Raw genomic sequence first — 223511 nt, 5'->3', positions numbered from 1 at the left:
GGCGCCCGCGAGTCCGACCGCCTCGCGTGCGGTTCCCGAATTCACCAGGCAATCGACCTGCAGACGGCGGAGATCATGCTGCGTGTTGACTCTGTCGAAGCGGACCTGATGCAGCTCCTGCTCCGCGTTGAGCAGGTCGACCAGCGTCTTGGTCCCCATCTCCAGATATTGCAGGCGGTAAAGCTTGCCGGTCTCGCGCATGCTCGCCTCGCGAAAGGCGAGCGTGTCGAGTACGCGGCCGAAGCTCGCCACTTGCCGCTGCGCTTCGCTCAGCGTGCGGCTCACATCGTTGCGGATGCGCGCTTCCGCCGCGTCGGCGGCGCCGAGCGCGTGGGAGGCGCCTCGGATCCGCGCCTGGTTGGCTCCGCCGTTGTAGAGCGAGGTGGAGACGTTGATCCCGAAATTGTACTCTTCGCGGCCTCCGAACGGATCGTGGATGTCGGTCGCGCCACCGGCACCGAGCGACACGGTGGGCAGGCTCTCTGCCCGGCTGCGCTCCAGGTCGGCGAGCGCCTGGTCGCGCTCGGCCCGGACCTCGCGGATCGCCGGAATCGTTTCCCAGTCCGGCTCCCCCTGCGCGCAGGATTGCATGAAGTCGTCGGGCAATTCCGACGACACTGCGGGAGCTTCTCCGCGTCCGAGAAGATGGGCGAGGGTTGTCTGCCAGCGCTGGTGCTCGGCCTCGATCTCCTCGATCGTCGCCTGGGCGGCCTGCACGCGGGCGTCGGCCTGCAGCATGTCCGCCTTGGTCGCCGCGCCTTGCTCGAAGCGGTGCCGCACGAGATCGCTGATGCCGCGGACACTTTCGAGCTGGTCGAGCGCGATCTGCCGCAGCGCTTCGGTGCGCTGGAGTTCGATGACCGAGTAGCTGGTGTCGCGGATCAGCGAATCCACCGCAAGCAGGAGCCGCGCCTCGCCGATCGCGACACCGGCCTCTGCCGAGTCGACCGAGCTGCGCACTTTCCCGAAGTCGTAGAGCATCTGCGAGACGGAGACGTTGGCGCGGGGGCGCCAGCGGCTCTGGCCGATGTTGTCGTATCCTGTGCCCACGCCGGCGTTGATCTGCGGCAGATAGCCGGCTTCGGCGACGTCGATCTCCTCGGCTCGCGAATCCAGTCGCGCACCCGCCTCTACCACTGAGGGAAGCCAGGCAACCGCCTCGCGCGCAGCACGGTCGATCATGAGGGGCGCCGGGCTCTCAGGAGGCGAGGCTGCGAGGCTCGACGAAAGGCCGAGCCCGCAGGCCCATCCGGCTGCGACAAACCAAGCATCCCCCCACTTCACCCGATTAGATTTCACACATTCTCACTCGTACTGCGGTAACAAGGGCCCGCGCCGATTTCGGCGCGAGCCCCTTGAGAATACAGTCGATTAGACAACCGAAACGTTACTGCCGTCGAGGTCGTCCCGCGGGTCCGTACCCAGGTAGCCGAGCGGATCCTGGACGGGATCCAAGGCGGTCTGCACGAGTGCGATCTCTCCGGTCGGCTCGGTCGCCAGGGGCATCGGCGCATCGTCGCCGCTTTCCCCGAGATAGCGATCGAGCACTTCCTCGAGCGTGCCCTGCCCTTCGAGCAGGTCGAACTCGGGGAGCCCGGTCTCGCCGGTGGCCGCGATGGTCTCGCTGCCGTCGGCATCCGCCAGCTCGAGCGGGATGGCGTCGGCTGCGAACATGCTCATGAAGGCCGCCGCATCGGCGTCGGGCACCCCGGCGCCGGACGGCTGGACGGTCACCTCGAGCGTGCCCTCCTCTACCTCGCCCGACGGAAGCGTGACCTGGTACTCGAAGGTATCGAGCGCCGGTTCGGTCAGGTGCGCCGCCGTGTTGGGCGTGTAGGTGTAGGTGCCGTCGGCATTGACCTCCAGCGCACCATAGGTGCCCTGGACGGTCACTGGAGTGCCGCTGGTCACGTCCGTAAAGGTCGTGCCATCGGCCGAGATCGCCAGCGGCGGATCCACGTCCCCGAGCAGGTCGTTCGCAAACAGATCGCCTTCGGCCGGGAAAGTCTGGCCGACGAGGAAGCTGTCGAGATGGGTGACCGTCGAGGTAACGTCGATGTTGACGCCCCCGGCCACCGAGACCAGGCCGAAGTTGACGTCGGCCCGGACCCGGTACTCGCCCGCGGGCACGTCCGGAACGAGGATGTCACCGGTGCCGCCGCTGCCCAGCAGGCTCAGCAACTGGCTGCCATCGTAGCTCGCGTAAGTGCTCCAGGTGCCGCTCGTCGTGTCCAGCAACTCGACGAAGACCGTGACGCCGCCGCCTACGCCGAGGAGACTTCCGGCATCGACGGCGAGCGTCACGTCCTGGGTGGTGTCGGCAGCGACGATGAAGCTGTCGCTGACGAGATCGCCAGTCGCGCCGAGCGGCGCGCCAAGCAGCACTCCGGTCCACGCATAGTCCACCGCATCGGGTATCGGATCGCCTGCGGTCACCTCGTACTCGTACTCGATCCCGGCCTGCGCCGTATCGTCGGCCACTTGTTCACCCGCGACCTCGACCGTAAGCGTCGCCTCGACTGAGTTAGTCCCGTCCGAGATGGTGTAGGTGAACACGTCGGACAGTCCGATCGAGGCGGAGTCGCCGTTCGCCGTGTAGCTGTAGGAACCGTCGGCGTTGATGACGAGCGTGCCGTAGGCACCCTCGATCGTCGCGCTGCCACCGGCGAGTGTCTGGACCTCGCCGGCACCGTTCTCGACCTGCGTTACCGTCGTGCCGGGAACAGCGGTATCTTCACCCGCCTCTCCGCTGGCGACCGCGTCGGGGTCGATCACGTTCCCGGTGACCGGCGTACCGATAGCCGAGAAGCTGTGCTCGGTGACGGTCGCCGTGACCGAGGTGTCCTGGATGACCGTGAGCGTGTTGCTGAGCAGCGCCTCCGTGACAGCCCCGAGGACCGCATCGAGAGATGCGCCCAGGCCCAGCGAGTTGAGACCGTCCGCCAGGACTTCCACCAGCTCACCCGCACCGAGACTGGTGGTGGTGTCGAGCACCGGCTCCAGGAGGTTCCTGACGACGGTTCCCAGCGGAAGTCCGATGCCTGGTAGGATCTCGCCGTTCAGTGCGGTCTCGACCGAGTCAAGAACGAGCGCCTGGTTCTCGGTGCCGAGGACCACGCCGCCTTCGCCCAGTTCCTCGAGCGACAGGCCGTTGCCGTCGGTGTCGAGCAGGCTGCCCGCGGTGCTTTCGCCCTTGCGGACCACGATCGTGTAGTCGCCCGGTTCGAGCCCGGTCACATTGGCGACCAGCGTATTGTCGCTGGTAACCCCGAGCACGCCCAGTCCGGCCACGTCGCCAAGCAGCGGATCGTTGCCGGTGGTCAGGACCCCGATCAGCTCGCCCGCCGAGTCGTAGATCTCGACGTTGAAGGCGTCCGCCACTGCGAGCAGCGACGTCTGGCTGACTTCGATGGCGACATCGCCCGAGGTTCCTTCGGCGACGGAGATCGCGAGGCTGTTGGTGGCGTTGCCGTCATCGAGCAGCCCGAGGACCTGCAGGTTGTCGTCCGTCACCGGGGCCTGGGTGACCGAGTCCCGGGCCCCCAGGTCTGCCGTGGCCGTATCGTCCACCGCCAGGAGAACCGCCACCGTCACGGCGCCCAATTGAGCGCTCGGTCCGGTGTTGCCGGCCGCGTCGGTCTGACGGACCTGCACGTCGCCGGCGGCATATTCGCCGGCAGCCAGTTCGAAGCTGGTGCCCGCACCGGCCACCCAGCTCGTGCCGCCGTCGATCGAGTACTCCCAGGACGCTCCGTCCTCGAGGCCGCTGATCCCGACGGTACCGTCGCTGGTGATGCCGTCGCCATCGACGCCGGTATCGGTTTCGAGGGCAGCTTCAGGCGCTGCCGGCAGCGTAAGGTCGGGTGCCTCGGCAGTGGTTGGCGTGGACTCGTTGCCGGCCGCATCGGTGGCGGTGACCAGGAGGTCCTCGCCATCGGTCTGCGCCGGGATGGTCACGCTATAGGTGCCGTCGGCCTCGACCGTGCCGGTTCCGAGTTCGGTCGTGCCATCGGGAGCATAGACCGTGATCGTCGCGCCGACTTCACCCGTACCGGTCACCAGGGTGCCGGTCCCATCGTCGACATCGGCCGTCGGTGCCGCAGGTGGTGTGAGATCCGGTGCCTCGGCCGTGGTCGGCGTGGACTCGTTGCCGGCCGCATCGGTGGCGGTGACCAGGAGGTCCTCGCCATCGGTCTGCGCCGGGATGGTCACGCTATAGGTGCCGTCGGCCTCGACCGTGCCGGTTCCGAGTTCGGTCGTGCCATCGGGAGCATAGACCGTGATCGTCGCGCCGACTTCACCCGTACCGGTCACCAGGGTGCCGGTCCCATCGTCGACATCGGCCGTCGGTGCCGCAGGTGGTGTGAGATCCGGTGCCTCGGCCGTGGTCGGCGTCGACTCGTTGCCGGCCGCATCGGTGGCCGTGACCAAGAGGTCCTCGCCATCGGTCTGTGCCGGGATGGTCACGCTATAGGTGCCGTCGGCCTCGACCGTGCCGGTGCCAAGCTCGGTCGTGCCGTCGGGAGCATAGACTGTGATCGTCGCACCGACCTCACCCGTGCCCGACACCACACCGCCGGTCGCATCGTCGACATCCGCTGTCGGTGCGTCGGGCGGTGTGGTGTCGGGCGATGTGGTGTCGCCCTCCACCAGGTCGATCGTCAGCGTAGCCGTATCGCTGGTCCCGTCGGGATTCACGAGCCGGTAGGTAAACACTTCCGACTCGCCCACACCCACTGCCTCGTCGTTCGGCGTGTAGGTGTAGCTTCCGTCCGCATTGATGAGGAGCGAGCCGTATTCGCCCTCGATGACGAGACCGTTGGTCACGGCGACGAAGTTGCCGTCGCCGGTATCGATCTCAAGCACCGCCTCGCCCGCGTCCACATCGTTCGCGAGCACGTTGCCGCTTACCGGATCGCCATCGACCGTCGTGGTCTGGAATTCAACATCGAGCGTGAGCGTGATGCCCAGCGACAGCAGGCCGCCACCTTCGTAGACCACCCGATAGTTCCCCGGGGGGAGGTCGTCGGCCGTGACCTGGACCTGGTTGTCGCCAAGGACAGTGAGCGAAAGCAGGTCAAGCGCACCACCTCCCGAGGTGCTGGCGACGTCCTCGAACGTCCCGTCGGGCAGTTCCCTCTGCAGAGTGAACTCGACGTCCGAGAGCACGGTCGCCACGCTATCCGCGGTTAGCGTGAATGAGGCATCGGTTTCCGCACCGGCGGCAACCGCAAAGTCGTAGGTCTCGCTGAAGGTTCCGACCGCCAGAGTGTAGGTCGTGCTCTCGCTATCCGCCGTGGTCTCGACGGTCAGCGGGAACTCCACGCTGGCCGTATCGTCGAACGCGTCAGCGTCAGCGTCAGCGTCCGCGTCCGCGTCAGCATCGGCGTCCGCATCAGCATCAGCATCAGCGTCTGCGTCGGCATCAGCGTCTGCATCAGCATCGGCGTCTGCATCGGCGTCCGCATCGGCGTCCGCGTCTGCGTCGGCATCAGCATCGGCGTCCGCATCTGCGTCAGCGTCTGCATCGGCGTCAGCATCAGCATCGGCGTCTGCATCGGCGTCCGCATCAGCATCAGCGTCTGCGTCGGCATCGGCGTCTGCATCGGCGTCCGCATCGGCGTCCGCGTCTGCGTCGGCATCAGCATCGGCGTCCGCATCTGCGTCAGCGTCTGCATCGGCGTCAGCATCAGCATCGGCGTCTGCATCGGCGTCCGCGTCTGCGTCGGCATCAGCATCGGCGTCCGCATCTGCGTCAGCGTCTGCATCGGCGTCAGCATCAGCATCGGCGTCAGCATCAGCGTCGGCATCAGCGTCGGCATCAGCATCAGCGTCCGCATCTGCATCTGCATCTGCGTCAGCGTCCGCATCAGCGTCTGCATCGGCGTCCGCATCTGCGTCAGCGTCAGCGTCAGCATCCGCATCGGCATCTGCATCCGAATCGTCACTGCCGCCGCCGCCGCCCGCGGCCGCGGCGATTCCGGCGGCTCCCAGCAGACCAACCAGAGGCAGAATCATGCCCGCGCCGGCCCCGCCTGCTTCGGCGGATCCCGCAGCGACCTGAGTGAAGAGATCGCCGACCTCGCCAAGTTCGTAGAACTGCACGCCATCGCCGGGCCTGGCGACCCACATCGACCCGTCGGCTTCCTCGAGCACGACTTCGCTGTAGTCGTCGGTCAGGCCGTAGAAATTCGCCAGCCGAATGACCTCGCCTGACTTGAGGCGGATCAGAAGATCGTCACCCTCGCGTTCGAGGCTGGCGATATCGGCGCGCTCGAGCTGCAGCTTGACGATGCTCGGGCCGTTCAATTCAATGGATTCCAGCGGAACGGAACGGCTCTCACCAGTAGCCTTGTCGTAAATTTCGGCAGGCATGTTCAACTCCCCTGTTTTGCGCGCACGTATACCACCCCGTTATTTACGGAGCGTGCAGTTAAGTGATGTGAACTAACGGGTTCACATGGCAATTTATTGGATTTCTGGGGATATCCTATCAACGATATTTAAGTACGCAACAGATCGCGACGGAATCACTCCGTTTTCGGAATAGTTACTTTTGCTTTCCTAGGGTGACCGCGTGCGGAAAGCTGCCCGGGAGGACCGGACGGCAGCCATCAAGCAGCCATATCGCGTGAAAATCTTCGGTCTGGCCGCGGTTTATGGCGTTCGCAGGCGTGCGATGCGCGGCTGCGGAACGCGACTCGGCGTTCGCCGGGAATTTCTATTGAACCGTGCCGGTTGTCGCCGCCTTTGCGGCGATCGATGCCGGGCCATGTCTTAGGGTGGGTTCGGCAAAACCCGCCGCGGCTTCAGCCGGGCCGCCCGGCTGCAAGAACCTCTGTTCCGGGAGCGAACCTCGGTTCTTCTCCCTCGACCAGAAGGCACTCTCCCACGCCTGCGCGATCCGCGCCGCACGTCACCTCCCCTTCAAGGGGTACCATCCAGACGGGGCCGCTGCCGAGACCCGCCATGATGGCGGAGGCATCGACGCCCTTCGCCACGGTGAAGTGGCGATTGCTCACCAGGATCCGGCAATCGGCTTGGCTGTCGCCGGTCCGCAGGAAGAGGTCGTCGGCATAGGGTTCGGCCCGCGCGACGGCCACGCCGTCATCGAGATGGAGCTCGCGCGGCCTGCCGTAGTCGTAGAGCCGGTAGGTGACGTCGGAATTCTGCTGCACCTCGACGAGCGAGACGCCGGCCCCGATCGCATGGACCGTACCCGCTGGAATAAGAAAGAAATCGCCCGGCTGGACCGGCTTCCAGTCCATCATCGCCTCGATACCGCCGTCGAGTGCCAGCGCGCGCAGCCGCTCGCCGTCGAGCGGTTCGCGGGTTCCGATCCCCAGCACGGCGCCGGGCTCCGCGGCGGTCACGTACCAGCACTCGGTCTTGCCGGCTGCGAGCCCGCGGTCCCGCGCCTGTTCGTCGTCGGGATGAACCTGGATCGAGAGGCGCTCGCTGGTAAAGAGCAGCTTGACCAGCAGCGGCATCGGCTGCGCATCGTCGCGGGTGAACCAGATCTCGCCGATCCGCTCGCCGCCCTCGTGGCCATCGATCGGAATGGGGAGTGAGGTGCGGCCCCATGGCTTTTCGACGTGGCGCGCAACAAGCTTCATCTCAACTCCTCCCACAATGCGACTCGGTGTCGAGTCGCATCGGCTACGATGATCGTCTTACGGGCAGGCCGAAGTAGCGGCACGGGCTGAATAATCCAAATGATTTGGGATATTTTGCTGTGCAATGGCCTAAGTCGGGGTAAACGCGCTGGTCTCGGCGGGGCCGGCGGGCTAGGTCGGATCGGCTCCGCGGGGGCAAAACAGACTGTGCCGGCCTTGCCCGGCCCCGGCCATGCGACGAGGAGTTCGCCCTTTGACGTCATCACAGCGTTCGACTCTGGGGGCCTTCCTGGCGGTCACGACCCTGTTCTTCGCATGGGGATTCATCACCTCGTTGATCGATCCGCTGGTTGCCGCGGTGAAAGGCGTGTTCACGCTCACCGACGTCGAGGCGCAATTATCGGCCTCGGCCTTCTTCATCGCCTATGGGCTCGTTTCGCTTCCGGCGGCCGTACTGCTCCGCCGCCGGCAAGCCGGTGCATCGATCCTGATCGCGCTGGCGACGATGCTCGCCGGATGCCTGGTGATGCTCGTCGCCACGAATGCCGGCAGCTATGCGATCGTGCTGTTCGGACTGTTCATCGTCGCCAGCGGGATCACGATCCTGCAAGTCGCCGCCAATCCGCTGGCCGCGGCGCTGGGCAATCCCAAGTACAGTCATTTCCGGCTGACGCTCAGCCAGAGCTTCAACAGCGTCGGCACGTTCATCGGGCCCTATCTGGGGGCGACCCTGTTCCTCGAAGGCGTCCATGTCCAAGGCGGCGCGGCTGTAACCGAAGCGGCGCGGCGGAATGCGCTCGCAGGAATCGATTCGGCGTTCCTGTGGATCGCAGGGATGATCGCGGCGCTGTTTCTGTTCTTCTTCCTCCAGCGCAAGCGGGTCGACCGGGCTGCACCGGCGGCCGCGGCGGACGTCTCCGCCGGCGTCGGCGCCACTCTGCGCGAGACGATGAAGTCGCCGTGGGCGATCTTCGGCGGTCTCGCGATCTTCCTCTACGTCGGGGCGGAAGTCGCGATCGGGACGCAAATGGCCCTGTTCCTGAACTCGCCCGACGTATGGGGACGGTCGAACGCGCCGGCCGAGATCGGGGCGCTGGCCCGCTTCATGCAGCTCGACGGTACGCCGGGCGTCTCGCTTCAGGAAGCCGGCCGGGCCGTTTCGCTCTACTGGGGCGGTGCGATGGTCGGGCGCCTGATCGGCTCTGCTCTTCTCGCCCGTTTCAACGCCGGATGGCTGCTCGCGATCTTCTCGACCATTGCCGCGGCGGCCTGCGCCTATGTCGCGCTGATCGGCGGCGTGGAGGCGGGCTTCGTCGCGCTTGGCATCGGGCTGTTCAACTCGATCATGTTCCCGACGATCTTCACGTTGACGCTCGAGCGCTCCAGCGCGAGCCAGGCGGCGACGTCGGGCCTGCTGTGCACCGCGATCGTCGGCGGCGCGTTCATTCCGGTCCTGACGGGCAGCGTTTCGCAGCTGGCGGGGTATTCGTTCTCCTTCAGTGTCCCGATGGTGTGTTATCTCCTGATCTGCATTTTCGCGATCGCGGCCGTGCGGGCGAAGTCGCCTTCGCGCGCGCCCGCCGCGGTCGTGCTCCATTGACGCAGCCCGAGAAGAGGTTGGTGCGTGATATCTGACTGTATTTCCAAGTGCTTGTGGCCCAGCCGTCCCATCTCCGGGGCGCGCCCATGACCGAGGCTTCGCGCCCTCGCATAGGGCTGTCCGGCACCAATCTCGAACGCGCCGCGGACCACAACCAGCGTGTCACCCTCCACGCGATCCGCGTCAACGGCCCGCTCACCCGGGTCGACCTGGCAAACATTACAGGCCTCACACACGCAACGATAGCAAACATAACCAAACGCCTCCTCGCCGAAGGACTGATCGAGGAAGCGGGGCGGTTGCGCGGCGGACGCGGCCAACCGCCGGCCAAGCTGGTCGTCAATCCGAACGCCTGCTATTCGCTGGGCGTCAACATCGACCGCGACCATGTGACGATCGTGGTGGTGAACTTCCTCGGCCAGACGATGGCCCGTGTCTCGCGCGAGGTGGAGTTCGCGCTGCCGGACGAGGTCCGATCGTTCTATCTCAGTTCGGTCGACAAGGTGCTCAAGCGGGCGAAGATCGACGTCTCGCAGCTCGTGGGCGTAGGGATCGCCCAGCCGGACGATCTCGGCCTCGTGGATCTTCCCGGGCGCCCTGCGGCCTATGCCGAGTGGGAGAACCTGGACGTGGCGAGTCTGTTCGCCGAACCGCTCAACCTGCCCGTATTCGTGGAGAACGATGCGGCGGCGGCGGCGATGGGCGAGCTTCAACTCGGCCTCGGCCAGGGTTTCTCCAGCTTCTTCTATATCCTGATCTCGTCCGCCCTGGGCGGCGGTCTGGTAGTCGACGGCGCCTACTTCCGCGGTGCGGACGGGCGCAGCGGCGAGATGGGCTTTCTGATGAGCGACGACGGCCGTGGGGGGCGCAGCCAGATACAGAACTTCGTGTCTCTCTCCGGTCTATCCAGGCCGCTGGAGGCGGGCGGCTTCAGCATTGTCGACATGCTGCAGTCCCAGGGGCGGAACGAAAAGATCGAGCCGATCGTCGATGCCTGGATTGACGAAGCGGTGGAGCGGTTGAAGGAGCCGCTGACGGCGATCAACTGCCTGATCAACCCTGCCGCGGTGCTGATCGGCGGTCGCCTGCCCGGTCCTTATGTTGACCGGCTGGCCGAACGGTTGAGCGCTTTGCTGCAGCAGCGCGCCACCAACGCACCGGTGCTCGCCCCGATCAAGCGGGCGATGCTGGCGGAAGATGCGCCCGCCGTCGGCGCGGCTATCCTGCCGTTCAGCCATTTCCTGCTGCCCAAGCCGAACGCCCTCTGGAAAGCCCCAGCCCGCATCTAGCCTAGGCAGCTCCCTTTCAAACCGGTCCATTGCTGCGTCCGCCCGAGCAGGCGACGCGACCCTGTGTCGCGCGCTGACGGCTCTCGCCAAACTTGCGTGCCATTTTATTTGACAAAATGATTTAATTAATCGAGGAGTCGTTTCCGATAGCCGGGAGCGGAGAAAATCCGTCCGGGCAAGGGGGCTCGTTGCGGCCCCTTGGGGAGAGGGAGCAGGGAATGAGGAACGATCGCGCACAACCTGTGATTCGCAGCTCGCGAATCGGGACGTGGTTCCGAACCACTGCATTGCTCATGGCGGGCGCCAGTCTCATCGGCGCGCCGGGTGCCGCGCAGACGCACGACAACACGCAATCCCCCAGCCAGCCCGTCGAACTGGCCGATCCTCTGGTCGGCACCGCTCCGCTCGACGATGGCGATCTGATCGGCAATGCGCCGCCTCCGGGCGAGCCGCTCTATTCCGGGCAAACGTCGCCGGGTGCGCGGCTGCCGCACAGCTCGGTCGAGGCATCGCCCGTCAACGTCAATCTCGAGCTTACCTATCCCAACGGCGTCCCGGCGCCGTATCACTATCCGAACCCCACCATGATCGCCTTCACCGGCGGCGGCGGCGCCACCTACGGCGGCAATGCCAAGCCATTCATCATGCCCGTGGTGGGCGACTGGACGGTGCCGCCGGCATACACGCCGTCCTATTACGACAAGGCGCGCGAGAAGGCGTCGCCCGGCTATTATTCGGTCTATCTCGACACGTTCCGCACCCAGGCGGAGCTGACCGCGACGCAGTGGACCAGCATGATGCGGTTCACCTTTCCCGAAACCGATCGGGCCAACGTGATCGTCAACCTGCCGCGCGAGGGCGGTGAGGTCGAGATCGTCGGCGACCGCACCGTGCGCGGCGTCTCGGCCGAGAAGCGCAGCAGCGCCGACGGGCCCTATTTCGTCGCCGAGTTCTCCAAGTCCTTCGCAGCGCTCGGCACGTTCCGCGCGAACCTGGAGGACAAGGGCTGGGGCATCGGCACCAAGGACGTCGAGCGGGGCCGGCGCGAGATCTCCGGCAACTATGCCGGAGCCTACGTCACCTTCGCCACCGATCAGGGCGAGCAGGTGCTGATGAAAGTCGCCCACGGCCACAGCTATGCCGAGGCCGAGCAGCGCCTGCGCGAGGAAAATCCCGGCTGGGACTTCCAGCGCGTCCACAACTCGGCGCGCGCGCAATGGGCGGAGCTGCTCGACCGCGTCCAGGTCACCGGCGGCACGCCCGAGCAGCGCAAGCTATTCTACTCGACGCTGTTCCAGTCCTTCGCCAGCCCCCGCCTGCTTGCGGAAAAGGGTGACACCTTCACCGGCCGCGACGGCGATGTGAAGACGGCGGCGTACGACCGCTACAGCCCGGTTCCGTTCTGGGATACGGGCCGCAACCAGATCGTGCTGCTCGAGCTGATGGAGCCCGAGCTGGTGCAGGACATCATGCGCTCCGAACTCGACATGGCACGCGAACGCGGGTTCATGAACACCTCGTTCCACGGCGACAATGCGGTGTTTCTCTACCTCGGCGCGATGGAGCGGGGCATCCCGTTCGACTACGAGGCGGCCTACGAATATCTCCGCAAGAACGCGACCGACCCTAAGGGGCCGCGCGGTTACATGGACGAGTATCTGAGCAAGGGCTGGATCTCGGACATCGTGCCCGAAGGCAATCCCAGCCCACCCTATGCCGGCGGCAAGGCCGGCGCCGACAAGACGCTCGAATATGCATGGGACGATCACGCCCTGGCCCTGATGGCGCGCCGTCTCGGCAAGATGGACGATTACCGCATGTTCCTGCGGCGCGCGGGCAACTACCGGAACGTCTTCGACAGCTCGGCCGGATTCATGCGCGGGCGGACCGAGGACGGGAGCTGGATATCCCCCTTCGATCCGGGCGAGCCGTACTACAACTTCATGATGAAGGAGGCCTCGGGCTGGTGCCGCACGACGTGCAGGGGCTTGTGAACCTGCTCGGCGGACGCGAAGCGTTCAACGCCAAGCTCGATGAGTTCTTCGAGACGCCGTACAACCCGAAGGGCATCTGCCGCGACTGCACCGGCATGCTCGGGCAGTACGTGCAGGGCAACCAGCCCGACCAGCACGCCCCCTATCTCTATGCCTGGAGCGGACAGCCCTGGAAGACGCAGAAGCTGGTGCGGGAAATCCTCGGCACGCTCTATGGCAGCGACGCCGCCGGCTACGGCTATCCCGGCATGGACGACCAGGGCGCGACCTCGTCGTGGTACGCGATGAGCGCGATGGGCTTCTATCCGGTCGACCCTTCGACGCCGCACTACATCATCGGCAGCCCCGTGTTCGACACCGTCCGCCTGAGCATGGGTAACGGCAAGGCGCTGGAGATCGTCGCCGAGAACAATTCGGCGGAGAACATCTACATCCAGTCGGCAACGCTCAACGGCCGTCCATGGAACAAGCCGTGGTTCAGCCACGACGACGTCAAGGACGGCGCGAAACTGGTGCTGACGATGGGGCCGCAGCCCAATCCGAACTGGGGTAGCGCCCCGAATGCGGCGCCGCCTTCGATGTCGGAGCCGGCACGATGAGGCGGATGATCGAAGCCCCGGGTGTGCGGACGCTCCTGGCGCTGTTCTGTGCGATCGCGGCATTCGGCGCCGCCCCGGCGCTGCACGCGCAGGGGCCGGCGGACGACAAGGTCTTTACCGGCGAGGTCACGACCAGTTGGGGCCGCGAGGTCACGCCCGAGAACGCCTGGCGCAGCTACCCGCGCCCGCAGCTCAAGCGCGATGCCTGGCTCAACCTCAACGGCCTGTGGGACTACGCGATCACTTCGCCCGACGTGGTGCGGCCCGAGCGGATGGATGGGCAGATCCTCGTTCCCTTCGCGGTCGAATCGCGCCTCTCCGGCGTTGCGCGCCGGGTCGGGCCCGAGGACCGCATCTGGTACCGCCGCAGCTTCACCGTTCCCGCCGACTGGGCCGGTCAGAACGTGATGCTGAACTTCGGTGCGGTCGACTACGAGGCGCATGTCTGGGTCAACGGCGCGATAGTCGGCTCGCACACGGGCGGCTTCGACGCCTTCGGCCTGGACATCACCCCCTATCTTCGCAGCGGCGAGAACGAGCTGCTGATCCAGGTCGCCGATCCCACGAGCGCCAGCACACAGCCGCGCGGCAAGCAGATCCTCGAGCCGGCGGGCATCTGGTACACCGCGGTCAGTGGCATCTGGCAGACGGTCTGGCTCGAGCCGGTGCCGAAGCTCCATATCGCCGACGTGCGTGCCACGCCCGACATCGACCGCGGCGTAATCGAAGTCGACGTGGCACTGAGCGGCTGGGCCGACGACACCGACGCGGTGCGCCTGACCGCGAGCGCGGGCGGCAAGACGATCGCCTCCACGGTCATCCGCGCCAATCGCCATGCGACGCTCGCGATCCCGGACGCGCGGCTCTGGTCGCCGGAGGATCCGTTCCTGTACGATCTGACCGCAGAGCTGGTCACGGTGCGCGATCCCTATGCCGGGATGGAGGACCGCAATCGCGTCTCCTACGACGCGCGCTTCACCGAGCGCGAGCAGAACACCTATGCCGCGGCTCAAGTCGTCGGCGCGCCGCGCGATCATGTCGAAACCTATTTCGGCATGCGCAAGATCTCGGTCGGCGCCGGCCCGATACATGGTCAGCCGGTGATCTTGCTCAATAACGAACCGTACTTCCAGCATGGCACGCTCGACCAGGGCTGGTGGCCTGACGGGCTCTACACCCCGCCTTCGGAAGAGGCGATGGTGAGCGACCTGGTCTTCCTCAAGAAGGCCGGCTTCAACATGGTCCGCAAGCACATCAAGACCGAGCCCGCCCGCTACTACTACGACGCGGACCGTCTCGGCATGCTGGTCTGGCAGGACATGCCCTCGGGCGGCGGCGAGGATCAGTTCGTCACCGGCACCAGCAAGAGCCAGGCGGTGCTCTCGTCCGACACGATGGCGCAGCATCAGGACGAACTCACCCGCATGATCGGCGATTTCCGCGCGTTCCCGTCGATTGTGATGTGGGTGATCAACAACGAAGGCTGGGGCCAGTACGATTCCGAGACTCTGACAGAGCTCGCGAAGGGCATCGATCCGAGCCGGCTGGTCAACGCCGACAGCGGCTGGCTCGACGTCGCGCCGGAAGCGTCGGACGTGTTCGACATCCATACCTACGAGGACGAGCCGAGGACGCCCGAACGCAAGAGCAACCGCGCGATCGTGCTCGGCGAATACGGCGGCATCGGCCTGCCGGTCGAGGGACATCTCTGGCGTAAGAGCGAGCGCAACTGGGGCTATCAGACGGCCACCGACGAAGCAGACTATGTGGCCCGCTATCGCCGCAAGCTCGAGGCGGTGATCCGCCAGGCCAAGGAGCACGGTCTCAGCGCCGCGGTCTATACCCAGACCACCGACGTCGAGGACGAGATCAACGGCCTGCTCACGTACGACCGGGCACGGCCGAAGGCGCCGCCGGAAACCCTCGCTGAGATCGCAGCTCCGCTCTGGGAAAAAGGAGGCGACCCCTAGGGAGTGGCGCGCATTCGCCACAGACCAAAGCGAATGCGGCAGGTCTCAGCGAATTCTATTGGAAATTTGATTTTTTTATTCTGAGATGAGGTTTCGCGCCGACTCGCAAAGGCACAGCCGACGAAGCGCCGCGGAGATGAACAGGAAGGGGAGCCTTGAGCTCCAACAGTAGGGAGGACGACCGACATGAATGACAGGCAGATTTCGCGGCGCTACGGCAACGGGCGGCTCGCACGGGAACTGATGCTATCCGCAAGCATGATCGTCGGCTTTGCCGGTACTGCGCATGCCCAGACGGCGGACGATGCGTCTCAGGAAACCCAGGACCAGCAGGTGGCGGAGGCTGGTGCCACGGAAGGCGCGATTGTCGTCACCGGGTATCGCCAGTCGATCGAAGCAGCGTTGGCGCAGAAGCGTAACGCGGACGCATTCATCGACGTGGTCACGGCCGAGGACATCGGCAAGTTTCCCGACAAGAACGTGGCTGACTCATTGCAGCGTGTGCCGGGCATCATCATCGACCGCGACGGCGGCGAAGGGAGCCGTGTCAGCATCCGCGGTCTCAGCTCCGATCTGACACTCACTCAGCTCAACGGCAACTTCATCGCGTCGGCAACCTCCGGCGATCCTTCGCGTTCGTTCAACTACCTGTTGCTGCCGTCCAGCTTCATCGGCAGCGTCGAGGTATACAAGTCGTCCGAAGCGCGGCTGGACTCGGGCGGCGTCGGCGGCGTCATCATCAATCACACGCGCAAGCCGTTCGATCTCGATCCGTGGTCCGGCAACGTCCAGGTCGAAGGCACCTATGCCGACGTCACCGACAAGATCGAGCCGAGCGTTTCAGGCCTTATCTCCTGGCATAACCCGGACGAAACACTCGGTTTCCTGGTCGGCGCGACCTACCAGGAGCGGACCAACCGCTCGCTGAGCGCCTACGGGACAAGCTGGCATTGGTGGACCGACGACAGGGAGACCAACCCGGCGGTCGACGTCAACGGTAATACGTTCGCGAACGACGATGCCATCAACTATTGGAACAGCGGTAATGACGCCGGAACCACGACGCGGGACGGCACGCATTATAGCGGTTATTGGGCACCTCAATCGGTTGGCCAGACCATCCTCGAGCAAAAGCGCCAGCGCCTCGGCATCCAGGCGACCGCGCAGATACGGCCGACGGACAACCTGACGATCACCGCGAATTACTTCCGCTTCGAGCTGAAGGGCGACTACACGTCGAACACCATCAAGCTTCCGGAATGGGGTTACGGCAACTTCTTCACCGGCGCGACGCTCGATCCGAGCGGCACGATCTTCACCGGCGCGTCGTTCGAAGTGCCGCCCGAAGGAACCGAATGCCGAGCCAATGAGCGGCCCTGCACGATGGAAACGCCGGCGCCGCAAAACACGCTCACGCGCGAAAAGACCATCTCCAACACCTATGATGTGCGCGGCGAATGGACTCACGATCAGTTGGCCGTGAACTTCGTGGTCGGCAAGACCAAGGCCAAGGGCGGCCCGTCGTTCCACTTCTTCGCTCAGGCCAAGCCGCGCAATGGCACCGACAACGGCAATATGCTCAGTGCGTGGAATTTCACCGACCAGTCGCTAGCGATGCAGTTCTCGCCCGACGTGCTGGAAAACATGCTCGCCGGCACAGCCCAGATCGACCTCGGCTCGACGGGTTCGGGCTTCACCAACAGCTCGATCTCGCAGCGTTACGCCCAGGTGGATGTGACACGCAGCTTCGATGGCTTCATCGACTCGATTCAGGTTGGCGGCAAGTGGAAGGACGCCAGCATTAAGCGCAGCCGGGGGCGCTTCGAGTGGTACTCGGATCCCGACAATACCCTGCGCTTCCAGGATACGCCGGGTGGCGCCTTGGCGCTGCCGGAATTCTTCTATGACGAATCGATGGGGAATATTGCGGGCGGTTTCGAGACCAATGTCTTTCCCGCCATCAATATCGCCAACTACGTCGATTATCTGACGGAGACGTACAACGGGCCCGTACGAGTGCCCGAACCGGAGAACCGCTACAGCATCGGGGAGCGCATTCTGGCCGGTTACGCCCAGTTGAACTTCGAGACCGACACCATCCGCGGTAACATCGGCGTGCGCGTCGCGAACACCAAGCAGAGCGGCGTGTCGACCGACGTCCTGTACTATAACAACGACTATTGTGTGGACGGTCCGGGCGGCCCGTTCTCGCCCCCGCCGGTAGGCGAAGATGGCAACTGCGAGGTGATTCCCGAGGACGGTCGCCTGGTCAAGGTGTTCAGTCCAGTCAATGAATCGAAGAGCTACACCGATATTCTGCCGAGCTTCAATATCGCGTGGAACGTGACCCCGGACCTGCTGATTCGCGGCGCGGTTTCCAAGGTGATCTCGCGGCCCGGCTACGGTTCGCTCGCCGGCGCGCGGTCGCTGACCTTCAACGCCGACCCGTTCGTTTACGACCGTGACGAGTTCGGCGCACGGCCCGGCTGGTTCGGCAATGGCGGCAATTTCGACCTCCAGCCATTCAACGCCTGGCAGTACGATCTCGGGATCGAATGGTATTTCAATCGCGGCTCGGTCGTTGGCGCGACCTTGTTCCGCAAGGATGTTGGCGACTTCATCGTTCCGGTCGTGCTCGACCTCCAGAGCGAGGTTGCCGGCGAGACGGTGACGATCCAGGAATATTCGACGGAAGCCAACGGCTCGTCCGCGGTGTCTCAGGGCATCGAGGTCTATGCCCAGCACACGCTGGACTTCGGCCTCGGCGCACAGGTGAACTTCACCTACAACGACACCTCGGTCGCCGACGTCAGCCTCAACGGCGAAAAGGTCGGTACGTCGCCCTTGGTCGGGAGCGCCAAAACGCAGCTCAACGCGTCGGTCTTCTACGAGCGTGGACCGGTGCTGCTGCGTGCGTCGTACAACCGTCGCGGCGAAGTCGTTCGCGGTCTGCAATCGGGCCTGAACGTCTATGACGATCCGTATGAACAGGTCGATCTCAATGCGTCGTACAACATCCTGGACGATCTGCAGCTAACCGCCTCGATCATCAACCTGACCAAATCGGAACAGCGCGCGCATCTCGGCAACGACACGAAGGACCGTTTCATTTCGAACGTCTATTCCGGTCGTCGCTTCTATCTGGGGTTGTCCTACAACTTCTGAGGCAAGCGTTCGCCATTTTCTCCCCCCTGGGTGGCTCCGAAAGGAGCCACCCACCTTTTTCGGGGTAAGAGAGAGCGGAGATTATTACTACGTCGCCCGCGCGGATCAGGCGGGCAAGGAGAGGGTCGTGACACGCGGTTGGTTGAAGTCGGTTCTGATTGCGGCAACGCTGGTCTGGGGCGGCGCCGCGGCGGCCGAGAACCCGGTCGTTCCGGGGTGGTACGCCGACCCCGAAATTCGGGTCTTCGGCGACCGCTACTGGGTCTATCCGACCTACTCGGATCATACCGAAACGCCCGACGTGTCGGAGCATTTCAGCGAAAAGCAGCAGGAACTGCGCCAGCAGCAGATGGTCCGTCCGTCCTACGCCATCCAGACCTTCTTCAACGCGTTCTCCTCGCCCGATCTGGTCAACTGGACCAAGCACAGCCATGTCATCGACGTCGAGAACGTCGAGTGGGCCGCCTATGCCGTCTGGGCCCCGTCGGCGATCGAGAAGGACGGCAAGTATTACCTGTTTTTCGGTGCCAACGACATCCAGTCGGACGATCAGCTCGGCGGGATCGGTGTCGCGGTCAGCGACAGCCCTGCGGGGCCGTTCAAGGACGCGATCGGCAAACCGCTGATAGGCAAGTTCCACAACGGGGCGCAGCCGATCGACCAGTTCGTGTTCCGCGACAAGGACGGCCAGCACTACCTCTATTACGGCGGCTGGAAGCACTGCAACGTCGTGCGTCTGGGCGACGATCTGACCTCGATCCTGCCGTTCGAGGATGGCACGATGTTCAAGGAGATCACGCCGCCCGGCTACGTCGAGGGATCGTTCATGGTCGAGCGGAACGGCATCTACTACCTGATGTGGTCCGAAGGTGGCTGGACCGGGCCCGACTACCGCGTCGCCTACGCCATGGGGCCGAGCCCGACGGGCCCGTTCGAGCCCAAGGGTGTCATTCTCGAGCAGGATTTCAGCATTGCGCGCGGCGCGGGCCACCACTCGGTGGTCAATGTGCCGGGGACCGATGAGTGGTATATCGCCTACCACCGCCGCCCGCTCGACACCGACCGGGGCGAGCACCGGCAGATCGCGATCGACCGCATGTATTTCAACGAGGACGGGACGATTCGTCCTGTCGTGATGACCAACGAAGGTGTCGATCCGCGGCCGTTTGCGGCGGCAGGTTCGGACTAACGATGATGGGGAGGGAAACCTTGAGAAACAGCCTGAGCCGCACGCTGCGCGGCGCGACCACGATGCTGCTTGCGGTCAGCCTCTCGCTGCCGCTGCCCGCGGCGGCCCAGAACGCGCAGCGGAATGCGAGCGAAGGTGAGGCACTGGTCGATCTCGTCAATCCGCTGATGGGCACCGACAGCGAGTACGCGCTGTCCTACGGTAACACCTATCCCGCCGTCGCGGTCCCGTGGGGCATGAACTTCTGGACCCCGGTGACGGGCGAGATGGGCAGCGGCTGGGGCTATACCTACGACGCGCACAAGATCAGCGGCATCAAGCAGACCCACCAGCCCAGCCCGTGGATGAATGACTACGCCGCGTTCGAGCTGATGGCGGTGACCGGCCCGGTCCGCATCAAGCAGGAAGAGCGCGCCTCTTGGTTCAGCCACATGGCCGAGGTGAGCAAGCCCTACAAATACCAGGTCTATCTCGCGGATCATGACGTGACGGCCGAGGTCGTACCGACCAGCCGCGCGGCGCAGTTCCGCTTTACCTTCCCCGAAAGCGACGACGCACACATCGTCCTCGACGCCTACAACGAAGGCTCGATGGTGACGATCGACCCGAAGCGTCGCCGCATCACCGGCTATGTCCGAAACAACAGCGGCGGGGTGCCCGAGAACTTCCACAACTACTTCGTGCTCGAGTTCGACCGGGACTTCACCGTCACGCGAACCTGGGACCAGAACTTCCAGCTTCATGACGAACTCAAGAGCGAAGGCGGCCACGTCGGGGCGGTCGTCAGCTTCAAGACCGAGAAGGGCGACCAGGTCGGCGTCAAGGTCGCCTCGTCCTTCATCAGCCCCGAGCAGGCATTGCTCAACCTCGAGCGTGAAGTTGGCGACAAGAGCTTCGAACAGACCGAAGCCGCGGCGCGTGCTGAGTGGGAGAAGGAACTGTCGCGTATCCGCGTGACCGATTCCGACATCGACAACCGCAAGACGTTCTATTCGGCGCTCTACCGCATGCTGCTGTTCCCGCGTCCGCTGCACGAGGTCACTGCCGACGGGAAGACCGTCCACTACAGCCCCTATAACGGCAAGGTCGAGGACGGTTATCTCTACACCGACAACGGGTTCTGGGACACCTGGCGCGCGGTCTTCCCCTTCTTCGCGCTGATGTATCCCGACTTCGACAGCAAGGTGATGCAGGGTCTGGTCAACACCTACGAGGAATCGGGCTGGCTGCCCGAGTGGGCAAGCCCGGGGCACCGCAACGTGATGATCGGTTCGAACTCGGCGATCCTCATCGCCGACGCCTACCTCAACGGCGTGCGCGGCTTCGATGCCGAGAAGCTCTACGAGGCGATGGTCAAGAACGCGACCACGTCCGAGGGCCGCCCGCGCGACGACAGCGGCCGCGTCATCAATGCGGTCGGGCGCGAAGGCGTCGAATATTACAACCGCCTTGGCTACGTGCCCTACGACGTGGGCATCAAGGAGAATGCCGCGCGTACGCTCGAATATGCGACGGCTGACTTCGCGCTGTCGCGGCTCGCTGCGGCACTCGGCAAGACCGAGGATGCCCAGAAGTACGCCAGGCAGGCGCAGAACTACCGCAAGCTCTACGACGCCGAGAGCGGCTGGATGCGTGGCCGCAACCAGGACGGAAGCTGGGCTACGCCGTTCAACCCGTACAAGTGGGGCGACGCGTTCACCGAAGGCAACTCGCTGCACTATAGCTGGTCGGTGATGCAGGACGTCCAGGGCCTCATCGACCTGATGGGCGGAGACCAGAAGTTCGTCGAGCGGCTCGATTCGATCTTCACCACGCCGCCGATCTTCGACGACAGCTACTACGGCCAGACGATCCACGAGATCCGCGAGATGCAGATCGTCGACATGGGCCAGTATGCGCACGGCAACCAGCCGATCCAGCACATGATCTATCTCTACGACTGGGCCGGTGCGCCGTGGAAGGCGCAGTACCATGTCCGCAACGTGCTGGAGAAGCTCTACTCGCACGGGCCGATCGGCTACCCGGGCGACGAGGACAACGGCCAGACTTCGGCCTGGTACGTCTTCTCCGCGCTCGGCTTCTATCCGGTGACGCCGGCGGTCGGCGAGTACGCGATCGGCAGTCCGCTGTTCGACCGGGTCGATCTGACGATGCCGGGTGGCAAGGCGCTCACAATCATCGCGGAGAACAACAGCGACGAGAACGTCTACATCCAGTCGGTGACGTTCAACGGCCAGCCGCACGAGGTGACCTGGCTTGACCGCGAGGCGCTGCAGCAGGGCGGCACGCTCACTTTCGTGATGGGACCAAAGCCTAACAAGCAATGGGGCACCGGCCAGGACGCCGCGCCCTTCTCGATGAGCGCGCCGGCCGGTCAGTGACTGCGACGCACCGAAAATCAGTGGAGAGACCGTGATGAACCTCAGCCGCCGCGACATGCTGTCGAGTGCAGGTGCCCTTGCCGTGGCTGCGACGCTGCCCGGGGCCGCCATGGCTGCCCAGCAGGGGGTCTCGCAGCGCCCCCCGAAGGCCAAGCGCCGCTTCACCAGCAAGGCCGTCGAGGCCGAGATCGCGCGGGTGAAGGCGAAGATCGGCGATCCCGAACTCGCCTGGCTGTTCGAGAATTGCTATCCCAACACGCTCGACACGACCGTCTTCGCGGGGCAGGCGGGCGGCAAGCCCGACACTTTCGTCATCACCGGCGACATCGACGCGATGTGGCTGCGCGACAGCTCTGCGCAGCTCCAGACTTACGTGCATCTGACCGGCAAGGACCCTGAGCTTCGCCGGCTGTTCCATGGCGCGATCCAGCGCCAGGCGCGCTGCATCCTGATCGATCCCTATGCCAACGCCTACACGCACGATCCGAACGCCAAGTCGAACCTGCCGGCGATCGATGATCTGACCGACATGAAGCCGGGCGTGGCCGAACGGAAGTGGGAGATCGACTCGCTCTGCTATCCGATGCGCCTCGCGCACGGTTACTGGACGAACACGCGCGACAAGGCGCCGTTCGACGACATCTGGGCGCAAGCGATGCGCACCGCGGTCGACACGCTGCGCGTCCAGCAGCGCAAGGACGGGCCCGGTCCCTATCACTTCCAGCGCGTCGACAAGTCGCCGACCGAGACATTGATGTTCGGCGGCTACGGCGCGCCGACGCGCAAGGTGGGGCTGATTCATTCGGGCTTCCGTCCCTCGGACGATGCTTGCCGCTATCCGTTCCTGATCCCCTCCAACCTGTTCGCAGTCTCGGCGCTGCGCATGCTTGCGGCCGTGCTGCGCGATACGCGCAACGATTCCGCGTTCGCGCGCGATTGCGAGGCGCTGGCGAGCGAGGTCGAGGCGGCGCTCAATGCGCACGGCAAGATGTCCGACGGCAAAGGCGGCGAAGTCTGGGCCTACGAGGTCGACGGCTACGGCAATGCCATCTTCATGGACGACGCCAACGTTCCCAGCCTGTCGGCCCTGCCGCTACTGGGCTCCGCCGACCGCAACGATCCGCTCTATCGCCGCACGGCCGACCTGGCCTGGAGCGAGCGGAACCCGTACTTCTTCAAGGGGGCCGCGGCCGAGGGGATCGGCGGGCCGCATATCGGGATGGACATGGTCTGGCCGATGTCGATCATCACCCGCGGCCTGATGAGCGACGACGATGCCGAAATCCGCCAGTGCCTCAAGTGGCTCAAGACCACGCATGGCGGCACCGGCTTCATGCACGAATCCTTCCACAAGGACGATCCGGCCAACTTTACGCGCAGTTGGTTCGCCTGGGCGAACGGCCTGTTCGGCGACCTGATCCTCGATCTCGAACGCCGCAAGCCCGCGTTGATCGCCGGCCGTATCTGACCGGAGGAGGGACCATGCTGCGCACCAGCCGACGTCAATTGCTTGCCGGAACCGGTTTCACCGCGCTGGCAGGCCTTGCTCCGCATACCGCCTGGGCGCAGGCGCCGAGTGCGGGCAAGCCGGATCTGTTCGTCGGCACCGGCGGGCATGGGCATACCTTCCCCGGCGCCTCGCTGCCGTTCGGCATGGCGCAGCTCAGCCCCGATACCGACAACGCGCGGTGGGATGCCTGCTCGGGCTACCATGATACCGACGGCTCGATCATGGGCTTCTCCCACACGCACCTCTCGGGCACCGGTATCGGTGACATGCTCGACGTGCTGGTGGTGCCGACGCGCGGCAAGCTGGAGCTGACGCCGGGCAAGCTCGGCAGCCCGGACGCCGGCTATCGCCAGCGTTTCACCGACGAGTTCGCCGAGCCCGGCTATTATCGTGTGCGCCTCGAATCGGGCGTTCAGGCGGAGCTGACGGTCACCGAACGCTGCGGCCTCCATCGCTACCGCTTCCCCAGCGGGCCGGGCCATATCCTGATCGACTTCGCGCACATGATCCTCGACGATTGGGACACCGGCGCGCTGATCGAGCAGGCCTCGCTCCTGCTCCAGCCCGACGGAATGCTGACCGGCCACCGCCAGGTCAATCGCTGGGCCAAGGGGCGGCACATCCACTTCGCGATGGAGCTGTCGCGTAAGCCCGACCGGGTCCAGTTCTTCGACGACGGCGACACGCCGGCGATGGAAGGCTCGACCGGCGTGCAGGGCCGGACCCTCAAGGTCGCGCTGTTCTTCGACGATGCCGGCGGCGATCCGGTCCTGATTAAGACCGGCCTCTCCGGCGTCTCGGTCGAGGGCGCGAAAGCCGCGCTGGCAGCCGAAGCGCCTGGCTGGGACTTCGACGGCGCGAGCAAGGCCGCGCGGGCCGCCTGGGCGCGCGAGCTCAATTGCGTGCGCGTGAAAGGCGGCACCGAGGCGCAGCGCACGATCATGGCGAGCGCACTCTACCATGCTTTTCTCGCCCCGACCCTCTTCACCGACCGCGACGGCCGCTACATCGGCCTTGACGGGGAGGAGCACCAGGCGCCGGAAGGCGAGGCGGCCTTCAGCACCTATTCGCTGTGGGACACCTACCGCACGCTCCACCCGCTGTTGACGCTGGTGCAGCCTGAGCGCGCGGCGGTCTTCACCCGCGATCTGATCCGGCAGACGCAAGAAAGTCCCTATGGCCCGCCGGTCTGGCCACTCCAGGGCGTCGAGACCGGCACGATGATCGGCTGGCACTCGGTGGTCACGCTCGCCGAAGCGAAGATCAAGGGCATCGAAGCGGACTATGCGGCCGCCTGGCCCAACATCCGCAAGCGCGCCTTCGACCGAGAATTCAAGGACAGCGACAGCTCGCTCGGCCGCGGTCACTACTACGACCTCGGCTATATCCCCGCCGACAAAGTGTGGGAATCGGTCAGCCGCACGCAGGAATATGCCTACGACGACTGGGCCATGGTCGTTCTCGCCGAAGCGGCCGGCGCGCACGGCGATGCCGAGACGCTGCGCAAGCGCAGCCTCAACTATCGCAACGTGCTCGACGCCTCGATCGGCTTCGCGCGGCCCAGGTTCTCGGACGGGACATGGTGGGCGCCGTACGATCCGGTCCAGATCGGCCACATGCCCAAGCCCTGGTGGCGCGACTATACGGAGGCGAACGGCTGGCAGGCAACGTTCCTCAACCAGCACGACATCTACGGCCAGATCGAGCTGTTCGGCGGCGACGCGGCGTTCGAGAAGAAGCTCGACGACCTGTTCAACGCGCCCTCGACCCTGCCTGACAATGCGCCGCCCGACATCTCCGGGCTGGTCGGGCAATATGCCCACGGCAACGAGCCCAACCATCACGTCGCCTATCTCTACGCCTATGCCGGTGCGCCGCATAAGACGCAGGCGATGGTCCGCCGCCTGCTGACCGAGATGTACAAGGCCGATCCCGACGGTGTGATCGGCAACGACGACTGCGGTCAGATGAGCGCCTGGTTCATCATGTCCGCGCTCGGCTTCTACCCGGTCGACCCGGTGAGCGCGGTCTACGTCTTCGGTTCGCCATTGTTCGACGAGGCGGACGTGGATCTCGGCGGCGGCAAGACCCTGCGCGTCCGTGCGCGGGGCAACGGGCCGGACGCGCCCTACGTCCAGTCGGTTCGCTGGAACGGTAAGCCCTGGACGCGCAACTGGATCGACCATGCCGAGCTCGCCAAGGGCGGCGAGCTGGTGTTCGAGATGGGCGCGCAGCCGTCGCGCTTCGGTACGGCTCTGGCGGATCGTCCGCCATCCTTCGGGCGAGCGGCCGGAAATCCATCATGATTGGCGCCGCACTCGCATACGATGCGCGGCTTTGTTCGGCGCATTCGCGCACCAGATCGATTGACAAGGAGAAACTGATGCACTTCGACGCTCCGGGGGCATGCGAATGAGCGCGAGGGACGACGGGCAGATACGACAGTTACCGTTCGCAGGCGTCGAGCTTGGGGGCACGAAATGCATCGCCACCCTGGCGCATGGCCCCGGCGCCGTGCTCGATCAGCGGACAATCCCCACGACGCATCCGGATGAGACTTTGCCGGCGATCGCGGGCATTCTCCACAAGTGGCGGCTCGATGGCGGGTTTCGCGCCCTGGGCATCGCGTCCTTCGGGCCGATCGAGCTGCGGCCCACTTCCGAGCGGTACGGGCAGATCCTGAGAACCAACAAGCCCGGCTGGTCCGGCACCGACGTGCTGCACAGTCTGTCGGCCGCGTTCGACGTGCCGACGGGTTTCGACACCGACGTCAACGGCGCCGCGCTCGCCGAAATCCGCTGGGGCTGTGCGCAGGGGCTCGAGGATTTCGCCTATGTCACCGTCGGCACCGGCATCGGTGTCGGGCTGATCGTCCATGGCCGCCCGACGCGGGGCATCGGCCACAGCGAGATCGGGCATCTGCGCGTGCCCCGCACTCCGGGCGATGCGCACCGCAGCGTGTGCCTCTTCCACGAGGACTGCGTGGAGGGCCTGGCATCGGGCACCGCCTTGAAGGCGCGCCTCGGCGTGCAGCGGGTGCGCGACGTCGCGCCCGACGATCCGGTCTGGACCCCGATCGTCGATGCGCTGGCTGCCATGTGCCACGATCTCGTCTGCACGACCGGTCCGCACCGCATCGCGATCGGCGGCGGTGTCGTGTCGAGCCAGGCCCATCTTCTCGGCCGGATCGAGGCGCGGCTGATCGACAGCCTGAACGGCTATATCGATCTGCCGGACTCGGGCGATTTCATCGTTCAACCCGAGCTGGGCGTTCAAGCCGGCCCGCTGGGGTCGATCGCGCTCGCGGCCAACGCTGCGGAGCTGGCGGGCGCCTAACCCGCGCGCCGCCGCACCGGCTATTCGGCAGGTTGGGGAGCGCGCTCGCTGCGCAGTTCCTTTGAAGCTTCGCGCATGATCTGGGCGCCGCCCGAGAGCCCCAGCCCAGCGAGCACCGACGCGACGATCAGGTCGGGCCAGGCCGTGCCGGTGCCGAAGACGCCCGCCGCCGCCGCCACCACCGCGATGTTGCCGATCGCGTCGTTGCGCGAACAGATCCAGACGGAGCGCATGTTCGCGTCGCCGGTGCGGAAGCGGTAGAGCAACAGAGCGACGCCGGTGTTGGCCAGCAGTGCCAGCACGCCGATGACGCCCATGGTGCGGGCGTCCGGGGCGGCTCCCGCGAGGGCGGCATAGATGCTGCTGCCGAGCACCCACAGGCCCAGAACGATCAGCGTCGCGCCCTTGAGCAGAGCCGCGCGGGAGCGCCACGTCAGGGCAAGGCCGGCAACCGCCAGGCTGATCGCGTAGTTTGCGGCATCGCCGAAGAAATCCAGCGCGTCGGCCATCAGCGCGCGCGAATCCGCGGCCGCCCCGGCGACGATCTCCGTGCCGAACATCCCGAAGTTTACCGCCAGCGCGATCCACAGCGCGCGCCGCCAGCGCGGATCGTTGCTTCCGCCGGTGCTCGAACACGAGCTGTTGCAGCACCCGCCTGCCATATGCCGTCTCCTGGACAAATTCCGAGTCGGCGCCCCATATGCACCCTGTAGCGGCTACAGGGTCAAGGACATGGGTCTGAAAATCGGCGAACTGGCGCAGGCGACCGGTACCAAGGTCGAAACGGTACGATACTACGAACGCATCGGCCTCTTGCCCGAAGCGGAGCGGACGAGCGGCAACTATCGCAGCTACACCCCCGCACACCTCGATCAGCTGAACTTTATCCGCCACGCACGCCGGCTCGGTTTCGACATTGCCGACATCCGCTCGCTCCTCGACCTGGCCGACCAGCCCGAGCGTGACTGCGCCGAGGTCGACCGGATCGCGTCAGGCCATCTGCAGGCCGTCGAAGACAAGATCGCGCGCCTGGTCCTGCTGCAGGAGGAACTGAACCGCATGATCGGCCAGTGCCGCGGCGGGCGGGTCGGAAATTGCCGCATCATCGAAACGCTCGCCGACCACAGCCTGTGCCGGAGCGACCACGCGGGCGGTTGACCTATCGACCTGCAGAGCGAAATCCGCTTCGGCCAAGGTCGCGGACGTTCCCGCCACTGGCGTACTCATCCAAAACCAGCCATCTGTTCACCTAGCGAGTTCCGGAAAGCTTGGCCGCAGTGGCTTGGCTTGCCGTCTCGACGTTGGACGTAAGGATCGCAAAATGGTGGGCGCGCATCGTCTTCCCTGCGAAATTCCAGCGGCGAATGAGCCGAGCGATTTCGCCGGCGACGATACGAGGTGGGTGCTGCCTACTACGATCCTCGGCTCAAGCCTTGGCTTCATCGATAGCTCGGTGGTGAACGTCGCTTTGCCGGCCATGCAGCGCGGCCTTGAGACCGGCTTCGGTGCGATGCAGTGGGTCATCAACGGGTACATGCTGACGCTCGCCAGCCTGATTCTGCTGGGCGGTTCTGCCGGTGACCGTTTCGGGCGCCGGCGCATCTTCATGATCGGGATCGCCGGTTTTGCTGCAGCTTCGCTGGCCTGCGGCCTCGCGCCTTCGGCGACCTGGCTGATTGCTGCGCGCGTTGCCCAGGGCGCGGCGGCAGCCTTGCTGACACCTGCCAGCCTGGCAATCATTGGTGGAGCCTATCGTGGTGAGGCGCGGGGGCCTGCAATCGGCACGTGGGCGGCGGCGGGCGCTTTCACCACAGCCCTCGGACCCGCGCTCGGCGGATGGCTGGTGGACACGGTTGGCTGGCGTTCGATCTTCTTCATCAATCTGCCGATCGCAGTCGCGGTGCTGTTACTCGCGCGCAAGCTGCCGAGGGATCGGGGAACCGGACATGCCGCGCCGCTCGATCGATCTGGAGGCGTGCTGGCCGTACTGACACTTGGGCTACTGAGCTACGGCCTCATCACGATCGGCGAGGGGGCATGGACGAGAGGCGCCCTGGCGCTGATCGCCGCCCTGGCGGCTGCCTGGCTCTTCATCAGGAGGGAAGCAGCCGCAAGCGCGCCGATGATGCCGTTGTCCCTGTTCCGAAGCTCCAATTTCAGCGGCGCGAATACGTTGACGATCGTTCTCTACGCAGCACTTGGCGGGGCCCTTTTTCTCCTGCCGTTCCTGCTCATAGAGGTGCACGGCTACACCGCCATGGCGGCGGGTGCCGCCTTCCTGCCATTCTCGTTGATCATGGGCGCCGGCTCGCGCTGGTCGGGGGGATTGGTCGATCGGTTCGGTGCACGGCTCCCCCTGGTCGTCGGCCCCGGAGTGACCGCGGTAGGCTTTATGGTTCTGGCTGTGTCAGGAGATGATCCGAACTATTGGAGCGGCTTTCTGCCGGGCCTCATCGTTATTGGGACCGGAATGACGATCGCCGTCGCGCCACTGACCACAACCGTCCTCGACGCTGCGCCCGAAAACAAAAGCGGCACGGCTTCCGGTATAAACAACGCGGCTGCGCGAGCGGGCAGCCTGATCGCCGTGGCCGCGCTCGGCCTCGCATTCGGTGGCACCGCTCCACCCGATTTCGAAGGTAGCGCATTGGCCCACGCTTATCGGCTCGTGATGCTTGCCGCCGCAGGCTGCGCCGCTCTCGGCGCGTTGATCGCGGCGCTCACGATAAGTCCAGCGCGCCAATCGCCAGGCTAGCAACCGGGATGACTGACCGCTTCATCGACCGCATGGCCAGACTGGACGATCTGGACGCTTTGCATCGCGTCATGAGCCGATCGATCGCGCAGCTCCAGACCGAATTCCTTACGCCGGAGCAAGTCACTGCTAGTCACCGGGTGATGGGGCTCGATAGCCTGCTCGTGCGCGACGGCACCTATTTCCTGGTCGAATGTGGCGATCGCATCGCCGGGTGCGGTGGCTGGAGCTTTCGCGAGACCCTTTACGGGGGCGATGAGAGCATAATCGCGCGCGAGCCATCGATCGTGGATCCATCGAGCGGCGCTGCGAAGATACGGGCCATGTACACCGACCCCGACTTCACGCGGCGCGGCATTGGCAGGCGCATCCTCAAGCTGTGCGAACAGGCCGCTCGCTCGGCCGGTTATCGCCGCGCCGAACTGATGGCGACCGCCGTCGGCGTGCCGCTATACGAAAGTTGCGGATACACGCCCAAGACGAAGCTTCAATTCGCACAGGTCGGTGGCGTGCAAGTGCCCCTGCTGCGAATGGAGAAGATGCTCTGATGCGCTGCCCGGATGACCCTGTTGGCTGACGATCTGGCGGATCATTGATGTCCGAGGTCTACGGCGTGGTCACTTCCTTCGGAGTTGTGCCGCGGTCAGCTTCGGTTTTTCGCCCGGGCCAACGGTAAAGACATCGCGCCATTCCGGGTGTCTTTCATATCGTGCGCGGACGTAGGGGCAGATCGGGATGACCTTGAACCCGCGCGCCCGTGCATCGGCGACGAGGTAGTCGACCATCGCAGCAGCGAGACCCGTGCCTCGCAGTTCATCCGGTGCGCCGGTGTGGTCTGCGCTGATCAGAGCCGGCCCGCGATGGGTGAAGGTGATTTCGCCCTCCGCATCGATCCCGGCGACCTTGCCGACATATCGGCCATGGCTTTCGCCATCTTCCAGCGTGACGGTGATTTCGGGTTTCTCATGGGGCATAATCGCGACCTTCCGGGAAGGGAGTGAACTCTTCGTCGTCCGCATCGGGTAGCTTCATCCGCCCTTGCTTCCAGTCTTCCTTGGCCTGTTCGATCCGATCTTTCGACGAGCTGACGAAGTTCCACAGCATGAAACGCTCACCGATGGGATCGCCGCCCAGCACCATGAGGGTGGCCGCTTCCCTTGCGGTGACGGGCACGTCCCTGCCCGGCTCGAGCACCGCCATCTGTCCCGTCTGCAGTATCTGGCCCGCGACCTCCGCGACCCCGGCGGCGACGTAAACCGTGCGCTCTTCGTATTCGGCGGGCAGAGTGCGGCTCGCACCCGCGTCCATATCCCAGTGCATGTAGAATTGCGGGCTGTGGACCTTCACCGCCGAGCGCATCCCTTCGGCGCTTCCTGCGATCAGGCGACCGCGCAGGCCCTTCTCTTCCCACGTCGGCAAGTCGGCAGAGCCTTCATGGTGGTAGAACGCCGGATCGGTTTCTTCATGCTCGATCGGCAGGGCGACCCAGGCCTGAATCCCATGCATATGGGCCCCGTGTTCGCGCGCGTGATCGAAGCGCTCCGAATGGGTGATGCCGCTGCCGGTAACCATCCAGTTGACCTCGCCCGGACGGATATCCTGCGTCACACCCAGACTGTCGCGATGGGTCAGAGCGCCATCGTAGAGGTAAGTCACGGTAGAGATGCCGATGTGCGGATGCGGACGCACGTCCATCTCTCGCGGGAAGCCCGGCGCGAGGTCTGCAGGCCCCATGTGATCGAAGAAGATATAGGGTCCGACCGTGCGGCGACCGTGGAACGGCAGCACGCGGCCTACCTCGAACCCGCCGCCAAGGTCATGCGTGCGTTTGTCGATAATGCGTTCGATCATTCGTGATTTCCTTCAGCGGGTGTTTGACGGGGTGTGAGGACGAGAGCGTGACAGCCGCGAACAAAAGTGCCCGGAGAGATCGTTCCCTCCGGGCACCAATGGCTCAGGCCGGGGCCAGCGCGCCGAACTTGCCCGAGTTGAACTCCGCGATCGCTTCACGGATTTCGGTCTCGGTGTTCATCACGAAAGGCCCGTATCCGAATACGGGTTCGTCGATCGGCTCGCCGGTCATCACCAGCAGCATGGCGTCGCCATCGGCCTTGATCGCCACGCCTTTGCCATCGCGGGAGAGCCGCGCGATCTCGGCCTCGCCCACGCCCTTGCCGTCGATGGTGATGTGGCCCGAGAGCACCGCGATCATGCTGGTGTGTCCATCCGGCAGGGGCAAGATGACCTCCGCACCGGCATCCAGCCGAACGTCCCACAGGTTGATCGGCGTAAAGGTGCTGGCAGACCCCTTGATGCCCTCAAAACCGCCGGCGATGATCCGCGCGCGGCCACCGTCGAAGGTAACCTCCGCGATCGTGTCGCGTGTGATCGCCTGATACTTCGCCGGGGTCAGCTTGTCCTTGGCCGGCAGATTGACCCACAACTGCACCATGCGGAACGGCCCGCCGGTCTTCGAATAGCCGGGCGAATGGAACTCCTCGTGCAGCACGCCGGACCCGGCGGTCATCCACTGGACCTCGCCCGCACCGATGGTGCCGCCACCGCCGGTGGAATCGCGGTGACTGACCTCGCCGTCATAGACGATGGTCACCGTCTCGAAGCCCTTGTGCGGATGTTCGCCCACACCGCGCGGATGGCCCTTCACGGGCTCGAAATTCCACGGTCCGGCATAGTCGAACAGGAGGAAGGGGCTGATCGCCGCAGTATCGCCCTGATAGCTGAACAAAGAGCGCACGGGGAAACCGTCGCCGACCCAGTGAGGGGTGTCGTTGCGCAGGATGGTGTCGAGTGTCTTCATTGCATGGACCTTTCGCGGGGGCGTATCGCCTGCCTCGCCCCGGGGCATTGCTTTCGTGTTGGCCGGAACATATGTATGTGCTGACATGTCAGCAAGTACGATCCCAAAGGATACTGCTATGAACCGGTCCGCAACCGCAGCGGAAGGCTGGCACTGCCCGGCAGAACGGACGCTCGATTTCCTCTCGGGCAAATGGCGCCCCATGGTGATCTTCTGGCTCAGGGAGGGGCCGCTGCGCTTCAACGAGCTGCAGCGGCGGCTCGGTGCGATCACCCATCGCACGTTGTCGAAGACGCTGAAGGAGATGGAGGCGGACGGGCTGGTCCAGCGCAAGGACTACGGCGAGATTCCGCCCCGTGTCGACTACTCGCTCACCGACCGCGGCCGCAGTCTCGAGCCTGTCTTGCAGGCGATGGAAGAGTGGGCGCAGAGCCAACCCGAGAGAGATCACGGAGAATTGGATGAGCGATAATACCGACTGGCCGGCCGTTCCGTTCGAACCATGGAAGGACAGTTGCGCCGCCTTGCACCTGCAAACGCAGATTGTCGGCAAGTATCGCTTGGCCCACACACCCTGGGTCAACCACTCGTGGCACGCGACGCTCTACGTCAATGCCGACGGCCTTACGACCGGGCTGATCCCCGACGGTCCGGGCATCACCGTCCAGTTCGACCTCCAGCGCCAGCGCCTGATGGCGTCGTGCTCGACCGGCAAAAGCGACGGGTTCCCGCTCGAACCGATGTCGATCGCTGCGTTCGACAGCAGGTTCAAGGAAACGATCGCGACGCTCGGCGGCTCGCCCGAATACGACGGCTGTCCTAACGAATTGCCCGATGTGACGCCGTTCACCAAGGATACCGCGGAGCGGCCATGGGATGCCGATGCCATCTCTCGCTTCCATCGCGCGCTGGTGCGGATCGACGCGGTGTTCAACGAATTCCGCACCGGATTTCTCGGCAAGGTCAGTCCGGTGCATCTGTTCTGGGGAAGCTTCGATCTTGCGGTGACGCGTTTCTCGGGCAGGCCCGCCCCGTTACATCCCGGCGGCATCCCCAATCTGCCCGACGCTGTTACCCGGGAGGCCTACAGCCACGAAGTCAGTTCTGCAGGTTTCTGGCCCGGCGGTGGCGGGATCGATGAACCGTGCTTCTATTCCTACGCCTACCCGACTCCGGGCGGGTTCGCCGACCAGCCTGTCAGGCCGGAGGCGGTACGGTTCGACCAGAACCTGGGGGAATTCGTTCTGCCGTACGAAGCAGTCCGTTCCGCCCCGGACCCACGCCAGGCGTTGCTGGAATTTCTGACATCGACCTTCGACGCTGCGGCAGGGCTCGCCGGCTGGGATAAGGATCTGAGCTGCGCGCTCGGCCGGAAAGGCGTGCCGCGCCCCGTGGGCTAAGTTGATCGCATCCGAAAGCTACAGTTATTCGTGCCGCCCGAGCCTCGATTGCAAGCGGGCTGGAACGCATGTGCGATGCCCGCGCGTCACACGGCGTCAAGCCAACGACTGCCTGTCGGCGTTCTCTGCTGGGATGAAAGCTGGCGCACCCGACAGGATTCGAACCTGTGACCTCTGCCTTCGGAGGGCAGCGCTCTATCCAGCTGAGCTACGGGTGCGTGAGCGAGCGCGGCGCTTAGCAAAGGGCACGGCCGCTTGCCAGACGAATTTGCCGGTCCGGCGGTGCGCGGATGCGACATTAGCGATTTGGCAAGTGCGCGGGTGCTAGGCGGGCCGTATGAATGCGCCGTTTCCTCCCGATCAAACCCAGCGCGAGCTGCGCGGCGAAGCGTCGCTGAGCGCGCAGTGGTCGGCCATGCTCGATGCGGGCGCGGCCGTCGCGATGCTGGCCGGGGTTGCGGCGGAGAAGCCCTGCACGGCCGAGCGCGGTTTTGTCGCTGCGATCCGGGATGCGGGCGGTTGGCGGCTCGAACTGGCGCGCGATGGCATGGCCGATCTGCGTGCGATGCTCCAGCCGGGTCTCTCCGCGCTGCTTGCGGTAAAGGCGCGCGGCAATGACGCGAGCGGCGCCGCGCTCACGCTATGGGAGGAATACCGCGCCGCGCGCGACGCATTGCTCGCGCTCGCGCCCGAGGCAGGGATCATGGGGCCGCGCCGCAGCGCCTGATCCGCGTGCACCCGCCGCAAACGGGTTGACCGAGTTCGCCGTTTGTTCCAGGCAGCGCATATGAGTCACGCCCTGAACTCCCAGCCCGCTGCCGTCCCCGCCGTTGCAAGTGCGACCGCTGCGGATGTCGCGCGCGGCATCTGCCGGCTCTTCGCTCGCAACGACGTCTGGTGCCTGTCCGAAATGCCGCTGCGCAATGGCCGCAGGGCGGACCTGATGGGAATCGACGTAAAAGGGCGGATCGTGATCGTCGAGATCAAGGTCAGCCGCGCCGACCTGCTCGGCGATGGCAAGTGGCCCGATTATCTCGACTTCTGCGACCGCTTCTACTGGGGGCTGCCCGTGGGGCTCGATCGCGGTCCGCTGGAGGGTGCCGACTACCGGCCGGACTGCTGCGGCGTGATCGTCGCCGACGGCTACGACGCGGAGATCGTGCGCCCCGCACCCTCGCAGCCGCTCGCTGCCGCCCGCCGCAAGGTGGAAGTGGAGCGGCTGGCGCGCGCCGCGCTCAGGCGGAATCTCGTCGGTCTCGACCCCGAATGCACGCCCTGGGGAACGCCGGCCTAGCGTTAGCTATCCTGGGGATCTCGCAGGCGGAATTCTTCCACCGGCTCGCCGCCGATCAGGTGCTGCTGGATGATCCGTTCGAGCACCGGCTCGCTGCACGAATGATACCAGACCCGGTCGGGCCAGACGAGCGCGATCGGCCCGGCCTCGCAGATCTGCAGGCAATCGGCCTTGGTCCGCTGTACGCCGCCCGAGCCGTCCGCCCGCTTCGGCCCGGCGAGGCCGAGTTCCTTCAGCCGCTTCTTGAGATATTTCCAGGCCCGCTCGCCCTCCTCGCGGCGGCAGCACTTCTGCTTCTCCGACATCGCGCAGAGGAAGATATGGCGCTCGATCGTCTCGCCGCCGATCTTGGCCAGCGCCACCCGCGCCTTGGCGAGATCCTTCGCCGCGCTCATTCCTTCCCGAGCCAGCGGTCGAGCCAGGCGAAGACCGTCTCGTGCCACTGCAGCGAGTTCTTCGGATCGAGCACCCAGTGGTTCTCCTCCGGGAAGACGAGCAGCTGCGCCGGCACGTCCTGCTGGTGCAGGGCGGTGAAGGCGCCCAGCGCCTGGGTGTAAGGCACGCGGAAGTCCTTCTGCCCGGTCACCACGAGCATCGGTGTCTTCCAGTTGCCGACGTGGTGGACCGGGTTCCACTTCTCGTAGAGCTCGGGGTTCTCGGCATAGGAGCCGCCGAAGTCCCAGCGGGGAAACCACAGTTCCTCGGTCGCGTAGTAGAAGCTGCGCATGTCGAACAGGCCGTCATGCTGCACCAGGCAGTCGAACCGGTCGGGCCAGCGTCCGGCGATCCAGTTCATCATGTATCCGCCGTAGCTGGCACCCATGGCGCAGGCGCGCGTGCCGTCGATCTGCGGATCGAGCGTGAGTGCGGCGGCGAGGCCCTTCTGCAGGTCCTCGAGCGGCTTGCCGCCCCAGTCGCGGTTGATGGCGTCGGTGAAGGCCTGACCGTAGCCGGTCGACCCGTGGAAATCGACCGAGATCACCGCATAACCCTGACTGGCGACTACGCGCGGGTTCCAGCGCGAGGACCATGCGTCGTTGAACGAGCCCTGCGGCCCGCCATGAACGTAGAGGATCGCGGGCATCGGGCCGTCCTGCCCGTCGAGCTTCGTGATCTGGCCCCATACCGTATCGCCGTTCGCGCCGGCAAAGCTGAAGCGGCGGGTCACGATCGGCGCCAGCCGGCCGAGATGGCGCCCGGCCACTTCGGTCAGAGGCGCGGCCTGCTGCCAGCCCTGCGACAGGAACAGCTCGGGCGGCGCGCCGATCGAATCGCGGGTGAAGAGCAGGCGCTCGCCGGAAAGCGGCACGACATTGCCGATGTGCGCCTCGTTGCCGGCCATGAGGTCGAGCTCTTCGACCTCGCCGGTCGCCGGGTCGATGCGGAAGGCGGGCGTGTCGAGAACATCCTGCGCGGTGGCGACGATCCAGCGCGAGTCGGGCGTCCAGGCGAGCGAACCGAACGAGCGGTCGAAGCTCTCGGTCAGCGCGCGGGTTTCGCCCGTCGCGAGATTGCGCAGGTGGATCACCAGCCGGTCGGCCTCATAGCCGGGGCGCGCCATTGCAGCGTAGGCGAGCCATTTGCCGTCGGGCGAGGGTGCCGGCAGCGTGTCGGTCGCCTCGTTGGCGTCAGTGAGATTGACCGGCGCACTGCCCGTCAGGTCGTTCCACCAGATGTCGACGTTGGTCGACGTCGGTTCGTCCGCGTTCGATCGCCGCGCGGCGAAGAACACGCCCGATCCGTCGGGCGCCCAGGCGATTTCCTCACCGCCGCCGAACGGCTTGGTCGGGGTGTCGCCCACCAGCGCGCCCTCCCCGGCCGGACCGTCGAGCGGAATACCGGCGCCGGCGGCCTTCCCGCCGACCAGGTCGAAGGCGAACACACGGCCGAACGTACCCGGCGTTTCCCAGGCATCCCAGTGGCGGACGAAGCCGTCTTCCGAACTGTAGAGCAGGCCGTCGCCCGGCCCGGGAAGATGTGCGGTGCCGTCGCCTTCGCAGCCGAAGGTCGGGCAATCGCGTGCCACGTCGCCGAACAGCGCGATCTTGCGGCCATCGGGCGAGAGTTCGAACCCGGCCACGTCAGTGGCGACATTGGTCACCTGAACGGGGCTGCCGGTGGTGCCGCTCGCGTCCAGCGGGGCGCGCCACACCTGGGTCGTGCCGCCGGCGCCGCGGTCGGAGAGGAAGTAGAGCGCCCCATCGGCGCCGAAGGCAGGGCTGCTCGCGCTGCCGCCCAGATCGAGCGCGACCGCCGTCGCCTGGGGCGCCGCGAGATCGCGCAGATAGAGCGTCGTCGTCCGGGCGTAGCTTTCGGGATCGGTCGAAGCGACGGTGTAGATCGCCAAACGGCCGTCGGACGACGCGACCGGGGCGCCGAGGCGCGGCATGGTCACGAGATCCTGCGCCGTCATCGGCGCCGTATCCTGGGCGAGGGAAGGCGCGGCGAAGGCCAGCGCGGCGAGCGAGATTGCGAAACCCGTTCTTCTGATCATGCGCCACGGACTAGCGGCTCGGCGCGCATGGGGGAAGCGGTTTAGGCCGCGTGCGTCAGACGCGCTTGCCGGCGATCCGGGCGATCTCGGCCTTCACCAGCCTTTCGACCATTTCCGGCAGCTTCTGGTCCAGCCATTCCGCCAGCATCGGGCGCAGCATGTCGCGAACCAGCCCCTCGAGCGAGGTCTCGCCCGAACGGACGATTTGCGGCGGTGCGCTCGGCTCGGCCAGCATCGCGAGCGCGGCGAGATTCTCGCGTAACGAATCGCGAACCGCGTCGGTCGTCAACGGTGAACTCTCGTCGCCGTCGTCGTCCGCTTGCTCGACGAATTCGGCCGTGCCGAGGTCGAGCACTTCTTCGGTGTCCCGATCGTCCGCGGCGCCGTGACCTCCCACGCCGTCTTCCTCGCGCCGGCGGCGCGTTTCGGTCGCGATCGTGCGATTATCGCGCGCGATCACCTTCTTGATCGATTCGAGGATTTCCTCGACGGACGCTTCGCCCTGCTGACGCATGTTGCCGAGTACCCCGGGTTCCGCCCGCTCAGTCGGTCGAGACGGGCTGCGATTCACTGCGGGGAATCTCCGCATCCTGAGCGGGGATGTCAACGGTTCTCGTCGATTGCGGTACCGGATCGGGATCGCGATCCCAGTCGAACCACTTGCCTTCGACCCGCTCGAAATTGAGCTGCGGGTCGTAGAGCAGCCCCTCGCTATCGAGCCCCAGATCGCGCGCTTCGGCGCGGCCCATGGCGGCGAGCAGGCTGAACCCGGCGACATAGGCGTTGCGCCGCGCGGTCACGAGTTCGACCTGAGCGTTCAGCAGTTCCTGCTCGGCATTGAGCACGTCGAGGATTGTGCGATTGCCGATCGAATTCTCCGCGCGAACGCCTTCGAGGCTCAGCTCGGCGGCCGAGACGGCGGATTGCGAGCTTTCGATGATCGCGAGCGAGGCCTGCCAGCTCGAATAGGCAGCGCGGACCTGCGCGATCACGTCGCGCTCGGCTGCGATGATGTCCTCCAGCGCGGCCGAGGCGCGTGCCTGCGCCTGCCGCTGCAGCGCGGCCGGGCGCCCGCCCTGGAAGATCGGGATCGAAATCGAGACACCCGCCTGCGCGCCCGACGACGTTTGCGAGACGTCGTCGCGGGGAACCGTCGGATCGTCGACGACCGCGCCCCCGATCGTGCCGAGGTAGTTGTCGTAGGTGTAGCCGGTGAACAGGGAAACGCGCGGCAAACGGCCTGCGCCGGCGACCTCGATGTCGTATCCGGCAGCTTCGGCGCGTTCGCGCGCCGCGATGAGATCGGGATTGTTCTCCAGCGCCACGGCCACGGCTTCGTCCGGGGTGCTCGGGAGGCCCGGCAGCGGCGGGGGCGGCTGCAGATCGGTCGGCGCCTGACCGACGAGCGCGATATAATCCTCGCGTGCGGTGATCAGGTTCGCCTGTGCCGCCCGCAGGTCACTTTGTGCGACGGCCAGGCGCGCTTCGGATTGCGCCACGTCGGTGCGCGTCAGATCGCCGATCTCGAACCGGTCGCTGGTTGCCTGCAGGTTGGTCGACAGCACGTCGACCTGATTGGCCGCCAGCCCAACGATCGCCTCGTTGCGGATCACATCCATATAGGCGGCGACGACCTGGCTGAAGACCGTGGATTCGGTGCCGCGCAGATCGGCTTGGCCGGCCTGGACCCGCTGCTCGGCTGCGCGAACCGCATTCTTCACCGCGCCGCCCGAATAGATCGGCACTCCGAGTTCGACGCCAAGAGTCACGACGCGTTCGGGAGCCGCGAAGCTGGTCGAGCTTTGCTTGAGATATTCGGTGTATCGCCCGGTCGCGCCGATGTCGGGGCGTCCGGCGGACTTTTCGATGGGGACGTTCTCGTCGGTCGCGCGCTGCTGCGCCCGCGCCGACTGGAGGGTCGGATTGCCGCGATAGGCATCGACCAGCGCCTCGCGCAGCGTATCGGCATTCGCAGGCGCGGCAACGAGCGCCGCTCCCGCCAGCAGAGCCAGCTTCGCCCCCCTCCTCTTCATTCTCAGAAGCTCCATCGTTTCGGCGCGTCGAACTGCCTCAAGCGCGGAATGCCCATCTCGACCAGGCGGAGCCACCCGATCGTGCCGCTTGCCGGGCGTCCGGCTGCGAGCCGGGTCACGCCGTCCTCGACAAGGCCGGCCACCACTCGTCCGTCATCGGCCAGGCGCCGGGTCAGCGTGTCGGGAAACTGCTCGACGGCGCCGTCGACCAGGATCAGCGAGAACGTGCCGCGCAGCGAACCCAGCGCCTGTTCGGGCGTGATCACCTTGACCGACTTGACGAGCGGCTCGAGCAGCGCCGGCAGATAGCCACTGCCGCCATCGACCACGAGAACCTCGTCGCTCGGTTCGGGGCGCGCTTCCTGCAACGCCATCCCGTAAAACACCGGCGCGGCGATGTGCCCGCCGTCGTCGAACGCGATACCGCGGTCCATATAGGCGACCCCGCGCGCGCTGTCCGGAACGTGTGCCTCGCGCGCCACGGACGCCATTTGCCGGAGCACGCCCGCGTCGTTGACGCCGCTCGTGCGGAGCTGGCTGTCGATCATCGCGCGGCGAGCGGCGGCGAAGTCGGCCTGATGGGCGCTGGTTGGGAGAGTGCGGGTTTCGGCAAGTGTCATGTGGGCCTCGGCGCGCTGTATTACACGCTTAATACAGTTGGTCAATCGGGCATGGCTTTAGGCGTATCGCCCCGCCCGGCCAAGCGCTTTGACGCTAGGCACCGCCCGCGCCTATGGGATTCGCCAATCGATAGGAAGGAACCTGGCTTCGATGAGCGACTTTGATGGGCGGCCCCTCGTAACGATCCGCGAGGGGGACCTGATCGAGAGCGTGGCGGACGCGCTCCAGTACATCTCCTACTACCATCCGATGGACTATATCCGGGCGCTCGGCGCTGCTTACGAAGCGGAGCAGGGACCGGCGGCGAAGGACGCAATTGCGCAGATCCTGACCAACAGCCGCATGTGCGCCGAGGGGCACCGGCCGATCTGTCAAGATACGGGGATCGTCAACGTCTTCATCAAATGGGGCCAGGATTGCCGTCTCGATTCGGCCAGGAGCCTGCAGGACGTCGTCGACGAGGGGGTGCGGCGGGCCTACACCCATCCCGACAACAAGCTGCGCGCCTCGATCCTTGCCGATCCGGCGTTCACCCGCCGCAACACGCGCGACAACACGCCCTGCGTGCTCTCGGTCGAGATGGTGCCGGGCGACAAGGTCGAGATCGACGTTGCGGCCAAGGGCGGCGGGAGCGAGAACAAGTCGAAGTTCAAGATGATGAATCCGAGCGACAACATCGTCGCCTGGGTGCTCGAGCAGATACCTTCGATGGGCGCCGGCTGGTGCCCGCCGGGCATGCTCGGGATCGGCATCGGCGGAACGGCCGAGCACTGCGTCAAGCTCGCCAAGCAGAGCCTGATGGAGCCGATCGACATGGCGCAGCTCAAGGCGCGCGGGCCGCAGAGCGATATCGAGCGGCTGCGGATCGAGATCTACGATGCGGTCAACGCGCAAGGCGTCGGCGCGCAGGGGCTCGGCGGGCTGTCGACGGTGCTCGATGTCAAGATCTACGATGCGCCGTGTCACGCGGCGGGCAAGCCGGTGGCGATGATCCCGAACTGCGCGGCGACGCGCCACGCGCATTTCGTGCTCGACGGCTCCGGGCCGACGTATCTCGAGCCGCCGAAGCTCGACGAATGGCCGGACGTTCACTGGAAGCCCGACGCGGCCGCCCGGCGTGTGAATCTCGACACACTGACCAAGGAAGAAGTCGAGAGCTGGCAGCACGGCGACCGGCTGCTGCTGTCCGGAAAGATGCTCACGGGGCGCGATGCGGCGCACAAGCGCATCCAGGACATGCTGGCGAAGGGCGAGGAGCTCCCGGTCGATTTCCGCGGTCGCGCGATCTACTACGTTGGCCCGGTCGATCCGGTCCTCGGCGAAGTCGTGGGTCCGGCAGGTCCGACCACCGCGACGCGGATGGACAAGTTCACCGAGATGATGCTCGACCTCGGCCTCCTGGCGATGATCGGCAAGGCCGAGCGCGGGCACGATGCCGTCCAGGTGATCAGCCGCTTCAAGGTCGCCTACCTGATGGCGACAGGCGGCGCGGCCTATCTCGTCGCGCGGGCGATCAAGGAAGCGAAGGTCGTCGCGTTCGAGGATCTCGGCATGGAGGCGATCTACGAGTTCACCGTGGAGGACATGCCGGTGACGGTCGCGGTCGATGCGCAGGGCAACAACGTCCATACGCTCGCGCCCGCGCAGTGGAAGGAGCGGATCGCACGCGAAGGACTGCTCGAGGGCGCGTGACGGCTGTTCGACGAAGCGCACAAGCGTTCCGACGACCGCGCTGGCCGGACGGGACCGATCGCGGCTAGAGCGAAAGCCCGGATCATGGCTCGACAGATATCCTCCGAAGACCGCACCCGAGTGCCCGTCGTCACCGTCCTCGCCTCCATGGCCGGGCTGTGGCTGTGCTATTTCCTGCTAACCACCGTGCGCGCTAGCGTCGTTGGCTTCGAGCCTCAGGGGGAGATGCTCTGGCGCCGCGGCGTGGTCACATTGGTCGGCATTGGCATGACGGTGCTGCTATGGGCCATTCTGCGCCTGTTCGACGATCGCGCCTTATGGGTGAAGATCCTCGCCGCGGTGCTGGTCGCGATCCCGATCTCGATCCCGATCGCGCAGACCAACCAGTGGATCTTCGCCGACATTCAACGTCAGGTGGAGAAGAACTTCGGCGAAGAGCGTGGGATAAATATCCGCCGCGACGAGGCAGGAAACCTGCTCGTCGACATCCCGCCCGAACGGTTTCACGACCTGACCGGGCTGGGTGTGAGCGACGAGGTGGCCGCAGGAACGCCTACCACCGTCATGATCGCTCCCGCTCCGTCGAAGGTCGACCAGTGGCTGCAGGTCGTCGACATCGCACTGGGCCGCTATTTCCTCCTGCTCGCCTGGGCGTCGCTCTATTTCGCGATGCTTGCCGGTGCGCAGGCGCGGGCGGCGGAGCGGCGGGAGGAGCGCTTCCGCAGCGCCGCCAAGGCGGCCGAACTTCGCTCGCTGCGTTACCAAGTCAATCCGCACTTCCTGTTCAACACGCTGAACTCGCTGTCCGCCCTGGTCATGACCGGCAAGGCCGAACGGGCCGAGACGATGATCCAGACGATCTCGACGTTCTACCGCCACAGTCTCGCCGACGATCCGACCGGCGACGTTGCGCTGACCGACGAATTCGAGCTCCAGCGCCAGTATCTCGCGATCGAAGCGGTCCGCTTCCCCGATCGGCTCTCGGCCGTGTTCGACCTGCCCGATGATCTCGCCGAAGCGCGCGTGCCGGGCATGATCCTGCAGCCGCTGGTCGAGAACTCGGTCAAGTATGCCGTCGCCCCGCACAAGGCGCCTGTGACGATCCGCATCGCCGCGCGCGAGGACTACGGCCGGCTGGCGATCACCGTCGAGGACAACGGACCCGGCGCCTCCCACGCCTGCGACTCCGGTTTCGGCATCGGTCTCGCCAATGTCCGCGACCGCCTGCAGGCCCGCTTCGGCAACGAGGCGACGGTCACTTCCGGCCCGGTCGACGGCGGTTATCTCACCGAAATCCGCATCCCGCTGGTGAATCATGGCTGACGACAACGAAACCGAACCGCTGCGCACTCTGATCGTCGATGACGAGCCGCTCGCCGTCGAACGCATGCAGGTCATCTGCGCCAAGCTGCCGCAACTGGCCGTGGTCGGCACGGCCAGCGACGGGGCGGCCGCGCTGCGGCTGATCGAGGCGCTGACGCCCGACCTGGTGCTGCTCGACATGACGATGCCCGAGGTCGACGGGCTCGCGGTCGCACGCAAGCTGGCGGAGCGGGATTCGCGGCCTGCGGTGATCTTCGTCACCGCGCACGATCATTTCGCGGTCGAGGCGTTTGATCTCGATGCGGTCGACTACGTCCTCAAGCCCGTCGCGCACGACCGGCTGGCGCGGGCCATCGAGCGTGCGGTTTCGCGCGGCGCGCGCCCGACGCGCGGTGAAAGCCGCTGGCTGAAGGAGCTGTGGGTGCCGCATCGTTCCGAACTGCTGCGGGTCGACGTCGATCAGGTTCACCGGATCGATGCGGAGCGCGATTATGTGCGGCTCCACCTCGGTGATCGCAGCTATCTGCTGCTGCAGACCATTGCGGGGCTGGAAGAGCGGCTCGATCCGGCTGCGTTCATTCGCATTCACCGGTCCACGATCCTGCGCAAGGACCGTATCCGTGGCCTACGCCACGATGGGCTGGGGGTGTGGTCGGCCGAGCTCGAAGGCGGCGACGCCCTGCGGATCGGGCGGACCTATCTGCCGAAGGTCAAGGCGATGGCGGGCCGCTAGCCGCAGCCCGGACGCAAGTCGGCCCGAACCGGGGGACTGAACCGGTTCGGGCCGAGCAGCGGCTGTGGAGTGTTTCAGCCGCCTAGCCGGTGCCGGTCGATGATGGCGGCGAATTGCTTCTGCGCCTGCTTCTTCGTCTCCGCGTAGCATTGCCGGGCTTCGCCTGAGACGATGCGCGTGCCGGTGCTCGTCTGGTTCATTCCGCAGAAGTCGCGGACTGCGCTCTCGATGCGGAGGTCGAGCGTCTTCTGCCCTTCGGCCGAGGCGAGGTTCAGATCCTTGTAGGGAATGGACAGGCTTTCCGCGACAGCCGGGGTGGCAGCCGCGCCGAGAACGGCGGCGGCGGTCAGAGTGGCAAGGTGGCGTTTCATGGTTCGTGTCCTCCATCTTGCGAGGGGCCCGTCGGGGGTAGAAGGCCCTCTCGCAAGATCGATGGATACGCCTGCCTGCGGGCGTTCGCGCGCGTTCATCGACTGCGTGTCGCCGCCCGTCGACCGGCGATGCGCCCTCCCGACCGATGCACCGAACCGCCCGACGAACCGCGTTTGGCAAGCGACCGGCGCTGGTGCATGGTACGGCGATGGCCGTGATCCTCATCTTCGTTCTCGGGATCGGAAATTTCGCCTTGCACAAGGCGGTACTCGAAAGCGGCCATCCACTCCTCGGGCGGATGCCGTGGTTCGTGCACATGCTCGGCGGGCGTATCACGCTGGTGACCGAATTCCTCGTGCTGCTCGCGGCAATGCTGCTGGTTGCCAACGGCTGGTCGGCGCTGGCCTGGGCCTATCTGCTCTACACCGTGCTCAACATGGCGTCGGCCTGGCTGATCCTGAGCGGCCGGGTCTGAGCGCCGGAACCCATGGCCGCTTCCGGCGCTATCGGGGCATGAAGGAAGCGCGCCCGATCTGGTTGATCGCCAATCCTGCCAGTGGCAGCAACAGCCCGGCCGCCGTGGAGGCGTTGGAGACATGCTGCGGCGACAACGGCTTTGCACTCGAACGGCGCATCGCCTTTCCGGAAGAGCCGCTGCCCGACGCGGCGGCGCTCGATGCAGCGGGCGTCGACATACTGGCGGTCTACGCCGGTGACGGAACGGTCAACGCTGCGGTGACGGGTCTTTACGGTTGGAGCGGCGCGATCCTGGTGTTGCCCGGCGGAACCATGAACCTGCTCGCGAAGCGGCTCCACGGAGAATCCCCGACGGAGGAGATTGTGGCCCGCGCGGGTGCTGGTGCGGCCCGGCGGGTGCGACCCATGGTCGCGCGCACGGCCCGCGGCGATGCGCTGGCGGGCCTTCTCGCCGGCCCCGGTACCGCCTGGTACGCCGTTCGCGAGGCGCTGCGCGACGTCGACATTGCCGCAGCCGCGGGCAGTGCGGGCGAGGCATTCGCGGAAACCACCGGTGGATCAATGCTGCGCTGCGTCGATCCCGGACTCGGGCAGAACGACGGCTATCCGCTGATCGAGATCACCCCCGGCCAGTGGGGCCTGCAGATCGATGCCTACCATGCCGAGAACACGGGTGAGTTCCTCCAGCAGGGCTGGGCGCTGCTGCGCCGCCAGTTCCGCGAGGGGCCGCACGATCGGCTGGGGCTGATCGACCGCCTTCGGGTGGCCGACCGCGACGGTGAGCCGATCGGTCTCCTGATCGACGGCGAACATGCGCAGGGGCAAGCTCAGGAGGAATTCACCGTGGCCGCGTGCGAGGTCGATCTGCTAGCGACCGAGAATGGCTGCTGACACGACGCTTCTGTTCCACTTGAGCGACATTCACTTCGGGCTCGAGGACAACCGCGCGCTCGACTGGGTGAAGCAGGAGATCGCCGAGCAGAGCCCGGACGCTGTGGCGATCACCGGCGACCTGACGATGCGCGCCCGAACGCGCGAGTTCGATGCCGCCTGCCACTGGATCCAGTCGCTCGACGTGCCGGTGACGGTGGAAGTCGGCAACCACGACCTGCCCTATTTCAATCTCGTCGAGCGGTTCTTCCAGCCCTATCGGCGCATTCGCGGGATCGAGGATCGGATCGAGCGCGAGATCGACCTGCCGGGGCTCGCCATCGTGCCGCTCAAGACGGCGGTGCGCGCGCAGCCGCGCTTCAACTGGTCGAAAGGCTGGGTCAGCCGCCGGGCGCTTCGGAAATGCCTGGCCGCGATCGATGCCCTGCCCGAGGGCGTGCAGGCGCTCGTCGCCTGCCACCATCCGCTGCGCGAGGTCGGCACGGCCGGTACGGCGCTGACCCACGGCGGGAGCAATGCGCTCGCCGAGCTCGCCCGCCGCCCCGTGCTTGCAGTGCTGAGCGGGCATGTCCACGACGCGTTCGATATCGTCGAGAATACGCCGAACGGACCGGTGCGCATGATCGGCGCGGGGACACTGTCGAAGCGAACCCGCTCGACCCCGCCCAGCTTCAACGAATTGACCTGGGACGGCGCCGCCGTGCACGTGCGCGTGCGCAATCTGGAGGACGTGCGCACGCGCGACATGCAGATCGACGATGTGCCCGAGGATGCGCGGCCCCCGCGCGAACCCGGCGAGCCGGTGGCGCCCGTACGGCAGATCCCGCGCACCGATCCGCCGGTGCACTGAACCCGCCGCGCGCGTTCAGCGTTCGCCGAGCGCCTCGAGCACGCTGTCCCAGCGGACGAGTTTGAAGTTCTGCGCCGCGGGTTCGTTCATACCGTCCTGGGCGATGAAAAGCCCTGCGGGAAATTCCGGTCCGAAATCGCCCAGCTCAAGATCGATGCCGTCGGTCTCCTCCGCGCTGCCCACCGCACCGGCAGTGATGCGGAAGCGGCCGACCGGCTCCATGCCGGGGAGACGGAACACGGCGTAGGCGTTGTCGCCCTGGCTCGAGGCGACCAGCAGTCCGCCGCTCTCGCCCTCGGGCGCGATGGCGAGGCCCTCGACATCGGCGACGAGCATGGCGTTGTCGACCGCGGCCACGAGCTCTCCCGGCGTTCCATCCATGCTGAAGCGCCAGATTCCCGCCATTTCCTCGCCGACGTAGAGCGTGCCCTCGCGCGGATCGACCACGCACCCTTCGGGTTGTGTTGCGAGCTTGTGCCGGAAGACCGTCTCGACCACCGGCTCCCCGCCGTTCCAGCGCAGGGCCTGCCCATGGAGCGAACCGTCCTTGACCGGCGAGTAGAGCATGACGTCGGCGCCGCCGCGGCCCGGCCCCATGCAGAAGCCGTAACCCTCGCCGGGGCCGACATCAATTGTGGCCGCACGGCGCAGCTTTCCGCTGTCCGGATCGAGTGTGAACAGCGCCACTTTCGCCGTCGCCGGATTAGTCCGCTCGCTCGCACCGACGAGCACCGTGCCATCGGAAAGCTCGACGAGATCGACGTTGTTGAGCAGCCCCCCAGACAGGAAATCGCGCACTTCGCCGTCGAGGCCGTAGACGTAAAGACCCGCCTTCTTGTCGGTGGCGACGATCAGACTCGCCGCAGGATTTTCCGCATTGCGCCAGATCGCCGGATCGTCGGCTGCATCTTCGTTTGCGGTCCCGACGGGCCGGGTTTCGGCCGAGGCGGCGACCTCGACGGCCGGATCGCCCATGATCGGCGCGGTTGCGCAGCCGGCGGCGAGCAGTGCTGCCAGCGGTACAAGCTTCGAAACCTGCCGCATCAGAAGTTCACCCGCGCACCGAATTTCATCGTCCAGCCATATTCCTCGTACTGGTAGAGATTCCGGCGCCCGCCGTAGGTGTTGTAGGCGAAGTACTTGGCGTTGTTGATGTTCACCCATTCGTAGAACAGCTGAACGTTGTCGCTGACACGGTACTTGGCGCTCAGATCGAGCTGGAAGTGGTCGTCGACCAGCCGGTCTTCCTCGGCCACGTCGCCGAGCTCGTCGAGGTAGGAGTCGCGATAGGTGCCTGCGAGGCGCAGGCTGATCGGGCCTTTCTCGTAGCCGAGCGCAAGGTTGGCCGTATGCTTCGACGTTGCCGGCAGCGTGATCTCGCGCAGGTCCGTGGGATCGCCGTCGTTCGGCACCATTCCGGTCGCGTCGGTATAAGTGTAGTTCGCCTGCATCAGCAGCCCGTCGAAGGGTGACGGCAGCATATCGAGCTTCTGCGCGATCGAGAACTCTGCGCCGAATACCTCGGCGCTCTCGCCATTGATCGGGATTTCCGCTTCGTCGAACACAATACCCTGGTAGATGCCGTCCTCGCGAACCGTATCGACGATGAAGTTCTTGATGTCCTTGTAGAACACCGCCGCCGTGATCGCGCCGTTGCCGGAGAAGTACCATTCGGCCGAGGCGTCGAGGTTCCACGCTTCATAGGGCAGCAGATCGGGGTTGCCGAATTCGCCCTCGCGTTCGCCATCGTCGCTCTCCTCGACAGTGAAACTCGGGGCGAGCTTGGAGAGCTTGGGGCGAACCAGGCTGCGATAGCCCGCCGCGCGCAGCACGACATCGGATCGAGGCTCATAGCGAATGGTGAGGCTCGGCAGCCAGTGGCCGTAGTCGCGCTCATAGGCGACCGGGGAAACGATCACCGTGTCCTCTTCCGCCTCTTCCCCATCGGGAAGTTCGCCGCCCTCCTCGACCAGCAGAACGCTGTTGCCCGTGATATCGTTCTTCGTATGCTCGTAACGGACGCCGCCGATCACGCGCAGCGTCGCGCTGTCCCAGCGGCCCAGCAGGTAGCCGGCCATGACGTCTTCGGTGACCGAGTAGTCCTCGACATTGGAATCGAACGCGGTCTTGGCTTCGTTGAGGGCGAAGTCGTCCCTGTTGCCGAAGAAGATGTCGCGCGCGCCGCCGTAGTTAGGCACCGGCGAGATATCCGCGAGGCCATAGTTCTGTTCGCCGAGCACGTCGGCAAGGGTGAGATCTTCGTTCTCCCAGTACTCGGCCTCGAGATTGTAGCTCTTGTCACGCCAACGGCCCTTGGCGCCGGCCTGAACCGTGAAGCTCCCCGAGCCCATGGCAAACTCACGCCCGATATCGAGCTTGCCGGCGAATTCCTCGTCCACCGAATCAGACAGTGCGGTGACGGTAATGTCGTCGAGCGAGTACTTCTGCGGGTTATAGAAATCGTCCGTTGGTCCGCTGACCGTATAGAGCGGGATGCGTGGATCGGAGAAGTCGAAGGTGGTGACCAGACCCGTGTCCTCGAAGCTCTGCTCGAAGTTGGCCGGATCGACCGAGCCGTTCTCGCGTTCGGAGCTCTTGGCCCAACTGGCGGAGTAGCTTGCTTTCCAGGTTCCCGTATCGGTTTCGCCGCCGAGGACGACCGACCGGATCTTCTGCGTTTCGAAGCGGTCCTTGATCGAGCGCTGGAGCTGGATTTCGCCGTCCTCGTCGGAAAAGTCGACGCTGGCGCCGCTCCCCGAAGTCTCGCCGGCATCCTCCAGCTTGAAGCTGGTCTCGCGCCGGTATTCCTGGTCGTCGAACTGGCTGTAGATCCCGCGCAGATAGAGCGCGGTCGTATCGCTCAGGCGGACATCGAAATTGAGGTTGGCGCTGATGCGTTCGCGCTCGACGTTGTAGTCGCGATAGTTGACCTCCTCGGGGAAGATCAGGCCGTCGTCATCATCCCAGCCGTCGGCTTCGACATTGTCCGTCTCGAACTTGCGCTTGTAGTACGATGCGCCGCCCGAGATGCCGAAGTTGTCGCTCAGCTTGGTGGCGAAATCGACGCTGCCCTTGGGCGAGACATGATCGGCGTAGTCGTTGTAGCTGCCCTCGATCTTGGCGGTGAGCAGGTCCTTGCGGCGGTCGAAGGCGCTGGTGGTCTCGATCTCGATCGAAGCGCCGATGGTGTCCGCGTCCATGTCGGGCGTCAGCGATTTCTTGATCTCGATCGATTCGATGATGTCGCTCGATATCACGTCGAGCGCGACCGAGCGGACGTCCGATTCCGGGGCGGGCAGGCGCACGCCGTTGAGCGAGGTCGCGTTGAGCTCGGGATCGAGCCCGCGGACCGACACGAAGCGGCCCTCGCCCTGGTCGTTGAGCACATTGACCCCGGGCAGACGGCGCAGCGATTCGGCGACGTTCTGGTCGGGAAACTGGCCGATCGCGTCACGCGTCAGCACGTCGCTCACGCCGTCGTTTCCGCGCTTGCGGGAAAGTGCGCTTGCGAGATTGGCGCTCTGGCCGACGACCAGGATCTCGCGCGCGTCGTCACCGCCGATCAGCACGTCGGTGCGGACATAGCCGTCCGCCGGAACGTTCACGCTCTGGCGCACGCTCGGCGCGCCGACATAGTTGACTTCGAGCGTGTATTCGCCCGCCGGGACGTCGGAGAAGAGGAAGCTGCCGTCGCGCTCGGTTGTCGCGACGCGATCGAGCTCTACCAGCCGTACTTGCGCGGCCTGCAGGGCGATCGTCTTGCTCGCATCATAGACGCTGCCGACGAGGTCGCCGGCGAATGCGGGGTTGGCGATCGTGGCCGCCAGCACTGCGCTGGCGGATGAAAGCAGATAACGTTTGCGGCTTAACATTCCCGTTGCCCTCCTGAACCTTGTTGGAGGGGCCGCTAGGGGCAGGGCATTACACGCGTGTGGCGGTTGCGTGACAGAATGATGATTGCCGGGGACATGCAACGGCGCCCGTCATCCACAATGCGGTGTGAGGTCGCCGGAAGGAGCCGGCTGGTCGGCACGAAAAAGGGCGGCCCCTTGCGGGACCGCCCTTCCGTTTGTCCGGTGTGCGGAAGCCTTAGCGCTTCGAGAACTGGAAGCTGCGGCGGGCCTTGGCGCGGCCGTACTTCTTGCGTTCGACCACGCGGCTGTCGCGGGTGAGGAAGCCCGCGGCCTTGACCGTGGCGCGCAGCGCGGGCTCGTACTTGGCGAGCGCCTGCGAGATGCCGTGCTTCACCGCGCCGGCCTGGCCCGAAAGCCCACCGCCCTTGACGGTGGCGACGACATCGAACTGCTCCGCGCGATCGGTGATCGCGAAGGGCTGGTTGATGATCAGGCGCAGCGTCGGCCGTGCGAAGTAGGTTTCCTGGTCGCGGCCGTTGATGGTGATCTTGCCCTTGCCCGGCTTGATCCACACACGGGCGACCGCGTCCTTGCGGCGTCCGGTGGCATAGGCGCGGCCTTGCTGGTCGAGCTCCTGCTCGCGCAGCGGGGCGGTGCTCTCGGCGATCGTCACCGCGTCGCTCTCGGGGGCGTCGCCAGCGATGTTCTTGAGGTCCGACAGATCGGACACAGTGTTCTTGTCGTCAGCCATCAGGCGGTAACCTTGTTCTTGCGGTTCATGGAGGCGACGTCGAGCGCTTCGGGCTGCTGCCCGTCGTGCGGGTGCTCGGTGCCGGCATAGAGGTGCAGCGCCTTCATCTGCTGACGGCCGAGCGGGCCGCGCGGAATCATGCGTTCGACCGCCTTTTCGAGCACGCGCTCGGGGAAGCGGCCTTCGAGCACCTTGGCCGGGGTCGTTTCCTTGATCCCGCCGGCATAGCCGGTGTGCTTGTAGTACTTCTTGTCGCCCAGCTTGTTGCCGGTGAACCGCACCTTGTCGGCATTGATCACGATCACGTGATCGCCGCAGTCGACGTGGGGGGTATAGCTCGGCTTGTGCTTGCCGCGCAGGATGCTGGCGACGATCGTCGCGAGGCGGCCGACGACCAGACCCTCGGCATCGATCAGGTGCCACTTCTTCTCGACCTCGGCCGGCTTGATCGACCGGGTGCTCTTGTGGAGCGCCTTCATGGCTTCAATTCCTTCGAAATGTCTCTCACCGCGAATCCGCATGAGAGCGGGCGCGGGAGCGGCGCATTTGTCGTTCGACTGCCCGAAAGTCAAGTAAATCCGGGGCTCTGGGAGGAGGTAAAATAATACCGCGCTACTGCAGCGGTTCCAGTCGCCACGTTTCCTGCGACGCGCGCGTGCTGCCGTTCACGGTCGTTTCGATCCGCCGCACCGCCGTGGCCAGGCGGTGCCGGTCGGACGCGAGAACGCCGTCGAAGCTGACGTCGATCGTGCCCGATCCGCTGCCGGGCAGGGGCAGCATCCGCTCGTCACGGCGCGGCACGGCGACCGGATAGAACAGGTCTTCCGGCCATCGGCTGGTCATCTCGGCGCCGGCCTGCTGCACCGCACGGACATACCGCATCGCTTCGGCCTGGCGATCCGGCGGCGCGCCTTCGAGATACTTCTTCGCTGCCTCCTCGAGCCCGGGGATGGGCGCAGCGTCCGCCCCGCCTTCGCCGACGATCAGCCCGGCCTTGTCCAGCGCGATCGGAAACGGGCCCGCATGAGGATTCTTCCGCTCGACCTCGGCCAGTGCCGCAAGACGCGGAGGTACGTCGACCTCGACCGCGATCTGCTCGCCCTCCACCGTATATCCGTCCGCATGCGCGACAAAGCGCACGCGCCAAGTGCGCGCGACCGTAATTTTGGCGCCATCTCCGAGCTCGCGCTCGAGCACCCGCGTGAGCTGCATCGGCTCGCTGGGCGCCGCGAATCTCGCCGCTTCGGCGACCTCGGCGCAGACAGGGACTCCGCTGGCCGCCATCCCGATCGCGAGCGCCAGCGCGGCCAAGGCGCTTCGGCAGCCGAGAAGCATCGTCATGTGCCTGGTCCGGCCAAAGCCGCAAGCCAGGCCTGCGTCGCTTCGCCCGCCGCGTCGCAGCGCCAGCCGAGCACGGCCGGCTCGTCGTAGGGGTGCGCCTGTTCGAGCCGGGCGACGGCTTGCTCCAGCAGGCGCGCGTCGGTCTTCAGCAGGAGCCCGAACTCGCGGGCCTCGTCGACTTTGCCTTGCCAGCAGAAGACCGATTGCATCGGCCCAACGACGTTTCCGCAGCCGGCGAGCTTCTCTTCTACCAGAGTGCGGGCAAGCGATTTGGCCGTTTCCTCGTCCGGGCAGGGGCACCAGACGAGCGCGCTCACGGCCGCCGTCCCAGAACGTGCGCACCCCAGGTCAAGGCAATCACCAGAAGGGCGCCGACGAGCTGGTGCGCGGTCGCTACCCACAGCGAGACGCCGGTCCACACTGTCATGATGCCGAGGATGATCTGCGTGCCGAATGCCGCGTGGATCGCGATCGCCGCGCGCCGCTCGAGTGGGCGGACCTTGCGCGCAAGCACGATCAGCGCCGCCACGGCCACCCAGGCCCACCAACGATGGAGGAAGTGGATCAGGAATGGGTCGTGGGTCATCGCCCAGAACAGACCTTGGGAGCTGTCGAACTCCGGCACCAGCCGGCCCTGCATCAGCGGCCAGGTATCGGATGCGAGCCCGGCGTTGAGTCCGGCGACCCATGCGCCGAGCAGGAGCTGGACGAACAGGATCAGCGCAGCGACGAGCGCCACTCCGCCGAGCCGGGCCGGGCGCGCGCCGGGGATCTGCGCGAGCCGGCGAAGATCGAAGGCTGTCCATGCGAGGCCGGCGAGAGTGAACAGCGCGGTGAGCAGATGAATCGACAGCCAGAAATGGCTGACGTCGGTCACCTCGCTCGACAGGCCCGATCGCACCATGAACCAGCCGAATACCCCCTGCAGGCCGCCGAGCGCGAGCAGCGCGAGCAGCCGCGGCTTGTATCCGCTGGGGATCGCACCGCGAATCCAGTACCAGGCGAGCGGAACGGCGAAGGCGAGTCCGATCAAGCGGCCGAGCAGACGGTGCGTCCATTCCCAGAAGTAGATGAACTTGTAATCCGCCAGCGTCATTCCGGCGGGGCCGGTGATCTGCTGGTACTCACCGATCTGCCGATAGCCTTCGAACTCGGCCTGCCACTGCGCGTCGGTCAGCGGCGGGATCGCACCCGTCACCGGCTTCCATTCTGTAATCGACAGACCCGATTCGGTCAGACGGGTGATGCCCCCGACCACGATCATCGCCACGACCATCCAGGCGACGACCCACAGCCAGCGGGCGAGAGCGGCGGGGCGGGCTGTGGCGGGCGTCAGCACGGCTGTGCCCCCGCCGAAGTTCGTCCTGGAGACCATGGAGCCGCCTGATGCGTCTGCGTTCCGCAAATCGCAAGGCCTTTGCCGATTTGCGCTTGCGCTATGATACATTGTCACATACATGGACCTCACCAATGAGTAATCCGCTCTCCTCGATTCGCATGCGGCTCGACCGTGCAGGCGTCGTTCTTTCCGGGCTGTGCCTGCTGCATTGCCTGGCTTCGATCGTTATCGTCTCGGCGCTCGGGATCGGCGGCGAGTTCCTGCTTGCGCCGGCCTTTCACCGCGTGGGATTGGCGATAGCGCTCGTGATCGCCGCGGTCGCGATCGGTTGGGGCGCACTGACGCACCGCCGCGCCGCGCCATTCGTGACGGCGATGACCGGCCTCAGCTTCATGGGTGGCGCGCTGGCCATGCCGCACGGCGGGGGCGAGGTGGTGCTGACGGTGATCGGCGTCTCGCTCGTGTCGATCGGACACTTCCTCAACTTGCGCCACGCGCATTGAGCGCTATCTCGCGGGGCATGGCAGCCCCCCTTACCCTGACCGTCAACGGCGAGACCCGCCGTTCTTCCGCTCCGACCATCGCCGCGCTGGTGCGCGAGCTCGACCTCACGCCCGAGAAAGTGGCGGTGGAACGGAACGGCGAGATCGTCCCGCGCTCGACGCTTGCGGACACGGCATTGGCTGACGGCGACGTGCTCGAAATCGTGCACTTCGTCGGCGGCGGCGACCATGCGGCGGGTAGCGACGACACCTGGACGGTCGCCGGGCGCACGTTCCGCTCGCGGCTGATCGTCGGCACCGGCAAGTACAAGGACTTCGCGCAGAACGCCGCTGCGCTCGAAGCGTCGGGCGCGGAGATCGTCACCGTCGCGGTCCGCCGCGTGAACGTCAGCGACCCCAAAGCGCCGATGCTGACCGACTTCATCGATCCGAAGAAAGTTACCTACCTGCCCAACACCGCGGGCTGCTTCACCGCCGAGGAAGCGATCCGCACCCTGCGCCTGGCGCGCGAGGCCGGGGGCTGGGATCTGGTCAAACTGGAAGTGCTGGGCGAGGCACGCACGCTCTACCCCGACATGCGCGAGACGCTGCGCGCGACCGAGACGCTGGCGAGCGAAGGATTCCTGCCGATGGTCTACTGCGTCGACGATCCGATCGCGGCCAAGCAGCTTGAGGATGCGGGGGCCGTCGCGGTCATGCCCCTAGGCGCGCCGATCGGCTCGGGCCTCGGCATCCAGAACCGCGTGACGATCCGCCTGATCGTGGAGGGCGCGAGCGTGCCGGTGCTGGTCGACGCTGGAGTGGGTACGGCGAGCGATGCCGCGGTCGCGATGGAACTCGGCTGCGACGGCGTGCTGATGAACACCGCCATTGCCGAGGCGAAGGACCCGATTCGTATGGCCCGGGCCATGAAGCTGGCGGTCGAAGCGGGACGCGGCGCCTACCTCTCGGGACGCATGGCGATCCGCAAGTATGCCGACCCGTCGAGCCCCCTCGCGGGGCTGATCTGAATCCCGCTCGGCAGCGGCTAACGCGAATTTAACCATCTCCGGCGATGGTCGGCCCTGCAACAGGGAACCCGCCCATGGCCAAGACCGGTACCGCATCGCTGACGATCGCCGAGATGCGCGAGTTCGCGAGTTTCACGGCCGCCGAGCAGCGCTATATCCGGCGCAGCCTCGATATCGGGCTCGGCCGGCGGGACGCCTTCAAGCTCTGGGCGCGCGATGCCGGGGAGAACGCTGCGATCCGTAGCCAGTACGTCGCCTATCAGGATCTCAAGGCGCTGCGGGCGTCGATCCCGGCCGGCACGGCGCGTGACGGAATCGAAGGTTTCATTGGCAAGCTCGTGCGGGTGGCGGCTTTCGATCTCGCGCAGGAGCGGATCGAGAGCTTCTCCGCCTTCCGCTTCCTCTACGAGCGGTTGCTCGGTGCCGAGGCACGGCCGTGGCTGCCGAGCGCCTTCTGCGCCGCGAGCGCTCTGCCGCAGATCGAACCCGGGCGCCGCAAGGTCCTGCTCCAGTCGCTGAGCGAGGCCGCCGCGACCGCGCCCGGCTGGTCGGACCGCGCCCCGAGCTTCTACCCCGAATATATCGCCCGCGAAGTGGCCTGAGCCGGCGCCTCAGGCAACGAGCGTCATCTTCTCGATCATGCTGCGTTCGTCAGGGCGCAGGGTCAGCACCGAGACACCCGACGCCGTCACTGCGACCGTGTGTTCGAACTGCGCCGACAGCGAGCCGTCCCGGGTCACCACGGTCCACCCGTCCTTCTCTGTCCGCACGCCTCGGCGCCCGCGGTTGAGCATCGGCTCGATCGTGAAGACCATGCCTTCGCGCAGGACCAACCCGGTTCCCGGCTTGCCGAAGTGCAGGATCTGCGGCTCCTCGTGCATCTCGCGGCCAATGCCATGGCCGCAATACTCGCGCACGACCGAATAGCCGTGGCGCTTGGCATGCCGCTCGATCGCGAAGCCGATGTCGCCGAGCCGCGCGCCGGGTCTGACGGCCCGGATTCCCATCCACATGGCTTCGTAGGTGGTCCGGACCAGCCGCGTCGCTGCGGGCTCGACCTCGCCAATGAGGTAGGTCTTGCTTGAATCCGCGATATAACCGTTCTTCTCGAGCGTGATGTCGAGATTGACGATATCGCCGTCCCGCAGCACCTCCTCGGCCGACGGGACTCCGTGACAGACCACCTGGTTCACCGAGGAATTCAGCACGAAGCCGTACCCGTACTGGCCCTTGCTTGCGGGCCGCGCATCGAGATCGTCGACGATGAAGCGCTCGACCATTTCGTCTATCTCGAGAGTCGACATGCCGACGAGCGGCATCCGGTCCAGCATTTCGAACACCGATGCGAGAAGCCGGCCGGATTCGGCCAGCAGCGCCAGCTCCTCAGGCCGCTTCGTCATGCCGTGCCTCGGCCAGGGGCCGCGCCGAGACGCCTGCGGAGCTGCGCTCGCGCTCGATGATCTCCATGAAGCTAAGCGCCGGATTGGTTTCGCACAGCATGCCGATCTTGATCCAGTAGGCCGCCTGCGCGTTGATCGAGCGGAACGACACCTTGCTCGCCCGCCGCACCTGTTCGTGCAGTTCGTCCTCGATGCTGACGATACCCATGCGGGTTCTCCATATGATTCGTATATAGATCGTATAGAAATCATAGCGAATGGCAGCAAGGCACTACCTGCGCTCTGTCACGCCGCATCCCGTTGCGGCATAATATCAGCGCTATGACGCTCGCCGTTATCCTCTCCGCACTGGCGATGACCGCGATCGTGGCCTTGCGATACCTCGCGGCGAGCGGGCTGTTCGCGCTCGCGACCGCGCGCGTGCGACCAGGGCTCTATGTCCGCCTCGGTCCGCAGATCCGGCGCGAGATCGGCTGGTCGCTGCTTTCCGCCGCTATCTACGGCATTCCTGCGGGGGTAGTCGCCTGGGGCTGGCAGGCGCGCGGTTGGACGCTGATTTACACCGAGTGGAGCATCTATCCGCTCTGGTATCTGCCGCTGTCGCTGGTCCTTTATCTTTTCGCGCACGACACCTGGTTCTACTGGACGCATCGGTGGATGCACCGGCCGCGACTGTTCCGCATCGCCCACGCCGTCCACCATTCCAGCCGCCCGCCCACGGCCTGGGCGGCGATGAGCTTCCATCCGATCGAAGCGCTGACCGGCGCGGTGGTGATCCCCGCGCTGGTGTTCCTGATCCCGATCCACGTCGCCGTGCTAGGGCTGGTGCTGGCGATCATGACCGTGATGGGTGTGACCAATCACATGGGATGGGAGATGTTTCCCCGCGCCCTCCTCCGATCGCGGCTCGGCGGCTGGCTGATCACTGCCAGCCACCACCAGCGCCATCACGAGAACTACGCGTGCAATTACGGCCTCTACTTCCGCGTCTGGGATCGACTGTGCGAGACCGACCGCGGCCTGTCCGACGCACTCGCGCCTCCAGCCGGCGCGACTTAACCGTAACTTTACCACGTCGCGCCAGAACGGTCCCCGGATAAGCATCGGGGGCTTCGACGAGGCGATGGATACACTGCGCGGCACTTTCGATTCGCCGGACTACGGCGAAGGCGATCGCGATCCCGGCGATATCGGGGACGAAGGCACGCACGAGCCGCCGCCCGCCATGATCGGGAGCGACGAGCGCCGCATGCAAGTGCGCGCCTACAACCACTGGGCGGGCTTGCTGGCGGACCGCAACTTCCCCTCGATCGAGGACCTGAGTCCTGCCGCGCTGCCCGATTTCGGCCCCTACAGCGTCCTGCTCGACTTCACCGCCGGGATCGAGAACCCGGCCGTGCAATATCTCGGCGCGGAACTTGCGGCCGAATGCGGCGCCGACGGCGAGATCGGCGCGCTTACCGACGTGCCTGCGCGCTCTTTGCTGAGCCGCATCACCGACCACTACATGCAGATCCTCGCCAATCAGGCGCCGATCGGCTTCGAAGCCGAGTTCGTGAACCAGCGCGGGGCGACGATCCTCTACCGCGGCATTCTCCTGCCGTTCTCGAGCGACGACGACACGATCGACTTCATCTACGGCGTGATCAACTGGAAGGAGATCGCCGACCAGCACACCACCGACGAGCTCATGCTGGAGATCGATCAGGCGCTCGATACGGACGAGTCCGCGGACGAGGGGCCGCGCGATCCCGACCCGGTGACCGACTGGGCGGATGGCCCGGTCGAGGGTATCGCGACGCTGCGCGCACCTGCCGCTGCCGATGCTCCCGCCAGTGATTATCCCGCGCCCGCCTTCGGTGAGATCGAGCGCGACGATGCCGGCGAGGGGCAAGGTACCTGGCGCATGGCCGCGATGATCGCGCGCCAGTCGGCGCCGAAAAAGCCCTATGCAATTCCGCTCGCGTCCGATGACGAACCGCTCCCGGCGCCGCATGGCGACGATCCTGCCGAAGAGGGGCTCGTCGCCAGTCTCGCGGCGGCGCGTGCCTGCGTTCAGGCGGCGCTGAGCTGCGAAGACCGCAGCCGGGGCGCTCTCTACGACGCGGTCGGGCGGGCCTACGATTTCAGCCTCGCGGCCGAAGCCGCGCCAGGCGAGTTCGAGGCGCTCGTGGCGCAGAACGGTCTGAAGGTGCAGGAACGTGCGCCGATGACGCCGGTCGTCAAGCTCGTCTTCGGCGCCGATTACGACAAGACGCGCCTCACCGAATATGCCGCGGTTCTCGGTCATGCTCATCGGCTCGGTCTCGCGCGCGGGACGCTTGCCGGCTTCCTCGGAGCGGCCGAGGGTGGCCTCAAGGGCGTGGTCAAGGCCGAGCGCAAGCTGCGCCGCGAGGAAAGCGGCAAGACGGACCGCACAGACACGCCGCGCACCCGCCTCGCCAGCAAGCTGCGCGCGATCGAGCCGCGCGGCTTCGAGGCGATTGCGCCGGACGGCGCCGAGTTCGGCCTCGTCGTGATCCGCCGGGTGGATGGCGACGTCGCGGTGATCGGCGAAGTCTCCGACGATCCGGCCCTGATCGAGCGGGTGGGGCGCAAGCTGGTCGCCTGATAGCCGCGCGGACTATCTTCGACCGCCTGCGAGCGCTACCCCTTCGCAGGCCATGGATTTCTTCTCCGGCCAGCCCGTTCGCTTGCAGCCTTACTTCGGCTACCGGAGCGCCGATCGCCTGGTGATCGCGGCGCGGGCGCTGCGGTCCGGCAAGCCGGGTTTCGAGAATGGCGGACGGCTCCAGGCCATGCGCACGATGCTTGCGCAGTTCGCCTCGCGCGAGGCGGCCGGGTTCGAGGTGCGGCTCGAACTGAAGTCGCCCGAGGGCGAAACCTTCGACCATTTTGCGACTACGGACCAGGAAGGCTTCGTCCGTTTCGAGATCGAACTCGGCGAAGGCTGGCCGCTGCCGCGCGACCCGGCGTGGGAGATCGCGTGCCTGCATTGGCTGAACCGTGAGGGGCCGCAATGCGTCGAAGGGCACGTGCTCGTGCCGGGCAGCGCGACGCTCCTGGCGGTGATCTCCGACATCGACGACACGATCGTCGAGACGGGGATTACCGGCGGTTTCCGGCAATTGATGCGCAACTGGCGCCGCGTGCTGGCCGAACTGCCGGACGAGCGGATCGCGGTGCCCGGGGTGGACGCATTCTACGGCGCGCTCGGCGGCGGGGCGGTGCTACCCGGCAAGGGCGGCGCGGGTGACGCTATCCCGGCCACACACCGGCCATTCTTCTACGTCTCGTCGAGCCCGTGGAACCTGTTCTCGTACCTCGTCGTCTTCCTGCGGGGCCGCAAGCTCCCGCTCGGGCCGCTGCTGCTGCGCGACTGGGGGTTCGACCGCGCGACGCTGGGCAGCGCGAGCCACGGCGAGCACAAGCGCGCGGCGATCGACACGGTCATGGCAATGTACCCCGACATCCGCTTCGCGCTGATCGGCGACGACACGCAGGGCGACCTGCCCGCCTATGCCGACGTGGTGAACAACAACCTCGGCCGGATCGCCGCAGTGTTCATCCGCACCGCGACGGACGAGCCGCTCTCGCCCGAGGAACTCGCCGGCAAGGCGGCGATCGAGGCGGCGGGCGTTCCGTTGTGGCTGGGCGAGAGCTACGCCATCGGCCAGGAATTTCTGCGCGCGGCCGGGCTCAGGCCGCAGGGTGATGCGGCACGGATCGTGGAAACGGTCGAGCAGGCGCACGTAACCTCCTGAGCGGCGCACGCGCGATCTTCATTGGCGGTTCAGCCGCCGAGCCGCTAGCAAGGGGCCAATGCGGTTCCTCGCCCGATTCCTCGCGCTGATCGCGGTTCTTTCGCTGATGGCGCAGCCCGCGGCGGCGCAGTCGATCCTGCGCGATGCCGAGACCGAGGCGCTGCTCAACGACATGGCCGCGCCCCTGGTCGAGGCGGCCGGCCTTCAGCCCGGCAACGTCGAGATCGTGCTGATCAACGATCCCTCGATCAACGCCTTCGTCGCCGGCGGTCAGGCGGTCTACATCCACACCGGCCTGATCGACGCAGCGGAGACCGCCAACGAGGTCCAGGGCGTGATCGCTCACGAACTCGGCCATATTACCGGGGGGCACATCATCCGCCACTCGGAAGGGGCGGGCGCGGCAACCAATATCTCCCTCCTTTCGCTGCTGCTCGGGGTCGGTGCGGCGCTCGCCGGCGCGGGCGATGCGGCGATGGGCGTGATCATGGCCGGGCAGCGCGCGGCGCTCGGTAAGTACCTCGCCTTCAGCCGAGTGCAGGAATCCTCGGCCGACGCTGCCGGTGCGGAGTATCTTTCCAAGGCCGGCATCTCCGGGCGCGGCTCGCTCGCCTTCTTCGGCAAGCTGCAGAACCAGGAGTTCCGCTACGGTTACAGCCAGGACGACGAAGCCGCCTTCAGCCGCACGCACCCGCTCTCGGGCGATCGCATGGCGCGTCTGCGCGAGGTCTACACGAAGGACCCTGCATGGGACGCGCCCGACGATGCCGGGCTGCAGCAGCGCTTCGAACGGGTGAAGGCCAAGCTGTTCGGCTACCAGAAGACGCCCCAGCGCACTCTGCAGGCCTATCCCGAGACGATGAGCGGCATTCCCGCCCGCTACGCCCGGGCCTACGCCTGGCACAAGGACGCGCAGATGGACAAGGCGCTGGCGGAGACCGACGCCCTGCTCGAGCTCGCGCCGAACGATCCCTACTTCCTCGAGCTCAAGGGGCAGGTGCTGCTGGAGTCCGGGAAGCCTGAGGCGGCGATCGAGCCGCTGCGGCGCGCGACCGAGCTCACCCGCAATCAGCCGCTGATCGCCTCGATGTTCGGCCATGCGCTGATCGCCACCGAGGATCCGGCGCATTTCGAGGAAGCCGAGCGCGTGCTGCGAGCGGCAGTCGGGCGCGATCGGCTCAATCCGTTCGCCTGGTATCAGCTCGGCGTCGTCTACGCCGCGCGGGGTGACATGCCGCGCGCGCGCCTCGCGAGTGCGGAGCAGCAAGTGATGAACCGGCAATACGCGCAGGCGATCCGCAGCGCGCAGGCGGCGGAGGCCGGGCTGCCTGAGGGAACGCCCGACTGGATCCGCGCGCAGGATATCGCGCTTCAGGCGCGTGCCGCGCTTGAACGCGAGCGAGAGCGCCGGTAGCGCCCGCAGCCCATGACAATACGCCATTATCTTCTCGTTGCGCTTCTCGCGCTCGTGTTCGGCTTCGCAGGCGCTGCCGTGTGGTCGCTTAGCGGGCTCGGCGACAAGCACACGCGGGCCTATCTGCTCGACAATCCCGAACTGCTCCCCGAAATGGCCGACCGCTATCAGGCGAAGCAGGCGGAGGAGCGGCTCGCGCAAGTCGCGGACGAGGTCCAGGTGCCGTTCCCCGGCGCGGTGCTGGGCAACCCCGACGGGGCGGTGACGCTGGTCGAATTCACCGACTACGGCTGCACGTACTGCAAGATGAGCCAGCCCGAAGTCGCGCGCCTTATCGAGCAGAATCCCGATCTTCGGGTTGTCATTCGTGAATGGCCGATCTTCCAGGGCAGCGAGGAAGCCGCGCGCATGGCGCTCGCCGCCGCCCGGCAGGGCAAGTACGAGGCGTTCCACGACGCGATGTTCGTGCTCGGCCCGCCCAGCGCGGCAAGCATCGAGAAGGCGGCCCAGGCCGTCGAGCTCGACATGGACACGGCGCGGCGCTTTGCCGCTTCGGACGAAGCCTCGCGTGAACTGGCGAAGAACATGGGGCTGGCCGAGAAGCTCGGCTTCTCGGGCACGCCGAGCTGGGTGATCGGGGGCCGCGTGCTCCAGGGGGCGATCGGTTACGACGCGCTGCAGGACGCGGTGGCCGCAGCGCGCGGTTCGTGATCCGCGCGGCGCCGGCGCTCGCGCTGCTGCTGGCGCTGGCACAACCGGCGCTGGCCGGACCCCGCGAGGAATCGGCGGTAGCAGCGCTTGCGACGCTCCAGCAAAGCGATGCGCGGCTGCTCGCGGTCGGATGGCGGCTTGCCACCGGGAATGCCGCCTATTGCAGCGATGCGCGGCCCGCCATCGGCCTGCTGTTGCAGGACATGGCCGGCTACGCCGAGCCGGAAACGATGCGCAAGGCGGCCGGCATTGCCGGCCCGATCGCCGTCCAGGCCGTCGCGCCCGGCTCGCCTGCAGAAGCGGCGGGCCTGCGTGCGAACGATGAGATCGCGGCGATCGATGGCACGGTTGTCGCTGCTCTACCTGCGGCCGAGGAGGAGGACTGGCGGCGCCTTACGCGCCTGCACGATGCGATCGACTCCTCGCTTGCGGCCGACGGCAAGGTGCTCGTCACGCTCTCCGACCGGGGCGAGATCGCGCTCAAGGGAGTGCCCGCCTGCCCCGGTCGCTTCGAAATCATCGGCGGCGACGGCGCAGCGGCTGAGGGTAAGCGAGTCGTGATCGGGCGCAAGTTCGTCGGTCTCTCCTATCCCGAAGACGAATTCGCCGCGGCCATTGCGCACGAGTTCGCGCACAATCTCCTGCGGCACCGCGTCTGGCTCGACACGCACGGGCGCAAGTGGAAGAACGTGCGCGCGACCGAGCGCGAGGCCGACCGCATGATGCCGTGGCTGCTGGCCAATGCCGGCTACGACCCCGCGGCCGCGCTGCGCTTCATGCGCCGCTGGGGCCCCAACCACGGCGGCGGTCTGTTCCGCAAGCGCACGCACGAGGGATGGGACGAGCGCGCCGAGACGGTCGAAGCGGAAATCGCGCTGGTGCAGGCCGTGCGCGCGCCGGATGGCCGCGCCGACTGGTCGCGCCATTTCGTGCGGGAGGTTGCCGAATAGGCGGGTAGCCGGGGCCGCCGTTATTCGGCGGCTTCGGTCTGCTCGTCGAGCTGGTAGAGGCTCGCCAGCGGCCGCGCCATCACCCGCCGCACCATCGGCTCGAAGAACGCCAGCGGCTCGCTCTCGTAGTCGGGATCGAACGCGGCCTGGTCGTACTTCTCGCAGAATTCCGCGCAGGCGTCGAAGTGCTCGCTTCCGCGAAACGCTTCGCGCGCATCCTTGTCCATGCCGAGGTAGTGGAAGTAGTAATAGCCCTGGAAATGCCCGTGGTGCTGGCAAATCCAGTGCAGTTCCTCACGCACGAAAGGCTTGATGATCGAAGCGGCAACTTCGGGATGGTTGTAGCTCCCCAGCGTGTCGCCGATGTCGTGCAGCAGCGCCATGACGACGTACTGTTCGTCGCGCCCGTCGCGGTGGGCGCGTGTAGCAGTCTGCAGCGAGTGCTCGAGCCGGCAAACCGGAAAGCCGCCGAAATCGCCGTCGAGCAATCGCAGGTGCTCGAGCACGCGGTCGGGCAGGCCTTTGGCGAACTGGCGGTACTCGCCGCCGATGATCGCCCAGTCCTGCGCCGTGCCCTCCTTCATCTCACGGAACTTCGCGCGCTCTGCAGCGCTGTGAAGCGTGTGATCGGTAGCGTTCATCACCGGCTCTCCCTCTGCGGGCATCCTAGCGCGCCGCGCCGCGCACGCAAAACAATCTGACGAATGTGGCGGAAATCGGCTAAAGGCACCCTCATGGCCGTGCTGCCTTCGAAACCTGCGCCGTTCTTCGCCAACAAGAACCGTGCCTTCTGGAACCTGCAATTCGCCGGCTGGGGCGGGGCCATGCTGCTGCGCGCCGTGACGGCGATCGCGAACGGCCAGTCGCTCGATTTCATGGTCCCGCTGGCAATCGAAATCGTCACCGGTTTCTCGATCAGCCTCATCCTTTCGGTCGTATATCGCAAGCTGATCAACCGCCGCCCCCTGGTAACCTGGGGCGTCACGGCGATCGTGCTCGCCATCGCGGTGGGCATATATGCGGCGATCGATGGCTGGGTCTTCATGCTCTACCGCCCGCAGAGCGAATCCAGCTTCGCTGCGATCCTCGTCGGCATCTCGATGTTGCCTTTCACGCTGCTGGGCACCTGGTCGGCGCTCTATTACGCGATCAATTACTTCCTCCAGGTCGAGGAGCAGACCGACCGGCTCGAACGGCTCGAGGCGCAGGCGACGAGCGCGCAGCTCGCCATGCTGCGCTACCAGCTCAATCCGCACTTCCTGTTCAATACGCTCAATTCGATCAGCACATTGGTGCTGCTCAAGCAGACCGAGCCGGCCAATGCGATGCTGACCCGGCTGTCGTCGTTCCTGCGGCACACGCTGATCAGCCAGCCCGGCGGCAAGGTGACGCTGGCGCAGGAGATCGAAACGCTCAAGCTCTATCTCGGGATCGAGCGTATGCGTTTCGAAGAGCGGCTGCGGACCGAATTCAGCATCGAACCCGCTGCGGCGCACGCCCGCCTGCCTTCGATGCTGCTCCAGCCGCTGGTCGAGAACGCGATCAAGTACGCGGTCTCGGCACAAGAGGAAGGCGCGCGAATCAGCGTTGCGGCTCGACTCGTCGGAAACCGTCTGCGCGTCACCGTTTCCGACACCGGGCCGGGCTTGCAAGCCAGCCAGATGCGCCCCAGCCTCCCTCTTGCAATAACGGGCGAGGGTCAGGCGGTTTCGACCGGGGTCGGCCTCCCCAATATCAGGAACCGGCTTGCACAGGCCTATGGCGACGACCACCTGTTCGAAATCCGCACGCCGCCCGAAGGCGGCTTCACCGTAATGATCGAGATCCCGCACGATTCCGCCGGGGCGGAGGAACCTGCCGAGCCCCAACCGCGTATTTCCGGGAATTCTCCCTCTCCCTCTCCCTCTCCTGCCGCGCAGATCGCCAAGCGGCCAATCGGAACCCAAGCATGACCATCCGCACCATCATCGTCGACGACGAGAAACTCGCCATTCAGGGCCTCCAGGTCCGCCTCGAAGCCTTCGAGGACGTCGAAGTGATCGAGACTTGCGCCAACGGGCGCGAGGCGATCCGCAAGATCAAGACCGAGAAACCCGATCTGGTCTTCCTCGATATCCAGATGCCGGGCTTCGACGGGTTTTCGGTGGTCAAGGGCGTGATGGAGATCGAGCCGCCGTTGTTCGTCTTCGTCACCGCGTTCCAGGAACACGCCATCCGCGCGTTCGAGGCGAATGCGGTCAATTACCTGATGAAGCCGGTCGACCCGGACAAGCTCGCCGACACGATCGAGCGCGTGCGCCAGCGCCTGGCGGAGAAGCGCTCCGCCGAAGATGCGGAAAAGCTGCTCAACGTGTTGAGCGAAGTGGCGCCCGATGCGGCCGAGGAATTCGCCGAAAGCGAGAGCGAGTCGAGCGACCGGTTCGAGAAGCTGATCAACATCAAGGATCGCGGGCAGATCTTCCGCGTCGAAGTCGGGTCGATCGAGCATATCGAGGCCGCGGGCGACTACATGTGCATCTACACCGGCGACAACTCGCTGATCCTGCGCGAGACGATGAAGGATCTCGAACGCCGGCTCGACCCGCGCAAGTTCCAGCGCGTACACCGCTCGACCATCGTCAATCTCGACCAGGTCCGTCAGGTGCGGCCGCACACCAACGGCGAGTGCTTCCTGGTGCTCGACAGCGGCGCGGAAGTGAAGGTCAGCCGCAGCTACCGCGATGTGGTCGCGCGCTTCGTGCACTGATCCGGAAGGGAAGCCGGGGCAGCGCCTGGGGTCAGCCGGTCAGCCGTTCGTCCATCAGCTTCTGCAGGTCCGCCTCCGGCCGCGCGCCGTAGTGGCTGATCACTTCGGCCGCGGCGATCGCGCCCCGGCGCAGGCAGGTCGCGAGCGGTTCGCCGTTCACGTGGCCATAGAGGAAGCCCGCGGCGAAGAGATCGCCCGCGCCGGTCGTATCGACCACCTGGTCGATCGGCTCCGCGGAAACGCGTGCCCGCTCGCCGCCCGAAAGGGCGGTCGCACCGTCCGCGCTGCATGTGACGACCAAGGTCGGCACTTTGTCCTTGAGCGCGGCCAGGCCCGCCTCCAGCTCGTTCTCGCCGGTCAGTGCGGCGAGTTCGAGGTGGTTGGCGAACAGGATGTCGATCAGCCCGTCGTCGATCAGCGCACGGAAATCGTCGCCGTGGCGCTCGATGACGAAGACTTCGGACAGCGTGAAGGCGACCTTGCGCCCGGCGGCGCGGGCCGCCTCGATCGCACGGCGCATCGCCGCGCGCGGCTCCTCCGGATCCCACAGGTAGCCTTCGAGGTAGAGGATCTTCGCCGCTGCGACGGCTTCGGCATCGAGCGTGGCCGGCGGCAGGTACTGGCTTGCACCGAGGAAGGTGTTCATCGTGCGCTGCGCGTCGGGCGTGACGAAGATCAGGCAGCGCGCCGTGGGCGGATCGCCCCGGCGCGGCGGCGTGTCGAAATCGATCCCGACTGCGCGGATGTCGTGCGCGAAGACCTCGCCGAGCTGATCGTCCGCAACCTGGCCGATAAAGGCACACTGGGCGCCGAGCGCGGACAGGCCCGCGAGCGTATTGGCCGCCGATCCGCCCGAGATTTCCCGCGCCGGCCCCATCGCATCGTAGAGCTCCTGCGCGCGGGCGGTGTCGACCAGGGTCATGCCGCCCTTGCTGAGCCCGAGCTCGTCGATCAGCTCCTCGCTGCATGGAGCCATGACATCGACAATGGCATTGCCGATGGCGATTACGTCGTAGCGCGGTTCGGGCGTATTCTGAGTCACGGCGAATCCTGATTGTCCGGGAAAGCGCCGCGCCTAGCCGCTGGCAGCCCGCGCGCCAAGGCTTTGCGATTGACTTGGCCGGTCGGCCCGGCCCATTCCTCGCGCGATGCTTTCGCTTCCCTCAGCCCTGGGCCGCGCGGCCGGTCAGTTGACCGATCCCGCTATCCTGCGCGTGCTGGCGAAGTCGGTCGCGGTGACGCTGGCGATCTTCCTTGCGCTGGGGATCGGCGCGGCGACCGGGATCGAAGCGCTGCTCGCGCGGTGGGAAATCGCCGGCAGCGACGAGATCGGCGCACTGATAGGGCTAGTCCTGATGCTGGTCGGAGGCTGGCTGCTGTTCCGCATCGTCGCACTGGCGGTGCTGCAGTTCTTCGCCGACGACGTGGTCCAGGCGGTGGAACTGAAACACTATCCGCAGGCGCGTGCGAGCGCCCGCGATCCGAACTGGCGCGAGGAGCTGGGGATGGGCGCGCGGGCCACGCTGCGCGCCGTGCTCGCCAATCTCGTGGCGCTGGTAGTCGCCATCCCGCTGTTGTTTACCGCAATCGGCCCCGCTGTTCTGTTCTGGGCGGTCAATGCCTGGCTTCTGGGGCGCGAACTGCAGGATCTCGCCTGGGCGCGGCATCGCCACGCGCACGGAAGCGCGCCGCCGATCGGAGGCGCCGAACGGTTCCTGCTCGGCGGCGTGGTCGCGGGCCTGCTCGCCGTTCCGTTCGTCAATCTGCTCGCGCCGGTGATCGGCGCGGCCGCGGCCGTCCATCTCGTCCATCGCCGCAAGGAAGGGTCCATTGCAGCATAGAATACTCGCTCTCGCACTGCTGCCGCTGCTCGGCGCGTGCGTCTCCGCCATTCCCGCAGCCCCTGCGCCGGGAGGCGCCGCGCCGCCGTCCGCGCACCCCTCGGCTCCGCCACCCACACGGCCTGCGCCGCCCCAGCGCGCCGCGGATTTCCGCGTGCCGCGTGTGATGAACATGCCCGGGCTGGAAGGTGTGATCGGCGCCGATGCGGAGGCGCTTCAGCGCACTTTCGGCACCGCGCGGCTGGACGTGCGGGAAGGCGACGCGCGCAAACTGCAGTACAGCGGTGAGGCGTGCGTGCTCGACATCTATCTCTACCCGCCGCGGCCCGATGCCGAACCGACGGCGACCTATGTCGACGCCCGGCGTTCCTCCGATGGGCTCGACGTCGACCGCGCGGCGTGCGTTGCGGCACTACGCCGCAGATGAGCGGCAGGCCGAGCCGGATCGTAACCCGCTCTTAACCATTGGAGCCGGAAACTCGCCACTGAACCGGCAGGAGGGCGAGGCCATGACCATCCAGTTCGCCGATATCGCACACGCCACTGCGGCGGACGGCGAGATCTCCGCTCCGCACTTGCTTGCGCTGCGACAGCTCGAATGGGACGCGGGCCGGATCGGCCGCGAGGAAGCCGAGGAAATCCTCGCGCTCAACCGCACCCTGTCGCGGCCGAGCGGCGCGTGGACCGACTTCTTCGTGGAGGCGCTGAGCGCCTATCTGCTCGACGGCAGCGGCGCGCGCGACCATTGCAGCGAGGACACCGCGAGCTGGCTGACCGATGCGCTCGACGCTCTGGGCGGCATGGCGACGATGGCCGAACTCGAACTGCTCGTGCGCGTTATCGAGCGCGCGGAACGGGTGCCCGAGGCGCTACGCCGTTACGCACTGGAAGCGATCGAGGCGGCGGTGCTGACCGGCACGGGACCGACGCGGGTTAGCGCGCGGCCGGGCACGCCCCGCATCACCGGCGCCGAGTGTCGCCTCGTGCGGCGCATCCTCTTTGCCGGCGCGGGCCCGGCCCACGCAGGCCCGTCGGCAACGGAATTCCTGTCGCGGATCGACCGGGCCACGCGCGGCGGTGACAACTCGCCCGAATGGCGGGCGCTGCTCGACGCGCCGTGCGGCGTCAGCCCCAGTATTTCATGTTGATCGTGATCGACTTCACATCGTCGCCGACCGGGAATGCCGTCTTCGTGTAGCTCGGCTTGCCGAGGTTGAAGATGTTGATGCTCGGGTCGTTCGACATGCCGCCGCCATCTTCGCGCAGGTCGGTGTCGCCGTTGCCGTTGAGGTCGTGGCGCACTGCCACGGCATACGTGCCCGCGGCGGGCACGGGCAGGCAGAACGTCATCGTGCCGCGCTGCGCCGGGGCTTCCACGCGGTGGAGCCACTTGCCCTTCTTGAGCCATTCGGAACTGGTGCCGCGATAGGTCTGCACGCGGATCGTGCCGCGGGAGGCTTTCACGCCCCTGACCGTCACCTTGACGGCCGGACCGCTGCCGGCGCTGCACCGGCCGAGGTCGTTGGAGATCTTCTGCTGATAGGCCTGCGCCGGCGCGGTCGCCAGCAGGCCGGCCGTGAGCATCGCGCCGGCGGCAATTCCGAGGGTTTTCCTGAGAGTCATCGTCTGGTGCGGTCCATCGTTGCTGGGAGGGGAGGTCGAGCGGCAATCCATGCCGCCGGGGTACGGCGATGGCCGGCCCCCTGTCTTGGCCCTGCATCTGCGGCGGGCGGCCTTAATTGGTGCTGAATTCGCCGCCGGACAACCATTCATCGTCGGAACGACTCGCCTGGTGCACACTATGTGGAAAAGGTGGCGGTGTGCGCTTGTCGTGATTCCACTCGCGATCTAGGCGGAGTTTCCCGCCGTTTGCAATGCGATCGACCATGGCCGCGCCGCTTATTTCTCCCTCCATCCTGTCCGCCGACTTCGCTCGTCTGGGTGAGGAAGTGCGCGCGATCGACGCAGCCGGGGCGGACTGGATTCATATCGATGTGATGGACGGGCACTACGTGCCCAACATTACCATCGGCCCGGCGGTGGTGAAGGCGCTGCGCCCGCATACCGACAAGCCCTTCGATGTCCATCTGATGATCAGCCCGGTCGACGCCTATCTGGAGGCGTTCGCTGACGCCGGGGCCGATATCATCACCGTTCATCCCGAGGCCGGCCCGCACGTGCACCGTACGCTGCAGGCGATCCGGGCGCTGGGCAAGAAGGCCGGCGTCGTGCTCAATCCCGGCACCCCGCCCGAGGCGCTCGAATATCTGCTCGACCTCGCCGACCTCGTGCTGGTGATGAGCGTCAATCCCGGTTTCGGCGGGCAGAGCTTCATCGACAGCCAGTTGCGCAAGACCGAGGCGATCCGCCGCATGATCGAGGCGAGCGGGCGCGACATCCGGCTCGAGGTCGACGGCGGCGTCAACGAGGAGACCGCGCGGCTTTGCGTCGCCGCCGGGGCCGACGTGCTCGTCGCCGGCTCCGCCACGTTCAAGGGCGGGCCGGGGCGCTATGCCGCGAATATCGCCGCCCTGAGGGGGGAAGGCTGATGGACCGCGTGGCGCCGCTCGCCGATAGAGGCGCCCGCGATGCCGACGACCGCGACTGGGCGGAGCCCGCTCTGCCGCTGCACGCGGATACGGGCGACGACCTGGTCCGGCGCGAGAAGACCAGGCACGAGAGAGACAGGCGCGAAGTGCTCGAACCCAGCCGCTCGCTGGCCCTTTCCGATCTCGCGCCGCCCCGGCTCGGAGCGGGCGAGCGGCTGATCCGTCTCGCATACAGCATGGGCATCTCGGGATCGACGCTTACCGCGCCCTTTGCCAAGCCGGCCAGGCCGCGCCTGCTCGGTACGGTCGAGAGCCCATACGTAGGCGACCGCGCAGCCGGCGTCGCGCTGCGCGCCGGGCATTTCCTGATCTACGGGGTCAAGGCGCCGATCGCGCAGATGGAATTCGATTCGGTCGCACGGCTGACGCCGCCGTTCGAGCGGACCGTGCACGGCTTCGGCTGGCTGCGCGATCTCGCCGCCAGCGCGCCGCGCGAACAATGCCTCGCCACGGCGGAGCGCCTGCTGCGCGCCTGGCTTGAAGCCAACCCCGCGCCCGGCAAGGGAGCGGCTTGGCAGGTCGAGCACGTCGGCAACCGCCTGCGCAACTGGCTCGTCTTCGCGCCGCTGATCCTGTCCGGCGAAGGGACGCAGCTTCGCGGGCAGACGCTCGCGGCGATCGCGGAGACCGCGCGCTGGCTGGACCGCAAAGTCGGCAAGGCGGAGGACGGGCCCGGCGCCGTGGCCGGCTGGACCGCGCTCGCCGCTGCCGGGCTGTTGATGCCCGACGGCAAGCCACGCCGGCTCTATGCCGAAGCCGGACTGGCGCGCGCGCTCGGCGAACTGGTGGCGGAGGATGGCGGCGTCCTCTCGCGCAGCCCGCTGGCGCAGATGGACGCGATCGCCGCGCTGGTGGACCTGCGCGCCTGCTACGAGGCGGTGAAGCGCAATCCCCCGCAAGTGCTCGAGACGATGCTGCAACTGCTCGTGCCGCCGCTGCTCTCGCTGCTGCACGGCGACGGCGGGCTCGGCAACTGGCAGGGCGCGGGCGCAGTCGGCGCCGATCGCGTGGCTGCCCTGGTCGAGGCGAGCCGCGTGCGCACGCGGCCGCTCAAGGAACCGCGCCAGTGGGGCTATCAGCGGGTCGCCGCGCACAAGTCGGTCCTGATCGTCGACACCGCGCCCCCGGCACTGCCGCGTCACGCCCGTGCCGGCTGCGCCTCGACGCTGGCGTTCGAGTTCTCGGTCGACGGACAGCGCCTTATCGTCAACTGCGGCGGTGCAGCCTTTGCCGGCGGGCAGGTGCCGGTGCGGATCGAGCAGGGCCTGCGCGCAACCGCCGCGCACTCGACCCTGGTGCTCGACGAGGCGAACTCGACCGCCGTGCTGCTCGGCGGCAAACTCGGCAGCGGGGTCAACGAAGTCGAGGTCGACCGCCGCACGCTCGACCTCAACGGCGGCAGCGCGACACGGATCGAGGCGAGCCACGATGGTTACGCCCCCCGCTACGGTCTCCTGCACCGCCGCATACTGATCCTGCGCGACAACGGCCACGAGCTGCGGGGCGAGGACGTGTTGCTGCCCGCGGGCAAGAATGGCAAGCGCGGCAAGATCGCCTTCGCGATTCGCTTCCACCTCGGCCCCGGGATCGAGGCGCGCCTGTCGGAAGACGGCAAGGGAGTCGGTCTCGCGCTGCCCGACGGCAGCTATTGGCAGTTCCGCCTGCCGCAGGGCGACGGGGCGGGCGACCTGGCGATCGAGGAAAGTCTGTGGATCGACGGACTGGGCAAGCCCCACCCGATCGAACAACTGGTCATTCAAGGGATGACGTCGCGCAGCGGGGGAAGTTTCTCCTGGCTGCTCAAGAAGATGGGATAGAATTCAAGTGAGCGACGTGACGATCAAGCGGGCACTGCTTTCGGTGTCCGACAAGAACGGTTTGGTGGATCTGGGCGCGAAGCTGGCCAAGGGCGGCGTCGAATTGGTCTCCACCGGTGGCACTGCGCGCACTCTGCGCGAGGCCGGATTGACCGTTCGCGACGTCTCCGACCTCACTGGCTTTCCCGAGATGATGGACGGGCGGGTCAAGACGCTGCACCCGATGGTCCACGGCGGCCTGCTTGCGGTGCGCGACAACCCCGAACATGCTGCGGCGATGGAAACGCACGAGATCGGCGCGATCGACCTCGTCGTGGTCAATCTCTATCCGTTCGAGGCGACCGTCGCGCGCGGCGCCGAGCGCGAGGAGATCATCGAGAACATCGATATCGGCGGGCCCAGCATGGTCCGCTCCGCCGCGAAGAACCACCAGTTCGTCACCATCGTCACCGATCCGGCCGACTACGACGACCTGCTGGACGAACTCGCCGCGCACGACGGCGGCACGTCGCTCGAATTCCGCCGCAAGATGGCGGCCAAGGCCTTCGCCGCGACCGCTGCCTACGATTCGATGATCAGCCAGTGGTTCGCCTTCGCCGATCAGGGAGAAACCTTTCCCGAGATGCTGGCGGTCAACGGCCGCCGCGTGACCGAACTGCGCTATGGCGAGAACCCGCACCAGAAGGCCGCGCTCTATACGCCCGTCGGTCCGCACGCGCGCGGCATCGCGCAGGCCGAGCAGCTCCAGGGCAAGGAGCTCAGCTACAACAACTACAACGACGCCGACGCCGCGCTCGAGCTCTGCGCCGAGTTTGCGGGCGGTGATCCCGCCGTGGTGATCGCCAAGCACGCGAACCCCTGCGGCGTCGCCCAGCGCGGCTCGCTGCTGGATGCGTGGAACGAGGCGCTCGCCTGCGACAGCGTCTCGGCCTTCGGGGGGATTGTCTGCGTGAATAGGGAGCTCGACGGCCCGACCGCGGAGGCGATCTGTGCAATCTTCACCGAAGTCGTGATCGCGCCCTCGGTGAGCGAGGAGGCGCGCGCCGTCTTCGCGAAGAAGAAGAACCTGCGCCTGCTCGTCACCGGCGAACTGCCCGATCCGCGCCGCGGCGGTCTGTCGGTCAAGCCGATCACCGGCGGGCTGCTGGTACAGAGCCGCGACAACGGGGCGATCGCGCTGGCCGACCTCAAGGTCGTCACCGAGCGCGAGCCGAGCGAACAGGAACTCAAGGATTGCCTGTTCGCCTGGACGGTGGCGCGGCACGTCAAGTCGAACGCGATCGTCTATGCCAAGGACGGCGCGACGGCGGGCATCGGTGCGGGCCAGATGAACCGCCGCGATTCGAGCCGCATCGCGGCTGCCAAGGCGATCGAGGCGGCGGAGACCTACGGCTGGGCCACACCGCGCACGGTGGGCAGCGCGGTTGCCTCCGACGCCTTCTTCCCTTTCGCCGACGGTCTCCTTGCCGCGGCCGAAGCCGGCGCAACGGCGGTGATACAGCCCGGCGGCTCTATCCGCGACGAGGAAGTGATCGCCGCAGCCGACAAGGCGGGCCTGGCGATGGTCTTTACCGGAATGCGACACTTTCGCCACTAGGCTGTAAACGCAAAGTTGGCGCGGCCCACCGCGGCCGCCCCTTTCGTAAACCGATCCCGAACACCATGTTCAGTCAGCCGCAAGCGCGGCCTGCTAAACCGCGCAGCAAGACCTACCGCTGAAAAAGACGAAGCCGATGAACCTGTTCAAGACCGATCTCTTCCGCAATTTCGCCATCGGCTTCGCCGCGGGCGCCGTGATCGTCGCCTTGCAGGCATCCCCCGACATCGTCGGCGCTGTCCTGCCGCAGGCCGAGGCCGCCGTCCTGAACTGACGCGTCGGAGCTCTCGCCGCGTTCGATCCCCAGGAAGTGTTCTCGCCGCGACGGAGTGGCGCGCAGGCCGTGCAATCGCTATATCCCGAGCATGGCGACCAAGCAGAACCATTCACACCACGAACACAGCGGTAGCGACCTCGTCGCCGCCGCACGCGATGCGCTCGTCGCAGCGGGTGAGCAGTGGACCGGAATGCGCGAATCGGTGTTCGAGGAACTCGCACGCCACGAACGCCCCGCCTCCGCCTACGATATAGCCGACAACCTCTCGGCGGCGCGCGGCAAGCGGGTGGCGCCCAACAGCGTCTATCGCATCCTCGATCTGTTCGTGGCGAACAATCTCGCCATGCGGGTCGAAAGCGCCAACGCCTATCTCGCCAACACCCATCCGGGGTGCGAGCATGACTGCATCTTCCTCGTCTGCGACGAATGCGGGGAAGCGACCCACGTCGACGACGACACCGTCTCCGGCGGCGTGCGCGGCGTGGCGAAGGCCAGCCGCTTCCAGACGCGCCGCCCGATCATCGAGGTGCGCGGCCTGTGCGAGACCTGCGCGGGCTGACGCCGGCCCCCACCACGCGTTCATCGACAGTCACGCTTCGCCCGTGTAAAGCTTTGCCATGAGTCAACGCCCCGACACGCCTCTGCTCGACACCGTCGCCACGCCGCAGGACCTCCGCCAAATCGACAGGAGCCGGCTCCGCCAGCTCTCGGACGAACTGCGCACGGAGATGATCGACGCGGTGGGCAGCACCGGCGGGCATCTCGGCTCGGGCCTCGGCGTGGTCGAGCTGACCGTGGCGATTCACTATGTCTTCAACACGCCCGACGACAAGCTGATCTGGGATGTCGGCCACCAGGCCTACCCGCACAAGATCCTGACCGGCCGGCGCGACCGCATCCGCACTCTGCGCCAGGGCGGCGGCCTCTCGGGCTTCACCAAGCGCAGCGAGAGCGAATACGATCCGTTCGGCGCTGCCCATTCCTCGACCTCGATCTCGGCCGGTCTCGGCTTTGCCGTGGCCAACAAGCTGAACGACCGCCCGGGCAAGGCGATCGCGGTAATCGGGGACGGCGCGATGAGCGCGGGCATGGCCTACGAGGCGATGAACAACGCCGAGCAGGCGGGCAACCGGCTGATCGTGATCCTCAACGACAACGACATGTCGATCGCGCCGCCCGTGGGCGGGCTCTCGGCCTATCTCGCGCGCATGGTCTCTTCCAGCGAGTACCTCGGCCTGCGCAGCCTTGCCTCGCGCATTTCCAAGAAGCTCAGCCGCAGGGTCCACTCGGGGCTCGAGAAGGCCGAGGAATATACCCGCGGCATGGTCACCGGCGGCACGCTGTTCGAGGAGCTCGGCTTCTACTACGTCGGCCCGATCGACGGGCACGACCTGGATCACCTGATTCCCGTCCTCGAGAACGTGCGCGACAGCGAGCAGGGGCCGATCCTGGTCCACGTCGTGACCAAGAAGGGCAAGGGCTACGGCCCGGCCGAGGACAGCGCCGACAAGTACCACGGTGTTGCCAAGTTCGACGTCATCACTGGCGAGCAGAAAAAGTCGAGCGGCGGTCCGCCGAATTACCAGAACGTGTTCGGCGACACGCTGGCGAAGCTCGCCGAAACCGATCCGCGCATCTGCGCCATCACCGCCGCCATGCCGAGCGGCACCGGGGTCGACCGGTTCGCCAAGGCGCATCCGGAGCGCGCGTTCGACGTCGGCATTGCCGAGCAGCACGGCGTCACCTTCGCCGCCGGACTCGCCGCGCAGGGCATGCGGCCGTTCGCGGCGATCTATTCGACCTTCCTCCAGCGCGCCTACGATCAGGTCGTCCACGACGTCGCGATCCAGAATCTGCCGGTGCGCTTCGCCATCGACCGGGCAGGGCTGGTCGGGGCGGACGGGGCGACGCACGCCGGGTCATTCGATGTGACCTATCTCGCCAGCCTGCCCAATTTCGTCGTCATGGCCGCGGCGGACGAGGCCGAACTGGTCCACATGACCTACACCGCCGCCGAGTACGATGCGGGGCCCATCGCCTTTCGCTATCCGCGCGGTGCGGGCGTCGGCGTGCCGCTGCCGGAGACGCCGGAGAGGCTGGAGATCGGCAAGGGCCGCATTGTCCGCGAAGGAAGCAAGATCGCGCTGCTCAGCCTCGGCACGCGTCTGCACGAGGCGCTCAAGGCCGCCGATCAGCTCGAGGCCAAGGGCTTGTCCACCACCGTTGCCGACATGCGCTTCGCCAAGCCGCTCGACACTGCGCTGATCGAGAAGCTCATGCGTACGCACGAAGTGGTCGTGACGATCGAGGAAGCCGCCATCGGCGGCCTCGGCGCCCACGTCCTGACCTTCGCCAGCGACGAGGGGCTGACCGACGCCGGCCTCAAGGTCCGCACCATGCGCCTGCCCGACATGTTCCAGGACCATAACGATCCCGCAAAGCAGTACGACGAAGCCCGGCTCAACGCGCCGCATATCGTCGAAACGGTGCTCAAGGCACTACGCCACAACAGCGCCGGCGTGGCGGAGGCGCGGGCCTGAGCGGCCAGAGCCGTGCCAGGGAAGGTTCGGCGCCGCGTGCTGATTGTCCTGGCGCTCATTGCCGGCCTCTATGTCCTTCTGGCGACCGGGCTGTTCCTCGCGCAGCGCAGCTTCATCTATCCGGCGCCGCGCGACCCCGGAATAGCGCCTGCGAGCTTCAAGCGTGTCGCCTATGATACCGCCGACGGCCTGACGCTTCACGCCGGATACAAGCCCGCGCGCGCTGGCTATCCGACCATCGTCTACTTCCACGGCAACGGCGCCGCGTGGCCGTCGAGCGTGGTCGCGACCGATCGCATGGTACCGGAGGGCTACGGCGTACTCGCCGCCGAGTATCGCGGCTACTGCGGCAATCCCGGACGACCGAGCGAGCACGGGCTTTACGCCGATGGCCGTGCTGCGATCGCCTTTCTCGAACGGCGCGAGGTGGAGCCGGCCGACATTGTCCTGGTCGGCAACTCGATCGGTTCGGGTGTGGCGACTCAGATGGCGAAGGAGATCCGCCCCCGCGCACTGGTGCTGATATCCCCTTTCGCTAGCCTTTCGCGATTGGTGGGCGAGAGGTTCCGCTGGCTACCGACGGACGTCCTGCTTCATGATCGGTTTGAGAACATCGGCAAGATCGCGGCAGTGGATGCGCCGATCCTGGTGCTTCACGGAGATGCGGATTCGCTTATTCCCGCGTCCCACGCGTTCGCGCTGGCTGAGGCGGAGCCGTCGATCGAACTCGCGATCTTTGCCGGTTACGGTCATGATCTCGCCTGGCACGACGTGGCCGAAACAAGAATGCTCCGCTTTCTGGACGAGATTCCCGGCGCTCTAGCCGATCCAGAGCCATAAGCCGGCGGGGACGCCCGCCGCGTGGATATGCGACCAGGTGATCACCAGCCACAGCGCCAGCGCGACGAGCCATAGCAGCCAACCGGCGCGCGGGAGCGCCGTCCAGCGGGGCCAGTAGGTCGTCCGCGCTTCCCACACGCTCCAGGCCTCACCCATCAGTACGCGCTTCTTGCGGTCCTGCATGTGCGCGCCGACGAGGGCGAGGAACAGTACGGCGCCCGCGACGATCAGCGTGCGCACGCTCCACCACAGCGTGATGTGCGAGATGGCCCAGAGCGCGAAGCCCCACATCATCGGATGGCGCGTGACGGCGAACACGCCGCCGGCCTCCCGGCTCGCCATCGCCTCCGCTCTCGGGTCTGGCAGCGCCGGGTTTTTCCGCAGCGAGCCGAGGAACAGCACGAGCGCGGGGAGCGTGAGCACAGTGGCGAAGATCCAGCCGATCTGCCCCGATCCGCCGAGGTCGGCCGGCGGTGCGGCGCGGAAGGCCAGGGCCATCCAGGCGAAGGTCGCCAGCGCCACCAGCGAATAGAGACCGAGGAACGGCCCCGCCCCCACCGCGCGCACCAGCGGCGCACGCAAGGGATGGGACAGCGCGAAATGCGTGCCCACGAAAGCGATTGCGGCGGCGCCAAGCGACAGAAGAGCTTCATTCACGACATTTCTCCCCCGAAACGTCATTTCAGTAGCAAATTAAAACTTATCGTGCAATCAGTCCGTTTCGCCGCCAATCGCAAGCAGCTCGATCTTGAACAGCAGCGTCGCATTGCCGGGGATCGGGCCTTTACCCTTGGGGCCATAGGCGAGATCGGCCGGTGCGGCGATCTCGATCGAGTCGCCCACGCCCATCTGCGGGATCGCCAGCTTCCACGCCGGGATCAGCTTGCCGAGCGGGAATGTCGCCGGCTCGCCGCGGTCCCACGAGCTGTCGAAGGTCGTCCCGTCGGTCAGTGTGCCGGCATAGTGCACGGTCACCGTGTCCTCGACCGTCGGATGCGGGCCGGTGCCATCGCCCGACACGCGTCGGATGCGCAGGCCACCGGGCAGGGTGCGCCACCCGTCCTCGGGTTTGAGGCGGGCGAGCGCAGCCTGTTGTTCGTTGTGCCAGGCGGCGTCCTGTGAACGATCCGGCGCCGCGTCCTGCGCCAGCGCGGGAACGAGCGCACAGGTCGCGATGGCCAGCGCCGCTGCACCGAGCGCGCCCAGCGTGGCGGAAGCGCCCGCCGGGCGCGGCGGGACCTTACCAGTCATAGGCCTTCGGCAGCTCGCTCTCGTCCAGATCGCGGTAGCGGTCGCGCAGGCCGGTCTGGTGGTTCTCGAGCGGCTGCTCGACGCCGTCGACATAGACCCGCACCGGGGTCGAGGAGACTTCGAGCGGATCGCCGTCCCACACCACCACGTCGCCGATCGCGCCGGGCTTCAGCACGCCGAGCTGACCGCCGAAACCGCTGATCTCCGCGGGAATCGAGGTGATGCTCGCCAGTGCTTCGCCCCAGCTCAGCCCGGCGGCGCGGGGCACGGAGGCGAGTGCGACGAGATTGCCTGCGAACTGCGGCAGGTAACGCGGCTGCTCCATCGCAGCGGCGTTGATCGCCACTTTCACCCCGGCATCCTGCATGCGCCCGATATTGCTCTGGGTGGAGGCGAGCTGCTCGAACCGCGCGGGCAGGTCGGTCAGCGCATCGGCGATCACCGGAACGCCGGCAGCCGCGATTTCGTCTGCCACCATCCAGCCTTCGCCGGCGCCGACGATGACGAGGTTGAGCCGCGGAAATTCCTGCCGCAGCGCCAGGACCGAGCGGATGTCGGCAGCGCGCTCGACATGAACGTAGAGCGGCTGACGACCGGCCACCACCGGCACCAGCGCGGCGGCGTCGAAGCGGGTCAGCAGCACGTCCGTCGCGCGCTCCGCATCGCTTTCGACCAGACGCGGGTCGACTGGGATGTCGTCCCCGGTGGTCACTTCCGCAGGGCGGTTCGGGCCGCCGACAAGGCCGGATTCCTCACCGAAACGCGAGGCTTCCCGCAGTGCATTGCGGAGCAACGTATGCGCCGCGGTTCGGCTGCCACCGGCGAGGCGCGCGCCCGCTTCGCCGAGCTCGACGAACTGGAACGCGCGCGGCCGGCGAACGGCTTGCGGATCGCTGCCGAGATCGATCATCGATCCCTGCCCGGCGAAGATCGAGCTGGCCGCCGAGGGTGCGATTGCGGCGCGGGTGATCCCGCCCGCGCGGCTGATCAGCACGTGCTGCGAACGCGGATTGACCGCCGGTGCGGCATCGAGCGCCGCGCTGAACGGCGAGTTGCGGGCAGTGGTATCGTTGCTCTCGCCCACCGCGCCGACGTCCCACAGGCCCAGATCGGTCACCGTTGCGAAGATGCCGGGGGTAACCCAGGTCCCTCTCCCGTCGGAAACCGGCACGCCCGCGGGCACCTGCACGTTCGCGCCGGCGGCCACCACCTTGCCGCCGCGGACCACAACAGTGGCATTCTCGATCGGCGCGCTGCCGTCGCCGGTCGCGACGGTGGCATTGGTAATGGCGAAATCCTGCGCCGTCGCAGGCGACGAGAGCGCCAGAACGGCGGTGGCAGCGAGAAGCATGCGCCCCATCATTTCACGTCTCCTTCACCGGGCTGCCCGAGTTCGAAGTCACTTACCGGCCGGCGCTGCGGGTCGTTCGCGTCAAACATCAGCGCCCCGTCGATCCAGACCTTCTCGGGCCGCGAATAGACCGACAACGGATCGCCGTTCCAGAGCACCACGTCGGCCATCTTGCCGGCCGCGAGGCTGCCGGTTACGTCGTCGATCCCCATTGCCTTGGCGGCGTTGAGCGTGAACCAGCCGACCACCTCCGCATCGGGAATCTCGATCCCCATACGCGCACCGGCCGCCTGCGCCTTGGCCGCGTCCTGGTTGAGGCGCTGGATGCCGTTTTCGCTATCGGAGTGGATCACCACGCAGGCGCCCGCCTGATAGAGCAGCGCGGCATTTTCCGGGATCCCGTCGTAGGCTTCCATCTTGAAGCCGTACCAGTCGGACCAGATCGCGCTGCACACGTCGTTCTCGCGCAGCAGGTCGCCGATCTTGTAAGCCTCGACCGCATGGTGGAAGGCCGCGACGCGGTAACCCATCTCCTTGGCCATATCCATGACCAGCGCCATTTCGTCTGCGCGGTAGCAGTGGTTGTGGACCAGGATTTCCCCATCGAGCACGCCGGCGAGCGTTTCCTTGGCGAGATCGCGCTTGTCTCTATCGCCCTCGGCATACTCGCGCGCGTCGATCCAGGTCTGCCGGTTGACCGCGAAGTTGCCCATGCGGGTGGAGGGCATGCGGCCCTTGCCGCCGTAGACGCGCTTGGGGTTCTCGCCGCACGCCATCTTGAGGCCGTAGGGCGCGCCGGGGAACTTCATGCCCTGCACAGTGCGGCTCGGCACATTCTTGAGCGTGACCGAGCGGCCGCCCATCAGGTTGGCGGAACCGGGCAGGATCTGCAGCGAGGTGACGCCGCCGTTGGCCAGCGCGCGGGTAAAGCCCGGGTCCTGCGGCCAGACCGAGTGTTCGGCCCAGACTTCCGGCGTCGTCGGGTCGGTCGCTTCGTTGCCGTCCGAGTGGGCGTCGACCGACGGGGTCGGGTAGTCGCCCAGGTGGCTATGGATGTCGATCACCCCGGGGGTGACGAACTTGCCGGTTCCGTCGACCCGCGTGTAGCCCGCCGGGATCGCAAGGTCCGCGCCGCCTATGCCGACCACTTTGCCGTCGGCGAACAGCACCGTCCCATTGTCGATCCGCCCGCCGGCTCCGTCATAGACCGTCGCACCGACCAGCGCCGTCGGCGCGCCCGGGTAGGGCCGGTAGGTCGAGGGATAGGGCGTGTCGGGATAGTCGTAGGCGCTGGCGGATTGCGTGGAATCGCCGGAACCCTCGGCGGTTGCGCACGCGGCCAGCGCCGCCGTGGCGGTCGCGGCGAGAAGGACGCGGATGGCTGCTCTCATTCGGATGCCCCCAGAACTGGATGAAGAAAGGGCGCGGCTCGTGCCGCGCCCTTGTTGTTTGGTAGGATCAGCCCTTCGGACGGGTCGTAGGGTGAATGCCGGCTTCCTGCGCCTCGATCCCTGCCCCGGCCTGGCCTTCCAGATCGTCGCCCACGTCCTCGTCGCGCAGCCTGTCGAGGTGCATCAGCTTTTTGACCAGTGGGCTCACGAGGATGACGAGGACGCCTATCCCGATGGCGTAGAGACCGACTGTCTCATAGACGCCCAGCACAACCTCGCGGCCCGCTTCCTCGCCCACGTTTTCGCCACCCGTTGCCGATGCGATCAGACCCGCGGCGAAGTTGCCGGTGGCAGATGCAAAGAACCAGGTTCCCATGATGAGCGAGGCCATATGAGCCGGGCTCAGGCGGTTCATCGCGCTCAGCCCTACGGGCGAAAGGCACAGTTCGCCGGTCGTATGCAGCAGGTAGATCAGGAAGATGAAGATGACCGGCGTGGCGTTCTCGACGCCGACCGCTTCGGCGCCCCAGACGAGAACAAGGAAGCCCAGGCCGACCTGAACCACGCCGAGGCCGAACTTCAATGGGGTCGACGGTTCCCAACCGCGGCGGCCCAACCAGGTCCAGATGATGGCGAACACTGGCGCGAGGAGCACGATATAGATCGCGTTGAGCGATTGAAACTGCGCGGCCGTCGGTTCCAGACCGAAGAAGCCACGATCGACATGGCGATCGGTGAAAAGGTTCAGCGACGATCCGGCCTGCTCGAACAGCGCCCAGAAAACGATCGAAACGAAGATCAGGAACAGCGCCGCAAAGATGCGATCGCGATCGTCGGACGAAAGCCGGGTCACTGCAATCCAGATCACATAGGCCACCAGACCCAACCCGAAGAAGGCCAGCACCCAGCCGACTAGCTCCTGGTACTGGATCGCGAGCCAGCACAGGGCGACCATGCCCAGACCCGCGATATAGGTCCAAGACTCGAGATTGAGGCCCGCTCGGCGCTCTTTCAGCTTGGCGGGCTCTTTCGGCTCACCACGTCCGAGCAAGAGCGGCTTGCCCCAGATGAACACGACCAGGCCAAGCAGCATGCCGACACCTGCTGCCCCGAAGCCGTAGGACCAACCGTAGTCAGGATGCATCCCCAGATACCCGCATATCAGCGAGCCGAGCGCGGCGCCCAGGTTAATCCCCATGTAGAAGATCGTATAGGCCGGGTCCCGGCGGATGTCGGTGCGCGGATAGAGCTGTCCGACCATGACCGAGATGTTGGCCTTAAGAAAGCCAGAGCCGACGATGATCAGCGCAAGTGCAAGCCAGAAGACATTAATGATAACGCTCGATTGCCCGCCCTCGCCCTCGAATGCCATGAAGAAGTGGCCCAGCGTCAGCAGAACGGCGCCGAAGAGGACGGCCTTGCGCTGCCCCAGATAACGGTCGGCCAGATAGCCGCCTACGACCGGCGCGATATAAACGAGCGCGGTGTAGGCCCCGTAGATGATTGACGCTTGGGAGTCCGAGAACACCCAATGCTGAACCAGATAGAAAATCAGCAGGGCGCGCATGCCGTAATAGGAGAAACGCTCCCACATCTCGGCGAAGAAAAGGACGAACAGCCCTTTCGGATGGCCGAGGATCGTGCCTGCAGAATCCCCGTGCGGCATGGATTGGGTGGCCATCGTAGAATGCGTCTCCCTTGTCGGATGAACCGTAGCCGAGCTCTGCGGCCCCTAGCCGGCGCACCCTAACGTGTGATTTTGTCATGTGAAGTATTAGTTGCAAGCGAAACCGGGATTTTACGCCACGGCAGCCTCGCGGCGGGAACCTTGCGCGCCGCGCTGTATTATGTCACTGATGCACCTTGAGCTGCGCCACTCCGCGCGAGGACCGACTACGAATGACCCAGCAGAGCCGCCCCGTCTATCTCAAGCTGCGCGATCAGATTGCCGCGGCGATCATCGAGGGCGTCTATGCCGAAGGGGAAATGCTGCCGTCGGTTCGCGCGTTCGCGGCGGAGCAGGGCGCCAATCCGCTGACCGTCGCCAAGGCCTACCAGCAGTTCCAGGCCGACGGCCTCGTCGAGGTGCAGCGCGGGGTCGGCATGTATGTCGTTCGCGGTGCGGCGGAAAAGCTGCGACGCAGCGAGCGCGAGCAGTTCCTCGCCCGGGAGTGGCCCGAACTCAAGGTGCGCATGAAGCGGCTCGGCATCGATCCCACGGAACTGCTTGCGCATAGCTGATGCGGCGCAGCACCGATGCATCGCACTGTTTCGCGTCGCGATTGCGCGAACGGCGCACATCTGGCATTGGAAATTTCCCAGGGTCGCACTAGGCTGCCGCAATGGCGGCGTTGCAAATCAGGGCCTTGCACGCCCTTAGGGTTAGCCGGGCCATGTGCCGGGAGGGTAGGAATGATACGATCCGAACTGCTGCAGGCTCTGGCCAAGGACAATCCCGAGTTACGTGCGGAGGAAGTCGAGCAGGTGGTCGACATCTTCTTCGAAGAAATCGCCGCGCGCCTGGCCGAGGGCGGACGGGTCGAGCTGCGTGGTTTCGGCGCCTTCTCCACCCGCGAGCGGCAGGCCCGGACCGGGCGCAACCCGCGCACCGGCGCCCCGGTCGACGTGCCCGCCAAGCGGGTTCCGTACTTCAAGCCCGGCAAGGAAATGCGCGAGCGTCTCAACACCGATTGACGCCCCGCGCGCCGGGGCCGATCTAACGAGCGGCGGCCGAAGGGCCGCGGTGCGCGGGCGTGGCGGAATGGTAGACGCCGGGGACTTAAAATCCCCTGAGCTTTGCTCGTGCGGGTTCGAGTCCCGCCGCCCGCACCAGATCATCCGCCGCCTCGCTCTGCGGCAGGCGCATACCACCATTTGGTGAGTTACGTTCTCCTCCTCGCCCGCGATGCTCGCCAGCACGCGCAGCAGGGGAGAGCCGCCGCATGACCGATGACCGCCTGAATGCCCTCGACGCCCGCTTGCGCGCGGTGGAAGACGAGCTTGCCATCCTTCGTCTGCTTGCGACCTACGGCCCGCTGGTTGACAGCGGCTGCGCGGAAGAGGCGGCGGAGCTGTGGACCGAGGACGGGATCTACGAACCCGGCGGCGTTGGCGCGATGGAGGGCCGGCCGGCGATCGCTTCGCTCTACCGCATGGACCGACACCGGGAGTTGGTCGCGCGCGGATCGATGCACCATACGGCCCTGCCGAAGGTCGTGCTGAACGGCGACCGCGCCGAGGCCGTCGGTTATTCGTTCGTGGCGGAGAACGCCGGAGCCGGCTTCTCGCTCTGGCGTGCCTCGATCAACCGCTGGCTGCTTTGCCGCACCGGCGAGGGTTGGCGCATCGTCGAGCGCCGCAACCGCGTGCTCGACGGGTCGGACGAGGCGCTGGCGCTGCTGCGAAGCGTCCGTTGAGGGCGATCGGGCCCCGGTGCTCTCTCCTTCGCTCGTTAGCCCCGTCTTTACCCTTAGGCAGGCGGTAACCATTTAACGATAAAGGCCTGTCAGTCGGCAGAGGCAGCGGTTCGCGTGGCCCCTGCTCTCGAAAGGCAACCATGGAACAGTCGGCAGGCGACACTGCGATGAACGATGGCCCGCTGGCCGAGGCGCGCGCCGCGCCGCGTTTCACGCTGCTCATCCGCTCTGCCAAGCTCATCGCGCCCCAGGGCCAGTTCCTGTGCGTGATCCGCGACGTTTCGGCGACCGGCATCAGCTTGCGCGGTTTCCACCCGCTTCCCGATGGAGACCCGCTGCTGCTCGAGCTCCAGACGGGCGACCGGCTCCCGATCGAGCGCGTGTGGAGCCGTGGGCTCGATTCAGGCTACCGCTTCGCGACTCCGGTCGAGGTCGGCGACGTGATCTCGGAAACCGGCGAATATCCCAAGCGCCCCTTGCGACTCGACCTCGACCTGCCGCTCGACCTCCAGTGGAGCGGCGAGCGGATCGAGGCCGATCTCGTCAATCTGTCTCAGCATGGCGCGCGAATCGAATGCGCGCAGTTTCTTGCGATCCGCCAGCCGCTGTGGCTGATGTCGGACCGGCTGCCCGAGATCGAGGCCAAGGTCCGCTGGCGCGACGGCAACCGCTACGGCCTGACGTTCGACACCACCTTCAATTTGCGCGAATTCGCGCTGCTCGCGGCGCGACTGCAATGCCCGCGCCTGCTGGTCGAGCAACCGCAAGGCTGAGCGCCTAGAACGTCGTCACTTCCACCTCGAGCTTGCGGAAGCCGTGGACGAAGTTCGCGCGCACCCGCTCGACATCGCCGGCGACATGCACCCGCAGCCGCCGCTTGTGCATCTCCTCCAGCAACACGCGCAGTTGCAGCTCGGCCAGGCGCGCGCCGACACAGCGGTGGATGCCATAGCCAAACGCGAGGTGCCGCCGCGCGTTCTCGCGCGTGATGTCGAGCTTGTCGGGATTTGCGAACACTTCCTCGTCGCGGTTGCCCGACAGGTACCACAGCACCAGCTTGTCGCCCGCCTTCACCTGCTCTCCGAACAGCTCGGTATCCTCGGTACAGGTGCGGCGCATGTGCGCCAGCGGCGTCTGATAGCGGATGCATTCCTGGACCGCGTTGGGGATCAGGTCGGGGTTCTCTTCGAACAGCTTTCGCTGGTCGGGAAACTTGTCGAAGCCATGGATGATCCCGCTCATCGTATTGCGGGTCGTGTCGTTGCCGCCGACGATCAGCAGCACCAGGTTGCCCATGAATTCCTGCGGGCTCATCTGATTCATCGCCGGCGAGTGGATCATCATGGAGATCAGGTCGGGCCCCGGCTCCTTGTTCGCGCGTTCGGCCCAGAGCTGCTGGAAATAGGCCGCCATCTCGCGCAGGATCTCGTGCCGCATCTCATCGAGATCGCGCACCATCGCGATCTCGGTGTCGCCCGCCCAGTCGGACCAGAAGGTCAGCAGACGGCGGTCCTCCCACGGAAAGCCGAACAGGATCGCGAGCATTCCGGTGGTCAGCTCGATCGAGACTTTGTCGACCCAGTCGAACACTTCGCCGCGCGGCAGCGAATCGAGCAGTTCGCCGGTGCGGTGGCGGATGTCGTCGTCCAGCCGCTTCATCTCGGCTGGAGTGAACGCCGGCGCGACGGTGCGGCGCTGGCCGGTATGCTTGGGCCGGTCCATCGCGATGAACATCGGCAGCTCGAACCGCTCGCGGCCCTGCTCTGCCAGTTGCTCCTCGTCGAGCTTGTTGAGAATGGTGATGCCGCCGTGTTCCCAACTGGAGGAGAACAGCTCGGGCAGTGCCTCGACGTGGCCGATTGCCTTGTGGCTGACGACGTTCCAGTATGGTCCGACCGGACTTTCGTCGACCCAGTGCAGCGGCCCCTTGGCGCGCATCTCGGCGAAGATCGGCTGCCACCGGTCCTCGTAGTAGATGTCGCTGCGGCTGACGTCGTAAGGGTGGGTATGAGTCCACTTCTCTTCAGGATGTTCGGCCAGGTGCGCGCGCAGCGCGTCGACCGCAACGGGCGAAGTGCGGTAGGTTGCAGGCGGTTGGGCGATCTGCGTTGCCATGGGCTCTCTCCTCCGCCCGCACGTCTTTTCGCAGCGCGTGGCGAGGGACCATCCTGCCCTTGCTTACCGCTATGTCAATAGTGCGTTGCGATTTGCGACTTATTGCCGCGGCAGGCCGTTTGGTCCGACCCACAAGGTGGGCGATAGCCGCCCGAACCTAACTAGCTGCAGGCTTGGCCCCGCGCTGCCAGAAACGCCGTTTGTTCGTCTGCGCCGGACCTGACTTCATCACCCGCTTGCGGAACAGCCGCGCGCCCAGACGTACGAACAATGCTACCGCTGCGATCTGCCAGACGATTGCGAGCGCATGGGGCCATAGTGCCGGCTCCTGCGCGGCGCGCGCAATCATCGCGTAGGGTGAACTGAGCGGGAAGGCGATCGCAAACAGCTCTACCGGCGATCCCGGGTCGGTCATCGCGTAGCTGGCGAGGAAGAAGACCAGGAGCTGGAGGATCGTTGCCGGCATCGACAGGGTCTGCACGTCGCGCACGGTCGGCGCCATCGAGCCGATCGCGAGGAAGATCGAGCCGATCAGCAGATAGGCCATCGCGAAGTAGACGAGGAACAGCACGGCGAAGGCCGGCCAGCCGATCGCCGGCGCGGGCATCTGCTCCAGCAGGTTGCCGGCGAGTGCGATCGTGCCGCCGACGCCGCCCCACACCGCGATGCCGACGAAGCTGAGCGCGAGCATCGCGAACAGCTTGCCGAAGAAGACCGCGTCCATCGGTACGGCGGCGGCGAGGATCTCGATGATCTTGTTGGCCTTCTCCTCGACGAGGTTGGACATGACCATGCCCGCCAGCAGCATCGAGAGAAGGAACAGCAGCGTCACCGCGGCCGTGGCGGTCGCGGCGTTGGCGCTGCGTTCCTGCGCCACGCTCGTCGCCGTCGGCATGAGCGAGACTTGCGGGTAGTCGGCTGCACCCGCCGACCCGGCTTCGGCGGCGACCAGTGCGACCGGCCCACGCCAGCGTTCGATGCGGTCCTGTGTTCCGCTCAGGCGCGGGGCAGCCAGCGTGCCGCTCAGGACCGCGCCAAAGTTCTGCTCGGTATCTCCGAGCAGTGCGCCGACGTCGTCTACCGTGCCGGGCTCGACCGTCTCGATATCGGGCAGGTCGACGAGATCGGCGAGGCGTGTGTGCGCTGAGGCAAAGGCGGCCGAGTCGGTGGGGGCCATTGCCACCGCCAGCCGCGGGTTGTCGGCGCTGCGGATTGCCTGCGAACTCAGCAGGCTGGCGACGCCGCCGATCCCGAGGAAGAACAGCGGGCCGAGCAGGAAAAACAGGAACGACTTGCTGAACAGGATCGCGGTGAAATCGCGTCGTGCGATCACGAACGCCGCGCGGGTCAGCGGGAGACGGGCCTTCGCCCGTGTATCGGCCGGGGTCATTGCACGGCCTCCGCCGGGCTTTGCTCGTCGAGCGCGCGCGCCGCGGCCTCGCCGGCGATGTCGACGAAGGCGTCGTGGAGCCCGGCGCGCTCGATCGAGAGCGAGAGGATGCCCGCCTCGCCTTCGATCAGCGCGCGCAGCAGCGGCTCGATGCCCGTTTCGGGAAGGGGGAAGTACCAATAGTCGCCCTCGCGCCGAGCATCGGCGGGGAGCGCGTGGCGCCAGCGACCCTCGTGGGCGCGGGTCTCCAGGCGAACCTGCGCCGGGATGCGGTCGCGCGCCGCGTCGACCGAACCGGCATAGGGGACCTTGCCTCCGGCGATGATCGCCACCTGCTCGCACAATCGCTCGGCATGGGCGATCACGTGGGTGGAGAAGATCACCGTCGTCCCATCGGCTGCGAGGTTGCGGATCAGCCCCTCGAGCTTGCCCTGATTGATCGCGTCGAGGCCGGAGAACGGCTCGTCGAGGACCACCAGCCGCGGGCGGTGGACCAGCGTTCCGAGGAGCTGGACGGTCTGCGCCATGCCCTTGGAAAGCTGGCGGATCTGCTTGTCGGCCGCATGGCCGAGGCCGTGGCCTTCGAGCAGCTCGCGTCCGCGGCGGCGCCCTTCGGCGAGCGGCACGCCGCGCAGCGCGCCCATGAAGGCGATCGCCTCGACCGCCTTCATCGCCGGATAGAGCCCGCGCTCTTCGGGCAGGTAGCCGATCAGCCGCGCGATGTCGTGCGGATCGTCGCGGCCGAGCACGCGGCGCACGCCCTCGTCGGGGTCGATGATTCCCAGCAGCATGCGCAGCGTGGTCGTCTTGCCCGCGCCGTTGGGGCCGAGAATGCCGTATATCGCGCCTTCGAGTACGGTCAGGTCGATCCCGTCGACCGCGGTGGTACCCTCGAATCGCTTGACCAGGCCGCGGGCCTCGATCGCCGGGGCCCGGCCGGCGCTTGCGGTATCGTTGCTCGCGGTGAGCGGATCGCCTAGCGCGGTGTCCATGTCCGGCAGGTAGCGTCCGGGCAGGCATAGGAGCAAGCCCAAGCGTGGCCGACGCGCGAGAAAACGACCCGTTGCGCGAGGATCTGATCGCCGAAGCCCGGCGGCTGGGGTTCGTTGCGGTCGGTATTGCGCCGGCCGCGGACGATCCACTGCGCGCGCAGCGGCTCTCCGAGTGGATCGCGGCCGGGCATCACGGCTCGATGGGCTGGATGGAGGACCGCGCGGAGGTGCGGCAGGGGCCGCAGTCGATGTGGCCCGAGGCGAAGAGCGTGATCGCGCTCGGCATGAGCTACGCACCGGAAGGCGACCCGCTGGCGCTGGCGGAGGCGCATGACCGCGCGCGGATCTCCGTCTATGCGCAGGGGCGCGACTATCACGACACCGTGAAGAAGGCGGCCAAGGCGCTCGCGCGCTGGCTGGTGGCGCGGGCGCCGAGGGCCGAACTCAAGGTCTTCGTCGATACCGCGCCAGTGATGGAAAAGCCGCTCGGACAGATGGCCGGGCTCGGCTGGCAGGGCAAGCATACCAATCTCGTCAGCCGCGGGCACGGCAACTGGCTGTTCCTCGCCGCGATCTACACCACCGTGGAACTAGCGCCCGACGCGCCGCACGCCGACCGCTGCGGATCGTGCAGCGCCTGCCAGGACGCCTGCCCGACCGACGCCTTTCCCGAACCCTACCGCCTCGATGCGCGCCGCTGCATTTCCTATCTCACGATCGAGCACAAGGGACCGATCCCGCACGAGTTCCGCAAGGGGATCGGCAACCGCATCTACGGCTGCGACGACTGCCTCGCGGTCTGTCCGTGGAACAAATTCGCCGATGCGGCTGCGCGTAACCGCGCGTTTCTGCCGCGCGCCGAATTGACCGCGCCTCGGCTTTCCGAGCTGCTCGCGCTCGACGATGCCGGGTTCCGCCAGTTCTTCTCGGGTTCCCCCATCAAGCGCATCGGACGCGACCGGTTCGTGCGGAACTGCCTGATCGCCGCGGGCAATAGCGGGGACGCGGGACTGATCGATCAGGTCGCGGGGCTGACCGGCGATCCCGATCCGGTGGTTTCGGAAGCCGCCGAATGGGCGCTTGCGGAACTCAGACCAGCGCCTTGAGCGAGATCTCCGGATCGGCCAGCGCCTCGCGCTCCGGCTTGGTGCCCGCCTCGACCAGCTTGCGGCCCTGCGCGTAGTCCTTGGTCGCGTTGACGCAGTCGAGCGCGATCACGCGGCCTTCCTTGAGATAGACGATCGAGAACTTGCGCTCTGCCGGGTCGCCGCGGAGCACCGTCTCGTCGTGATCGATCGAAAGGCCGACGGTCTGCAGGCGCAGGTCGTACTGGTTCGACCAGAACCAGGGGACGGCCTTGTAGGGTTGCGGATTGCCGCAGATCGACTTCGCCGCGGTGGTCGCCATATCGTTGGCGTTCTGGACCGATTCGAGCCGGATCACCGCACCGTCGGCATAAGGGTTGGCGTGTGCGGCGCAGTCGCCGATGGCGTAAATGTCGTCGAGCGAGGTGCGGCAAAACTCGTCCACGTCCACACCGTTGGCGCCCGCCGCGCCCGCGGCGATCAGCGGCCCGACCGACGGCACGATCCCAATGCCGACCACGACCAGATCGGCAGGAATGACCTCGCCGCTCCCGAGCCCCACTCCGGTCACGCGTTCGCCGTCGCCCTCGATCCGGTCGACCGCCGCCTCCAGGCGGATATCCACGCCGTGCGCGCGGTGTTCGCCTTCGTAGAAGCGCGAGAGCTCCTCGCCGGCCACGCGCGCAAGCACGCGCGGCAGCGCTTCGACCAATGTCACCTCACAGCCGAGCTTGCGCAGCACTGCCGCCGCCTCGAGTCCGATATAGCCGCCGCCGACCACCACCGCGCGGCGCGCCCCGCCGTCGAGCTCCGCCACCATCCGGTCGACGTCGGCGCGGGTGCGCACCGAATGGACGCCGGCGAGGTCCGCACCCGGGCAGGAGAGCCGCCGCGGATCGCCGCCGGCGGCCCAGATGAGCTGGCCGTAGCCGACCCGGCTTTCGTCGGAGAGGACGATCTCGTGCGCCGCCGCATCGACCGCGACCACCGCGGTGCGCAGCCGCAGCGCGATGTCCTTGTCGGCCCAGAATTGCGGCGGGCGGATGCAGATCCGCTCGAACGGCTTCTCGCCGGCGAGATATTCCTTCGAGAGCGGCGGACGCTCGTACGGCGGCTCGCTGTCGCGCCCGATCATTGCGATCGAGCCGGCGAATCCGTTCTGGCGCAGGGCGATGGCGGCCTGTGCGCCGCCATGCCCCGTGCCGACGATCACGATGTCAGCGCGTTCCATGCCGGGCGGGATTTGGGCAAATACGCCGCCGGGTCAACCCTCGCCTGGGGGTATGCGGGGGAGGATTCCGTCTATCGCCCGAGCAGATTGCGCGCCTGGCTCGCGATCTGCGCCAGCATCGCGGGGGAGACCTCGCCCAGCGCTTGAGCCCGCCCGATCATGGCCCGGAACTGCCGGATCGCCGCAGAGTGCTCGTCCGCCCAGTTGGCGACCGCGCCGAGCGGATCGGTCTTGATCCCTTTGCGCCGCGAAAGCCGGCGCAGGAAGTCGAGCCGCATCTGCTGGAAATCGCGCGACAGGCCCGCCACGAGCAGCCGTTCCCAGACGTCCGACGGGTTCATGAGGGCCGAAGTGCTCTGCGCCCAGTCGAGACCGATGCGCTCGCCCAGATCGGTGAACGCCGCGGTCAGCGCCCGCGCGTCGATCTCGGCGGCCCGGGACAGCGATGCGAGACCGATCGCACCGTCGAGATCGTAGAGATGCGTGACTTGCGCGGCGAGTCCTTCCGGCGCGCCCATTTCGACGAATTCGGCCTTGAGTTTGTCCGATTGTCTGCGCGAGGCCTCGGTCAGCAATTCGTCGGTGCCGGTGGAAAGCTGCGCGACGCGTTTCTGCAGGCTTTCGATCAGTTCGCTCGGCAGCGACGTGCTGGCGCCGACCCGGATGAGATCGGCCATCTGGCTACGCAACGCGCCTGCCGTGTGGCGGAACAGGTAGAGCCGCGCGTCCTCGGGCATGCTGGCCGTTTCCAGCTCGCCCCACAACGCGCCGACGTTGAACAGCTTGGCGGCCGCGACGAAGGATGCGGCGACATCGCCAAGGCCGACGCCTTCTTCCTCCGCCAGTTCGAAGGGATGAACGAGCCCCATCCGGTTGACGAACAGGTTGGCGAGCGAAGTGGCGATGATCTCGCGGCGTAACTGGTGTCCCTCAATTTGGCGCTTGTAGGTCTTGCGCATGGCCGATGGGAAATAGTCGAACAGCAGATCGGTGAGACTGGGGTCGTCGGGCAGGGACGTCTGCTCGATCGCATCCTGCAGGACCAGCTTCGTGGAAGACAGAAGCACGGCGAGTTCCGGCCGTGTCAGACCGATGCCTTCGCTGGCGCGCCGGGCCAGGCTTTCGTTCGGGGCCAGACCTTCGGTCTGCCGGTCGAGTGCGCCCCGGCCTACCAGGCCCTCGATCAACTGCAACTGGGTGGCGACAGCGGGCGCCCCGCCGGCTTCGGCAATCGACAGCGCCAGCGCCTGAAGCCGATTGCTCTCCAGCACCAGATTGGCGACTTCGTCGGTCATCGATTCGAGCAGAGCATTGCGCTTTTTCGTCGACAATTTGCCCGTTCGCACCGCTGCAGCGAGCGCGATCTTGATGTTGACCTCGTTGTCCGAGCAATTCACGCCTGCGGCGTTATCGATGAAGTCCGTATTGATCCGGCCGCCGCCCAGCGCGAATTCGATCCGCCCGGCCTGCGTCGTGCCGAGGTTGGCACCCTCGCCGATGACCTTGGCGCGCATTTCGGCGGCGTTAACGCGCAATCCGTCGTTGGAGGGGTCGCCCACCTGAACGTTGTTCTCGAGGCTGCTCTTTACGTAAGTGCCGATGCCGCCGAACCATATGAGGTCGACCTCGGCCCTGAGGATCGCCGAGATTAACGCCTCCGGCTCGAGCTCCTTCTCCTCGACCTCGAGCAGCTTGCGCATCGCTGCCGAGAGCGGGATGCGCTTCATCGAGCGCGAGAAGACACCCCCGCCCTTCGAGATCAGCCCCTTGTCGTAATCCTCCCAGCTCGACGTCGGCAGATCGAACAGGCGCTTGCGCTCCTTCCAGCTCGCCGCCGGGTCGGGGTTCGGGTCGATGAAGATGTGGCGGTGGTCGAACGCGGCCACGAGTTTGATCGCCTTGGACAGCAGCATGCCGTTGCCGAACACGTCGCCCGACATGTCGCCGCAGCCTGCGACCCGCACGGGTTCGCTCTGCACGTCGACGCCCATTTCGCGGAAGTGCCGCTGGACCGACACCCAGGCGCCGCGCGCGGTGATGCCCATCGCCTTATGGTCGTACCCGTTCGAACCGCCGCTGGCGAAAGCGTCACCGAGCCAGAAGTCCCGCTTCTGGGCGATCGCATTTGCGATGTCGGAGAAGCGCGCCGTGCCCTTGTCTGCGGCAACCACGAAATAGGGATCGTCACCGTCGCGGACGACGACCGCTTCAGGATGGACCACCTTGCCGTCCACGATGTTGTCGGTCACCGACAGCAGCGTGCGAATGAAGATCTCGTAGCTCGCCTGGCCTTCCGCGGCCCATGCGGCGCGGTCCTTGTCCGGTGCGGGCAATTGCTTGGGATAGAACCCGCCCTTGGCGCCGGTCGGCACGATCACCGCGTTCTTGACGCGCTGCGCCTTCATCAGGCCGAGAATTTCGGTGCGGAAGTCGTCGCGCCGGTCCGACCAGCGGAGGCCGCCTCGTGCGACAGGCCCCGCGCGCAAGTGAATGCCTTCCACCCGCCGCGAGTAGACGAAGATCTCGCGCCACGGAATCGGCTTGGGCAGGGCCGGGACGAGCGCCGAATCGATCTTGAATGCCAACGCTTCTTCGCTCGCCGGGGCGAAGGCATTGGTGCGCAGGATCGCGCGCACGAGCGCGTCGTAAAGCCGCAGCAGGCGGTCGTCGTTGATCGCGACGACTTTCGCGAGGCCCTGCTTGATCGCGCTTTCCGCCTCTTTCTCGGCAACCTCGCGATCGCCGGCGAACGCGGGCTCGTGCCGCGCGGCGAAGAGCCGGGCGATTGCGCGGGTGACCGTGGGCGCCCGATCGAGTGCGTCGACCACGGTGTAGATCGTGAAGCTGACACCGGCTTGCCGCAGATAGCGGTAGAACGCGCGCAGCCAGTTCGCTTCGCCGGCACTGAGGCCGACACCGATCACGAGGCGGTTGAACGGGTCGTCTTCGGCCCGGCCATTGAGGACGGCGGCGATCGCTTCCTCGATCGCATCGGCGCGCTCGAGCAGCGGAGCGGCGGTTTCGCCTTCGGTCAGGGCCAGGGTAAAATCGTGGATCGTGCCGAGCCGCCCTTCGTCGAGCGGGGTAGGAATCTCCGCGAGCACCTGGAAGCCGAAGTTCTCCAGCGCCGGGACCGCGCTGGACAGCGGCAGCGCGCCTTCGTGCTCATAGATCTTGAGGCGCAGGTGCCCCTCGGGATCGCCTCCGAGCCGGTAGAGGCGCGCATCGCGCTGCGCGCTCTCGCCGCTCGCAGCGCCTGCTTCGGGCACCGAAAGGTGGCGCATGCGCGCAATGTCGCGCGCGGCCTCGGCCGGACCATAGTCGGTTCGGTATGCGGCGGGGAAAGCCTCGGCGAAACGCGTGGCGATGGCCGCGGCGCGGCCCGCATCCATCTGATGGGCGAGCTCGCTCTCAACCGCTTCGGCCCAGCCGCGCAGCATCGTCTGGAGTTGCCCTTCGAGCTCCAGTTCGGGTGTCGCGACTTCTCCGCCGCGCAAGTCGAGCACGAAGCGCAGCATGGCGAGGTTGCCGCCTTCGACCTGCAGGCTCCAGTCGAGCAGGGTTGCACCGGCGCCTTCCTCGAGCAGTTCCTGGATGCGATGCCGCACCTGGGTCGCGAGCATGTCGCGCGGCATCCACACGAAGGCGAAGAGATGCCGCGCCAGCGGCGCTTCGACCAGGGCGAGGCGCGGGCGCGGGCGATCGACCAGGCTCATCATCGCGGTGGTGACGCGTTCGATATCCTCGTCCCGGAAACCGATCACGAGATCGTGGGGGAGTGCCGTCAGCGCGTGCACCAGCGCCTTGCCGGCGTGGCCGCCCGCGTCGAAGTCGAACTTCTCCATCAGGCGGGTCAGCCGCTCGCGCAGGCGCGGCACCTGCATCGGCGGAGCAGCGAGCGCGGCGCTGGTCCAGACGCCCGCGTGAATCGAAAGCGCGACGATATCGCCGCCCTCGCGCACCGGCACGATGAACAGGTCCAGCGGCACGCGGCGATGGACGTTGGAAACCCGGTTGGCCTTGATGATGAGCAGCTCGCGCCCGTCTTCGGCCGCGCCGAACCAGTCGAACGCGCGTTCGTAGGATGCGTCGGCGAGAATCTGCTTGGCGCTCTTGCGGCAGACGCCGAGCAGGTCGGAATGGCTGCCGTCGCGGTAACGGATGATATGGCCGAGCTGGGTCAGCATGCCGCTTTCGAGCCAGCGCAGCAGGTCGGCGCCTTCGGCGTCCTCGATCCGGGCGGCGTCGTCGCGCATGGCTTCGCGCATCTTCGGCCAGTCGGCCACGGCGGCGCGGACGTCGGTCAGCGTCCCGCGCAGTGCACGCTCCAGCTCGCGGCGCTGGCGCGCATCGATGCGGACCGTTTCGACGTAGATCATAGACTCGCGGCGGGTGTCGTCCCCCCGTTCGCCGGCGATCGCCTTCAGCGCTCCTTCGGCATCGCGGCGGACGTGGACCACCGGGTGCACCAGCCGGTCGATCGCGAGGCCCTGCGCCGCGATCGTCGCGGCGACCGAGTCGACCAGAAACGGCATGTCGTCGTTGATCAAGGCGATGCGCATGAAGCGCCGCCCGTCGGTGGCCGAGGCGAGCGAGATCGCCACCTCTCCCGGGGCGCGCCGGCTCGCCGTGTCGAGCATGAACGCGGCGGCCTCGCGCACCTTGTCGGTCGCGAACGGCGTGTCGCCGGGCAACAGCGACTCGCAGATGCGTGTGGTCAGCCCCTCGATTAGGGAAGAACTGTTGGCCAGCCGGCGGCGGGATTTGTCGGAAGAGGCGGCTGCGTTGGAACCCATCGAAATCGCTCCATCGGGCATCGGAGCCCGGCCACTGCATGCCGCAACGTGCGGCAATAATGTTGCGCGCCTACGCCCAAATCGTTCGCGCCGCAAGCCGCTCGCCTGCACCCTTACCACAAGGTGCGCGCTCTCCCCTTAACGCATGAGATCGCCGAGAAGTTCGAGCGATCTTATGCGCGCTGCGGGATCGTAGGTGGCGCCCGACATCATGATCTCGTCCGCGCCGGTGCGGGCCACGAATGCCTCGATCCTGGCTCCGACCTGCTCGGGCGTGCCGATGGCGGAAGCTTCTCCGATATGATCGAGGATCGCGCGCGCCTGCGACGGCAGGCTGTCGCGGTATCCGGGCACCGGCGGTGGAAGGCGGCCTGGGTTGCCCGTGCGCAGGCGTACGAAGCTCTGCGCTTGCGACGATGCGATTAGCTCGGCCTCTTCCTCGGTCTCGGCGACGAACACCGTCATCGCGGCCATGACGCGGGGCCTGTCGAGCGCCTCGGACGGGCGGAAATCGCGGCGGTAGAGCTCCAGCGCTGCATCCAGATGAGTCGGCGCGAAGTGGCTTGCGAAGGCGTAGGGCAGGCCCAGCCGCGCGGCGAGCTGTGCGCCGAACAAGCTGGATCCCAGCATCCACAGATCGACCTCCGCGCCGAAGCCGGGCGTCGCCTTGATCGGCACTTCGGGATCGCCGGTCAGCAGCGCGCGCAGCTCGACGACGTCCTGCGGGAAAAGCTCGGCCGCGCGGTGCAGGTCCTTGCGCAGCGCGCGCTGCAGTTCCGGCCCGGCGCCGGGCGCGCGGCCAAGCCCGAGATCGACCCGCCCGGGAAACAGGGCGGCAAGCGTGCCGAACTGCTCGGCGATCACGAACGGGTTGTGGTTGGGCAGCATGATGCCGCCCGCGCCGATGCGAATGGTGGACGTCGCATGTCCGACATGAGCGATTACGACCGAGGTCGCGCCGCCGGCGATACCCTCCATCGCGTGATGTTCGGCAATCCAGAAGCGCTTGCATCCGGCCACCTCGGCCGCGCGGGCGAGATCGGCGGTGGCGGCGTAGGCCTCCTCCAGCGTGCCGCCTTCGCGCACCGGGACGAGATCGAGAACGGCAAAATCGGTCATGGCGTGTCCAACTGGTCGAGATAGGCTTGCGCGGTCGCGGCGGCTTCGCTGCCGGGTTCGGCGTCGATCACGGAGCGCCAGCTCTTGCGCGCGGCATCGTCGCGGCCGGCCATGGCAGCGATGACGCCGGCTTCGAGCCCGATAGCTGAGTCCAGCGGTGCGAGTATGGCCGCCCGCTCGATCCTCGCTTGCGCCTCCTCCAGCTTGCCGAGCCTGCGCGAGAGGGTCGCCGACAGCAGCCAGGCCTGGGCATTGTCGGGCAGCGCCGTGCGCGCCGTGTCCAGCGCGGCTCCGGCTTCGTCGAGGCGATCGAGCGCGACGAGCGCTATGGCGCGATCGATCGCGATCTGGCCGCGGATAGCATCCTGTCCGGCAGTCGCCTCGCCCGCTGCGGCCTGGGTGTCGGTTCGCGCCGCGTCGAGCAGGGCAAGCGCGCCCGCGGGATCGCCTTGGGTCAGCAGAGCGCCGCCTGCGAGCCCGCCGCGCAGGGCGCGCGCACGGTGGTCTGCGGCCGGCGTGGAATCGCGCGCCAGCAGGAAGGTTTCCGCCGCTTCGCTCTGCTGGCCAAGCTGGGCCTGCGCCACGCCGAGGCACTGCGCTGCATCGCCGCGCTCCTCGCCGCTTGCCGCAGCGAGCCAGGCTTCGGCCTCGCTGGCCGCACCGCCGGGATCTTGCCGCGTGCGCGCCAGACACTGGGCAAGCCGACTCTTCGTCGCCGGCAGAACCTCGACATAGGCGTTCTGCCGCGCGCGAGTGCGCTCGCGCTGTTCGTGGAGCTCCTCGGGAATCGGTGAGATCGGCTCGGTGGTCGGCATGGGACCGACTTGCAGCAGGAGAACGATGAGGGGGGTCATGAGGCGCGGAATCCGATCATTCGGTAGGGAACGAGGCGATCGTTTGCAGCAGCAGCGCGATGTCCTGCTCGCGCGACAGGCGGTGGTCGCCGTCCTTTATCAGCACCACCTGTACATCGTCCGAACGCAGGGCCTCGGCGGTGCGCAGGCTCACATCCCACGGCACGTCGGGGTCGCGCTGGCCATGGAGCAGGCGCACCGGGCAATCGATCGCGATCGCATGATCGAGCACACGCAGCGTCTCGGCATCCTGCCAGAACGTGCCATGCGTTGGGGTCGGTTCGGGACCGTAGGGGTTCTCTTCGCGAATCGTGCGTCCTTCGTGGAGCTCCCCCTTCTGCGCGTCATCGAAACCCCAGTCGGAGAAGTCCGGCGCGGCCGCGATACCGACAACCCCCGCAAGCCGTTCGCCCAGCGCTTCGCCAACCAGCAGCATCAGCCATCCGCCCATCGACGAACCGGCGAGGATCACCCGGCCTGAAATCTTCGCCTCGATCAAGGCCAGCACTTCCTCCCGCCAGCGCGAAAGCGTGCCGTCGGCGAAGTCGCCGTCGCTCTCCCCGCAGCCCGAATAGTCGAGCAGCAGGCATGCGCGACCGGTACGCCGGGCCCAATCGAATACCGCCGTCGCCTTCCCGCCCGCCATGTCGGACATATAGCCGGGCAGAAACACGATCGCGGGGCCCGCGCCGCCCTGCAGGCGAAACGCGATGCGGCGCCCGTCGGGCATGGTGTGATGCTGGATGTCGCTCATTCCCGAAGCCATGCCCCCTAGATGTGGAGCATGGCAACCGGATCAATAGAGTTCGGGTACGTCGAAGGGCGCGGGCGGCTCCTCGGCGCGGTCGCCGCACGCCGAAAGGACGAGACAGGCGAGCAGCAATGTGGCGATACGCGTCATGGCTCCCTCTCAATCGGGCGTGAATATAGCTTCGATCGGCATGTCGAACAATGCCGCGATACGGAAGGCCAGCGGCAACGACGGATCGTAGCGCCCGGTTTCGATCGCATTTACGCTCTGGCGGGAGACCTCCAGCCGCTGCGCGAGATCCTGTTGGCTCCAGTCGCGCTCGGCCCGCAGGACCTTGAGGCGGTTCTTCACGATTCGGCCCCGGCCCGGTCGCGCCAGCCCATCCAGCATTGCGCGATCCCCATGCCGATCGCCCAGACGGGGAAGGTCCACCAGGCGTCGATATGGGGTACGACGCCGAAAGTCTCGAGGAAGCCCCAGAAGCTGCCGGCCGCAAGCACCAGACCCAGGCCGAATAGCGAGGCCATGGTGGCGCGGTGGCGCAGGAATTCGTCATCCTCCTCGATCAGGTAGCGCGCCATCGTCCAGATCATGGCGAAGATCGGCAGTACCGGCAGCAGGGCGATCGCAAAGGCACCGGCGCCCGAAAGTTCCATTCGTTGGCTGAGCGTAATCGCGATGCCGAGGCCGAGCATGTAGCCGAGCGACGCGACCGTGAACCGCCGCGTGTAGCGCACCACCGCCGGACTGAGGCGGCCGGTGGTCCGCTGATGCGCCAGGCCTGCGCGGGTGAGGGGGATGATCAGCAGCATGGTACAAGCGAGCAGGATGAAGCCGGTGCTCTTCCCGATCGCATCGGTGATCCTGAGCGCGGCGATCGCCCCGAAGGAGGCGAACATCAGCCCTGCCCAGAACCAGCGCGAGCGGCCGGTACGGCCGGCGACTTCGGCGGTCACCGCGCCTCTCCGCGTGCCCTGCCACACCGGGTACCCGTCACGGCGGCGAAGAAGGGGAGCGTCAGAACGGCCGCGATTGTCGTCCAGTCGGGCAGGACTTCGACGATATTGAGCACCGCGACGGCGATCACGGCAAGGGCCCAGAGAAATGGTCGTACAGCAGTCATGGTCAAGCTCCATTGCAAGAATGTAAAGCAACCTAGACATTGAGTGCGTATGTGTCAAGCGACCATGACAAGATGGCGCGTGGGCTTGTCACTGGTCCCGTCCTATGCCGGTTTTTTGCAAGGCATCCGTGACTTGAACCGTTAACCCTTCGCAGTTATCTCACCTGTCATGAACGCGCTGTGGATCACTGCCACGACTACCACCACCCGGGCTCTCCGGGGGCGGTCGGTCGCGGCCTGACGCGATCCGCCGCCGCCCGGTTTCGGGCGGTGCGGTGTTCCTCCCGAAATCGCCATCAAGCTCAACGCCGCTCTTCAAGCGCGGGCTGCGCTGTGCCATGGCGCCCTCAACTGGGCGCCGCCGATAGCGCCGCGCCAAAGGAACGGTACGAAAACGATGACGGAATTGCTCAAGATCAGCCTGCCCGACGGTTCGGTGCGCGAGGTCGAGCCGGGGACCACGCCGGCGGACATCGCGGCGGCGATCGGCCCGGGGCTTGCCAAGGCGGCGCTCGCCGCGCGCGTGGACGGCGAAGTGCGCGACATCGCACGTCCCTTTGACGGCGACGCGGACCTCGCGCTGATCACCGCACGCGACGAGCAAGACGCGCTCGAGCTGGTCCGTCACGACTACGCGCACGTGCTCGCCGAAGCGGTTCAGGCGCTCTGGCCGGGCACGCAGATCACCTTCGGTCCCGCGACCGACGACGGCTTCTACTACGACGTGAAGGCGCCCGACACGCGCGATCCGTTCTCGATGGACGACCTGCCGGCGATCGAGGAGAAGATGCGCGAGATCATCCGCGCCGACAAGCCGCTGCGGCGCGAGGTCTGGACGCGCGAACAGCTCATCGAAAAGTGGGAAGCCGAAGGCGAAACCTTCAAGGCCGAATGGGCGAAGGAACTGCCCGAGGATGAGGAGCTGACGGTTTACTGGTCGGGCGAGGACTGGCTCGACATGTGCCGCGGGCCGCACCTCGCCAGCACCGGCAAGCTCGATCCGCAGGCCTTCAAGCTGATGCGTGTCGCGGGCGCCTACTGGCGCGGTGACCAGCGCAATGCGCAGCTCACGCGCATCTACGGCACCGGTTGGCTCAGCAAGAAGCAGCTCGACGCGCATCTCCATCGGCTGGAGGAAGCGGCCAAGCGCGACCACCGCAAGCTCGGGCGGGAGATGGACCTGTTCCACCTGCAGGAAGAGGCGCACGGCAGCGTCTTCTGGCACCCGCAGGGCTACCGCGTGTGGCGTGAGCTCGAGGCCTATATGCGCCGCGCGATCGACGGCGCCGGCTACCGCGAGATCAAGACGCCGCAGGTGATGGACGCGCGCCAGTGGGAGCAGTCGGGCCACTGGGGCAAGTACCGCGAGAACATGTTCGTCATCCCCGACGAAGTACCGAACGTCGAGGACGAGGGCCCGCTGGTCTCCGATGCGGCCGAGTGGATGGCGCTCAAGCCGATGAACTGCCCGGCGCACGTGCTGGTCTTCAAGCAGGGCATCAAGTCCTACCGCGACCTGCCGCTGCGCCTCTACGAGAACGGCTGCTGCCACCGCAACGAGCCGCACGGTGCGCTCCACGGGCTGATGCGCGTGCGCCAGTTCACCCAGGACGACGCGCACATCTTCTGCCGCGAGGACCAGATCGTTGCCGAAGTGCGCAAGTTCTGCAAACTGGCCGACCGGGTCTATCGGGACTTCGGTTTCACTTACGCGATCAAGCTCGCCCTGCGCCCGGAACAGCGCTTCGGCACGGACGAGCAGTGGGACCAGGCCGAGGACGAGCTGCGCAACGCCGTCATTGAGGCGGGTCTCGCGACCGAGGAGTATGGCTGGGAGGAGCTGCCCGGCGAAGGCGCGTTCTATGCCCCCAAGCTCGAATGGCACCTCACCGACGCCATCGGCCGCACCTGGCAGGTCGGCACGATCCAGTCCGACCGCGTCCTGCCCGAACGGCTCGACGCGAGCTATGTCGGCGAGGACGGCGAGCGCCACCGCCCGGTCATGCTGCACCGGGCGATCTTCGGCTCCTACGAGCGCTTCATCGGTATTCTGATCGAGCACTTCGCGGGCCGCCTGCCGGTGTGGCTCGCACCGACGCAGGCGGTCGTGGCGACGATCGTTTCCGACGCCGACGGCTATGCGCAGGATGTCGTGGCCAAGCTCGAAGCGGCAGGGATCCGGGTCGAGGCCGATCTTCGCAACGAGAAGATCAACTACAAGGTGCGCGAACACAGTCTCGCCAAAGTCCCGCATCTGCTGGTCGTCGGCAAACGCGAAGCGGAAGAGGGCACGGTCGCGGTTCGCACGCTGGGTGAGCAGCAGCAGAAGGTCATGCCGCTCGAGGAGGCCATTGCGATGCTTCGCGAGGCCGCGACCCCGCCCGACCTGCGGTGAAGATTCGCCGAGGATCGCCGGAGGATGTTCCGCGCGCGCTCGAAATCTGGCGGGCGGCGGTCGATGCGACGCATGGTTTCCTGACGCCCGAAGATCGCGTCGAGATCGACCGCATGGTGGCGGAACAGTTCCTGCCTCAGGCCGAGCTGTGGCTGGCCGGGGATGATGGCGGGCTGGTGTTCGGCTTTCTCGTGATGGACGGCGACGAGATCGATGCGCTGTTCGTCGATCCGGCAGTGCACGGGCAAGGCCATGGCACGGCGCTGATCGAGCACGCGCTCACCCTGTCGCCGCGCGCGACGGTCGAGGCAAGCGAGCAGGCCAGCAACGCGCTGCCGTTCTACGAGGCACGGGGCTTCGTGCGGATCGGGCGATCGGAAACCGATCCGCAAGGCCGGCCCTATCCGCTCGTCCGATTGCGTTATGCCGGGGGCGGCAGCCGCGGGCCGGGCAACGGATCGTGATCGCCGATTTCACCCTGCTCCAGATCGCCGTGGCGCTGGCGAGCGGGCTTGGCGCGGCGTTCGTGCGTGGGCTCACCGGCTTCGGCATGGCAATCCTGCTGGTACCGGTGCTGGCGCTCGCGCTTACGCCGGTGGAGGCTGTGCTGGTGACCAACACCGTCTCGCTGCTACTCGGCCTCAGCGAGTTCAGGCGCCTGCGGCAACATGCGGAGCGCTCCGCCTGGATCATCGCGGGGCTGGTTCTCCTCGCGACGCTGCCGGGGCTGGCGGTACTCTCCGCCACACCCGCGCCGCTGGCGCGGCTGCTGATCGCGCTGGTCGCGCTCTCCGCGTTCGCGGCCATCCTGCTCCCGTCTCGCCCGGCCGATCTTCCGGGCAAGGCGACCACCGCGCTGACGGGACTCTCGAGCGGGTTCCTGACCGGCTTTGCGGGCATGCCGGGTCCGCCCGTCGTCCCGTACTACGTCGGGCGCGCGATTCCACGGGCGACCGCCAAGGCGTCGATGATTCTGATCTTCACCTTCGCTTCGGGGGCCGGTCTTGCTTCGGGTGCACTGCTTGGGGAACTGCACTGGCGTCAGCTTGCGCTCGGTGCGGCGCTTCTGCCTATCGTGCTGCTCGGCAACTGGCTGGGGAGCCTTGCGTTCGGCCGGGTCGGCGACACCACATGGCGGATCTTCGTGGCCGTGGTGCTGGCAGCAGCGGCGATCGCCGCGCTGATCAAACTGCTATAGGGACAGGCCGGGCAGCACGGAGTCGGCTGCGATCAATGCGAGCGCGCATCCTGCCACGATCGCCGTACGCAGCACGTCGAGCGCGCGGTGTCCGTGCCTGCGGGCGAGAGCGATCGCATATGCCATGCAGTCGAAATTGCGCCCGCCGCGGCTAAGGAAGCGTTAAAGACCGGCTCGCAGCGCCGGCATCTGCTGGCTGGCACAGTGGAAGCCGCCGCCGCCTGCGAGCACCGCATCGGCGGCGAGCCCGACCGTCGCGCGGTCGGGAAACAGCGCAGCAATCGCCGCGACGCCGTCCGCATCGTGGATTGAGCCGAACGTCGGCACGACGACGAGATTCGTGGTGATCGCAAAGTTGGCGTAGCTGGCCGGCTCCACGAGATCGCCCCGCGTGATGAGCCCGGGCGAGGGGATCTCGGCCACTTCGACACCAAAGGCTTCCGCGCGGCGCTTCGCATCGGCGTAGATCGCGGCGTTGGGATCGTCCCTGTCCGTCGCGTGCGGCAATGCAAGGCGGCCCGGCGCAACGAACCGGGCGAGGTTGTCGACGTGCCCGTCGGTATGGTCGTTGATCAGGCCGTCGCCGAGCCACAGCACGCGGTCGAAGCCGAGATCGCGCGCAAGCCGCGATTCGATTTCCTCGCGCGAGAGGTCGGGATTGCGGTTCGGGTTGAGCAGGCACTGTTCGGTCGTGACGACGAGCCCGGTTCCGTCGCCATCGATCGCCCCGCCTTCGAGGATCCAGTCCGCCCCAGCGATCGGGAGCCCCGCTTCCTGCGCGAGCTCCGCACCGATCGTCTGGTCGCCTTCCATCAGGTACTTGCCGCCCCAGCCATTGAACAGGCAGCGCAGCGCCGAACCGTCCGTGCGGACGAGCGGTCCGGTGTCGCGCAGCCACAAGTCCCCGAAGCTGCGCCGCTCGAGCTTGACGGCGCCCGAGACGAGCGCGCGTGCGCGCGCCTCGTTGGCAGCATCGCGCACCAGCAGGCGCACCTCCTGCCCGCTCTCGGCCACCGCGTTGGCGAAAGCGGCGATCTGCTCCTGCGCACGGTCGAGATAGCCGGGCCACTCGTCGGCATCATGCGGGAAGCCGATCCACAGCCACGCCTGCGGCGCCCATTCGGGCGGCATCGAGATAGCCATCGAAAGTCGCTCCGAATGGGCGTGCGGGGTCAGCAGCCGCCGTCCGCAGCGCAAGCCTCGTCGCGGATGCGGCGGAACTCGTCGCCCTCGCGCCAGTTGGGCCACGCCGTCGACATTGCCATCATCCGCCCGAGGCGATAGAACAGGCGCAAGTCCCGCTCGACGCCCGACCAGTCCCAGTTCTCGTCGTATTCGTCGCCCGCGGCGTGATAGGCCGTATCGCGATAGCGCGCCTCGTAGGCCTCGCCGGCTTCGGTGCCGCCTTCGACCAGATCCTGCCCGCCGTCGACGTAGAGCATCGGCAATCCGCGCTTGGCCATGCTGAAGTGGTCGGAGCGGTAGTAGTAGCCCGCCTCGGGCGAGGGATTGGGCGTGCCCACGCGCCCTTCGGCGGTCAGCGCGGCGGTCAGGAAGTCGTCGAGCTGCGATTTGTCGGGGCCGACCACGGTCACGTCCTTTGCCGGACCCGCGAGCGAAAGCGCGTCCATGTTCACCCCGCCGACCGTCTGTTCGAGGGGGAACACCGGATTGGCGCCGTAGTATTCGGAACCCAGCAGGCCCTGCTCCTCGGCGGTGACGGCGAGGAATACCAGGCTGCGATCGGCCGGGCCGACCTTGGCATGCGCTTCGGCGAGGGCAATGAGCGCTGCGGTGCCGGTCGCGTTGTCGATCGCGCCGTTGCAGATCTCGTCCTCCTCGCCGGGGGCGCAGCGTCCGAGGTGGTCCCAGTGCGCGGTGTGGAGCACATATTCCTCTGGGCGCTCGGCGCCCGGCAGAATGCCAATCACGTTCTTCGAGGTGAAGCTGCGCGTATCGTTCTCGAACGCAGTGGACACGGTCGCGCCGAGCGGCACCGGCTTGAAGCCCTTCTTCTTCGCGGCGGCCGAAAGCTGGGCCAGGCTGTGTCCGGTTGCCTCGAGGATCTGCTCGGCGACCGCTTTCTGCACCCAGCCGTTCATCACGGTCTGGTCCGCCCCGCCGTCCTCGCGCTGTGCGTAGGATTGCGGGCCCGACCAGCTATTCTTGACAGTGGTCCAGGGATAGGATGCCGGATAGGTGTCGTGCACGATGATCGCGCCGGTCGCGCCCTGGCGGGCGGCTTCCTCGTACTTGTAGGTCCAGCGGCCGTAGTAGGTCATCGCCTTGCCGTTGAACGTGCCTTCCAGCGTTTCCGCTTCGTAGTCGGGGTCGTTGACCAGGATGACCGCGGTTTTTCCCGTCATGTCGATCCCGGCATAGTCGTTCCAGTTCTTCTCCGGCGCGTTGATGCCGTATCCGACGAACACCAGTTCGCTGTTTTCGACCTTCGTCGTCGGGGTTTCGCGGTAGGAGACGCCGACCCAGTCGTCGCCGAAGTCGAAGTTCATCGTCTCGCCGTCGGCCTTCACCGTCAGCGGCGCGAAATCGCGTCCGGTGATCTCGACCAGCGGCACGTCCTGGAACCAGCTGCCGTTGTTGCCCGGCTCGAGCCCCGCCTTCTCGAACTGCTCGGCGATATAGGCGACGGTCTTCTCCTCGCCGGCGGTGCCTGGCAGGCGGCCTTCGAACTCGTCCGAGGAAAGCGTGCGGGTCGCCTCCTTCATCGTTTCGATGGAGATTTCGGGCACTTCGACTTCGGGGATGTCGAGGGTCGTGTCGCCCTCGGGGTCGCCCACGGCAACGTTGCAAGCGGCGAGCGCCAGCACGGTGGTAGCGGCTAGGATTCGGCGGATCATTTGCAAGGCTCTCTCTCAAGACTGCGATTGCCGCAAAACTTGGCAGGTCGCGCGCGCCGCGGCAACCCGTCCTTGTGCATGGTGTGCACTCCGGGCAGGGAGCGGGCATGACGGGTGAGTGGCAAGATGCGATCGCGCGGGCTCGTGCCAACGCGCCCTTCCTTGCGCGCGCACTCGACCGGCAACCGGAACTCGAAGCGCTGCTGCGAGATGGGGACGACGAGGCGGCACTCGCCTGGGCCCGCGAGGCGGGTGCGGGCGCGACGACTTGCGAGATTGCATTGCGGCGCGAGCGGCTGGGGTTGGCGGCAGCGCTCGCGGTCGGCGACCTTGCCGGGGCTTTCCCGCTCGAGAGGGTGATGGCGGAGCTGTCGGATTTTGCCGACCGCGCGCTCGACCGCGCGATAGCGGCGGCGATCGCGCGCCGCGTCGAGGGTGCTGCGCCGGCCGGGTTTATCGCTCTCGCGCTCGGCAAGCACGGCGCAGGGGAGCTCAATTACAGTTCCGACATCGACCCCATCCTGCTCTACGATCCCGAGACATTGCCCCGCCGCGCGCGCGACGAACCCGGAGAAGCGGCGCAGCGCTATGCCCGCGAGATCGTCCAGATGCTCTCGGCCAACAGCGCGGAGGGCTACGTCTTCCGGGTCGATCTGCGTTTGCGTCCCGCTTCCGAGGTCAGCCCGCTGGCAATCTCGTGCGATGCGGCGCTCAGCCATTACGAGAGTTCGGCGCTGGCGTGGGAGCGCGCGGCCTATATCCGCGCGCGCGCCGCCGCAGGCGATGTCGGCCAGGGTGAGGACTTCCTCGCGGCGATCCGCCCGTTCGTCTGGCGGCGAAGTCTCGATTTCGGTGCGATCGAGGAGATCGGCCGGCTGACCTCGCGCATCCGCGACCGGTATTCGGGCCCGACCGAACCCGCGCCCGGCTTCAACCTCAAACAAGGCCGCGGCGGGATCCGCGAGATCGAATTCTTTGCGCAGACGCATCAGTTGATCCACGGCGGCCGCGACCGTTCGCTGCGGGTCCGGGAGACCCGTGCCGCGCTCGACGCGCTGGCTGCGGCCGGCCTCGTCGCGCCTGAGGATGCCGAGCTTCTCGGGCACAGTTACGACCGTCTGCGAGTTGTCGAGCACCGGCTGCAGATGCTCGAGGACCATCAGACGCATACCCTGCCCGATGGCGAAGCCCTCGACCGCGTCGCGCGGCTCGACGGGCTGGCCGACGGCGCGGCGCTGCTGGCGGAGCTGACGCCGCTATGTGCCGAGGTTGCCGCGCGGTTCGACCGGCTGCTCGACCGGCCGGGCGGCAGCGGTGGACCCCCGGCCGAGAGCGAGAGCCTGCCCGCCCGGCTCAAACGGCTCGGTTTCGAGGAGCCGGAGGCGCTCGCCGAACGGATCGCCAATTGGAGCGACGGGCATATCCGCGCGTTGCGCAGCGAGGCGGCGCGCGCCTCGCTGGACGCGCTACTCCCGCGCCTGCTCGATGCCCTGGCCGAAGCGCCCGACCCGCGCCGCGCCCTGCTGCTCTGGGAGGAGCTGATCACCAAGGCTTCGAGCGCGATCAACCTGTTCCGCCTGCTCGACGCGCGCCCGGCACTGCTCGATCAGCTCGTCGGCGTGCTGACGCTCGCACCGCCGCTGGCCGAGCAGCTTGCGCGGCGGCCCGAGCTTCTCGATGCCCTGATCGACAAGAGCGCGCTCGACCTGCCGGGCGATGTTCCTGCGCTCGCGGAACGCATGGCGCGTGGCGAGGCCGGCGACGACTACGAACGCGCGCTCGACCGAATCCGCGTGGTCACCGGCGAAACGCGCTTCGCTCTCGGCGTGCAACTTATTCAAGGCGAACACGATCCGCTCGACATCGCCGCTGCGCTCTCACGCGCTGCGGAAGCCGCGCTGGCGATCGCCGCGCGCACAACGCAGGACGATTTCGCGGTCAAGCACGGCCTTGTGCTGGGCGGGGAACTGCTCGTGCTCGGCCTCGGGCGGTTCGGGGGCGGTGCGCTGACGCATGCGTCCGATCTCGACATCATCTATCTCTTCACCGGCGATCACGGCGCCGAATCCGACGGTTCACGGCCGCTCGGCGCCACGCTCTACTTCAACCGCCTCGCACAGAGGGTCAGCGGCGCGCTGAGCGTGCCGACTGCGCAAGGCGCGCTGTACGAGGTCGACACGCGCCTGCGGCCCCAAGGCGCGCAGGGTCCCCTCGCGGTTAGCCTCGACAGCTTCGCGCGCTACCAGCGCGAGGATGCCTGGACCTGGGAACACATGGCTCTCACGCGCGCGCGGCCGCTGTTCGGCTCGCCCGAGGCGCGGGCTGCGCTGGAAAGCGCGATCGCCGGCGTGCTGCTGCGCCCGCGCGATCCCGAAAAGCTGCGCGCGGACGTATTGAGGATGCGCAGCGAGATGGCGGCCAACAAGCCGCCGCGCGGGCCGCTCGACGCCAAGCTGCTGCGCGGCGGGCTGGTCGATCTGGAGTTCCTGGTCCACTACCTGCAACTGCGCGACCAGGCCTGCATCGTGCCCGATCTGGGGCAGGCCATCGCCTGCCTGGCCGAGCGCGGAAGCTTGCCCGGCGAAATGGCCGAGGCCGAGCGGATGATGACGCGTCTGCTTGTCGCAGGCCGGCTGCTCGCCCCCGATCTCGACCAGCCTACGCCGGCCGCCGGCCGCGCATTGGCCCGCGCCTGCCGGTGTGAAAGCATCGACGAGGTCTTGCACCGGCTGGGAGAGGCGCGGCAATGCGTCGCCGCCACCTGGCACGAGGTGTTCGACGAGAAACTGGAGACCGAACAATGAGCGACTTTCCGAAAACCGGCGATGCGATGCCCGACATCGCGATGGAAACCCCGGACGGCGGCACGGTGAAGCCGTCGGACTTTCGCGGGCGGAAGCTGGTCGTGTTCTTCTATCCGAAGGACAATACGCCCGGCTGCACGACCGAAGCGAAGGACTTCACCGCGCTCGCCGGCGAGTTCGAAAAGGCGGGCGTTGCCCTGCTCGGGGTGAGCAAGGATTCGCCCCAGAAGCACCGCAATTTCATCACCAAGCATGATCTGAAGGTGCCGCTCGCGACCGATGCGGAGGAAGGCGGCCTCTCCGACGCGCTCGGGATCTGGACCGAGAAGAAGATGTACGGAAAAACCTTCATCGGAATGGTCCGCAGCACCTATCTCGTCGGCGCGGAGGGCAAGATCGCCCGCGTGTGGGACAAAGTGAAGGTCAAGGGCCATGCCGACGAGGTGCTCGAAGCGGCGAAGGCACTTTGAACGAAACGCGCGAATCGGTCGCCGCGGCGATCCGCGGCGCGCTGCTGACCGGCGAACCGAAGGCCAAAGTCTTTGCCGCGCGTGACGTCGCGCGCCGCTGGCGCCTCGGACGGCTCGACTGGCGCTTCGATACCGCGATGCCGGAACGCCCCGCTGCGCCCGACCGCCCCGAACTGCTCCCGCCCAATCGCATGCCGAAGCGCGGCAAGGCCGGATCGGAGCGCGGGCGGATCGCGCTGTGGCATGCGCTGGCGCACATCGAATTCGTCGCGATCGACCTCGCGCTCGACATGGCAGGCCGCTTCGGGGAGGCTATGGGCCGGGAATTCGTGAGCGATTTCCTTTCCGTAGCTGCCGACGAAGCGATGCATTTCGCGCTGCTCGACCGCAAGCTCCGCCGCCTCGGAAGCCACTACGGCGCGTTGCCGGCGCACGGCGGCCTGTGGCAGGCGGCGCACGATACGCAGCATGAGGTGCGCGCGCGGCTCGCCGTGGTGCCGATGGTGCTGGAGGCGCGCGGGCTCGACGTCACGCCGGCCACCCGTGATCGGGTCCGGGCTCAGGGTGACGAAGACGGAGCGCGAATCCTCCAACGAATCCTTGACGACGAGATTCGTCACGTCCGGTTCGGCACAAAGCACTTTGTCGCGAGCTGCGACGAAGCGGGCGAAATACCTGAGAAGTGTTGGAAAATACTGGTGGAAAGGCACTTTCGCGGGACGCTGAAGCCGCCATTCAACGACTCGGCGCGTTCGGCAGCCGGTTTATCGCGAGAGTTCTACGCTGCTATTGCCAGTTAAACCCACCCCCGGTTAGGCCTGCAATTATTGAGACGGAGGAGGGTTCCCAAGTCTCGCATAAAAAATTCACGCCGGTCGGGTATCCCGGCGTGCACGGATCGCTGTGGCTCAAGGGCCGCAAAAAAGAGGACGGGGTTTTGGTCGCAACTCTCAGCAATCGGCGGATCGCCAAAGCCGCGGCAGCGGCGGGCGCCGCTTTCCTCGCCATCGCCGCAAGTCCGGCACTGGCGAATTCGAGTGCCGCAGCTGCGGCCGATATCACCGCTCCTGTACAAGAAGCGCAAAAGCCGGCCGGCGGGGATGCGCAGTTTCGCGAACTCTTCGCCAGCTGGCGCTCGCTTGACGGTGATCGCGCCGCGCAGCCGGTCGCTAGCACCGGTATTTCGGTTCCCTCGCGCATGCCGCTCGATGGCGCGCAGCTCACCAGCGACTACGGCATGCGCACCCATCCGGTGCTCGGCGGCCGCCGGTCACACAAGGGTGTCGACCTCGCAGCGGCCACCGGCACGCCGGTTTACGCCACTGCCGACGGAATTGTCGGCCGCGCCGACTGGTTCAGCAGCTACGGTCTCTACGTCCAGATCGAACATGGTGCGAAGCTCCAGACGCGTTTCGCGCATCTGTCGAAGCTTGCCGTGGCCGACGGCCAGCATGTCAAGAAGGGCGACCTGATCGGTTACGTCGGCTCCACCGGCCGTTCGACCGGTCCGCACCTTCACTACGAAATCCGCATCGACGGCGAAGCGGTCAATCCGATCCCCTACATGGTCGAAACCGAAGCGCAGCAGGCTTTCGCGCTGGCGACCGGCCGCGGCGGCATGGGCGGCGGCGAGGAATAGATTTCACCCCTCGTGCGAGGGGCGGGAGGCAGGCATGGGAGAGGATGCCTGACAGAAAGGCGGCGGGAGCGATCCCGCCGCCTTTTCTCTTGCCGCCACTGTGCGGGCAGCTAGGTTTCGAATCACAACGAGACGCCGGCAGGGCGCCGTGAGTGGAGAGAAACCGACGATGCATCCCATCACCCACGCCGAAGCACGCCCCGACCGGCCCGCGATCGTGGTGGCGGGCTCGGGCGAGACGGTCACCTATGCCGAGCTCGACCGCACCGCCAACCGCTTCGCTCACTTCCTGCGGACGCAGGGTCTGGAGCGCGACGACGCATTCGGGCTGTTGATGGAGAACAACGCGCTCTATCTCCAGCTCGTGTGGGGATCGCAGCGCGCTGGCACGATGCTGGTCCCGATCTCGACCCGCCTGACCGCGCCGGAGATCGCCTACATTTTGAAAGACAGCGGCGCCAAGCTGCTGATCACCTCGCCGCAGTTTGCCGATGTGACCGAGGGTATTCGCCGCGAATGCCCCGATCTGCCCGTGTTCGTGCTCGATGGGGAGGGGAGCGCCGACTTCGAAGCGGCGATGGCGGCGCAACCCGCCGAACCGATCGCCGACCCCTACCCTGGGCTCTACATGCTCTATTCTTCAGGCACGACCGGCCGACCCAAGGGCATTCGTCCGCCGCCGCCGCAGGACGACGACGTCCAGGCTACAAATGCGCTGGTCATGCTGGCGGTGATGGGGCCGGGCATGCCGGCGGATGGGGAGATGGTCTATCTCTCGCCCGCGCCGCTCTATCACGCAGCGCCGCTCGCCTGGTGCTGCACCGTCCACCGGCTTGGCGGCACGGTGGTGATCATGGAGAAGTTCGACCCTGAGGCCGCACTCGCCGCCATCGAGAAGTACAGGGTGACCGACAGCCAATGGGTGCCGACTCACTTCGTGCGCATGCTCAAGCTCGATGATGCAGTGCGGGCGCGCTACGATCTGTCCAGCCACCAGCGGGCCATCCACGCCGCGGCGCCCTGCCCGATCCCGGTCAAGCAGGCGATGATCGAGTGGTGGGGGCCGATCCTGGTCGAATACTACGCCGGATCGGAAGGAATAGGGATGACGCTGATCCGCAGCGATGCCTGGCTCGCGCACCCGGGCTCGGTCGGCCCGGCGCTTCATGGCAAGATCCATGTCTGCGGGCCCGAGGGCGAGGAGCTGCCGCCGGGCGCAGACGGCCTGATCTACTTCGAGAACGATACGATCCCGACCTATCACAACGATCCGGCCAAGACCGCGGAGGCGATGCACCCCGAAGGCTGGATGACCCTGGGCGACATCGGACACGTGGACGACGACGGTTTCCTCTATCTGACCGATCGCAAGAGCCACATGATCATATCCGGCGGGGTGAACATCTATCCGCAGGAGATCGAGAACCTGCTCGTCACGCACGACAAGGTAATGGACGCGGCGGTCATCGGCGTGCCCGATCCCGATCTGGGGGAGAAAGTCGTCGCAGTGATCCAGCCGCGCGATATGGACGATGCAGGCGAGGCGCTCGAGGCCGAGCTGCGCGAATTCCTCGCGCCTCAGCTCGCCCGGATCAAGATGCCCAAGCAGTTCGACTTCAGGCCCGATCTCCCGCGCGAGGCGAACGGCAAGCTCTACAAGCGCGAGCTGCGCGACGAATACGCCGCTAGGGCGCGCGAGGACGCCTAGCCGAGCAGCCGCCTGGCCATCGCGCGGACTTCCTCACCCATGTCTTCGCGTTCGAGCGCGAGCGCGAGCGTCGCCTCGACGAAACCGGTCTTGCTGCCGCAGTCGAAGCGGCGGCCGGCGAAGGTCACTGCGTGAAACGGCTGTCCGCCGATCATCCGTGCCATGGCGTCGGTGAGCTGGATTTCGCCTCCCGCACCCTTCTCCTGATCCTCCAGCGTGCGCATGACTTCGGGCTGGAGGATGTAACGCCCCGACACGATCTTGTTGGAAGGCGCCTCGCTGACCGGGGGTTTCTCGACGAGACCGCGCACTTCGGTCAGCGCCCCGCGCTCTTCGCCCGGGTCGATCACGCCGTAGCTGGAGACTTCCTCGCGCGGGATTTCCAGCACGCTGATGAGGTTGCCGCCGACGTCCTCGTAAGCTTCGACCATCTGCTTCATGCAACCCGGCTTGCCGACCATAAGCTCGTCGGGCAGGAGGATCGCGAAGGGTTCGTCGCCCACGATGGCCCGCGCGCACCAGATCGCATGGCCCAGTCCGAGCGGAACCTGCTGGCGCACGGTAATGATATCGCCGGGCGGGAAGCGCGTGGGTTCGAGGATGTCGAGGCTCTTGCCGCGCTCGCTCATGGTGGTTTCGAGCTCGAAGGCGGTGTCGAAATGCTCGACGATCGCCGTCTTGCCGCGCCCGGTGACGAAGATCATCTGTTCGATTCCCGCCTCGCGCGCCTCGTCCACCGCGTACTGGATCAGCGGGCGGTCGACGATCGGCAGCAATTCCTTCGGAATCGCCTTGGTTGCGGGGAGAAAGCGGGTGCCGAGGCCGGCGACGGGGAACACGGCCTTCCGGATCGGTTTGCGTGCGCTCATGACGATTGGAGTAGGAAGCGCGGGGGATCAGCGCAACCGGTACCTTGCGGAAGCATCGATTCACGCTAGACGCTCGACCATGGACAAGATCATCATCGAAGGCGGCAAGCGGCTCGCGGGCACGATCCCGATCTCGGGCGCGAAGAACGCCGCGCTTACCCTCATCCCCTGCGCGCTGCTGACCGAAGAACCGCTGACGCTGCGCAACCTGCCGCGGCTGGCGGACATCGACGGGTTCCAGCACCTGATGAACCAGTTCGGGATCACGACCTCGATCCAGGGCACCCGGCCGGAGGATTTCGGCCGCGTGATGACGCTGGAAGCGCCGCGGATCACCTCGACCGTCGCCCCCTACGAACTGGTGCGCAAGATGCGCGCTTCGATCCTCGTGCTCGGCCCGATGCTGGCGCGCATGGGCGAGGCGACCGTGTCGCTCCCGGGTGGGTGCGCGATCGGCAACCGCCCGATCGACCTGCACCTCAAGGCGATCGAGGCGTTCGGCGCGGAGATCGAGCTCGCGCAGGGCTACGTTCGCGCGCGCGCGCCGGATGGCGGGCTGCCGGGCGGCGAGTTCGACTTCCCGGTGGTGTCGGTCGGCGCGACTGAGAACGCGCTGATGGCCGCCGTCCTCGCCAACGGCACCTCGCGTCTGTTCAATGCCGCGCGGGAGCCGGAGATCGTCGATCTGTGCAACCTGCTGGTGGCGATGGGCGCGCAGATCGAGGGGATCGGCACGTCCGACCTGACGATTCATGGCGTCCGGCGGCTCCATGGGGCGACCTACCGCGTGATGGCCGACCGGATCGAGGCCGGCTCCTACGCCTGCGCCGCGGCGATCACGGGCGGTGAAGTCCTGCTCGAAGGCGCGAAAGCGGAGGAGATGCAGGCGACGCTGCACGCGCTGCGCAACATCGGCATTCATGCCGAAAGCGAGGCGAACGGCGTGCGTATCGGCGCGAACGGGCGGCTGAAGGCGGTCAATCTTTCGACCGCGCCCTACCCTGGCCTCGCCACTGATATGCAGGCGCAGCTCATGGCCTTGCTGACTCGCGCCGAAGGCACCAGCGTGCTGACCGAGACGATCTTTGAGAACCGCTACATGCACGTGCCGGAACTCAATCGCATGGGCGCAAACATCGAAACCTCGGGCCGCACGGCGATCGTGCACGGCGTCGAGCGACTGACCGGCGCCGAAGTCATGGCCACCGACCTGCGCGCCTCGATGAGTCTCGTCATCGCCGGGCTGGCTGCGGAAGGGCAGACGCAAGTGCGGCGTCTCTACCATCTCGACCGGGGCTACGAACGGCTGGAGGAGAAGCTCGCTCTGGTCGGCGCGCAAGTCGAACGGATCGGCGACGAGTAGCTTCGCCGCTGCGGACCTTTCCGCCCGATGCCGCGTTGGCGAGAGGAAAGGAGTTCGATCATGGCACTACTGAAGCTCGCCGCGCTCGGAGCGCTCGGATACGCCGGGTACAAGTACTACGAGAAGCACAAGGGGGACGACCGCCCGGCCTTCGCCGGGAACCAGGGAAACGCGAACGTGCGTGACGCCGGGCCCGAATCGATGCGCGACAAGCCCAAGCGCGGCTGGAGCAAGGCCGACGAGGCGAGCGACGAGAGCTTCCCGGCAAGCGATCCGCCCGCGACTTACTAGGCGGCCTGCACAGGCGGGCGGTTGCCCGCCTAGGACCGCATAGACGCCACCAGCCAGATACGGATCGCCCCTGCCAAGCCGGGCGGATGCTCGGCCCTGATCCGTTCTTCGTCGATACGCGCGACGAGTGCATTGAGCGGTACGGCCTCGCGCTCTGCCGCGGCGCGCAGCATGTCCCAGAACAGCGGTTCGAGACTGATCGAGGTCTTGTGTCCGGCGATCTCGACCGAGCGCTTGACCGGCGGATGATAGGGCGCGTCCATAATGTGAGCTCTAGCAGATCGGACGCCGCGTGGCGCGCTTGCTGACGTTGCGGGGGCCCGGGCATAAGCATGCCAAGGATGGCTCCGGATCCCTTCGATGGAGCTGTCAAGCGCACGATGCCACGAGTCTGCGCAGGAGCGGGAGGAACCGCTCGCCTGCTCGGTCCGTTCATGTTCCTGCATGATCCTCCATAACCGCCATGGATGTTGGAATGGCTAGCCGGGCGGCGAGCGCGCACCCCAACAAGAAGTACGCGATCGGTCTCGCCCGTGCGTTCGGCGGCGCGATCATCTTCGGCCTCCCCAACTTGATGACGATGGAGATGTGGTTCCTCGGTTTCTATCTCGACCGCACGCGCCTCGTTCTCTTCCTGCTTGTTAATTTCGCGATCCTGGTCGGCCTCTCCCGCTTCTCCGGCTTTGAGGAAACGGCCAGCGTGAAGGAGGATCTGCTGGACGCGCTGGCAGCTTACGGGGTGGGCGTAATCGCCTCCGCCGCGACCCTCGCCGTCTTCGGTATCCTGTTGCCGGGCATGTCGCTGGGTGAGATCGTCGGCAAGATCGCAGTGCAAAGCGTCCCGGCCAGCTTCGGAGCGATCATCGCGCGCCGGCAGATGGGAGACAAGACGGACGGGGAGAAGGACGACGAGCACGATGTAGCCGAGCGCCGCGGCGCTTACGGCTGGCAGTTGTTCCTGATGGTGGCAGGGGCGCTGTTCCTCGCCTTCAACCTGGCGCCAACCGAAGAGATGATCCTCATCGGCTTCAAGATGTCGCCCTGGCACGGCATCGCCTTGGTTCTCCTCTCGGTTCTGATCCTTCACGCCTTTGTCTACGGCGTCGGCTTCGCCGGGCAGGAACAGCCGCCGGAAGGGAGCGGTTTCTGGCGGTTGTTAATCAGCTATACGATTGCAGGGTACGGCATCGCGCTGCTCGTCAGCCTCTATGTGCTGTGGACTTTCGGACGGCTGGATGGCGCAGACCTGACGCAGATCGCCTCGATCACGGGGGTTCTCGCGTTTCCGTCGGCAGTCGGCGCGGCGATCGCGCGGCTGGTGGTCTGAAGGGGGAGCCGATGGCACGGACCGGACACGAAGGGCGATCGGAAAAGCAGGGCCGCAAGCGGTCGTCGCAGCCTCCGCTGCTCGAGTGGATTTCCGCAGGGGTCGGGCTCCTGCTGACTCTGGCGGTGCTCGGCGCGCTGACGTGGGAAGGACTGGCGGGTTCCAACGGCGCCCCGCCGGCGGTCGAAGCCATGATCAGCCGGATCACCCCCGTTCGGGCCGGTTACGTGGTCGAAATCGAGCTGCGCAATCGTTCGTCGGCCACCGCGGCGGCCGTCGAGATCGAAGGCGAGCTGATCAGGTCCGACGGGACGACTGCGACCAGTACGGCGACGGTGGATTACGTCCCGGGAGAATCGACGCGGAACGCCGGGCTGTTCTTCGAGGACGACCCGCGCCGCCACCGACTCGAAGTCCGCGCGCTGGGCTTCGCCGAGCCTTGAGCGGCCAGTGCCCCGAGGAACCGGTGCCGGCGCGAAGACATTGTCTCGGGCAAACTGATGACTGAAAGCCAAATCCTGGTTCTTGCCGGCGGCGCCGTTCTGCTCGGCGTGCTCGGCGCATTTCACATGAGCGGTCTGCGTCTGATCGGCTGGTGTACGCCCCGACGTCAGGATCACCCGCACCTCAGCGTCATCGCGACCTTCTGGAGCCTGGGCCTTCTTCATCTCGCGGAGATCGCACTCGGCGCACTGATGCTGTGGTTGCTGCTCCTGATCCCCGGCACCGGTTCGCTCGGCGCCGCGGCCGAACCTACGCCGGCCGATTACCTCTATGTCGCGGGGAGTTCGTTCGTGACGCTGGGATACGCGCAGGTAAACGCACATGGCGCAATTCGGCTGCTGATCATGCTGCTCTCGCTCGGCGGTTTCATGGTTCTCACCTGGTCCGCCACCTTCATCTACAGCATGTGGGGAGAGATCTTTCGCGAGGAATCGTAGGGCGACCCGGCGCCGCCTGACGCCTCGACGAGCGAATCCCTACGATTTTTTTGGGGTGGTCCGCTGCCGGGGCGCAGCCTAGCCTTCGTGATCGATCAGGTTATGCGAACGCGGGGAGCGAATGTCGGAAGGATACCGGGCTCTCACCGAGAAGGAAAAGCAGACGCTGCGGCTGATCGTCCGCGGCTATGATGCGAAATCGCTCGCGCGGCGCCTCGGCATTTCGGTTCACACGGTGAACGAGCGGCTGCGCCATGCGCGGCGGAAGATGGAGGTTTCCAGCAGCCGCGAGGCGGCGCGAATGCTCCTCGCCAAGGAGAGTGAAGGGTCCGATTTTCTTGCAGGCAAGCAAATGGGGGCAGCCGCACCCACCCCCGGCGTGGGACACGATGGAGCAGCGGCGAACGGTCTCGATGCGAGGTCTCACCGCTTCTGGATCATCGGAGGAATGCTCATGTCTCTCATTCTTGCAACGCTCGCGCTCACGTCCCTGTCGCAAGTCGGGGAACCGGCGGCGAGGAACGGCCAAGCCGTCTCAGCCGAGGCCGGCGCTCCCGGCGGGGAAGTCGGCGGCGATGTCGTAGAAGCGGCGCGCCAATGGCTTACCCTTGTCGACCAAGGGCGTTGGGACGAAAGCTGGAACGCGACCGGCCAGGCTTTCAAGGAATTGAACACGAGCGAGAAATGGGCTTCGGTTTCCGAGCAGGCCCGGCCTCCGTTGGGCAAGGTGCTTTCGCGGACCGCGATCAGCCAGGAAGGCGTGCCGGCGCCGCCTTACGGCTACGAGATGATCAAGTTCCGTACCAGCTTCGCCAACAGGGCCGATGTCACGGAAACCCTCACCTTGGCTCGCGAGGGTTCGGAATGGCGGGTGGTCGGCTACTGGATTTCCTGACGGCGCCACGTCGGAAGGGCCGGCAGTTCCAGCATCAGGCGGATGAAGCCGCCGGCGTGACGAGACTGCCGGTCTGCGACCTCAATACATGTGCTGGCCGCCGTTGATGCTCATCGTCGAGCCGGTGACGAAGCCGCCCTCGTCGCTGGTGAGGAAGGCGACGCCGCGGGCGATTTCCTCCGCCTGGCCGAGGCGGCCCACGGGGATCTTGGCGACGATCTTCTCCAGCACGGGCTCGGGCACGGCGGCGACCATGTCGGTGTCGATATAGCCCGGTGCGATCGCGTTCACGGTCACCCCGAAACGCGCGCCTTCCTGCGCCAGCGCCTTGGTGAAGCCGTGGATACCGCTCTTGGCTGCGGCATAGTTGACCTGCCCGTATTGCCCGGCTTGCCCGTTGATCGAGCCGATGTTGACGATCCGGCCCCAGCCGCGTTCGCGCATGCCGGGGAAGCAGGCCTTGGCCATGTTGAAGCATCCGCCGAGATTGATCCGCATGACCTCGTTCCAGTCGTCGTAGGTCATCTTGTGCAGTGTGCCGTCGCGGGTGATCCCCGCATTGTTGACGACGATATCGACATCGCCAACCTCTTCGGTCACCCGGCGGCAGCCGTCCTGGCATGCCTCGTGATCGCCGACGTCCCACTTGTAGACCGGAATGCCATTCTCGGCGGAGAAGCGCTGCGCCCTCTCGTCGTTGCCGGCATAGTTGGCGACCACGGTGCGCCCCTGTGCCTTGAGCGCGAGGCTGATCGCCTCACCAATACCGCGGGTTCCGCCGGTGACGATTGCAACGCGAGCCATGGACTTGTCTCTCCGCCTGATTTTTGTGTGTCCCGAAGGTCTACGCGAAGGCTGCGCGACACAAAAGAAAAACCCCGCCGGAAGCGGGGCTTTGCAGACGAATTCAGGCGGAAACGCCGATCAGAAGCGGAACTGCGTGCCGACGTAGACCGCCTGGCTGTCCTGCTCCATGTCGGTGAGCGGAGCGAGCCGGTCGCGGTCCTGCGACAGCCGCACGCCTGCGGTAACGTCCAGATTGCGGGTAACACGGTAGGCACCGCCGAGATCGACGGACTGATCGCCCAATCCTTCGAGGGTGCGCGGTGCGCGGCCGACGCTGCGGTCACGCTCGAACGCGATGCGCGGCTGGAACCGGCTCGGTTCTTCCTTGTGACCCTGGGCGGGTTCGAAGCTCGCGAGATCGGGAACGTCCAGCTCGCGCACGCCCTCGGGCAGCGACGGAGCCTTGGCGAACGTCTGGTAACCGCGCGCAATGCCGAGATTGTAGCGAGTGGAGGCAATCGCCGCAGCGCCAGTCCCCGGCTCTCCGGCGATCGATGCCAGCGTCGAGCGGAACGAGATCGCGCGTGCGGTCTCCTCGTCGACACGGATGGCGACGGTGACAGTACGGTCGAGCGGCTTGGCCGGCCCGGCGGGCGTGAAGCGCAGCATCTGGCCATGCGCGGCGACCTGCTGCGCGACTCGGCGCGCGAGCTGCGGATCGACCGATGCGGGAGTGAAGGGGGCGAACTGCCCGGCCACCGGAGCGGCGGCGTCTCCGTTTTCGAGCCCGACGAGCGCCAGGCCAGTCGAAGGAATCGCGAGCGCCAGACACGCAGCCGACAGCAGCGTGGGGGCAAACCCACCCTTGTGTGTCATCTTGCGTGACCCAGACATTGCAGCGCGTCCTTCCCCTTGTTCCCCGCCCATCCAAGCCGATCGGGCCTGAACGGTTCCTGACTTTCCGCGTCGTTCACCCCTGGTGAGACTCGGGCGCAGGAGAGTCGAAAGGAAAGTTAGGATCGATCCAAAGCCTTGGCCAGTGTTTTCCACAAGGCGAAGTCCGTGATTCGCCGCAGGTGTTGCACCATGCCCACATGCTGGCGGGCGATTAAGGCGCGGTTCAAACGCTTCCGGGTCAATCCGGCATCCCGAACATGGAGTCCACGCTGTGCTTGCCGCTCGCGCCGTGCGGGCTATAGAGGCGAACGAGCACACTGACAGGATACGACCCGATCATCATGAACGCGACCCGCCTTACCTCGACCGTTTCCCGCGGCCTGCTCGTCTCACTGGCGCTCGCCGGCCTCACGGCCTGCGGCGGCGGCGGCCGTCCCGCTTCGGACCTCGCCGCGAGCCAGGTGACCACGATCGGCGTCAATTCCTACCTCTGGCGCGCCGCACTGGAGACGGTGAGCTTCGCGCCGCTGCTCCAGACCGACAGCGCGGGCGGGGTGATCGTGACCGACTGGTACACGAATCCGGAGAACCCCGGCGAGCGTGTCAAGCTGACGGTCTCGATCCTCGACCAGGACCTGCGCGCCGACGCCGTGCGCGTCGCCGCCAGCCGCCAGGTTGCGCAGGGCGGAACCTGGGTCGATGCGCCGGTCCAGGCGGCAACGGTGCAGAAGCTCGAGGGCATCATCCTCACCAAGGCTCGCGACCTGCGCCGCCAGGCGGTGGTTTCCTAGTTCAATTCGCCCTAACGGGGTTTCCATGACCGACACTCGTTTCGATCCGTCGCAAGCCGACGGGCGCTGGCAACGCGCGTGGGAAGAAGCGCGCTGTTTCGAAGCCGACAGCAATTCCGCCAAGCCCAAGAGCTACGTGCTCGAGATGTTTCCCTATCCCTCGGGCCGCATCCACATCGGGCACGTGCGCAACTACACGATGGGCGACGTGCTCGCGCGCTACAAGCGGATGACCGGGCACGAGGTGCTGCACCCGATGGGGTGGGATGCCTTCGGCATGCCGGCCGAGAATGCGGCGATGGAAAAGGGCGTCCACCCCGACGGCTGGACGCACGCCAATATCGACAACATGAAGGCGCAGTTGAAGCGCATCGGCTTCGCGCTCGACTGGAGCCGCGAGCTGGCGACCTGCGACGCCGCGTATTACGGCCACGAACAGGCGATGTTCCTCGACCTCTACGAGGCGGGGCTGGTCTATCGCAAGGAGAGCGAGGTCAACTGGGACCCGGTCGACATGACCGTGCTCGCCAACGAGCAGGTGATCGACGGCAAGGGTTGGCGTTCCGGCGCCGAGGTCGAGAAGCGCAAGCTCAACCAATGGTTCCTCAAGATCACGCAGTTCGCAGAGGACCTCCTCGACGGGCTGGGCAAGCTCGAGAACTGGCCGGACAAAGTTCGGCTGATGCAGGAGAACTGGATCGGCCGGAGCCGCGGCCTGCAATTCTCGTTCGAACTGTCGGACGGTGAAAGCCTGGCCGTCTATACCACGCGGCCCGACACGATCTTCGGCGCCAGTTTCGTCGCCGTTGCGCCCGACCATCCGGTCGCGCAGCGCGTGGCGACGATCAATTGCGACGCGGCGAAGTTCATCGAGCAATGCAAGCGCGGCGGGACGACCGCGGCCGAGCTCGAGACGGCGGAGAAGCTCGGCTTCGACACCGGCATCGGCGCGCGCCATCCGTTCACCGGCGAGTATCTGCCCGTCTACATCGCGAACTTCGTGCTGATGGACTACGGCACCGGCGCGATCATGGCGGTGCCCGGGCACGACCAGCGCGACTTCGAATTCGCGACCAAGTATGGCCTGCCGATCCCGCGGGTCGTCGCGTCCAGCGCGGAGGACGCCGGCAAGCCGTTCGCCGGTGAAGCCGAGGCAGGCGAGGGCGTGCTGGTGAACTCGCAATTCCTCGACGGAATGGAGGTTGAAGCGGCCAAGCGCGAAGTGATCGCGCGCGCCGAGAAGGATGGCTGGGGCCAGGGCACGACCGTCTGGCGCCTGCGCGACTGGGGCGTATCGCGCCAGCGCTACTGGGGCACGCCGATCCCGTTCATCCACTGCGCCGAGTGCGGCGTGGTGCCGGTGCCCAAGGATCAGCTCCCCGTCGTCCTGCCCGAGGACGTCGATTTCAAGACGCCCGGCAATCCGCTGCTGCGTCATCCGACCTGGAAGCACGTCGACTGTCCCAAGTGCGGCGGCAAGGCGGAGCGGGAGACCGACACGCTCGACACTTTCGTCGATTCGAGCTGGTACTTCCTGCGCTTCGCCAGCCAGCCGGCCAACAAGCCGTTCGACCGCGAGGAAGTCGCCAAGTGGCTGCCGGTGGAACAGTACATCGGCGGGATCGAGCATGCGATCCTGCACCTGCTCTACGCCCGCTTCTGGACCCGCGCGCTGCAGCACATGGGCCAGCTCGATTTCGCCGAGCCGTTCGCTTCCCTGTTCACGCAGGGGATGGTGACGCACGAGACCTACAGTCGGTCGGAAGGCAGCAAGACGGTCTACTACGCGCCCGACGAGATCAGCCGCGAGGCCGAGCGCGCTCTGCTCAAGGACGATGGCGGCGAGGTCGAGATCGGCCGCGTCATCAAGATGTCCAAGTCGAAGAAGAACACCGTCGACCCGGACGAGATCGTCGCCAAGTACGGTGCCGATGCGGTGCGCTGGTTCATGCTGTCCGACAGTCCGCCCGAACGGGACCTGCCTTGGTCCGAAGCCGGGATCGAAGGCTGCTGGCGCTTCGTCCAGCGCCTCTGGCGCCTGTTCGGGCAGTTCGATGCGGCAGCGACCGGTGAGGACAAGGCGCTCTTGCGCAAGACGCATCAGACGATTGCCGCGGTTGCCGAGGATATCGAGGCGCTGTCGTTCAACAAGGCCGTCGCGCGGCTCTACGAGCTGACCGGCGCGATCGAGAAGGCGCAGCCTTCCGCCACACGCAGCGAGGCGATCCGCACTGCGCTGCTGCTCGTCAGCCCGATGATGCCGCACCTGGCCGAGGAGGGCTGGGCCGCAATCGGCGGGGACGGCCTGATCGCGAACGCGCCCTGGCCGCCGGTCGATCCGGCGCTGCTGGTCGAGGACGAGGTGACCATCGCCATCCAGCACATGGGCAAGCTGCGCGACACGCTGACTGCGCCCAAGGGCGCACCGAAGGAAGACCTCGAAGCGCTTGCCTTGGCAAGCGAGAAGGTCCAGCGTTCGATCGATGGAGCAACCGTGCGCAAGGTGATCGTCGTGCCCGACCGGCTGGTGAACATCGTCACGTGATCCGCGCGGCCGCCCTCGCCGCGGCGCTGGTCGCGCTGTCCGGCTGCTCGCTGCAGCCGATGTACGCGGGCGGCGGAAACGGCGCGGTGGCGCGCGGGCTCGCCGCCGTCGAAGTACCCCCGATCGACGGGCGTGCCGGTTGGCTGGTGCGCAATGCGCTGCGCGACCGGCTCGGTGCGGCGGGCGAGGAGAGCCCGCGCTACCGTCTCGACGTGCGGCTCGACGATCGGCTCGAAGGGCTCGGCGTGCTGAGCGACGACACGATCGGGCGCGAACGCCGCACGCTGCGCGCGCGCTACCAACTCGTCGACACCGCCGACGGTTCGATCCTGCTCGACGCGACCGCCGGTTCGGACGCAGGGATCGACGTCGTCTCCAGCGAATACGCGACCATCGCAGCCGAGCAGACTGCGCTCGAGAATCTCGCGCGCGAGGTCGCCGACCGTATCGTGACGCAGCTCTCGCTCACGCTGCGCGAAGACCGGTGAAGGCGACCCAGCGCGATTTCGCCGCTGCCGCCCGGCGCGCGGCGCAGCAGTGCCGGGTGTTCTTCTTCTGCGGACCGGACGAGGCCGGCGCTTCGGCCGCGGCCGACAGGATCGTCGAACTGCTCGACGACCCGGGCGAACGCATCGAGATGTCGGGCGCATCTCTGCGCAAGGATCCGGTTCTGCTCGGCGACGAGGCCCGCTCGGCCTCGCTGTTCGGCGACGCGCGTCACATCTACGTGCGCGCGAGCGGCGACGAGGCGCTGGACGCGATCGGCAACCTGCTGCTGGGCACGGGCGAGGCCTGCCCGGTGCTGATCGTCGCCACCTCCGCCACCGACAAGTCGCGCACCGCGAAACTGCTGGAGAAGCGCGACGATGCGCTGGTGGCGATGTTCTGGCCGCCCGATCTCGCCTCCGTCACCGCCAGCGTGCGCGGCATGGCGGACGCAGCCGGTCTGCGCCTCAACGGCGACATTGCCGAGCGGATCGCGCGCGCCGCCGGGCTCGACGTGCGGTTGGCGCAGTCGGAAGTCGACAAGCTCGCGCTCTATCTCGATGCTTCGCCCGCTTCTCCCAAAACGGCTGATGCCGGTGCCCTCGACGCCATCGGCGCCTCGACCGAGGAGGATGGCTTCATGCCCTTGGTCAATGCCGTCCTCGCCGGCGAGACGCGCAAGATTCCGGCGGAGCTGCACCGGCTGCGTGAATTGTCGCTCAACCCGGTCGGCGTGCTGCTAGCGATCGAGCGGCGCGCGGCTCAGCTCGCCCAGATCGCCGCGAAGATCGGACCGCGGGGAAACGTGGCGGCGGCGCTCGATGCGGAAAAGCGCGCCCGTCGCATCTTCTGGAAGGACGAGCGCGATCTTGCCGCCCAGCTCAAGCACTGGCGTGGACGCGAGCTCGACCGGCTGGTCGCGAAGCTCGTCGCGCTCCACCGTGCGCTGCTCGCCAACAGCCAGTCGGCCGAGCTGCTGCTGTCGCAGGGCCTGGCCGAGATCGCCCGCCGCGCAGCGCGGCGGTGATACACTGGACCTAGTTCTCGGGAACCTGGAAGGTGCCCGACACGCGTCCTTCCGACGTGGTCGAAGTTCCCGAAGCGCTACCGTCGACGCTCGACACGCCGGTCCTCAGGTCGATCACCAGCCGTCCGCCATTGAGCGTATCGGTGCCGCGCCGCAGGCGGACGTTGCCGGCCATGGTGATGATCCGGCGATTGAAGTCGTACACCGCGACGTCGCCCGTCGCCGATTCGTTGCCGCGCGTTACCCGCACCCCTCCCGTCGCGGTGATGCGCTGGATGCTCAGGGAGCCGGCGTCGCTGTAGTTGACCAGCGTGCGCGCGGCGCGCAGCCGCAGACCGGCCTGCGTGATGTCGACATTGCCCGACAGGACGACGCGGTTCTGGCGGTCCTGCAGCTCGATCCGGTCGGCGGCATAGTTGACCGGCGCGTTCGAGTTGTGCCCGGCGATCGCCTGGGCGTTGATCTGCATGCCTGCGAAGACGGCGAGAGTGCCGACGAAGCCTGCAAGCGCCCAACGCATTGCGGTGGAAAGGTACGATGTCATGAGGGTATCCTCAGTTCGCCCGGGATCATGCGCAGGCGGGCGTTGCCGTCAAGCGTCACCGTGCGTTCGGTCATGTCGGCGATCAGACGGTCGGCGGAGAATGTGCCGGCCGGGATCTCGCCTTCGACCCCGCCGCGCCCGACCATGCGCTTCGCCGCGAGATCGACCGAAACCCCGCGCGCGACCATGCGATAGCCGTCGGCAGCGGTCAGGCGGACCGGGCCGAAGACGGAGACGACCTCGTCGTTGAGATCGTAGGTACCGGCCTGCGCGCCCAGACGGGCGGGGCCTTCGGGCAACGCGATCCGGGCGACGAGATCGTTCATCCGCACGATTCCTTCCGCGCTCGACCGCTGCACCGCCTCGCCGGCGGTCAGCGAGAACGGCCGTCCCTTGTCGTCCTGCCCGCGGTACATGGCATTGTCGACGCGCAGCCGCTCGTCGATAACCGCGACTTCGTTGCGGTCGAGCAGGAAGCTGACCTCGCCGCGCGGGCTGAGCGGTGTGATCACCATCAGCGCCGCGACGACGCCTATGCCCATCGGCAGAACTTTGGCGAGGAGGGCGATGAGCCGATCGTGCGACCCGCCGGGCGCGGCGAAGTGCTGCCGCTCGCTCCTCAGCCGGGCCGCCTCCTGTGTCTCGATCCGCCGTTTCGTCACCATCGTTTGCGCCTACCCGGAAGGACTACGCGTGGCTGAAAATATCGTTCTCGGCCCATCCGGCGAGGTCGAGCCGCGCACGGGTGGGAAGGAAGTCGAAGCAGGCCTGGGCTATCTCGGTGCGGCCTTCGCGCGCCAGCCGCTCCACGAAAATGTCACGCAGGCGGTGGAGGAAACGCACGTCGGAAGCTGCGTATTCGCGCTGCGCCTCGTTGATCTCCGGCGCACCCCAGTCGGAGCTCTGCTGGGCCTTGGAAATCTCGCCACCGAGCAGTTCCTGCACCAGATTCTTGAGCCCGTGCCGGTCGGTGTAAGTCCGCGTCAGCTTGCTCGCGATCTTGGTGCAGAACACCGGCGCGGCGGTGACGCCCAGATAGTATTCGATCGCCGCGAGATCGAACCGCGCGAAGTGATAGAGCTTGAGCCGCGCGGGATCGGCGAGCACGGCCTTGAGGTTCGGTGCATCGTAGGGACTGCCGACGCGGAAACGCACGAGGTGCTCGTCGCCATGACCATCGCTGAGCTGGACGACGCAGAGCCGATCGCGCGGGGTGATGAGACCCATCGTTTCGGTGTCGACGGCGATCGGCCCGTCGGCGAGCACGCCGGCGGGCAGGTCTTCTTCGTGAAAATGCACTGCCATAAGGCGCGGCTCTTAGGCGCATTGGGGATTGAGGGAAAGGGCTGCTGGAATGGCGCGCGCGCGGGCACTATCGTGCGCGGCATGAGCGACACGCTACCCCAGAGCTGGCGGCCGGTGCTCGATCCGGTCCTCGCTGCACCGGAGGCGAGGCGGCTGGGCGGCTGGCTTCGCGCCGAGGAAGCCGCCGGGCGGACGATCTATCCTCCGCGCGGCACGCGGCTCGCCGCGCTGGACCTGACGCCGCTGGAAGACGTGAAAGTCGTGATTCTCGGGCAGGATCCCTATCACGGGCCGGATCAGGCGATGGGCCTGTGCTTTGCCGTACCCGAAGGCGTCCGCGTGCCGCCCAGCCTGGTCAACATCTATAAGGAGCTGGAAAGCGACCTCGGCCTGCCCTCGCCCGGGCATGGCGATCTGAGCGCCTGGGCGCGGCAGGGCGTGCTCCTGCTCAACAATTCGCTGACGGTGGAGGCCGGGCGCGCGGGCAGTCACGCAGGCAAGGGCTGGGAGGCGATCACCGATGCCTGCGTCGCGGCTGTCGCGGCGCGCGCCGAGCCGAGCGTGTTCATCCTCTGGGGCAGCCACGCGCAGGGCAAGGCGGCGCGCATTCCCGAACTCGCGCGGAGCGACCGGCACCTGGTGCTGCGCTCGCCGCACCCTAGCCCACTCTCTGCCCACCGCGGCTTCTTCGGCTCGCGCCCCTTTAGCAAGGCCAACGCCTTCCTCGAGGCGCAGGGCCGCGGCGCGATCGACTGGCGGGTCTGACGCGCCTTAACGCGGCAATTCGCTCGCACCCATCAGCGCTTCGTCCACCGCACGAGCGGCCTGGCGGCCTTCGCGGATCGCCCAGACGACGAGACTCTGCCCGCGGCGCATGTCGCCGCAGGAGAAGACGTTGGGCTCACTCGTGGCGTAGCTCTGCGTGTCGGCGGCGACATTGCCCCGCGCGTCGAGGTCGACCCCCGCCCGGTCGAGCAGCCCACGGCGCTTCGGACCGGTGAAGCCCATCGCGAGCAGGATCAGATCGGCCTGCAGCGTGAACTCGCTGCCTTCGATCTCGTGCATCCGCCCATCGCGCCATTCGACGCGTACGCATTCGAGCCCCGCTACTTCGCCGTTCTCGGCAACCACGCGCTTCGCCAGCACGGCCCAGTCGCGGTCCACGCCTTCCTGATGGCTGGAGGACGTGCGCAGCTTGAGCGGCCAGTCCGGCCAGGTCAGCGCCTTGTCTTCCTTTTCAGGCGGCTTGGGCATGATCTCGAGCTGGGTCACGCTTGCCGCACCCTGGCGGTTGGAGGTGCCGACGCAGTCGCTGCCGGTGTCGCCGCCGCCGATCACGATCACGTGTTTGCCCGTCGCCGTCAGTGAACCGCGCGGCGCGGCGCGTACTTCGTCGTCGCCGGCGTTGCGCTTGTTCTGCTGCGTCAGGAACTCCATCGCCAGCCGCACGCCCGGCAATTCAGCGCCGGGGATGTCGAGCTGGCGCGCCTTCTCCGCGCCGCCGGCGAGGACGATGGCGTCGAAATTCTCCTTGAGCGCGGTGAACGAGACCTCGACGCCGACTTCGCTGTTGGTGCGGAACTGGACCCCTTCCGCCTCCATCTGCACCGCGCGGCGGTTGATGAGGTGCTTCTCCATCTTGAAGTCGGGAATGCCGTAGCGGAGCAGACCGCCGATCCGGTCGGCCTTCTCGAACACCGTGACCGCATGGCCCGCGCGGGCGAGCTGCTGCGCGCAGGCGAGGCCGGCCGGACCCGATCCGATCACCGCGACCGACTTGCCGGTCGGCCTTTCGGGAACCTGCGGTTTGATCCAGCCTTCCTGCCAGCCGCGATCGACGATCGCGCATTCGATCGACTTGATCGTCACCGGGCTGTCGATGATGTTCAGCGTGCAGGCCGCCTCGCACGGGGCGGGGCAGACGCGGCCGGTGAACTCAGGAAAGTTGTTGGTCGAATGGAGCGTGTCGAGCGCGCGCTTCCAGTCGGCCTCGTAGACAAGGTGATTCCAGTCGGGGATCAGATTGTTCACCGGGCAGCCGGTGTGGCAGTAGGGAATCCCACAGTTCATGCAGCGCGCCGCCTGATTGCGCAGCTTGTCGTCCGGCAGGGGGACGACGAATTCCTTGTAGTGCGCGGTGCGCTCCGCGGGATCCGCGTAGCCGCGATCTTCGCGCTCGAATTCGAGGAAGCCTGTTTCCTTGCCCATATCCGTTACTCCGCCGCCACGCTTTCGGCCTCGATCCGCTCGCTTTCGAGCTGCTCGAGCGCGCGGGCATAGTCGCGCGGCATGACCTTGACGAAGCGCGTGAGCGCGGCGTCCCAGTCGTCGAGCAGCGCGGCGGCCTTGGTCGAGCCGGTGTGCAGCTTGTGCCGCTCGACGAGGATGCGCAGGCGCTCTGCGTCGTGGCGTAGCATGTCGCCCATGCCGAGGTCGTGGACCGAGCGCGCACGCTGCTGCGGGCGGCCGGTGCCTTCTTCGGCGTCGGGCGCGGCCGATATCGGCAGCAGATCGACCTGCGCCGGGTTGCACAGGCGTGCGAAATCGCCGTCCTCGTCATAGACGTAAGCCACGCCCCCGCTCATCCCCGCGGCGAAGTTGCGCCCGGTACGGCCGAGGACGCAGACGACGCCGCCGGTCATGTATTCGCAGCCGTGATCGCCGGTGCCCTCGACAACTGCAGCGGCGCCCGAATTGCGCACTGCGAAGCGCTCGCCTGCGACGCCCGCGAAGTAGGCTTCGCCCGAAATCGCGCCGTAAAGCACGGTGTTGCCGACGATGATGTTCTCGCCCGGATCGCGTGTCACGTGGGCCGGCTGGCGCACGATGATGCGGCCGCCGGACAAGCCCTTGCCGACGTAGTCGTTGGCATCGCCCGTTAGGTCCAGCGTCACCCCGTGTGCCAGCCACGCGCCGAAGCTCTGGCCGGCAACGCCGGTGAGGTTGATGCGGATCGTCTCCGGCTTGAGGCCGGCGTGTCCGTGGCGGCGGGCGATCTCGCCCGACAGCATCGCGCCGAAAGTGCGGTTGACGTTGCGGATCTCGCGTTCGAGCTCGATCGGTGTGCCGCTGTCGATCGCGGAGCGGCAGGCGGCGATCACCTCGTTGTCCATCGCGGCGGCAAGGCCGTGCTCCTGCATCTGCGTGTGATGCAGCGCAACCGCGCCCTGGGGCGCTGCCACCTGGAGAACGCGGGACAGGTCCACGCCGTGCGCCTTCCAGTGACGTTCGACGCGGCGCGTATCGATCCGGTCGACCCGGCCGATCATCTCCTCGATCGTGCGGAAGCCCATCTCCGCCATGATCTGGCGCAGTTCCTCGGCGACGAAGAAAAAGTAGTTGATCACGTGCTCGGGCGTGCCGGTGAAGCGCTTCCTCAGCACCGGGTCCTGCGTGGCAACGCCGACCGGGCAGGTGTTGAGGTGGCACTTGCGCATCATGATGCAGCCGGCCGCGATCAGCGGCGCGGTGGCGAAGCCGAACTCGTCGGCGCCGAGCAGCGCCCCGATCGCGACGTCGCGCCCAGTGCGCAGGCCGCCGTCGACCTGCACCGCGATGCGGCTGCGCAAGTCGTTGAGCAGCAGGGTCTGCTGCGTCTCCGCCAGGCCGATCTCCCACGGAGAGCCCGCGTGCGTGAGGCTGGTCAGCGGTGAAGCGCCCGTGCCGCCTTCGTAGCCCGAGATGGTGACGTGGTCGGCCTTGCTCTTGGATACGCCCGCGGCCACCGTGCCGACGCCGACCTCGCTCACCAGCTTGACCGAGATGCGCGCGCTCGGCTGGACGTTCTTGAGGTCGTGGATGAGCTGCGCCAGATCCTCGATCGAATAGATGTCGTGGTGCGGCGGCGGGCTGATCAGGCCGACGCCCGGGGTCGAATGACGCACCGCGCCGATCGTCTTGTCGACCTTGTGGCCGGGGAGCTGACCGCCCTCGCCGGGCTTGGCGCCCTGGGCCATCTTGATCTGGATGTCGTCGGAATTGACGAGGTACTCGGTCGTCACGCCGAAACGGCCCGAGGCGACCTGCTTGATGCGGCTGCGCATCGAATCGCCGTTGTCCATCGGCGTGAAGCGGTCGGGCTCCTCGCCGCCTTCGCCGGTGTTGGAACGGCCGCCGATGCGGTTCATCGCGATTGCAAGCGTGGTATGCGCCTCGCGGCTGATCGAGCCGAAGCTCATGGCGCCGGTGCTGAAGCGCTTGACGATCTCGCTCGCCGGCTCGACCTCCTCGAGCGGCACCGGGGTCTCGGCCGGCTTTAAATCCATCAGGCCGCGGATCGTTAGCAGCCGTTCGGACTGCTCGTTGATATCCCGCGCGAAATCCTCGTAGCGTTCCCGCGAGTTGCCCCGAACCGCGTGCTGCAGGCTGGCGACGCTGCCCGGCGTCCAGGCGTGATCCTCGCCCCGCAGGCGGTACTGGTAGATCCCGCCCGCATCGAGCATGCCGCGGTAGAGCGGATTGTCGCCGTGCGCGAGCGCGTGGCGGCGCACCGCCTCTTCCGCGACTTCGGCAAGGCCGACGCCTTCGATCGTCGTCGCGGTGCCGGTGAAATACTTCTCGATGAAGGCGCTCGACAGGCCGACGGCATCGAAGATCTGCGCCCCGCAATAGGACTGGTAGGTCGAGATGCCCATCTTGGACATGACCTTGAGCATGCCCTTGCCGACCGCCTTGATGTAGTTCCGGCGCGCGTCGGCCGGTGCGATCTCGGGGAAGCGCTCGGCCCGCAGCGCCTCGATCGTCTCGAACGCGACGTAAGGGTTGATCGCCTCGGCACCGTAGCCCGCGAGCACGCAGTAGTGATGCACCTCGCGCGCTTCGCCGGTTTCGACCACCAGGCCGGTCTGCATTCTGAGGCCCTGGCGCACGAGGTGGTGGTGGACCGCCGCGGTGGCGAGCAGGGCCGGGATGGGGATGCGGTCCGGCCCCTGGGCACGATCGGACAGGATCAGGATGTTGTGATCGAGCAGCACGGCCTCGGTCGCGGCCCAGCACAGCTCCTTGAGCGCCATTCCGAGCCCGTCTGCGCCGCTGTGTGCCTCCCATGTAATATCGAGCGTATGGGTGCGGAAGGCGCCGTCGAGCGCGGCCTCGACCGATCGGATCTTGGCCAGATCCTCGTTGGTCAGGATCGGTTGGCTGACTTCGAGCCGCTTGTGCGTGCCCGCCTCGCGGCCGAGCAGGTTGGGTCGCGGGCCGACCATCGACAGCAGGCTCATCACCAGTTCCTCGCGGATCGGGTCGATCGGCGGGTTGGTGACCTGGGCGAAGTTCTGCTTGAAGTAATCGTAGAGCAGTCGCGGCCGCTGGCTGAGCACGGCGAGCGGCGTGTCGGTGCCCATCGAGCCGATCGGATCGTCGCCGGTCAGCGCCATAGGCTCGAGGAAGCGGGTGATGTCCTCCTGCGTATAGCCGAAGGCCTGCTGGCGCTCGAGCAGCGCGGTCGTATGATCGGGAATCGCGGCGAGCTCGGGCTCGATCGTGTCGAGATCCTCCAGCTTGTACTGCGTCTGCTCAAGCCACTTCTCATAGGGGTGTGCCGCTGCAAGCTCGGCCTTGAGCTCGGCATCCTCGACGATGCGACCCTGTTCGAGGTCGATCAGCAGCATCTTGCCCGGCTGGAGCCGCCACTTGCGCACGATATCCGCTTCCGCGAACGGCAGCACGCCGCTTTCAGAGGCGAGGCAGACGAGATCGTCCTTGGTGACGCAGTAGCGCGCGGGACGCAGGCCATTGCGGTCGAGCGTCGCGCCGATCTGGCGTCCGTCTGTGAAGGCGACCGCGGCCGGCCCGTCCCACGGCTCCATCAGCGCGGCGTGATACTCGTAGAATGCGCGCCGCGCCGGCTCCATCAGCGGGTTCTTGGCCCACGCCTCGGGCATGAGCATCATCATTGCATGAGCGAGGCTGTATCCGCCCGCGAGCAACAGCTCGAGCGCGTTGTCGAGGCACGCGGTGTCTGACTGGCCATGCGGGATCAGCGGCCACATCTTGTCGAGATCGGCGCCAAGCAGCTCGCTTTCCATCGTCCGCCGGCGCGCTTCCATCCAGTTCACGTTGCCGCGGACGGTGTTGATCTCGCCGTTGTGCGCCATGAAGCGGTAGGGATGCGCCAGCCGCCAGCTCGGGAAAGTGTTGGTCGAGAAGCGCTGGTGCACGAGCCCGAGGGCGGAGACGCAGCGCGGATCGCGCATATCGTCGTAGAAACTGCCGACCTGATTGGCGAGCAGCAGGCCCTTGTAAACGATCGTGCGGCTGGAAAAGCTCGGGATGTATGTCTGCGTCAGCGCGGGCAGCCCGTGCTTCTCGGCCAACTTTGCAAGCGGATTGAGCGTCTGCTTGCGGATGACGATCAGCTTGCGTTCGAACGCGTCGCGATCTGCGCAGTTGTCGCCGCGCGCAACCACGCATTGGCGCATGACCGGCATCGATTCGACGACCGCCTTGCCGAGTCCGTCGAGCGTGACCGGCACGTCGCGCCAGCCGACCAGACGCTGACCTTCCTTGGCGACGAACTTTTCGAGCTGTTCGGCGACGAAAGCGCGCGCCGCTTCGTCCTGCGGCAGGAAGCATTGCGCGACCGCGTAGTCGCCGGCGGGAGGAAGGTCGTGGCCTGCCTCGGCGGCCCAGTCACGGAACAGCGGATCGGGAACCTGCAACAGGATTCCCGCGCCGTCACCCAGCAGCGGGTCGGCGCCGACCGCGCCGCGATGGTCGAGATTGGCGAGGATTTCGAGCGCCTGCGCGACGATCGCGTGGCTTTTCTCGCCTCTAATATGCGCCACGAAACCGACGCCGCACGAATCGTGTTCGTTACGTGGATCATACAGACCTGTCGGCGTGGGAAATCCCATCCAGAAACCTCGTCGTGTCAGGTGCCGAAGCGCGTGTCTCCCCCACGCTCCGGCAATGAAGCGCTTTCCGTGGCGCGCGATCGCGCACGAAAATTATCGCGAAGGCGCTTCATGACGATATGAACGGATTTTTGCAACTGCGAAGGCAGCGCATAGGTATTAGTAATTCTTGCGCGCGGAAAAGTGCGCGCGGGGCGCTCAGGCCGCGCCGCTCAGGCGCTGAAGCTTGTGGAGTGCCTCACGCAGGGCCCGTTCGGCCTGGGCCTGATCGACCGGCGCCATCTCGCCTGTCGGCGCGGCTGCGCGGACGCCTCGAGGAGCATCGAAGGGGCGTTCCTGCCCCATGACCGGCGTTGCCGCCGGCGCGGCGCGGCGCTCCTCCTGCCCGGGAAAGACGACAACCGGTTCGAATGCGTCGCTCTCGTCGCTATCCGGATCGTCTTCGACGCGGACGAACTCGCGCTGGCTCTCTGGTCGGCGAATGCTGAGCAGCGAGCTGTAAGCCCCTTCGGTGGGCGAGACGTCGCTCTCGTCGTCCCCGGCATCGGGTGTGGGGGCGGGAGAGGCGAACGGGCGTGCCTCGGGCGTCAAGGAAAGCGTGAGCGCGAGGTCTTCGTGCTCCTCGTCGGCGAGTTCGTCATCGAGCGAGAGCGGGCGCAAGGCAGCCGGAATTGCTTCCGCCGGTCCAGCGGCTTCGGGAGCCGCCGCAGCCTCCCCGGCTTCTGCCGGTGGTGCCGGTTCCGGTGCAGGGTTTGCTTCCAGGCGCGGCGCTTCCACGGCCTCGACGCCCAGGTCCGGCACGTAGCGGGCTGGCGTTTCGGCTGCGGGAAGCTCCGCCTCGGCCCGTTCGGCCGCGCGCTGGAGCGAGATAGCGAACCGGTCGACGAGCTCGGCGATGGAGAGCTCGCGCAATGGCCGCTCCTCGGTTTCCACCGGCGCATTCGGCTGCGCCGGAGCGAACTCGGCGGCCCCGTCTTCGTTCGCCGCCAGCGGATCGCCCAACATAGCGGGCGCTGCGGCGACGCTAAGCTCCTCGCCCGCAGCGATGGGAGCCTCCGCGTCCACCGACGGTTCGTTGAGGTCAATGTCCGGCATGGCGAAGGCGGCCGGGCCGTCGAACGGACGCGCCTGCTCGGCCGGGGCGGACGCGAACACGGGATTTTCTTCGGATGGGAGAATTGGCGTTTCTGCGGGGCGTTCGGCTTCGGGCTCCTCGTCCTGTTCGGGCGAGTGGCCGGCAAATGCGGCGAGATCGAGCGGGTCTTCCTCAGGCGCGGGCGGCTCGTCTTCATCCGCAGAAAGCACCACGATCTCGGCACCCGCGCCCGGCAGGGGCGCATAGTCGAGCAGTTCGCTCGCTCCGTTCTCCTCGGTGAGCGAAAGTGCACGGCGGCGCCCGGGGATCGGCGCGGAGCGGAGATCCTCGACCGGTTCGTCGAAGCCGTCGGCCCCGAGTTCCTCATGCGCCGAGATCGGGCGCTTCGCGGGCCTGACGCTCTTCGGTTGGCGCCGTACGGGAGCCGGCACGAAGCGCGGGGCTGCCTGCGCAGCGGCGACCTTGCGCGCGATGTAGAGCCCCGCGAGGGCTCCGAGGCCTGCGCCGACCAGCGCGATCAGAATGCGGGCGGCGACCCCCAGCGGCGGCTCCGCAGCCGGAATAACGGTGTGCAGGCCCGTCGCGACGATGAGACTCTCGAACAAGGTCACGGGCAGGACGAGGCTGCCGATGCCGAGCAGTGCGGCGAACCATAGTGCCACAATGGCCGGAAACACCGGATGTTGGCTGATCGGCGGCTTGCTGGCGGTCGTGCCGATGTGCGTGGCTGCCACTTCGTTCTTCCCCGTTACCCAGGCAGTGCGCGCCTCATGCAGCGGCGGGCATTGCCCCATTCGGCATCGGAGCTAACAGGCGATGGTAAACGTCTTGATAACGACGTACGTTGCGGGCCCAGTCGTGATGCTCGGCGACGTGGGCCCGCGCGCGGTCGCGCATCGCCTCCCACCCGCCCGGGTTTCGCAGCAGGCTCGCCAGCCTTGCCGCGCAGGCCGCGGGATCGTCCGCAGCAAACAGTACGCCCGTTTCGCCGTGTTCGATCAGCTCGCGGTGGCCGCCGACGTCGGAGGCGGCGACGAGCCGGCGCTGCGCCATGGCCTCGAGCGGTTTGAGCGGCGTCACCAGGTCGGTCAGCCGGCTCTGCTTGCGCGGATAGGCGAGCACGTCGATCAGCGAATAATATCGCTCGACCACGTCGTGCGGCACCCGTCCGGTGAAGCGAATCGCCTCACGCGCCGGGCTCGTCTGGGCCTGCCCGCGCAGCGCATCGTCCATCGGTCCACCGCCGACCAGCAAAAGCTGCGAGCCCGGTACTTCGGCTTGCAGGAGGGGCATAGCGGCCACCAGGTCGCCCAGCCCTTCATAATCGTAAAAGCTGCCGATGAAGCCGATCACCGGGCCGCTCCCGAGGCCCAGTTCGCGTGCGAGAACCTCGTCGCGTGGGACGGGTTCGCCGAACAACGACAGGTCGACGCCGTTGGGCGAGAGGCCGATCTTGCCCGGTGCGAAGCCGCGCACGACGAGGTCGTCCTTCAAGCCCCAGCAAATCGTGAACACCGCATCCGCGCCCGCGATCACGCGGTTCTCCAGCGCACGTGTCAGCCAGTACTTGAGCGAGCCTTCACGCCCGGTGCCGTTGCCGACCGCCGCGTCTTCCCAGAAGGCGCGGATTTCATAGACGAGCGGGATACCGTGCCGGCGCGCGACCTTCATCGCTGCGGCGCCGCACAGAGCGGGCGAGTGCGCGTGGAGAACGTCGGGCCGCCATTCGCGCACGACTTGCTCGATCGATTCCGCGAAACGCGCGATTTCGCGCCATTCGCGCAGGCCAGCCGGCCCCGATACCGAACCGGAGGCGCGGTGGAAGGTGAGCCCGTCCACCGTCTCCAGCGGCGGGCCGTCCGCCGCATGGCGCAGGCCGGTCACGCCGCGCACCTCCAGCCCTGCGGCCTCCTGGCTCTTCAGGATAGCGCGCGTGCGGAAGGTGTAGCCGCTGTGCAGCGGCAGCGAGTGGTCGAGGACGTGCAGCACCCGGGTCATCGCAGCGGCTGGTGCCACAGCAACCTTAACGGCGCGTCAACCGGGCGGTGCTAGTCGGCATCGACGCGCGCCAATCGAAAGCACTTTTCCGGTTTGATCGACTATTTCGCCCTCGGCCTGATCCACGCGTTGATCGCGATCGCGCTGCTACGGCTCGCCGGGCGCGATGCGACCGACCGCGATCCGGCTCTCGAGGAGGCGCCTGGGGACGGTGGTGACGGTGGGCAGACGCCCGATGCTTGACCTCGCGCTATTCGGCTTCGTCATGGCGTTCTTCGCGATCGGTCTGCGCCGCCCGTTCCTGTGGGTGCTCGCCTACTGCTACATCGACATCCTTGCGCCGCAGAAGATCGGCTGGTCGATCACTTCGGCCCTGCCCATCTCACTGATCGCCTTCTGCGCCGCCTTTGCCGGATGGCTGCTGACCGACAGCAAGAAGGACGTGCGCTTCACGTTCCGTCAGTTCCTGCTGGCGGTGCTGCTGCTCTACTGCTTCTGGACCACGAAGACCGCCGATTTCCCGGTCGAGGCGCTGGAGAAGTGGGACTGGGTATGGAAAGCGCTGGTGTTCGCGATCTTCCTGCCCGTCACGCTCACCACCCGCCTCAGGATCGAGGGCACGGCACTGGTCATGGTGCTCACCGCGGGTGCGATCATCATCAGCGCGGGCATGAAGACCGCGCTGGGCGGCGGCGGCTACGCCTCGCTCTATTTCTTCGTCAACGACAACGCGGGAATGTACGAAAGCTCGACGCTGGCGACGGTGGCGATCGCGATCATCCCGCTGATCGTCTGGTTCACACGCCACGGAACGGTGTTTCCTCCCGACTGGCGGGTGAAGACCTTCGGCTATGCGCTGATCTTTGCCTGTTTGCTGATCCCGGTGGGGACGGAAGCACGAACGGGCCTGCTCTGTATCGCGGCGCTGGCGGTAGTCTCCCTGCGTGACGTGAAGCGTCGCTTCACCTTCCTCGCGGCGGGTGCCGCGCTGGGGTTGATGGCCCTGCCTTTCCTTCCGCAGAGCTATTACGAGCGGATGTCGACGATCGGCAGCCACGATCAGGACCAGTCAGCCTCCACCCGCGTCGCGGTGTGGCAATGGACCTTCGACTATGCCGCCCAGAATCCCTTCGGAGGCGGGTTCGACGCCTATCGCGGGAACAGCTTCACCTACAAGCTGCCGGTTCTGGTCGAGCAGGGGAACACGACCGCGATCGAATACAAGGACGTCGTCGACAAGGCGCGCGCCTATCACTCGGCGATATTCGAGATGTTGGGCGAGCAGGGCTGGCCGGGCCTCGCACTGTGGCTCTGGATCCACGCGCTTGGATTATGGCAGATGGAGCGGATTCGCCGCCGATGGCGCGGGCGAACCGGCGCGACCGAGCAATGGCAGGCACCGCTCGCGAGCGCGCTGCAGGTGGGCCAGATCATTTATCTCCTCGGGTCGCTGTTCCAGGGCATCGCCTATCAGCCGTTCGTGCTCATGCTGATCGGCCTCCAGATCGGTCTCTGGTCCTACTGCAAACGGCTCGATTCGCAGGTGCGGGAGGCCCGCCGCGTCCGCCGGCCGCAGGTGGCGCCGACCTCTAGCGGCGATGCCGTAGCGGCAGGCGCGGGCGCGTTGCGCTAGCCCATTCGATGCGCCATGAAGCCGCGGTTTCAAGTCAAACTCGCGGCAAAGGAGAGGCGCAGTGACCCCGCAGGAAATCGCAGAAAAGGTCGGCCAGCAGATCGGCACCAGCGAATGGGTCGAGATGAGCCAGGAACGGATCGACAAGTTCGCCGATGCCACCGGCGACCATCAGTTCATCCATGTCGACGAGGAAAAGGCCAAGTTGACGCCGTTCGGCGGCACGATCGCCCACGGCTTCCTGACCCTGTCGATGATCCCCTATCTCAGCGCCAAGTCGGAGTTGCCGCGGCCAGAAGGCGTGAAGATGGGCGTCAACTACGGCGGCAACAAGACGCGCTTCATCAATCCCGTCCGCTCGGGCAAGCGCATCCGCGGGCACTGGAAGCTGCTCGAAATGGTCGAGAAGCGCCCGGGCCAGTGGCAGCAGACGCACGAGATCACGATCGAGATCGAAGGCGAGGATAAGCCGGCCCTCATCGCCGAATGGATCACGCAGCTTTTCGTCTGAACGACCACTCCCCATTTGGGGAGCGACGGGCGAGCAGGTGTCGCTACCGGTGGCGCAAGACCTCTCCCGATCCGCTTCCTGAAGGGCGGACCTGATTTTCGAAGGAGTTTTCCATGTCACGCGAAGCAGTCATCGTATCCACCGCCCGCACCGCCATCGGCCGCGCCTACAAGGGCGGGTTCAACGACACCAAGGGCGCCACGCTCGGTTCCTATTCGCTTGCGCCGGCAATCGAACGCGCCGGGATCGAACCGGGCGAGATCGACGACGTGCTGTGGGGCTCGGCGCTTCAGCAGGGCACGCAGGCGGGCAACCTCGCACGCCAGGTCGCGCTGCGGGCCGGGTGCCCGATCGGTACGTCCGGCATGACGATCGACCGCCAGTGCTCTTCCGGCCTGATGTCGATCGCCACCGCGGCCAAGCAGATCATGATCGACAACATGGATGTGGTCGCGGCCGGTGGACAGGAATCGATCAGCCTCGTGCAGACCAAGGAAATGCGCGTGATGCCCGATCCGGAGCTGATCAACATGCACGGCGCGATCTACATGCCGATGCTGCAGACCGCCGAGACGGTCGCGCAGCGCTACGGCATCAGCCGCGAGGCGCAGGACGAGTACGCCCTGCAGTCGCAGCAGCGCACAGCCGCAGCGCAGGCGGCAGGCAAGTTCGACGACGAGATCGTGCCGGTCACCACCACGATGAAGGTGACCAACAAGGAAACGGGCGAGGTTTCGGACAAGGAAGTCACCATCGCCAAGGACGAGGGCAACCGGCCCGAGACCACGCTGGAGGGCCTGTCGGCGTTGCAGCCTGTCATGGGGTCGGGCACCACGATCACCGCGGGCAATGCCAGCCAGCTTTCGGACGGCTCCTCGGCCAGCGTGCTGATGGAGGCCAAGGTCGCCGAGAAGAAGGGCCTCACCCCGCTCGGCCGCTACGTCGGCATGGCGGTGGCCGGCACCGAGCCCGACGAGATGGGCATCGGCCCCGTCTTCGCGATCCCCAAGCTGCTTGAACGCACGGGCGTGAAGCTGGAGGACGTGGGCCTGTGGGAACTCAACGAGGCGTTCGCGGTGCAGGTGCTCTACTGCCGGGATAAGCTCGGCATTCCGAACGACCTGCTCAACGTCAACGGAGGCTCGATCTCGATCGGGCACCCCTACGGCATGACCGGCGCGCGCTGCACCGGCCATGCGCTGATCGAAGGCAAGCGGCGCGGCGCGAAGTACGTCGTGGTGACGATGTGCGTCGGCGGCGGCATGGGCGCGGCGGGGATGTTCGAAGTCCTCTGATTCAGCGCCGGATTTGAACAGGTGGGCGGCTCGTGCGTTCTTCTTCGTGCCTCTTGCCGAAGGAGAACCGCATGCGCCGCCCTTTCGTTTGGCTATTGCTGGCAGCCGCGCTGCCTGCTGCGTGCTCGCAGGAAGGGCCCGAGCGTGAGGCAGTAGAGGCGCAGTCTTCACCGACCGCGGGAGATGCCGGAACTACCGCCGCGGAGCCGACAGTCGATCCTGCGGCCGAAGAACCCGCCGATGCCGACGGTTACTCCTCGGCCTACACCGCATTCGATCTCGACGTCTGCCGGGTGACCGGGGAAGCGAGCGAAGGCGCAAGCGTCGATTACGCCTGCCCGGGCCGCGGAGATGTCCCGATCTTCGTTCATCTCGGCGACGGGCGGCTCGATATCGATGCCGGCGTCGACGGCGAGGAATTCATGACCATCGGCGCCTTCAACGAGCTGGGCGAGCGGCTCGAATGGCGCATGAAGGACGGGGAGCCGTTCGCGGTGATCTTCCGCTATCGCGACGTCGCTCCGCAAAGCACGGGACGCACGGTGATCGGGGTCGAGAAGATCGGGCGGCAAGGCGCGCCAGGCTGCCGCGTCGCCCAGATCGCAGGCGACACGCCCGGTGCGAACCCCATCGCGCGCGAGATCGCCGATACGCGTGCGAACGACTTCCGCTGCGGCGTCGACGAGATGCGCGTGGTCGGCAACGCACGCTAGAACGCCGGCGCTTGCGGCGCGCGCCATTGCGGCGCATCCTTCCGAGCGGAGGAGAGAACGATGGGCGTGATGGAGATTATCGGCATCGCGGGCAGCGTCAGCCTGCTGGCCGGATGGCGCCTCTACCTGTGCATCTTCGCCACCGGGCTCGCCATGCGGCTCGACGCGATCCCCGTGCCCGAGCATCTGGCGAGCCTCGCCGTGCTCGAGAACCCGTGGGTCATGGGTATCGCTGCCGTCGCCGCGCTGTGCGAGTTCTTCGCCGACAAGGTCATGTGGCTCGATTCGGTGTGGGATGCGGTACACACCTTCGTGCGCCCGGTCGGCGGCGCGCTGCTGGCGCTGGCGATCGTCGATCCGGCCGACCCGGCGACGCAGGTGATCGCCTTCCTCCTCGGCGGCGGTGCGGCCTTCGCGGCGCATGCAGGGAAGGCCGGCGCGCGCGGTGTGGTCAACACCAGCCCCGAGCCGGTGAGCAACGTGGCCGTCTCAACCGTGGAGGACGTCGCGACTGCGAGCCTGCTCTGGGCGGCTTACGAGTATCCCTACGCGGCCGGCGCGATCGCGCTGGTGTTGCTGGCGCTGACGGTGTGGCTTCTGCTGCTGGCGCGGCGGATCGTGCGGCGGTTCTTCGGGCAGAGGGGCGGGGCGGGTTAGGAACCCGATCCTTTCGGCTCAGGCTTTCGTCTTGCCGTGCCTTGCCATGAAGGCCTCGGCTGCCGGCGCGATCTTGGTGCGCCAGCGGCTGCCGTTGAAGATACCGTAGTGCCCGGCGCCTTCGGCGAGCAGGTACTGCTTCTTCGACTTCGCCAGGCCGGTGGCGAGCGTAAGCGCGGCTTTCGTCTGCCCGATGCCGGAGATGTCGTCGCGTTCGCCCTCGATCGCCAGCAGCGCGGTGTCGCGGATCGCGCTCAGATCGACCGGCTCGCCCCGGTGCGTGAACGTGCCCTTCGCCAGCGAATGCTCCTGGAACACCTCCTCCACCGTCTGGAGGTAGAACTCCGCGGTCATGTCGCAGACTGAGCGGTATTCATCGTAGAAATCCTTGGTCGCCTGCGCGCTGTCCTCGTCGCCGACGGTGAGGTGCTTGAACATCTCGTAGTGGCTGAGAATGTGCTGGCCGAGGTTCATGCTCATGAACCCGGCAAGCTGGAGGAAGCCCGGATAGACCCGTCGCCCCGCACCGCGATGCTGCATCGGCACGGTGGCGATCACGGTGTTGCGGAACCATTCGATCGGACGGTCCATGGCGACATCGTTGACCGTGGTCGGGCTCTCGCGCGTATCGATCGGGCCGCCCATCATGGTCAGCGTCGCCGGGCGGCAGGGATGCTCCTGCGCCCCCATGATCGCGGTGGCTGCGAGCGCGGGCACCGATGGCTGGCACACCGCCATCATGTGGGCGCCCAAGCCGTTTTTCTGGGGCCCGATATGCTCCAGGAACTCGATCAGGTAGTCGATGTAGTCGTCGAGATCGAAACGGCCTTCCGACAGCGGCACCGTCTTCGCGTCGGCCCAGTCGGTCACATAGACCTCGCAGCTCTCGACCATGCGCCGCACCGTGCCGCGCAGCAGCGTGGCGTAGTGGCCGCTCATCGGCGCGACGATCAGCAGCTTCGGCACGTCCTCGGGCAGCCCTTCCCGGGTAAAGCGCTTGAGATCGCCGAACGGCCGGTTGACGACGGTCGCTTCCTCGACCGCGCAGGGCTCGCCGGCCACCTCAACGAAATCGATCCCGAACGCGGGCTTGCCGCGCGGGGCGGCGGCATGGGCGAAGACCTCGAGCGCGCTCGCGCCCACCTGTCCGAAGCCCATGTAGCCCACCGGCAGGTAGGGGTTCGATAGCGCCTCGGCGCCCATCGAGGCGAGCGCGCTCGCGCCGCTGAGCCAGGCGCGTTGCAATTCGTAAGCGTGATAGAGCAAGTCGCGTTTCCCTTGCCGAGCGTCCGGTGCGGACGCCTGCCGTCGTGGATTTGTGCACTGCACAGTGACGGGTCGTGTGGCATTGTGCAACGCATCATTTGCAGTTTCGTGCCCGATGCGCGCCGGATAAGTGGATTTTGCCGCGCCGCATCGCTACCTGCCCCGCATGGACGCGGACACCCCACAACCCGAAGCGCGCCCCGCGCGCCGCGGCCTCTTCCGCCGCAGCTCGGCCATCGAGGGCGAGGCGAAGCCCGCGCGCACGCTCGGCCCGCTGACGATGATCTTCCGCGAGGCGGCCAAGTATCCGGGTCGCGTCGCGCTCGCGCTAGCCGCACTGTTCACGACCGCCGCGGCGACGCTCGCGATTCCCTGGCGGTTCAAGGTCATCATCGATCGCGCGTTCGGCGGCGGCGCGAGCCTGGCGGAGATCGCCAACGCATTCGAGTACCTGCTGATGATCGTGGTCGTACTGGCGATCGGCACGGCGGCGCGGTTCTATTTCGTCAGCTGGCTGGGGGAGCGCGTGGTCGCCGACATCCGCCTCAAGGTCCAGGCGAACCTCCTGCGCCTTGCGCCCGGCTTCTACGAGGCGAACAGCCCGAAGGAAATCTCCAGTCGGATGACCTCGGACACCGCGCTGATCGAGCAGGTCGTCGGCACCACCGTCTCGGTTGCCCTGCGCAACCTGCTGACCGCCCTCGGCGGAACCGCGATCCTGCTCTACCTCGCCCCGACGCTGACCGTGGGGCTGCTCGTGGGCATCCCGCTGGTGATCGCGCCGATCATGTACTTCGGCCGCCGTATCCGCGTGGTCTCGCGGTCGAGCCAGGACCGGGTGGCCGATGTCGGCGCGATGGTGACCGAAGTGCTCGCGGCGATGAAGATCGTCCAGGCGTTCAACCAGGAGGCGCGCGAGGGCAGCCGCTTCGCGCAGGCGGTCGAGCGCACGTTCGCCACCGCGCGGCGGCGCATCGCGTTGCGTGCGGCGATGACCTCGATCGTGATCCTGCTGGTGTTCGGCGGGATCACCATGGTCATGTGGCGCGGCGCGATCGCTGTCTCCACCGGCGAGATCAGTGGCGGCACGATCGCCGCGTTCGTGCTCACCGGCGGGCTCGTCGCGGGGGCGTTCGGGGCGCTGACCGAGGTCTACGGTGATCTGTTGCGCGGCGCCGGCGCCGCCAGCCGGCTGGAGGAACTGCTTCAGGAAAGACCCACGATCGCCCCGCCCGCACGCCCCCTGGCATTGCCCGAGCCGCCGCGCGGCAGCCTCTCGTTCCGCGGTGTCTCCTTCCGTTACCCGACGCGGCTCGAAAGCGCAGCGCTCAAGGAGTTCTCGCTCGAAATCGAGCCGGGAGAGACAGTCGCGCTGGTCGGCCCGTCGGGCGCGGGCAAGTCGACCGTGTTCCAGCTTGCCGAGCGGTTCTACGATCCGCAGGCCGGCACGATCCGGCTCGACGGGATCCCGCTCACCAGCGCCGATCCGGCGGAGATCCGCAAGCGCATCGCCCTCGTCCCGCAGGACGGGGTGCTGTTCTCCGCCAACGCGCGCGACAACCTGCGTTACGGCGCCTGGGACGCGAGCGACGAAGACATCTGGGAGGCAGCGCGCGCGGCCAATGCCGAACGCTTCCTGCGCGAGCTTCCCGAGGGTCTCGATACCTATCTGGGCGAGAGCGGCACGCGGCTGTCCGGCGGACAGCAGCAGCGCCTCGCCATCGCCCGAGCGTTGCTGCGCGACGCGCCGATCCTGCTGCTCGACGAGGCGACCAGCGCGCTCGATGCGGAAAGCGAGCGGCTCGTCCAGCAGGCGCTCGACCGGCTGATGGCGGAGCGCACGACGCTGGTGATCGCGCACCGCCTCGCCACCGTCCGCGCGGCCGACCGGATCGTGGTGATGGACGAGGGGCGGATCGTGGAGCAGGGCACGCATGCCGAACTGACCGAGGCGGGCGGGCTCTACAGCCGACTCGCTGCGCTCCAGTTCGCCCCCGGCGAAGCCGCCTGAAGCCGGATCGACGCGTTCAGCCGAGACACAGGCGCGACAATCTATGAAGTTGCGACTGAAACCGACGAACGGCGACGCAGCACACGTGCCGTCACCTATGCTGACGCCAGAGGATCTCTGCATCCTTGGGGCTGACTGAAATTTCCGGGAGAATTCCACATGATCCGCACCATGCTTGCCGCGGGGGCCAGCGCTCTCGCCCTGACTCTTGCCGTTCCGGCGCTGGCGCAGGATGCCGACGCCGCGGCGCCCGCCGCCAAGGCCGAGGAAACCCCGCTGCCGACGATGAGCTTCGGCGAATGGGGCTTCGATCCGGCCTATCTCGACAAGACCATCGATCCGGGCGACGACTTCTTCGCTTACGCCAACGAGAAGTGGCTCGAAGCCAATCCGCTGCCGCCCGAGTTCTCGCGTTTCGGCGCGTTCAACCTGCTGCGCGAGAAATCGACCAGCGACGTGAAGACTTTGGTCGACGAACTGGTGGCGAAGGATCCGGCAAGCCTCTCGGCCGACGAGAAGCGCATCGTCGACGCCTACAACGCCTTCCTCGATACCGCCGCGATCGATGCCGCGGGTCTCGCTCCGGCCAAGCCCTATCTCGATCGTATCCAAGGCGCGAAGACACTCGCCGAGCTCGCCACGTTGTGGGGCACGCCCGGCTATTCCTCGCCCGTAGGCGGGTTCGTGACAGTCGATGCGAAGGAGCCGACCCGCTATTCGGTCTACGTGGCGTCAGGTGGCCTCGGCCTTCCCGACCGCGATTACTATCTCGACGAGACCGAGAAGGGCCGCGATATCCAGGCCAAGTACCGCGAATATCTCGCCTTCCTGTTCCAGCAGGCCGGGTACGCAGACCCCGCCGCGACCGCGCAGCAGGTCTATGCGCTCGAAGACGCGATCGCGCACAACATCGCCTGGGACCGCGCCACGCGCCGCAACCGCGACCTGACTTACAACGCCGTGACCCCTGCCGAGCTCGGCGATCTGGCGGGCGGCTTCCCGCTCAACGCGATGCTCGATGCGAGCGGTTTCGGCGAGACCGACCGCTTCGTCGTCTACGACCTGCCGCCGACCGACCAGGAAGCGGCTGCGCTCGGCTTGACCGAGGATACGCTCGCCAAGATCGGCGGCGGCACGCCGGCGATGCTCGCGCTCTTGGCGAAGACACCGGTTAACGTGCTGCAGGCGTGGACGGTCAAGGAATTCCTCGCCAGCAACGCCGCGGTTCTGCCGAGCGCGATCGACCAGGCGGACTTCGCCTTCTACGGCAAGACGCTGACCGGCACGCCCGAGCAGCGCGCGCGCTGGAAGCGGGCGACGGCGGAGACCGAGGGCCTGCTCGGCGAGCTGGTCGGCGCTTCTTACGTCGAGCGCTATTTCCCGCCGGAGAACAAGGCGGCGATGGAAGATCTGGTCGTCAACCTGCGCAAGGCGCTGGCGATCAGCATCGAAGAGAACGACTGGATGAGCGCGGCGACCAAGCGGGAAGCCGTCGCCAAGCTCGACAGCTTCGATCCCAAGATCGGCTACCGCGACAACCTGGAGACTTATCCGGGCCTCGCGATCGACGCCGGCACGCCGCTCGCCAACCGCATCGCCGCGGCCGAATGGCAGTGGAAGGACATGCTCTCCAAGCTCGGCGGGCCGATCGACCGCACCGAGTGGGGCATGCTGCCGCAGACGGTCAACGCCTACTACAACTCGACCAAGAACGAGATCGTATTCCCCGCCGCGATCCTGCAGCAGCCGTTCTACGGCCTCTCGGCCGATCCGGCGGTCAACTACGGCGGCATCGGCGCGGTCATCGGGCACGAGATGGGCCACGGGTTCGACGACCAGGGCTCCAAGTCCGACGGCACCGGCATGCTGCGCAACTGGTGGACCGACGCCGACCGCGCGGCGTTCGACAAGCGCACCGACGCGCTGGTCGAGCAGTACAGCGCGTTTTGCCCGCTCGACGACGGCACGACCTGCGTCAACGGGCGCCTGACGCTGGGCGAGAACATCGGCGACGTCGGCGGGCTCAGCCTCGCCTACCGCGCCTACAAGCTCTCGCTGAACGGCAAGGAAGCGCCGGTGATCGATGGTCTGACCGGCGACCAGCGCTTCTTCCTCGCCTGGGCGCAGGTCTGGCGCTCGCAGCAGCGCGAGGACGCCGCGCGTCAGCGGCTGCGCACCGATCCGCACAGCCCCGAGCAGTTCCGCACCAACGGCGCGGTGCGGCAGATGGATGCCTGGTACAAGGCGTTCAACGTGACGCCCGACGACGCACTCTACCTGCCGCCGGAGCAGCGCGTGCATATCTGGTAAGGGCACCCTTGCCATCACCAAGGATTGCCCTCGGCCCGAGCGGCCGGGGGCAATTTTTATGGGCGGCGACCGATTTGCGTTTGACACGCCGCGCGCCATCGCCATGACCCGCAGGCAATGAGCCTCACCCTTACCGCAATCCTGCTCGGCATCCTCGAAGGGCTGACCGAGTTCCTCCCCGTCTCCTCGACCGGCCACCTGATCCTCGCGCAGGCCTTCTTCGGCTACGATCCGGCGCAGTGGCGGCAGTTCAACATCGTTATCCAGCTCGGTGCGATCCTCGCGGTCGTGGTGACATACTGGAAGACGTTCTGGACGATGGGCATGGGCCTTCTCCGCCTCGAACCGGAAGCCCTTCGGTTCGCGCGCAACATCCTGCTCGGCTTTCTGCCCGCAGCGGTGATCGGACTGCTCGCGAAGGATGCGATCGACGTCATGCTCGGCACGCCGATGGTGGTGGCCGTGGCCCTGGTGATCGGCGGCATCGCGATCCTCGCGCTCGAGAGGACGATCCCGGTGCGTGAGGACGTCGGCGTGGCCGGGCTGTCGTGGAAGACGGCGATCGCGGTCGGCTTCGCCCAGTGCCTGGCGATGATCCCCGGCACGAGCCGTTCGGCGGCAACCATCCTCGGCGCGCTGGCCATGGGCGTGGGGCGCAAGACCGCGGCCGAATTCTCGTTCTTCCTCGCGGTTCCGACGATGCTGGGCGCCGCGACGGTCAAGATCCTCGACGAGCCGGCGCTGCTGGCGGGCGAGGCGACGGTCGGCTGGGGGGAGATCGCGCTCGGCTTCCTCGCGGCGTTCCTCGTCGCGCTCGTGGTCATCCGGGCCTTCGTCGCCTACGTCAGCCGCCACGGCTTCGCGCCGTTCGCCTGGTACCGCATCGTACTCGGTGCGGGCGCGATCGTCTGGCTCGCCGCGGGCTGATCCATTCCGGATCGTTGCCCGGGTGCAACTATCCTGCTCGGCTGGCCGCAAGCATCGGAACGTTTCGCGGCGACGCCGGGTTGTATCGGGCAGGATGGTTCGCAGACGATAACACGATGGGTTTGATTTTCTTTCTTGCGGGTGGCGCGGTTCTGGGCTGGCTCGCGGCGATCGTGCTGCGCGTGGAAGACGGGCGGGGGATCATGGCCAACGTGGCCGCGGGCACGGTCGGGGCCGTCATCAGCGGGGTGATCGGCAATCGCGGATCGATACTTTCCGGCATCAGCGGGATCTCGATCCCGATCGCTGCCGGCGGTGCGCTGGTCCTCATCGGTGCCCTGGCCCTGTTTCGAAACCGGTTCGACGAGCACCAAAGGTAAACGCTATTCACGCCGGGTCGACATGCGTGTACAGGTCGGCCCACCCAACAACAAAGGGGAAAGACTGAGATGAAGAGCATTTTCAAGAGCGCGATGGTTGCTTCGGTTGCCGCAATGGGCCTCAGCCTCGCTGCCTGCGATAGCGCGCAGGAGAACGCGGCCGAGGACGCCGGCGAGCAGAACGCCGAGATGGTGAACGAGCAGGCCGAAGCGATGGAAGACACCGGCCAGATCACCGACGCCGAAGCCGATGCGATGACCGACGCGGCCGAAGATCAGGCGGACGCGATGGAAGACCAGGCCGAAGCCGCTGCCGAGGGCGACGCTGCTGCGACCCCGCCGGCCGAGTAAGCTCTTCGCTTCTCGAATTCAGGAGAGCCGGTCCGGGTCAGCCCGGGCCGGCTTTTCTTTTGCCGCCGCTCAGACCGGCGCAGCGCCGCTCCCGCGGCCACCGCGCAGGAGGTATTCCTGGGTGCCGCGGTGGATCACGTTGTCGACGTCGATGACGGCCGAGTTCGCGTAAGTGAAAGCCGGCGGCAGGTTGCGGTAGAGGCGGTCGAAGTCGCGTTCCACCGTCTGGCGGTAGAGGTCCTCGAAGCTCTCGATCACGAAGTAGGTCGGCTGCAGGTCGCTGATCACGTAGTCGGTGCGCATCACCCGGTCGACGTTGAGCATGATCCGGTTGGGGCTCTTCCCCTCGACCGCGAAGACCACCTCGGTCGGCCCCGAGAGGATGCCCGCACCGTAGGCCCGCACTTCGCCGTGTTCGAGCATCAGCCCGAACTCCACCGTGTACCAGTAGAGCGCGCCCAGTGCCTTGAGCCGGTTGTAGCGCATCGCCTTCCACCCGGCCTTGCCGTATTCCTGCATGTAGTCGGCGTAGACCGGGTCGGTCAGCATCGGGACGTGGCCGAAGACGTCGTGGAACACGTCGGGTTCCTGGATGTAGTCGAACGTCTCGCGGGTGCGGATGAAGTTGCCTGCCGGGAAGCGGCGGTTGGCGAGATGCCAGAAGAACACGTGGTCCGGGATCAGCATCGGCACCGGCACCACGCTCCAGCCGGTCAGCTTGCCGAGATCCTCCGACAGCCGGGCGAACTCGGGCACGCCGCCCTGGCCGAGGTCGAGCTTGTCCAGCCCCTCCATGAAGGCGCTCGCCGCGTGGCCGGGCAGGACCGCCATCTGCCGGGCGAAGAGATCGTTCCAGATCGCATCGTCATCCGAGGTGTAGTCGGTCTGCTTCGGCTCCAGCCAATCGTCGCCGACGTGCGCCGGCTTCTTCAGCGGGGCGGTGAAGACGTCCGCCGGCATCTCGGGGAGAGCCGTAAAGTCCTGTTCTTCGGGTGCGATCGTGGCCATAGTTTCTCCTGTAACCAATAGCACCGCCGCGGGTCACTGACAAATCGCACGTCCCGCGCTTCGGCTCAGTCGAAGATATCCTCGAGCCAGCTCTTGCGCCGCTTGTAGGGCTTGCCGTGATGACCGTGGCCGTAGCCCGAGTGCGCCTGCCCGCCGTGGCGCGCGTAGTCGGGCGCGGGGCGCTGCGGGGCGGCCTGGGGCGCGCTGCGTTCGACGATCTTGTCGAGCTCCCCGCGGTCGAGCCAGACGCCGCGGCACTGCGGGCAATAATCGATCTCGATCCCCTGCCGGTCGCTCATCGCGAGCGGGACGCGGCAGACGGGGCATGACATGGCGGCCACTTCGGCTTCGGTGCGCATCGGCGGGTCGGTCCTCTCTCTAGTCCTGATACCCCTGCAAGATGGGGGCGGCGGCAGTGCGATCAAGCGCGGGCAAGGTGTCGCCCCGGCGTTGACGCTCCGCCGGGTTTTACGCGGTGTAACCTTGCGCCGGAATCGGAGGCCCAGCGGCCCGCCCGGTCCAGCCGCGCGAGATGCTGGAGGAGCGCATTGTTGTCGTCTTTCCAGTATGTTCCGGCATAGCGCCCGTGCTCCATCACGACCTGGATCAACCCTTCCTCGGCGCGGTAGCCGGCATCCAGCCCTGTGGACTTCGCCGAAGCCAAGTCCACAGGCTGGTGTGACTTTCCCAGCGCCGCGTCCCACGCCGCGGCGAAGCCCGCCGCGCCCGGGCGCTTGCGCAGGCGGTAGGCGCTCTCCCGCCCCATGCCGACGGCGCGCGCGGCGGCACAAACCGAGCGCGTGTGGGCGAGGAAGCCGATGAAGGCCGCCTGTCGTTCGGGCACCCAGCCGTCGCGGCGCGGGCCGACGGGCACGGGATGGAAAGCGGGGATGCGGCGGCGGGTCTGCCGCGGCTCGCGGGCCGACTCGCCGGCCGGCGGAGGGGGCGGATAGCGCTTCATCGCTCAGGATGGAGCAAATTTTGCGCATGTAGGAAAGCGATTTGTGCGCGCGCCAGCCCCGGCACGCAAGCTCCAGCGCGAACCGCCTCGGCTACTGTTCGGCGCCCTCCGGCGGGTACGCCGCTGCGGCACCGTGGTCGTAGCTCAGGCTTTCGACGAGGCGCAGGCGGCCTTCGCCGGGCATCCAGCGCCAGACGTGCTGGTAGCGTGCCCCGCCGACCATCTCCCACTCGCCATCCGCGCGCCGCTCGAAGAACACGTGCGCGCCTTCCTCGAGCGCGCCCCATTGGCCGAGGGGGCGGATGGTGCGCGAGCCCGGCACTGCGAGCCGGCGATTGGCGTAGCCGGCGTGTGCCCCGCCCGGCGCGCGCGCGGCGCATTCGCGCTCCATCTGGGCGATGAACTCCGCCCGGCTGCTCGCGACGAGCCCGCCCTTGTCGTGAAGCATGCGGAAATCCTCGCCCAGCACCCGCTCGACGGCAGGCGGATCGCACGCCTCGAACGCCGCCCAGAACAGCGCCCCGTCCGCCGCCTCGATCTGCCCGGTGAGCGCGTCGAGCGGCGGAACCGACATTGCCGTGGCGGGCGCGGCCTGCGCGAGAAGAAGCGGTGCGATAAACGAGAACATGGAGGGCCTTCTGGTGGCTTAGTGTATTAAGTCTATAATACAGATAAGGCGCACCGCGTCAAATCCCGCGCAGACCGAAGCACCCGCCCGCCCCGACCCGGTGACTGCGCCCGGCCGGATCAGTCGCAGTCGATGATCCCCGCGATCAGCCGCCGCTCGAGCGCGTCTTCCGCGGTGAGGTACCAGTTGTGCAGCCCCTTATCGAGCACCTCCTCCATTTCGATCTCGCTCCCCGCGATCAGCCGCCTGAAGCCCTGGATCTCCATTTCGCAGCCGAGCTTGAGCTGGCGGCAGAGCGACTCGACCAGCGGCATGCTGCCCCGCATCGGGCCGGACAGCTCGACCGTCTTTTCGAGCTGGCGGCAGTGGATCAGGAACACCCCGTCGGAGGTGACGAAGCGGTCCTCGTGCGGGAAGGCGCTCATGATCGTGACCCCGGCGGAATAGACGATCGTCTTGCCGATGAAGATCAGCCGGCGTCCCGGCAGCCGCTCGCGCGCGAGGCCGACCTCGAGCACCATGCGGCGCCCGACTTCGGCATCCCCGCCGAGCGTGCAGACTTCCACCGCGACCGGCCCCTGGCCGCCCTCGGCCCGGGCCACCCCGTCGAGAAACGTGTCGAGCATCGCGTCGTCGACCGTTCCGTGGAGGCGAATGGTGGGATTGTGGACCAGTTCGCGCGCCGGAGCGGCGGCGCTGGAGGCTTGTCCGCCGGCGGACGGTGAGCCCGCGGCGGGTGGTTCGTAATCGGCCATCGGCCGCATCTCCCCTGCTGGAAAGAGAAGCGGCCGCCCCCGGAAAGAGAACGGCCGCCGCTCGCATTACGTGCGTCGGTGGCGTCAGCGGCGCTGGCTGCCGCCGCCCTGATCTTCGCGCTCGCGTTCGCGCTGGCCGCCACCGCCCTGCTGGCGCTGGTTGCCGCCCTGCTGCTCGCGCTGGCGTTCCTGCTGGCCGCCACCCTGCTGGCGCTGACCGCCGCCCTTGTTGTCGTTGCTCTGGTTCATGACTTGGCTCCTTCTCCAAAGGGTCCGTTTTTGTGAGGACCTGCCGACCAAAGCCGCCACGCGGCGGGCGGTTCCTCACTTGCGCCAGAGCGAAGGCGGGGTGCGCCAAGTTGTTGATTTTCGGAGGAGAATTGACATATGTTGCATCTTGGAAGCGGCGGGCGAACGAGGGTGCGCGCGTCACCCGTCCTCCCAGCTCCGCAACCGTTCGTAACGATAGCGGTCGCGGATCGCGCGGTTGAAATAGCCGCCTCTCGACCCTGCCTGCGCCAGCCCGCGCGCGGTCCGTTCCGGCACGGCGAAATAGCGATAGACGCGCCCGCTCACGAACTCGATGTCGAGCGCTCCGATCTCGGCGCGATAGGCATAGCGGGCGATCGCGGTGGAGGGCATGCGGGGACAACGCGCGAGGCGGGCGAGCGGTTCACGCGGGACCGGCAGGGACGATGCGCAAACGCCTCCCCTCCTCGTCATTCCCGCGAGAGCGGGAACCCGGGGCGGATCACTGGCGCCTAGCGCTCGGGATCCTCCATCGCATCGGCCTGACCCATCTCGTGCGGTTCGTCGGCAGAGGCTTCGAGGTCCGCTACCGCGTCCATCGCGGAATCGAGCTCCCGGTGAGCTTCCATCTCGCGCTCCATGACTTCGTGCCAGGTCGGGTTCGGCCCTTCGATCTGGCGCGCGATGTCGGCGGCGATAAGCCGGGCGACGGGATCGTCGGCCATGGCGGCAAGCTCGCCGCGCTCGGCTTCGAGCATGGCCTTGCGCTCGCTCTCGGGCGCGGCGGCGACGTCGACATACAACTGCGTGAGCATCAGCCACGGCGCCTGCTCATCCAGCACGTCCTCCGCCCAGCGCGAGAACGGCCCGCCCGACGGTCGCCAGCCCTCACCATCCGGCGCGCGATCGAGAAAGAACAGCGCCGTGGTTCCGCGCGGGAACATGTAGCGGATGCAGCCGCCGATATAGCTGAGCGGGTGCGCCTGGTTCAGCTCGTAGGGATTGCTGAGAATGCCGAAGTCCGGCCTGTCCTCGGGCACGAGCCCGGCGTACGCGATCGACACCGTGCCCTCCAGCATCTCACCCTTGATCGCCTGCACCGGCTCGACCAGCAGCTTCCTGTCCCACGGATCCGCCCCCTCGACCTCCCCGACAACCCGCCCGAGCAGCACCAGCTCGGCCTCCTCGGCGAGTTCGAGGTTGGTGGGGACGCGGTAGTCTGGCGCGACGGAGCAGGCGACGGCGGGGGTGGCGAGGGTCAGGGGGGCGAGGGCGAGGAGCGTGAGAAGGCCAAGTGGTTTCATACGTGCGAGGCTATCGCGTCCGAGCGTGCGCGGAAAGCGTCTTGATGGCACGGCGTCCGACGTAAGTATTCTTGCGCTAGATCTAGGCTCTGAGGCGGAGCTGCTCTCAATTCAGCAGTCTTTCGAAGAGGGTGAAAATACCATAGGCAATTGTAATCACGCCGACCGCCATCAAGACAGCAGTCGTGACTTGGACCCACCGCGGATACAAACGCTGGTGAATGACCGGGACGGCCTTTGCCGCTCCTTCGAGCGATCTAACAGACGCGATCTGTGGCCCATTTAGGATCTGGACCGTGACGTTTTCACCCGGCCCGAGGAACTCAAGTTCCAATATCCACTCTCCGCGAGCACCCCTCCTTACTGCATGATCTAAAGCTGGAAAGAGGTTGTACCCCCATGGCATCGTCCCGGGTTCAGCGACGAGTTGGACCTTAGTCGCGCTTTTCCGACCATAATTTTGGACGATAATCTGACCAGCCCGAATTGCGAGCGGTGAGCCTCCAACCTCGGGGGGATCAAGTTGGAAGAAGGTGGAGTTTGGGCTGAATACGATCAACCGCGGTTTGCCAGCCAACCAGTAGCCAAACCAAGCTCCTCCAAGCGTGATCAGCGCGGTCCAGAATACTACCCAGAAATCTGGAGTATTCACTCCGCCGCCACGCTCCCGCTCTCGCCGCCATCCCCGAACAGCCCCGGCCCCTCGTCCCCGAGGTCGTTCGCTTCTTCGCCCTTCTTCGCCTTCTGGCGCTTGTCGAAGCTCGACCAGACGTCCTGCCAGTTGCCCTTGGTCGCGCCCTTCGAATACTCGGTCGCGCGGGTTTCGAAGAAGTTGGCGTGCTCCACGCCGTTGAGCAGCGGGGCGAGCCAGGGGAGCGGGTGGTCCTCGACCATGTAGATCGGCTGGAGGCCGAGCTGGCCCAGGCGCCAGTCGGCGATGTAGCGGATGTAGTGCTTGATTTCCTTCGCCGTCATCCCCGGGACCGGGCCCTGCTCGAACGCGAGGTCGATGAAGGCATCCTCCAGCCGCACCGTCTTCTGGCACATGTCCATGATGTCTTCCTTGACCGCCTTGGTCAGGCAGTCGCGTTCCTGCACGAAGGCGTGGAACAGGCGGGTGATGCCTTCGCAGTGCAGGCTCTCGTCGCGGACCGACCAGCTGACGATCTGGCCCATGCCCTTCATCTTGTTGAAGCGCGGGAAGTTCATCAGCATGGCGAAGCTGGCGAAGAGCTGCAGCCCCTCGGTGAAGCCGCCGAACATCGCCAGGGTGCGGGCGATGTCCTCGTCGCTGTCGACCCCGAACTGCTGCAGGTAGTCGTGCTTGTTCTTCATCTCCTCGTATTCGAGGAACATGCCGTATTCGCTTTCGGGCATGCCGATCGTGTCGAGCAGGTGCGAATAGGCGGCGATGTGCACCGTCTCCATGTTGGAGAAGGCGGCGAGCATCATCTTGATCTCGGTCGGCTTGAACACGCGGCCGTACTTGTCGTGGTAGCAATCCTGCACCTCGACGTCGGCCTGGGTGAAGAAGCGGAAGATCTGGGTGAGCAGGTTGCGCTCGTGCTCGGAGAGCTTCTGCGCCCAGTCGCGGCAGTCCTCGCCCAGCGGCACTTCCTCGGGCATCCAGTGGATCTGCTGCTGGCGCTTCCAGAAGTCGTAAGCCCACGGGTATTCGAACGGCTTGTAGGTCTTGCGGGCTTCGAGAAGGGACATCTGGCGTCTCCGGTTGGCGTTGGCCCCAATATATAGCGTATCGGGGCGGGTATGTGAATCGGTTTGCGGGCGCCGGGAGGGATCTTTGCGAAGGGCGGACCGCGCGAGGCGGCAAGGCCCCGCACCCGCGAATCGCTCCCCCGGCGCGCGCGTCAGGCGAACGACACTATGCCCGCCGCCGGGCACGCCAAAACGGGCGCGGGCGATAGGGTGGGGATAACCGGGGGCGGCCCCGGAACGCAGCGGCGCGGCCGGCCGTTGGTCGCTCGCGAAAGGAGAATTTCCATGGGCGAATACGAACCGGACGACAGCCGCAACGTCACTCTCAAGCCGGGGCCCGAGCCAGGCGGCATCGAGCGCACCGGCCCGCGCGAGGGTGAGACGCGGCAGGGCGGCAAGCGGGCGCAGGAGGGCGAGGTGCAGGACCTCAAGACCGGCGTGATCGGCGAGCGGCAGGCGCAGGCGGGCGAGCCGGTGGTCGGCGAAACCTCCGACGATCCGGCGCGCCGGGCGAAGGCCGACGCCGAGCGGCCGGTCTGATCCCGCGGCATCTCGAACGAACCGTTCCTCGCGTGCGCTCAACGACGGAACGGGCCGGCGCCGCGCTCCGTTGGCAAAGTGTAAAGCCAACCGAAAGGAGAGCGATCATGTTCGAGAAGATGCGTATCAAGGAGCACATGGAAGTCGCCGACTGCAAGGGCCAGCACATTGGCACGGTCGACGAAGTGGAGGACGATGCGATCAAGCTGACCAGGTCGGACAGCGCCGACGACATCCACCACTTCCTCGCGATCGACGATATCGAGAAGATCGACGACAACCGCATCTATCTGAAGGAGACGGCGCGCATCCCGGCGGGGCTGGGCACGAACGCCGCGACCGCCTGACGGATGGGCAGCGATCCGCTGCGCCGGCAACGGCAGCAGCGAAGAGCCCCGGTTCGCCATCCTTGGCGGCCGGGGTTCTGCTATTCGGGCCTTACTTGCGCGACCTCGAGCCGAACCACGACCCGCCGCCCAGCACGGTGATCCCGAGGAAGAACCCGAAATCGTACCACCCGCCGCGGTTGGGCACGGCATAGACCGCGATCTCCGGATCGAACAGCGAGCCGATCCAGGCGAACGGGAAGACGAACCCGTGCCACAGCCCCCAGAGGAAGCCCGGCGCGCCCGGGTCCTGCGACACGCCCGCGTCGACTTGCGACGCGCAGGCCGAGAGGGCGGCAAGCAGGATGGCGACGACCGCACCCCTCTCCCACCGGGAGAGGGAGGGGCCCGCGCCGCGCAGCGGCGTGGGAGGGTGAGGGCGGATGCGAGGTATCATGCAGGCCTCCCGTCGAGATGCGACGCTATCGTATCGAGCACGCCGTCGAGGTTGTCCATCACTTCGCTGTTCCAGAAGCGGATCACGCGGAAACCCTCCCCTTCGATGTAACGGGTTCGGTGAGCATCGGCTTCGAGCGCTTCGGTGTGCTGGCCGCCGTCGACTTCGATCACGAGCCTGTGCTGGAAGGTCAGGAAATCGGCGATGTAGGGGCCCATCGGGGCCTGCCGACGAAACTTTGCCTCCGGAAAGGCTTTCCGCAAGCCTCGCCAGAGCAGCCGCTCCGCATCGGTCATGTCACGGCGCAGGCGGCGGGCTCGATCGACCGCGCCGGAAGGGGCGTCGCGGTAGATCTTCATACCGCGGGCCCTCACCCTTCCGCGCCTGCGGCGCTCCCTCCCTCTCCCGGTGGGAGAGGGACAAGGTTCACTGGCAGGCCAGGCATTCCTCGTAGTCGGTTTGCTCGCCGCCGGCCATGAGCTCGTATTTCGCCGCCTCCGCGGTGTTGTCGGCCTCGACGCCGCCGGCGAAGCCGGCGCGCTGCACGGACTTCGACCGCAGGTAGTAGAGCGACTTGATGCCCTTCTCCCACGCCTGGAAGTGGAGCATCATCAGGTCCCACTTGTCGACGTCGGCCGGGATGAACAGGTTCAGGCTCTGCGCCTGGTCGATATAGGGCGTGCGGTCGGCCGCGAATTCGAGCAGCCAGCGCTGGTCGATCTCGAAGCTGGTCTTGAAGGTCGCCTTTTCCTCCGGTGTCAGGAAGTCGAGGTGCTGGACCGAGCCGCCGCGCTCGAGGATCGAGTTCCACACGTTGGTCGAATCCTTCGACTTCTCGCGCAGGATCTTCTCGAGATAGGGGTTCTTGACCACGAACGAGCCCGACAGGGTCTTGTGCGTGTAGATGTTCGCCGGGATCGGCTCGATGCAGGCGCTCGTGCCGCCGCAGATGATCGAGATCGACGCGGTCGGCGCGATCGCCATCTTGCAGGAGAAGCGCTCCATCGCCCCCATGTCCTCGGCATCGGGGCAGGGGCCGCGCTCTTTCGCCAGCATCATCGAGGCCTCGTTGGCCTTGGCGTTGACGTGCTTGAACATCTTGAGGTTCCACACTTTCGCCATCGGGCTTTCGAAGCCGATGCCCTTCGACTGAAGGAAGGAGTGGAAGCCCATCACGCCCATGCCGACGCTGCGTTCGCGCATGGCCGAATACTTCGCCCGCGCCATTTCCGGCGGCGCGCGGTCGATATAGTCCTGCAGCACGTTGTCGAGGAAACGCATCACGTCCTCGATGAAGAGCTTGTCGCCTTCCCACTCTTCCCACTTTTCCAGGTTGAGCGAGGACAGGCAGCAGACCGCCGTGCGATCGTTGCCGAGATGATCGCGGCCGGTCGGCAGAGTGATTTCCGAGCACAGGTTCGAGGTCGAGACCTTGAGGCCCAGCTCGCGGTGATGCTTGGGCATCATCCGGTTCACCGTGTCGGAGAAGACGATGTAGGGCTCGCCGGTGGCAAGCCGCGTCTCGACCAGCTTCTGGAACAGGCTGCGCGCGTCGATCGTCTTGCGCACGCTGCCGTCGCGCGGGGAGACGAGATCGAAGGTCTCGCCGGCGCGCACCGCTTCCATGAACTCGTCGCTCACCAGCACGCCGTGGTGCAGGTTCAGCGCCTTGCGGTTGAAGTCGCCAGAAGGTTTGCGGATCTCGAGGAATTCCTCGATCTCCGGGTGCGAGATGTCGATGTAGCAGGCGGCCGAGCCGCGCCGCAGCGAGCCCTGGCTGATCGCCAGCGTCAGGCTGTCCATCACCCGCACGAACGGGATGATGCCGCTGGTCTTGCCGTTGAGGCCGACCGGCTCCCCGATCCCGCGCACCTGGCCCCAGTAGGTGCCGATCCCGCCGCCGCGGCTGGCGAGCCAGACGTTCTCGTTCCAGGTGCCGACGATCCCTTCCAGGCTGTCCTCGACCGAGTTGAGGTAGCAGGAGATCGGCAGGCCGCGGTTGGTGCCGCCGTTCGACAGCACCGGCGTCGCCGGCATGAACCACAGCTTCGAGATATAGTCGTAGAGCCGCTGCGCGTGGTCCTGATCGTCGGCATAGGCATCGGCGACGCGCGCGAACAGGTCCTGGAACTTCTCGCCCGGCAGCAGGTAGCGGTCGACCAGCGTTTCCTTGCCGAATTCGGTCAGCAGCGCATCGCGCGATTCGTCGATCGTAATGTCGAACCGGCGGTCGAGGATCTTCTTCGAATCGTGCTGCTCGGCAGAGGCCTTGGCCGCTTCGGCCATGGCGCCGGCGATCGCCTCGCCCGCCTTTTCCGCGACGAGCTGCTCGCTGCCCTTGTCCGACTTGTCCATCTTCATCGCCGCCTTCCCGGGCTTGGCGTCTGCCGGGGTTTCGTCACCCTCGAGCGTCACGCCATCCGTCTGATCGAGTCCCATCGCCGCATCGTCCCCGGTTCTGAAATCCATGTTCGCCCCACCCGTTCTCGCGCCATTCGGACAATCGCGCCGACGGCACGATGTTCCGCTTCCGTTCGATTCGGCGGAAGCCTGGTTCCGCCTACCATTTCCCGACGAACAGGGGGGAATTACTTATCCCCCGATCCGCCCCGGCCAGGCCCTTGCGAGGGGTGTTTCCGAGACCGGCCGCCGCCTGCACCCCTGTGGGGCGTATCCTCGGCGGCAACACGATCTAGTGGGTTCCCCTGCGTTCCTGACCACTAGATACTGAATCACCCGCGAGTCGGGTGCAAGGGGTTAAATGGTCAGAAACCATTGCGGACCGCGGTGTCCTATCCAAGTGCCACACCGCGACGCGTGGAAACTCCTTGGGTGTGCACCGGTGCAAGCCCCAAAATGAATCCGTGAAAAAATTTATATGCGGAAAGTGGGTATTCGGGGGCTTTGAATCAATCGAATCGGGCCGCGCAATTTCATGGCGCCGCGCGGCCCTCCGGCGTCATGCTGCTGCGGCCATCCGGGTATGCCCGGCGATGGCGTCGGCGATCGGCTCGACCAGTTCGAGCGGCAGGTCGTGGCCCATGCCGGGGAAGCTCCGCAGCGTGGCGCCGGGAATCGATGCGGCGGTGTCCTTCCCGCCCGGGAACGGGACCAGCGGATCGTCCTCGCCGTGGATCACCAGCGTCGGCGCGGTCACGCCCTTGAGCCGCGCGCGCCGGTCGCCATCGGCGAGAATCGCGGCGAGCTGGCGCGAGAGCCCCTCCGGGTAATAGCTGCGCCGCACGCCGGCGGTGACGTTCGCCCGCAGCCGCGTCTCGTCGGGCGGGTAGCCGGGGCTGCCGATCGTGCGTGCGATTTTCATGCCGTGCGCGATCAGGATGTCCTCGTCATCGGAGACGGGGCGCTTGGTCAGGACCTCGATCGCCTGCTTCTGTGCAGGGGGCAGGCGGCGGTTGCCGGTGGTCGACATGATCGAGGTGAGCGAGAGCACGCGCTCAGGGTGAGTGAAGGCGATGTGCTGCGCGATCATCCCGCCCATGCTCGCGCCGACCACATGCGCCTTGTCGATCCCGAGCGCGTCGAGCAGCCCGACGCCGTCCGCCGCCATGTCGGCCAGCGTATAGGGCACGCGCGGCGTCAGCCCGAGCCGGCCGAGCAGCATGAGCTTGACAATGCCCGGCGCCTTCACCCCGTCGAACTTGTGGCTGAGCCCGATGTCGCGGTTGTCGTAGCGGATCACCCGGAACCCCCGCGCCACCAGCGCTTCGACCAGCTCCATCGGCCACAAGGTCAGCTGCGCGCCGAGCCCCATGACCAGCAGCACCGGCGGATCGCCCGGGTTGCCGTAGTCCTCGTATTCCAGCGTGATGCCGTTGGCGGTGATTTGTGTCATTGGTCCCCCTCCTCCCCTTCCGTTCGCGGAAAGGCCCGGGTGGACATAGCGCGGGTGCGCCAACCTTCAAACTGCCTGCGTTGCGCGAGGCCCACCCCGCTGCGACTAGGGCCTGCCGCGCAGACCCAAGTCTCGCTCCCCTCCCGCTTGCGGGAGGGGCTGGGGGTGGGGCTGGAACGTCACGGCATCAGTACGGTGTCGCACGCGTCCGTCAGGGTCTCGGGGTAATCCAGCGTGAAGTGCAGGCCGCGGCTTTCGTGGCGTTTGAGGGCGCTGCGGACGATCAGGTCGGCGCACTGGTGGAGGTTGCGCAGCTCGATCAGGTCGGTCGTGACGCGGAAGCTGCCGTAGTAGTCCTCGATCTCCTGCGCGAGCAGTTCGATCCGGTGCTGCGCGCGCTCGAGGCGCTTGGTGGTGCGCACGATGCCGACGTAGTTCCACATCATCCGCCGGATCTCGGTCCAGTTCTGCTTGATGACGACTTCCTCGTCGGAATCGGTCACGCGGCTCTCGTCCCACTCGCGGATCGGCGGCGGGTCGTCGAGCTGGTCCCAGCATTCGGCGATGTCGCGCGCGGCCGCCTCGCCGAAGACGAAGCATTCGAGCAGGCTGTTGGAGGCCAGGCGGTTGGCGCCGTGGAGGCCGCTTTCGGTGCATTCGCCCGCCGCCCACAGGCCCGGCAGGTCGGTGCGCGCGTCGAGGCCGACCGGAATGCCGCCGCAGGTGTAGTGCTGTGCGGGCACGACCGGGATCGGCTCCCTGGTCATGTCGATGCCGAGGCCCAGCAGCTTCTCGTGGATCGTCGGGAAGTGCTGGCGCACGAATTCGGGCGGCCGGTGGCTGATGTCGAGATGGACGCAGTCGAGGCCGTAGCGCTTGATCTGGTCGTCGTTCGCCCGGGCGACGATGTCGCGCGGGGCGAGTTCGGCGCGCGGGTCGTAATCGGGCATGTAGCGGTGCCCGGTCTCCGGGTGGAGCAGGTGGCCGCCTTCGCCGCGCACCGCCTCGGTAATGAGGAAGTTCTTGACCTCGAGATTGTAGAGGCAGGTCGGGTGGAACTGCATCATCTCCATGTTCGCGACCCGGCTGCCGGCGCGCCAGGCCATGGCGATGCCGTCGCCGGTCGCGCCGCGCGGGGCGGTCGAGAACTGGTAGACGCGGCCCGCTCCGCCGGTCGCGAGCACGGTCGCGCGGGCGACATGGGCGACGACCTTGCCGCTCGCCTCGTCGAGCGCATAGACGCCCCAGACGCGGCCCGAGCCGGAAAAGGTCTGCTGGTTGCGCCCGGTGATCAGATCGATGCAGGCCTGGCCGGGCAGGAGCGTGACGTTGGGATGCGCCTCGGCCGCCTTGAGCAGCGCCTCCTGCACCGCCCAGCCGGTCGCGTCGTCGACGTGGACGATCCGGCGGTGCGAGTGGCCGCCCTCGCGGGTCAGGTGCAGGTCGCCGCTCTCGCGGTTGAACGGCACGCCGAGCTCGACCAGCCGGTCGATCGCGTGCGGGGCGCGCTCGATCACGAACTCGACCGTCTCGCGCCGATTGAGGCCAGCGCCCGCGACCATCGTGTCGTGAATGTGGTTCTCGAACGTGTCGCCGGCGTCGAGCACGGCGGCGATCCCGCCCTGCGCCCAGGCGGTGCTGCCGCCGGTCAGCGAACCCTTGGCGAGGACCAGCACTTTCCGGGTTTCCGCCAGAGCGAGCGCCGCACTGAGCCCGGCTGCGCCCGAGCCGATGACGATGATATCGGTATCGTTCATCACGCCTCTGTTGCACAGCGCGCGGCGGGGCGACAGAGAGGATTCGATGAGGGGCGTGAAGAGGAATCATCGCCATGGGTGAAGCAGGATTTGGCCGCCGCGCGGTGCTCGCCGGGATGGCGGCGCTTCCGCTCAGCGCCTGCGCGCCGGGCCTTGCGGGCGGGGCGACAGGACGCCTGCGGGTCGCGACGTTCAACATCTGGCACGACGCGGGCGGCAACTGGCCGGTGCGGCTGGGGCTGCTCGCCGATGCTCTGCGCGCGGTCGATGCCGACGTGATCGCGCTGCAGGAAGTGCTCGGGGACGCGGGCAAGGGCCTGCCCAACCAGGCCGACACGATCGCGGCCGAGCTCGGCTATCCCGAAGTGCACTTCGTCGCCGTCGAGCCGGAGGGCGCGCCCAAGCGCTACGGCAATGCGATCCTCACCCGGCTGCCGGTGATCGAGGTCGCGCGGCGCAAGCTGGAGCCGCTGTCCGACTACCGCACCGCGATCCGCGTCCGGGTGCAGACCGAGGCCGGGCCAGTCGACGTGGTCGGCACGCATCTCGCGTGGAAGCCCGACCAGGGCCCGGTGCGCGCGCAGCAGCTTGCCGACCTGCTCGCCTGGCTGCCCGACGACGGCACGCCGCTGATCGTGATGGGAGATTTCAACGCGCCGCTCGACGATCCGGGCCTGAAGGCGATGGGCCCGCCGCGGTTCGAGACCGCGCTCCCGCCCGGCGCAGCCGAGACCACGCTGAACCCGGCGCGCGGGCACGAGCCGCGGGTGATCGACCATATCTTCGCCGAGCGCTCCGCCTTTGCCGTCGCCGATGCCCGCGTGATCGGGGACCGGGCGGTAGACGGCGAGTACCCGTCCGACCACTTCGGCGTCGCCGCAACCCTGACGAGGCGCTGATCCGATGACGCTTGCCCGCTTTGCCGCCTGCCTGGCCTTCCTTCTCGGCCTCGCCGCTCTCGCGCAGCCCGCCGCCGCCGCGCCTGTCTGCGCGATCGGCGCGCCCGGTACGACCCAGCGCGTCACGGTGGGCGAGACCGGGCGGGCGATGCTCGTTCACGTCCCCGTCGGCGTGCGCCGCATTCACGACCTGCCGCTGGTCTTCCTGCTCCACGGCAGCGGCGGTACGGGGGCGGGCATTCTCGAGAACTCTGGCCTCGCCGCGACCTCGGACCATCACGGCTTTCTGCTCGCCGCGCCCGACGCGGGCATTCCGGTCGACAAGGGCTTCGTGTGGAACATCCCCGGCGTGCCGACGATCACCGGCGAGATTCCGACCGCCGACGATCCGGACGACGTCGTCTTCCTCACCGCCGCGATCGACTGGCTGGCGGACAGCGGCTGCATCGATCGCGAGCGGGTCTATGCGACCGGGCTCTCGGGCGGCGGGCGGATGACCTCATGGCTGGGCTGCGTCGCCTCCGACCGTTTCGCGGCGATCGCGCCGGTCGTGGGTTTGCGCGCGGGCAATCCGCTCGCCTCCGATCCGCAGCGCCCCGACCCGGCGACGTGCCACCCTGAAAACCCGATGGCGGTGCTGGCGTTCGCCGGGGAGACCGACACGGTCAATCCGGTCGCCGGCGGCGGCGCGGGATACTGGCAGTATTCGATGGATGCGGCGCTCGCCCGCTGGGCCGAACTCGGCGATTGCCGCGCCGGGCCGGAGACCGCTGCCCTGTCCGAAACGGTCGAGGAGCAGCGCTACGACCGATGCCGCGGCCGCGTGCAGGTGATCGGCCAAGTGACCGAGGGGCGCGGTCACGAATGGGTCGCCGACAACGAGGCGATGTGGTATTTCTTCTGGCGTCATCGCCGCTGAGATACGGCCCGAATCGCGGCAAGGGGGCAGGGGACAATGGAAAACTCGAATTCGAAGTCGGAACGGCTGCGCAAGGAGCGCGACGAGGCCGAGCATGACAAGGCGATCATGCAGCGCCTGCTGAACCGCGCCGCGGCGGAAATCGAGCAGCTTGCCGACGCCGATTGCGACGAGGATTCGAAGGATCAGGCGCTGGCGGCCGCCAAGCGCTTCCGCCGCGCGGCGACGCCCTAGCCGGCCTCAGCGCGCGGCGGTGAGCTGGACGAACACGTCCTCCAGATCGGGCTCGCGCGTGGTCACGTCCTCGATCGCATAGCCGTGCGACTGGATGCGCGCGAGCACCTGCCCGGCGCTCGCCTTGTCGCGGTCGTACGTGATCTCGAGCGTGCGTGGATCGAGCGCCTCGGCCTTGACGAAGCCCTCCTCCATCGGCGGTCCGGCGAGATCCTTGTCGAGCGTCACCCGCACGATCTTCTCGCGCGCCATGCCGACCAGCTCGCGGGTCGGCTTGTTGGCGATCAGCTTGCCGTGATTGATGATCGCGATCCGGTCGCAGAGCTGCTCGGCTTCCTCGAGATAGTGGGTCGTCAGCACCACGGTGACGCCCCGCCGGTTGAGATCGGTCACCAGTTCCCACAGCTGCCGCCGCAGCTCGACGTCGACCCCGGCGGTCGGTTCGTCGAGCACCAGGATCGGCGGCGAGTGGACCATCGCCTTGGCGATCAGCAGCCGCCGCTTCATCCCGCCCGACAACGTGCGTGCATAGGCGTCGCGCTTGTCCGCCAGGTGCACGGCGGCGAGCAGTTCCTCGCTGCGCCGGTCGCGCTTGCCGATGCCGTAGAAGCCGCCCTGATTCTCGAGCACTTCGAACGGGGTGAAGAACGGGTCGAAGACGATTTCCTGCGGGACGATGCCGATCATCCGCTTGGCGTTGCGCGGGTTCCGGTCGATGTCGAAGCCCCAGATCTCGGCGCTGCCGCCGGTCTTCCGCACCAGCCCGGCGAGGATATTGATCAGCGTCGACTTGCCCGCCCCGTTGGGGCCGAGGAGACCGAAGATCTGCCCCTGCGGCACGTCGAAGCTGACCCCGTCGAGCGCGAGCTTGCCCGGCTCGCCCTTCTCCCCGGCGTAGCGTTTGGTCAGATCGCGGATGGCGATTGCGGGTTCGGCAGCGGGGGCGGTCGTCATGGCGCCCCACTTGGCGTCCGGCGGGCGATCCGTAAAGGGTGTGAGGCCCCGCAGGGCGCAGTTGCACGCGGGCGCGCTTCGGATTATCGGCGGGCCCATGGACATTCCACCGCCCGAAGTGACCCTGGTCGACCATCGCCGCGTCAAGTGCGACGGCGCGCAAGCCATCCGCGGCGGCGACCGCTATCGCCCCTCCGCGCTCGGCCATCCCCGCGTCTGGCTGGAGATCGACGAGCACGGCTACGTCGACTGCGGCTATTGCGACCGCCGTTTCGTGCTGCGTGGCGGACCGGCCGACGGCGCCGCGCAGGCCGCGCTGGAGGACATCTCCGCCGGCAGCGACCCCGGCCACCGCTGACGGCCTTGCCACCGCTGACGGGTTGCGGCTGACATTCGCGCGGGCGTGCCTATATCGCATGCCATGACCCTATCAGCCGACCTCCGAGCCGATCCACGCACCTTTCTCTACGGCGAAGGCAGGCTCGACCCCGAACGCGCACCCGCGCTCGCGGCCGAGCTACTCAAGAGCTGCGACGACGGCGAACTCTACCTGCAATATACCGCGCGCGAGGCGCTGGCGTTCGAGGACGGGCGGCTCAGGACCGCCGACTATGCGCGCGATTCGGGCTTCGGCCTGCGCGGCGTCTCAGGCGAGACGACCGGCTTCGCCCATGCCAACGAGATCAGCGAAGCGGCGATCCGCCGGGCCGGCGAGACGCTGCAACTGCTCGATCCCACCGCAAGCCCGCTTGCCGCGCCGCCGCGCCGAAGCAACCGCCACCTCTATACCGCCGACAATCCGCTCGACGCCGTGCCCTTTGCCGAGAAGGTCGCGCTGCTGCAGGCGATCGATGCCGCCGCCCGCGCGCGCGATTCGCGTGTGGTGCAGGTCAATGCCAGCCTGCTGGCGAGCTGGAGCGTGGTCGAGATCGTCCGGCCCGACGGCTTCGTCGCGACCGACGTGCGGCCGCTGGTGCGGCTCAACGTCGGCGTGGTCGCCGAGGCGAATGGCCGGCGCGAGCGCGGCAGCTTCGGTTTCGGCGGGCGCTATCTCTACGATCCGCTGTTCGAGCCCGCCGGATGGGGCCGGGCGGTGGACGAGGCGGTGCGCCAGGCGCTGGTCAACCTCGACAGCGTGGACGCCCCGGCAGGCGAGATGACCGTTCTGCTCGGCCCCGGCTGGCCCGGCGTGCTGCTGCACGAGGCGGTCGGCCACGGGCTCGAGGGCGATTTCAACCGCAAGGGCACGAGCGCCTTTTCCGGCCGCATCGGGGAGCGCGTCGCCGCGCCCGGCGTGACGGTGGTCGACGACGGCTCGATCCGCGACCGGCGCGGCTCGCTCTCGATCGACGACGAAGGCACGCCGACGGCCGAGACCGTGCTGATCGAGGACGGCATTCTCAAGGGCTATATGCAGGACCGGCTCAACGCGCGGCTGATGGGTGTCGAGGCGACCGGCAACGGCCGCCGCGAGAGCTATCAGCACGCGCCGATGCCGCGCATGACCAACACCTTCATGCGGGCCGGCAGCGACGATCCGGCCGAACTGCTCGGCCGAGTGAAGAACGGCATCTATGCCAAGAGCTTCGGCGGCGGGCAGGTCGACATCGTCTCGGGCAAGTTCGTGTTCTCCTGCACCGAGGCCTACAAGGTCGAGAACGGCGTGATCGGCGCGCCGATCAAGGGCGCGACGCTGATCGGCGACGGGCCGAGCGTGTTGACCCGCGTTTCCGGCATCGGCAACGATCTCGCGCTCGACGAAGGCGTGGGCGTGTGCGGCAAGGGCGGGCAGAGCGTGCCCGCCGGCGTGGGCCAGCCGACGCTGCTCGTCGACCGGCTCACCGTCGGCGGAACGGCCTGACGCAGCTACGCCGCCGCTCATCGTGCATTCACGCCTGCTGTGCTATAACGCGGGACATGATTGGTACGAAGTCCATCTCGCTCCTGCTGGCGTCGCTTGCGCTCGCCGGCGCGGTTTCCGCTTCCGCGGAGGAGCCGGCGCGCGGCGAGGCGAAGCTCGCTGAAATTCTGGAAGGGCGCGTGGCCGGCGAGCCGGCCAATTGCCTGAACGAGTCGCAGCGCGACTCGATTCAGATCGTGGACGGCACCGCGATCGTGTTCCGCGACGGCGGCACGCTGTGGGTGAACCGACCGGCCGGCGCGCAGTTTCTCTCGCGCAGCGACCTGCCGGTGTTCCACCAGTTCAGCTCGCAGCTCTGCCGACTCGATCAGGTCGAACTGCGCGATCGCCTCGGCAGCGGCACGATACCCGGACCAAGGTTGGCGCTCGGTGACTTCGTCCCATACACGAAGGCGGACGATCAGAAGGCCGCCGAAGGAGGCTGACCGATGAAAACAGCAACTCTCATTGCCGCCATCGCCGCCGGTGCCCTGTTCGCGGGGCCGGCCGCGGCCGAGGAAGCCAAGCCCAAGGGCGAGGCCGAACTCGCCAAGCTGCTCGAAGGCCGCGTGGCGGGCGAACCGCAGAACTGCGTCCAGACTTTCCCGAGCACGAATATGCGCATCATCGACGGCACGGCGATCGTGATCGAGCGCGGCAGCACGCTTTACGTGAACATCCCGCAGCATCCCGAATCGCTCGACGACGACGATGCGATGAAAATCCGCCGGACCAGCAATCAGCTCTGCCGCTCCGATATCGTGACGACCTTCGATCGCACGGGCGGGTTCTACACCGGCAATATCTTCCTCGGCGATTTCGTCCCCTACAAGAAGGTCGAAGGCTGACCTGACGCATGACCGCCGCCCCGCGCCGCTGGGCGGCGGATCTGCTGCATCTCTGGTTTCATACTCTCGGTCCCACCGACTGGTTCGGTGGCGGCGCCGAGGTCGACGCGCTGCTGCGCCGCCGCTTCGCGGGCGAATGGCAGGCGCTGCGGCATCGGCCGGCGCATGAGTTCCTGAGCGATCCGCTGACCGCGCAGGCGGCGGTGCTGCTGTTCGATCAGGTGCCGCGCAATATCTTCCGCAGCGATCCGCGCGCCTTCGCCTCCGACGGGCTCTCGCTTGCCATCGCCAAGGGGATGATTGCGCGCGGCTGGCACGAGCGCGTGCCGCGGAAAATGCGCGCGTTCACCGGCATGCCGCTGATGCACAGCGAGGCGATCGCCGACCAGCTCGCCTCGCTGCGCTTCTTCGCGTGCGAGCCGGAGAATCGCACGTTCGCCGTCAGCCATCACCGGATGATCGCTCGCTTCGGGCGCTTCCCGCACCGCAACCCGGTGCTCGGCCGCCGCTCGACGCCGGCGGAGGAGCGCGCGGTGGCGCGGGGCTTCGCCTGGTAGCGCCTCAGGCGCGGCGCAGCGCGTCCATCCGGTCGATGATCTCGTTGGCCTGGCGCATGATCCTCTCGATCAGTTCCTGGCACGTCGGGATGTCGTAGACGAGCCCGGCGACCATGCCGCAGCTCCACGCGCCGCGATCCATCTCGCCCTCGCGCATGATCGAGGGGTACACGCCGGCGACTTCCTCGATGATGTCCTCGAACTTGAGGTTCGCGCCGAGTTCGCGCTCCTTCTCCAGCAGCCGCTCGACCGCGGCGTTGTTGAGCACCCGCTCGGTGTTGCGCAGCGGGCGCATGACGAGCCGCGTGTCGAGTTCGCTCGCGGCGAGGATCGCCTGCTTCACATTGTCGTGCACCGGCGCTTCCCGGGTCGCGATGAAGCGCGTGCCCATGTTCATGCCGGCCGCGCCGAACGCGAGGCTGGCGATAAGGCTGCGCCCGTCGGCCATGCCGCCGCTGGAGACGAACGGGATTTCCAGCTCGTCCGCCGCGCGGGGCAGGAGGATGAAGTTGGGCACGTCGTCCTCCCCCGGATGGCCGCCGCACTCGAACCCGTCGACCGAGACCGCGTCGCATCCAATCGACTGCGCCTTCAGCGCATGGCGCACGCTGGTGCACTTGTGGATCACCCGGATCCCCGCGTCCTTGAGGTACGGCAGCACGGCCTGCGGGTTGTTGCCGGCGGTCTCGACCACCGTGACCCCGCCTTCGATGATCGCGCGGACGTAGCCCGGATAATCGGGCGCGTTGACCGTGGGCAGGAACGTCAGGTTCACGCCGAACGGCTTGTCGGTCATGTCCCGGCAGCGCGCGATCTCGTTCGCAAGGTCGCCCGGCGTCTTCTGCGTGAGCCCGGTGATGATCCCGAGCCCGCCCGCATTCGACACCGCCGCCGTCATCTCCGCCAGGCCGACGAAGTGCATCCCGCCCTGGATGATCGGATGCTCGATTCCGAACATCTCGGTAATCGCGGTTTTCATCGTGCGTCCTCCCGTCCTCTTGCGCCGGACGGGACTGTCGCAAATCGTGGCAGGTGGCAAGTCAGGCGGCGGGCTTCAGCCCCTTGCCCGTCAGGCGGAAGCGCAGGGCCATCAGGAGGCTGAAGACCGGGCCGAGCCAGCAGAACACCGCCCAGGGCGCGTAGGCGAGAGTCGCGACGCCGAGAGTAGAGGCCATGAACAGGCCGGAGACGGTCCAGGGCATCAGCGGTTCGGTGATCGTGACCGAGTCGGCCAGCGCGCGGCCGAGATTCTCCGGCGCGAGATCGCGCTCGGCGTAGGACGGGCGGAACAGGCCCCCGACGACGAGCGAGGTGACGCCGCCGTGGCTCGTCATCCCGACCATCGTCGCGCCCGCCGCCATGGTCGCCGCGACCAGCCCGAAGGCACCGCGCACGGCGCCCAGCAGTCGGGCGAGCAGCGTATCGAGCGCGCCGGACACTTCCATGCCCGCGGCCAGCAGGAAGGCGGCCAGGATGAAGACCAGCGTCGGCGCCATGGCATAGAGGCCGCCGCGCTCGACCAGGCCGGTCAATTGCTCGCTCACCGCGGCGCCCGGCGCGACCTGATCGAGCGCGAAGCCGGCGACGAACGCGTGCACGCCCGCAGCGGCGGGAAAGCCGTTGACCGTTACCCCGATGACGAGCGCCACCAGGGCCGAGGCGATGATCACCGGCGCCGGCGGGTAGCGCAGCGCGATCCCGCCGACGGCAACCGCGAGCGGCAGGGCAGCCCAGAGGCCGGGCGCGAAGAGACCGACCAGCTCGGTGCGGATCGCCGCCGCCGGATTCGCGCCGGCCAGCTCCGCCCCGGGCGCGAACAGCGCGAAGGCGGCGATCGCGATCAGCGCGGGCGGCAGGCTGGTCGGCAGCATGTTCCGAATATGCGCGTAGAGCTCCGCCCCGGCGCCGATCGCGGTGATGTTGGTCATGTCCGAAATCGGCGAGAGCTTGTCGCCGAAATAGGCGCCCGAGACGACCGCGCCGGCGACCGGTGCGAGCGGCAGGCCCATGGCCTCGGCCGCGCCCATCAGTGCGACGCCGATCGTGCCCGCCGAGCCCCACGAAGTCCCCGAGACGACCGACATGACCGCCGTCGCGAGGAAAGCCGTCAGCGCCATCCACTGCGGGCTGATGAGATCGATCCCGAGCACGACCAGCAGCGGGATCGTGCCTGCGAACATCCAGCTTCCCAGCAATGCGCCGATGCTAAGCAGGATCAGCACCGCCGGCAGCGCCTCGGCCAGCAGCCGCCCGGCCGCGGCCTGGACCTCCGCCCAGCCATGCCCGCGCGCCCGCGCGATGGCCGCCGCGACCGCCGCGGCGAAGAGCAGCGCCAGCAGCAAGGGTTCGCCGCCGAAGCCGAACACCGCCGCGCCGCCGACCCCGGCTGCGAACAGCGCGGCGATCGGCGCCAGCGCGAGAGCCAGCGGCAGCGGCGCCCGCTCGGTCCGTTCGATGTCGCTCATGCCAGTGCCTGCTCCAGATCGGCGATCAGGGCCTCGGCGCCTTCCAGTCCGACCGAGAAGCGCAGCAGCGTGCGCGGCATGCGGCCGTCGTGATCCGGCCCCGGATCGGTCCTGTGCGCGCTCGACACCAGGCTTTCGACGCCGCCCCAGCTTATCGCCTTGCCGAACAGGCGCAGGCGGTTGCCGAGCGCGAGCGTGGCGGCGTGGTCGGGCAGGTCGAACTCGGCGGAGAGCAGGCCCGAATGGCCGCGCATCTGCCGCGCGAACAGCGCCGCCTGCGCGCCTTCGGCCAGCGCCGGATGGAACACCCGGCGGACCTTCGGATGACCCGCGAGGAAGCGCGCGACGGCGAACGCGTCGGCTTGCTGCTGCGCCAGCCGGGCGGGCAATGTCGCCAGTCCGCGCAGGAGCAGCCAGGCGTCGAACGGCGCCATCACCGCGCCCATCAGCATGTAGCCGCGCCGGAACACGCGCTCGACGAGCTCGGCCGAGCCCGCGAGCGCGCCGCCGAGCGTGTCCGAATGCCCGCCGACGTACTTGGTCAGCGAATGGAGCACGAGGTCGCAGCCCATCGCGAGCGGCTTCTGCAGCAGCGGCGTCGCGACGGTGTTGTCGGCCACGGTCAGGATACCGCGCCGTTTGGCGAGGGCGCAGATTTGCGCGATCGGCAGCAGCTCGAAGCGCATCGAACCGGGGCTTTCGAAGTAGATCATCTTCGTCGCGGGCGTCAGCGCCGCTTCGATCTCGTCGATTCCGGCGGCGAAGCACCGGCTATGCGTGACGCCGTAGTCCTCCAGCCGCTGGGCGAACTCGATCGTCGGGCCGTAGATGTCGCCGCAGAACAGCACGTGATCGCCCTCGGCGAGCAGTGCGAAGAGCGTGGCCGAGATCGCGCCCATGCCGCTGGCGAAGCACTTCGCGGCTTCGGCACCCTCGAGCCGCGCGAGCGTCTCCTCCAGCTCACGCACGGTCGGATTGGTGCCGCGCGAATAGACGCAGACCTCGTTCTCGCGCGCCTGCGCGCCGTGCAGTTCCTCGAGCGTTTCGAAGCGGAACAGCGAGGCCTGCACGATCGGCGGCATGACGGCCCCAGCGGCATCGCCGGCGCGCAGACAGATCAGCGCATCGTCCGCATCGATCGGATTCATCGGCGCCAAACTCCCATCACCTCTTGCAAGCCGGTCGCGCGCCATCGACGAGATCGCGCCGTCATGCAACCCCGGCCCCGCACGTCCGTCAATGGCGCCTGATCGTGTCGAGGAAGCGCTCGCCGTAGGCCTGGAGCTTCTTCGCGCCGACGCCGCCGATCTCGCCCAACTCGGCGAGCGAGGAGGGCCGGCGGGCGGCCATTTCGCGCAAGGTGGCGTCGTGGAAGATGACATAGGGCGGGACCTGCGCTTCGACCGCGAGCTCGCGGCGCAGTTCGCGCAGGGCGTCGAACAGCGGATCGCCGACCGGATTCGGTCCGCTGTCGCGGCGGCGACGCTGGCGTTCGCTGCGAGGAGGAAGGACGATCTCGACCGTCTGTTCGCCCTTCAGGATCGCGCGTGCGTCACCGGCGAGGGCGAAACCGCCGTGCTCGGTCGAGACCAGCGCACCGCGCGCCTGGAGCGCCCGCGAGAGCGGCTGGAGCAGGCGCGCTTCCTCTCCGTCGACGATCCCGAACACGCTCAGCCGGTCATGCCCGCGCTGGCGTACGCGCTCGTCCTCCGCCCCCGTCAGCACTTTCTGCAGGTGCCCGAAGCCGAAGCTCTGCCCGGTGCGATAAGCGGCCGAGAGCAGCTTGCGTGCGGTTTCGGTCGCGTCGATGACGCCGGGCGGAGACAGGCAGTTGTCGCAATTGCCGCAGCTCTCGGGCGGGCTTTCGCCGAAATGGCGCAGCAGCACCGCGCGGCGGCACCCGGCGGTCTCGACCAGCCCGGCGAGCGCATCGAGCCGCGCGCGCTCCCCGGCCCGCCGCGCTTCGTCCACTTCGCTCAGCCGCTGGCGCGCCTGGGCGAAATCGCCTGCGCCCCACAGCATGACCGCGCGTGCCGGATCGCCGTCGCGCCCGGCGCGGCCGGTTTCCTGATAGTAGCCCTCGATCGACTTGGGGATGCCGGCATGGGCGACGAAGCGCACGTCGGGCTTGTCGATCCCCATGCCGAAGGCGACCGTGGCGACGATCACCATGTCCTCGCTGGCGACGAAGGCCGCCTGGTTGGCCGACCGCACGGCGGGATCGAGCCCCGCGTGATACGGCAAGACCGAGCGCCCGGTCGCACCGGCGAGCTTTTCCGCCAGGTCCTCGACCTTGCGGCGGGTCGGGGCATAGACGATCCCGGGGCCCTGCTCCTCGGCCATCAGCGCGGCCAGCTGGCGCACCGGATTGTCGCGGTGGCGCATCACGTAGCGGATGTTGGGCCGGTCGAACCCGGCGAGCACCAGCCCCTCGGCCGGGATGCCGAGCTGTTCGAGGATGTCCGCCCGCGTATGCGCATCGGCGGTCGCGGTCAGCGCGAGGCGCGGCACTTGCGGGAAGGCGTCCATGAGCCCGCGCAGCTGGCGGTAGTCGGGGCGGAAATCGTGGCCCCATTCGGACACGCAGTGCGCCTCGTCCACCGCGAACAGCGCCAGCGGGGCGGAGGCAAGCAGCTCGCGGAAACCGGGCTGGCTCGCGCGTTCGGGCGCGACGTAGAGCAGGTCGAGCGCGCCGGCGCGGAAGCGGTCGAGCGTTTCGCGCCAGTCGGCATCGACGCTGGTGAGCGTCGCCGCCTCGATCCCGTTCGCCCGCGCGGCGCGGAGCTGGTCGTGCATCAGCGCGATCAGCGGCGAGACGACCACGCAGGTGCCCGGCAGCATCGTCGCGGGAAGCTGGTAGGTCAGCGACTTGCCCGCGCCGGTGGGCATCACCGCCAGGGTCGATTCGCCGGCCAGCACGCGCTCGACCACGCGCGCCTGAACGCCGCGGAAGTCGTCGTGCCCGAACAGCCGGCGCAGCTCGGCGCGTGCCGTATCGAGCGGCTCAATCCTGTCGTGGCCCGCGTCCATTGCCGAGCCGCATGGCAGATGCGGCGCGGCAGGTGAACGGCCAATCGGACCATTTGCCGTTTGCCCGGGGACTTGTGCCCCGCTAGCGTGCCGGCGCCCTGGCCGTGCCGGGGCGGGAATTCACAGGAGAATATCGATGAGGAAGATCCTTGCCAGCGCGTTCGCGGCTTCGGCGGCGCTTGCGCTCGCCGCTTGCGGCAGCACCGAAGATGCATCGGCCGATGCCGAGGCGGACACGGTCGAGATGCCGGCGGACGAGGCGCTCGCGCCCGTGACCGAAGAGCCGGTCGAGGCGCCGGTGGCCGAGCCGACCGCCGAGAATACGGCGACGGTCGATGCCGACGCCGCCGCCGACGAGGCGGGCGCTGCCGCCGCAGCCGCGGCCGCCGATGTCGCCGCCGAAGCCGCGGCGGCGTCGCAAGAGACGACCGAGTAAGTTTGTCCGCGCGCCCTTCGCGGGGCCGCGGCAAATCGGTGAGGCGGGCGGATCGTTCAGGCGATTCGCCCGCTTTTCCTTTGTCCGCCGTTCGCTATGGTGCGCGGCGATGACGCGCTTCGCCTTTCTCGCCTTCCCGCTCCCCCTCCTGCTCGCCGCCTGCGAGCCGGCGGACAACGAGCCCGGCCCCGGCGGGGTCACGGTGGGCGAGGCCAAGGCGCTCGACGAGGCGGCCGAGATGCTCGATCAGCAGCGACTGCCGCCCGCCGTGTTCGACGAGCCCGCGCCCGACGAGGGCGCCGAAACCCCATCCTCCCCAGCCGCGACCCCGACGGCGGAGCCGGCACCCGCCGGATAGCCCGCCGAATCATCACAGCGAGAGGACAAGACACACATGATTCAAAGCGGCATGGATCCGGAACTTTTCGAGCAGTTCATCGACCAGCTCGAGCGCTATGTCCGCGAACGGCTGATCCCCGCCGAACGCGAGGTGATCGAGAACGATTCGATCCCCGCCCCGATCCTGACCGAGATGCGCGAGATGGGGCTGTTCGGCCTGACCGTGCCGGAGGAGTACGGCGGCGCCGGTCTCAACACCAGCCAGTACGCCCGCGTGGTCAGGACGATGGCCTATGCCGCGCCCGCGTTCCGCTCGATCTTCTCGATCAACGTCGGCATGTTCAACTCGGCGATCAAGAACGGCGCGACCGAGGCGCAGAAGGCCGAATGGTGGCCGCGGATCGCCGGGGGCGAGATCGCATGCTTCGGCCTGACCGAGCCCGGTTCGGGCAGCGACAGCGCCGCCATGCAGACCACCGCGAAGCCCGATCCCGGCGGCAACGGCTGGATCCTCAACGGCACCAAGCGCTACATCACCAATGCCCCCCAGGCCAAAGTCGGCCTGATCATGGCCCGCACCGAGAAGGAAGCGCTGCCCAAGAACGCGCACGTCTCCGCCTTCATCGTGCCGATGGATGCGCCGGGCGTTTCGGTCGGCAGCGCGGACAAGAAGATGGGGCAGTCGGGCGCGCAGATCGCCGACATCATCCTGGAAGACGTGCATGTGCCGGGCGACGCCCTGCTCGGCGGGGAGACCGGCAAGGGCTTCGTGTTCGCGATGAAGAGCCTCGACAACGGGCGCATCTCGGTCGGCGCCGCCTCGACCGGCTATGCCCGGCGGGCGCTCGACTCCGCACTGCGCTACGCCACCGAGCGCAAGGCGTTCGGCGAGCCGATCGCCAATTTCCAGCTGATCCAGCAGATGCTCGCCGAGAGCGAGACCGAGATTTACGCCGCCGAATGCATGATGGCCGACGTCACCGCGCGCGCCGACCGGGGCGAGAACATCCTGCGGAAAGCGGCCGCGTTCAAGGTCTTCGCCAGCGAGATGTGCGGCCGCGTGGTCGACCGCGTGGTGCAGATCTACGGCGGCGCCGGCTACCTCGCCGAATACGACGCCGAGCGCTTCTTCCGCGATGCGCGGATCTACCGCATCTACGAAGGCACGACGCAGATCCTCCAGCTCCAGATCGCCAAGCACATGCTGCGCGATTTCGCGGCGGGGGTGTGACGGCAAAGGTGGCTTGGGCCCGCCCCATTGCAGCCAGGCTCGCCTGCGGTTCGCCAAGCTTCATTCCCCTCCCGCAAGCGGGAGGGGAGCGAGACTTGCAGGCTTGCCGGCTAGTCGCAGCGGGGTGGGCGTAGCACGCAATGTACGATCTGCTGCGCGACCTCTCGATCGTCGAAGTCTCCAGCTTCGTCGCCTCGCCGACCGCGGGGCTCTACTGCGCGCAGATGGGAGCGGAGGTCGTGCGGGTCGACCAGATCGGCGGCGGGCTCGACTACGACCGCTACATGCAGACCGCCGAGGGGCGCTCGCTGAGCTGGGAGAACCTCAACCGCGCCAAGAAGAGCGTCGCGCTCGACCTGCGCAGTGCGGAAGGGCGCGAGCTGTGCGTCGAGCTGGCGCGCAAGACCGGTCAGCTCATCACCAACCTGCCGGAGAAGAGCTTCCTCAGCCATGCGGCGGTGAGCGAGGGGCGGCCGGACATGATCTCGGTCCGCATCATGGGCTGGCACGACGGGCGCCAGGCGATGGATTTCACGGTCAACGCAGCGAGCGGCTACCCGCTGATGACCGGCCCGGCCGAGTGGGACCCGCAGACTGCGCCGCCGGTGAACCAGATCCTGCCCGCGTGGGATTTCATCACCGGCGCCTACTGCGCGTTCGCGCTGATGGCCGCGCTGCATCACCGGGCCGCGACCGGCGAGGGGAGCGAAGTGCGCGTGCCGCTGGGCGACGTGGCGCTGGGCACGGTCGCGAACAGCGGCGCCATGGCCGAGATGCTCTATCGCGGGGCCGACCGCGAGCGGCTCGGCAATGCGATCTGGGGCGCCCTGGGGCGCGACTTCACCAGCCGCGACGGCAAGCGCTTCATGGTCGCGGTGCTCACCGCCAAGCAGTGGACGGCGATGGTCGCAGCGTTGGACATTGCCGAACCGGTCGCGGTGCTGGAGGCCGAGACCGGCCTGTCGTTCGCCCGGTCGGACCGCAACCGCTTCGAGCACCGCGAGGCGCTGTTCGCGATCGTGCAGGATGCCGCCGGGCGCGAGGACTATGCGGTGCTGGCCGAGCGGCTGGCGGCGGCCGGCGCGACGTTCGAGCGCTACCGGACGATGCACGAGGCGGTGACCGATCCGGTGCTCGTCGACGACAACCCGCTGTTCGGCCCCTCGCCCGCCAATCCGAGCGGTTTCGCCTATCCGGCGCCCCGCTCATTCGCCAACCTGCCCGGGCGCGCCGCTGGCGATCCGGCGCCCGCGCCCTACCTCGGCCAGCACAGCGAGGAAGTGCTCGCCGAGCGGCTGGGGCTGTCCTCAGGCGCGATCGGGGACCTGATCGACCGGGGCGTCGCGGCGCCGGGCGACCGGGAAACCTTCCGGGGAACCACCTGACAGAAATGTTCCTATTTGGTTATTTATCTTGACATAAGTAAATTATTCGGTTATATAACCGGTCGAGATTCGGAGATTTGCCAATGACCAGACGCCGCGCCGCCATCGTCAGTCCGCTTCGGTCCCCCGTGGGGCGGTTTCTCGGCACGCTCGCGCCGCTCACCGCCGGCGACCTCGGGGCGGCGATCCTCAAGGCGCTGATCGAACGGAGCGGGATCGATCCGGCGCGGGTCGACGACGTCGTGTTCAGCCAGGGCTACGGCAATGGCGAGGCGCCGGCGATCGGCCACTGGGCCTGGCTTGCGGCGGGGTTGCCGCTGGAAGTCCCCGGCTACCAGCTCGACCGGCGCTGCGGTTCGGGGCTGCAGGCGGTGGTCAACGCGGCGATGATGATCGAGGCGGGCCATGCCGACGTGGTGGTCGCCGGCGGGTGCGAGTCGATGTCCAACGTCGAGCACTACACCACGGCGCTGCGCGGCGGGGTCAAGGCGGGCAATCTCGAGCTGTGGGACCGGCTCACGCGCGGGCGGCTGATGAGCCAGCCGATCGAGCGCTTCGGTGTGATCAGCGGCATGATCGAGACGGCGGAGAACCTGGCCAAGGACTACGGCGTGACCCGCGAGCAGGCCGATGAATTCGCGGTGCGCAGCCACCGCAACGCCGCGGCCGCATGGGACGCAGGGCGGTTCGACACACAGCTCGTCCCGCTCGAAGTGCCCCAGCGCAAGGGCGATCCGGTCACGTTCGATCGCGACGAGGGTTTCCGCCCCGACGCCAGCATGGACACGCTCGGCAAACTGCGCCCGATCGAAGGCAAGACCAATCCGGATGCCGTTGTCACCGCCGGCAACGCCAGCCAGCAGAACGATGCAGCGGCCGCGTGTCTAGTCGTGGCGGAGGACAAGCTGGAGGAACTGGGGCTCGAACCGATGCTGTGGTTCTCCGGCTATGCCGCGGCGGGCTGCGACCCGAGCCGCATGGGCATCGGCCCGGTTCCCGCGGTCGAGCGGCTGTTCGCGCGCACCGGCAAGGGGTGGGACGACGTCGGCCTGGTCGAACTCAACGAGGCGTTCGCGCCGCAAGTGCTCGCCGTGCTCAAGGGCTGGGGCTGGTCGGAGGACGACAGCCGGCGCGAGATCCTCAACGTCAACGGCTCGGGCATCTCGCTCGGCCACCCGATCGGCGCGACCGGCGGGCGCATCCTCGCCGACATGGCGCACGAGATGCATCGGCGCGAGGTGCGCTACGGGCTCGAGACCATGTGCATCGGCGGCGGCCAAGGCATCGCCGCGCTGTTCGAACGCGCGGCTTGAGGATGCGCGGGCTGTCGTAGCAGGAGCCGAACATGATCGAATGGAATGCCTGGATCGGGCGCGAGCAGCGGAGCGCCGATCGGCTCGACCCCTCGCTGGCGGCGCGGTGGTGCGCGACGTTCGACCTGCCGCCGCCCGCAGGCGAGGCCATGCCGCAGGGCATTCATTTCTGCCTCTGCACGCCCGAGGCGCCGACGGCGCAGCTCGGCGAGGACGGCCACCCGCGGCGCGACGACAGTGTGGCGAGCTTCCTGCCGCCCGTGCCGCTCCCCCGCCGGATGTGGGCCGCGAGCGAGATCGAATTTCTCGGCCCGATCGCGGTCGGCGTGCCGGTGGAGCGCGTCTCGCGCGTCGCTACGATCGCCGCGAAGGACGGGCGTAGCGGGCCGATGACCTTCGTCGAGGTGGTCCATGAGACCTCGGCAGGCGGCGCGCTCGCCGTGCGCGAGACGCAGACGCTGGTTTACCGCGAGGCCGCGCCCGCCGACGCGCCGCTTGCACCGCCCCCGCCGGGCGAAGGCGCCTTCGACCCAGCGGGCTGGGACGCGCACCGCGTGGTCCATCCCGATCCGCGCCTGCTGTTCCGCTATTCGGCGCTGACTTTCAACACGCACCGCATTCACTACGACGCGCCCTATGCCGCCGAAGTCGAGCGCTATCGCGGGTTGGTGGTCCACGGCCCGCTGACCGCGAGCCTGCTGCTGCAGCTCGCCGCGCGCGAGCTGGGCGACAACGTGCTGAAGCGCTTCGCCTTCCGCGGCCTCAGCCCGGCGATCGCGGGGGAGCCGTTGCACCTGGCCATGCGCGGGGCGGGCGATGCGATCGAACTCGCCGCCTTCGCGGGCGACGGGCGGCAGGTCACCCGGGCCACCGCCGCCGCGTAAAACCTGCACCGCATAAGAAAAGGGCGGCAGAAACGCCGCCCTTCCCTTGTAGCAAATCCCGCGGCCTTATGCTTCGGGATCGGCCTCCTCTTCGGTATCCGCCTCTACTCCGGCGTCGGCCGAGGCATCGGCATCGGCGCTCGCGTCGGCCGCGTCAGCAGCATGATCGGCGTGATCAACCGTCTCGTCCACCGCGTCGCTGGCGGTGTTCACCGGACCGGTCACATCGTCGGTCTGCGCCTCAACGCTGGCATCGACTTCGGCGGTCGCCGGATCGGCCGGCTCCGCGGACTGGGCATAGGCCGCCGAACCGGCAGCACCAAGCGCGAGGGCGAGCGAAATTGAAATCATCTTCTTCATCGAGTCCATCCTTACTAATCCCGTTGGCTGGGACCGAAAGGACGCGCCATCTCTCCCGAAGCTCCCGGATTTGCGGCAATCCGCGCCGCAGGGTCGCCGAGGTGAGCCCGTTAATCGGAGGTTTAGCTTCCACGGCTCCCCCCTCGATCGCGCTTCCCACCGCGCCGCGCAGCGGCTAAGCGCGCCGGGCTTGCGCCAGGCAGGAGGTTTTCGAATGAGCGGCAGCGACGAGACGGCGACGATCGCCAAGGCCCAGGTGCTGATCGAGGCGCTGCCCTATTTCCAGCGCTATGCCGGGCGCACTTTCGTGGTCAAATACGGCGGCCATGCGATGGGCGATCCTGCGGCCGCGCGTGACTTCGCCGAGGATATCGTGCTGCTGAAGGCGGTCGGGATCAACCCGGTCGTGGTCCACGGCGGCGGGCCGCAGATCGGCGCGATGCTGAAGAAGCTCGGGGTCGAGAGCACCTTCGTCGACGGCCTGCGCGTGACCGACGCACAGACCGCGCAAGTCGCGGAAATGGTCCTGTCGGGCGCGATCAACAAGGAACTGGTCGGCTGGATCAACCAGGCCGGCGGCAAGGGGCTCGGCATCTCGGGCAAGGACGGGCGGCTCGTCACCGCGCAGAAGGTGCAGCGCACGATCAAGGACCCGGACAGCAATATCGAGCAGGCGGTCGACCTCGGCTTCGTCGGCGAGCCCTCGGCGGTGGATACGGCGGTGATCGATACCGCGGTCGCCGCGGGCATGATCCCGATCGTCGCCCCGATCGGCGCGAGCGAGGACGGGCAGACCTACAACATCAACGCCGATACCATGGCCGGGGCGATCGCCGCGGCGCTGGGCGCGGCGCGGCTGCTGCTGCTGACCGACGTGCCCGGCGTGCTCGACAAGCAGGGCGACCTGCTGACCGACCTCAAGCCGAGCGACATCGAGCGGCTGCGCGCCGACGGAACGATCGGCGGCGGAATGATCCCCAAGCTCGAGACCTGCGTCCACGCGGTCGAGGCCGGGTGCGAGGCGGCGGTCGTGCTCGACGGGCGGGTGCCGCATGCCATGCTGCTCGAATTCTTCACCGCGCGCGGGGCGGGCACGCTGATCCATGCGGAATGACAGGTCTCGGGACCGTCTTAGGCGGTTGATACAGCCGCCACGAAGCGGGTAGGAAGGCGGCCGAACCGCAACGCGGCCAGGAAAGGACAATACGTGGGTCTCATCATCGACATCCTCGGCATGCTGATCAACGTGATCGTAATGCTGGTCATCATCCAGTTCATCATCGGGCTGCTGTTCGCGTTCAATGTGATCAACCAGCGCAATGAATTCCTCTGGCAGGTCTACAACTCGATCAACTCGCTGCTGGAGCCGGTGCTGGCGCCGATCCGGCGGATCCTGCCGCAGACCGGGGCGATCGACTTCTCGCCGCTGGTGCTGATCATCGGCCTGCAGGTCTTCATGCGCATCCTGATCTACGCGGTTTACGGTCAGTAATGGCGGCCGAGATCATCGACGGAAAGGCGTTCGCCGCCTCGCTGCGCGAGAAGGTCGGCGCGCTCGCGGCTGCGTTCGAGGCGCAGGCCGGGCGCAAGGCGGGCCTCGCAGTGGTGCTCGTGGGCGAGGACCCGGCGAGCCAGGTCTATGTCGGCAGCAAGGGCAAGGCGACGCTCGCCGCCAATATGGCGAGCTTCGAGCACCGCCTGCCGGCCGAGACCAGCGCGGCGGAGCTGCTGGCGCTGATCGACCGGCTGAACCGCGATCCGGCGGTCGACGGCATCCTGGTGCAGCTGCCGTTGCCCGATCATCTCGACGAGCAGGCGGTGATCGCGGCGATCGATCCGAACAAGGACGTCGACGGCTTCCACGTCATCAACGCCGGCCGGCTCGCGGTCGGTCAGCCCGGGTTCGTGCCCTGCACGCCGCTCGGCTGCATGATGATGCTGACCGACCGGCTGGGCGATCTCTCGGGACTGGAGGCGGTCGTGATCGGCCGCTCGAACATCGTCGGCAAGCCGATGGCGCAGCTCCTGCTCGGCGCCAATGCGACCGTCACCATGGCCCACAGCCGCACGAAGGATCTGCCGGACGCGGTGCGGCGGGCGGACATCGTGGTCGCCGCGGTCGGCCGTGCGGAAATGGTGAAGGGCGACTGGCTCAAGCCCGGCGCGACCGTGATCGACGTCGGCATCAACCGGCTGGCGCCGGAGCTCGGGGCGGCGAAGGGCAGGCTGGTGGGCGACGTTGCCTTCGACGAAGCGCGCGAGGTCGCGGGCGCGATCACGCCGGTGCCGGGCGGGGTCGGGCCGATGACGATCGCGGTCCTGCTCAGGAACACGCTCGTCGCCGCGCACCGCAACGCGGGCATCGCGCTGGCGGAGGATGCGATATGATGCGTGCGATCGGCGCCGTGCTCCTTGCGGGCCTGCTCGCCTCGTGCGCGTCCGGCCCCGGCGGCAACGATCCGCGCGAGCGCTTCTACCGCTCGCTCGCGCCGCGGGCGAACCCGAGCGCGGTGATCGCGACCGAACTCGCCTTCGCGCGCGAGGCGCGGGAGGAAGGGCAGTGGACCGCCTTCCGCGAATTCGCTGCCGAAGACGCGGTGATGTTCGTGCCCGAAGCGGTGAAAGCGCGCGACTGGCTGGCGAACCGCGCCGATCCGCCGCAGCCGGTGCAGTGGCAGCCGCATCAGGTCTGGTCGAGCTGCGACGGGTCTCTCTCTGTCACCAAGGGTGCCTGGCAGCAGCCGGACGGTACGGTGGGCTACTTCACCACGATCTGGCAGCGCGAGAGCAGTCGGCGGCGCGAGGAGTACCGCTGGGTGCTCGATCAAGGCGATGCGCTGGCCGAACCGTTGCCCGAGCCGGACATCATCCGCACGAAAGTCGCCGATTGCGCAACCGGGGGGCTTCCAGCGGCATTCGATTCCGCACAGGCCGATTGGGAGGCGAACGCCGATGCGGCGGGAGCCGTTGCCGGCTACGGCGAATCCCGCGACGGGACGCTCGTCTATCGCTACCAGGTCGCACCGGGCGGCGCTCGCGTGATTTCCGTTTTCCTCCGGAACGGGGACACGATGGAGGAAGTCCTGCGCAGCGAAGTTGCGGCACCGGCCGGAGGTTAGGCATTGCTCGAGCTCTTCGTCTCTGCCTTCGTCACGCTGTTCGTGGTGATCGACCCGCCCGGGTGCGCGCCGATCTACGCCGGGCTGACCAAGGACGCGAGCGCCGCGCAGCGCCGCAACATGGCGATCCGCGCGACGCTGCTCGCAGGGGTGATCCTGATCGCTTTCGCGTTTTTCGGCGAGGCGCTGCTCGGCGCGCTGCATATCGATCTCGACAGCTTCCGCATCGCGGGCGGCATCATGCTGTTCGTGATCGCGCTCGAGATGGTATTCGAGAAGCGCACCCAGCGGCGCGAGGACCGGGCCGAGAAGATCATCGCGCAGAACGAGACGACGCCGGAGGTCGAGGACGTGTCGGTCTTCCCCATGGCGATGCCGATGCTCGCCGGGCCGGGCGCGATCGCCTCGATCATGCTGCTCACCAGCGGCGCCGACATCGACGGCACGCTGACCGTGCTGGCCGCGCTTCTCAGCGTGCTGCTGCTGACGATGCTGGCGCTGATCGCCGCGGGGCCGCTGATGCGGCTGTTCGGCGACCGGGTGGAGGCGGTCATCACGCGGCTGCTCGGCGTGCTCCTCGCCGCGCTGGCCTCGCAATACGTGATCGACGGACTGCGGGGCAGCTTCGGGTTCTAGACCGCGCGACGCGGGCCGGCCGTACTCATACGGCGCCTGAGGGCATTTATTGCAGCGTCACGCGGTCCTCGTCGCCGTCGCGGCGGCCGTAGAACTGCATCAACTGGATCAGCAGCTCGCATCGCTCGCCCAGCGTATCGGCCTCGAGCAGGGCCTGCTTCGAGGCCGGATCGAACGGCGCGATCTGCGACACGCCGTTGATCAGCGACATGTCGTCCAGCCGCGCGACCGATTCCCAGTCGACGCTGTAGCCCTGGGCGTCGGCGAAACGGCGCGCCTCGCGCTCGAAGCCGGCGCGCTCGATGCTGCTGAGCACTTCGTTGGCGTCGTCACCGATCAGCTCGGCCTCGACCTTGCGGAACAGTGTCGCGCTCTCGACCTCACGCACCACCCGAAAGCGCGCCTCGCCGTCGAGCACGATGTTGTAGCGCCCGTCCTCCAGCGCCTCGACTTCGCCGATCCGCCCGACGCAGCCGACGGCGAACAGGGGCGCGCCTTCCGCGGGGCGGTGCGGCTGGATCATCCCGATCCGCCGATCGCGCGCGAGCGCATCGCCGACCAGCGCGCGGTACCGCGGCTCGAAAACGTGCAGCGGCAGTTGCAGGCCCGGAAAGAGGATCACGCCCGGCAGGGGAAAGATCGAAAGGCGGGTGGTCATCGGCCCGACCGATCCCCGCTCCACCAGGCCCGGCATCGCCTCATCCGAACAGGATCCTGGACAATCGCCGCCGCGTCGCGACGACCCATGGGTCCTCGAGCCCAACCGCTTCGAAGATCTGCAGCAGCTTGGCCCGTGCGGCGCCTTCGTTCCATTCGCGGTCATGCTCGATCATCGCCAGCAGCGTGTCCGCCGCCTCGTCGCGCTGGTTCGCCGCAAAGGCTGCCTCGGCGAAGGCGAGCTGCTTGTCCATGTCTGCCGGCGCTTCGGCCGCGGCGGCGCGCAGTGCCTGAAGCTCGCCCTCGTCGACCTGCGTTCCGGCAAGCTCGAGGGCGCTCTTCGCGGTGCGGATCACCGGGTCTTCGGCCAGTGCCGGATCGAGCGCGTCGAGCGCCGCCTGCGCTTCGTCCGGCCGCCCCGCGGCGACCAGCGCGCGGATCAGGCCGGCCTGCGCCGCGGCATTGCTCGGCATCATCTCGGTCACCTGGGCGAAGATGCCCGCCGCGCGTTCCCCGTCGCCGTCGGCAAGAATCTGCTCGCCCATGGCGACGAACTGCGCGACGTCCTGCTCCTGCCGCTGCGCGGCACCGCCGTCCCCGCCGTTCACCGGAAGCTGCTCAAGCAACTGGTCGAGCATCTGCTTCAACTGCGATTCGCTGCGCGCATTGGTCAGGTCCGCCACCGGCTGACCCTGGAACAGCGCATAGACGGTCGGGATCGAGCGGACCTGGAACTGGCTCGCGATGAACTGCTCCTCGTCGACATTGAGCTTGGCCAGCACCACGCCCTTGTCGGCATATTCGGCCGCAACTTTCTCCAGCACCGGCGCAAGCGCCTTGCATGGGCCGCACCACTCCGCCCAGAAGTCGAGGATGACGAGTTTCGACATCGAGGGTTCGACGACATCCTTGCGGAACCGGTCGACCGCCTTCTGCTCGTCGAGATTGAGGCCCATGCTAGCCAAGGCGCGCTCCCATTCGTTAGGTGTTCGAACAAGCGGCCAATGTGGGTGTTTTGCCCGAATTGTGAAGGAAAAAGCGCCGGGCGATTTTCCCCTTGCGGCCCTGCATCGCCACTGCTAATCGCGCCGCCTCCAGCCGGAACGCCAGGCGTCCGGCAGCGCCAGTGAGCGGGCGTAGCTCAGGGGTAGAGCACAACCTTGCCAAGGTTGGGGTCGAGAGTTCGAATCTCTTCGCCCGCTCCAGTTTCCATGTCAGCGATAGACTTCATGCGGTGGCGAGACCGCGTCGCATCGGGCGCGCTTGCGTCCCGGGCGCAGCGGCACTCGACCTTCATCCCGCTCTTTTTGCAGTTTGTCGAGAACTGCGGTGGACATGGCGGCGCGAATCGCTATGAGGCCGCGATATGTTGTATCGTCATCTGATCGCGGCGCGGCCGCTCGTCCTTCCGCTCGGCCTGGCTCTCTGCGCCATGGCCGCCCCCGCTCACGCACAGGAGCGCGCGCAGAATACGCGTGAGACCTCCGAACCCGACGATTTTCACGACCGCCGCGTGGCCACGAGCGGGGAAATCGTGGTCACCGCCGCCGGGCTCGAACAGCTCGACGTGCTCGCAGGCACTTCGGTGGTGGAAGGCGTGGAGCTGCAGCGCAATCTGGACGGTCAGATCGGCGAAGTGCTGGCCAAGGTCCCGGGCGTCTCGGCGACCAGCTTCTCCCCCGGCGCCTCGCGCCCGGTGCTGCGCGGCTTCTCGGGCGAGCGGGTCAAGGTCCTGATCGACGGGATCGGCGCAATCGACGTGTCGAACACTTCGGCCGACCACGCGACTTCGATCGACCCGCTCACGGCCGAGCGGGTCGAGGTCCTGCGCGGGCCCGCGGTGCTGCTCTACGGCAGCCAGGCGATCGGCGGCGCGGTCAACGTGATCGACAAGCGCATTCCGCTGCGCCGGCTGAACGAGCCGTTCCACATCGACGCGCTTGCCGGCGTCGATACGGCATCAGACCTGCGCCAGGGCGGCGCTTCGCTCGATGTCCCGTTGAGCGATCGCTTCGTGGTCCATGTCGACGGGTCCTACCGCAAGACCGACGATCTCGAGATCGCCGGCTATGCCGCCGCGCCCGGCCTGCGCGCAGACCTGCTCCACGACGCGGAGCACGAGGAGGAAGAGGGGCATCTCGACGAAGCCGAGGAGTTGCGCGAGCTGGCCAATCAGCGCGGCGTACTGCCGAACAGCGGGACCGAGACCTGGAGCGTCAACACGGGTTTCGCCTTCTTCGAGGGCGACAGCAATCTCGGCGCGGCGATCGGCTGGTACGACACGACCTACGGCGTGCCGGTTCGCCCGGGCGCCGGGCACCATCACGGTGAGGAAGAACACGAGGGCGAAGGCGAGCACGAGGAAGGCGGGGAGCACGAGCACGGCGACGAGCTCGTCACCATCGGCCTCAGGCAGTTCCGTGCCGACATGCGCGGCCGGCTGGCGCTCGGCGACGGGTTCTTCTCCGCGCTGAACACGCGGGTCGGGTTCAGCGACTACACCCACACCGAGTTCGAGGGTGACGCGGTTGGGACCGTGTTCGACGTGAAGGGCCTCGAAGCGCGCGCCGAGCTGGAACAGAACGACCGCGGCGGCTGGAGCGGCTCGACCGGCGTGCAGTACTACTTCCGCGACTTCGACGCGTACGGGGCCGAGGCCTACGTGCCGAAGAATCGTACCGACCAGTTCGCAGTGTTCACCCTGCAGGAAATCGCCTTCGATCCGCTCCAGCTCGAACTGGCGGGGCGGTACGAGGCGACCGACGTCGAATCGCAGGTGCTCGGCTTCCAGCGCTCGTTCGACACGTTCTCGGGCGCGCTCGGCCTAGTCTACGAGACCGACGGAGGGCTGCGCTTCGGGGTGACCGGCAGCCGCGCCGAGCGCGCGCCGAGCGCGGAGGAGTTGCTCTCGAACGGCCCGCATATCGCGACCCAGGCGTTCGAGGTCGGCGATCCGAACCTGAAGGTCGAGGGCGCCTGGGGCGTCGAGGCTTTCGCGCGCGGTCCGATCGGCGACGGGACGGTCAGCCTCGCCGTGTTCAACAACTGGTTCGACAACTACATCTACCTGTCAGAGACCGGCCTGGAGGAAGACGGGCTGCCGGTGTTCGAATACCTGCAGGGCGACGCGCGCTACTTCGGGGTCGAGGGCGAGGTCAGCTATCCCGTCTATGAAGCCGACGGCTTCACGCTGCTCGCCGACCTGCGCGGCGACTATATCCGCGCGGAGCTGAGCGACGGCACGCCGCTGCCGCGCATTCCGCCGCTACGGCTGCTCGGCGCGTTGGAGGCGCAGACCGGGCCGTTCGACGCGCGGGTGGAAGCGCAGTGGTTCGGCGAGCAGGACCGTATCGCGCCGTTCGAGACCGAGACCGACAGCTTCACCCACGTGAACGCCTCGCTCGCGTGGAAGCCGATGCGCGGCAACGACAACCTGACGGTCCTGCTCCAGGCGGACAATATCTTCGATGCCGAAGGGCGACGCCATGCGAGCTTCACGAAGGATTTCGTGCCGCTCGCGGGGCGCAACTTCAAGCTGAGCGTGCGGACGAGCTTCTGACGGCGGCCCGCCCGCACGCGATCCGTCAATCGGCGGTAGTGTGCGTGGCGAGCCCCTCGGCCTTGCCTTCGGCATGTGCGGCGCGCAGCTCGGCTTTGCGCGTGCGGTTGCGCTCGCGCATGTAGTCGAAGCTGCCGCGCACCTGGCCGTAGGCGAAGACGAGCAGCAGGCCGCCGGCCATGGCGAGGTTCTTGAGCGCGGCGGTGAGCTGGGCCTGGTCGCCCAGTTCGTTGTGGAAGAAGAATGCGGCCAGCAGGGTGAAACCCGCGAGCAGGATGGCGACGACCCGCGTCATCAGCCCGACCGCGAGCATCAGTCCGAGAACCAGTTCGAACACGCCGGTCGGCAAGGCGAGACTGCCCGGCAGCGTGGTCACGCTTTCGATGTACTCGGCCGTGCCTGCCGGATCGACGATCTTCCCGATCCCCGACAGGATGAAGATGACGGCCAGCATGATGCGGCCGACGACCGCTGCGATGGTGGACATTGGTTGCTCTCCTCTTCCCCGTGGTTTCCCGCCGAGCCAACGCTCGGGAACGGAAAATGGTCATCGCCCCGCGAAACCGCGGCGCCGTCAATCCTCGGGCGCGAAGGCGATCTCGGCATGCTCCTCGAGCCGCTTCACCAGCGCCTCGCCGAGGAAGTAGCCGGGGGTGCCCACGCCGCCCGGCACCTCGCTGTCCAGCAGCGCCATACCGGTTTCCGCCAGCATGCGGCTGGTCGAGCCGTAGCCCGGATCATACCGGCCCTTCACGCCGAAATGGAGCCGCTCGCCGCCCGGCATCTCGCCGATGAACAGCACGTCGTATGAGCCGTTCTCGCGCTCTTCCCGGCTCGGGCCTTCGCCCGGCTTCGGCGGCTTGGCTCCGAACGGGTTCTTGAGCATCTCGGCCGCCGCGTTCGCAGCCGCCTGGCCGGCCTCGCCCGGGCTGGTCAGCATCATCTCGTCATAGCGGAAGTCCTCGCCATAGGGGAAACCGGCGAGAAAATTGGTCCGATGGACGTTCTTGGTGTTGATCGTCGCCATGATGAACGGCGCCGCCCATTTGCCGAGATCGTCCTCGTAATGCGGTACCAGGCCCATCGGCTGGTCCGGCCCCTCGAAACCCGGCGTCAAGCCGAACGGGCTCTGGAGAATGGGAACGAGCCTGGGGTTCTTCGCGACGGCCTTCACGGTGGCGGAGAGGCTTGCGGCAGTGCCGCCCGAGAAGGTGCCCTTCATCGCCCGCACACGGCCGCGGACGCGGGGGGCGGGCTTGCCGAAGCGCTTCACCGCCTCCTTCTGCAGCATCAGCACGCCGAGATCGAAGGGGATCGAATCGAACCCGCTGGAAAAGCAGATCCGCGCGCCGTTTGCCTTTGCCGCCTCGTGATGCAGGTCGATCTGTTCGCGCATCCAGCCGGGCTCGCCGCACAGGTCGGCATAGTCGGTGCCGGTGCGGACGCAGACGGCGATCAGCGCATCGCCGTAGAGCTGGTAGGGGCCCACGGTGGTCAGGACCACGCGCGTCCGGCGGCACATGGCCTCGAGGCTCGCCGGATCGTCCGCGTCGGCGACGATCAGCGGCGTGTCGGCCGGCGCGCCGATCGCGGCGCGTACGTCCTGCAGCTTGGCCAGGCTGCGCCCGGCCATGGCCCATTTCGGCGCATCCGGCCCGCCGCCGTACTCGCGAACGAAATGCTCGGCGACGAGCCGCCCGGTGTAACCGGTCGCCCCATAGACGACGATGTCGAATTCCCTGTCGGCCATTCATGCTCTCCAGCCGTCGTGCAGCGGGAGCAGGATGCGCCATTTCCTCAGGCGATGCCAGTACCTCTGGCAGGGCGTTCTAGAGCCGCGGCAGCGTCACCCCGAGCTGGCCCATGTATTTGCCGGCGCGGTCCCGGTAGCTCGTCTCGCAGCGCTCGTTGCCTTGCAGGAAGAGGAACTGGCAGGCGCCTTCGTTGGCGTAGATCTTCGCCGGCAGCGGGGTGGTGTTGGAGAACTCCAGCGTCACATGGCCTTCCCAGCCCGGCTCGAGCGGCGTGACGTTCACGATGATCCCGCACCGCGCATAAGTGCTCTTGCCGAGGCAGATGACCAGCACGTCCTCCGGCACGCGGAAGTACTCGACCGTCCGCGCGAGAGCGAAGGAGTTGGGCGGGATCACGCAGACGTTGGTCTTGCGGTCGACGAAGGAATTGGCGGCGAAATCCTTCGGGTCGACCACCGCGCTGTCGACGTTGGTGAAGATCTTGAACTCGTCCGCCACGCGCGCGTCGTAGCCGTAGCTCGACAGGCCGTAGGAGATGCAGCCTTCGCGCCGCTGCGCTTCGACGAAGGGCTCGATCATGCCCTTCTCGGTCGCCTGTTGCCGGATCCACCGGTCGGAGAGAATCGCCATGGGCCGGTGATTCCCGACTGGCGCGGAGGGGGCAAGTATCGCGCCGACCTTATCCCCTCCCGTTCACGGAGGGGTGATCGCTAGTCGATCGCCTCGGCGCCGAGCTGTGGGTTCAGCACGGTGATGTGATTGAGCCACTTCTTCGGCCGGCGCAGCATGTCCTTGGGATAATCCACTCTTAGACCGGCGATGCGCGCCATGGCCCCGACGAAGTGGATGCAGTTGCGCTTATCGAGGTCGTAGTACTTCCCCGGCGCATCGCGCCATTTCGTCACCTCGCTGCGCACCTGCCAGTATTGCGCGTCGGTAAGGGTCACCGTGAAGTGCCGGTTGGTTTCCTGGATATACTTCTCGTCCTCGACCTCTACCGCATGCTCAACGGGCTCGTTCAGGAGCCGGGTCGAAACCGTTTTCGCGGTGAATCCATAGTTCTCCTCGATCGGCTGGCCGGTCTCGTCGAGGGTCCCCTCCAGCACGATGAAGGTGTGCGGAAAGCGGCCGAAGAGGACCGAGCCGTTGAAGCTGTGAAAGCTCATCCGAACGTCGGCCGCCGCTCCGACCGACCAGGCAAGCGCAACGAGCGAAAGGATCAGGGCGGCAAGGCGGCGCATCGCGCCCGCTCTAGCAAACGGCCGCGACGCGCTGCAACACAATGCCGCCAGGCCTCAGCTCGCCAGCAGGCTCGCGTTGCCGCCGGCCGCGGTGGTGTCGATGCAGACGACGCGCTCGGTCGCGAAGCGGGCGACGTAGTGCGGGCCGCCCGCCTTGGGACCGGTGCCGGACATGCCTTCGCCGCCGAACGGCTGGCTTTCGACCACCGCGCCGATCTGGTTGCGGTTGACGTAGAAGTTGCCGACCCGCGCACGCGCCTCGACGAAGCGGCGGGTCGCCTCGATCCGGCTGTGAAGGCCGAGCGTCAGGCCATAGCCCGTCGCATTGATATCCTCGATCACGCGGCCCAGCTCGCTCGCCTTGTAGCGCACCACGTGCAGGATCGGGCCGAAGTTCTCGCGCCGCAGGTCGAGAATTGAATCGATCTCGATGATCGTCGGCGCGACGAAGCAACCGGCGGCCGTATTGCGCGGCATCTTGCGGCGCCACACCATGCGGCCGTGCTTCTTGCGCCGCGCGACATGGCGCTCGAGCGCGGCCTTGGCATCGGGGTCGATCACCGGGCCGACATCGGTCGCCAGCTCTTCGGGATCGCCGATCGCGAGCGCTTCGAACGCGCCCTTGATCATCGCCAGCGTCTCCTCCGCCACATCGTCCTGGAGGTAGAGCACGCGCAGCGCGCTGCAGCGCTGGCCCGCGCTCTGGAAGGCGCTGTTGACCACGTCGCGCGTCACTTGCTCGGGCAGGGCCGAGCTGTCGACGATCATCGCGTTCTGGCCGCCGGTTTCGGCGATCAGTGTCGCGATCGGCCCGTCGCGCGCGGCGAGCGTGCGGTTGATCGCCTGCGCCGTCTGGGTCGAGCCGGTGAAGGCGACACCCGCGAGGCGCGGATCGGAGGTGATGAGCTGGCCCACCTCGCCCGCGCCAGGGAGGAGCTGGAACACGTCTTCGGGAATGCCCGCCTCGTGGCACAGCTTGACCGCCAGGGCGGCGATCAGCGGCGTCTGTTCGGCCGGCTTGGCGATCACTGTGTTGCCGGCGGCCAGTGCCGCAGCGGCCGGGCCGATGAAGATCGCGAGCGGGAAGTTCCACGGGCTGATCGTCGCGAACACGCCGCGCCCGTGCAGGCTGAGCCGGTTCTCCTCGCCCGTCGGCCCCGGTAGCGGGAGCGGACCCGAGAACAGCCGCCGCGCCTCGTTCGCGTAATAGCGCAGGAAGTCGACCCCTTCGCGCAGTTCGAGAACGGCGTCCATCAGCGTCTTGCCCGCTTCGCGCTGGCACAGGCTGAGGATCTCGTCGGTGTGCGCCTCGAACCTGTCTGCCGCAGCTTCCAGCAGCAGGGCGCGCTTCTCGCCGCCGAGCGAGTCCCAGCCCGGCTGGATCGCCATCGCGCGGGTGATCGCGACGTCGATCTCTTCGGGCAGCGCGTCGCGCCGGGTGCCGACTTCGTGAGTCAGATCCTGCGGCTGGGTGATCGGCGCGACTTCGCCCTGTTCGGGCGAGCGGAAGGTCGGCTCGGCATGCCAGCGCCGTGCGTCGAGCACCGCCAGCCGTTCGAGCAGAGGCTCGCGCACCAGCGGATCGGCGATGTCGATCCCGGCGCTGTTGCGGCGGCCGGGGAAGATGTCGGCCGGCAGCGGGATCGCGGGGTTACGGCGCGGCTCGGTCGCGGCGAGTTCAGCCACCGGGTCGCCGGTCAGCTCGGTCACCGGTACTTCGGCATCCGCCATGCGGTTGACGAAGCTGGAGTTCGCCCCGTTCTCGAGCAGACGGCGCACGAGATACGCGAGAAGATCCTTGTGGGTACCGACGGGGGCATAGATGCGCACCGGAGTCTTGCGGTTGCCCTCCACGGCGGCGAGTTCGGCATAGACTTCCTCGCCCATGCCATGCAGCCGCTGAAACTCGTATTCGCCTTCGCCCTTGGCGGCGAGCGCCTTGACCGCGCCGATCGTATAGGCGTTGTGCGTCGCGAATGCCGGATAGAGGACGTCGCGCGCCTCGAGCAGCTTGGCGGCGCAGGCGAGGTAGGACACATCGGTCGCGACCTTGCGCGTGAAGACCGGGAAATCCTTGTACCCGCCGACCTGGCTCAGCTTGATTTCGGTGTCCCAGTAAGCGCCCTTGACCAGGCGCACCATCAGCCGCCGGCCATGACGCCGGGCGAGCTTGGCGGTCCAGTCGCACAGCGGCACGCCGCGCTTCTGGTAGGCCTGGATCGCAAGCCCGAACCCTTCCCACGCGCTGCCGTCGCGGCGGGTGAACAGCGCGTCATCGGCCACCAGCGCTTCGAAGATGTCGAGCGAGAGCTCGAGCCGCTCGGCCTCCTCGGCATCGATCGTGAAGTGCATGTTGGCGTCGCGCGCCTTGATCGCGAGATCCTTCAGGATCGGCACGAGCGCCTGCGTCGCTGCCTCGGCGTGGAAATAGTCGTACTTCGGGTAGAGCGCCGACAGCTTGACCGAGATACCGGGCGAGCCTGTGATGCCGCCGTCGGTCTCGCGCGAAAGCCGCTCGATCGCCCGCTCGTAGGCCCGGCGGTAGCGTTCCGCGTCAGGAAACGTCATCGCCGCCTCGCCGAGCATATCGAAGCTGTGCGTCAGCCCCTTCGCGCGTTCGGGTGCCGCGCGCTTGAGCGCTTCCTCGATCGTACGGCCGAAGACGAACTGCCCGCCGAGGATGCGCATGGCCTGCAGCGTCGCCTTGCGGATCACCGGCTCGCCCAGGCGGCCGATGGCGCGCCGCACCGTCGCGCCCATGCCCTTCTGATGCTCCTCGGGCCGTTCGAGCACTTCGCCCGTCAGCATCAGCGAGAAGGTCGCGGCATTGACGAAGGTGGAGCTCGATTCGCCCAGATGCTCCGACCAGTCGATGTCGCCGATCTTGTCGCGGATCAGCGCATCGGCGGTGGCGTTGTCGGGCACGCGCAGCAGGGCTTCGGCAAGGCACATCAGCGCGATGCCTTCCTCGGTCGCGAGGCCGAACTGCTGGAGGAAGGCGTCGATCCCGCTCGCCTTACGGCCGCGCGCGCCCTTGATCAGCCGCCCTGCAAGCGCCGCGGCCTCGTCATGGAGAGCGCTCGCAGGCGCAGCCTGTCGCAGCCGCTCGGCAATGCACGTGCCCTCCTCCTGCCGGTAGGCGACACGGACGGCGGTACGATCAAGCGGGGCGGGAACGGGCATCTTCTTGCGACTCGGCTGAAAGGGGACGGGTTCGAGCGCCCCTTGGACGCGGCGTCCGCGGCAATCAAGCGAAGTCGCTTCAGCGCGCCGCCGCCGCGATTTCAGGGGCTTCCGCCATCATATGTAGGCCGAGTTTGCTGCGGCGCCAGAGCAGGTCCTCTGCGGTGTGCGCAAACTCCTCGCGGCGCAGATAGTCGGCTTCCGCTTCGGTCATCCCGCCGCCGAGGTCGCGCCCCAGATCGGCGAGCGATTGCGCGCGCCCGATCACCCGCTCGATCCGCGTGCCGTAAGCGCGGGCGAAGCGCAACGCGGTCTCTTCGGGAAGCCACGGCCACAGCGCGCGGACTTCGGCGAGGAACGCGTCGAAACTCTCCGCGAAGTCGCCGCCGGGCAAGGCGGCATCCGCGGTCCATGGTTCGCCCGGAACCTCGAGATGCTCGCCCAGCCGTTCCAGCGCGTGCTCCGCGAGCTTGCGGTAGGTTGTGATCTTGCCGCCATAGACGCTGAGCAGCGGCGGGGCGCCGCCCGTCTCGCCGTCAGGCGCGTCGATGGCGAAGACATAGTCGCGCGTCACGGTCGCGTTGGTCGCGGCATTGTCTTCGTAGAGCGGGCGGATGCCTGCATAGGTGGAAACGACATCGGCGGGCTCGACCGGCTCGCGAAAATACTCGCTCGCCGCGGCGCAGAGGTAGTCGCGCTCCTCCTCCGAAATCGCCACCGCATCGGGATCGCCCTCGAACAACTGATCGGTGGTGCCGATCAGCGTGAAGTCGCGCTCGTAGGGAATGGCGAAGACGATCCGTCCGTCACCGTTCTGGAAGATATAGGCGTGCGGCCCCGCGAACTTGCGGCGGATCACGATATGACTGCCCTTGACCAGCCGCAGGTGGGCCTCTGCCCGGCCGCCGGTCGCCATGGCCGCGACGCTGTCGACCCAGGGCCCAGCGGCGTTCACCACCGCCCTTGCCCTCACGGTCTTGCCGGCCCCGCCGGCGCGGAGTGTCGCGCGCCAGTGCTCACCGACCCGGTCGAGCGCGATGCACTCGGTGCGGGTCATTACTTCAGCGCCGCGCTCGCGCGCGTCGACGGCGTTCAGCACCACCAGCCGCGCATCGTCGACCCAACAGTCGGAGTATTCGAACCCGCGCCGGAAGCGGTCCTGCAGGATCGCGTCGTGCGGCGGCTTGCGCAGGGCGATGCCGCGGCTGCCGGGCAAGGTGCGCCGCCCGCCGATATGGTCGTAGAGGAACAGCCCGAGCCGTAGCATCCACTTGGGCCGCAGTCCCCTGTCGTGCGGCAGGACGAAGCGCATCGGACGCACGAGATGGGGGGCGATCCTGAGCAGCACCTCGCGCTCGTGCAGCGCATCGCGCACGAGGCGGAACTCGTAGTGCTCCAGATAGCGCAGACCGCCGTGCACCAGCTTGGTGCTGGCCGAGGAGGTGTGGCTGGCGAGATCGTCCTTCTCGACCAGCGCGACTTTCATCCCCCGCCCGGCGGCGTCGCGGGCGATCCCGGCGCCGTTGATGCCGCCGCCGATAACGAGAAGGTCGAACATGCGCGGCGGCCCTATCGGCCCCTGCCGCGCGAGGCGAGCGATTTGCGCCACGTTGTTTGCCTGGCGCTGCCGGGCGGCTATGGCGCTCCCGACGAAGACTTGGGGAGCGCAGAATGGCAGGCCGCTATTTCGACGAATGGCAGGTGGGCGATCGGATCGACCACGAGATCCGCCGCACGGTCACCGAAACGGACAACCTGCTGTTCACGACCATGACCCACAACCCGCAGCCGCTCCACCTCGATGCCGAGGCGGCGCGCGAGTCCGAATTCGGCCAGATTCTCGTCAACGGCACTTTCACCTTCGCGCTGATGGTGGGGGTGAGCGTGGGGGAGACGACCTTGGGCACGCTCGTCGCCAATCTCGGCTACGACAAGGTCACGATGCCGAAACCGGTCGCGATCGGCGACACGCTGCGGGCGACCAGCGAGGTCACGGCGCTGCGTGAATCGAAGTCGCGGCCCGGTGCGGGTATCGTCACCTTCACGCACGAGATGCTCAACCAGCGCGGCGAGGTCGTCTGCCGCTGCGAGCGCACGGCCCTGCTGAAGAGGAAACCCGGCTGAAGGCGCCGGGAGCCGAACGGCGGCCCGCCCGTTCCTGCGAAGGATTATGACGCAGGAACCGCACAGCATCGAGGAAGTGCTCGAAGGGATCGAAGATCTCGGCGAGCACCGCGAAGAGGTCTGCGTCGGCGACGCGCTCGACGAGTTCGGCCGGCGCAGCTTCGGCCCGATCCTGCTGCTCCTGCCGCTGATCGAGCTCTCGCCGATCGGCGGGATTCCCGGCGTGCCGAGCCTGCTCGCACTGTCAATCGCGCTTATTGCAGGGCAGCTCCTGCTCGGGCGCGATCATGTCTGGCTGCCGCCCTTCATCGAGCGCCGCGCGGTCAACGGCGACCGGCTCGCGCGCGCGGCGCATCACCTGGACGGCGTCGCGGCGGCGATGGACCGCTGGTTCAGGGGCAGGCTCAAATGGCTCACGAAAGGGCTCTGGCCCCGCGCTGCCGCTGGTGTGATCCTCCTCCTGTGCTGCATGGTGCCGCCGCTCGAGCTCCTGCCCTTCGCCAGTTCGGCGCCGATGATCGCGATAGCGGCCTTCGGGCTCGCGCTGATGGTGCGCGACGGACTGCTCATGCTGATCGCCTTCACGCTCTCGCTGGGTGCTCTCGGTGTCGTGATCGCGCTCGTCACCACGGGCGGTCTCGCCGGCTGAGCGCCCGGCGCGCTTGACGGCGCCCCCCGCTGTGTCATTGTACCCGCGGGCCGCAGAACGACGCATATCCGGGGGGAGGATGCGATGGCGGGATCGAAGACGGGAGTGGTGGGCCTGGCACTGGTGGCGTCGCTGGCGCTGGCCGGATGCGATGGAGCTGAGCGCGAGGCGCAGCGCGCGGCGGACGCCGAAGCGGCGGTCGAGATCGCGGAGTTTCCACAACAGGTCCTGTGGGGCGACACCCACCTCCACACCGACAATTCCATAGACGCCTTCGGCTTCGGCACGCGGCTGGGGCCGGAAGAGGCGCTGAAGTTCGCGCGCGGAGACGAGGTGACCTCGAGCACGGGGGTCAAGGCGAAGCTCTCGCGCCCGCTCGACTTTCTCGTCATCGCCGACCATTCGGATGGACTCGGCGCCATGCGCCGGCTCTACGACGCGCCGCGCCTGTTGATCCGCGATCCCACGCTGCGCCGCTGGCACGACATGATGCACGAGAGCCCCGAGCAGTCGCAGCGCGCCGTCGCCGAGCTGATCGACGCCGCGGCGACCGACTCGCTGCCCGAGGCGTTCCGCGATCCCGAGGGCCGCGAGGAGAACATGCGCGAGATCTGGGACGCGCACCTGCGGCTGATCGACCGCTACTATCAGCCCGGCGAATTCACCCCGCTCGCCGGCTTCGAATACACGCTGATGCCCGGCGGCAACAATCTCCACCGCGTGGTCATGTTCCGCGACGGCTATGCGCGGACCAGTCAGGTCCTGCCCTATCCGGGTCTGCAAGGGCCGGTCGACGACCTGTGGGACTACATGGACGCCTACGAGGAAGCGACCGGCGGCGGGGCGCTCGCGATTCCGCACAACTCCAATCTCTCGAACGGGCTGATGTTCGAGCTGACCGATTCGCAGGGCGGGCCGATGAGCGCCGACTACGCCCGCCGCCGCGCGATGCGCGAGCCGGTGGTCGAGGCGACGCAGATCAAGGGCGACAGCGAATCGCACCCGTTCCTCTCGCCCAACGACGAATTCGCCAGCTTCGGCGATGCCGGGTGGGAGCTCGGCAACCTGCCGCTGACCGAGCGCAAGGCCGATACCATGCTGGCGGGCGAGTACCTGCGCGAGGCGCTCAAGCGCGGCTTGTCGATCGAACAGCGCACCGGGGTGAACCCCTATGCCTTCGGGATGATCGGTTCGACCGACAGCCACACCTCGCTCGCCACTGCGGACGAAGACAATTTCTTCGGCAAGCACACGGGCAACGAACCGGCGATCGAGGACCGCGCGCTGGAGCCGCAGGACCTCGGCACCGAAGTCGGCCGGTTCGGCTGGCACTACATGGCCGGTGGTTATGCGGCGGTCTGGGCGCGGGCGAACACGCGGGCCGAGATCTTCGATGCGATGATGCGCCGCGAGGTCTATGCCACCACCGGCCCGCGCATGACGGTGCGCCTGTTCGGCGGGTTCGACTTCACCGAGGAAGACTGGCGCGGCGACTGGGTGGGGGCCGGCTATACCCGCGGGGTGCCGATGGGCGGCAAGCTGGTGGACCAGGGTAAGGCGCCGACGTTCCTGATCTCCGCGCTCAAGGACCCGGAAGGCGCGCACCTCGACCGGGTGCAAATCGTCAAGGGCTGGATCACCGCCGACGGCGTGCTGCACGAGAAAGTCCACGACGTCGTCTGGTCCGACATGGACGAGCGGCGGATGACCGGCGGGAAAGTGCCCGCGGTCGGCGATACGGTCGATCGCGAGACGGCGACTTACGCCAACACGATCGGCGCGCCGGAGTTGCGCGCGGTCTGGACCGACCCCGATTATCGCGAGGGTGAGAGCGCGTTCTACTACGTTCGCGTACTGGAAATCCCGACGCCGCGCTGGACGCTCTACGATGCGGTGCGCTTCGGGATCGAGCTGCCGGCCGAGGCAATGGCGGACGCGGTTGCGCAGGAACGCGCCTACACCTCGCCCATCTGGCTCGGTCCGGCAGACCCGGCACCACGCGCCGAGCGGCAAGCCGGCTGGTTCGCGCGCGCGTGGCTTCGTGGATGACCCTGCCGCGCTGGACTCGCGAGCCGATGGTGCACTTCCTCGCCGCCGGGGCGGTGCTTTTTGCCCTGTTCGCCTGGCAGGGCGAACCCGCCGATCCGGCGAGCCGCACGATCGACGTCGGCCTGGAGGACCGCGCGCGACTGGCGCTGCAGTACGAGCGGACGATGCAGCGCCCGCCGACCGACGCCGAGCTCGATACGCTGACCGAGCAGTACGTGCGCGAGGAAGTGCTCTACCGCGAAGCGCTGCGGCTCGGACTCGACCGGGATGATGCGGTGGTGCGCAAGCGCATGGCCAACAAGATGGATTTCCTCGCGCAGAGCATGGCCGAGACCGTCGAGCCCTCTGACGAGGTACTGGCGACATGGCTTGCCGATCATCCCGAGCGCTTCGCGCGCGAGGTGCGTTACGGTTTCGACCAGCGCTTCTTCGCCGACCGCGCGGCAGCGCAAGCGGCGCTGGGGCGCTTGCGGGCGGGCGGCGCGATGGAGGGCGAGGCGATCTCGCTCCCGCCCTCGGTCGAGGGCGCTTCGCGAAGCCGCGCGGCCGAGCAGTTCGGCGAGGCCTTCGTCGGCGCTCTTGACGCAATGGAGCCGGGCGCCGACTGGTCGGACCCGGTCGCCTCGGGCTTCGGCTGGCATGTCGTCCGTCTGCGCACGCGAGAGGCAGGCGAAGTATCGCCGCTGGCGGACCTCCGCGAGAAGGTCGAAAACGACTGGCGCGCGGAGACGATCGCGCGCCGCCGCGACGAGGCCTATGCCCTGCTCCGCGATGCCTACACGGTGACGGTCGCGCGGTGAGGTGGCTCGCCGCCCTGCTGCTGGCGCTTCCGGCCTTGATCGCGGCCCCGGCCAGCGCCGACGAGCTGCGTCCCGGCTATCTGGAATTCACCGAGAGCGCCCCCGGCGAATGGCGCCTCGCCTGGAAGGAGCCGTTCACGGCGCCGCCGCTCGAAGCACCCCCACCGCCCAATCTGCCCGCGAACTGCAGCTATTTCGGCGCGGTGGAGCAGGGCGTTGCCGGCCTCGCCATCGTCGGCGCGGCCGAGGCGCACTGCGAAGGCACGGTGCGTGGCGGCATGATCGGCATGCCCGGACTGATCGGGCAGGCCGACATGCTCGTGCGCGTCGCGCCGCTCGGCGATCCGGTGCAGGCGCTGCGCCTCACGTCGGCCGAACCGCGCGCGACGATCCCCGCCCGGCCCGACCAGATGCAGGTGCTCGAGAGCTACTTCGTGATCGGGGTCGAGCATATCCTGCTCGGCTGGGACCACCTGCTGTTCGTGATCGCGCTGGTCCTGCTGCTGCGCCGCTGGCGCCCGGTGGTCTTCGCCGCGACCGCCTTTACCGCCGCGCATTCGATTACGCTCGCGGGCGCCTCGCTCGGGCTGCTCGGCATGCCGCGGCGCCCGGTGGAGGCGCTGATCGCGCTGTCGATCGTGTTCCTCGCGCTGGAGATCGTGCGGCTGCGCAAGGGGGAGGAAAGCTGGACGCTGCGTTACCCTTGGGCGATCGCCTTCGCTTTCGGGCTGCTGCACGGTTTCGGCTTCGCCGGCGCGCTTGCCGCGATCGGATTGCCGGAAGGGGAAATCGCTGCCGCGCTGCTCGCCTTCAACCTCGGGGTCGAGGCCGGGCAACTGCTCGTCGTCGCGGCCCTTATGGCGCTGCTCGCCGCGCTCGACCGCCTCGCGCAGCCCGCGATGGCGACCGGTTTGCGAGTCGCCGCCTACGGTATCGGAATCACCGGATCGTACTGGCTGATCGACAGAGTGATCGGCTGACGCGCCGCCCCGCGGCAAGCGGGCCGCCGTTATCTTGCCATTCACCCGCTCGCCCCTACATTGTGCGGTGAAAGGATTCCTGTTCCGATGAACGACGACAAGCAGCCTGGCGACCCCGAGGGCGGCGGCCCCAATCCCTGGATCAAGAGCCTGATGGTCTGGGGCGGGATTTTCCTCGCGCTCGTGCTCCTCGTGTCGATGTTCGGCAACGCCGGGCAGCCGGCCGGCAAGGAGATCGGCTATTCCACCTTCCGCGAGAACGTGGAGGCGGGTCTCGTCAAGGACGTCACGATCTCGCCCGAGCAGATCACCGGGACTCTCGACAACGGCGAGACGTTCAGCACCGTGCCTGTCACCAACGACACGCGCCTGACCGAATTGCTCGATGCGAACGGCGTCGAATATACCGGCACTGCGCCCGAGCGGATGAACATCCTGCTCGCCGTGCTGATCCAGTCGTTGCCGTTCATCCTGATCCTCGGCATCGCCTTCTTCGCGCTCCGCCAGGTCCAAAAGGGCGGCGGCGGCGGTGCGATGGGCTTCGGCAAGTCCAAGGCCAAGATGCTGACCGAAAAGCAGGGCAAGGTGACGTTCGACGATGTCGCCGGCATCGACGAGGCGCGCGAGGAGCTGGAGGAGATCGTCGAGTTCCTCAAGGATCCGCAGCGCTTCTCCAAGCTCGGCGGCCAGATTCCCAAGGGCGCGCTGCTGGTCGGCTCGCCCGGCACCGGCAAGACCTTGCTCGCCCGCGCCATCGCGGGCGAGGCAGGCGTGCCGTTCTTCACCATCTCCGGCTCGGACTTCGTCGAGATGTTCGTCGGCGTCGGCGCCAGCCGCGTGCGCGACATGTTCGAACAGGCGAAGAAGAACGCACCCTGCATCGTGTTCATCGACGAGATCGACGCGGTCGGCCGTCACCGCGGCCACGGCCTCGGCAACTCGAACGACGAGCGCGAGCAGACGCTCAACCAGCTCCTCGTCGAGATGGACGGCTTCGAGGCCAACGAAGGCATCATCATCATCGCCGCGACCAACCGGCCCGACGTGCTCGACCCGGCGCTGCTGCGCCCCGGCCGCTTCGACCGCCAGGTCGTGGTGCCGGTGCCCGATGTCGACGGGCGCGAGAAGATCCTCGCCGTGCACATGAAGAAGGTGCCGCTGGCGCCCGACGTCAACCCGCGCACGATCGCGCGCGGCACGCCGGGCTTCTCTGGCGCCGACCTCGCCAACTTGGTCAACGAGGCGGCGCTGCTCGCCGCGCGGCGCAACAAGCGCCTCGTCGCGATGCAGGAGTTCGAGGACGCGAAGGACAAGGTCATGATGGGCAGCGAGCGCCGCTCGATGGTCATGACCGACGACGAGAAGAAGATGACCGCCTATCACGAGGCCGGCCACGCGCTCGTCAGCCTGAACGAGCCGGCGTCGGACCCAATCCACAAGGCGACGATCATCCCGCGCGGCCGCGCGCTGGGCATGGTCATGCGCCTGCCGGAGCGGGACAACTACTCGTATCACCGCGACAAGATGCACGCCGACCTCGCGGTCGCGATGGGCGGGCGCGTGGCGGAAGAAATCATCTTCGGCCACGACAAGGTGTCGAGCGGTGCCTCGTCCGACATCCAGTATGCGACCAAGCTGGCGCGCAACATGGTCACCAAGTGGGGCATGTCCGACAAGCTCGGCCCGCTCCAGTACGAGGAAAGCCAGGAAGGCTATCTCGGCATGGGCCAGACCGCGCGCACGATGGGCTCGGACGAGACCAACAAGCTGATCGACGCCGAGATCAAGACGCTGATCGAAGGCGCGCACAATCGCGCGACGGAGATTCTCAAGACGCAGGAGGACAAACTCCACCTGCTCGCCCAGGCCATGCTCGAATACGAGACCCTGACTGGCGACGAGATCCGCGAACTGCTCGACAGCGGCAAGATCGACCGCCCCGACGCACCTACCCGCCCGGCCGTGCGCCCGGTCACCGGCTCGGCGATCCCGAAGGCGGGCAAGCGCTTCGGCAGCGGCGAAGGCGCCCCGCAAGGCGCCTGATCGTCAGAATTTTGTCGGATAGCTGGCCGGCCCTGTGGGGCCGGTCAGTGCCCGGCCATCCAGCCGATCGCCATCAGGAAGAAGCTGATCGCAATCCACGCGAACAGGCTCAGCGCCAGCATGCGCCAGAGTGCGCCGAAGCGGCTCGTGCCGTAGGTGCCGCGGATCTGCCGGTACATGTGGTACGGCGCATAGAACAGCAGCAGTCCGCCGATGCCCGGCATGCCGAAATAGAACAGCAGGCTCGAGACTGCCGCCAGCGCGATCATGAAGGCGATCGAATAGGTGGTGAAGACCGTGTGGTCGTAGCCCTTGAAGCGGCGCGCGAAGGGGAACAGCAGCCAGACGAACGGCACGCTCAGCGGAATGAGCATCCAGCTGAACTTGTAGGCATTGGTCTGCAATTTGTAGATCGTCAGCTGCGGGTTCGCGGCCGCCTTCTCCCACGCCGCGGTGAGGGCGTTGCCTTCGGGTAGCGGATTGTTCTCGAAGCCTTCCCTGAAGTTCGTCTCGAACTCGCTTCCGACTCCGCCGATGACCATTTCCAGACCCTGCTGGTCATCCTTGAGCTCCGCGATGCGCTCGTCGATCTCGGCCAGATCGGCGGGATCGTCGAGGTTCCGCTCGCGCTTGTCCTGCAGTTCGGCCAGCTCTTTCTGGTTGGTGGCATAGGCCGACTTGACCTGCTCGATCCCGCTAACATCGGGCGCGAACGCCGTCGATCCGCCCAGCGCACTGAAGAGGGCGTAGCTCAGGAACACCACGAACAGGAACAATGCGATCGGGCTGACGTAGCTGGCGCGCTTGCCGTCGATATACTCGCGGGTCAGCTTGCCCGGCTGCCACACGAGCAGCGGCAACGTGCGCCAGGTCTTGCCTTCGAAATGAAGCACGCCGTGCAGCAGGTCGTGGAAGAAGGCGCGCAGTGTGCGGTGGACGTGCGCCCGCTGGCCGCAGTTGTGGCAATGCGGCCCGGCGAGCGGGGTGCCGCAGTTGAGGCAGACGCTCTCATGCGTGTGACCCGTGGCGCCGGGGGTTGCTTCCCCGCCGCCCGGCTCGACCACGCGCGCCGCCAAAGCCCCGGTGGCGATCTCCGCCATTCCCTCGCCGATATCCCCTGTCATGCGGCGCTTCTAGCCGTGCGGTGCGATCGAGGGAAGCACGCGAACGGAATACGAAAAGGGCCGCCCTTGCGGACGACCCCTTCGAAAGTCGCGGAAGGCGGTTTAGCCCTCGTAGTCGGAGCCGATCGAGGTCGAGCGGGTCGGAGCGGAGGCGGTGATGCGCAGCGCTTCGGCCGACTGGCTCAGCGAACCGATTTCGTCCGCCTCGTCCTCGTCGTCGGGCAGGATCTTCTGCAGGCCGGTGACGAGCGATTCCTTGAGTTCCTTCGGCCGCACCGTCTGTTCCGCGATTTCGCGCAGGGCGACGACCGGATTCTTGTCGCGGTCGCGATCGACGGACAGCTCCGCACCACCCGAGATTTCCCGCGCGCGCTGCGCGGACAGCAGCACGAGATCGAAACGGTTGGGGATCTTGTCGACACAATCTTCGACGGTAACGCGCGCCATGTGGCACTCCGATGTTTGCGAATGGGTTGTTCGGAAAGCGTGCCAGCTAGGCGGCCAGGGCGCGAAAGTCAAGGATTTGCGCCCGGGCGCGGCACGCCCTAAGGCTGCGCGATGGCCGGTGCGCAGACCTCAGGCGATATTGCCGATCGTGCCGCCTTCACCGATCCCGATCCCTTCTCGATGCACGCCGGTGGGCAGGATCTGACCTTCTATCCGGGGGGCAAGGATCGGCGCGAGGCGCTGTTCGCGATGGTCCGCGAAGCCAGGCGCTCGCTGAAGCTGTGCTTCTACATCTATGCCAAGGACGAGGTCGGCACCGCGCTGCGCAATGCGCTGATCGAAGCGGCAGGGCGCGGCGTCGACGTCACGCTGATTCTCGACGGCTTCGGCGCGGCGGCGGGCGACGCATTCCTCGCCCCCCTGCGCGCCGCGGGGGGCACCGTCCATTGTTTCAGCCCGCGCTGGACGCAGCGCTATCTGATCCGCAACCACCAGAAGATCGTCATCGCCGACGACGAAAGTGGGATGATCGGCGGCTTCAATATCGAGGATTCCTACTTTGCTCCGCCCGACGAGGACGGCTGGAACGATCTCGCCATCCGTATCGAGGGAACCGCGGTGAAGGGGCTGACCGACTGGTTCGCGCGACTCAGCGGCTGGTGCGACGTCGACGACCACAAGTTCCGCTCCATCCGCCGCGCGGTGAGGACCTGGGACTGGGCGGAGGGCGGCGCGCGCTGGCTGGTGGGCGGACCGACCAACGGCCTTTCCACCTGGGCGCGCTGTGTCAGCGAGGACCTGCTGGAAGGGCAGCGGCTCGACATGCTGATGGCCTATTTCTCCCCGCCCACGCGGCTGCAGCGGCGGATCGGCCGGATCGCGGCGAAGGGTCAGACGCGGCTGGTGATGGCGGGCAAGAGCGACAACGCCGCCACCGTGGGCGCGACCCGATCGCTCTACAGCTACCTGCTGCGCAAGGGGGCGCGGATCTGGGAATTCACGCCCTGCAAGCTGCACACCAAGCTGATCGTGCTCGACGACGTGGTCTATCTCGGCAGCGCCAACTTCGACATGCGCAGCCTCTATCTCAACCTCGAGCTGATGCTGCAGATAGAGGACGCCGCGCTGGCGGAGCGGATGCGGGAGTACATCTCGCATCACATCGAAGCGTCGGAGGCGATTACGCCGGCGCTCCACCGCAAGCGCGCGACGCTGTGGAACCGCGTGCGCTGGAACATCGGCTGGCTGCTCGTCTCGGTGATCGACTATACGGTGACGCGGCGGCTCAATCTGGGCCTATAGGCAACTTACGGACCCCCGGCGCCGTCCCGCGCGTTGGTGGCCGAAGGAGAACTCCATGCGAATTGCGATCCTCGGCGCGGCCCTTGTGCTGGCAGCCTGCGGCGACGCCGGTGAACCGACTCGGGAGCCGGACGTTGCTGAGCCGTCTGCCATGCCGGCCGTCGAACCGTCGGCGACGCTGGAAGAGCTGGGCGAGGACGATATTCGTGCTGCCCGGCTCGAGGGCGAACTCGCCTGCGCGTTCCGCCGCAGCGACGGGCAAGTGCCGATCTTCCTCGGGCGTGGCAATGTGCTCGACGAAGTCGGCGCAGTGGCCGCCGTGAAATATGGCGGCTCGGTACAGCGGCTCGAGATGGAGGGTCGGGGCGGCTACGACGCGATGGCGGATGGCGCGCGCTTCGGCGGCCAGGGGCTGACGTTGACGATCGCCAGGACAGGTGAGGCGCCGATCGCCGAAGAGCCGCAGGCGGCGATGGAATCACCGATCTATCCCGCGACGCTGACTTTCACCGGTCCTGGCGAGGCGAAGCGGGTGATCGAGGGCTTGTTCGAATGCGGGCCGTGAAGCCCTAGTCGTATTCGCCGGTGCGCCGGTCTTCCTCGGCCAGGTCCGAGAAGCGCGTGATGCGCGGTTCGAAGCGCAGCCGCACTTTGCCGGTCGCGCCGTGGCGCTGCTTGGCGACGATCAGCTCGGCGAGGCCGAAGACGCGCTCCATTTCCGCCGCCCATGCGCTGTGCGCCTCGTGCGTCTTGGCATCATCGCTCTCCACCGGACGTTTCGGTTCGCGCGCGGCGACGTAGTAGTCCTCGCGGTAGATGAACCAGACCATGTCCGCGTCCTGCTCGATCGAGCCCGATTCGCGCAGGTCGGAGAGCATCGGCCGCTTGTCGTCGCGCTGCTCGACCGCACGGCTGAGCTGCGAGAGGGCGATCACCGGCAGGTCGAGCTCCTTGGCCAGCGTCTTGAGGCCGCGGCTGATCTCGGAGATCTCGTTCACGCGGTTGTCGCTGGCGCGCCCGCTGCCTTGCAGGAGCTGCAGATAGTCGACGACCACCAGGCCGATGTCGTGCTTGCGCTTCAGCCGCCGCGCGCGGGTCCGCAGCGCGGCGATGGTGAGGGCGGGCGTGTCGTCGATGAATAGCGGCAGCTCGGCGAGGCGCTGGCTGGCGAAGCTCAGCTTCTGGAACTCGTCGCGGCTGATCTTGCCCATGCGGAGCGCTTCTGAGCTGATCCCGGCCTGCTCCGCCAGGATACGGGTGGCGAGCTGGTCGGCGCTCATTTCCAGGCTGAACAGCGCCACGCCGGCGCCGACCGACTTGCCCTCCTCGATCTGGTCGCGCCGGTCGCGCAGCAGGCGGTCGGCGCAGTTGAAGGCGATGTTGGTTGCCAGCGACGACTTGCCCATGCCCGGACGGCCGGCGAGGATGATGAGGTCCGAATTGTGGAGGCCGCCGCACTTGTCGTTGACCGAAGTGAAGCCGGTCGTCTTGCCCGAGATGTGGCCGCCGGAATTGATCGCCAGTTCGATCATGCCTAGCGCCTTGTTGGTCGCCATGCCGAAGCTCGACGCCTCGCTCGTGCTCGAGGCGCCTTCGGCGACGCGGAACAGGTCGGCCTCGGCCTGTGCGATGCGGTCCATCGGGGCGACGTCCTCGCTCGTGTCGAGCGCCCCTTCGACCAATGTGCGGCCGACGCTGACCAGCTCGCGTAGCAGCGCCAGGTCGTAGATCTGCTGGGCCAGTTCGCGCGGGGCAAGCAGGCCCTGCCCGTCCGCGGTGAGCTGCGCGAGATAGGTGATCCCGCCCAGTTCCTTGAGCGCCTCGTCAGCCTCGAAATAGGGCTTGAGCGTCACCGGCGTGACCACCGCGTTGCGGTCGAGCAGCGTCAGCACGCGCTCGTAGATCCGCTGGTGGACGGGCTCGAAGAAATGCTCGGGCCGGACCGCGACGGGGAGTTCCTCGATCACCCGGTTGTCGATCAGCACCGCACCGAGGAATGCCGCCTCCGCCTCGATATTGGCGGGCAGCGCGCGCCCTTGCGCGGTATCCGATTCGGGGCGGGTCAGGAGGTCTTGTTCGGCCATCGGCGGCCTTGTGCGCAGGGCTGCGCAGCGATGGCAAGTGCAGCGGTACCAACGCCGCTTGTGGATAGTGGGGATGACGCTCGCAAAGGCGCCGGGTTCTCGCGAATCCTTTATGCCGCTGCCACCGCCGGATATATTTCCGGTCGTCATATTCGATGCTTGCCCCGGCCCCTTCGCATCTGCGAAAGCGCGAGGGATCATGCCCGCTCCCGACAATCCCTGGCGCATCGCCCACATCGCGCTCGATCAGGACACGATCCTGTGGCGCAACGCCGATGTCGAGCAGGAACGGCGGGTCGCGATCTACGATCTGATCGAGGAAAACACGTTCAAGCCGCTGCGCGCGGTGGAGCGGGGCCACGAAGGGCCCTGGCGCCTCAACCTTGCAGTGCACGACGGGCGGCTTGCGCTGGACATTCGCGACATGGCGGAAGCGCCGGTGGAGACGATCGTTCTCGGCCTCGCCCGTTTCCGGCGGCCGATTCGCGAGTATTTCGCGATCTGCGACAGTTATTACCAGGCGATCCGCAAGGCGACCCCGGCGGAGATCGAAACGATCGACATGGCCCGCCGTGGCATCCACAACAACGCGGCCGAGCTGCTGCTCGAGCGGCTCGACGGCAAAGTCGAAACCGATTTCCCCACCGCACGGCGGCTGTTTACCTTGATCTGCGTCCTCCATATCAAGGGGTGACGGGGGGCCAATGGCACGCAAGGCGAGACGAATCGGATGGCGCACGCGCGCGCTCGGGCTACTGCTGCTCGCCGCGCTGGCGGGCGGCGCATGGCTGTGGTGGGACCTGCAGCGCTGGCGGCCCGACGAGACCGCGTTTCCCGATCAGGGCGCGCGGATCGGCCCGGCCGACGGCGCGGTCAATTTCCGCACCTTGCGCGCGCTCGGCGCAAGCTTCGTCTATATCGACGCGAGCGACGGCGCCAAGGGCCGGAACCTGCACTTCGGGAACCAACTCGCCGAAGCGCGCGCGGCGGGGCTGCAGGTCGGGGCAGTCCATCGATTCGACCCCTGCACCATGGCGGACGGGCAGTCGGCCAACTTCGTCACCATGGTCCCGCGCGATCCGGCGCTTTTGCCGCCGGCGATCGAGCTGTCGCGCATCGCGCAGGAGTGCAGCGAGCGCGTCGGCGATGCTGCGGTCGAGAGCGAATTGATGACGCTGATCAACCAGATCGAGATGCACGCGGGCAAGGCGGTGATCCTCAAGGTCGATCCGGGTTTCGAGGAACGCTATCATCTGGCGGGCATGCTCGAACGCCACCTCTGGCTCACCCGCACCCGCTTCCCGCCCGAATATGCCGGCCGGCCGTGGCTGCTGTGGACCGCCAGCACTTCGCTGCAGACCGAAGCTGCCGAAGGGCCCCTGCGCTGGGTGGTGGTGCAGCCTTGACGTTTTCTCCGTAGGATCTCGGAATGACAATGACCGACGACGACCTCATCGCCGCCGCCCGCGCCGCGGCTGATAAAGCCTATGCGCCCTATTCGCAGTTCCCGGTGGGAGCCGCGCTTCGTTTTGCCGACGGCAGCGTGGTGACGGGGGCGAATATCGAGAACGCCAGCTACGGCCTCGCGCTTTGCGCGGAGACGGTCGCGGTGGCGAAGGCAATGGCGGACGGTGTGCGCGGGGGGCTGGAGGCGGTGGCGGTGACCGGGCCGGGCCGCGAACCGCTCACTCCCTGCGGGCGCTGCCGGCAGGTTCTCAACGAACTTGCCGCGCTTGGCGGCACCGACCCGGAGGTGCTCTGCGTCGGCCCGAATGATGTGCGCCGGACCAGGCTTAGCGCGCTCCTGCCCGACGCATTCGGGCCGGCGAGCCTGAACTAGCTTCGAGCAGGAGGAGGCCGCCCGTTGCCGGACGGCCTCTCGTTTGCGTCAGAAGCGGACCCCGAGGCTCGCCACGGCCTGATCGGTCGTGGCGTCGCCGTAGGTGCCGTCGGCAATGTCCTTGTAGCGCGAGCGGCGATATTCGAGGCGTCCTTCGAACGGGCCGGGCAACTGCACCTGGACGCCGCCGCCGAAGCGCAGGCCGCCGGCATTGTCGTCGAGCTCCTCGAGCGAACCCGAGGAGGTGAAGGCCTTGGTATCGAGCGAGGTGTAGCCGATCTTGCCGTAAGCGGCGATGCCCGGCGTCAGCGCGACGCCGGCGCGCGCGCCGATGTAGTACTGACCGTCGGCGTCCAGTCCGTCTCGCGCGCCCGAGAAGCTATCGGGGAAAGTCGTCGAACCGCCGCTGGTCGAAAGCTCGCCCTCGACTCCGACGAAGGCGCTGCCGAGGCTGAGGTCGTAACCGGCAGTGATGCCGTAAACCGCCGAGTCGGCGTCGGCGCTGACCGAGTTGTCGGCCGATTCGACTTCGATCCCCTCGTAGCCAGCGATGGCGCCGACATAGAGACCGCCAGGGGCGGCATTGTCCTGCGCCATGGCGGGCGCGGCGACGAAGCCTGCCCCGAGGGCGGCCAGGGCAAAAACTCTTTTCATTGCTTGTCCTTTCGCGTGCGTTGACATGCACGCTCGCCGGTTCAGCCCGCGCATCTTGCCCGGGCATGAACCAGCGGATGGCACGAGCGGGCGGTGCGACGGATCGCCGCCGCGTTCCGGTCAGTCGGCGCCCTCGAGCCACTCCAGCAGAGCGCCCAGGCAATCGCGGCCCAGTTGCTTGCACCGCTCGGGCGACCAGTTCTGATCCGGATCGGGCATGTCGTCGTTGTCTTTGTACGGCATCTCCAGCGTCATCGCGGTGCAGCCGAAGCGGTGCGCGACCTGGGTCGTGCTCATGCTCATGTTCGCCTGGCCCGGCTTGGAGACGGCGTAGCCCTTCTCGGTCTGGAAATCGGGCGTACGGCGTTCGAGGATCGCGCGGTAGCGGGTGAAACCGGCGAGATGCTCGTCGGTCAGGTCCGGAATGCCTTCGTAGCCGGCGACGAACACGGCGGGAATCGCCTCATCGCCATGCACGTCCATTGCGAAATCGACGCCGGTCTCATCCATCGCATTGCGGATGGCGAGCACTTCGGGCGAGTTCTCCACGGTCGGGTTGTCCCACTCGCGGTTGAGGTTCACGCCCTTGGCATTGGTCCGCAGATGGCCGCGGCGCGATCCGTCGGGATTGCTGTTGGGCACCACGTGGAAGCGGCAGCGGGCGCGCAGCGCACGGGCGACCGGGTCGGCGGGGTCGGTCAGGCGTTCGAGCGCGCCTTCCATCCACCACTCGGCCTGCGTTTCGCCGGGGTGCTGGCGCGCGTAGAGCCAGACCTGCTTGTCGCCATCGCCCATCTCGAGGCAGTCGATCGGCTGCCCGTCGAGGCTGCTGCCGAGGCAGCGGTGGGAGACGCCCTCGCTCACCGCGCATTCGGCGACGAGGTCGTGGTGTCGCTCCATCGAGTAGGGCGCGAAATAGGCGAACCAGGCGATGTCGCTCGCCGGCGCATAGCGCACGGTCAGCGTGCCGCCATCGGCCTGCTTGTCGTAGCTGGTCGAGGCGGTCGCCCAGTAATCGCGGTCTTCGCTCACCCGGCAGTTGTAGCCGGGCCAGCCGAGCGGATAGGCCGAGCCTTCGAGCCCGGTGATCTTCAGCACCAGCTCTCGTCCCGCCGCTCCGCTGGCGCGGAAGTGGAACCATTGCTTGAACTCGGACAAGTGGTCCTGGCGGATCGCCAGGGTGGCCTCGGCGCCGCTGACCGACAGCACCTCGATGTTGCCGCTGTCGAAATTGCTGTCGATCCGGATATCGTTCACTCGCTAACCCTTACTTCTATCGTTTCGCCATTGTTGCCCGGGAAGCCCCGAAACAGCGCATCGGCGATGGCCGAGGCGTTGGCAGTGGTATCGGCATATGGTGAATTGTCACTTACCGAAAATTGCGCACGGCCTTCCCAAAGTGTCGCGCCGCTTTCCTTGTCTTTTATCATTACGCCGATCCGTGTGTCGAGCATCTCGCGCGGTCCGCCCCCGCCGAGGTTGATGCCAACTCCGAGCCCGACGCCCGAGCCGTAGCTGCCGGTCGACCCGCCCACGCCGACGTTGACGGGGGAGCGTTCGCGCCCGTTACGGCCGGAGACGAAGCGCTCGACGCGCACTTGCGCCACTTGCGTTGCCGCGGCGCGCGAGGCTTCGCGGTAGCCGATCTCCTCCAGCTCGCGGGCGATCGCCTGCTTGTACGGAGCGAGTGCGAGCGAATCGCTCTCCGCTCCCGGGGCGCTCTCGACGAAGATCGTACCCTGCCCGAGCCGCGTCTGCGCGGTGGGGTCGAGGAAGCGGGTCACTTCGACCGGACTGGTGACGGCTGGGGTGGTGCATGCGGAAAGGGTCGCCAGCGCGGCAGCGGCGGCGATCGCGGCGGGAAGGGTTCTCATCGGCGGGGCTCCTTCATCGGTCGCGCCATCAACGCGCGGATGCGCCCATCTGTGCCCGGCGCGCGGCAGAAGCAAACGGTTCGTTTACCTTGCATGGCCTAGCACGGCTCCATGGAATCCAAGCCCCCCGTCCTGGTGACCGGCGGCGCCGGCTATATCGGCAGCCATGCTGTGCTGGCGCTGCTCGACGCCGGCTGGCCGGTCGCAGTGATCGACAACCTTTCGACGGGGTTTCGCTTCGCCGTGCCCCCGTCGGTGCCGTTCTACCACGGCGACGTAGCCGACGGTGCGCTGGTGGCGTGCATCTTCGCGGAGCAGGGTACCCGGGCCGTCATGCACTTCGCCGGATCGGTCGTGGTGCCCGAATCGGTCACCGATCCGCTCAAGTACTACGACAACAACACTGCGAAGAGCCGCGCGCTGATCGCCGCAGCGGTTGCGGCGGGCGTGCCGCATATGATCTTCTCCAGCACCGCGGCGACCTACGGCATGCCCGAGGTCTCGCCGGTCACCGAGGCGACGCCGCAGAACCCGATCAACCCCTACGGCTGGTCGAAGCTGATGACCGAACGCATGCTGGCCGACGTCGCCGCCGCGCACCCGATCAACTACTGCGCGCTGCGCTATTTCAACGTGGCCGGCGCCGATCCGCAGGCGCGCAGCGGCCAGTCGACCGCCGGAGCGACGCACCTGCTCAAGGTCGCCTGTGAGGCGGCCACCGGCAAACGCAGCCATGTTGACGTGTTCGGCACCGACTACGCCACCGCCGACGGCACCGGCGTGCGGGACTACATCCACGTCAGCGACCTTGCCGCGGCGCACGTGCTCGCGCTGGAGGCGCTGATTGCGCAGCCCGGACGTTCGCTGGCGATGAACTGCGGCTATGGCCGCGGCTTCTCGGTGCTCGAAGTGCTCGATGCGGTCGATAGGGTCACCGGCGGCAGGATCGAGCGTCGCTTCGGCCCCCGCCGTGCGGGCGATCCGGGGGCGCTGGTCTCCGACCCGTCGCTGATCCGCGCCACGCTGGCGTGGGAGCCCAAGTATGCCGATCTCGAACAGATCGTGTTCCATGCGCTGCAGTGGGAGCGGATGCTGGACGAAGTGCATCGCGAAAGCTCCGATGCCGCGCCGCTACGCGTCATGCCCGCGGCCTGAGCGCGCTTGACTTTGCCGCCTGCCGCCCTTAGGCGCGCGGCTTGATTTTCCGGCATCGGGGGACGATCTCCGGTGCCGATTTCATTTCCCGGGAAAGACCAATGAAGATCCGCAACAGCCTCAAGTCGCTCAAGGACCGCCACCGCGATTGCCGCGTCATTCGCCGCCGCGGGCGCACCTACGTGATCAACAAGACCAACCGCCGCTTCAAGGCCCGCCAGGGCTGATGTCGGCCGCGCCGCGATTCGTTCGCGGCCGCGATGGAGCGAGAGGCCTCCGCGAAAGCGGGGGCTTTTTGCATGTCCGATAGGCAGACGAACCAGATCGACGCCGTCGTTTTCGACGTCGGCCGCGTGCTGATCCAGTGGGATCTGCGCGCGCTGTTCGGTAAGCTGATCGAGGATGCCGAGGAGCTCGACTGGTTCCTCGCCAACGTCGTGACCGAGGAATGGCACTTCCAGCACGACGGCGGCCGCCCGCTGGCGGAAATGGTGCCGGAGCGGAAGGCCGAGTTCCCCAAGCATGCCGCCTTGCTCGATGCCTATGCCACGCGCTTCCTCGAGACGATTCCCGGCCGCGTCCCCGGTACCGACGCACTGGTCGAGCGGCTGGCCGAGCGCGGCGTGCCTCTGTTCGCAATCACCAACTTCGGCGCCGACTTCTGGGCGCAGTTTCGCCCTACCGAAGCCCTGCTAGACCGGTTCGCCGATATCGTGGTTTCGGGCGACGAGCGGATCGCCAAGCCGGACGCTGCGATTTTCGCGCTCGCGGCGGAGCGATTCGGCCATGCCCCGGAACGCATGCTGTTCATCGACGACAACCGCGCCAACGTCGATGCGGCCGCGGCGCTGGGCTGGCAGGTCCACCACTTCACCGATGCCGGAACGCTCGAGCGTGACCTTGCGGCACGCGGCCTGATCTGAAAAAGGCCCCCGGCGCGTGCCGGAGGCCCTTGCAGTTACCACCCTGTGATGGAGAGGACGGGGTGGAGGATTACTTGTTGCAGCGGGCGAGGTCTTCAACGTCGAGCGCTTCGCCCTTGGCGGTGAAGCCGGTCACTTCGCCGAGCTCGCGGGCGACGCGCTGGCAGACGACGACGGCGCGCGAGTTGCTCTTGGCTGCGGCGCAGTTCGTGCCTTCGCACTGCCAGGCGACGCCGCTGATGATGTTGGTCCGCTCGGCTGCGGGTGTGGCGAGTTCGGCGGTGTAGAACGCGGCGCCGTTCGCGTGGGCAGGCGTGGGCGCCAGGCCGGCGCCGAGGGTGAGCGCGCTGCAGACAAGCGCCAGCGAGGCGGTGCCGGCGTTGCGGAGGAGGGGAGAGGAGAGATTCATCGATCTGGTCCTTTTGCGCGAGGGGCTTTCAAACCGGTTGAGTTTCGATTAGCAACCAGTTGCGATTCGCTACCTACCGACTCGCAAACTAAGTTGCAAGAGAAAACTTAGTTTCAATTTTGTGACGGCGCGCCTTCGCGGTACACAGGGCGCCGGGAGAACGATGCGATGGGCGAAGTTAGAGAACCGCTACGCGAACTGACCTCCTGCGGTCTGCCCGAGGCGCTGGAAGTGATGGGCGAACGCTGGAGCTTCATGATCCTGCGTGCGAGCTTCAACGGCCTGCATCATTTCGAGGAGTTCCTGAGCGAACTCGGCATCGCCCGCAACATTCTCTCCAACCGCCTCGCCAAGTTGGTCGAGCACGGCATCCTCGATCGGCAGCCCTGCCCCGACGATCGCCGGAGGATCGAATACCGCCTGACCGAGAAGGGCTACGATCTCCTCCCCGCCATGGTCGCGCTGCGCCAGTGGGGGCAGAAATACGGCTCCGAAGTGGTCGAGGATCCGATCCTGGTCGACGCCTTCGACCGCCTGCCGATCGGCCCGACCTCGATCCTCTCCCACGACGGCCGCATCCTCGGCCCGCAAGACCTCCGCCTCGTCAAACCCGACCGCGTCGGCCAGCGCGAGGACGGCTCCCGCGCCAAACCGGGCGAGCCGCTGGGACGGGGCGATCTGGCCTATAGCGACCGGGTGCAGGCGGCAGAATAGCGCCGGTAAAACCGTTCGCGAACAATCGATCTACCGAACCGCTTCCCGTATCCTCGGCAGCATGTCTGGGGTGAGTTCGGCGGGACGCGCCGGCAGAGGGGTAGCCGCACGTTCGCCGTTCTGCTCGATGTCCTCGATCAGCAGCTTCATTTCGGCAATCTCCCTCACCTGACTCTCGATGATTTCGTCGGCGAGCTTCCGCACCCTCGGGTCGCTTATCGCCGCCTTGCGTGCATTGTTGATTGCGATGGAATGGTGGGGGATCATCGCCTTCATAAAGCGGGTGTCATCGACAAGAGTCTGGCCGCGATTGAGCGCCAACAACGTGGCCGCAACAAGCAGACCGATCGTAAGGACCGCGATTTTCGTTCCCTGCGGCGTGTACATTTTCCACATGAAGGCGAGCATCACCGCAGCCATCACCCCGCCCATGATCAACGCTGAGAGGAGCCGGTTCACACTGAACATGGCATGGTCCGCGCGGTAAACGAGGTGGTACATGAGGAAGAACATGATCACGGTCGAAGTCGCGATCATCGCCCCGAAACGGCCCCAGCCCATTTTGCCTTCCTTGTGCATTTCCACGTCGCCGCCTCCATCTGATGTATGGTGAGCCGTCAACGAACGCGTCCGAAGGTTGTTTCGAAGCTGAGTGTCCGCCCCACCTTCGCTGGTGCGGTCGGCTAAGCCCGTGGCGGCTGGCGCCGGTAAGACAAGGCCTCGGCGATATGGATACGGCCGATCTGCTCGGCGCCCGACAGGTCCGCGATGGTTCGCGCGACGCGCAGCATTCGGGTGTAGCCGCGCGCCGATAGCCGCATGGCTTCGGCGGCCTGCATCAGCAGTTTGCGTCCGGCCTCATCGGGTGTGGCGAAGCGTTCGAGGGGGTCGCCGTCGAGCTCGGCATTGGTGCGGGCGCCGGTCTCTTTTGCCCGTGCAGTCTGGATGGCGCGGGCGCGGGCGACGCGGGCCGCGACTTCGGCCGAGCCTTCGGACGGCGGCGGGAGCGCGAGGTCGGCGGCGCTGACCACCGTCCTCACCAGTGCGACCACGCGCAATCCCCCTGTTCCCCGCGGGCGTTGTGGCCGGAATGGGCCCGGCTGTCGAGACGGGGGCGAGGGAATGGTCGGAGATGGAGCGAACAGGGTAAATCGCGCGGCAAGCATGTCGCTTCCGATTTGCGCAAGACCGCCCGCCGCATACCGGCAGGATGCGAACGGTGTTCCTCGCCCTTGCAAGCCTCCTCGCCGCCTTGGCCGCGCCGGCGCACGCGCGCGAGCCGGCCGCCATGGTCGTGCTCGAGCAAACGGCCGAGACCGGTTCGACCCGGTTCGTTCCGGCGCGGGTCGCGGCCGAACGGCAGGCCATCGCCAGCTACGGTCCGTTCCGCGTCCTCGACAGCGGCCGCGCCGCATTGGTCGGGGTGACCGATTCGGCGGCGCCGGCGCAGTTCGCCGCCATGCTGCGCGACCATCCCGCGCTCGCCACGCTCGAAATGATCGAATGCCCGGGAACCGAGGACGACCGCGCCAACCTGAAGCTCGGCCGTCTGATTCGCGCCGCCGGCCTGGCGACGCAAGTTCCGCGCGGCGGCTCGGTCCGTTCCGGCGCAGTCGAGCTGTTTCTCGCGGGTACCGCGCGGCATATTGACGAGGGCGCCGAGTTCGCGGTCCATTCCTGGATCGACGAGGACGGGCGCGAGGCGGCGGATTTCGCGCCGGACGCCGCCATCCATCAGCCCTATCTTGCCTATTACCGCGAAATGGGCATGGATGAGGCGGAGGCGCGGGCATTCTACGCGATGACCAATGCGGCTCCTTTCGCAGCGGCCAGATGGCTCGATGCGGCGGAGATGCGCCGGTGGGTCGGAACGCGTGTGTCGCGGCCGCAACCGCGCATCGCCTATCTTGACTTGCCGGCCACGCTGCCCTAACCGCGCGGCGATGCAGGCGGTCGCCTCCCTCGGCTAAAGCGGCGGGGCGGCCCTTTTTATTTCGACCTAGAGGTTATCATGAAGCGCACTTTTCAGCCCAGCAATCTGGTCCGCGCCCGCCGTCACGGCTTCTTCGCGCGCAAGGCGACTCCGGGCGGCCGCAAGGTGCTGCGCGCCCGCCGCAAGCGCGGCCGCAAGACGCTCTGCGCGTAACTTGTTTTCCGCACGCCCATCCGGGCGTGCGATCTCCTCGCGCCTTACGGCGCTGCGAGCGGCCGGTCGGCCTTGCGGGCTCCCTTCGGGAGCCCGTTTCGTGCGTGCTTACCATCGTTCGCGTTTGATCCTATCTCTCCGGCCATGACCATCGGGACGATCCGCAAGCGGGCCGACTTCCTTGCGGCGAATCGGGGGCTGCGCGTGGCGCGGCCGGGATTCGTGCTGCTTGCCCATCCCAACGGCGGGCGAGGCAAGCGCTTCGGAGTCACCGTCACCAAGAAGATCGGCAACGCGGTGGTACGCAACCGGATGAAGCGCCGGTTCCGCGAACTGCTGCGCGCCGCGCTGCCCGAAGGCGGGCTGCCTGATCACGATCACGTGCTGATCGGCCGCGAAGGCGGAGTCGAGCGCGATTTCGCGCGGCTGCAGGCGGAGCTCGCCGAAGCGCTGCACCGCGCCGCCGAGGGCAAGGGCGATGCGCCCCGCCGCCGCCGGAGTCGCGCAAGGTGAAGCGGATCCTGATCCTCGTCGCCCGCGCCTGGCAGCTCGGCCCTTCGCGGGTGCTGCCGCCGACCTGCCGCTACGCCCCGAGCTGTTCCGAATACGCAATCGAGGCCCTCGGCAAATACGGGGCAATCAAGGGTGGATGGATGGCGCTCAAGCGTATAATGCGCTGCCACCCATGGGGCGGGCACGGCTATGATCCGGTGCCGTAGTGCCTATATAATACACCGACCACGTCAGAATACGGGATCGAAGCCTTGCAAAACCAGCGCAACCTCCTGCTCGCCGTCCTGCTGAGCGGCCTGCTGATTCTCGGCTGGGACGCCGCAATGGGCTGGCTCTACCCCCAGACCGAGAGCACCGCGGTCGAGGGCAAGGTCGATACTCCGGCCGAGGTGGCCAAAGTGCGCCACACCCGCGAGGGCGGGCTGACCGACCCCGCCGAGATCGCGCAGGAGAGGGCGGATCTCGCGACCTCGCTCGCAGCGCCGAGCCGGGTTGCGATCGACGCCCCCGAGATCGGCGGATCGATCAATCCGGTGGGCGCGCGGATCGACGACGTCACGCTCAAGAGCCAGCGCGAATCGGTGAAGGACGATAGCGGGCCCGTGCGCCTGTTCTCGCCGCAGGGCACGCCGGCACAGCACTTCGCGCAGTTCGGCTGGATCGGCGAGGGCATCGAAGTGCCCGATGCGCAGACCGCGTGGCAAGTCGAAGGCGGGCCGCTGACGCAGGAGAGCCCGGTCACCATGCGCTGGGACAACGGCGAGGGCCAGCTCTTCACCGTCCGGCTGACGGTCGACGACAATTACCTGATCACTGCCGAGCAGACTGTCGCCAACACCGGCGACGGTGCGGTGATCGTGCGTCCCTTCGCGCTGCTCAACCGCACCAGCCGCACCGCCAGCCAGAGCACCTGGACGCTCCATTCCGGGCCCATCGGCTATTTCGGCGACGGCGTGCAGTTCGGCCCCGATTACGACGATCTCGACGAAGACGGTCCGCTGACGCCGGAGGGTCGCGCCGGCTGGGTCGGGTTCACCGACATCTACTGGCTTTCCGCGCTCGCGCCGGAGGCGGGAAGCAATCCCGAGGCCGAATTCCGCCCGCTCGGCGGCGAGCACTATCGCGCCTCGCTGGCCTACCAGCCGGTCAGCGTGGCTCCGGGGCGCCAGGTCACGCGGACCACGCGGCTGTTCGTCGGCGCGAAGGACAATGAGGTGCTCAACGCCTACGAGCAGGCGGGCATCCCGGGGTTCGGCAACGCGATCGACTGGGGTTACTTCGGGATAATCGAGAGGCCGATCCTGTGGCTGCTCAAGCACCTCTACGGTCTGGCCGGCAATTTCGGCGTGGCGATCATTCTGCTCACCGTGATCGTGCGTCTGCTGATGTTCCCGATCGCGCAGAAGCAGTTCGCCAGCATGGCGGCGATGAAGGCCGTCCAGCCGAAGATGAAGGCGATCCAGGAGCGCCACAAGGACGACAAGCAGAAGCAGCAGCAGGAGATCATGAAGCTGTACAAGGACGAAGGCGTCAATCCGCTCGCCGGGTGCCTTCCCCTGCTGCTCCAGATTCCGATCTTCTTCGGGCTCTACAAGGTCCTGATGCTGTCGATCGAGATGCGTCACAAGCCGTTCGCGCTGTGGATCGAGGATCTTTCCGCGCCCGACCCGGCGCACATCCTCAACCTCTTCGGGATGCTTCCGTTCGACGTGCCGGGCCTGATCGCGATCGGCCCGCTGGCGGTGTTGCTGGGCATCACGATGTGGCTCACCTTCCGCCTCAACCCGACGGCGATGGACCCGATGCAACGGCAGATCTTCAGCATCATGCCGTGGGTGCTGATGTTCGTCATGGCGCCGTTCGCGGCCGGCCTGCTGCTCTACTGGATCACCAACAACTTGCTGACGCTGGCGCAGCAGAGCTACCTCTATTCGAGGAATCCGCAGCTCAAGGCACAGGCGGAGAAGGACAAGGCCGACCGCGAGAAGGCGGCTGAAAGCGAACAGAAGGGCAAGGCGTGAGCGAGCCTTCCGACTCGTCCGAGCTGGAGGAGCGCGCGGCCAGGCTCTTCTCCGGCCGGGTCGAGTTCCTGCTGTCCGCGCCGCAGCTCAAGTTCCTGCCCGAGCCGACGGTGCCGGAGATCGCCTTCTGCGGCCGCAGCAACGTGGGCAAGAGCTCGTTGCTCAACGCGCTCACCGGCCGCCGGGCGATCGCGCGCACCTCGGTCACGCCGGGCCGGACGCAGGAGCTGAACTTCTTCGAGGTCGGCGATCCCACGCTGTTCCGGCTGGTCGACATGCCCGGCTACGGTTTCGCCAAAGCGCCGGTGAAGGTCGTCGAGCGCTGGCGGCAGCTCGTGCGGACATACCTCAAGGGCCGCGACGTGCTCCACCGCACGCTGGTGCTGGTCGATTCGCGGCACGGCCTCAAGGACGTCGACCGCGAGATGATGAAGATGCTCGACGAGACCGCCGTGGGCTATCGCCTCGTCCTGACCAAGGCCGACAAGGTCAAGGCGAGCGAGCTTGCCGCGGTGCGCGATGCGACCGCCGACGAGGCACGCAAGCACCCCGCCGCGCACCCCACGCTCCACGTCACCAGTTCCGAGAAGGGCATGGGTATCGCCGAACTGCGCGCGGCGGTGCTGGAGGACGCGCGGGTATAGCCTCGACAGGTCCGGGGGGACGCCTTAGGGCCGGCACGGCACAAGCAGTAGGCATGCTATGAAGCTGATTATCGGCAACAAGAACTATTCGAGCTGGAGCCTGCGCGCCTGGCTCGCGCTCAAGCAGTCGGGCCTCTCGTTCGAGGAGCTGATCGTCAACATCGGCGGCGAGGAATGGGCTTCGGTGCGGCGCGAATCGGGCGAGATCATGCCCTCCGGCAAAGTGCCCGTGCTGTGGGACGGCGAGACCGTCATCTGGGACAGCTTCGCGATCCTCGAATACCTCGCGGACAAAGTCGGGCGCGAGCGCTTCTGGCCGAAGGACGACACCGCGCGCGGGATGGCGCTGTCGATGGTCGCCGAAATGCACAGCTCCTACCAGGCGCTGCGCAGCCAGTGCCCGATGAACGTCCGCAAGCGGTTCGAGGGCGTGCGGATTACCGACGAGGCGAAGGCGGACATCGTGCGCGTGCTCCAGCTCTGGGCCGAGGCGCGGGCACGCTTCGGCAAGGGCGGGCCGTTCCTGTTCGGCACTTTCGGCGCGGCGGACGTGTTCTACGCGCCGGTCGTCAGCCGTTTCGTCACTTACGGGGTCGCCGTACCCGGTTTCGCGCAGGCCTACATGGAAGCGGTGTGGGAACACGAATGGATGCAGGCCTGGATCGAAGGCGCGGAAGAAGAACGATGGGTCATCGAGCAGTACGAAACCGCGCCGCGCACCTGATCGGCGCTCTGGCGCTGCTGCTCGCGGCGCTGCTTCCCGGCTCCGCCCAGGCCTGGGGCTATTTCGGCCACCGGACGACTGCGCAGATCGCGCTCGCCAACGTCAGGCCGGAAACCCGCGCCGCGATCGCACGGCTGATCGCGCACGAGAAGGAACTCGGCACGCCCGAGTGCCGCATGAGCGATCTGGCCGACGCCGCGACCTGGCCGGATTGCCTCCGCGGCGCCTACTGGCGCTGGTCCTATACCTTCGCCTGGCACTATCGCACCGCGCCGGTGTGCGAGGCTTACGACGCGAAGAAGCACTGTTCCGGCGGCAACTGCGTGACCGCGCAGATCGAGCGCAATTTCCGCATACTGTCCGACGAGAGCCTGCCCGCGAACGTGCGGCTGGAGGCGCTCGCGTTCATGGTGCACTTCGCCGGCGACGTGCACATGCCGCTCCATTCGGGCGACAAGGACGACCGCGGCGGGAATGACCGGGTGACCGATTACGGCATCGTGCCCGACCTCAACCTCCATTCGATCTGGGACACCGCGCTCGCCGAACGCGCCATCACCGCGGCCGAGCCGCCGCTGGTGCGACGCTATTCGGCAGAGGAGAAGGCAGCGCTCGCCGGCGGCGGCCCCGCCGAATGGGGCCGCGAGAGCTGGCAGATCGCGCGGGATTTCGTCTACCCCAACGCCTTCGACCGCGATCCCTGCGAGGGTGATCTGCCTGATGAAACGGCGCTGACGCAGGAGGACATCGTCGCTGCCGTCCCGGTGGTCGAGCGCCGGGTGACGCAAGCGGGGCTGCGGATCGCGGACCTGCTGGACGCGGCTTTCGCGCCTGGCGCGGTGAGCGCGTTGCCCTAGCCTCCCAGAAACGGGGCCACGATTTCCCGCCGCACGCGCGCCAATCGGCCGCTCTCCCGGTCGAGCATCGCCCAGGTCGTCGCGGCGGCGACGATGACCTTGCCCTCCGCATCGCGAAACTCGACCCGGCGGATCGAAGTCGCACCGCGCGGTTCGTCTTCGATCCAGGTCTCCGCCGTCGCGCTCTCGCCCTCGGAGATATTGCCGCGGTAGTCGATCTCGTGCCGCGTCACGACCCAGACGTAGTCGCGCACATGGTCCGGCGC

217 protein-coding genes, 3 tRNA genes and 3 pseudogenes (2 of these 223 only partly in view) are annotated in these 223511 nt (G+C 67.1%); 126 read left to right on the top strand and 97 right to left on the bottom strand.

Translation table 11 applies throughout. From position 1 onward, the window contains the following. The 5 genes and pseudogenes from D2V04_RS17010 to D2V04_RS17000 all read right to left on the bottom strand — a co-directional run. On the bottom strand, window positions 1-1182 hold the 5' portion of the coding sequence (locus tag D2V04_RS17010; protein ID WP_119511705.1) for a TolC family protein. The gene continues 24 nt to the left of window position 1, outside the view; 1182 of the gene's 1206 nt are visible here — the first part of the coding sequence; it begins with the start codon at window positions 1180-1182; its stop codon lies off the left edge, out of view. A 189-nt stretch (window positions 1183-1371) separates the two neighbouring features. Further along, window positions 1372-5325 carry a BapA/Bap/LapF family large adhesin gene (locus D2V04_RS17005; RefSeq protein ID WP_228766505.1) on the bottom strand — a complete coding sequence of 1318 codons (3954 nt, stop codon included), beginning with the start codon at window positions 5323-5325 and terminating at the stop codon, window positions 1372-1374. Next, complete coding sequence (locus tag D2V04_RS18250; protein WP_228766504.1) at window positions 5310-5948, bottom strand: hypothetical protein; 639 nt, start codon at window positions 5946-5948, stop codon at window positions 5310-5312. The genes D2V04_RS17005 and D2V04_RS18250 overlap by 16 nt, the downstream gene beginning before the upstream one ends. Window positions 5949-6063: 115 nt before the next feature. Continuing rightward, window positions 6064-6375: pseudogene (locus D2V04_RS18455) on the bottom strand (BapA/Bap/LapF family prefix-like domain-containing protein); the annotation flags it as partial. 434 nt (window positions 6376-6809) lie between these two features. Then, entirely contained in the window at window positions 6810-7616 is an 807-nt protein-coding gene (locus D2V04_RS17000; RefSeq protein ID WP_119514869.1) for a type I phosphomannose isomerase catalytic subunit, read from the bottom strand. 253 nt (window positions 7617-7869) lie between these two features. On the opposite strand from D2V04_RS17000, the gene D2V04_RS16995 reads away from it, so the two are divergent. The 10 genes and pseudogenes from D2V04_RS16995 (at window position 7870) to D2V04_RS16950 (ending at window position 26649) form a co-directional block, all read left to right on the top strand. After that, window positions 7870-9216: an MFS transporter gene (locus tag D2V04_RS16995; RefSeq protein WP_228766503.1), complete on the top strand. Its 1347-nt coding sequence runs from the start codon at window positions 7870-7872 to the stop codon at window positions 9214-9216. Between the two features lie 86 nt (window positions 9217-9302). Further along, window positions 9303-10505: an ROK family transcriptional regulator gene (locus tag D2V04_RS16990; protein WP_119514867.1), complete on the top strand. Its 1203-nt coding sequence runs from the start codon at window positions 9303-9305 to the stop codon at window positions 10503-10505. Between the two features lie 218 nt (window positions 10506-10723). Beyond that, window positions 10724-13098 (top strand): annotated as a pseudogene (locus D2V04_RS16985) (GH92 family glycosyl hydrolase). A gap of 5 nt (window positions 13099-13103) precedes the next feature. Continuing rightward, the gene (locus D2V04_RS16980; protein ID WP_119514943.1) at window positions 13104-15068 is read left to right on the top strand and encodes a glycoside hydrolase family 2 protein; all 1965 of its coding nucleotides are present in this window, start codon (window positions 13104-13106) and stop codon (window positions 15066-15068) included. A 186-nt stretch (window positions 15069-15254) separates the two neighbouring features. Next, entirely contained in the window at window positions 15255-18233 is a 2979-nt protein-coding gene (locus tag D2V04_RS16975) for a TonB-dependent receptor (protein WP_119514866.1), read from the top strand. 127 nt (window positions 18234-18360) lie between these two features. Beyond that, window positions 18361-19422: a glycoside hydrolase family 43 protein gene (locus D2V04_RS16970; RefSeq protein ID WP_228766502.1), complete on the top strand. Its 1062-nt coding sequence runs from the start codon at window positions 18361-18363 to the stop codon at window positions 19420-19422. 62 nt (window positions 19423-19484) lie between these two features. Continuing rightward, window positions 19485-21803: a GH92 family glycosyl hydrolase gene (locus D2V04_RS16965; protein WP_119514942.1), complete on the top strand. Its 2319-nt coding sequence runs from the start codon at window positions 19485-19487 to the stop codon at window positions 21801-21803. A gap of 34 nt (window positions 21804-21837) precedes the next feature. Continuing rightward, a complete protein-coding gene (locus tag D2V04_RS16960; RefSeq protein ID WP_119514864.1) occupies window positions 21838-23271 on the top strand; it encodes a glycoside hydrolase family 125 protein in 1434 nt (477 codons plus the stop codon). 14 nt (window positions 23272-23285) lie between these two features. Next, window positions 23286-25619, top strand: a complete 2334-nt coding sequence (locus tag D2V04_RS16955) for a GH92 family glycosyl hydrolase (RefSeq protein ID WP_119514863.1) — start codon at window positions 23286-23288, stop codon at window positions 25617-25619. A gap of 106 nt (window positions 25620-25725) precedes the next feature. Next, the gene (locus tag D2V04_RS16950; RefSeq protein WP_119514862.1) at window positions 25726-26649 is read left to right on the top strand and encodes an ROK family protein; all 924 of its coding nucleotides are present in this window, start codon (window positions 25726-25728) and stop codon (window positions 26647-26649) included. A gap of 20 nt (window positions 26650-26669) precedes the next feature. Here D2V04_RS16950 and D2V04_RS16945 read toward each other — a convergent pair whose 3' ends face one another. Next, window positions 26670-27311 (bottom strand): cation transporter, encoded by a 642-nt coding sequence (locus D2V04_RS16945; protein WP_119514861.1) that lies wholly within the window; start codon window positions 27309-27311, stop codon window positions 26670-26672. 70 nt (window positions 27312-27381) lie between these two features. On the opposite strand from D2V04_RS16945, the gene D2V04_RS16940 reads away from it, so the two are divergent. From D2V04_RS16940 to D2V04_RS16930, 3 genes are all read left to right on the top strand, one after another. Next, window positions 27382-27807 carry a MerR family transcriptional regulator gene (locus tag D2V04_RS16940; RefSeq protein ID WP_182849803.1) on the top strand — a complete coding sequence of 142 codons (426 nt, stop codon included), beginning with the start codon at window positions 27382-27384 and terminating at the stop codon, window positions 27805-27807. Between the two features lie 163 nt (window positions 27808-27970). Continuing rightward, window positions 27971-29404, top strand: a complete 1434-nt coding sequence (locus tag D2V04_RS16935; protein ID WP_119514860.1) for an MFS transporter — start codon at window positions 27971-27973, stop codon at window positions 29402-29404. Window positions 29405-29412: 8 nt separating this feature from the next. After that, a complete protein-coding gene (locus D2V04_RS16930; protein WP_119514859.1) occupies window positions 29413-29952 on the top strand; it encodes a GNAT family N-acetyltransferase in 540 nt (179 codons plus the stop codon). A 69-nt stretch (window positions 29953-30021) separates the two neighbouring features. On the opposite strand, the gene D2V04_RS16925 is transcribed toward D2V04_RS16930, so the two are convergent. The 3 genes from D2V04_RS16925 to D2V04_RS16915 form a co-directional block, all read right to left on the bottom strand. Further along, the gene (locus tag D2V04_RS16925; RefSeq protein ID WP_119514858.1) at window positions 30022-30378 is read right to left on the bottom strand and encodes a GNAT family N-acetyltransferase; all 357 of its coding nucleotides are present in this window, start codon (window positions 30376-30378) and stop codon (window positions 30022-30024) included. Further along, window positions 30368-31255 (bottom strand): pirin family protein, encoded by an 888-nt coding sequence (locus D2V04_RS16920; protein WP_119514857.1) that lies wholly within the window; start codon window positions 31253-31255, stop codon window positions 30368-30370. The genes D2V04_RS16925 and D2V04_RS16920 overlap by 11 nt, the downstream gene beginning before the upstream one ends. 103 nt (window positions 31256-31358) lie before the next feature. Further along, a complete protein-coding gene (locus D2V04_RS16915; protein WP_119514856.1) occupies window positions 31359-32222 on the bottom strand; it encodes a pirin family protein in 864 nt (287 codons plus the stop codon). 118 nt (window positions 32223-32340) lie between these two features. On the opposite strand from D2V04_RS16915, the gene D2V04_RS16910 reads away from it, so the two are divergent. Beyond that, complete coding sequence (locus D2V04_RS16910; protein WP_119514855.1) at window positions 32341-32694, top strand: winged helix-turn-helix transcriptional regulator; 354 nt, start codon at window positions 32341-32343, stop codon at window positions 32692-32694. Further along, window positions 32684-33622 (top strand): DUF5996 family protein, encoded by a 939-nt coding sequence (locus tag D2V04_RS16905; protein WP_119514854.1) that lies wholly within the window; start codon window positions 32684-32686, stop codon window positions 33620-33622. The genes D2V04_RS16910 and D2V04_RS16905 overlap by 11 nt, the downstream gene beginning before the upstream one ends. A 141-nt stretch (window positions 33623-33763) precedes the next feature. On the opposite strand, the gene D2V04_RS16900 is transcribed toward D2V04_RS16905, so the two are convergent. Then, window positions 33764-33840, bottom strand: a tRNA-Arg gene (locus D2V04_RS16900). Window positions 33841-33959: 119 nt separating this feature from the next. On the opposite strand from D2V04_RS16900, the gene D2V04_RS16895 reads away from it, so the two are divergent. Next, entirely contained in the window at window positions 33960-34349 is a 390-nt protein-coding gene (locus D2V04_RS16895) for a hypothetical protein (RefSeq protein ID WP_228766501.1), read from the top strand. Between the two features lie 60 nt (window positions 34350-34409). Further along, window positions 34410-34916, top strand: coding sequence for an MmcB family DNA repair protein (locus D2V04_RS16890; RefSeq protein ID WP_119514853.1), 507 nt, complete (start codon window positions 34410-34412; stop codon window positions 34914-34916). A gap of 2 nt (window positions 34917-34918) precedes the next feature. On the opposite strand, the gene D2V04_RS16885 is transcribed toward D2V04_RS16890, so the two are convergent. The 5 genes from D2V04_RS16885 to D2V04_RS16865 are packed head-to-tail and all read right to left on the bottom strand — an operon-like array spanning window position 34919 to window position 40063. Next, the gene (locus tag D2V04_RS16885) at window positions 34919-35311 is read right to left on the bottom strand and encodes a (2Fe-2S) ferredoxin domain-containing protein (RefSeq protein WP_119514852.1); all 393 of its coding nucleotides are present in this window, start codon (window positions 35309-35311) and stop codon (window positions 34919-34921) included. Next, window positions 35308-37410, bottom strand: a complete 2103-nt coding sequence (locus D2V04_RS16880; protein ID WP_228766500.1) for a S9 family peptidase — start codon at window positions 37408-37410, stop codon at window positions 35308-35310. Before D2V04_RS16880 ends, D2V04_RS16885 begins: the two co-directional genes overlap by 4 nt. Window positions 37411-37465: 55 nt before the next feature. Further along, entirely contained in the window at window positions 37466-37924 is a 459-nt protein-coding gene (locus tag D2V04_RS16875; RefSeq protein ID WP_119514851.1) for a DUF2497 domain-containing protein, read from the bottom strand. A 28-nt stretch (window positions 37925-37952) separates the two neighbouring features. Beyond that, window positions 37953-39443 carry a TolC family outer membrane protein gene (locus tag D2V04_RS16870; protein ID WP_119514938.1) on the bottom strand — a complete coding sequence of 497 codons (1491 nt, stop codon included), beginning with the start codon at window positions 39441-39443 and terminating at the stop codon, window positions 37953-37955. Between the two features lie 2 nt (window positions 39444-39445). Beyond that, window positions 39446-40063, bottom strand: a complete 618-nt coding sequence (locus D2V04_RS16865) for a protein-L-isoaspartate O-methyltransferase family protein (RefSeq protein WP_119514850.1) — start codon at window positions 40061-40063, stop codon at window positions 39446-39448. Between the two features lie 151 nt (window positions 40064-40214). On the opposite strand from D2V04_RS16865, the gene D2V04_RS16860 reads away from it, so the two are divergent. From D2V04_RS16860 to D2V04_RS16850, 3 genes are all read left to right on the top strand, one after another. Then, window positions 40215-41756, top strand: coding sequence for a fumarate hydratase (locus tag D2V04_RS16860; protein ID WP_119514849.1), 1542 nt, complete (start codon window positions 40215-40217; stop codon window positions 41754-41756). Between the two features lie 84 nt (window positions 41757-41840). Further along, window positions 41841-43079, top strand: coding sequence for a sensor histidine kinase (locus tag D2V04_RS16855; protein WP_119514848.1), 1239 nt, complete (start codon window positions 41841-41843; stop codon window positions 43077-43079). Beyond that, a complete protein-coding gene (locus D2V04_RS16850) occupies window positions 43072-43812 on the top strand; it encodes a LytR/AlgR family response regulator transcription factor (protein ID WP_119514847.1) in 741 nt (246 codons plus the stop codon). The genes D2V04_RS16855 and D2V04_RS16850 overlap by 8 nt, the downstream gene beginning before the upstream one ends. A 74-nt stretch (window positions 43813-43886) precedes the next feature. Here D2V04_RS16850 and D2V04_RS16845 read toward each other — a convergent pair whose 3' ends face one another. Next, on the bottom strand, window positions 43887-44183 hold the full coding sequence (locus tag D2V04_RS16845; protein ID WP_182849802.1) for a UrcA family protein: 297 nt from the start codon (window positions 44181-44183) through the stop codon (window positions 43887-43889). A 209-nt stretch (window positions 44184-44392) separates the two neighbouring features. On the opposite strand from D2V04_RS16845, the gene D2V04_RS16840 reads away from it, so the two are divergent. The 3 genes from D2V04_RS16840 to D2V04_RS16830 are packed head-to-tail and all read left to right on the top strand — an operon-like array spanning window position 44393 to window position 46402. Continuing rightward, window positions 44393-44659 carry a hypothetical protein gene (locus tag D2V04_RS16840; RefSeq protein WP_119514845.1) on the top strand — a complete coding sequence of 89 codons (267 nt, stop codon included), beginning with the start codon at window positions 44393-44395 and terminating at the stop codon, window positions 44657-44659. Between the two features lie 38 nt (window positions 44660-44697). After that, on the top strand, window positions 44698-45552 hold the full coding sequence (locus D2V04_RS16835; protein WP_119514844.1) for a diacylglycerol kinase family protein: 855 nt from the start codon (window positions 44698-44700) through the stop codon (window positions 45550-45552). Continuing rightward, the gene (locus D2V04_RS16830; protein ID WP_119514843.1) at window positions 45542-46402 is read left to right on the top strand and encodes a metallophosphoesterase family protein; all 861 of its coding nucleotides are present in this window, start codon (window positions 45542-45544) and stop codon (window positions 46400-46402) included. The genes D2V04_RS16835 and D2V04_RS16830 overlap by 11 nt, the downstream gene beginning before the upstream one ends. 15 nt (window positions 46403-46417) lie before the next feature. On the opposite strand, the gene D2V04_RS16825 is transcribed toward D2V04_RS16830, so the two are convergent. The 7 genes from D2V04_RS16825 to D2V04_RS16795 all read right to left on the bottom strand — a co-directional run bounded on the left by D2V04_RS16825 (window position 46418) and on the right by D2V04_RS16795 (window position 53723). Continuing rightward, window positions 46418-47446, bottom strand: a complete 1029-nt coding sequence (locus D2V04_RS16825) for a phytase (RefSeq protein WP_119514842.1) — start codon at window positions 47444-47446, stop codon at window positions 46418-46420. Continuing rightward, window positions 47446-50274 (bottom strand): TonB-dependent receptor, encoded by a 2829-nt coding sequence (locus D2V04_RS16820; protein ID WP_119514841.1) that lies wholly within the window; start codon window positions 50272-50274, stop codon window positions 47446-47448. Before D2V04_RS16820 ends, D2V04_RS16825 begins: the two co-directional genes overlap by 1 nt. Before the next feature lie 217 nt (window positions 50275-50491). After that, window positions 50492-51007 carry a 30S ribosomal protein S9 gene (gene rpsI, locus D2V04_RS16815; protein ID WP_119514840.1) on the bottom strand — a complete coding sequence of 172 codons (516 nt, stop codon included), beginning with the start codon at window positions 51005-51007 and terminating at the stop codon, window positions 50492-50494. Continuing rightward, window positions 51007-51486, bottom strand: a complete 480-nt coding sequence (gene rplM / locus D2V04_RS16810) for a 50S ribosomal protein L13 (RefSeq protein WP_119514839.1) — start codon at window positions 51484-51486, stop codon at window positions 51007-51009. The genes rpsI and rplM overlap by 1 nt, the downstream gene beginning before the upstream one ends. A gap of 133 nt (window positions 51487-51619) precedes the next feature. Beyond that, the gene (locus tag D2V04_RS16805) at window positions 51620-52348 is read right to left on the bottom strand and encodes a hypothetical protein (RefSeq protein WP_119514838.1); all 729 of its coding nucleotides are present in this window, start codon (window positions 52346-52348) and stop codon (window positions 51620-51622) included. Next, on the bottom strand, window positions 52345-52665 hold the full coding sequence (gene cutA / locus D2V04_RS16800; RefSeq protein ID WP_119514837.1) for a divalent-cation tolerance protein CutA: 321 nt from the start codon (window positions 52663-52665) through the stop codon (window positions 52345-52347). Before cutA ends, D2V04_RS16805 begins: the two co-directional genes overlap by 4 nt. Further along, window positions 52662-53723 (bottom strand): COX15/CtaA family protein, encoded by a 1062-nt coding sequence (locus D2V04_RS16795; protein WP_182849801.1) that lies wholly within the window; start codon window positions 53721-53723, stop codon window positions 52662-52664. Before D2V04_RS16795 ends, cutA begins: the two co-directional genes overlap by 4 nt. A gap of 95 nt (window positions 53724-53818) precedes the next feature. Here D2V04_RS16795 and D2V04_RS16790 point away from each other — a divergent pair, with 95 nt between their 5' ends. The 3 genes from D2V04_RS16790 to D2V04_RS16780 all read left to right on the top strand — a co-directional run bounded on the left by D2V04_RS16790 (window position 53819) and on the right by D2V04_RS16780 (window position 55802). Next, entirely contained in the window at window positions 53819-54190 is a 372-nt protein-coding gene (locus tag D2V04_RS16790) for a MerC domain-containing protein (RefSeq protein ID WP_119514835.1), read from the top strand. A 17-nt stretch (window positions 54191-54207) separates the two neighbouring features. Next, complete coding sequence (gene thiS / locus D2V04_RS16785; RefSeq protein WP_119514834.1) at window positions 54208-55200, top strand: sulfur carrier protein ThiS; 993 nt, start codon at window positions 54208-54210, stop codon at window positions 55198-55200. Between the two features lie 74 nt (window positions 55201-55274). Further along, window positions 55275-55802, top strand: coding sequence for a hypothetical protein (locus tag D2V04_RS16780; protein ID WP_119514937.1), 528 nt, complete (start codon window positions 55275-55277; stop codon window positions 55800-55802). Window positions 55803-55811: 9 nt separating this feature from the next. Here D2V04_RS16780 and map read toward each other — a convergent pair whose 3' ends face one another. Further along, the gene (gene map / locus D2V04_RS16775) at window positions 55812-56600 is read right to left on the bottom strand and encodes a type I methionyl aminopeptidase (RefSeq protein WP_119514833.1); all 789 of its coding nucleotides are present in this window, start codon (window positions 56598-56600) and stop codon (window positions 55812-55814) included. Then, the gene (locus tag D2V04_RS16770) at window positions 56584-56808 is read right to left on the bottom strand and encodes a ParD-like family protein (RefSeq protein WP_119514832.1); all 225 of its coding nucleotides are present in this window, start codon (window positions 56806-56808) and stop codon (window positions 56584-56586) included. Before D2V04_RS16770 ends, map begins: the two co-directional genes overlap by 17 nt. Before the next feature lie 113 nt (window positions 56809-56921). Between D2V04_RS16770 and D2V04_RS16765 the strand changes: the two genes are divergently transcribed. From D2V04_RS16765 to D2V04_RS16740, 6 genes are all read left to right on the top strand, one after another. Continuing rightward, window positions 56922-57659: a sterol desaturase family protein gene (locus D2V04_RS16765; protein ID WP_119514831.1), complete on the top strand. Its 738-nt coding sequence runs from the start codon at window positions 56922-56924 to the stop codon at window positions 57657-57659. A 64-nt stretch (window positions 57660-57723) separates the two neighbouring features. Further along, complete coding sequence (locus D2V04_RS16760) at window positions 57724-59211, top strand: PAS domain-containing protein (protein WP_119514830.1); 1488 nt, start codon at window positions 57724-57726, stop codon at window positions 59209-59211. A 52-nt stretch (window positions 59212-59263) separates the two neighbouring features. Then, window positions 59264-60364 (top strand): phosphatase domain-containing protein, encoded by a 1101-nt coding sequence (locus D2V04_RS16755; protein WP_119514829.1) that lies wholly within the window; start codon window positions 59264-59266, stop codon window positions 60362-60364. A 58-nt stretch (window positions 60365-60422) separates the two neighbouring features. Beyond that, complete coding sequence (locus D2V04_RS16750; protein WP_119514828.1) at window positions 60423-61778, top strand: M48 family metalloprotease; 1356 nt, start codon at window positions 60423-60425, stop codon at window positions 61776-61778. 12 nt (window positions 61779-61790) lie between these two features. After that, window positions 61791-62489, top strand: coding sequence for a DsbA family protein (locus D2V04_RS16745; RefSeq protein ID WP_119514827.1), 699 nt, complete (start codon window positions 61791-61793; stop codon window positions 62487-62489). Beyond that, on the top strand, window positions 62486-63439 hold the full coding sequence (locus tag D2V04_RS16740) for a PDZ domain-containing protein (protein ID WP_119514826.1): 954 nt from the start codon (window positions 62486-62488) through the stop codon (window positions 63437-63439). The genes D2V04_RS16745 and D2V04_RS16740 overlap by 4 nt, the downstream gene beginning before the upstream one ends. A gap of 20 nt (window positions 63440-63459) precedes the next feature. Here D2V04_RS16740 and D2V04_RS16735 read toward each other — a convergent pair whose 3' ends face one another. Next, entirely contained in the window at window positions 63460-64080 is a 621-nt protein-coding gene (locus D2V04_RS16735; protein WP_119514936.1) for an HD domain-containing protein, read from the bottom strand. 93 nt (window positions 64081-64173) lie between these two features. On the opposite strand from D2V04_RS16735, the gene D2V04_RS16730 reads away from it, so the two are divergent. Together D2V04_RS16730 and D2V04_RS16725 are read left to right on the top strand one after the other, a co-directional pair. Then, entirely contained in the window at window positions 64174-65391 is a 1218-nt protein-coding gene (locus D2V04_RS16730) for a sensor histidine kinase (RefSeq protein ID WP_119514825.1), read from the top strand. Then, the gene (locus tag D2V04_RS16725; protein ID WP_119514824.1) at window positions 65388-66185 is read left to right on the top strand and encodes a LytR/AlgR family response regulator transcription factor; all 798 of its coding nucleotides are present in this window, start codon (window positions 65388-65390) and stop codon (window positions 66183-66185) included. The genes D2V04_RS16730 and D2V04_RS16725 overlap by 4 nt, the downstream gene beginning before the upstream one ends. Window positions 66186-66216: 31 nt before the next feature. On the opposite strand, the gene D2V04_RS16720 is transcribed toward D2V04_RS16725, so the two are convergent. After that, window positions 66217-67161 (bottom strand): adenosine kinase, encoded by a 945-nt coding sequence (locus D2V04_RS16720; protein ID WP_119514935.1) that lies wholly within the window; start codon window positions 67159-67161, stop codon window positions 66217-66219. 172 nt (window positions 67162-67333) lie between these two features. Between D2V04_RS16720 and D2V04_RS16715 the strand changes: the two genes are divergently transcribed. The 3 genes from D2V04_RS16715 to D2V04_RS16705 all read left to right on the top strand — a co-directional run bounded on the left by D2V04_RS16715 (window position 67334) and on the right by D2V04_RS16705 (window position 69174). Continuing rightward, complete coding sequence (locus tag D2V04_RS16715) at window positions 67334-68026, top strand: EI24 domain-containing protein (RefSeq protein WP_119514823.1); 693 nt, start codon at window positions 67334-67336, stop codon at window positions 68024-68026. After that, on the top strand, window positions 68016-68453 hold the full coding sequence (locus D2V04_RS16710) for a hypothetical protein (RefSeq protein WP_228766499.1): 438 nt from the start codon (window positions 68016-68018) through the stop codon (window positions 68451-68453). Before D2V04_RS16715 ends, D2V04_RS16710 begins: the two co-directional genes overlap by 11 nt. Window positions 68454-68535: 82 nt before the next feature. Beyond that, window positions 68536-69174: a hypothetical protein gene (locus D2V04_RS16705; RefSeq protein ID WP_119514821.1), complete on the top strand. Its 639-nt coding sequence runs from the start codon at window positions 68536-68538 to the stop codon at window positions 69172-69174. Here D2V04_RS16705 and D2V04_RS16700 read toward each other — a convergent pair. Then, a complete protein-coding gene (locus D2V04_RS16700) occupies window positions 69152-69649 on the bottom strand; it encodes a DUF2141 domain-containing protein (protein ID WP_119514934.1) in 498 nt (165 codons plus the stop codon). The two genes, D2V04_RS16705 and D2V04_RS16700, sit on opposite strands and share 23 nt — an antisense overlap. Window positions 69650-69912: 263 nt before the next feature. On the opposite strand from D2V04_RS16700, the gene rpe reads away from it, so the two are divergent. The 7 genes from rpe (at window position 69913) to D2V04_RS16670 (ending at window position 77706) form a co-directional block, all read left to right on the top strand. Continuing rightward, a complete protein-coding gene (gene rpe / locus D2V04_RS16695) occupies window positions 69913-70575 on the top strand; it encodes a ribulose-phosphate 3-epimerase (RefSeq protein ID WP_119514820.1) in 663 nt (220 codons plus the stop codon). Next, entirely contained in the window at window positions 70575-72452 is a 1878-nt protein-coding gene (locus tag D2V04_RS16690) for a heparinase II/III family protein (protein WP_119514819.1), read from the top strand. The genes rpe and D2V04_RS16690 overlap by 1 nt, the downstream gene beginning before the upstream one ends. A gap of 7 nt (window positions 72453-72459) precedes the next feature. Continuing rightward, window positions 72460-74049: a bifunctional phosphoribosylaminoimidazolecarboxamide formyltransferase/IMP cyclohydrolase gene (purH, locus tag D2V04_RS16685; RefSeq protein WP_119514818.1), complete on the top strand. Its 1590-nt coding sequence runs from the start codon at window positions 72460-72462 to the stop codon at window positions 74047-74049. A gap of 136 nt (window positions 74050-74185) precedes the next feature. Continuing rightward, complete coding sequence (locus D2V04_RS18040) at window positions 74186-74323, top strand: hypothetical protein (protein WP_182849800.1); 138 nt, start codon at window positions 74186-74188, stop codon at window positions 74321-74323. A gap of 91 nt (window positions 74324-74414) precedes the next feature. Next, complete coding sequence (locus D2V04_RS16680; protein WP_119514817.1) at window positions 74415-74885, top strand: Fur family transcriptional regulator; 471 nt, start codon at window positions 74415-74417, stop codon at window positions 74883-74885. Window positions 74886-74943: 58 nt separating this feature from the next. Next, window positions 74944-76866, top strand: coding sequence for a 1-deoxy-D-xylulose-5-phosphate synthase (gene dxs, locus D2V04_RS16675; protein ID WP_119514816.1), 1923 nt, complete (start codon window positions 74944-74946; stop codon window positions 76864-76866). A 36-nt stretch (window positions 76867-76902) separates the two neighbouring features. Beyond that, on the top strand, window positions 76903-77706 hold the full coding sequence (locus tag D2V04_RS16670) for an alpha/beta hydrolase (protein WP_182849799.1): 804 nt from the start codon (window positions 76903-76905) through the stop codon (window positions 77704-77706). Here the strand turns inward: D2V04_RS16670 and D2V04_RS16665 are convergent. From D2V04_RS16665 to D2V04_RS16645, 5 genes are all read right to left on the bottom strand, one after another. Next, window positions 77686-78363 carry an NnrU family protein gene (locus D2V04_RS16665; RefSeq protein ID WP_228766498.1) on the bottom strand — a complete coding sequence of 226 codons (678 nt, stop codon included), beginning with the start codon at window positions 78361-78363 and terminating at the stop codon, window positions 77686-77688. The genes D2V04_RS16670 and D2V04_RS16665 overlap by 21 nt on opposite strands. Window positions 78364-78417: 54 nt before the next feature. After that, window positions 78418-78957 carry an FKBP-type peptidyl-prolyl cis-trans isomerase gene (locus D2V04_RS16660; RefSeq protein ID WP_119514813.1) on the bottom strand — a complete coding sequence of 180 codons (540 nt, stop codon included), beginning with the start codon at window positions 78955-78957 and terminating at the stop codon, window positions 78418-78420. Next, entirely contained in the window at window positions 78947-80317 is a 1371-nt protein-coding gene (locus D2V04_RS16655; RefSeq protein WP_119514812.1) for an amidohydrolase family protein, read from the bottom strand. The genes D2V04_RS16660 and D2V04_RS16655 overlap by 11 nt, the downstream gene beginning before the upstream one ends. Continuing rightward, the gene (locus D2V04_RS16650; RefSeq protein ID WP_119514811.1) at window positions 80317-81699 is read right to left on the bottom strand and encodes an amidohydrolase; all 1383 of its coding nucleotides are present in this window, start codon (window positions 81697-81699) and stop codon (window positions 80317-80319) included. The genes D2V04_RS16655 and D2V04_RS16650 overlap by 1 nt, the downstream gene beginning before the upstream one ends. A 67-nt stretch (window positions 81700-81766) precedes the next feature. Further along, entirely contained in the window at window positions 81767-83380 is a 1614-nt protein-coding gene (locus D2V04_RS16645) for a peptide MFS transporter (protein ID WP_119514810.1), read from the bottom strand. Window positions 83381-83598: 218 nt separating this feature from the next. Here D2V04_RS16645 and D2V04_RS16640 point away from each other — a divergent pair, with 218 nt between their 5' ends. From D2V04_RS16640 to D2V04_RS16620, 5 genes are all read left to right on the top strand, one after another. Next, a complete protein-coding gene (locus tag D2V04_RS16640) occupies window positions 83599-83940 on the top strand; it encodes a GntR family transcriptional regulator (RefSeq protein ID WP_119514809.1) in 342 nt (113 codons plus the stop codon). 171 nt (window positions 83941-84111) lie between these two features. Then, window positions 84112-84393 carry an integration host factor subunit beta gene (locus D2V04_RS16635; protein WP_119514808.1) on the top strand — a complete coding sequence of 94 codons (282 nt, stop codon included), beginning with the start codon at window positions 84112-84114 and terminating at the stop codon, window positions 84391-84393. A gap of 53 nt (window positions 84394-84446) precedes the next feature. Next, window positions 84447-84531 (top strand) — tRNA-Leu (locus D2V04_RS16630). A gap of 110 nt (window positions 84532-84641) precedes the next feature. Further along, window positions 84642-85115 carry a nuclear transport factor 2 family protein gene (locus D2V04_RS16625; RefSeq protein WP_119514807.1) on the top strand — a complete coding sequence of 158 codons (474 nt, stop codon included), beginning with the start codon at window positions 84642-84644 and terminating at the stop codon, window positions 85113-85115. A gap of 140 nt (window positions 85116-85255) precedes the next feature. After that, a complete protein-coding gene (locus D2V04_RS16620) occupies window positions 85256-85888 on the top strand; it encodes a PilZ domain-containing protein (RefSeq protein ID WP_119514806.1) in 633 nt (210 codons plus the stop codon). A 4-nt stretch (window positions 85889-85892) separates the two neighbouring features. Here the strand turns inward: D2V04_RS16620 and D2V04_RS16615 are convergent, their stop codons facing one another. The 3 genes from D2V04_RS16615 to D2V04_RS16605 form a co-directional block, all read right to left on the bottom strand. Further along, window positions 85893-87230: a cytochrome P450 gene (locus D2V04_RS16615; RefSeq protein ID WP_119514805.1), complete on the bottom strand. Its 1338-nt coding sequence runs from the start codon at window positions 87228-87230 to the stop codon at window positions 85893-85895. A 157-nt stretch (window positions 87231-87387) separates the two neighbouring features. Next, the gene (locus D2V04_RS16610) at window positions 87388-88620 is read right to left on the bottom strand and encodes an ABC transporter permease (RefSeq protein ID WP_119514804.1); all 1233 of its coding nucleotides are present in this window, start codon (window positions 88618-88620) and stop codon (window positions 87388-87390) included. Further along, window positions 88617-89612, bottom strand: coding sequence for an ABC transporter ATP-binding protein (locus tag D2V04_RS16605; protein ID WP_119514803.1), 996 nt, complete (start codon window positions 89610-89612; stop codon window positions 88617-88619). Before D2V04_RS16605 ends, D2V04_RS16610 begins: the two co-directional genes overlap by 4 nt. A gap of 44 nt (window positions 89613-89656) precedes the next feature. Between D2V04_RS16605 and queG the strand changes: the two genes are divergently transcribed. Continuing rightward, entirely contained in the window at window positions 89657-90718 is a 1062-nt protein-coding gene (queG, locus tag D2V04_RS16600) for a tRNA epoxyqueuosine(34) reductase QueG (RefSeq protein ID WP_119514802.1), read from the top strand. Here the strand turns inward: queG and D2V04_RS16595 are convergent. From D2V04_RS16595 to D2V04_RS18035, 8 genes are all read right to left on the bottom strand, one after another. Beyond that, window positions 90702-91928 (bottom strand): NAD(P)/FAD-dependent oxidoreductase, encoded by a 1227-nt coding sequence (locus D2V04_RS16595; protein WP_119514801.1) that lies wholly within the window; start codon window positions 91926-91928, stop codon window positions 90702-90704. The genes queG and D2V04_RS16595 overlap by 17 nt on opposite strands. A 71-nt stretch (window positions 91929-91999) precedes the next feature. Further along, entirely contained in the window at window positions 92000-96724 is a 4725-nt protein-coding gene (locus D2V04_RS16590; RefSeq protein WP_119514800.1) for an NAD-glutamate dehydrogenase, read from the bottom strand. Window positions 96725-96862: 138 nt separating this feature from the next. After that, window positions 96863-97843 (bottom strand): LLM class flavin-dependent oxidoreductase, encoded by a 981-nt coding sequence (locus tag D2V04_RS16585; protein WP_119514799.1) that lies wholly within the window; start codon window positions 97841-97843, stop codon window positions 96863-96865. Further along, a complete protein-coding gene (locus tag D2V04_RS16580) occupies window positions 97840-98697 on the bottom strand; it encodes a tetratricopeptide repeat protein (protein WP_119514798.1) in 858 nt (285 codons plus the stop codon). The genes D2V04_RS16585 and D2V04_RS16580 overlap by 4 nt, the downstream gene beginning before the upstream one ends. 16 nt (window positions 98698-98713) lie before the next feature. After that, on the bottom strand, window positions 98714-99451 hold the full coding sequence (locus D2V04_RS16575; protein ID WP_119514797.1) for an alpha/beta hydrolase: 738 nt from the start codon (window positions 99449-99451) through the stop codon (window positions 98714-98716). A 156-nt stretch (window positions 99452-99607) separates the two neighbouring features. Beyond that, window positions 99608-99799, bottom strand: coding sequence for a helix-turn-helix transcriptional regulator (locus tag D2V04_RS16570; RefSeq protein WP_119514933.1), 192 nt, complete (start codon window positions 99797-99799; stop codon window positions 99608-99610). Then, the gene (locus D2V04_RS16565) at window positions 99796-100404 is read right to left on the bottom strand and encodes a hypothetical protein (protein ID WP_119514796.1); all 609 of its coding nucleotides are present in this window, start codon (window positions 100402-100404) and stop codon (window positions 99796-99798) included. The genes D2V04_RS16570 and D2V04_RS16565 overlap by 4 nt, the downstream gene beginning before the upstream one ends. Further along, window positions 100401-100571, bottom strand: coding sequence for a hypothetical protein (locus tag D2V04_RS18035; RefSeq protein ID WP_182849798.1), 171 nt, complete (start codon window positions 100569-100571; stop codon window positions 100401-100403). Before D2V04_RS18035 ends, D2V04_RS16565 begins: the two co-directional genes overlap by 4 nt. A gap of 397 nt (window positions 100572-100968) precedes the next feature. Here D2V04_RS18035 and thrS point away from each other — a divergent pair, with 397 nt between their 5' ends. From thrS to D2V04_RS16550, 3 genes are read left to right on the top strand one after another with little or no spacing between them, the layout of a single operon-like run. Further along, window positions 100969-102966 (top strand): threonine--tRNA ligase, encoded by a 1998-nt coding sequence (gene thrS / locus D2V04_RS16560; RefSeq protein ID WP_119514795.1) that lies wholly within the window; start codon window positions 100969-100971, stop codon window positions 102964-102966. Further along, on the top strand, window positions 102963-103430 hold the full coding sequence (locus D2V04_RS16555; protein ID WP_119514794.1) for an acetyltransferase: 468 nt from the start codon (window positions 102963-102965) through the stop codon (window positions 103428-103430). Before thrS ends, D2V04_RS16555 begins: the two co-directional genes overlap by 4 nt. Then, window positions 103427-104164 carry a sulfite exporter TauE/SafE family protein gene (locus tag D2V04_RS16550; protein ID WP_324186926.1) on the top strand — a complete coding sequence of 246 codons (738 nt, stop codon included), beginning with the start codon at window positions 103427-103429 and terminating at the stop codon, window positions 104162-104164. The genes D2V04_RS16555 and D2V04_RS16550 overlap by 4 nt, the downstream gene beginning before the upstream one ends. A gap of 162 nt (window positions 104165-104326) precedes the next feature. Here the strand turns inward: D2V04_RS16550 and D2V04_RS16545 are convergent, their stop codons facing one another. Together D2V04_RS16545 and D2V04_RS16540 are read right to left on the bottom strand one after the other, a co-directional pair. Continuing rightward, window positions 104327-105307, bottom strand: a complete 981-nt coding sequence (locus tag D2V04_RS16545) for an agmatine deiminase family protein (protein ID WP_119514792.1) — start codon at window positions 105305-105307, stop codon at window positions 104327-104329. Between the two features lie 29 nt (window positions 105308-105336). Further along, window positions 105337-107022 carry a M28 family metallopeptidase gene (locus D2V04_RS16540; RefSeq protein WP_119514791.1) on the bottom strand — a complete coding sequence of 562 codons (1686 nt, stop codon included), beginning with the start codon at window positions 107020-107022 and terminating at the stop codon, window positions 105337-105339. Window positions 107023-107129: 107 nt separating this feature from the next. Between D2V04_RS16540 and glnE the strand changes: the two genes are divergently transcribed. From glnE to D2V04_RS16510, 5 genes are all read left to right on the top strand, one after another. Then, window positions 107130-109826, top strand: a complete 2697-nt coding sequence (gene glnE, locus D2V04_RS16535; RefSeq protein WP_119514790.1) for a bifunctional [glutamate--ammonia ligase]-adenylyl-L-tyrosine phosphorylase/[glutamate--ammonia-ligase] adenylyltransferase — start codon at window positions 107130-107132, stop codon at window positions 109824-109826. Beyond that, window positions 109823-110296, top strand: a complete 474-nt coding sequence (locus D2V04_RS16530; RefSeq protein ID WP_119514789.1) for a peroxiredoxin — start codon at window positions 109823-109825, stop codon at window positions 110294-110296. Before glnE ends, D2V04_RS16530 begins: the two co-directional genes overlap by 4 nt. After that, window positions 110293-111096 carry a ferritin-like domain-containing protein gene (locus D2V04_RS16525; protein WP_119514788.1) on the top strand — a complete coding sequence of 268 codons (804 nt, stop codon included), beginning with the start codon at window positions 110293-110295 and terminating at the stop codon, window positions 111094-111096. The genes D2V04_RS16530 and D2V04_RS16525 overlap by 4 nt, the downstream gene beginning before the upstream one ends. An 89-nt stretch (window positions 111097-111185) precedes the next feature. Continuing rightward, window positions 111186-111935 (top strand): M23 family metallopeptidase, encoded by a 750-nt coding sequence (locus tag D2V04_RS16520; protein WP_407672126.1) that lies wholly within the window; start codon window positions 111186-111188, stop codon window positions 111933-111935. Between the two features lie 169 nt (window positions 111936-112104). Beyond that, entirely contained in the window at window positions 112105-113643 is a 1539-nt protein-coding gene (locus tag D2V04_RS16510; protein WP_119514787.1) for an acyl-CoA synthetase, read from the top strand. On the opposite strand, the gene D2V04_RS16505 is transcribed toward D2V04_RS16510, so the two are convergent. Then, window positions 113640-114512 carry a UTP--glucose-1-phosphate uridylyltransferase gene (locus D2V04_RS16505; RefSeq protein ID WP_119514786.1) on the bottom strand — a complete coding sequence of 291 codons (873 nt, stop codon included), beginning with the start codon at window positions 114510-114512 and terminating at the stop codon, window positions 113640-113642. The two genes, D2V04_RS16510 and D2V04_RS16505, sit on opposite strands and share 4 nt — an antisense overlap. 79 nt (window positions 114513-114591) lie before the next feature. Here D2V04_RS16505 and murA point away from each other — a divergent pair, with 79 nt between their 5' ends. Together murA and D2V04_RS16495 are read left to right on the top strand one after the other, a co-directional pair. After that, window positions 114592-115875: a UDP-N-acetylglucosamine 1-carboxyvinyltransferase gene (murA, locus tag D2V04_RS16500; RefSeq protein WP_119514785.1), complete on the top strand. Its 1284-nt coding sequence runs from the start codon at window positions 114592-114594 to the stop codon at window positions 115873-115875. Window positions 115876-115935: 60 nt separating this feature from the next. Beyond that, window positions 115936-116166, top strand: coding sequence for a hypothetical protein (locus D2V04_RS16495; protein ID WP_119514930.1), 231 nt, complete (start codon window positions 115936-115938; stop codon window positions 116164-116166). Window positions 116167-116195: 29 nt separating this feature from the next. On the opposite strand, the gene D2V04_RS16490 is transcribed toward D2V04_RS16495, so the two are convergent. Beyond that, complete coding sequence (locus D2V04_RS16490) at window positions 116196-116429, bottom strand: ribbon-helix-helix domain-containing protein (RefSeq protein ID WP_119514784.1); 234 nt, start codon at window positions 116427-116429, stop codon at window positions 116196-116198. A 212-nt stretch (window positions 116430-116641) separates the two neighbouring features. On the opposite strand from D2V04_RS16490, the gene D2V04_RS16485 reads away from it, so the two are divergent. The 4 genes from D2V04_RS16485 (at window position 116642) to D2V04_RS16470 (ending at window position 119329) form a co-directional block, all read left to right on the top strand. After that, window positions 116642-117493: a TIGR02587 family membrane protein gene (locus D2V04_RS16485; protein ID WP_119514783.1), complete on the top strand. Its 852-nt coding sequence runs from the start codon at window positions 116642-116644 to the stop codon at window positions 117491-117493. A gap of 11 nt (window positions 117494-117504) precedes the next feature. Then, complete coding sequence (locus D2V04_RS16480) at window positions 117505-117936, top strand: hypothetical protein (RefSeq protein WP_119514782.1); 432 nt, start codon at window positions 117505-117507, stop codon at window positions 117934-117936. Window positions 117937-117993: 57 nt separating this feature from the next. Next, window positions 117994-118434 (top strand): hypothetical protein, encoded by a 441-nt coding sequence (locus D2V04_RS16475; protein WP_119514781.1) that lies wholly within the window; start codon window positions 117994-117996, stop codon window positions 118432-118434. 121 nt (window positions 118435-118555) lie between these two features. After that, a complete protein-coding gene (locus D2V04_RS16470; protein ID WP_119514780.1) occupies window positions 118556-119329 on the top strand; it encodes a helix-turn-helix domain-containing protein in 774 nt (257 codons plus the stop codon). Between the two features lie 81 nt (window positions 119330-119410). Here D2V04_RS16470 and phbB read toward each other — a convergent pair whose 3' ends face one another. Both phbB and D2V04_RS16460 read right to left on the bottom strand, forming a co-directional pair. Beyond that, window positions 119411-120133 carry an acetoacetyl-CoA reductase gene (gene phbB, locus D2V04_RS16465; RefSeq protein WP_119514779.1) on the bottom strand — a complete coding sequence of 241 codons (723 nt, stop codon included), beginning with the start codon at window positions 120131-120133 and terminating at the stop codon, window positions 119411-119413. 120 nt (window positions 120134-120253) lie between these two features. After that, window positions 120254-121009: a hypothetical protein gene (locus D2V04_RS16460; RefSeq protein ID WP_228766497.1), complete on the bottom strand. Its 756-nt coding sequence runs from the start codon at window positions 121007-121009 to the stop codon at window positions 120254-120256. Between the two features lie 344 nt (window positions 121010-121353). Between D2V04_RS16460 and D2V04_RS16455 the strand changes: the two genes are divergently transcribed. The 4 genes from D2V04_RS16455 to holA are packed head-to-tail and all read left to right on the top strand — an operon-like array spanning window position 121354 to window position 125861. Next, window positions 121354-121803, top strand: coding sequence for a DUF3576 domain-containing protein (locus D2V04_RS16455; protein ID WP_119514778.1), 450 nt, complete (start codon window positions 121354-121356; stop codon window positions 121801-121803). Between the two features lie 25 nt (window positions 121804-121828). Beyond that, window positions 121829-124348, top strand: a complete 2520-nt coding sequence (leuS, locus tag D2V04_RS16450; protein WP_119514777.1) for a leucine--tRNA ligase — start codon at window positions 121829-121831, stop codon at window positions 124346-124348. Beyond that, window positions 124345-124836 carry an LPS assembly lipoprotein LptE gene (gene lptE / locus D2V04_RS16445; RefSeq protein ID WP_119514776.1) on the top strand — a complete coding sequence of 164 codons (492 nt, stop codon included), beginning with the start codon at window positions 124345-124347 and terminating at the stop codon, window positions 124834-124836. Before leuS ends, lptE begins: the two co-directional genes overlap by 4 nt. Continuing rightward, a complete protein-coding gene (gene holA, locus D2V04_RS18030; protein WP_182849797.1) occupies window positions 124833-125861 on the top strand; it encodes a DNA polymerase III subunit delta in 1029 nt (342 codons plus the stop codon). The genes lptE and holA overlap by 4 nt, the downstream gene beginning before the upstream one ends. A 10-nt stretch (window positions 125862-125871) precedes the next feature. On the opposite strand, the gene D2V04_RS16435 is transcribed toward holA, so the two are convergent. Genes D2V04_RS16435 through D2V04_RS16425 form a run of 3 tightly spaced genes read right to left on the bottom strand, consistent with a single transcriptional unit; the run spans window position 125872 to window position 127710 of the window. Then, window positions 125872-126405 carry an LptA/OstA family protein gene (locus D2V04_RS16435; RefSeq protein ID WP_407672125.1) on the bottom strand — a complete coding sequence of 178 codons (534 nt, stop codon included), beginning with the start codon at window positions 126403-126405 and terminating at the stop codon, window positions 125872-125874. After that, complete coding sequence (locus D2V04_RS16430) at window positions 126402-127070, bottom strand: LPS export ABC transporter periplasmic protein LptC (RefSeq protein WP_119514774.1); 669 nt, start codon at window positions 127068-127070, stop codon at window positions 126402-126404. The genes D2V04_RS16435 and D2V04_RS16430 overlap by 4 nt, the downstream gene beginning before the upstream one ends. Before the next feature lie 22 nt (window positions 127071-127092). After that, window positions 127093-127710 carry a ribonuclease D gene (locus D2V04_RS16425; protein WP_119514773.1) on the bottom strand — a complete coding sequence of 206 codons (618 nt, stop codon included), beginning with the start codon at window positions 127708-127710 and terminating at the stop codon, window positions 127093-127095. Between the two features lie 81 nt (window positions 127711-127791). On the opposite strand from D2V04_RS16425, the gene ung reads away from it, so the two are divergent. Continuing rightward, a complete protein-coding gene (gene ung, locus D2V04_RS16420) occupies window positions 127792-128475 on the top strand; it encodes a uracil-DNA glycosylase (protein WP_119514772.1) in 684 nt (227 codons plus the stop codon). Window positions 128476-128481: 6 nt separating this feature from the next. Here the strand turns inward: ung and D2V04_RS16415 are convergent, their stop codons facing one another. From D2V04_RS16415 to D2V04_RS16400, 4 genes are all read right to left on the bottom strand, one after another. Beyond that, on the bottom strand, window positions 128482-129918 hold the full coding sequence (locus D2V04_RS16415) for a glutamate synthase subunit beta (protein WP_119514771.1): 1437 nt from the start codon (window positions 129916-129918) through the stop codon (window positions 128482-128484). Window positions 129919-129923: 5 nt separating this feature from the next. Beyond that, on the bottom strand, window positions 129924-134564 hold the full coding sequence (gene gltB / locus D2V04_RS16410; protein ID WP_119514770.1) for a glutamate synthase large subunit: 4641 nt from the start codon (window positions 134562-134564) through the stop codon (window positions 129924-129926). Between the two features lie 198 nt (window positions 134565-134762). Further along, a complete protein-coding gene (locus D2V04_RS16405) occupies window positions 134763-136394 on the bottom strand; it encodes a hypothetical protein (protein WP_147391856.1) in 1632 nt (543 codons plus the stop codon). A gap of 34 nt (window positions 136395-136428) precedes the next feature. Then, on the bottom strand, window positions 136429-137658 hold the full coding sequence (locus D2V04_RS16400; RefSeq protein ID WP_119514768.1) for a TIGR04063 family PEP-CTERM/XrtA system glycosyltransferase: 1230 nt from the start codon (window positions 137656-137658) through the stop codon (window positions 136429-136431). Window positions 137659-137751: 93 nt separating this feature from the next. On the opposite strand from D2V04_RS16400, the gene D2V04_RS18025 reads away from it, so the two are divergent. The 6 genes from D2V04_RS18025 to D2V04_RS16375 all read left to right on the top strand — a co-directional run bounded on the left by D2V04_RS18025 (window position 137752) and on the right by D2V04_RS16375 (window position 142467). Beyond that, complete coding sequence (locus D2V04_RS18025; RefSeq protein ID WP_182849796.1) at window positions 137752-137901, top strand: hypothetical protein; 150 nt, start codon at window positions 137752-137754, stop codon at window positions 137899-137901. Beyond that, the gene (locus D2V04_RS16395) at window positions 137894-139291 is read left to right on the top strand and encodes a DUF5935 domain-containing protein (RefSeq protein ID WP_119514928.1); all 1398 of its coding nucleotides are present in this window, start codon (window positions 137894-137896) and stop codon (window positions 139289-139291) included. The genes D2V04_RS18025 and D2V04_RS16395 overlap by 8 nt, the downstream gene beginning before the upstream one ends. A 61-nt stretch (window positions 139292-139352) precedes the next feature. Further along, window positions 139353-139802, top strand: a complete 450-nt coding sequence (locus D2V04_RS16390; protein ID WP_119514767.1) for a MaoC family dehydratase — start codon at window positions 139353-139355, stop codon at window positions 139800-139802. A gap of 113 nt (window positions 139803-139915) precedes the next feature. Continuing rightward, the gene (locus tag D2V04_RS16385; RefSeq protein ID WP_119514766.1) at window positions 139916-141097 is read left to right on the top strand and encodes an acetyl-CoA C-acyltransferase; all 1182 of its coding nucleotides are present in this window, start codon (window positions 139916-139918) and stop codon (window positions 141095-141097) included. A gap of 71 nt (window positions 141098-141168) precedes the next feature. After that, window positions 141169-141810: a hypothetical protein gene (locus tag D2V04_RS16380; protein WP_147391855.1), complete on the top strand. Its 642-nt coding sequence runs from the start codon at window positions 141169-141171 to the stop codon at window positions 141808-141810. 60 nt (window positions 141811-141870) lie between these two features. Then, a complete protein-coding gene (locus D2V04_RS16375; RefSeq protein WP_119514764.1) occupies window positions 141871-142467 on the top strand; it encodes a DUF4126 domain-containing protein in 597 nt (198 codons plus the stop codon). An 18-nt stretch (window positions 142468-142485) separates the two neighbouring features. On the opposite strand, the gene D2V04_RS16370 is transcribed toward D2V04_RS16375, so the two are convergent. Next, complete coding sequence (locus D2V04_RS16370; RefSeq protein ID WP_119514763.1) at window positions 142486-143733, bottom strand: polyhydroxyalkanoate depolymerase; 1248 nt, start codon at window positions 143731-143733, stop codon at window positions 142486-142488. A 280-nt stretch (window positions 143734-144013) separates the two neighbouring features. On the opposite strand from D2V04_RS16370, the gene D2V04_RS16365 reads away from it, so the two are divergent. The 5 genes from D2V04_RS16365 to D2V04_RS16345 all read left to right on the top strand — a co-directional run bounded on the left by D2V04_RS16365 (window position 144014) and on the right by D2V04_RS16345 (window position 149712). Continuing rightward, window positions 144014-145744 (top strand): ABC transporter transmembrane domain-containing protein, encoded by a 1731-nt coding sequence (locus D2V04_RS16365; RefSeq protein WP_228766514.1) that lies wholly within the window; start codon window positions 144014-144016, stop codon window positions 145742-145744. A 159-nt stretch (window positions 145745-145903) separates the two neighbouring features. Beyond that, window positions 145904-148054 (top strand): M13 family metallopeptidase, encoded by a 2151-nt coding sequence (locus D2V04_RS16360; RefSeq protein ID WP_119514762.1) that lies wholly within the window; start codon window positions 145904-145906, stop codon window positions 148052-148054. Window positions 148055-148171: 117 nt separating this feature from the next. Then, a complete protein-coding gene (locus D2V04_RS16355; protein WP_119514761.1) occupies window positions 148172-148981 on the top strand; it encodes an undecaprenyl-diphosphate phosphatase in 810 nt (269 codons plus the stop codon). 116 nt (window positions 148982-149097) lie between these two features. Next, window positions 149098-149361, top strand: a complete 264-nt coding sequence (locus D2V04_RS16350; protein ID WP_147391854.1) for a GlsB/YeaQ/YmgE family stress response membrane protein — start codon at window positions 149098-149100, stop codon at window positions 149359-149361. A gap of 69 nt (window positions 149362-149430) precedes the next feature. Beyond that, window positions 149431-149712, top strand: coding sequence for a hypothetical protein (locus tag D2V04_RS16345; protein WP_119514759.1), 282 nt, complete (start codon window positions 149431-149433; stop codon window positions 149710-149712). 69 nt (window positions 149713-149781) lie between these two features. Here D2V04_RS16345 and phhA read toward each other — a convergent pair whose 3' ends face one another. From phhA to D2V04_RS16300, 10 genes are all read right to left on the bottom strand, one after another. Next, entirely contained in the window at window positions 149782-150720 is a 939-nt protein-coding gene (gene phhA / locus D2V04_RS16340; protein WP_228766496.1) for a phenylalanine 4-monooxygenase, read from the bottom strand. Between the two features lie 65 nt (window positions 150721-150785). Next, window positions 150786-151079 carry a TFIIB-type zinc ribbon-containing protein gene (locus tag D2V04_RS16335; protein ID WP_119514758.1) on the bottom strand — a complete coding sequence of 98 codons (294 nt, stop codon included), beginning with the start codon at window positions 151077-151079 and terminating at the stop codon, window positions 150786-150788. Window positions 151080-151141: 62 nt separating this feature from the next. After that, the gene (locus tag D2V04_RS16330; protein WP_119514757.1) at window positions 151142-151681 is read right to left on the bottom strand and encodes a hypothetical protein; all 540 of its coding nucleotides are present in this window, start codon (window positions 151679-151681) and stop codon (window positions 151142-151144) included. A 91-nt stretch (window positions 151682-151772) separates the two neighbouring features. After that, window positions 151773-152309, bottom strand: a complete 537-nt coding sequence (locus D2V04_RS16325) for a nuclear transport factor 2 family protein (protein WP_119514756.1) — start codon at window positions 152307-152309, stop codon at window positions 151773-151775. A 119-nt stretch (window positions 152310-152428) separates the two neighbouring features. Further along, window positions 152429-153064, bottom strand: coding sequence for a peptidase S14 (locus tag D2V04_RS16320; protein ID WP_147391853.1), 636 nt, complete (start codon window positions 153062-153064; stop codon window positions 152429-152431). Window positions 153065-153148: 84 nt separating this feature from the next. After that, window positions 153149-153313, bottom strand: coding sequence for a hypothetical protein (locus tag D2V04_RS18020; RefSeq protein WP_182849795.1), 165 nt, complete (start codon window positions 153311-153313; stop codon window positions 153149-153151). Between the two features lie 180 nt (window positions 153314-153493). Continuing rightward, window positions 153494-153706, bottom strand: coding sequence for a KTSC domain-containing protein (locus D2V04_RS16315; RefSeq protein WP_119514754.1), 213 nt, complete (start codon window positions 153704-153706; stop codon window positions 153494-153496). A 119-nt stretch (window positions 153707-153825) separates the two neighbouring features. Next, a complete protein-coding gene (locus D2V04_RS16310; RefSeq protein WP_119514753.1) occupies window positions 153826-154617 on the bottom strand; it encodes a hypothetical protein in 792 nt (263 codons plus the stop codon). A gap of 106 nt (window positions 154618-154723) precedes the next feature. Then, window positions 154724-155269: a hypothetical protein gene (locus D2V04_RS16305; RefSeq protein WP_147391852.1), complete on the bottom strand. Its 546-nt coding sequence runs from the start codon at window positions 155267-155269 to the stop codon at window positions 154724-154726. Next, window positions 155266-156333, bottom strand: coding sequence for a ribonucleotide-diphosphate reductase subunit beta (locus D2V04_RS16300; RefSeq protein WP_119514751.1), 1068 nt, complete (start codon window positions 156331-156333; stop codon window positions 155266-155268). Before D2V04_RS16300 ends, D2V04_RS16305 begins: the two co-directional genes overlap by 4 nt. Window positions 156334-156618: 285 nt before the next feature. Here D2V04_RS16300 and D2V04_RS16295 point away from each other — a divergent pair, with 285 nt between their 5' ends. Beyond that, entirely contained in the window at window positions 156619-156873 is a 255-nt protein-coding gene (locus tag D2V04_RS16295) for a hypothetical protein (RefSeq protein WP_119514750.1), read from the top strand. A gap of 107 nt (window positions 156874-156980) precedes the next feature. Then, window positions 156981-157220 (top strand): DUF2171 domain-containing protein, encoded by a 240-nt coding sequence (locus tag D2V04_RS16290; RefSeq protein ID WP_119514749.1) that lies wholly within the window; start codon window positions 156981-156983, stop codon window positions 157218-157220. Between the two features lie 91 nt (window positions 157221-157311). Here D2V04_RS16290 and D2V04_RS16285 read toward each other — a convergent pair whose 3' ends face one another. The 5 genes from D2V04_RS16285 to nadB form a co-directional block, all read right to left on the bottom strand. Continuing rightward, a complete protein-coding gene (locus tag D2V04_RS16285) occupies window positions 157312-157656 on the bottom strand; it encodes a hypothetical protein (protein ID WP_228766495.1) in 345 nt (114 codons plus the stop codon). Then, entirely contained in the window at window positions 157653-158015 is a 363-nt protein-coding gene (locus D2V04_RS16280; protein WP_119514748.1) for an endonuclease domain-containing protein, read from the bottom strand. Before D2V04_RS16280 ends, D2V04_RS16285 begins: the two co-directional genes overlap by 4 nt. Before the next feature lie 67 nt (window positions 158016-158082). After that, on the bottom strand, window positions 158083-160125 hold the full coding sequence (locus D2V04_RS16275; RefSeq protein ID WP_119514747.1) for a ribonucleoside-diphosphate reductase subunit alpha: 2043 nt from the start codon (window positions 160123-160125) through the stop codon (window positions 158083-158085). 490 nt (window positions 160126-160615) lie between these two features. Further along, window positions 160616-161509, bottom strand: coding sequence for an alpha/beta fold hydrolase (locus tag D2V04_RS16270; RefSeq protein WP_119514746.1), 894 nt, complete (start codon window positions 161507-161509; stop codon window positions 160616-160618). A 179-nt stretch (window positions 161510-161688) separates the two neighbouring features. Continuing rightward, window positions 161689-163266 carry an L-aspartate oxidase gene (gene nadB, locus D2V04_RS16265; RefSeq protein ID WP_119514924.1) on the bottom strand — a complete coding sequence of 526 codons (1578 nt, stop codon included), beginning with the start codon at window positions 163264-163266 and terminating at the stop codon, window positions 161689-161691. Window positions 163267-163340: 74 nt separating this feature from the next. On the opposite strand from nadB, the gene D2V04_RS16260 reads away from it, so the two are divergent. The 3 genes from D2V04_RS16260 to D2V04_RS16250 are packed head-to-tail and all read left to right on the top strand — an operon-like array spanning window position 163341 to window position 165318. Next, window positions 163341-164165: an endonuclease/exonuclease/phosphatase family protein gene (locus D2V04_RS16260; RefSeq protein WP_119514745.1), complete on the top strand. Its 825-nt coding sequence runs from the start codon at window positions 163341-163343 to the stop codon at window positions 164163-164165. A 4-nt stretch (window positions 164166-164169) separates the two neighbouring features. After that, window positions 164170-165084 carry an alpha/beta hydrolase family esterase gene (locus D2V04_RS16255; protein WP_119514744.1) on the top strand — a complete coding sequence of 305 codons (915 nt, stop codon included), beginning with the start codon at window positions 164170-164172 and terminating at the stop codon, window positions 165082-165084. A gap of 36 nt (window positions 165085-165120) precedes the next feature. After that, window positions 165121-165318 carry a hypothetical protein gene (locus D2V04_RS16250; protein ID WP_119514743.1) on the top strand — a complete coding sequence of 66 codons (198 nt, stop codon included), beginning with the start codon at window positions 165121-165123 and terminating at the stop codon, window positions 165316-165318. Between the two features lie 6 nt (window positions 165319-165324). On the opposite strand, the gene D2V04_RS16245 is transcribed toward D2V04_RS16250, so the two are convergent. Next, entirely contained in the window at window positions 165325-166272 is a 948-nt protein-coding gene (locus D2V04_RS16245) for an ABC transporter ATP-binding protein (protein ID WP_119514742.1), read from the bottom strand. Between the two features lie 97 nt (window positions 166273-166369). Here D2V04_RS16245 and D2V04_RS16240 point away from each other — a divergent pair, with 97 nt between their 5' ends. The 5 genes from D2V04_RS16240 to D2V04_RS16220 all read left to right on the top strand — a co-directional run bounded on the left by D2V04_RS16240 (window position 166370) and on the right by D2V04_RS16220 (window position 169577). Continuing rightward, window positions 166370-166630: a zinc-finger domain-containing protein gene (locus tag D2V04_RS16240; protein WP_119514741.1), complete on the top strand. Its 261-nt coding sequence runs from the start codon at window positions 166370-166372 to the stop codon at window positions 166628-166630. 63 nt (window positions 166631-166693) lie between these two features. Next, window positions 166694-168133 carry a metalloprotease TldD gene (tldD, locus tag D2V04_RS16235; RefSeq protein ID WP_119514740.1) on the top strand — a complete coding sequence of 480 codons (1440 nt, stop codon included), beginning with the start codon at window positions 166694-166696 and terminating at the stop codon, window positions 168131-168133. Window positions 168134-168189: 56 nt separating this feature from the next. Further along, a complete protein-coding gene (locus D2V04_RS16230) occupies window positions 168190-168618 on the top strand; it encodes a hypothetical protein (protein WP_119514739.1) in 429 nt (142 codons plus the stop codon). A gap of 3 nt (window positions 168619-168621) precedes the next feature. After that, window positions 168622-169020, top strand: coding sequence for a hypothetical protein (locus D2V04_RS16225; RefSeq protein WP_119514738.1), 399 nt, complete (start codon window positions 168622-168624; stop codon window positions 169018-169020). An 8-nt stretch (window positions 169021-169028) separates the two neighbouring features. Continuing rightward, complete coding sequence (locus D2V04_RS16220) at window positions 169029-169577, top strand: DUF924 family protein (RefSeq protein WP_119514737.1); 549 nt, start codon at window positions 169029-169031, stop codon at window positions 169575-169577. A 4-nt stretch (window positions 169578-169581) separates the two neighbouring features. Here D2V04_RS16220 and D2V04_RS16215 read toward each other — a convergent pair whose 3' ends face one another. The 4 genes from D2V04_RS16215 to recQ all read right to left on the bottom strand — a co-directional run bounded on the left by D2V04_RS16215 (window position 169582) and on the right by recQ (window position 175072). Beyond that, a complete protein-coding gene (locus tag D2V04_RS16215) occupies window positions 169582-170556 on the bottom strand; it encodes an NAD(P)H-dependent flavin oxidoreductase (RefSeq protein WP_119514736.1) in 975 nt (324 codons plus the stop codon). Between the two features lie 61 nt (window positions 170557-170617). Beyond that, a complete protein-coding gene (locus tag D2V04_RS16210) occupies window positions 170618-172042 on the bottom strand; it encodes a Na+/H+ antiporter NhaC family protein (protein WP_119514735.1) in 1425 nt (474 codons plus the stop codon). Beyond that, entirely contained in the window at window positions 172039-173190 is a 1152-nt protein-coding gene (locus tag D2V04_RS16205; RefSeq protein WP_119514734.1) for a trans-sulfuration enzyme family protein, read from the bottom strand. Before D2V04_RS16205 ends, D2V04_RS16210 begins: the two co-directional genes overlap by 4 nt. An 88-nt stretch (window positions 173191-173278) precedes the next feature. Beyond that, entirely contained in the window at window positions 173279-175072 is a 1794-nt protein-coding gene (gene recQ, locus D2V04_RS16200) for a DNA helicase RecQ (protein ID WP_119514733.1), read from the bottom strand. Window positions 175073-175208: 136 nt separating this feature from the next. Between recQ and D2V04_RS16195 the strand changes: the two genes are divergently transcribed. From D2V04_RS16195 to D2V04_RS16170, 6 genes are all read left to right on the top strand, one after another. Then, window positions 175209-175508 carry a hypothetical protein gene (locus D2V04_RS16195; RefSeq protein ID WP_119514732.1) on the top strand — a complete coding sequence of 100 codons (300 nt, stop codon included), beginning with the start codon at window positions 175209-175211 and terminating at the stop codon, window positions 175506-175508. A 109-nt stretch (window positions 175509-175617) separates the two neighbouring features. Further along, window positions 175618-175866, top strand: coding sequence for a hypothetical protein (locus tag D2V04_RS16190; protein WP_119514731.1), 249 nt, complete (start codon window positions 175618-175620; stop codon window positions 175864-175866). Between the two features lie 36 nt (window positions 175867-175902). Further along, window positions 175903-177078: an acyl-CoA dehydrogenase family protein gene (locus D2V04_RS16185; protein ID WP_119514730.1), complete on the top strand. Its 1176-nt coding sequence runs from the start codon at window positions 175903-175905 to the stop codon at window positions 177076-177078. Between the two features lie 140 nt (window positions 177079-177218). Further along, window positions 177219-178463 carry a CoA transferase gene (locus D2V04_RS16180; protein ID WP_119514729.1) on the top strand — a complete coding sequence of 415 codons (1245 nt, stop codon included), beginning with the start codon at window positions 177219-177221 and terminating at the stop codon, window positions 178461-178463. 83 nt (window positions 178464-178546) lie between these two features. Beyond that, window positions 178547-179776 (top strand): acetyl-CoA C-acetyltransferase, encoded by a 1230-nt coding sequence (locus tag D2V04_RS16175; protein WP_119514728.1) that lies wholly within the window; start codon window positions 178547-178549, stop codon window positions 179774-179776. A 32-nt stretch (window positions 179777-179808) separates the two neighbouring features. Continuing rightward, a complete protein-coding gene (locus D2V04_RS16170; protein ID WP_119514727.1) occupies window positions 179809-180660 on the top strand; it encodes an FAS1-like dehydratase domain-containing protein in 852 nt (283 codons plus the stop codon). A 66-nt stretch (window positions 180661-180726) separates the two neighbouring features. Here the strand turns inward: D2V04_RS16170 and D2V04_RS16165 are convergent, their stop codons facing one another. Further along, the gene (locus tag D2V04_RS16165; RefSeq protein WP_147391851.1) at window positions 180727-181020 is read right to left on the bottom strand and encodes a hypothetical protein; all 294 of its coding nucleotides are present in this window, start codon (window positions 181018-181020) and stop codon (window positions 180727-180729) included. A gap of 214 nt (window positions 181021-181234) precedes the next feature. Between D2V04_RS16165 and argB the strand changes: the two genes are divergently transcribed. From argB to D2V04_RS16140, 5 genes are all read left to right on the top strand, one after another. Next, window positions 181235-182134, top strand: coding sequence for an acetylglutamate kinase (argB, locus tag D2V04_RS16160; RefSeq protein WP_119514725.1), 900 nt, complete (start codon window positions 181235-181237; stop codon window positions 182132-182134). Window positions 182135-182254: 120 nt separating this feature from the next. Next, window positions 182255-182512, top strand: a complete 258-nt coding sequence (locus tag D2V04_RS16155; RefSeq protein ID WP_119514923.1) for a YggT family protein — start codon at window positions 182255-182257, stop codon at window positions 182510-182512. Then, complete coding sequence (gene folD / locus D2V04_RS16150; protein ID WP_119514724.1) at window positions 182512-183408, top strand: bifunctional methylenetetrahydrofolate dehydrogenase/methenyltetrahydrofolate cyclohydrolase FolD; 897 nt, start codon at window positions 182512-182514, stop codon at window positions 183406-183408. The genes D2V04_RS16155 and folD overlap by 1 nt, the downstream gene beginning before the upstream one ends. Beyond that, window positions 183408-184139: a hypothetical protein gene (locus D2V04_RS16145; RefSeq protein WP_119514723.1), complete on the top strand. Its 732-nt coding sequence runs from the start codon at window positions 183408-183410 to the stop codon at window positions 184137-184139. Before folD ends, D2V04_RS16145 begins: the two co-directional genes overlap by 1 nt. A 3-nt stretch (window positions 184140-184142) precedes the next feature. After that, window positions 184143-184775, top strand: coding sequence for a MarC family protein (locus D2V04_RS16140; protein WP_119514722.1), 633 nt, complete (start codon window positions 184143-184145; stop codon window positions 184773-184775). Window positions 184776-184821: 46 nt separating this feature from the next. On the opposite strand, the gene D2V04_RS16135 is transcribed toward D2V04_RS16140, so the two are convergent. Further along, window positions 184822-185469: an LON peptidase substrate-binding domain-containing protein gene (locus tag D2V04_RS16135; RefSeq protein WP_228766494.1), complete on the bottom strand. Its 648-nt coding sequence runs from the start codon at window positions 185467-185469 to the stop codon at window positions 184822-184824. Between the two features lie 4 nt (window positions 185470-185473). Further along, window positions 185474-186388 carry a thioredoxin gene (trxA, locus tag D2V04_RS16130; protein ID WP_119514721.1) on the bottom strand — a complete coding sequence of 305 codons (915 nt, stop codon included), beginning with the start codon at window positions 186386-186388 and terminating at the stop codon, window positions 185474-185476. A 174-nt stretch (window positions 186389-186562) separates the two neighbouring features. On the opposite strand from trxA, the gene D2V04_RS16125 reads away from it, so the two are divergent. Further along, window positions 186563-186637: transfer RNA gene (locus tag D2V04_RS16125), tRNA-Gly, on the top strand. A gap of 161 nt (window positions 186638-186798) precedes the next feature. After that, window positions 186799-188991, top strand: a complete 2193-nt coding sequence (locus D2V04_RS16120) for a TonB-dependent receptor (RefSeq protein ID WP_119514720.1) — start codon at window positions 186799-186801, stop codon at window positions 188989-188991. A 25-nt stretch (window positions 188992-189016) separates the two neighbouring features. Here D2V04_RS16120 and D2V04_RS16115 read toward each other — a convergent pair whose 3' ends face one another. The 6 genes from D2V04_RS16115 to glpD all read right to left on the bottom strand — a co-directional run bounded on the left by D2V04_RS16115 (window position 189017) and on the right by glpD (window position 196727). Continuing rightward, a complete protein-coding gene (locus D2V04_RS16115; RefSeq protein WP_119514719.1) occupies window positions 189017-189478 on the bottom strand; it encodes a DoxX family protein in 462 nt (153 codons plus the stop codon). Between the two features lie 87 nt (window positions 189479-189565). Continuing rightward, window positions 189566-190741: a saccharopine dehydrogenase family protein gene (locus D2V04_RS16110; RefSeq protein WP_119514718.1), complete on the bottom strand. Its 1176-nt coding sequence runs from the start codon at window positions 190739-190741 to the stop codon at window positions 189566-189568. 79 nt (window positions 190742-190820) lie between these two features. Then, window positions 190821-191375 (bottom strand): dCTP deaminase, encoded by a 555-nt coding sequence (dcd, locus tag D2V04_RS16105; protein ID WP_119514717.1) that lies wholly within the window; start codon window positions 191373-191375, stop codon window positions 190821-190823. Window positions 191376-191455: 80 nt separating this feature from the next. Beyond that, on the bottom strand, window positions 191456-191986 hold the full coding sequence (locus tag D2V04_RS16100; RefSeq protein ID WP_119514716.1) for a hypothetical protein: 531 nt from the start codon (window positions 191984-191986) through the stop codon (window positions 191456-191458). A 54-nt stretch (window positions 191987-192040) separates the two neighbouring features. Continuing rightward, window positions 192041-195169, bottom strand: a complete 3129-nt coding sequence (putA, locus tag D2V04_RS16095) for a bifunctional proline dehydrogenase/L-glutamate gamma-semialdehyde dehydrogenase PutA (RefSeq protein ID WP_119514715.1) — start codon at window positions 195167-195169, stop codon at window positions 192041-192043. A 79-nt stretch (window positions 195170-195248) separates the two neighbouring features. Beyond that, window positions 195249-196727 (bottom strand): glycerol-3-phosphate dehydrogenase, encoded by a 1479-nt coding sequence (gene glpD, locus D2V04_RS16090; RefSeq protein ID WP_119514714.1) that lies wholly within the window; start codon window positions 196725-196727, stop codon window positions 195249-195251. A gap of 113 nt (window positions 196728-196840) precedes the next feature. Between glpD and D2V04_RS16085 the strand changes: the two genes are divergently transcribed. From D2V04_RS16085 to ftsH, 6 genes are all read left to right on the top strand, one after another. Then, window positions 196841-197293 carry a MaoC family dehydratase gene (locus D2V04_RS16085; protein WP_119514713.1) on the top strand — a complete coding sequence of 151 codons (453 nt, stop codon included), beginning with the start codon at window positions 196841-196843 and terminating at the stop codon, window positions 197291-197293. Window positions 197294-197339: 46 nt separating this feature from the next. Beyond that, window positions 197340-197942: an exopolysaccharide biosynthesis protein gene (locus tag D2V04_RS16080; protein WP_119514712.1), complete on the top strand. Its 603-nt coding sequence runs from the start codon at window positions 197340-197342 to the stop codon at window positions 197940-197942. Window positions 197943-198026: 84 nt separating this feature from the next. Continuing rightward, window positions 198027-199991, top strand: coding sequence for a DUF3604 domain-containing protein (locus D2V04_RS16075; protein ID WP_119514711.1), 1965 nt, complete (start codon window positions 198027-198029; stop codon window positions 199989-199991). Then, complete coding sequence (locus D2V04_RS16070; protein WP_119514710.1) at window positions 199988-200791, top strand: peptidyl-prolyl cis-trans isomerase; 804 nt, start codon at window positions 199988-199990, stop codon at window positions 200789-200791. The genes D2V04_RS16075 and D2V04_RS16070 overlap by 4 nt, the downstream gene beginning before the upstream one ends. After that, window positions 200788-201771: a HupE/UreJ family protein gene (locus tag D2V04_RS16065; protein ID WP_228766493.1), complete on the top strand. Its 984-nt coding sequence runs from the start codon at window positions 200788-200790 to the stop codon at window positions 201769-201771. Before D2V04_RS16070 ends, D2V04_RS16065 begins: the two co-directional genes overlap by 4 nt. Before the next feature lie 87 nt (window positions 201772-201858). Beyond that, window positions 201859-203814, top strand: coding sequence for an ATP-dependent zinc metalloprotease FtsH (gene ftsH, locus D2V04_RS16060; protein ID WP_119514709.1), 1956 nt, complete (start codon window positions 201859-201861; stop codon window positions 203812-203814). Between the two features lie 44 nt (window positions 203815-203858). On the opposite strand, the gene D2V04_RS16055 is transcribed toward ftsH, so the two are convergent. Beyond that, on the bottom strand, window positions 203859-204938 hold the full coding sequence (locus D2V04_RS16055; RefSeq protein ID WP_119514708.1) for a DUF3667 domain-containing protein: 1080 nt from the start codon (window positions 204936-204938) through the stop codon (window positions 203859-203861). Between the two features lie 102 nt (window positions 204939-205040). Beyond that, window positions 205041-205385, bottom strand: a complete 345-nt coding sequence (gene rpoZ, locus D2V04_RS16050) for a DNA-directed RNA polymerase subunit omega (RefSeq protein WP_119514707.1) — start codon at window positions 205383-205385, stop codon at window positions 205041-205043. A gap of 111 nt (window positions 205386-205496) precedes the next feature. On the opposite strand from rpoZ, the gene D2V04_RS16045 reads away from it, so the two are divergent. After that, window positions 205497-206687, top strand: a complete 1191-nt coding sequence (locus D2V04_RS16045; protein WP_119514706.1) for a phospholipase D-like domain-containing protein — start codon at window positions 205497-205499, stop codon at window positions 206685-206687. Between the two features lie 55 nt (window positions 206688-206742). Beyond that, on the top strand, window positions 206743-207252 hold the full coding sequence (locus D2V04_RS16040; RefSeq protein WP_119514705.1) for a hypothetical protein: 510 nt from the start codon (window positions 206743-206745) through the stop codon (window positions 207250-207252). A gap of 4 nt (window positions 207253-207256) precedes the next feature. Here D2V04_RS16040 and D2V04_RS16035 read toward each other — a convergent pair whose 3' ends face one another. After that, window positions 207257-208771 (bottom strand): replicative DNA helicase, encoded by a 1515-nt coding sequence (locus D2V04_RS16035; RefSeq protein ID WP_119514704.1) that lies wholly within the window; start codon window positions 208769-208771, stop codon window positions 207257-207259. Between the two features lie 199 nt (window positions 208772-208970). Between D2V04_RS16035 and D2V04_RS16030 the strand changes: the two genes are divergently transcribed. From D2V04_RS16030 to D2V04_RS16020, 3 genes are read left to right on the top strand one after another with little or no spacing between them, the layout of a single operon-like run. Continuing rightward, window positions 208971-209465, top strand: coding sequence for a UPF0262 family protein (locus D2V04_RS16030; protein ID WP_119514920.1), 495 nt, complete (start codon window positions 208971-208973; stop codon window positions 209463-209465). 10 nt (window positions 209466-209475) lie between these two features. Continuing rightward, window positions 209476-210177 (top strand): glycoside hydrolase family 25 protein, encoded by a 702-nt coding sequence (locus D2V04_RS16025; protein ID WP_119514703.1) that lies wholly within the window; start codon window positions 209476-209478, stop codon window positions 210175-210177. Window positions 210178-210206: 29 nt separating this feature from the next. Then, window positions 210207-210611, top strand: a complete 405-nt coding sequence (locus tag D2V04_RS16020; RefSeq protein ID WP_119514702.1) for a cytidine deaminase — start codon at window positions 210207-210209, stop codon at window positions 210609-210611. A 48-nt stretch (window positions 210612-210659) separates the two neighbouring features. Here D2V04_RS16020 and D2V04_RS16015 read toward each other — a convergent pair whose 3' ends face one another. From D2V04_RS16015 to D2V04_RS16005, 3 genes are all read right to left on the bottom strand, one after another. Continuing rightward, window positions 210660-211265 carry an outer membrane protein gene (locus D2V04_RS16015; protein ID WP_119514701.1) on the bottom strand — a complete coding sequence of 202 codons (606 nt, stop codon included), beginning with the start codon at window positions 211263-211265 and terminating at the stop codon, window positions 210660-210662. A gap of 120 nt (window positions 211266-211385) precedes the next feature. After that, on the bottom strand, window positions 211386-212522 hold the full coding sequence (locus tag D2V04_RS16010; protein WP_119514700.1) for a M14 family metallopeptidase: 1137 nt from the start codon (window positions 212520-212522) through the stop codon (window positions 211386-211388). Further along, entirely contained in the window at window positions 212519-213139 is a 621-nt protein-coding gene (locus tag D2V04_RS16005; RefSeq protein ID WP_119514919.1) for a DUF4136 domain-containing protein, read from the bottom strand. The genes D2V04_RS16010 and D2V04_RS16005 overlap by 4 nt, the downstream gene beginning before the upstream one ends. Before the next feature lie 111 nt (window positions 213140-213250). On the opposite strand from D2V04_RS16005, the gene galE reads away from it, so the two are divergent. The 3 genes from galE (at window position 213251) to D2V04_RS15990 (ending at window position 215217) form a co-directional block, all read left to right on the top strand. Then, window positions 213251-214294 carry a UDP-glucose 4-epimerase GalE gene (gene galE / locus D2V04_RS16000; RefSeq protein WP_119514699.1) on the top strand — a complete coding sequence of 348 codons (1044 nt, stop codon included), beginning with the start codon at window positions 213251-213253 and terminating at the stop codon, window positions 214292-214294. Window positions 214295-214395: 101 nt separating this feature from the next. Then, window positions 214396-214521, top strand: a complete 126-nt coding sequence (gene ykgO, locus D2V04_RS15995) for a type B 50S ribosomal protein L36 (RefSeq protein ID WP_029941846.1) — start codon at window positions 214396-214398, stop codon at window positions 214519-214521. A 72-nt stretch (window positions 214522-214593) separates the two neighbouring features. Continuing rightward, window positions 214594-215217, top strand: coding sequence for an HAD family hydrolase (locus tag D2V04_RS15990; RefSeq protein WP_119514698.1), 624 nt, complete (start codon window positions 214594-214596; stop codon window positions 215215-215217). A 70-nt stretch (window positions 215218-215287) separates the two neighbouring features. Here D2V04_RS15990 and D2V04_RS15985 read toward each other — a convergent pair whose 3' ends face one another. After that, window positions 215288-215626 (bottom strand): CC_3452 family protein, encoded by a 339-nt coding sequence (locus D2V04_RS15985; protein WP_119514697.1) that lies wholly within the window; start codon window positions 215624-215626, stop codon window positions 215288-215290. A 168-nt stretch (window positions 215627-215794) separates the two neighbouring features. Here D2V04_RS15985 and D2V04_RS15980 point away from each other — a divergent pair, with 168 nt between their 5' ends. Then, window positions 215795-216340 (top strand): winged helix-turn-helix transcriptional regulator, encoded by a 546-nt coding sequence (locus tag D2V04_RS15980; protein ID WP_119514696.1) that lies wholly within the window; start codon window positions 215795-215797, stop codon window positions 216338-216340. Between the two features lie 30 nt (window positions 216341-216370). Here the strand turns inward: D2V04_RS15980 and D2V04_RS15975 are convergent, their stop codons facing one another. After that, window positions 216371-216919, bottom strand: coding sequence for a DUF305 domain-containing protein (locus tag D2V04_RS15975; RefSeq protein WP_119514695.1), 549 nt, complete (start codon window positions 216917-216919; stop codon window positions 216371-216373). A 104-nt stretch (window positions 216920-217023) separates the two neighbouring features. Beyond that, a pseudogene (locus tag D2V04_RS15970) lies at window positions 217024-217368 on the bottom strand (magnesium chelatase subunit ChlI family protein); the annotation flags it as partial. 182 nt (window positions 217369-217550) lie between these two features. Between D2V04_RS15970 and D2V04_RS15965 the strand changes: the two are divergent. From D2V04_RS15965 to D2V04_RS15930, 8 genes are all read left to right on the top strand, one after another. Then, entirely contained in the window at window positions 217551-218273 is a 723-nt protein-coding gene (locus D2V04_RS15965; RefSeq protein WP_182849794.1) for an alpha/beta hydrolase, read from the top strand. Window positions 218274-218351: 78 nt separating this feature from the next. Further along, a complete protein-coding gene (rpmH, locus tag D2V04_RS15960) occupies window positions 218352-218486 on the top strand; it encodes a 50S ribosomal protein L34 (protein WP_119514694.1) in 135 nt (44 codons plus the stop codon). Between the two features lie 144 nt (window positions 218487-218630). Beyond that, the gene (gene rnpA / locus D2V04_RS15955; RefSeq protein WP_119514693.1) at window positions 218631-218999 is read left to right on the top strand and encodes a ribonuclease P protein component; all 369 of its coding nucleotides are present in this window, start codon (window positions 218631-218633) and stop codon (window positions 218997-218999) included. Continuing rightward, complete coding sequence (gene yidD / locus D2V04_RS15950) at window positions 218996-219205, top strand: membrane protein insertion efficiency factor YidD (RefSeq protein WP_119514692.1); 210 nt, start codon at window positions 218996-218998, stop codon at window positions 219203-219205. The genes rnpA and yidD overlap by 4 nt, the downstream gene beginning before the upstream one ends. 45 nt (window positions 219206-219250) lie before the next feature. Then, window positions 219251-221020 (top strand): membrane protein insertase YidC, encoded by a 1770-nt coding sequence (yidC, locus tag D2V04_RS15945; protein WP_119514691.1) that lies wholly within the window; start codon window positions 219251-219253, stop codon window positions 221018-221020. Further along, window positions 221017-221664, top strand: a complete 648-nt coding sequence (gene yihA / locus D2V04_RS15940; RefSeq protein WP_119514690.1) for a ribosome biogenesis GTP-binding protein YihA/YsxC — start codon at window positions 221017-221019, stop codon at window positions 221662-221664. The genes yidC and yihA overlap by 4 nt, the downstream gene beginning before the upstream one ends. 58 nt (window positions 221665-221722) lie before the next feature. Then, window positions 221723-222388 (top strand): glutathione S-transferase family protein, encoded by a 666-nt coding sequence (locus D2V04_RS15935; protein ID WP_119514689.1) that lies wholly within the window; start codon window positions 221723-221725, stop codon window positions 222386-222388. Continuing rightward, the gene (locus D2V04_RS15930) at window positions 222349-223245 is read left to right on the top strand and encodes a S1/P1 nuclease (protein ID WP_119514688.1); all 897 of its coding nucleotides are present in this window, start codon (window positions 222349-222351) and stop codon (window positions 223243-223245) included. The genes D2V04_RS15935 and D2V04_RS15930 overlap by 40 nt, the downstream gene beginning before the upstream one ends. Here D2V04_RS15930 and D2V04_RS15925 read toward each other — a convergent pair. Next, window positions 223242-223511 carry the 3' portion of an acyl-CoA thioesterase gene (locus tag D2V04_RS15925; protein ID WP_182849793.1) on the bottom strand. It continues 129 nt past the right edge of the window, so 270 of the gene's 399 nt are visible here — the last part of the coding sequence; its start codon lies off the right edge, out of view — the gene reads right to left on this strand; it ends in the stop codon at window positions 223242-223244. The two genes, D2V04_RS15930 and D2V04_RS15925, sit on opposite strands and share 4 nt — an antisense overlap.

It is taken from the genome of Pelagerythrobacter aerophilus (assembly GCF_003581645.1).
GTDB lineage: Bacteria > Pseudomonadota > Alphaproteobacteria > Sphingomonadales > Sphingomonadaceae > Pelagerythrobacter > Pelagerythrobacter aerophilus.
Note: the sequence above shows the minus strand (reverse complement) of the source record. Positions and strands in the feature narration are given on the sequence as shown.

What these genes read in the sequence shown, in the direction of transcription:
- D2V04_RS16320 (WP_147391853.1), bottom strand. Translation starts at nt 153,064, where the DNA reads ATGGCCGATTACGAACCACCCGCCGCGGGCTCACCGTCCGCCGGCGGA.
- D2V04_RS16250 (WP_119514743.1), top strand. Translation starts at nt 165,121, where the DNA reads ATGGAAAACTCGAATTCGAAGTCGGAACGGCTGCGCAAGGAGCGCGAC.
- phhA (WP_228766496.1), bottom strand. Translation starts at nt 150,720, where the DNA reads ATGGCCACGATCGCACCCGAAGAACAGGACTTTACGGCTCTCCCCGAG.
- D2V04_RS16170 (WP_119514727.1), top strand. Translation starts at nt 179,809, where the DNA reads ATGATCGAATGGAATGCCTGGATCGGGCGCGAGCAGCGGAGCGCCGAT.
- rpe (WP_119514820.1), top strand. Translation starts at nt 69,913, where the DNA reads ATGGCCGCGCCGCTTATTTCTCCCTCCATCCTGTCCGCCGACTTCGCT.
- D2V04_RS16505 (WP_119514786.1), bottom strand. Translation starts at nt 114,512, where the DNA reads ATGAGCGCACGCAAACCGATCCGGAAGGCCGTGTTCCCCGTCGCCGGC.
- D2V04_RS16750 (WP_119514828.1), top strand. Translation starts at nt 60,423, where the DNA reads ATGCGGTTCCTCGCCCGATTCCTCGCGCTGATCGCGGTTCTTTCGCTG.
- D2V04_RS16315 (WP_119514754.1), bottom strand. Translation starts at nt 153,706, where the DNA reads ATGCCCTCCACCGCGATCGCCCGCTATGCCTATCGCGCCGAGATCGGA.
- D2V04_RS16180 (WP_119514729.1), top strand. Translation starts at nt 177,219, where the DNA reads ATGTACGATCTGCTGCGCGACCTCTCGATCGTCGAAGTCTCCAGCTTC.
- D2V04_RS16905 (WP_119514854.1), top strand. Translation starts at nt 32,684, where the DNA reads ATGAGCGATAATACCGACTGGCCGGCCGTTCCGTTCGAACCATGGAAG.
- glnE (WP_119514790.1), top strand. Translation starts at nt 107,130, where the DNA reads ATGACGGGTGAGTGGCAAGATGCGATCGCGCGGGCTCGTGCCAACGCG.
- murA (WP_119514785.1), top strand. Translation starts at nt 114,592, where the DNA reads ATGGACAAGATCATCATCGAAGGCGGCAAGCGGCTCGCGGGCACGATC.
- D2V04_RS16770 (WP_119514832.1), bottom strand. Translation starts at nt 56,808, where the DNA reads ATGGGTATCGTCAGCATCGAGGACGAACTGCACGAACAGGTGCGGCGG.
- D2V04_RS16875 (WP_119514851.1), bottom strand. Translation starts at nt 37,924, where the DNA reads ATGCGTCAGCAGGGCGAAGCGTCCGTCGAGGAAATCCTCGAATCGATC.
- trxA (WP_119514721.1), bottom strand. Translation starts at nt 186,388, where the DNA reads ATGGGCCTCAATCTCGACGAGCAGAAGGCGGTCGACCGGTTCCGCAAG.
- D2V04_RS16790 (WP_119514835.1), top strand. Translation starts at nt 53,819, where the DNA reads ATGAGTAATCCGCTCTCCTCGATTCGCATGCGGCTCGACCGTGCAGGC.
- D2V04_RS16700 (WP_119514934.1), bottom strand. Translation starts at nt 69,649, where the DNA reads ATGACTCTCAGGAAAACCCTCGGAATTGCCGCCGGCGCGATGCTCACG.
- D2V04_RS16975 (WP_119514866.1), top strand. Translation starts at nt 15,255, where the DNA reads ATGAATGACAGGCAGATTTCGCGGCGCTACGGCAACGGGCGGCTCGCA.
- D2V04_RS16460 (WP_228766497.1), bottom strand. Translation starts at nt 121,009, where the DNA reads ATGTCTGGGTCACGCAAGATGACACACAAGGGTGGGTTTGCCCCCACG.
- D2V04_RS16190 (WP_119514731.1), top strand. Translation starts at nt 175,618, where the DNA reads ATGACGCGCTTCGCCTTTCTCGCCTTCCCGCTCCCCCTCCTGCTCGCC.
- D2V04_RS16930 (WP_119514859.1), top strand. Translation starts at nt 29,413, where the DNA reads ATGACTGACCGCTTCATCGACCGCATGGCCAGACTGGACGATCTGGAC.
- ftsH (WP_119514709.1), top strand. Translation starts at nt 201,859, where the DNA reads ATGAACGACGACAAGCAGCCTGGCGACCCCGAGGGCGGCGGCCCCAAT.
- rpoZ (WP_119514707.1), bottom strand. Translation starts at nt 205,385, where the DNA reads ATGGCGCGCGTTACCGTCGAAGATTGTGTCGACAAGATCCCCAACCGT.
- D2V04_RS15980 (WP_119514696.1), top strand. Translation starts at nt 215,795, where the DNA reads ATGGGCGAAGTTAGAGAACCGCTACGCGAACTGACCTCCTGCGGTCTG.
- D2V04_RS16055 (WP_119514708.1), bottom strand. Translation starts at nt 204,938, where the DNA reads ATGACAGGGGATATCGGCGAGGGAATGGCGGAGATCGCCACCGGGGCT.
- D2V04_RS16270 (WP_119514746.1), bottom strand. Translation starts at nt 161,509, where the DNA reads ATGACACAAATCACCGCCAACGGCATCACGCTGGAATACGAGGACTAC.
- thiS (WP_119514834.1), top strand. Translation starts at nt 54,208, where the DNA reads ATGGCAGCCCCCCTTACCCTGACCGTCAACGGCGAGACCCGCCGTTCT.
- D2V04_RS16430 (WP_119514774.1), bottom strand. Translation starts at nt 127,070, where the DNA reads ATGGTGACGAAACGGCGGATCGAGACACAGGAGGCGGCCCGGCTGAGG.
- gltB (WP_119514770.1), bottom strand. Translation starts at nt 134,564, where the DNA reads ATGGGATTTCCCACGCCGACAGGTCTGTATGATCCACGTAACGAACAC.
- D2V04_RS16540 (WP_119514791.1), bottom strand. Translation starts at nt 107,022, where the DNA reads ATGATCCGCCGAATCCTAGCCGCTACCACCGTGCTGGCGCTCGCCGCT.
- D2V04_RS16860 (WP_119514849.1), top strand. Translation starts at nt 40,215, where the DNA reads ATGAGCGACTTTGATGGGCGGCCCCTCGTAACGATCCGCGAGGGGGAC.
- D2V04_RS16605 (WP_119514803.1), bottom strand. Translation starts at nt 89,612, where the DNA reads ATGGACACCGCGCTAGGCGATCCGCTCACCGCGAGCAACGATACCGCA.
- D2V04_RS16805 (WP_119514838.1), bottom strand. Translation starts at nt 52,348, where the DNA reads ATGACGATGCTTCTCGGCTGCCGAAGCGCCTTGGCCGCGCTGGCGCTC.
- D2V04_RS16745 (WP_119514827.1), top strand. Translation starts at nt 61,791, where the DNA reads ATGACAATACGCCATTATCTTCTCGTTGCGCTTCTCGCGCTCGTGTTC.
- D2V04_RS16880 (WP_228766500.1), bottom strand. Translation starts at nt 37,410, where the DNA reads ATGATCAGAAGAACGGGTTTCGCAATCTCGCTCGCCGCGCTGGCCTTC.
- D2V04_RS16495 (WP_119514930.1), top strand. Translation starts at nt 115,936, where the DNA reads ATGGCACTACTGAAGCTCGCCGCGCTCGGAGCGCTCGGATACGCCGGG.
- putA (WP_119514715.1), bottom strand. Translation starts at nt 195,169, where the DNA reads ATGCCCGTTCCCGCCCCGCTTGATCGTACCGCCGTCCGTGTCGCCTAC.
- D2V04_RS16080 (WP_119514712.1), top strand. Translation starts at nt 197,340, where the DNA reads ATGACGCAGGAACCGCACAGCATCGAGGAAGTGCTCGAAGGGATCGAA.
- folD (WP_119514724.1), top strand. Translation starts at nt 182,512, where the DNA reads ATGGCGGCCGAGATCATCGACGGAAAGGCGTTCGCCGCCTCGCTGCGC.
- D2V04_RS18035 (WP_182849798.1), bottom strand. Translation starts at nt 100,571, where the DNA reads ATGACTGCTGTACGACCATTTCTCTGGGCCCTTGCCGTGATCGCCGTC.
- D2V04_RS16730 (WP_119514825.1), top strand. Translation starts at nt 64,174, where the DNA reads ATGGCCGTGCTGCCTTCGAAACCTGCGCCGTTCTTCGCCAACAAGAAC.
- D2V04_RS16850 (WP_119514847.1), top strand. Translation starts at nt 43,072, where the DNA reads ATGGCTGACGACAACGAAACCGAACCGCTGCGCACTCTGATCGTCGAT.
- D2V04_RS15965 (WP_182849794.1), top strand. Translation starts at nt 217,551, where the DNA reads ATGCGAACGGTGTTCCTCGCCCTTGCAAGCCTCCTCGCCGCCTTGGCC.
- recQ (WP_119514733.1), bottom strand. Translation starts at nt 175,072, where the DNA reads ATGGACGCGGGCCACGACAGGATTGAGCCGCTCGATACGGCACGCGCC.
- D2V04_RS15990 (WP_119514698.1), top strand. Translation starts at nt 214,594, where the DNA reads ATGTCCGATAGGCAGACGAACCAGATCGACGCCGTCGTTTTCGACGTC.
- D2V04_RS16385 (WP_119514766.1), top strand. Translation starts at nt 139,916, where the DNA reads ATGTCACGCGAAGCAGTCATCGTATCCACCGCCCGCACCGCCATCGGC.
- D2V04_RS16240 (WP_119514741.1), top strand. Translation starts at nt 166,370, where the DNA reads ATGGACATTCCACCGCCCGAAGTGACCCTGGTCGACCATCGCCGCGTC.
- rpmH (WP_119514694.1), top strand. Translation starts at nt 218,352, where the DNA reads ATGAAGCGCACTTTTCAGCCCAGCAATCTGGTCCGCGCCCGCCGTCAC.
- D2V04_RS16725 (WP_119514824.1), top strand. Translation starts at nt 65,388, where the DNA reads ATGACCATCCGCACCATCATCGTCGACGACGAGAAACTCGCCATTCAG.
- D2V04_RS16855 (WP_119514848.1), top strand. Translation starts at nt 41,841, where the DNA reads ATGGCTCGACAGATATCCTCCGAAGACCGCACCCGAGTGCCCGTCGTC.
- D2V04_RS16615 (WP_119514805.1), bottom strand. Translation starts at nt 87,230, where the DNA reads ATGGCAACGCAGATCGCCCAACCGCCTGCAACCTACCGCACTTCGCCC.
- rplM (WP_119514839.1), bottom strand. Translation starts at nt 51,486, where the DNA reads ATGAAGGCGCTCCACAAGAGCACCCGGTCGATCAAGCCGGCCGAGGTC.
- D2V04_RS16195 (WP_119514732.1), top strand. Translation starts at nt 175,209, where the DNA reads ATGAGGAAGATCCTTGCCAGCGCGTTCGCGGCTTCGGCGGCGCTTGCG.
- D2V04_RS16955 (WP_119514863.1), top strand. Translation starts at nt 23,286, where the DNA reads ATGCTGCGCACCAGCCGACGTCAATTGCTTGCCGGAACCGGTTTCACC.
- D2V04_RS16640 (WP_119514809.1), top strand. Translation starts at nt 83,599, where the DNA reads ATGACCCAGCAGAGCCGCCCCGTCTATCTCAAGCTGCGCGATCAGATT.
- D2V04_RS16920 (WP_119514857.1), bottom strand. Translation starts at nt 31,255, where the DNA reads ATGATCGAACGCATTATCGACAAACGCACGCATGACCTTGGCGGCGGG.
- D2V04_RS18020 (WP_182849795.1), bottom strand. Translation starts at nt 153,313, where the DNA reads ATGAACCAGAGCAACGACAACAAGGGCGGCGGTCAGCGCCAGCAGGGT.
- D2V04_RS16015 (WP_119514701.1), bottom strand. Translation starts at nt 211,265, where the DNA reads ATGAAAAGAGTTTTTGCCCTGGCCGCCCTCGGGGCAGGCTTCGTCGCC.
- D2V04_RS16220 (WP_119514737.1), top strand. Translation starts at nt 169,029, where the DNA reads ATGACCGCCGCCCCGCGCCGCTGGGCGGCGGATCTGCTGCATCTCTGG.
- D2V04_RS16865 (WP_119514850.1), bottom strand. Translation starts at nt 40,063, where the DNA reads ATGACACTTGCCGAAACCCGCACTCTCCCAACCAGCGCCCATCAGGCC.
- D2V04_RS16425 (WP_119514773.1), bottom strand. Translation starts at nt 127,710, where the DNA reads ATGGCAGTGCATTTTCACGAAGAAGACCTGCCCGCCGGCGTGCTCGCC.
- D2V04_RS16245 (WP_119514742.1), bottom strand. Translation starts at nt 166,272, where the DNA reads ATGACGACCGCCCCCGCTGCCGAACCCGCAATCGCCATCCGCGATCTG.
- D2V04_RS16720 (WP_119514935.1), bottom strand. Translation starts at nt 67,161, where the DNA reads ATGGCTCCATGCAGCGAGGAGCTGATCGACGAGCTCGGGCTCAGCAAG.
- D2V04_RS16575 (WP_119514797.1), bottom strand. Translation starts at nt 99,451, where the DNA reads ATGAGCGACATCCAGCATCACACCATGCCCGACGGGCGCCGCATCGCG.
- D2V04_RS16965 (WP_119514942.1), top strand. Translation starts at nt 19,485, where the DNA reads ATGCTGCTTGCGGTCAGCCTCTCGCTGCCGCTGCCCGCGGCGGCCCAG.
- D2V04_RS16115 (WP_119514719.1), bottom strand. Translation starts at nt 189,478, where the DNA reads ATGTCCACCATCGCAGCGGTCGTCGGCCGCATCATGCTGGCCGTCATC.
- glpD (WP_119514714.1), bottom strand. Translation starts at nt 196,727, where the DNA reads ATGTTCGACCTTCTCGTTATCGGCGGCGGCATCAACGGCGCCGGGATC.
- D2V04_RS16635 (WP_119514808.1), top strand. Translation starts at nt 84,112, where the DNA reads ATGATACGATCCGAACTGCTGCAGGCTCTGGCCAAGGACAATCCCGAG.
- D2V04_RS16350 (WP_147391854.1), top strand. Translation starts at nt 149,098, where the DNA reads ATGGGTTTGATTTTCTTTCTTGCGGGTGGCGCGGTTCTGGGCTGGCTC.
- D2V04_RS16210 (WP_119514735.1), bottom strand. Translation starts at nt 172,042, where the DNA reads ATGAGCGACATCGAACGGACCGAGCGGGCGCCGCTGCCGCTGGCTCTC.
- D2V04_RS16895 (WP_228766501.1), top strand. Translation starts at nt 33,960, where the DNA reads ATGAATGCGCCGTTTCCTCCCGATCAAACCCAGCGCGAGCTGCGCGGC.
- D2V04_RS16020 (WP_119514702.1), top strand. Translation starts at nt 210,207, where the DNA reads ATGACCGACGACGACCTCATCGCCGCCGCCCGCGCCGCGGCTGATAAA.
- D2V04_RS16760 (WP_119514830.1), top strand. Translation starts at nt 57,724, where the DNA reads ATGGATACACTGCGCGGCACTTTCGATTCGCCGGACTACGGCGAAGGC.
- D2V04_RS16650 (WP_119514811.1), bottom strand. Translation starts at nt 81,699, where the DNA reads ATGAGAGCAGCCATCCGCGTCCTTCTCGCCGCGACCGCCACGGCGGCG.
- D2V04_RS15930 (WP_119514688.1), top strand. Translation starts at nt 222,349, where the DNA reads ATGGGTCATCGAGCAGTACGAAACCGCGCCGCGCACCTGATCGGCGCT.
- leuS (WP_119514777.1), top strand. Translation starts at nt 121,829, where the DNA reads ATGACCGACACTCGTTTCGATCCGTCGCAAGCCGACGGGCGCTGGCAA.
- D2V04_RS16910 (WP_119514855.1), top strand. Translation starts at nt 32,341, where the DNA reads ATGAACCGGTCCGCAACCGCAGCGGAAGGCTGGCACTGCCCGGCAGAA.
- D2V04_RS16980 (WP_119514943.1), top strand. Translation starts at nt 13,104, where the DNA reads ATGATCGAAGCCCCGGGTGTGCGGACGCTCCTGGCGCTGTTCTGTGCG.
- D2V04_RS16280 (WP_119514748.1), bottom strand. Translation starts at nt 158,015, where the DNA reads ATGAAGATCTACCGCGACGCCCCTTCCGGCGCGGTCGATCGAGCCCGC.
- rnpA (WP_119514693.1), top strand. Translation starts at nt 218,631, where the DNA reads ATGACCATCGGGACGATCCGCAAGCGGGCCGACTTCCTTGCGGCGAAT.
- D2V04_RS16580 (WP_119514798.1), bottom strand. Translation starts at nt 98,697, where the DNA reads ATGACCCCCCTCATCGTTCTCCTGCTGCAAGTCGGTCCCATGCCGACC.
- D2V04_RS16645 (WP_119514810.1), bottom strand. Translation starts at nt 83,380, where the DNA reads ATGGCCACCCAATCCATGCCGCACGGGGATTCTGCAGGCACGATCCTC.
- D2V04_RS16485 (WP_119514783.1), top strand. Translation starts at nt 116,642, where the DNA reads ATGGCTAGCCGGGCGGCGAGCGCGCACCCCAACAAGAAGTACGCGATC.
- D2V04_RS16950 (WP_119514862.1), top strand. Translation starts at nt 25,726, where the DNA reads ATGAGCGCGAGGGACGACGGGCAGATACGACAGTTACCGTTCGCAGGC.
- D2V04_RS16400 (WP_119514768.1), bottom strand. Translation starts at nt 137,658, where the DNA reads ATGACCCGGGTGCTGCACGTCCTCGACCACTCGCTGCCGCTGCACAGC.
- D2V04_RS16690 (WP_119514819.1), top strand. Translation starts at nt 70,575, where the DNA reads ATGGACCGCGTGGCGCCGCTCGCCGATAGAGGCGCCCGCGATGCCGAC.
- D2V04_RS16300 (WP_119514751.1), bottom strand. Translation starts at nt 156,333, where the DNA reads ATGTCCCTTCTCGAAGCCCGCAAGACCTACAAGCCGTTCGAATACCCG.
- D2V04_RS16380 (WP_147391855.1), top strand. Translation starts at nt 141,169, where the DNA reads ATGCGCCGCCCTTTCGTTTGGCTATTGCTGGCAGCCGCGCTGCCTGCT.
- tldD (WP_119514740.1), top strand. Translation starts at nt 166,694, where the DNA reads ATGACCCTATCAGCCGACCTCCGAGCCGATCCACGCACCTTTCTCTAC.
- D2V04_RS16345 (WP_119514759.1), top strand. Translation starts at nt 149,431, where the DNA reads ATGAAGAGCATTTTCAAGAGCGCGATGGTTGCTTCGGTTGCCGCAATG.
- D2V04_RS16110 (WP_119514718.1), bottom strand. Translation starts at nt 190,741, where the DNA reads ATGGCCGACAGGGAATTCGACATCGTCGTCTATGGGGCGACCGGTTAC.
- D2V04_RS16795 (WP_182849801.1), bottom strand. Translation starts at nt 53,723, where the DNA reads ATGGTCTCCAGGACGAACTTCGGCGGGGGCACAGCCGTGCTGACGCCC.
- D2V04_RS16885 (WP_119514852.1), bottom strand. Translation starts at nt 35,311, where the DNA reads ATGAGCGCGGCGAAGGATCTCGCCAAGGCGCGGGTGGCGCTGGCCAAG.
- D2V04_RS16735 (WP_119514936.1), bottom strand. Translation starts at nt 64,080, where the DNA reads ATGAACGCTACCGATCACACGCTTCACAGCGCTGCAGAGCGCGCGAAG.
- D2V04_RS16840 (WP_119514845.1), top strand. Translation starts at nt 44,393, where the DNA reads ATGGCCGTGATCCTCATCTTCGTTCTCGGGATCGGAAATTTCGCCTTG.
- D2V04_RS16120 (WP_119514720.1), top strand. Translation starts at nt 186,799, where the DNA reads ATGTTGTATCGTCATCTGATCGCGGCGCGGCCGCTCGTCCTTCCGCTC.
- D2V04_RS16025 (WP_119514703.1), top strand. Translation starts at nt 209,476, where the DNA reads ATGGCACGCAAGGCGAGACGAATCGGATGGCGCACGCGCGCGCTCGGG.
- D2V04_RS16870 (WP_119514938.1), bottom strand. Translation starts at nt 39,443, where the DNA reads ATGAAGAGGAGGGGGGCGAAGCTGGCTCTGCTGGCGGGAGCGGCGCTC.
- D2V04_RS16765 (WP_119514831.1), top strand. Translation starts at nt 56,922, where the DNA reads ATGACGCTCGCCGTTATCCTCTCCGCACTGGCGATGACCGCGATCGTG.
- D2V04_RS16325 (WP_119514756.1), bottom strand. Translation starts at nt 152,309, where the DNA reads ATGTTCTCGTTTATCGCACCGCTTCTTCTCGCGCAGGCCGCGCCCGCC.
- D2V04_RS16365 (WP_228766514.1), top strand. Translation starts at nt 144,014, where the DNA reads ATGATCTTCCGCGAGGCGGCCAAGTATCCGGGTCGCGTCGCGCTCGCG.
- D2V04_RS16990 (WP_119514867.1), top strand. Translation starts at nt 9,303, where the DNA reads ATGACCGAGGCTTCGCGCCCTCGCATAGGGCTGTCCGGCACCAATCTC.
- D2V04_RS16545 (WP_119514792.1), bottom strand. Translation starts at nt 105,307, where the DNA reads ATGGCTATCTCGATGCCGCCCGAATGGGCGCCGCAGGCGTGGCTGTGG.
- D2V04_RS16225 (WP_119514738.1), top strand. Translation starts at nt 168,622, where the DNA reads ATGAAAACAGCAACTCTCATTGCCGCCATCGCCGCCGGTGCCCTGTTC.
- phbB (WP_119514779.1), bottom strand. Translation starts at nt 120,133, where the DNA reads ATGGCTCGCGTTGCAATCGTCACCGGCGGAACCCGCGGTATTGGTGAG.
- D2V04_RS17000 (WP_119514869.1), bottom strand. Translation starts at nt 7,616, where the DNA reads ATGAAGCTTGTTGCGCGCCACGTCGAAAAGCCATGGGGCCGCACCTCA.
- D2V04_RS16295 (WP_119514750.1), top strand. Translation starts at nt 156,619, where the DNA reads ATGGGCGAATACGAACCGGACGACAGCCGCAACGTCACTCTCAAGCCG.
- map (WP_119514833.1), bottom strand. Translation starts at nt 56,600, where the DNA reads ATGACGAAGCGGCCTGAGGAGCTGGCGCTGCTGGCCGAATCCGGCCGG.
- D2V04_RS16625 (WP_119514807.1), top strand. Translation starts at nt 84,642, where the DNA reads ATGACCGATGACCGCCTGAATGCCCTCGACGCCCGCTTGCGCGCGGTG.
- dcd (WP_119514717.1), bottom strand. Translation starts at nt 191,375, where the DNA reads ATGGCGATTCTCTCCGACCGGTGGATCCGGCAACAGGCGACCGAGAAG.
- D2V04_RS16915 (WP_119514856.1), bottom strand. Translation starts at nt 32,222, where the DNA reads ATGAAGACACTCGACACCATCCTGCGCAACGACACCCCTCACTGGGTC.
- D2V04_RS16360 (WP_119514762.1), top strand. Translation starts at nt 145,904, where the DNA reads ATGATCCGCACCATGCTTGCCGCGGGGGCCAGCGCTCTCGCCCTGACT.
- D2V04_RS16185 (WP_119514730.1), top strand. Translation starts at nt 175,903, where the DNA reads ATGATTCAAAGCGGCATGGATCCGGAACTTTTCGAGCAGTTCATCGAC.
- D2V04_RS16035 (WP_119514704.1), bottom strand. Translation starts at nt 208,771, where the DNA reads ATGGCCGAACAAGACCTCCTGACCCGCCCCGAATCGGATACCGCGCAA.
- ykgO (WP_029941846.1), top strand. Translation starts at nt 214,396, where the DNA reads ATGAAGATCCGCAACAGCCTCAAGTCGCTCAAGGACCGCCACCGCGAT.
- D2V04_RS15935 (WP_119514689.1), top strand. Translation starts at nt 221,723, where the DNA reads ATGAAGCTGATTATCGGCAACAAGAACTATTCGAGCTGGAGCCTGCGC.
- D2V04_RS16845 (WP_182849802.1), bottom strand. Translation starts at nt 44,183, where the DNA reads ATGAAACGCCACCTTGCCACTCTGACCGCCGCCGCCGTTCTCGGCGCG.
- D2V04_RS16780 (WP_119514937.1), top strand. Translation starts at nt 55,275, where the DNA reads ATGGCCAAGACCGGTACCGCATCGCTGACGATCGCCGAGATGCGCGAG.
- D2V04_RS16940 (WP_182849803.1), top strand. Translation starts at nt 27,382, where the DNA reads ATGGGTCTGAAAATCGGCGAACTGGCGCAGGCGACCGGTACCAAGGTC.
- D2V04_RS15975 (WP_119514695.1), bottom strand. Translation starts at nt 216,919, where the DNA reads ATGCACAAGGAAGGCAAAATGGGCTGGGGCCGTTTCGGGGCGATGATC.
- D2V04_RS16155 (WP_119514923.1), top strand. Translation starts at nt 182,255, where the DNA reads ATGCTGATCAACGTGATCGTAATGCTGGTCATCATCCAGTTCATCATC.
- argB (WP_119514725.1), top strand. Translation starts at nt 181,235, where the DNA reads ATGAGCGGCAGCGACGAGACGGCGACGATCGCCAAGGCCCAGGTGCTG.
- D2V04_RS16335 (WP_119514758.1), bottom strand. Translation starts at nt 151,079, where the DNA reads ATGCGCACCGAAGCCGAAGTGGCCGCCATGTCATGCCCCGTCTGCCGC.
- D2V04_RS16705 (WP_119514821.1), top strand. Translation starts at nt 68,536, where the DNA reads ATGACCATCCAGTTCGCCGATATCGCACACGCCACTGCGGCGGACGGC.
- D2V04_RS16925 (WP_119514858.1), bottom strand. Translation starts at nt 30,378, where the DNA reads ATGCCCCATGAGAAACCCGAAATCACCGTCACGCTGGAAGATGGCGAA.
- D2V04_RS16820 (WP_119514841.1), bottom strand. Translation starts at nt 50,274, where the DNA reads ATGTTAAGCCGCAAACGTTATCTGCTTTCATCCGCCAGCGCAGTGCTG.
- D2V04_RS16045 (WP_119514706.1), top strand. Translation starts at nt 205,497, where the DNA reads ATGGCCGGTGCGCAGACCTCAGGCGATATTGCCGATCGTGCCGCCTTC.
- D2V04_RS16655 (WP_119514812.1), bottom strand. Translation starts at nt 80,317, where the DNA reads ATGGGGCGCATGCTTCTCGCTGCCACCGCCGTTCTGGCGCTCTCGTCG.
- D2V04_RS16610 (WP_119514804.1), bottom strand. Translation starts at nt 88,620, where the DNA reads ATGACCCCGGCCGATACACGGGCGAAGGCCCGTCTCCCGCTGACCCGC.
- D2V04_RS16475 (WP_119514781.1), top strand. Translation starts at nt 117,994, where the DNA reads ATGACTGAAAGCCAAATCCTGGTTCTTGCCGGCGGCGCCGTTCTGCTC.
- D2V04_RS16490 (WP_119514784.1), bottom strand. Translation starts at nt 116,429, where the DNA reads ATGGACGCGCCCTATCATCCGCCGGTCAAGCGCTCGGTCGAGATCGCC.
- D2V04_RS16590 (WP_119514800.1), bottom strand. Translation starts at nt 96,724, where the DNA reads ATGGGTTCCAACGCAGCCGCCTCTTCCGACAAATCCCGCCGCCGGCTG.
- thrS (WP_119514795.1), top strand. Translation starts at nt 100,969, where the DNA reads ATGACGGAATTGCTCAAGATCAGCCTGCCCGACGGTTCGGTGCGCGAG.
- D2V04_RS16255 (WP_119514744.1), top strand. Translation starts at nt 164,170, where the DNA reads ATGACGCTTGCCCGCTTTGCCGCCTGCCTGGCCTTCCTTCTCGGCCTC.
- D2V04_RS16620 (WP_119514806.1), top strand. Translation starts at nt 85,256, where the DNA reads ATGGAACAGTCGGCAGGCGACACTGCGATGAACGATGGCCCGCTGGCC.
- D2V04_RS16830 (WP_119514843.1), top strand. Translation starts at nt 45,542, where the DNA reads ATGGCTGCTGACACGACGCTTCTGTTCCACTTGAGCGACATTCACTTC.
- ung (WP_119514772.1), top strand. Translation starts at nt 127,792, where the DNA reads ATGAGCGACACGCTACCCCAGAGCTGGCGGCCGGTGCTCGATCCGGTC.
- D2V04_RS16355 (WP_119514761.1), top strand. Translation starts at nt 148,172, where the DNA reads ATGAGCCTCACCCTTACCGCAATCCTGCTCGGCATCCTCGAAGGGCTG.
- D2V04_RS16435 (WP_407672125.1), bottom strand. Translation starts at nt 126,405, where the DNA reads ATGACATCGTACCTTTCCACCGCAATGCGTTGGGCGCTTGCAGGCTTC.
- D2V04_RS16530 (WP_119514789.1), top strand. Translation starts at nt 109,823, where the DNA reads ATGAGCGACTTTCCGAAAACCGGCGATGCGATGCCCGACATCGCGATG.
- D2V04_RS16935 (WP_119514860.1), top strand. Translation starts at nt 27,971, where the DNA reads ATGGTGGGCGCGCATCGTCTTCCCTGCGAAATTCCAGCGGCGAATGAG.
- D2V04_RS16470 (WP_119514780.1), top strand. Translation starts at nt 118,556, where the DNA reads ATGTCGGAAGGATACCGGGCTCTCACCGAGAAGGAAAAGCAGACGCTG.
- galE (WP_119514699.1), top strand. Translation starts at nt 213,251, where the DNA reads ATGGAATCCAAGCCCCCCGTCCTGGTGACCGGCGGCGCCGGCTATATC.
- D2V04_RS16825 (WP_119514842.1), bottom strand. Translation starts at nt 47,446, where the DNA reads ATGCGGCAGGTTTCGAAGCTTGTACCGCTGGCAGCACTGCTCGCCGCC.
- D2V04_RS16030 (WP_119514920.1), top strand. Translation starts at nt 208,971, where the DNA reads ATGCCCGCTCCCGACAATCCCTGGCGCATCGCCCACATCGCGCTCGAT.
- D2V04_RS16040 (WP_119514705.1), top strand. Translation starts at nt 206,743, where the DNA reads ATGCGAATTGCGATCCTCGGCGCGGCCCTTGTGCTGGCAGCCTGCGGC.
- D2V04_RS16145 (WP_119514723.1), top strand. Translation starts at nt 183,408, where the DNA reads ATGCGTGCGATCGGCGCCGTGCTCCTTGCGGGCCTGCTCGCCTCGTGC.
- D2V04_RS16510 (WP_119514787.1), top strand. Translation starts at nt 112,105, where the DNA reads ATGCATCCCATCACCCACGCCGAAGCACGCCCCGACCGGCCCGCGATC.
- D2V04_RS16660 (WP_119514813.1), bottom strand. Translation starts at nt 78,957, where the DNA reads ATGACTGGTAAGGTCCCGCCGCGCCCGGCGGGCGCTTCCGCCACGCTG.
- D2V04_RS16100 (WP_119514716.1), bottom strand. Translation starts at nt 191,986, where the DNA reads ATGCGCCGCCTTGCCGCCCTGATCCTTTCGCTCGTTGCGCTTGCCTGG.
- D2V04_RS16085 (WP_119514713.1), top strand. Translation starts at nt 196,841, where the DNA reads ATGGCAGGCCGCTATTTCGACGAATGGCAGGTGGGCGATCGGATCGAC.
- D2V04_RS16275 (WP_119514747.1), bottom strand. Translation starts at nt 160,125, where the DNA reads ATGGATTTCAGAACCGGGGACGATGCGGCGATGGGACTCGATCAGACG.
- D2V04_RS16680 (WP_119514817.1), top strand. Translation starts at nt 74,415, where the DNA reads ATGGCGACCAAGCAGAACCATTCACACCACGAACACAGCGGTAGCGAC.
- D2V04_RS16285 (WP_228766495.1), bottom strand. Translation starts at nt 157,656, where the DNA reads ATGATACCTCGCATCCGCCCTCACCCTCCCACGCCGCTGCGCGGCGCG.
- D2V04_RS16215 (WP_119514736.1), bottom strand. Translation starts at nt 170,556, where the DNA reads ATGAAAACCGCGATTACCGAGATGTTCGGAATCGAGCATCCGATCATC.
- D2V04_RS16595 (WP_119514801.1), bottom strand. Translation starts at nt 91,928, where the DNA reads ATGGAACGCGCTGACATCGTGATCGTCGGCACGGGGCATGGCGGCGCA.
- D2V04_RS16375 (WP_119514764.1), top strand. Translation starts at nt 141,871, where the DNA reads ATGGGCGTGATGGAGATTATCGGCATCGCGGGCAGCGTCAGCCTGCTG.
- D2V04_RS16585 (WP_119514799.1), bottom strand. Translation starts at nt 97,843, where the DNA reads ATGACCGATTTTGCCGTTCTCGATCTCGTCCCGGTGCGCGAAGGCGGC.
- D2V04_RS16480 (WP_119514782.1), top strand. Translation starts at nt 117,505, where the DNA reads ATGGCACGGACCGGACACGAAGGGCGATCGGAAAAGCAGGGCCGCAAG.
- D2V04_RS16835 (WP_119514844.1), top strand. Translation starts at nt 44,698, where the DNA reads ATGAAGGAAGCGCGCCCGATCTGGTTGATCGCCAATCCTGCCAGTGGC.
- D2V04_RS16415 (WP_119514771.1), bottom strand. Translation starts at nt 129,918, where the DNA reads ATGGGCAAGGAAACAGGCTTCCTCGAATTCGAGCGCGAAGATCGCGGC.
- D2V04_RS16175 (WP_119514728.1), top strand. Translation starts at nt 178,547, where the DNA reads ATGACCAGACGCCGCGCCGCCATCGTCAGTCCGCTTCGGTCCCCCGTG.
- rpsI (WP_119514840.1), bottom strand. Translation starts at nt 51,007, where the DNA reads ATGGCTGACGACAAGAACACTGTGTCCGATCTGTCGGACCTCAAGAAC.
- D2V04_RS16455 (WP_119514778.1), top strand. Translation starts at nt 121,354, where the DNA reads ATGAACGCGACCCGCCTTACCTCGACCGTTTCCCGCGGCCTGCTCGTC.
- D2V04_RS16205 (WP_119514734.1), bottom strand. Translation starts at nt 173,190, where the DNA reads ATGAATCCGATCGATGCGGACGATGCGCTGATCTGTCTGCGCGCCGGC.
- D2V04_RS16165 (WP_147391851.1), bottom strand. Translation starts at nt 181,020, where the DNA reads ATGAAGAAGATGATTTCAATTTCGCTCGCCCTCGCGCTTGGTGCTGCC.
- D2V04_RS16755 (WP_119514829.1), top strand. Translation starts at nt 59,264, where the DNA reads ATGGATTTCTTCTCCGGCCAGCCCGTTCGCTTGCAGCCTTACTTCGGC.
- D2V04_RS16960 (WP_119514864.1), top strand. Translation starts at nt 21,838, where the DNA reads ATGAACCTCAGCCGCCGCGACATGCTGTCGAGTGCAGGTGCCCTTGCC.
- D2V04_RS16890 (WP_119514853.1), top strand. Translation starts at nt 34,410, where the DNA reads ATGAGTCACGCCCTGAACTCCCAGCCCGCTGCCGTCCCCGCCGTTGCA.
- D2V04_RS16075 (WP_119514711.1), top strand. Translation starts at nt 198,027, where the DNA reads ATGGCGGGATCGAAGACGGGAGTGGTGGGCCTGGCACTGGTGGCGTCG.
- D2V04_RS16290 (WP_119514749.1), top strand. Translation starts at nt 156,981, where the DNA reads ATGTTCGAGAAGATGCGTATCAAGGAGCACATGGAAGTCGCCGACTGC.
- D2V04_RS16945 (WP_119514861.1), bottom strand. Translation starts at nt 27,311, where the DNA reads ATGGCAGGCGGGTGCTGCAACAGCTCGTGTTCGAGCACCGGCGGAAGC.
- D2V04_RS16715 (WP_119514823.1), top strand. Translation starts at nt 67,334, where the DNA reads ATGCTTTCGCTTCCCTCAGCCCTGGGCCGCGCGGCCGGTCAGTTGACC.
- D2V04_RS16310 (WP_119514753.1), bottom strand. Translation starts at nt 154,617, where the DNA reads ATGAAACCACTTGGCCTTCTCACGCTCCTCGCCCTCGCCCCCCTGACC.
- D2V04_RS16230 (WP_119514739.1), top strand. Translation starts at nt 168,190, where the DNA reads ATGATTGGTACGAAGTCCATCTCGCTCCTGCTGGCGTCGCTTGCGCTC.
- D2V04_RS18040 (WP_182849800.1), top strand. Translation starts at nt 74,186, where the DNA reads ATGAACCTGTTCAAGACCGATCTCTTCCGCAATTTCGCCATCGGCTTC.
- D2V04_RS16260 (WP_119514745.1), top strand. Translation starts at nt 163,341, where the DNA reads ATGGGTGAAGCAGGATTTGGCCGCCGCGCGGTGCTCGCCGGGATGGCG.
- nadB (WP_119514924.1), bottom strand. Translation starts at nt 163,266, where the DNA reads ATGAACGATACCGATATCATCGTCATCGGCTCGGGCGCAGCCGGGCTC.
- D2V04_RS16070 (WP_119514710.1), top strand. Translation starts at nt 199,988, where the DNA reads ATGACCCTGCCGCGCTGGACTCGCGAGCCGATGGTGCACTTCCTCGCC.
- D2V04_RS15985 (WP_119514697.1), bottom strand. Translation starts at nt 215,626, where the DNA reads ATGAATCTCTCCTCTCCCCTCCTCCGCAACGCCGGCACCGCCTCGCTG.
- dxs (WP_119514816.1), top strand. Translation starts at nt 74,944, where the DNA reads ATGAGTCAACGCCCCGACACGCCTCTGCTCGACACCGTCGCCACGCCG.
- D2V04_RS16135 (WP_228766494.1), bottom strand. Translation starts at nt 185,469, where the DNA reads ATGCCGGGCCTGGTGGAGCGGGGATCGGTCGGGCCGATGACCACCCGC.
- D2V04_RS16330 (WP_119514757.1), bottom strand. Translation starts at nt 151,681, where the DNA reads ATGAAGCGCTATCCGCCCCCTCCGCCGGCCGGCGAGTCGGCCCGCGAG.
- D2V04_RS16395 (WP_119514928.1), top strand. Translation starts at nt 137,894, where the DNA reads ATGCTTGACCTCGCGCTATTCGGCTTCGTCATGGCGTTCTTCGCGATC.
- D2V04_RS16005 (WP_119514919.1), bottom strand. Translation starts at nt 213,139, where the DNA reads ATGAGAACCCTTCCCGCCGCGATCGCCGCCGCTGCCGCGCTGGCGACC.